The organism is Wolbachia endosymbiont (group A) of Hylaeus communis (genome assembly GCF_947251915.1).
GTDB lineage: Bacteria > Pseudomonadota > Alphaproteobacteria > Rickettsiales > Anaplasmataceae > Wolbachia > Wolbachia pipientis.
Genome location: NZ_OX366396.1, coordinates 288357 through 519042, shown reverse-complemented (window position 1 = coordinate 519042; position 230686 = coordinate 288357). Strand labels below are relative to the sequence as shown.

Sequence of the window (230686 nt, the reverse complement as noted above, 5' to 3'; positions counted from 1 at the left end):
ATATTAGGTAACATCATAAATGAAAGAGTCATTCCACCAACAAGTGGTGAAGAGCGTGGTAGCCCAAATATGCCAAGATAGAGAGTTAAGCCCACTACACCAAATATTATTGAAGGTACTGCAGCAAGATTATTTATGCTAATTTCTACAATATTAGTCATTAGCCTATTTTTAGGCATAAATTCGTAAAGACAGATGCCCGACATAATTCCTATTGGTAATGCTAATGCTAGGCACACTATAATTGTCATCAATGAGCCGATAAACGCTCCTAAAATCCCTGCATTTTCAGGTTCACGAGAGTCAGATTTAAGGAATAAAGACTTATTAAAAAATTTTTTCACTCTCCTCTTTTCTTTTAGCCAATCAAGTAATTTAGCATAACGATCATTCAAATGTTTATCTTTATTTATTGAATTAATTATACTTGACGCGGTAAACCAGATCTCATATTCACCACTATCTTTTACTTTCTTACGAAAAAATTTCTCTAGTTCTTTGTAAGAATTACGACTTAAAATTTCGTCACCGTCTTTAAAATCAGTTCCTCCAAACACCTTACGTAAAGAATCGTTGAGTAAGCCAATGGACTTATACCGCAAATCACTAGGATTACTCGCCAAAGTAAGATCAGCATTTATTTCAACTGGCAATAAAATTTTCGTTACTGTTAAGGCACTGTAAGAGTTAACTAATATACTCAACAATATACACACAGGACAGCCAAGTGAGATAACTAGTGCCGTGAAAGAACAAAAGCGTAGCGCTCTGTTCTTTTTATTTTTCCTTTTTATACGAGCATGTACACGCCTTGACTGAAGTAATTTAAGGAATTTTTTCTTTATACTCATTTACTTTTCTTTACACGAGGATTTGAAAAAACTTTCCCCTTTTTTGTCATGCAAGTAGCTGACACTGGGATCCAGCAGGCTTTGCCTGCAAATAATTTTTACATTTTCCATGAAAGCACAAACCAAAAGGAGAATAATGAATGCTGGATCCCAGTGTCGGAGCACTGGGATGACACCACAGCGGGAGGCAAACACAATGTTCGTACAGTTGTGTGTCACGCACTGGGATGACAAGAGAGAGTTCTGAGATGATACAATTGACATCACTCCCTATTGTATCTACTTAAATTTCTTTTTAACATAAGTAGTACGCTCTTTGATCCTTGCAGCTTTTCCAAATAGTTTGCACAGATAATACAGTTTTGCTCTACGAACCTTTCCTTTTCTTGTCACTTGCACTGAAACCAGTGCAGGAGAATAAACAAAAAACTGAGACACTATACTTTCTCCATGGCTCACTTTTCTGACTGCAAAAGAAGAATGTAACCCGCGGTTCCTTTTTGATATACATACACCTTCAAATATCTGTATACGTTCACTTGTACCGTCAACTACTTTAAAAGTGACCTTCAAATCATCGCCAGGACGAAATTCTGGTATTTCTTTAGCTAACACTTGCATTTGCTGTTCGTTAAATTTTTTAAGTAAATTTGTCATTTATCTCTCCATTCAATAATTCAGGCCTACGCTTTTTTGTTATAACATGAGACTGCTTCTGCCTCCAATCACTTATTTTTTTGTGATTGCCAGATAACAAAACCTCAGGTACTTTATATCCCTTCCACTGCTCAGGTCTAGTATATTGAGGATATTCAAGTACACCACCACCATAATTAAAACTTTCTTCAGTAATACTATCGGTATTATTTACTACACCTGGAAGAAGTCTAATGCATGCATCAAGAACCACCATTGCAGCTGGCTCACCTCCTGAAAGTATATAATCTCCAATACTTAACTCATAAGGAGTATACGCATCAATTATCCTTTGGTCAATACCTTCAAATCGACCACACAATATTGTTATATGAGGAAACTCTAATAATTCTCTGGCAATATTCTGATTAAACTTAGTTCCAGATGGAGTCATGTAAATAAACTTAGTGTTTTTATGAACAGAGAGCATACTATCTACTGCATCACCAACTACATCAGAACGCATAACCATTCCTGCTCCACCTCCATATGGAACATCATCCACAGTTGAATGTTTATCTTTCGCAAAAGAACGAATATTTATTACTTCAAGGTTCCATATTTTTTTTTCTAACGCTTTTCCGGCAAGAGAATAGTTCAAAAACCCCGGGAACATTTCTGGGAATATGGTTAATATTGTAACATTGAATGCCATTAAGGTTTATTTTAAGTTATTTGGGGCTATACTCTAAGAATAGTAAATTGATATAATATATAGTTAAATTAAACATGTCACTGAATAAAACGATATACGAAGGTAAAGCGAAAGCCATTATTGAAACTGAAGACTTATCAATTGTCATACAGCACTTTAAAGATGATGTTACAGCATTCAATAAGGAAAAATATGAAATAATCGATGGTAAAGGAATAATTAATAATCATATTAGTGCTTTTATCATGGAAAAGCTTGAGAAAGCAGAAATTAGCACACACTTTATAAAAACTCTAAACGAAAGAGAACAGCTAGTCAAAAAACTCAAGATAATACCTCTTGAGGTAGTAGTTAGAAATGTCGCAGCTGGCAGCTTTTGCAAACGTTTTAATATCAAAGAAGGTGAGAGGCTTGCATCTCCTATAATCGATTTTTTTTACAAAAATGATGACCTAGCCGACCCAATGGTAAGTGAAAATCACATACTGTATTTTGATTGGCTATCTAGCAAAGAAATGGATGAAGTTAAAACTACAACTTTAAAAATCAACGAAATATTAGTTCACCTATTTTCAAATGCAAGTATATATTTAGTTGATCTCAAGTTAGAATTTGGCAGATTAATAAATGACAGTACTAAAATCGTTTTAGCTGATGAAATTAGCCCTGATAACTGCAGATTATGGGATAAAAATACTTATAAAAAGCTAGATAAAGATGTCTTTCGTTTGAATTTAGGAGATTTAAAGGAAGCATACCTAGAAGTTGCAAAAAGACTGTCAGTAAAGTTAGGTTAACTAAATACTACTCTATCAAGTGGAGGGTTACATGCCTCATCAAGTTTTCCAATAATTTCAATTTTTTCTCCACGTTTTTGGAAATGATTTTTCACGTTTTGCATATTCTCAGAACTTACGATCAATACCATACCAATACCACAATTAAATGTTTTTAGCATTTCTTTCTTCTCTATTTTACCCTCCTTTGTTAGCCATAAAAATATATCTGGCCATTTCCAGGAATTAATGTCTATGTTTGCAAATAAGTTTTTTGGAAGAATTCGCGGAATATTGTCTACCAAACCACCACCCGTGATGTGCGCAATACCTTTTACTTGTGACATGATAGGCAGCAAAGAATCAACATATATTTTTGTTGGTTCAAGTAGTATTTCACTCCAAGATTTATTATTCCATAGAGATGTATCGTTATAATTTATACCTAAGCTTTTGAAAACATGGCGCACTAAAGAAAACCCATTTGAGTGAATTCCACTTGACTCTAAGCCAACTATATAATCACCTGCTTTCATCATACTACAGTTTGGAAGAATTTGCTTTCGATCAACTACACCAACCACAAACCCTGCAAGGTCATAGTGATTATTACCATACATTCCAGGCATTTCTGCAGTTTCCCCACCAACCAATGCTATTTTAGCTTGCTTGCACCCCTTTGCAATGCCTTGGACCACAGATAATAAAACGTCCTTGCTCAAAACACCTGTTGCAAAGTAATCAAGGAAAAATAAAGGCGTTGCTCCTTGTGCAAGTAAGTCATTTACACACATTGCAACTAAATCTATACCTATAGTATCATGTTTATTCACTTCTTGAGCTATCAACAGTTTCGTACCTACTCCATCAGTTGAGGAAACGAGTACTGGATGGTCATACTTCTTACTTAGTGCAGCAAAATCAAATAACGCAGAAAATGAACCTATTTCGCTGATTACTTCTTCTCTAGTAGTTTCTTGAGCAATAGGCTTGACTTCTTTTATTAACTTATTATATAGTTCAATATCTATTCCTGATTTGGTATAAGTATTCATAATCCTTTTATAAATTTTAAAATTGTTAATACTATATTAATGCCTTGATATAAAAAGTGCAACGAAACTTTTTCTTAATTGACTATTATATACTTACCAATATAGGGTAACTTAAATCATTTATAATTATCCAATGAACGAAAATACCAAAAACATACTGTTAATAACGGAACTGCTATCAGGACGGCTGCTTCATGACTTTGCTAACTCTATGAATGGAATAACGTTTGGCGTAGAAGAGCTTGAAGTAATAGATAAGAATGATGCTGATGCGCAGAAGGAAGCGTTGTTGTTTCTTAAAGAAAGCTCCGATGATTTAATATATAAACATAAAGTTATGAAGCAGGCATATTCTTCTTCAATGGATAATTATAGCTTTGATAAGACCAAATCTAATATCGAAAATTATTTATTAAAAAAAAAGTAAAGCTTATGTGGAAAATAGACGCATACTCTGCAAAAAATAAGGAAGATTTAATTGAAAAGATAAATAAGATAATTTCTAATATGGTGCTAACTATAGCCAGTGCAGTGGCGGAAGTTGAACTAGTATCTGTTTTACTGAGTCAAACAGAAGATAAAATGCTATTAACTATAAAAATTCTAAATGAACACAAACCAATAAGCAAATCATTAGTAGACAAATTAATCAAAAAAAATGACACTAATTTAAATACAAAAGATATTAATATCTATATGACCTCTTTATTATTAGAGTACTATACCACTGAAATGCATTATACTTGCGAAAATAATTTGCTGGAAATAGGTTTAACTATAACTTGAGTTGCATATTTGGTTATTACAACTTTTTCTTCGTGTGTTCGGTAGAAGCTGTAGCTTTACTCCTCTCGTTTGAGTTTTATTACTACAACTCCCCCTAAAGAACCGTGCTTGCAGATTTCCCGCACACGGCTCATCAATATTAGTTTTCACAGTCGTCCCTCTTATGCATATAAAGAAAAATGTATTTTTGGCTTTGGTAATGGATTTACTTCTACGTAGTGTACAAACTGTTCCCAGGTCATACTCTTTTTCTGACTACGCCGATTTATCCATTTAAATGCTAGCTTTCTTACTGATGTGTAAAATTGTTTCAAACACCAATAATTTCCGCTAATACCAAAGTAGTTATAGTGTCCTGTTAATTTAGCCTTCAGTACTTGCCACCAATCTTTAAGTCGAATACTTCCGCGGACTATTTTCAACCACTCCTTGATTTCTTTTAGTTTTCTGGCTAGATTTAACTTAGAGGTTTTATGTCCCATCATTAATCTACCACGACGACTTTTTGCACCATAGTGCGTAAACCCCAGAAAATTGAAACTTTCCGTCCTTCGTTTCTCTCTTATCGCTCGTTGCCACTCCCTCTTGCCAAACTTTACTACTCTGGTCTTGTTTTCAGATACTTCCAACCCAAATTTATTTAGCCTTTGTTTCAGTAATTCCAGAAATTCTTCCGCGTCTACCTTACTTTCGCAACAAACCACAAAATCATCGCAAAACCTTATTTGTTGTATATATCCTCTGGATCTTGATTTAAATTTCTTTTCTATCCATAAATCCAACACATAATGTAAGTATATATTTGCTAATACAGGACTTACTATACCGCCTTGTGGTGTACCTTGTTTTGTTGCTTCATAATTTCCAGCTTCGACTATCCCTGCCTTGAGAAACCGCTTTACTAACCACAGCAAATTTGGGTCAGTTATTCGTTCCCTTAGACACCTCATTAGCCATTTATGCTGTATATTATCGTAGAACTTCTTGATATCCACTTCTACAATGTAGTTTATTGGCTTGTACTTAACTGCTTTATCTAGTGCATTTACCGCTTGATGACAGTTTCTTCCAGGTCGAAATCCATATGAGCTGTCCAGAAAGTTTGCCTCGTAAATATTTTCTAATATCTTCTTCAGCATAATCTGTACTAATTTATCCTCGGTCGATGGTATTCCGAGTCCGCGTTTCTCTTTACTTCCAGCTTTCGGTATATATACCCTCTTTACTGGTTGTGGTTGATATTGCTTCCTCTTCATACTTTCTACTAGCACTTCGAGTTTCTCATTCAGATTTTCTCCGTATGATTCCACTGTTATCTGGTCTACTCCACAAGCCTTGTTACGCTTCAGTTCTTTATAACATCTCGCAAGATTCTCTGTATTTATCAGATGGACTAACGATGTGAATTTTAGTCGCTTATCTTGCTTTGCTCTTACTGCTATCTGGTTTAGTTTATATCGCATGTTATTCCTACCTCCGTTGTATTGGCATAGCAATCCCTATTCCAGTTACTATATTGCTGATCGCTTCCCCTTGTACGTGGCTTTCCCACATTCTGAGTACTATCAATCAGTCCGACTTCCCCTGCATCTTCCGCTAGTTCTTGCCTTTGTTGACTTGTTCCAACGTACCTTAATAGGAATGCATGGGATCTCCCAAGTTCACTTGAAGTCCATTTCAATACATGGCACGGTCTCAGATCCCGATAGAGTGAGTGATAACTTGCCTTTACGTTATCCTTCATGCTGTCTTCCATGGCCATGAACATGTCGACCTCTATGTCTTCAGGTATTTCGGGACTCCACTCCTTCACTTCCGTTGTGCCCTGCATTGTCCATCCCACTAGCTCTATTACACTCGTTACCTCATGCAACATAGTGGTCTGTTCCAAACTTTTGGCTAGACTTTGTTTGTGTTGGATTTTCACCAACTGTTCTCCAAGCACTTCTTGGCGCACCATTACATACCTCACAAAAACTATATTTTTAACATACCAGTGTTGTCATGTATTGTCAAGTTTTTAAAGAAGATTAAAAAATGCAACGCACATGTGCAAAAGACGCTAACTATGGATTAGCCAAGGAAGAAAGAGTAGGAAGAGGAAGGCTTTTTCTGTTTTAGGGAATATAAAATAAGCGTAGAAAAATATGAACTAGGTGTATAATTCACAGTGTAGTGGTATCTCACTAATCCAATTATTTTTCTCCCGATCTAGCCTATCATCTAATATAGCCTGCCTTATTGATGCCATTAACTTATTCATAAAGAAAATATTATGAATGGTAACGAGCGTGTAAGCCAGGAGCTCTTTAGCTTTCAGTAAATGGTGTATATAAGCTCTTGAATGTTTTCTGCAGGTAAAACATAAACAGTCACTTTCAATTGGGTTGTTGTCCAGCTCAAATCGTTGATTCCGCAAATTAGAGGTTGTCCGGAAACAAGTAAATTCAAGCATATTCCCTCTTTAACATAACCCTACTCATAGCTAGGTATATGAAATTCTCAGTGGATGTTGTGAGTAAATCATACTCCTTCGATAGCCTTCTATTCCTATTAACCCAAGCAAAAGTCCTTTCTACAACCCATCTTCTTGGCTGTACTTTAAACCCTTGTTCTCTTGTTGGTAGTAGCTCAGGTGGCGTATCTTTGTGCACCCAAAATCTACATGGAGGCCTTTTAACAATTTCAATATCTATGTCATATTCTTCCTTTATGTGATTCTTTAAATTTCTTCCTTGGTATCCCATGTCAGCCCACATTTTTTTAACTTTAGTATATTTTGTTCTCATATTGTTTAATGCTATTTTAATACCATCTCTATCATTTTCGTTAGCAGCGCCTACGTAACAACCTAGTATAAAACCCTGAGTGTCTGTAATTATATGCCTTTTTCTACCCTTTACTTTTTTACTTCCATCATAGCCTTTGATCCCCCCTTTTCTGTAGTCTTTACAGATTGACTATCTACTATACAGGCACTCGGCTGCTCATTCCTTCCTATTTTTCTTCTACTATATTTTGTAATTTCATAATTCATTTTCTCAAAAATTCCCTGCTTCTTCCATTGCCTGAACTGCTCATACACAGTCTTCCATAGCGGAAAATCATTTGGTAAATACCGCCATTGACACCCTGTACGCAATACATAGAAAATTGCTTCTAATATTTCTCTTTTGCTATACTTTGGCGGCCTTCCTCCTTTCTTGTATGATACTCTGAAGTGTTTTTCTATTCTTGCCCATTCCCTTTCGCTTAGATCTGTTGGATACTTTTTTCTCATCTTTACCCCGTACTAAAATTTCAGATATTATAGCCTTTTACTTGTTTCCGGACAACCTCTAACTGCTATAAAGTACAGGAATTATGTAGGATTTTCTGCTAGTGGCTACTATAAGTGGACCACAAGAAAAATAAGCAGTAGAGAATCAGCAAATAAAGAGCTACTCGAAGCTATTCAAAAAATATATCAAGTTTCTAAATGTAGATATGGAGCTCCTAAAATTCATGCTGAATTGAAGGCTTTGGGTAAAAGTTGCAATTTGAAAACGGTGCAAAGTATTATGCAGAAAAATGACATCAGGGCTATACTGAGAAGAAAGTTTAAAATTAAAAAACAACAAACAGATAATAGAGCTGTAGCTCCCAATATATTAGACCAAAACTTTATTGTTGATCAACCAAATAAAGTATGGGATTACTTACATCAAAACCAAGGAGGGATGGCTATATTTGGCAGCAATAATTCTCACGTATGGTAGTTAATGAGTAGTGCAATAAATAAACAATTGGTTATGAACTCTTTATTAATGGCCATTAATAGGCGTAAACCTGTTAAAAATCTACTGCTGCACAGTGACCAAGGTTCACAATATACTGCGCAAGGGTATCAATATCTCTTAGCTGTAAAGAATATAGATGAGTAATAAAGGCTGTTGTTACGACAATTCTGTTGCAGAAAGCTTCTTTAGCTCATTGAAAAGAGAAATACTTATTGATACTTCACAACACTCTGCTCAACACACTAGAACTGCAATATTTGAATACATAGAAATTTTTTATAACAAACAACGTCACTATTAACTATTGCATTCCAGAACAATTTGATGCATCATTCTTTTTGTAAAAAACATTCCAAACTTTCTCTCCACTTTTTCTGGGTAAGGTCAAATTTCTTCTACTAGGTTTTGATATTACATATGTGTACATCCCCATCATGAATGCTATTTTCGGTAAAATCTCTTACAACGCTCAAAAGCAGAAAAACAAAAACTTGATTTTCTCAGCTAAATAGTGGACCATCAAAAGCACGCATAAATATCTACAATGAAAGAAAAAACTTTCACAATCATCGATGGCTATGGTTTTCTTTTCAGAGCTTACTATGTACTACCTCACTTAATTACCACAACAGGAATGCCAATAGGTGGTGTATATGGCTTTCTGAATATGGTTCTTAAGTACATTGCCCATTCGGACTACTTAACTATAGCACTTGATGCAGGGAAAAAGAATTTTAGGCACAATTTATATTCTGAATACAAAGCAAACAGAGTAACGCCTCCTGAGGATCTAACTCCACAGTTCACCATACTGAGGGAAGCGGTAGAAGCTTTTAACCTCAGCTATGAAGAGATTGAAGGTTATGAAGCAGATGATATAATTGCAACACTAGCTGCAAAATACGCCAACCACCAAGACTTTAAAGTGGTAGTCGTTTCATCAGATAAAGATTTATTTCAACTCTTGAACCACAATATTTTAATATTCGACCCCATTAAAAATATATATATAGATGAAAAACAAGTAATAGAAAAATTTGGTGTAAACTCACACAAGCTTCTTGATTTATTTTCTCTAACTGGTGATGCATCTGACAACATTCCAGGCGTTCCGGGAATAGGTCCGAAGACTGCAGCTAAATTACTGGATGAATTTGATTCATTGAATAATATTATAGAGAACATTGATAATATCGAGCAAACGAGGATTCGTAATATTCTCACCGAACATAAGGAAAAAGCTCTAATTTCAAGAGAACTTTTATCACTATGCGAAAAAGTAGACCTTCAACATGATATTGCAAAATATGAAGTCCATTCTCCAAATATGGAAAAACTATTATCCTTTTTAAAGAAGTATGAATTCAATTCCTTAATAGGGAAAGTGGAAAAGCTTTTTTCCTATAATGGGTCTAGCACAAAAGAGAAAATAGAATATAGTAGTGAAGAGTTAGAGAAATTTTTGGAGCATTGTAGATATGAAGGCAGAATTGCAATTCATTGCCACTTTGAAGACAACTTATTAAATAAAATTTCCTTATCTTATAGCGAAAGTAATATTTTTTATATAGAGCAAGACAGCATACAAGATGCACTCATTATAATTAACTTAACTTTGCTCTCAAATGGAGTGCTTAAAATAATACATAACATTAAAGAGATCAGGAAAATCTTCCCTACAGTAGAGAAGATGCTAGATTCAGTTGATGATTTGATGATAATGTCGTATAGCTTGGATACAGGAAAGCATGATCACAGTATTCCAAACATAGTTGCGCATAATTTGAGTGAAAATGCAGAAATTTTCTCGGCAAAAACTTTAATAGCAATTCATGAAAAGCTAAAGCAAAGGTTATTTCAGGAAAAATTGCTCACAATTTACGAGCGCTTCGATAAGCCACTTATGAAAGTAATATTTGATATGGAGAAAAATGGGATATTACTGAACATACAAAAATTACAGGAGCTGTCCGATAAATTTCAGCAGGTAATTGCCGTGCTTGAAGATGAGATATATAATTTGGCAGGAGAAAGATTTAATATTGCTTCGCCAAAACAATTAAGTGATGTTTTATTCAACAAAATGGGGCTTAATAAAAAGAAAAAGTCAAAAAAATCTGGATCGTATAGCACCAATTATGAAGTTCTAGAGGCACTCGAAGAAGAAGGGGTAGAAATCGCAAGTAAAATTCTAAATTGGCGACATTTAAGTAAATTAAAAGGCACCTACACTGATGCGCTAATAAAGCAAGTTGATTCCATTGATGGTAGAATACACACAAGCTTTTCAACGACTGCAACTGCAACTGGAAGGCTGAGCTCCAGCAATCCTAATTTACAGAATATTCCTATCAGAAGCGAAGAGGGAAATCTCATCAGACAAGCATTTATTGCGCCAAAAGGGCATAAGATAATTTCTGCTGACTATTCACAAATAGAGTTAAGACTCCTGGCACACGTTGCAAACGTTGCAGCATTTAAAGAAGCTTTTGCAAACGGACAAGATATTCATGAGATCACCGCTAGGCAAGTTTTTGGAGTGCAAGAAATAGATGAGCAATTAAGACGCAAAGCAAAATCCATCAATTTTGGAATTATATATGGCATTAGCCCATTTGGTCTTGCAAAGCGGCTTGGAATTACCATTGCGGAAGCTGCTGAATACATTAATTACTATTTTTCCTGTTACCCAGAAATAAAGGCCTATATGGAAAAAGCAGTGTCTATCGCAAGATTGCATGGTTATGTAGAAACTTTGTTTGGCAGGAGATGCTTTGTAAGAGACATAAACAATACAATTCCTTATATAAGACAATTTGCAGAAAGGGCAGCAATAAACGCACCACTGCAAGGCACCGCCGCTGATATAATAAAACGTGCGACGATTCAGCTTTTTGACCAATTAAAAGTAGGTAAAATAATCCTCCAGGTTCACGATGAACTACTGGTTGAAGTAGAAGACGAAAAGGTACAAGAAACAGCAAAACTTATGAAAGATATAATGGAAAATGCAATAGAAATTTCTGTACCACTTGAAGTAGAAATAAAAGTTGGCGACAACTGGGGTCTAAATTCCCTTAATTATGACTTAAACATCGTGAATTCTAGGAGTATAAATCATTTGAACTAATACGAAAAATATGTTAGAATAGAACATAGCAAATGCAAATAGGTCAGCCATGACAGGCCCACAAGTAAAAAGTTCAAAACCTCCAAAGTTACCTACTCAGGTAACTAACGAAGATGAGAAAATTTTTGAAAAAGAGGAACATCAGGTAATCCATGATGCCTTTATACAATTGCTAAAAAACAAAGTACAACCTAAAGAATTAAAGGAAGATGACGAGGCAGTACTCGCTTTCATGCTAAGTCAGAATCAAATTATATTCAATAATGTCAAGCTAGAAGATGTAGAACCACTCAGTGAAGAGAATTTTTCTCAGTTTTTACTTTCCGTATTTGAGAAAATTAGAGAGAAAAAATTAGCTAATGAGGAGAATCTCAAGAATGGTAAAATAAAAGAAGTAGTAGATGACTGTGTAGCTGATATACGCGGTACAGAAGCTAAAGATTCATCCATAAAGTTTGTATTGGAAATGCTGCTGCTGCTAATTGGAGGGATCAAAATAGACCCGAAAAATATTTCTGGCTCCTTTATGGATGGGATGAAAGAAAAAATACCATTCTTAGGTAAAGACAAGGAAGAAGAGGATGAACCACCACTCAGTGATGAAGAGATGGTAACAACGTTCTTAAGCAAGATCTTTTTTCCTGTCCTTCTTTCCACTATTCCAATGTTAATTTTTGGTCCTACTACACTCGGAGTAGTTCTTACTGCTATCGGCACAATATTTGCCATAAAAGGAGGAGTGGAGGTTCTTTTTTCAAATAACAAAAAAGGTACTTTGTATGACCCTAGCTCACAAGATAAAGATGATACAGAAAAGAGAGCAAAACTGAATGGAAAAATTCTCGAGGGCATTGATGATATTTTAAAAACCCCAGTTACAGAAGTTGAGAAAGGCACCTCTGTTTCTGAACAAATTTCCCAAGGAAAAGAAAAGAGTGAACAACAGCCTGTTTCTGAGCAAATTTCCCAGGTAGGAAACGAAAAAAGTGAGCAGCGCGATCAATCTTGGACAGGAAAGGAAAACAAACGAAGGGAAAAACCACAGAGCAGCAAAGGTAAGACTACTCAGGTTTGCTAAAAGTGAATTGTGTAAGAGATCTGCTATTATTCTATAGCACATACAACAGGAGTATGGTCAGACGGATTTTCTAGCTTACGCAATCTATCATCTATGTAGCATGTTTCCAATTTATCTACAGCTTGTGGTGATAACAGCATATAATCTATTCGCATTCCTTGATTATTTCTGAGTGAATTGCCTTGATAATGCCACCAAGTGAATTGTTGCAAATTTGGGTGAGATATTCTAAACGCATCTTTAAACCCAAGATTCAAGATCGCTCTTAACTTCTCACGTTCTCTTATATGAAAGCACACTTGGCCATTCAATAAGTTTGAATCAAAGACATCAATTTCATCCGGTGCAACATTATAATCGCCAGCTATAATAGTTAACTCTTCATTCTTTAACAAAGTGCTCATCCTTTCATATAGATTATCAAAAAACTTGAGTTTATATTCAAATGCTTGAGAGTCCGGGCTTTGACCGTTTGGAACGTATACACTTCCCACCCTTACCTTCTGATTATTGTGCTTTATTATGCACTCTATATAACGCGCTTCTTGATAACCTTCTACGATATCAATCTTAAACTTCTCCAGTATCGGATATTTAGATAAAACACAAACGCCATTTCTTGCAACTTGTCCATAGACAGCACATTCATATCCCAGCTTCTCTATCTCTGCATAAGGAAATTGCTCTTCCATACATTTTATCTCTTGCAGCAAAATTATATCTATCTGACTATCAACTATAAAACTACAAAGTTGGTTAACTCTTTTACGTATGGAGTTTACATTCCAAGTTGCAATCTTTAGCATCAACAATCCTTATTAATTATATCAATTAAACTCTCCCCAGTAGGCAACCTCGATGTTATAATTTTTTTCCATTTGATTAACTTTAAACTATCAGCAATGTTTTTACTCATGGTATATGCAACTGCATTATTCATCACATGAGATAACCCACTTTTTAGAACTAATGAACAAAATATCCTTGCTGTCTGTGAGGAAAAAAAAGCAACACTATCAATTTTACCATCCAATAGTAAATTTTTACACCTATTAGTTAGATTCCTTTTTATAATTGTTTTATAGAGTACAACTTCTCTTACGTTAAAATCTTCTTCAGATAATCTCTTTTTTAGGTCACATGATACTTCTTGTCCTCTTATATACAAGAACTTTATTGCGTTTGAATAATGAGCTTTTATGAATGATATCAGACCATCAACGTTGCTGTCTGCTGAGATTATATCAGAAAATCCCAAATTTTTTGCAGCCTGCATGGTTGAATTACCAACTGTAATAATCGGAAAGTCATCCACTTTGCATATTTGACTAAAAGCCTTTACACTGTTTTTACTTGTGGATATTACAACGTCAAATTCGTGTGCAGATATATCAGGATTTAAGTACTTTATTGTGAATACTGGTTCTATATAAACTTTGTATCCATACTTTCTCAATATATTTCTTGTATTGAACGAATCCAATAAAGGCCTCGTTAATAAAATAGACTTCATTCTGATTTATTTTACTACCAGTAAAATAGTACCCTTTATACACAAATTACTGAATAAAAACTTTTATTTTGATAGCTTGAGCAATTATTCAAGTAATTGATGTGGAAGTAGGAGTACTAAGCGCTCCTACCCCAATAAGCCCACAATTTCTGCTTACACTTTTTTGACGCTAATTACATCGAACTCTTTTGAATGGCTTCCTTCAGTGGAATTATATAGCTAATATTCCTGTATAAGTTAAATAAGTTAATACTTAAGCTTGTACTCTTGCAGTATTTGAAGAGAGATTCTCAAGGACGTTTTTTGTCTGTGGTTCACTAATCATAGTTTGAACGATATTAGCTGCCATAATAACACAGCCTAGAATAAAAAAAGGCGTAGAAACAAAATAAATAACAGAAGACTCAAAAAGCGACATAGATGCAATACCTCCTATTAGAAATGAAGCACTGGATGCTATATCAAGATAGATCTTTGTTAACTTTTTTTGTCCTGGAGTGTTTTTTATGCCAGATTTCTTATTAAGATTCTGTTGTCGGGAATGATCATTTAGTGACCATATATTTAAAGCAAACGAAAGTGCACTGAATATAGTGCAGGCAATACTAAAATACAGACTTAAGACAGGAATATTCAAGACCAATGCCGCTATGTATCCAATGAAAGAGATAGTAGATAGTGTAGTAACTAAGCGTTTCGAGTAAGTTCGTACCTTCTTTCTGTAGGCTAACTTATCTTTTTCACCATACATAGCATAAATATTACCTAATATGTTATATTATAACATTAATTAATTCAATAAGCAATATGGAAGCTAAGAGTGCCCGAGAGAAGACTTGAACTTCCACAACTTAAAAAGTTACTAGCACCTGAAGCTAGCGCGTCTACCAATTCCGCCACCCGGGCTTTTTATACTTTACTATGTTAAAGTTAAATAATATACTTAAACAATTTTTAGTTCAAAGGTAATGCCAAATCTAGATCAAATATTTTTTGCTCAAAACAATGTTAATATTAATAACGTATATAAAATAGTCAATAACGCTTTGAGCAATAGCGATAGTGGTGAGCTGTTTCTAGAATTTTGCCAGTCGGAGTCCCTGGTTTTTGAGGATAACATATTAAACCACATGGACTTGAATACTAGAAGGGGATTTGGTTTAAGGTCTTTTTGTGAAGATAGTACATCTTTCGTTTGTTCTTCTGAGATCAGCGAAAAAGAAATTAGTAATGCTGCTTCTATGGTAAAAAGCTCAGTGTCTTTAAACAAGACAAATTCAATAAATTTAAACGAAGAGACAAAAAGCCTATATTCGAGGATTAACCCTATAAATGAAATGGATCTGAATTCAAAGATTAAGCTACTCAATGAGGTTAATGAGTATGTAAAGTCCAAAAATAACTGCGTGAAGCAAGTAAAAATAACTCTAAGTGGAGAATGGCAAGTTGTACAAATAATAAAGGGTGATCACAGATTAAGCGATATCAGGCCTCTGGTACGTTTTAATGTGCTAGTCATTGTAGAAAAAGATGGCCGTACCGAAAGAGGTTCTGCAGGGCATGGTGGAAGGGACTCTTATAGTAAGTTTATTTCTGAGAAAAAGTGGAAAGAAGTTGCAAACCAAGCGTTAGAACAAGCACTGGTAAATCTTGAAGCAATTCCAACTCCAGCCGGAGAAATGACAGTCGTTTTAGGTCCAGGCTGGCCAGGAATATTGTTACACGAAGCCGTGGGTCATGGACTTGAGGGCGACTTCAATCGCAAAAAAGTCTCAGCATTTTCAAATTCTGTGGGTAAACGAGTAGCAGCTAGTGACATCACAGTAGTTGATGACGGAACTCTGCCCAATTTGCGCGGCTCTATCAGCGTAGACGATGAAGGCACTCCACCCAGTTATAATATATTGATAGAGGATGGGATCATAAAAGGATACATGCAGGATCATATGAACGCTAAACTCATGGGTGTAAGCCCAACTGGTAATGGTAGAAGAGAAAGTTATAAAGAAGTTATTATGCCGCGCATGACAAACACCTATATGTTGCCCGGAAAGTATACACCGAAGGAAATAATATCTAGCGTAAAGAAAGGTCTATATGCAGTAAATTTCGGTGGTGGGCAGGTTGATATAACGTCAGGAAAATTTGTTTTTTCATCTTCGGAAGCTTACCTAATAGAAAATGGCAAAATTACACAGCCAGTAAAAGGAGCAACACTAATTGGTGACGGTCCAACAGTGTTGAAAAAAGTATCTATGGTTGGTAATGACTTAAAGTTAGATCCTGGTGTTGGCACATGCTCGAAAGATGGACAAAATGTGCCCGTTGGAGTTGGTCAGCCGACACTCAAAGTCGACGCAATAACTGTTGGTGGAACTGAGATATAGATAAGGGCTAAAACGGATTCCAGCGCACGGCGCACAGCTGTACAAACATTATGATTTGGAAGCAATTGCCACCAATAGGGTGTCATCCCAGTGTCTGGGCACTGCCTTTGTGTTTGAGGCAAAACTGGCTATAACATTTAACACACTGCTTTCGCAAATAAATGTTCGTACAGTTATGTGTCAGCTACTTGGATGACACTTTTGTACTTGATGCAAGATTATATCTTGAAAAAATTAAGTTTTAGTGCTATTAAATGGTTGTAAATTTTGTCTCTGTGGTAGCTTTATGAATGTTGAAAGTAAAAAAATACATGATGCTAAAATAAAATTACCAATATTTCTTGATTATCAATCTACTACTAAAGTGGATCCCCGTGTTTTAGAGGTGATGATACCTTACTTTGGTGAGTTCAGCAATGCACACTCTCGCAGCCATTCATTTGGTTGGACTGCTGAAGAAGCAGTGGAAAAAGCAAGGAAACACATCGCTGATCTGGTGAACGCAGATAGCAAAGAAATTATCTTTACCTCAGGTGCAACTGAGTCAAATAATACAGCAATCAAGGGCGTTGCTCACTTTTATAAAAATAAAGGAAATCATATAATCACTGTCTGCACGGAGCATAAGTGTGTTTTGGATTCTTGTCGGCATCTGGAAAATGAAGGCTTTAAAGTTACATATTTGCCTGTTAAGCAAAACGGAATTATAGATTTATCAAAGCTTGAGGAAGCAATTACTGATCAAACAATCCTGGTTTCAGTGATGATGGTAAATAATGAAATCGGAATAATTCAGCCTGTCAAAGAAATTGGTGCAATATGTAGAAAGTATAATATATTTTTCCACACAGATGCAGCTCAAAGCTTTGGAAAAGTTCCAATTGATGTTAATGAGATGCGCATTGATCTTATGAGTCTCTCTAGCCACAAAATTTATGGACCTATGGGAATAGGCGCATTATACGTTCGTAAAAAGGGCTCTCGTGTTAGATTGACACCATTGATCAGTGGTGGTGGACAAGAAAGAGGTATGCGTTCTGGAACAGTTCCAACTCCCCTTGCAGTCGGTTTTGGTGAAGCAGCACGTATTGCTAAAGAAGAAATGGAACCAGAAGCAAGCAAATTGGAAGGACTGAGAGATATTTTGTACAATAAGATAAAAGAAGCATTTCCTGATGTTGTTTTAAATGGTGACTATGAAAATAGGATTCCTGGCAACCTAAACTTGAGCTTTCCCTATGTTGAGGGTGAGTCTCTCATCATGGCAATCAAGGATTTAGCAGTAAGTTCTGGTTCTGCGTGCACATCTGCGTCTCTTGAGCCTTCCTATGTCATACGGTCGTTAAATAATGGCCATGACCTTGAGCATTCATCAATTAGATTTGGCCTAGGCCGATTTACAACCAAAGAAGAAGTTTTGTACGCAGCAGACCTTGTTGCTAAAAATGTTGGCCGACTGAGAGAAATGAGCCCACTTTGGGAGATGGTACAAGAAGGAGTAGATTTGAACACCGTGAAATGGGACTCCCATTAAATGTATCCATTCAGCCAGTCCAATTGCAAATGCACTTTGAAATTACTCTGTACCGTTCACACTTAATTCTTCAATCTCACTAATAGAAAGGCCAGTAAACTTGACAATAGTGTTGACATCAACATTATTAGCCAGCATTGCTTTTGCGACTTCAATTTTCCCTTCAATTTTCCCTTCCTCTTTACCAATTTGGATGCCTCTTTCTTCGCCAATTTGGATGCCTTTTTCAGTAGCAAGGTCAAGTCTGTATTCAAGAATGGCTTCTTCCTTACGTAGATCCATTATTCTTTCTTCGTAAGCTACTAAATCTTTTTCATTCCAGCTAAACCTGTCTAATTCATCGTAGGCTAACTTTATTATTGGTGCTTTTTCTGCTATTTTCCTTAAGTCTTCTTCCGTAGTTTCATCTGCATATTTGAAGAAAAATAACCAACGATCCACTATGCTTTCTAGCTGTTCTTCCTTATTCTTAGGAAATTTAGGTAGTTCAATAAATACAAATTGAAAATCTTTTAAGTCATGTTCATTGGTTTTCTCATCTCTTATAGTGTGGCTGGATATATAATCAAGCTTATCAGGAAATAAATTACAATTAGAGATAGCAATAAAGAAAACCTTCTTTAAATCAATGTACTTACCAGATTTATCAGCTTGCCTTGAGTAAGCCTTAGCAGCATATAGTTGAGCTCGTTTTTCGAAGCCTTTATCGCGAGTGAGCTGCATTTCAATCACATACCTGGCCCCACTAGAGTCCCTGCAAAGAACATCAACTATACTTTGCTTATCAGATGCAATTTCAGGATCCATTATAGTACTGAGGAATTCCACTTCTTGTATAGTATTTATCTCGGTAAATCCTAAAATATCATTCAAAAAATGTATGAGAATATTCTTATTTTTTTCAGTGCCAAAGATTCTTTTAAAGGTTAAATCCAGCTTAGGGTCGAGAAACTTAGATAAAGCCATAGCCAAAGTGCTTAAAAATATTAATAATTATACACTATTATTAACAATTATTCAACCATATTTTTGAAGATAGCTATAGATAACACGTCATAACCGCCGCGAACCGTCATACCGCGATTCATTCGCGGTATCTCGGCATAGATTACGCTAACTAGTAGCGGAATGACGATTGTGCATCGTGCTTTGCTAAAAAAAAATCACAGAATACAGTCTGGTTACATTACTCTAGCTATACGCAACAACTTTACTTTCAACAACTTTATTAGCAATAATACGACTTTCATAATCAATATTTATTATATCAGATAGTGAATTAATATCAGTATAACTACCAAAACTTTCCATTGTTGATTCCACTACCTCTACTATTTTTAAAAAGCCGATTCGTGACTTCAAAAATTCATTAACAGCTATTTCATTTGCAGCATTGAGCACAATACTGTTTGTTTGTGGAGCAGAAGAGTTTAACACTGCCATGCTAAGCTTTAGCGCAGGAAAACGCTTATGGTCTGGTTCTTGAAAGGTCAATTTTCCTTGCTTTGTTAAATCTAATTTACGATTTAAAGCTGATCTTTCCGGCCAAGACAAAGCATATGAAATGGGAATTGCCATGTCAGTCTCTGCAAGCACAGCAAAGTTGAACCCATCCTTATAAGTTACAATTCCATGTACTATTGACTCAGGATGCACTATTGCTTCAATTTTATCCGGGCTGATGTTAAACAAGTTATGTGCTTCTATTATCTCTAGTGCCTTATTCATCATTGTTGCGCTATCAACCGAGATTTTCTTTCCCATATTCCAAGTGGGGTGACTAAGCGCCTGATCTACCATGACATTTCTTAATTGCTCAGAACTATAATTTAAGAATGGTCCACCAGAAGCAGTAAGTATGATCTTTTCTATGCATTTGTCGTCATTTTGCAAAATTTGAAAAATTGCGTTGTGCTCAGAGTCAATAGAGATTATTTGTACGTTTTTTTCTTTAGCTTTTTTAAGTAATAACTTTCCACCGCAAACAATGCTTTCTTTATTTGCTAATGCAATGACTTTGGTACCGCTTTCTATAACCTCCATAACTGGCTCAAGGCCTGCAATGCCAACTATTGCAACAACTGAGAGATCAACAGGTATGGTAGCAATATTTGTAGCACCAATTGCTATTTTTACATCTGTACCAAGTAAACTTTCTTTCAAATCTTTGTAAAGCCTTTCATCGGAGATAGCAACATATTTTGCATTTAGCAGTTTTGCTTGGTGTGCCAGTAGAGCAAAGTTCGAATGGGCACTTAGTGCTTCCACTTGGTATTCTTCTTTTCTCTTTGAGAGCAAATCTACAGTCTTTTTTCCAACACTTCCTGTTGACCCTAAAACTGAAACCTTTTTCACTAAGACAAACTCATGTTAATTATAACAACAGCAACTTTTCTTATTAGGCCTTCTCGCATACTATTCAGCAGTTTTTAAGCGTTTAACCAAGTTCATGCCCGTGGTCATCACCAACAGATGGTGAAGGACCAGGTGAAAAAGATTGACCATGGTGATCACCTGCATCATGCATGTCTTGCAAACCATCAGCATTATGAGCCATTTCATTATTGGCATGAGGGTAATCATCTGAGTGAGGTCCCTCATCACCATGAGCCATATCCATTCCTTCTGATGGCATATCTTCCCCACCTCCACCTGAAAAATATTCTGCAAGGCCTTCAAGAAATTTTATGCCAAACATATTACCTGACTTTCCAAACAATGTTACTAGACTACTGCCACTCACCAAACCTTCAAACACGTTACTATAAGCAGCAATTGCTCCTTCATGAAAGTTGAACAACCATTTCATTCCATCGACAACTGTTGAAACAGAGTCACTATGACCAAGACCAAAACCACTTTTCTCACCAGCAGCCTCTTGGTGTTGCTGCTGCGCTTGCCATTCTGCAATGTTTGGACCTTGAGCTTCACTCATAAATTTTTACTCTCAACCTTAAGCTATTATTTTATCACAAATATTGCAAAATATCAATAGAGCTTTTGAATATAGCTAATACAAACAATTCTGTTATCTTATATAGGATCCAGTTTAAAAAAAATCTGAATTCCAATGTTCACTACCTTTTACAAAGTTAAAACTTAAAAATATGACTGTTAGCAATAGTGTATATATCTTTAGCTATATATAATGAATGAATTTTTTTATATATTCGTTATTAGTATTTTGTATTTCCTGAACAGTTCCATGGGAAATGATCTCCCCTTCATATAATACTGCTATTTTATCAGCTATTTTAAATGCGCTATGAATATCATGTGTAATCGTGATAATTGTAGGGTTAAGATCTCTAGATAATTTTATTATTATCTCGTTTACTATATCTGACATAATTGGGTCCAATCCTGAAGTTGGTTCATCCAAAATAATGATTTCTGGATTGTGTGCAATCGCCCTTGCAAGTGCCACTCTTTTTTTCATTCCACCTGATAGCTCTATTGGAAACATATCTGCTATGCTTTCCTCCAGTCCAACATCATTTAACTTCTCGATTGCTAGCTGTTTTGCCTCTTTTTTGCTGATATTAAAGCGCTTTTTATAATTAAAAGATATATTTTCCCACACTGTAACGTAGTCAAATAAAGCGGAATTTTGAAATAAAACCCCAAATTTATTTTTGCTTTTACTATTTATTTTAACAGACCCTGAGTCTGGAGCAAGCAAGCCGATAATTGTTTTTGTTAATACAGATTTGCCGCTTCCTGAGCCACCAAGTATGACTAATGATTCCCCTTTTAATATATCAAAATTTAGATCTTTTAGTACTGTCCTATCATCAAAAGATAAGCTTAAGTTCAATATTGATATTATGGGGTTACGCATGTATCAAAGTAATCATGTAGTTTGCTAAAATGATCAGTATGGACGATAAAACAACAGTTGATGTTGTAGCAACACCTACTCCTTGTGCACCTTCTTTGCAATGGTAACCGTAATAGCAGCTTGAGACAGAAATTATGGCGCCAAATGCAGTTGCTTTTATTAGCCCAGTTATAAAATCATACGTATTAAAGAACTGAGCTGTGTGTTTAATGTATATATTTAAATTGTGGTTAAATTCGAAGACTGCAGTGATACATCCTCCAAATATTCCTATTAAATCTGCACATACTGTAAGTATGGGAAATACTATGATTGACGCTAAAATCCTTGGTGCAATTAAATATTTGAAAGGGTTGATGTTCAAAGTTGTAAGGGCATCTATTTGCTCGGTGATGCGCATCGTACCAATTTCTGCTGCAACTGATGATCCAACCTTTCCTACCATTATTAAGCTGATCAAAACTGGTCCTAACTCTTTAATGATAGTGATCGTAACAAGTTTGGGTATTATCTGTTCTTGGTTAATTAATGGGTCACTCAAGCTACTTTGTAAAACTATTGCCGCTCCTATAAAAACTCCAGTGAGCCCAACAATTGGCAGAGAGAAAAAGCCTATCTCTATAATTTGTCTTGCTATGTTGCTAAAATAATATGGTGGCACAAGGCAGTGGTATAGAGATTGAATAAAAAATATGAATGCACTACCAAGCCTTAACAAAAAATTGATAAAGTACCTACCAATTATTCTAACACTATTTATATCAAAAAAGCTCACTTTGTATTCATTTTAGCTAGAGGTTAGTCTTACTGATTTTATTAAAATTTTTATTAACTTTATCGCAAAGTATAGCTGAGATATGTTTTAAGTTCAACATACTTGATGTTTTAATTTAAAGCTCATATAGCTAACCCAAGAAAGGTTTCCCTACGTCATACCGCCACGGTATCCACAACTGTACGAACGTTGTAGTTTGGGAGCAATTCCCACCAGTGGGCCAGTGCCCAGACACTGGGATCCAGCTTCTATGCAACTTAATTAAAAACGTTTGTTTTAGCATAAGACAACTACCTTTAGCTCATCAGCTCAGTTATAAGCAAAATTTCTGGATTCCAGACTGGAATGACATCATCTGTTGTGCAATTTACCTTCAAAAATGAATGTTCGTACAGCTATGGATTCATTCGCGGTATAGATTCCGCTAACGAGTAGCAGAATGACGGTTTTTCAAATTGTAGAGCCACTTTAGCTATAGAACTCAATTACATAAGCAAACCTTACTTATTTTACTATCCCTGTTTACTTCCTGTAAAAAACATGTTACTAATGAATTGAATTTTGTAGTAGAATGGAGGAAGTTTTGGCAGTTCCAAAAAGAAAAAAGTCAAAGTCAAGGCGTAATATGCATCGTTCTCATCATGCTATTGAGCCTAAGAATGTTGTGGTATGTTCAACAACTGGGGAATTCATGTTGCCTCATAACGTAGCAGTTGATGGCAGTTACAAAGGAAAACGGGTTTTCATCAAGCAACAGGCGGAGTGACTATTATGATATGTTACCTACGGTCAATAATAATATAGTTATTGCACTTGACGCTATGGGGGGCGATTTTGCGCCTCTTTCCGTAATTCATGGTGCTGGTTTTTTTTTAGACAACCTTGTTGACCCAGGCATTAAAGTTTTTTTTCATATTTATGGAGATAAGGAAGAAGTATCTCCTTTGCTTTCAAAATACAAAAAAGTAAGTAACAATTCTGAGTTTACTCATTGTTCTGACAATGTTCTTGCAAATGATAAGCCATCTTTTGCACTGAGGCATCGTAAAGACTCAAGTATGAAAGCTGCCATTGAGGCAGTAAAAAAAGGTAAAGCTTTCGGAGTGGTGTCTTCAGGCAACACCGGAGCATTGATGGCAATTTCCAGATTTATTTTAGGAACATTACCAAACATTTATCGTCCTGCTATTGCCTCTATCTGTCCAACTAAGACAAAAAGCTTCGCTTTGCTTGACCTTGGTGCAAATGTTGATTGTAATGCCGACTCATTATTTCAATTTGCGTTAATGGGTAGTATATTTGCAAAAATAGCATTAAAAATTGACAATCCTGAAGTTGCTTTGCTAAATATCGGCACAGAAGAAGTTAAAGGTAATGACTCAGTGCGCGGCGCTTTTGAGTTGCTTAAAAACGCTCCAGGCATTAATTTCAAAGGGTATATAGAGGCAAGTGAATTTTTAGAGGGTAATATAGATGTGATTGTTGCTGATGGTTTTGTTGGCAATGTAATGCTCAAAACGGCTGAGGCAACCGCTAGTACCTTTATCAATCTAATAAAGCAGGAAGTATTCAATTCGTGGATAGCGAAAATGCTTGTTGGTATATTGTTAAAATCCAAACTAAATAAAGCTTTAACGCGTTTTAATCCCAAAATTAGAAGTGGAGCTATGTTTTTAGGGCTGAATGGTATCATCATTAAAAGTCATGGAAATTCTGATGCTATTTCTTTTGCCCATGCCATAAAATTTGCAGTAAATGCAATTAGTGAAAATTTAAATCAAAAGATAATTAACGGGGTAAGTCATATTGAATAAAAGTTTCATATTAAGCACTGGATCTTACCTACCAAGAAAAATGTTGAGTAACAACGAAATTGCATCGATAGTTGAGACGAGCGATGAATGGATAAGGCAGAGAACAGGAATAGTTCAAAGGCATATAGCAGATGAAGGAGAACTAACGTCAGATCTAGCTGTAAATGCAGCAAAAAGTGCTATAGAAAAAGCTAAAATTTCAGTAGATGAAATTGATTTAATCATAGTTGCCACAACAACGCCTGATAAAACTTTTCCTAGCTGTGCAACAATTGTACAAAGTAAGTTAAAATGTAAAAACGCATTTGCTTTTGATGTACAAGCAGCATGCTCTGGTTTTATATATGCAGTTACAGTTGCTGATTCGCTCATAAAATCTAACAATAGAATTAAATATGCATTGGTTATAGGTGCTGAAATAATGTCTAGGATTGTTGATTGGGAAAATAGGTCAACTTGTGTACTCTTTGGTGATGGTGCTGGTGCAGTAATAATGAAATCAGCATGTCATTTTAACGTCATTCCAACAAATGATGCTGATACTTGGGTGGCAGAGAAGGGGGTTACAAAAGGTATAATTTCAACTAGCCTATATTCTGATGGCAATGTGGACATACTATGTACGAACGGAGGGATATCCTCAACTGGTGATTCTGGAAAAATATGCATGAATGGAAGAGAAGTGTTTAAACATGCAGTGGATAAGTTAACAGCCTCAGTAGAGGAAACTCTGAAATGCAATAATTTGAAAATCACTGATATTGACTGGTTAATTCCCCATCAAGCAAACATTCGTATTATTGAAGCAGTAGTAAAGAAATTAGATTTCCCTATAGAGAAAGTGATTAATACCGTTGATAAGCATGCAAACACCTCAGCGGCATCAATTCCACTGGCCTTAGACTATGCAATACAAGAATCAAAAATAAAATCAGGAAATCTGGTACTGCTGATTTCAATAGGTGCAGGCCTGACCTGGGGTTCCGTGTTGCTGCACTATTAGACTTCCTGCATTACCTCCTGTCATCCAAGTACCCTCTTTGTCATTCCAGTGCCTCTTTCTCCTGTCATCCCAGTGCCCTGACTACTTGGATCCAGGAAAAAAATGGTGTCATCCAACTCCCCTGTCATCCCAGTGCTTGACACTGGGATGGCTTTGTTGCATCGCTACTTATGAAAAGCTAACTATAATTAGGATTATAAGCAACTTATTGAAAATCTTGTTTTTTTTGCAATCAATCTGATCAAATTTAAGAATAGTAACTTGTTATTTATATTAATAAATTTAATTCTATTGAAAATAGCTAAAGCATTGAAATTCTTGAATTTTAGCCGGATTAGTGAGTGGTAGTGAAATTTCTTTTACTCAAATTTAGGTATTCACTGACCGTTCTTGTTATAAATACCAGAATAATAAGCTACTGATATTCTCCACCTTTTTTATCTTTAATCCATCATAGCTAGCGATGCAACAAAGCCCACTGGGATCCAGATATACAAATACTTACAAATCATGTAATGGACAAAAGATTCTAGGAGCATATGTCAAAAACAATGTTCGTGATGAAATAGGCTGGATCCCAGTGGGCTTTGTTGCATAGCAACTGAAAAAATCTGGTGGCTACTGACAAAATTCATTATAAAATAGCCATTTAACCTTGAAAGAAAAAATATGCCACAAAAAATGAGGGTCAGTAACCATAGCGAATATAACAAATTTCTAGAAAAAAGAGGAAATATTTTTCATTATATCAACGAAGCCATAGAAAAGTGGTACGAGAATGGTCCAAAAATACCAGGTGGCAACAATATTTATAGCGATAAAGTTGTAATTTTGGTGCACATAGTAACTTGTTTATTTAGAATAGGCCTGAGGCAAACAGTTGGGTTTATAGCAGGATACCTTGAGCAAATTGGGAAAAATTTGCAAGTTATCAGCTATTCACAATCATCAAGAAGGTTTAAGAAACTCAATATTAAGATCAATGATTGCAGAATTGATAAAAATAATATGGAAGATATCGAAATTGCTATAGACAGTACAGGAATTAGTATATACAACAACACTCCTGGTCATAGCAAAGAAAATAGCGAAGATAGAAAGTATCGCAGCTATGAACAGACAAGAAAATTGCATGTAATGTTGAATACAAACAGCAAAAAAGCCATAGCTGTAAAATACAGTAACGGCTGATCACTATGGAGCTTGTGATTTGCTAAAAGAAGTCGATTTTCAGTATGTCATAAAAGTACTATATGCAGATAGGGCATATGACAGAGAAAAGCTCTATAAGCTGTGTAATCAATATGGTATAAAAACGAAAATTCCTCCGAAAAACAACGCAGCAGAGCATCCAAAGTTAGACTATATGGCTGAAAGAAATTCTGCAGTCAAGCTCATAAAGTCATATGATGAAGATGGTATAAAGAAGTGGAAAAAAGAGATGAGTTATGGAAAAAGATCTTATACAGAAAGTTTTTTCTCGCGACTGAAACAAACATTCGGGTTTAGTTTTAGGAATAAATCTGAGACAAATAGAGAGAAGGAACTACTTGTTAAATGCTATTTGCTCAATAAGTTCACTGATATTGGTATGGCTAAATTTGAGATAGCTTCATAAATTTATTGTGCGTTACCTACTATCCGAAGAGCGATGCAACAAAGCCATCCCAGTGTCAGCTACTTGGATGACAGAGGGGGGTGGGATGACAGAAGATGATGGAGTGACAGGGAGTAATACAAAAAGTTTCGTCATCCCCATTGAATCGGCTTTAAAATCGATGTTCAAAGTTGAAATTTCCCTAGAAGATTCGGGGAAAATCAGAAAAGGTCAGGAAGTTGTATTAAATAACTTGCGTAATTTAAAGAATCATGATATTTGTTGTACGGTGGTGGGTAGTGTACCTATTGCAATCTGCAGTTTTATTTATGGTTGTGTGAAACCTATTCGTGTTTTTAATATTTAAAATGAGGTTTAGATGTCGATAACATCCGAAAAGAAAAAGAGTTTGATAAATATATATGCAATTAAAGAAGATGATACAGGCTCATCTTTTGTACAATGTGCAATTTTGACCGAGAGGATCAGTAACTTAACTGAGCATTTTAAAGTGCACAAGCATGACCATCACTCTAAGCGTGGTTTACTTATATTGATAGGTAGAAGACGCAAGCACTTAAATTATATAAAGCGTAAATTTGGTAATGAAGCCTATCAGGAATTAATAGAGAAGTTAGGCATTAGAAAATAATCGAGGAATTTAATATGTTTAAAATTATAAAAAAATCTATAGAGTGGGGTGGTCGTGCCTTATCTTTAGAAACAGGAAAAATAGCACGCCAAGCTCATGGTTCAGTAGTTGTAAATTACGGTGATACTTCTGTTTTAGTAACTGTTGTACGTAAAAAGAAGGAAGAAAGCGTTGATTTCCTACCTTTAAATGTGCAGTTTATCGCAAAAAGCTATGCCATGGGTAAGATCCCTGGCGGGTTTTTTAAAAGAGAAGGCAAGCCATCTGATAGAGAAACTTTAATCTCAAGAGTAATAGATAGAAGTATAAGACCACTATTCCCAGAAGGATTTCATGATGAAATTAGTGTGGTGTGCAATCTATTAACTTATGATACAGTCAATCCTCCTGAAGTGCCAGCATTGATTGGTGCTGTTGCAGCTCTTGCAATTTCTGGTGTTCCCTTTCACTTTACTATAGCTGGAGTGATGGTTGGTTGTGATGAAAATAATAACTATATACTCAACCCTTCTGTTCAAGAGATGAAAGCAAGCAGCTTGGATCTGTTTTTGTCTGGTGATGAAAATTCAATTTTAATGGTTGAATCAGAAGTGAAAGAGCTCTCTGAAGAAAATGTTTTTAATGCAATAAAATTTGGCCATGAACACCTTAAGCCTGTCATTAAGCTCATAAAAGAGTTTGCTGATACAATTGGCAATAAACCTGAGAGCTTTGCCCCTATTGATGCATCAGATATAACACAAGAGCTCGAAAAATACGGTAAAGATTTTGAAAAAGCATATTCGCAAACAGTAAAACAAGAGCGAGTTCAAGCTCTAGAAGCGATCAGAGAGAATATATTGAATACTCTTAAAGAAACTGGAAAAGACGAAAAGTTAATTACGTATGCAGTAAAAAACTTTGAAAGATCTTTAGTACGTGAAATAATTAGGAAGAAAAGTGTAAGGATAGACGGTCGTAAGCATGATGAGATACGTCAGATAGAAGTTGAAGTTGATATTCTGTCCAAAACTCACGGTTCTGCACTATTTACAAGAGGCAATACTCAGGCACTGGTTGTTACTGCTCTTGGCACCACTCAAGATGAGCAAATTGTGGATGATATTGAAGGGGATAGACGTGAGCATTTCATGTTGCATTATAACTTTCCCTCATTTGCTGTTGGAGAAACTTCTGCTGCGCGTGCACCAGGAAGAAGAGAAATCGGTCATGGCAAACTTGCTTGGAAAGCAATTCATCCTGTTTTACCCGATAAGTCTGAATTTCCTTATACAATAAGAGTAGTGTCCGAAATTTTGGAGTCTGATGGTTCTTCTTCTATGGCAACAGTTTGTGGGACTTCTCTTGCTTTAATGGATACGGGTGTGCCAATAAAGGCCCCTGTTGCTGGAATTGCTATGGGTCTCATCAAAGATAAAGACGAGTATGTAATACTTTCCGATATACTTGGTGATGAAGATTATCTTGGTGATATGGACTTTAAAGTAGCAGGAACTAGTGAAGGGGTTACGGCGCTACAAATGGACATGAAAATTTCTGGTATAAGCTTTGAAATTGTTGAAAAATCTTTAGAACAGGCAAAAGCTGGAAGATTACATATTTTAGAAAAAATGAATGCAGTGATTTCAGAACACAGTGATGATGTCAAAGACCATGCACCAAGGATGTTATCATTTTACATAGATAAAGACAAAATTTCTGCTGCTATAGGTTCTAAGGGGAAAAATATACGCAGTGTGTGTGAAAGAAGTAATGCAAAAATTGAAATAGGAGATGATGGTAAAGTTTCTGTTTTTGCTACGAGTGGCACTGAAGCTGAAATTGCAAAGAGTATGATGATTGATTCAATAACAGAACTAGAACAAGGTTCTATAGTTGATGTCAAGGTTGTAAGAATAGAGAAGTCTATTGTAGAGCTTGAATTTCTTAATGGCAGAAAAGGAAAAATGCACATAAGTGAAGTAGCTAATGAACATATAGATTCTATAGAGAGCGTACTTAAACAAGATGATACTTTCAAAGCACTAGTAATTGACTTCGAAAAAGGTGGGTGTCCAAAGTTGTCAAGACGTCGGGTTGATCAAGAGACGGGAGAGTTTTTTGAAGGTGAGCTTTACAACGAGGAAAGGAAAGATGGTCCAAATGACAGGGATAATTATTACAATAATTCATTTAGTAGAAAACCTGGAGGAAGTCACCATAAGAGGCCTCCTCGTCCTCGTTCTGGTTTCAGCAACAGAAATAGGCCGAAATTTGGTAATAATGATTCATCATCAGGTTTTTATTAAGAGTAAACTTCTTGCGTTACCTCTCGTCATTCCAGTGCTTAACACTGGAATGACACCCTTTCTGGTGAAGAGGTTGTTCTCAAATCACAATGTTAGTACAATTGTGGTGTTAGCTATAGCTAACCCAAGGTATCCGTTCAGCGGAGTGGTAGAATAAGGTAGACAAAGTGATCTAAAAAGATAATCATAGAGCAAAAGTGAGGTAATGTGGTAAACCTTTTAGAACTTTGCAAAAATTTACAGCAAAAAATAGAAAAACTGAAAGCAGAGATAGAAAACTTAAAAGCAGAAAATAAAGCTTTAAAGATAGAGAACGCTGAATTAAAGGAAAGGCTTGGTTTAAACTCGAAAAATTCATCTCTACCGAGCTCTAAAGAATTGTACAAAACAAAAAAGGACAAGCCAAAAAGCGAAAGGAATGTTGGCGATCAGGTTGGGCATAAAGGAAATTTTCATGCTACAATGGAAGCGGATAAAGTAGTAAAAATAGAGTTGCCTAATATTTGCGAATGCGGAGGAGAGCTTGTAATATGCGAAAAACCTTATGTTCACAAAAAAGTTGATCTTCCGGAAATTAGGCCTTATGTAGTATAGCATTTCTCATAATAGTCCGAACAGGTCATAGGAAGGCAGAATCAACAGCACGACGAAAGGATTCGAATAGAGGAATGTTTTTCCTGGCTCTGTTTTTTATAGCAAACCAATGATGCTCAATTTTGTTGAAATCTGGAGAATAAGGCGGCAGATACAAAATTTCTGCACCAACCCCTTTAGCAAGCTCGATAATCTTATCAGACTTATGAAAAGTAGCATTGTCAAGAATGACAGTCTGTCCAGGTTCCAAGATCCATACGCGTCAAGTTAAGAGATTGTGAGCAAATTTAGAGAGGTTAAAGTGGATACTCTAGCCCTTCTACGTTTGTCTTTTAATGAAAATCGCGACCAAGTTATAGTGAGTTTTTTAAGAAATGCTTTTAAACTATTAATTTTGGTTAATACTAAAAATAACTCTCTAACCCGCCTTTTTAGCTCAATAAATGCCTTTGTTAAGCTAAGTTCTGTATTCTTTTTCACTTCTGTGCAAACAACTATGCCGTGAAATATAAGAATTGCGCACAATTTAGCATATAGTTCACATAATACTCTGCATGGCTTTCCTTTTAGCTTATCAAGTCTGATATGGCTTTTATACAATTTAAATAATAACTCAATTTGCCACCTTACTCTGTAAATCGTTAATACTTGCTCAGCACTAATTTTATTTTCTGGAACATTAGTTATAAATATTGACCAGTTCAACAATTTTTGATTTCTTTTAGAGGATGTATATCCCTGCGATCTTGCTAATCTATTAGCTTTCCTTCTTCTGGCTATAGACTGTTCTTCAGTTAGTTTCTGACATATAATTCTTACTCTAATTTTTGCTTCTTTTCCTAACAATACCTCGTTTTCTAAAAATAACTTATCCTCTAAACATTCTAATAACTCCATTTTTTGATTTGTTTCTACATCATATACGTTGGTATCGGATTTATAACGACTTATGAAATAAGCTCCTATTTCATTGATTTGTTTAAAAGAACTTGGCACAAAATAACCGAGATCAGATATTAGCAAATCATTGCTTGATATATTACTTAAATGTTTCCTATATCCCTGGTCTGATCTTATTCCCTCCGTTAAATTAAGTTGGTCTATTATCTGATTCATGTAATCGAAAACTAATTGTAACTTTATTCCAGACTTAGTATTGCTTTCATAGCCACTGTAGCTAGTACCATAACCTTTATACATCTCTTCCATACTGTTAGGTAGAGTAATATAGCTACTGTCCAATAATTTAACACTATTAAATTGCTGTAAGATTTTGCAATCAACTTGCAAGATATTTTTAAAGAGAACCACAGATTCATTATACATCCTTTTCATAAATTCCACTGCTTCTTCAGTAAATCTAAAATCCAAACCTTGTTTTGTTATATCTATCGAGTCCTCGTTTAGTAATTGACACATTGTTTCTACGCTACAATTATCAACTCCTATATTACCCAAGACCATGGCTTTTACGAATGATGAACCTTTTAGCTTTCTCTTTCTTTTTATAAACCTTGTTGTAATTGAGATTTTCTCTGCTTTTTCATTAAAAAATTCTTTGAGCTTTTTTGATAAGCAAGTTATTTTATTCATTGGTTCTCTCACTAAAAGTATATCTGGGAGAACTTATACCTTATTATTCTATCTCTTTCATACCTTTATTTCCTTAACTTGACGCGTATGGTGATAGAAATATTGAAGCCTATTATAAAACGTTTGAAACAAAGTCTTGTGAAAGCAAACAGCTAAGTAAGCAAAAGAATAAAAATAGCAAAAGTAAGCCAAGCTTTGCTTTGTATGAGGAACTGCACCGAATAACTGGTATGGATTTCACTAAAATTCCTGGATTTGATGTATTAAGTATACAAACCATAATTTCAGAAGTTGGTATAAACCATAGTAAATGGCCAACAGAAAAGCACTTTTCATCGTGGTTGGGACTCAGTCCTGCTAATAAAGTTACAGGGGAAAAAGTGTTTAACACAAGAACACGTAAAGTCATTAACCGTGCTGCAAATGCTTTGCGAATAGCTGCTCATTCTGTAGGAAATAGTAAAAGTGCGTTGGGTGCATACTACAGAAGATTGAAAAAACGACTAGGAGCACCAAAAGCAATAACAGCTACTGCAAGAAAAATGGCATGCATATTTTATAGTATGCTCAAATACGGACAGGAATATGTAGAAAAAGGAATGGAATACTATGAAACACGCTATAAAGATAGAACTGTAAAAAATTTGATCAAAAAAGCGAGCGAATTTGGCTACATATTAGTTCAACAAGAAGAGTTAGTTGAGTGAGTTTCTTAGGAGATAATACTAAATCCGAATTCTTTGTTGCTAAAATTCCATTCAAAAAGATATCTAATTTTGTTTTATCTTCAGTTAAGTCTTCAGCTAACCTATTTCTGATGTTATCATTATCAAGCACAGTGTACTCGAGGTACGAGCAAGGCTCAATAAGTATAAAGTCCTCTAAAGGCACTAGTTCTGGATAGGTGCCAGCGTAATCAAGTATGCCACACTCAGTAATACACCCTCCTTTTCTTATAACACAGCAATTGAGACGACCATGATACATTGATAACAAAGAAAAAAGACGTATTATACTTGTACCTCTATCTTTCATTTCCTCGAAAAGCTTCCTATCATTTATTAATTTGTGCAAAATGTAATCCATAGCAGGACCTGGTTTGCGGAAATGAAACATATTATTCTCTTCAAAAATGGCCTCAGCTAATTCGATAGATTCTTTATCCTCATCTACGAAAGCTTTTTCATTTCTATTTAACTGTATGATCTCAGCTTTGCTATCTCTGCGTAGACCAGTTCTCCTTATTAACATCTCAAATATTTTTGTATTCATATATATCCTATATTAGTTAAAGTAAATATTAATAATGTTTACTTTTTAAATAAAAATAAATGAAAATTTTAATAAAAATTATATTTTTTTTAATAGAATAAAAATCTTTTATATTTGCTTGAGTACCAAAAGGGCTTTATTGGTGTAATGCGTTTTCTATTGCGCCTGGCCGCAGCGCGTGATGCAACCGGATTCAAGTGTCAGCTACTTTTATAGCACCACTTCTGCTTCAATAACTGTAAATACTAAGCGATCTGTCTTAAAATCTCCTCTTGTTGCTGAGCATGTACACTAGCATAACCACATGCAGGAGATGCAGCAGCAAGTCTTGCAATGCACTTAGGTCTTTTTGCTTGAATATTGAGATTGGATAACACTTCTTCTATCAATGGGTTGACAAAAAACCATCCTCCCATATTTTTTGGTTCTTCTTGACACCATATAATTTCAGCGTTCTCGTATTTCTCAAGTTCACTGCTTAGTTTATCGGCCGGAAACGGATAGAATTGCTCCAAACGTATTACTGCTATATCGTTTATTTTTTGTGCTTCACATACTTCAATTATGTCGTAGTAAACTTTACCACTGCATATTACAACTTTACGTATTTTATCATTTAGAACCAAATCTGTTCTATATTCTGGGATTACCGTGAGGAATTTTCCTTCAAAGTCAGATAGGTTAGAAACTGCTCTTTTATGACGCAATAGTGATTTAGGTGTAAACACTACTAAAGGCTTGCGAAAGTCTCTGTGGATTTGCCTGCGTAAAGCATGAAAATAATTTGCTGGAGTAGAGCAATTAACAACTTGCATGTTATCTTCTGCGCAGAGTTGCAAAAATCTCTCTATACGCGCGGAGCTATGCTCAGGTCCCTGTCCTTCATAACCATGAGGCAGCAACAAAACTAGACCGCTTGATCGCAACCACTTTGTTTCTGCAGATGCAATAAACTGGTCGATCATAATTTGTGCACCATTTGCAAAATCACCAAATTGTCCTTCCCAGAGCACCAGTGAATATGGGGAATCAAGGCTATATCCATATTCAAAGCCCATTACAGCATACTCTGATAAAGCGCTATCTATGACCTCAAAGTAAGCTTGCTTTTCATTTATATTGTTTAGCGGAATAAACGCTTCTTCTGTTACCTGATCAACAAGCCTTGAATGACGGTGCGAGAAAGTTCCACGACCAGAGTCTTGTCCTGATAAACGCACTCCTATTCCTTCTGTGAGCAGTGATGCAAACGCAAGACTTTCGGCAGTTGCCCAGTCTATATTACTACCAAAATTTATGCTGTCTATTCTGCCATCGAGTATTTTTCTAACCTTATTGTTAATGTTAAAGTTACTTGGGATATTGCTATTTATACGCACACCTAATTTTTTCAGCTCATCTGGCGGAACACCAGAATCCGTGTAGTATTCGCTCAAATCGCTCAGCTTTGCTCTTCTTAATTTTGACCACACTCCACCGAACCAGTCAGCTTTTTTTGGAGTGTAAGCCGCTGATTCAGCAAGACTTTTATCTAATTTTGCCCTGAATTCACTGCGCAATTTATTTACTTCATCGCCATCTAATACTTTCTCTGCAGTCAATTTTTCTTCATACAATGTTCCAGGAGTTTTATGCTTTGATATCGCCTTATACATAAGTGGCTGAGTGAAATTCGGTTCATCACCTTCATTATGGCCATATTTGCGGTAGCACATTATGTCAATTACTACGTCCTTTTTAAATTTCTGCCTATATTCCATCGCCAGACTTGTAGCAAAACTCACAGCTTCCGGGTTATCTCCATTGACGTGAAACACTGGAGCTTCTATTGATTTTGCTATATCAGTGCAATAAAAAGAGGATCGTGCGCAACATGGGTTAGCAGTAAAACCAACTTGGTTATTAATGACAATGTGCACAATGCCATCCACTTTATAGCCTTCAATATTGCTTAAGGTTAAAGTTTCAGCAACCACTCCTTGACCGATGAAAGCCGCATCACCATGAATTGATATGCCAAGCACAGATCTTATATTCTGTTTTGCTCTTATTCTTCCAGCCAAAACCGGATTTACCGCTTCAAGGTGAGATGGATTAGGGCATAAACTTAAATGTATTTTCTTACCACCGGCAAGTGTTTGATCAGAAGAGTAACCAAGGTGATATTTAACATCACCGGACACCTCAAGACCACCTGGATATGCAAGATTGCCTTGAAATTCAGATAGCATTGCCGCATATTCTTTGCCCATAACTTTGGTTAGAATATTGAGTCGTCCGCGGTGAGCCATGCCAAGAACTATTTCTTCAATACTAAAAGCTGCAGAATCACTAATGATTCTCTCAATTGCAACGATAGCTGATTCCCCACCTTCGATAGAAAAACGTTTATATCCAGGAAATTTCATATGGAGAAATTGCTCGAACATCTCAGATTCAATTAAGTGCCTCAGTATTTCCTTTTTATCTTGTGAACTCAGCGTATAGGTTTGATTTTCGATCTTTTCCTGCAGCCACATCCTCTCCTCATAAGAGGAGATATGCATAAATTCAAAACCGATGTTCTTGCAGTAAATATCTCTATAGATTCCAGCGTCACTTGCCGGATATAGATTCGAATATTTCTGATAATCTACTTCCTTATTCACATTGGGTGATAACGGATTAAGATCCGCAAAAAAATGACCGTAAGATCTGAAAAAATTTGCTAAACTAGAAACTGAATCATCCACCTTAGTTACATGTTGTGCACCGCAGGTCTCCGCTTTATTAACTTCTAAATTGCTTGAAAAAATTCTATACCAATCCTCCCCGATTGATTTATCACCCTGCAAATAACGGCTATACATTTCTTCCACAAATTCTGCATTATCACCATAAAGGCAGCTTAAACTCGACATAATCACTATAAAAAGTATCAAATACTTATAAGTATAACTTAAGTTTTTTAAAAAAGAACTTTTTTAGTTTCTATACGTCATACCGCGATTCATTCGCGGTATCTCTTAACATAGATCCCGCTAACACGTAGCGGGATGACGATTGTCAGGGTGTCATTCCAGCGCGTGACGCTGGAATCCAGTTTTTATTTGCAGCCTACTTGACTCGAAGCTAAGTTTTCTGGATCCAAATAGTCAAGGCACTGGGATGACAAAAAAAGGAGCACTGGAATGACAAAGCTATAGGTTGCAAGCGAGACGTCATACCGCCGCGGCGCTAACAAGAGATCCCGCTAACACGTAGCGGGATGACGGTTGTCGTTTAGCTATAAACATTAAGAAATTTACTAAGCGAAAAAAAAGGCAAAAGAAGCCCTGGGGTTATTATCCGCTTTAAAATATTGGCGTTTTTTATGTTTTAAACGCTTGACAAGCAAGATTAAGCTGCTTTTAATTGCAACTATAGCATTTCTCATAATAGTCCGAACAGGTCATAGGAAGGCAGAATCAACAGCACGACGAAAGGATTCGAATAGAGGAATGTTTTTCCTGGCTCTGTTTTTTATAGCAAACCAATGATGCTCAATTTTGTTGAAATCTGGAGAATAAGGCGGCAGATACAAAATTTCTGCACCAACCCCTTTAGCAAGCTCGATAATCTTATCAGACTTATGAAAAGTAGCATTGTCAAGAATGACAGTCTGTCCAGGTTCCAAGATCGGTGTCAAAAATTGCTCAAACCATCCATTAAAAACATCCATATTACAGTGGCCTTCAAAGGTTAACGGAACAACTATCTTTCTTCCACTTAAGGCTGCAACCATACTGATTCGTTGAGTTTTCTTTCCAGATTTTAAGGCATAAAACCGCTGTCCTTTCTGGCAATATCCGTAGGGGTAGTCTTCGGTGTTATCAATGCCAGACTCATCTATATACACTAAGTTTTTAGGTTCTTTTGTCGCTATAATTTTCAAAAATTCAGCACGTTTTTCTTCGTTTCTTTCCTTGTATCCATATGTCTTTTTTTGCGCGTAAATTCAATTTTTTTAAGGGCTCGATAGATCGTTTGGATACTAACGTTGTTCCAAAGTTTAGCCATTTCCGATAGAGTCTTTCCTCCGTGTTCTCTGGCAAATTTGGCAAAGGTATCCCAGTCGGTAATTTTGTGATTGTAACCCCCATTTCCAAGTTTTTTTGATTGAAAGTCTCCTGTTTCTTTTCTTCTTTGCTGCCACTCCCATAAAGTAGTTCGTCCAATCTTAAATCTTGCTGCCACTGTTTCTCTGCTTTCTCCTTCGTCTAGCGCTTCCATTGCTTTTTTTCTTAAATCATAACTATATGCTGCTGGCATTCAACCTCCTTATCATCATCTACCCTTATCCTATCACATCCGGACTTTTATAGAAAGAGCTCTAAGAGGTTGTCCGGAAACAAGTAAAAGGCTATAATATCTGAAATTTTAGTACGGGGTAAAGATGAGAAAAAAGTATCCAACAGATCTAAGCGAAAGGGAATGGGCAAGAATAGAAAAACACTTCAGAGTATCATACAAGAAAGGAGGAAGGCCGCCAAAGTATAGCAAAAGAGAAATATTAGAAGCAATTTTCTATGTATTGCGTACAGGGTGTCAATGGCGGTATTTACCAAATGATTTTCCGCTATGGAAGACTGTGTATGAGCAGTTCAGGCAATGGAAGAAGCAGGGAATTTTTGAGAAAATGAATTATGAAATTACAAAATATAGTAGAAGAAAAATAGGAAGGAATGAGCAGCCGAGTGCCTGTATAGTAGATAGTCAATCTGTAAAGACTACAGAAAAGGGGGGATCAAAGGCTATGATGGAAGTAAAAAAGTAAAGGGTAGAAAAAGGCATATAATTACAGACACTCAGGGTTTTATACTAGGTTGTTACGTAGGCGCTGCTAACGAAAATGATAGAGATGGTATTAAAATAGCATTAAACAATATGAGAACAAAATATACTAAAGTTAAAAAAATGTGGGCTGACATGGGATACCAAGGAAGAAATTTAAAGAATCACATAAAGGAAGAATATGACATAGATATTGAAATTGTTAAAAGGCCTACATGTAGATTTTGGGTGCACAAAGATACGCCACCTGAGCTACTACCAACAAGAGAACAAGGGTTTAAAGTACAGCCAAGAAGATGGGTTGTAGAAAGGACTTTTGCTTGGGTTAATAGGAATAGAAGGCTATCGAAGGAGTATGATTTACTCACAACATCCACTGAGAATTTCATATACCTAGCTATGAGTAGGGTTATGTTAAAGAGGGAATATGCTTGAATTTACTTGTTTCCGGACAACCTCTAACTTACGCTGCAAATGTTTAAGAAATTTACTAAGCAGAAAAAAAGACAAAGAATCCCCGAGTTAGCTAGTCTTTTACTATCTCTGTCGAGTATTGGCATTTTTTGATGTCTTGTAACGCTTTATAAGCGCGTTCAGCTTATTTAGATAAAAATCTAGATGTAGATGAAGTTTTGTAAAGACATACAGTATCTATATACTGCAAAAAATTGAACATAAGACGCCGATACATTAAGTAATCCTTACCTTTTAATCTGCAGATTGGCGAAAGCAAATACAATAGCTTCAGTTTCATGATAAGAGGGCTGGCGGAGTTTGTCAAGCAAGTTTTTTTGTTTAATCCGTTTCTATGAGCTACTTGGATGACGAGGAAAGAGCACTTACATATTTATGGCAACCTCATTACCTACGCTCAAAAAGTTTTTCAATATCACTGAGTTTCATTTCTATATAAGTTGGTCTTCCGTGGTTGCATTGCCCGGAATATGGGGTTTTTTCCATTTGTCTCAGCAGCTCATTCATTTCATCTAACCTCATTTTTCTACCCGCTCTAATTGATCCATGACAAGCGATAGTGGCCAATATTTTGTTCACTTTATCTTCTACTGGCAATGTATCTTCTATTTCCGTTAATCTATCGACTATATTAATTAGCATCTCTTTCACATCTATTGCTCCCAAAATTGCAGGGATTTCTTTTACTATCACTTTATTTTCTGATTTGATCTCAATATCAAAACCCATTTCAAATAACTTATCTTTATAAACTTCAATCATCTCCATTCCGGCTTGATTTTTGATTTCAACCGTTTCAGGAAGAAGTAGTTTTTGTCTTTTTACATTTGATTTTTGTTTTAAGCATTCATATACTAATCTTTCGTGGGCTGCATGCTGATCGACTATAATCAATTTGTCCCTTACCTCGGCAATAATGTAAGTATTATAGACCTGACAGCGTGCAAACCCGAGCGGGTGGCTCTCTATCAAATCAACTTGCTCTAACACCTTTTTTTCTAGAACCATAGTCTCCGCTTGTGATGGTAATTTCTGTATGCCGGTATAATCAAACGATTTTGACTGTTCTGATAAGCTTTTTACTCTTTCATTTGGAGAAGCAAATTCTTTTATTAGTTGATTTTCAAAAGGACTTGGCCTTCTTTCATTTTGAACATCAGGTTTATCAAAAGGATCTGGCAATGTTGAATCCATTTTCTGGTCATGCGCTGGAAAGGTGCCTATCCTTCTTGACAATGCTTTAATTAATCCTCTTGTCATTATCTCATATATGAGCTTCTTATTCTGAAACCTTACTTCTGACTTATTTGGATGCACGTTTACATCTACTTGATCATAAGGTATCTCTAAATGTAACGCTGCGAAAGGATACCTATCGCTTGGAATAAAATCATGATATGCATACCTAACTGCGCCAATAAGTAGATTATCTTTGATTGGCCTTCCATTAACAAACGTATAGATCTGAGTTGACTTACCACGATTGACGGTCGGTTTACAGATGTGTCCCGTAAGTTTAATGCCGTCTTCTTCTTCATTAATCTCCAGAGAACTGCCCTGAAATTCTTCTTCTACTTCACACAATCTATGAAATAACGAAGTCTGCTTAGCGTATTTTAAGAGCTTTTTATTACCTGAAGTGAGAGTAAACCCTATATGATAGTTAATCATTGCTAGGTTATTTACAATATCAACAATGCTTTGAGTTTCTGCTCTTTCAGTTTTTAGAAATTTTAGTCTATTTGGAGTGGCAAAAAATAAATCTCGTACTTCAATATGTGTGCCTTGTGATAAAGAGTAAGGAGTTTGCTCCCCTATTTTCTCTCCACCCTCATAACTTATAGACCATGCTTCATTTGCTTCTCTTGCCTTAGACGATAATTTTATCCTACTTACTGCTGCTATTGAAGGCAGAGCTTCTCCTCTAAAGCCAAGATGCTTGATTTCTATCAACTCATTGTCGCTCAATTTTGAAGTAGCATGGCGCATAAACGCAAGTTCTAAATCGTTTTTTTCTACTCCGTTACCATCATCTGTCACAATAATAAGGTTACGCCCACCACTTTCTATTTTGATCTCTATTTCTAAACTTCCAGCATCTATTGCATTTTCCGCTAATTCCTTTACTACACTTGCTGGCCTTTCTATTACCTCCCCCGCTGCTATACGGTTTATGGTTTTTGTGTCTAAAAGAATTATTGCCATAGATTTATTATGAAACTGGTTTTTCTTTTACTTCTTTGGTCTGCTTCTCTCTCCACTTTTTTAACCTACCTGCAATTTCACTGTTAGAAATTGACAATATAGATACGGCGGTAATGGCAGCATTATATGCTCCATTTTCTCCTATAGACATGGTTGCAACTGGAACACCCTTTGGCATTTGAACTATAGAGAGTAGACTGTCCAGCCCATTTAATTGTTTACTATGCACAGGAACGCCGATAACTGGTAAACAAGTTAGTGACGCAACCATACCAGGTAAATGAGCTGCACCTCCTGCACCAGCTATAATAACCTTAAAACCTTCTTCTTGTGCAGATTTAGCAAAATTGAAGAGCCTTTCTGGTGTTCTATGTGCAGATATTATGAATATATCATGTGAAATTTCTAATGCTTTTAACATATCAACAGTATGGACCATAGTGGTGTAATCTGACTCACTTCCCATAATAACAGCAACATCTTTTTTTATTTTTGTCATATTCAACACAATTTTACTTACTAACTAAATAATGTTCCAGCTAAAAAGCAACAAATATTTAAATTATATTATAAATATAATATATAGAATTCTCGTTAAAATAGAAATTTTAAAAATTTAAATAAATATTTATATTAAGATATAGAGATATAAACTTCTTATGTAAGATAAATTTATAAAATAATTATTTTTGTATTTCAAGCTTTGTAATCTTAGCTTGTTCTTTCTATAAATGGTTTTTTCAGATAGACTGATGGTAAAATGGTAATTTAAAATTACTAGAAATTTGATAAAAATATTAATATATAATCAACTTAAAGTTTTAAATATTGATATCATATAATTATTGACAAGTTACATGATATTAATATCTTGGTATATTAAATATTATGTTATAATATTTAATAAAGTTAATTGATATGTGAGTGTAAGAATTATGGAAATAATATCGTTAAATAACTTAGACAGTGCAGGAATAAAAACAAAGTTGCTTTATATAATAAATAAAATTGTAGAAAAAAATGCTTGGACTCAGGCTTTTGCAGCTGAGAAACTTGGTATTGATCAGCCAAAGGTATCGCAAATTAAAAATGGTAAAATAGATGGTTTTTCTTTAGAGCGATTGTTAGGATTTCTAAAAAAACTTGATCATGAGATAACAATCACGATGACAGAAAGCCAAGAAATAAAATCTGAGGCAGAAAAAGTAAAACATGAAGTTGAATCGCAATAGATACAAAGTTGACAACTTGTTTTTTGTGATATAGTATAAAACTTATTAAGGTAGTATCTTATGGCTGAGTCTATTGTAGAAAAGTGTATAGAACGGGTAAGTAACCGTTTCAAATTGGTTCTGTTGGCAAGTCAAAGAACACATGATTTAAATACAGGGGCAAGTAATCCAATTCAAGCAGCTAAGTTTAAAGGTCATAAAAATACCATAGTTTCCTTACATGAAATAGCAGGAAAACAGGTGGATACTCATGAGCTGTTTAGCCTTTTGGTAGGTAGATGCAAGGAATACATGAAAGGAAATATGAATAATGTTTACAGCAGTAATACAAGTAAGCTAGCGAATTTATTAAATTTTTCTGATAACACAGATCTTGATGCAAGTCAAGAAAGCCAAGATTATGAAGTGGATGGTGAAATAGATGATGAAATAAATGATCAAGATGGCGATGAAGAAGTATCCGTTTAGAAATCTACTGAAGTCACATAGTCTTTAAATGATTTGCATTGCTATCTATACACTGTTGTTCTGTATGAGTGTAATGTTGTGTTGCATAGTGTCTAAGTCAAATGATGTGTACAATAAGGTTTTAGCGTTCAATAATTTCTCAACGCAAGTAGTTGTACTTATAACAGCAATATCAATCATTCTGAATAATTTTTTTTTAATTGATATAGCATTGTTGTATGCTAGCGTTAGCTTTATATCAACTATAGCACTAATGAGATTAATGTTGTTTTGATAATTTATGATAGGATCCATTTTCATATTTTTAGGTATTTGTTTGATAATTATTTCAAATATAGGGGTGATCAGATTTCCTGATTTCTATACTAGGTTACATGCAGCAGGTATTACAGATTCTAGCGGTGCAACGTTATTGTTAATTGGTTTTGCTTTGCAGAATGGATTTTCAATCAATACTGTTAAAATAGTATTATTAATTTTTATAATATGGGTAGCTAACTCAACTAATAGCTATATTTTAGCGCGCACTCATTATAAAGTTAAGAAAAAAACTGTTAAAGAAGGCTAAGGTGTTAGAAATATTAAATGTAGTGTTACTTTTGTTGTTACTAACAGTTACGGTTTTTATAGTTTTCTCGCGACATTTAGTCGTAAGTGCTGTTCTAATGTGTGTATTTAGTTCACTGATTGCGCTTATATACTTAATTATGAATGCACCTGATGTTGCAATTACTGAAGCTTCTGTTGGTGCGGGGCTCAGTACAGTTTTTACGTTTGCAGCACTCTCCTTGATAAAGAATCATAAAGTAAATCTATCTCATAACCCTATAACGCTTTTTTTTATGTTATTTCTGGCTGTATGTTTGTCATATTTTATGATTCAATTGCCAGATTTTGGCAGCCACAATGCTCCGATCCACTTGCATGTTGCTCCTTATTATGTGGAAAATACCGAAAAAGCTACCGGTATTCCTAATATAGTGACAGCTATTTTGGCAAGCTTTCGTGGTTATGACACGTTTGGAGAAACTATAGTAGTTTTTACTGCTGCGCTTTGTATAACGTTGATATTAAAAGAAGAAAAAGAAAATGATTAAAGATCCGATATTAAATGCAGTAACATTTTTGATGATACCTTTTATCATTTTATTTGGTTTATACATACAATTTCACGGTGATTACACTCCGGGTGGAGGTTTTCAAGCAGGAATAATTATTGCCTCCGGGATAATATTATATTCAATGCTATTTGGTGTATCTACAACTCTAAAAGCAATACCTTATTCTGTGATTAGATTGACTAACGTGTTAGGTATTTTAATTTATGGAGGAACGGGCGTTGCAACAACTTTACTTGGCCAAAATTTTTTATCTTATGATATCTTGTTAACCAATAATAGAACCGGTCAAAAATTAGGTATTTTTTTGGTGGAATTAGGTGTAGCATTTACTGTCTGCTCCTCTATGTTAATTATATATATAAATTTTGCTCGTAGGAAAAAACAATGACTTTATATAATTATACGATTATTATTGTATTAATGGTGCTAGGTTTATATATTATTATAAACGATAAAAATTTAATCAAGAAAATGATAGGGGTAAGCGTCTTCCAAGCATCTGTTTTGTTATTTTACATATCTCTAGGATATATAAAAAGTTCCTTGCCTCCTATATTGGTTTCAAATTTTTATTCATATAGCAATCCTATACCCCATGTTTTAATGCTTACTGCTATAGTGGTTGGAATTGCAACATTTTCAGTTGGATTATCCATAGCAGTAAAAATGGAAGAAAAGTATGGAACAATCGATTAAGACAAGTGTACATAAATTAACAGTATCTTAAACTATATGAAGTAACAAATAGCCACAAGTTAAAAGTAAAATTATAGACTTGCTCGTTGTAAGTTTGTTTGTTAATAAGAAATAAAATTATAAACTATAAAGGTAATGATGTCAACTATTAATGATGCAGAAGATAAGAAAAAAATTATCAAAGATCTGGTAACTAAGAGTATAAAAAAGGGTGGTTTTATCACCTTTGATGATATAAATGATAAATTATCAGATGAAAATTTTTCGTCTGACTTTATAGATGATGCTATATCTTTATTGCAGGATTCCGGAATTAATGTGCTTGAAAGTAGCGAAGATGAAGAAGATATTCCTTCCAACAGTGATGATAGTAAACTTGATGATGATGACACATCGCCAAATGTTACTGCAACTTTAGTACAAAATGATGATCCAGTGAGGATTTATTTACAAGACATGAGCTCCGTAAAGCTTTTATCAAGGGCAGATGAAATCGAGATAGCAAAAAAAATTGAATCTGAAAAGCATAACATGTTACGTGCAATAATTGAAACATCAGTAACATTAAAGGTGATAAAAGTATGGCGTGATGATTTAAGTAATGGAGCTCTCTTACTGAGAGAAATTATAGATCTGGATGCAATTTATAACTCTGATTTTAATGTGGTACCCAAAGAAGAAAGTGAAGAGAGTGAAGAAAGTGCTGAAGATGTTGAGGATTCTGAGGATGTTTCTGAAGATGCTGAGTACTGTAGTGATGATGAGAAAGATAGTAAAAAAAGTGATGATGAGAAAGACGGTAATAATGAAGATATAAGTTCAGTCAATTTAAATGTTTCTATTCTTGAAATGGAAAGTGACTTATTGCCAAAGGTCATAGTTGCATTGGATGAGATAATTACTTTAACAAATGAAGCGTTGATATTAAGAAAAAATTCTAAAAATTTCTCTAATGAGCTAGAAAATTTGTATAATCAAATATGGTCTATAGCATTACAAATTAAGTTAAGTGATGCTGCTGTTGCCAGAATTACACAAGAACTTTATAAGATAAATAGATCCATTACGCTTGAAGAGGCTAATCTTATTGCTGAGGCTAGAAAATACGATATCGATAGAGAAAGTTTCTATAAAGTTTATGATGACGTGCTTTTAAAGCACGAATTGAAAAAGATAAGTCTTTTAAAGATCAATGAAAATCAGTCCTCTTTTACAGGTGAATTAAAAAACAAATTTTTAAGGTTTATAGACGATAACTCTGAACATATAGCTAGTACCTTGAACGGTATTAAGCAGCATATACAGGAAGATAACGTACAAGAATTTAAGGAGCTAATCAAGAGAATACAAAAACACGAACGAGAAGTCTCTGAAGCAAAGCAAGAAATGATTAAGGCTAACTTAAGGCTAGTAGTTTCCATTGCTAAGAAGTATTCAAAAAGAGGCCTTGATCTGCTTGATTTGATACAAGAAGGCAATATTGGTCTTATGAAGGCCGTGGATAAGTTTGATTACAAACGTGGATATAAATTTTCAACTTATGGCACTTGGTGGGTAAGACAATCAATCACTAGAGCAATACCTGAGCAGTCTAAAGTAGTTAGAATACCAGTTCATATGGTGGAAATTATCAGTAAAATCAACAGAGCATTAAGAAAGATGACTCATGAGATGGGAAGAGAGCCGACGTTAGAGGAATTGAGTGTAGAACTGACAATGCCACTGGAAAGAATACGCAAAGTTATGAAAATAGCAAGGGATCCAGTAAGTCTTGAAGCTCCAACAGGAAAAGATGATAGTAGTACCTTTGGTGATTGTATAGAAGACAAGCGAGTCTCCAGGCCAGAGGATGCTGCAATACTTGCTGACTTGCGTGGCATTACAACCAATGTTCTTGCAACTTTAACACCAAAGGAAGAAAGAATTTTAAGAATGCGTTTTGGCCTTGGTAAAGATGGGAAGGAACATACCTTAGAAGAAGTAGGAAAAATTTTTAATGTAACACGTGAGAGAATTAGGCAAATAGAGGCAAAAGCACTGCGCAAGTTGAAACATCCAAGCCGTGCTAGAAAACTTAGAGGGTTCTTTTAAGTATACGTGTCAAGTTAAGAAGAAGCTGATTTTGCCCGGAAAAAGTGGAGAGCAAGTTAGGCCAAAGTTGTATAATTTCACCGCTATTTTTCTTTTTCTATGAATCTAATGAAACAACATGCTAATCTACGGTAAATATTATGACAAACAAAAATGACAATTCTAATTCAAAGTATAGAAATTTTTATGTTCTGGGTGATAGCTTATCCGATAATGGCGCAATCATTGGAATTTTAAATAATTTATCCTTTGCAAAAAGCATAAAATTTGATGATCCTTTTTATCAAGGAAGATCTTTTAGCAATGGCCCTACTGCTGTTGAATATATAGCAAAATATTTAGATTTAGATGAATTTAAACCTGGGTGGAGTTATTCATTTTTTGGGAGATGCCACGAACAGCAAGGTCAGAATTACGCAGTTTCATATGCAACAGCATCTGAAATTTTTGACCCTATTTTTTCTTATTTCTTCAATAAATTTCGTTTAGCTAAGCAGCTAGATGCGGTAATTAAACATCATCCAGATATAGGTAAAGAAGATTTATTTTGCATCATAATCGGCGGAAATGATGTTATGGTTGCCACTGCTTATGACGATACTAAAGCGGAAGAAGTGTTGGAACAAGTAGTGAGTGAAATATGTAATGCACTTAAGGTTCTAAATGAACATGGTGTTAAGCATGTAGTTGTTGCAAATGCACCTGAAGTTGGCTCAATACCAGCTTTTAATAGAGATGAAGAAGCAAGGGAACTAGCTACAAAGCTCACAGAGAGTTTCAATGCAAAATTGGCTAATGGCTTAGATTGTATGAAGAAAAGTACAGATCTTGAAATCAAAGCATTTGATCTTAACTCTAAAATGAAAAGTATGCTTAGCGAATACAAGAGCAAAGGTTTAAATTGTCAAGATGCATGCACATCGAACATTGCAGACCAAGTTGGGAGATTTAAAGAAAATATAAAAATACTCTTAAAGTTGATATTTAAAGGGGAACTTGACGTTCACTATAACCCTGGGTGTAGCAAAGAAACACTAAAGGATTATTTCTTTTTTGATTATTTCCATCCAACTGCGGAACTTCATCATGAAGTTGGTAATGAAGTGTATGAGTTGATTTGACACAGTTTTTTTGAACATATCCTTTTAAATAGTAACCAGACTGCATTCTGTGATTTTTAGCAAAACACGATCTTTCATTTGAGCTTTCTTCAATTTAAAATAAATACAGAAAATTGCTGCCTATAGCTAAACTGACTTAGATTTACCGACAATTTGAAAAACCGTCATCCCGCTACTATATAGTTATTGATATATATTTTCTTTTAAGCCCTTGGTTTTGATCGATAAATGTAATCATTTCATCTTCTAAAGTTTTAATTTGATTACGTAAAATTGCAAGAAGTTCCTCTATTTGTTTGATTATAGATGTATCAGTTACCTGTTGGATTTGGGTTTTTTGTATTTTTGCTATTTCTACAAGTTGGTTTCTACGAGATAATTTTTGTTTCAAGCAATCAATATTACCATTACTAACTGTTAAAGGAGTAACACGCATATCTGTATTATTAATATAACGTGAGATGATACTGCAGTCTATTTTATCAGTTTTTGTAGTAATACCAAGGCTTTTAGCATAGTCTCTCCCACCTTGGTTGAATGACGTACACCTCAAAACCATTGCTTAGTAAAGTATAGGCACATAATTTTTCGTATCCACCAGTTGCCTCAAGACCAATTTTGGTTACATTATGCAAACGTAAAAAGTCCAGCATTTCATCAATGGATTGTACATTGTTTTCAAATATTTTATAATGCTCAAGTGGGTGAATGTGGAGATCTAATTTACTTTTGCTAACATCAATGCCAGCAATAATGTTTGATGAATTCATAATTCCTCCGTAATAATAACATATACTGCATTTTCCAGCCTTATATACGAGCCTAAAAGCTCAATCAGTTGTTCGGAACTTTCAGTATAATAAACCAGAGAAGAGAACCTTGCTGAACAACGATTCTTATAATCAAGGGGCGTGACGGTTCCTCTTCTCTGTGTGTCTTTAATATCACTACTTTGATATTTATAAAGACTTGTTCTTAACATATAAGGGAAGTGTCCTCTAGGTAAGATTGTGGAGTATTCGTTGTAGCATTTGGCTGTTCAATTACGCTAGTTGATTCTTTAGGTATACTATTTCCTTCAAAATTTCCATCTTTTTATTATGTTCTCTTTAGCATTTTGAGAGTGAATTATTCTAGTTTTGATATTTAAACGTTTTGTATCTGCTGTAATGATTTCACTTCCAATTTGCTATTCTTTACATATTGAATTGCAAGCACTAACGCTTTACTCCCAGAAGCTGTGGTACTGTAAGCTATATTTTGCAAAATAGCAGTTCTCCTGATATCTTTGCTATCTGAGACTGATTTCACACCTTTTGAAGTATTGATCACTAGATTTATTTTTCCATCTTTGAGCATATCAACTATGTGGGGTCTGCCTTCTCTCACTTTATTTACAGTTTGTGCAGCAATGCCATTATTATTCAGATAAGAAGCTGTACCTTTGGTTGCATATATTTCAAAACTCAGTTCTTTCAACATTCGTACAACAGGCAATATATACTCTTTATCATCATCTTTTACTGAAACCAGAGCTGCTCCTTCTGTTGGTAACTTGTATCCCGCAGCCATATGCACTTTTGCAAGTGCAGCTTCGAAAGATGAGTCAATTCCCATCACTTCTCCTGTTGATTTCATTTCAGGACCAAGTAGAATATCAATTCCCGAAAAGCGCGTGAATGGAAAAACAGCAGCTTTAACTGCAAAATGATTGAAAGGCTCGTTTTCCTGATTCAATTTTTTACCCAAAATAACTTGAGTGGCAAGTTTTGCAATAGGGATGTTAATTACTTTGGAAATAAAAGGAACTGTGCGACTAGCCCTTAGATTCACTTCAAGTATGTATACATCACTAGACCTCTTGCATAACTCGATTTCTGAAGGCAATTTTGTCGTCAAAGCTTGTCTGCGCTCCTCAAATACATTCGAGTATTCTGTGGTGCTCATCTGCACTTTTTCTAAAAATTTCTCATCACAAACAGGTTCTGCAAGAGGTCTATTCTCTTGAACAGCAAACTGAATGTTTATCAGACCTTTCACTTCTAGTGCAAGAGCTATTCTTTCAGTTTGTAGCTTAATCTCTTTTATTACTTCGTCACTCAATGTATTTGTCGGTATTGAGCATGTTGAATCACCAGAGTGGATACCAGCTTCTTCAATATGCTCCATGACCGCTGCAATGAAAACTTTTTCCCCATCACATACAGCATCAACGTCAACCTCAACTGCATTGACTAAAAATTTATCAAGAAGCAGCGAACCATGCTCAAAGATTTTAGTTTGATCTAAGACGTACTCTTTAAAGCTCTGAGTATCGTGTCTAATCGACATAGACTGACCGCCGAGGACATATGATGGCCTGACTACTAGTGGAAACCCCACCTTTTCTGCGTTGGTTAACGCTTCTTCTACTGAATGGCAGATAGAATTTTCAGGTTGTTTTAAATTAAGTTGCAAAGCAAGGTTTTTAAACCTCATGCGATCTTCTGCAAGGTCAATAGAATCAAACGAAGTTCCCAGAATTTTGAAACCTCTCTCGTTAAGCACTTTGGCTAACTTTAAAGGTGTTTGACCGCCTATTTGAACTATTACACCAACCAGTGTGCCATTTTCTTGCTCTTTACTTAGTATTTCAAGCACATCCTCTGCAATGAGTGGTGCAAAATATAAACGATCAGCGGTATCGTAGTCAGTTGAGACAGTTTCGGGATTACAGTTGATCATTATTGTTTCATACCCCATTTCTTTGGCGGCAGAAGCTGCATGTACGCATGCATAATCAAACTCAATACCTTGACCAATGCGATTTGGACCACTTCCTAAAATGACAACCTTTTCTCGGTCAGAAATATTCGCCTCACATTCCGTTTTATTTTCAACATCACCCTCATAGCAGCCATACATATAAGCAGTGCTTGATTCAAACTCAGCTGCACAGGTGTCTACGCGTTTATAAACTTGTTTAATGCCAAATTTTTTTCTTATTTCTTCGATTTGTTTTACTCGATCTCCAGCGTGTAACGCTGGCTGGATCCCAGTGTCACGCACTGGGATGACATTAGAGGGTACTGGAATGACAGAGGTAGGTCTATTACTTAACTTTGCTAATCTTGCATCTGAAAATCCCATTTTTTTCAGCTCTAACATTTCGTACGCAGTTCCAGGAAATCCATTTTCCTTGATTTTTTGTTCAGTTAATATAATTTGCTGTATATTTTGCAGAAACCATAAGTCATATCCTGTAATCGAATTTATTTCTTCTATGCTAATTCCGTGGCGCATTGCGTCAGCAGCAATCAGTAATCTGTTTGGTAGCAATTTTGCTAATTGAGATTTTACGTGATCAATATCAATGTTCTCAGGAAACACTTCATCAAGTCCTGTAAGATCAGTTTCAAGTGAACGAAAAGCTTTCTGCAGTGACTCATTAAAAGTGCGGCCTATAGACATTACTTCTCCCACTGATTTCATGGAGGTTGATAGTTCACAATTCGTTCCCTTAAATTTCTCAAACTCAAATCGAGGGATTTTAGTGACGATATAATCAATCACTGGTTCGAATGCTGCTGGTATTATTGGAGCGCAGTCGTTACGTATTTCATCGAGTGAATAGCCAATAGCAAGTTTAGTTACAACTTTTGCAATAGGATAACCTGTTGCTTTTGAGGCAAGTGCAGAAGAGCGAGAAACCCTTGGATTCATTTCAATTACAACGAGGCTTCCATCTTCTTTAGGATTCACTGCAAACTGAACATTTGCACCTCCGGCACTAACATCAATTTCTCTCAGCACTGCTATAGATGCATTTCTCATCTGTTGGTATTCTACGTCACGCAGAGTCAAAGCAGGAGCAACAGTTATGCTATCCCCAGTGTGCACTCCCATCGGATCAACATTTTCTATCGAACAGACTATTATGCAGTTATCTTTACAATCGCGGATAACTTCCATTTCATATTCTTTCCAGCCGATAATTGATTCATCTATCTGAACTTCATTTATTGGCGAAATTTTGAGAGCACTTTCTGCGATATTAAAAAACTCCTCTTTATTATATGCTATGCCACTACCTGCGCCACCAAGAGTGAATGATGAACGGATGATTGCTGGTAATCCAACGTAGTCCAAAGCCTTTTTTATTTGTTCTTGATTTTTTATAATGATACTTTTGGGGTATTTCAGTCCTATTCTATCCATGGACTGACGGAATAACTCTCTATCCTCTGCTTTTTTTATTGCTTCTCTATTTACTCCTATTAATTCTACATTGTATTTGTCTAACACTCCATCATCTGCAAGTTTTATTGCGCAATTGAGTGCTGTTTGCCCGCCCATTGTTGGCAATATTGCATCTGGCATCTCCTTAATTATAATTTTCTCTATGATTTCAGGCAGTACCGGCTCAATATAAGTTGCATCAGAGAATTCAGGATCTGTCATTATAGTTGCGGGGTTGGAGTTAACCAAAATGACTTTATAACCTTCGCTTTTTAATACTTTACAGCTTTGCGTTCCGGAATAATCAAACTCGCATGCCTGACCTATAACTATTGGGCCTGCTCCTATTACTAATATAGATTCTATATCTGTGCGTTTCGGCATAATTACAATAACGGTCTCTATTCAAGTAATGTTACCAATCTTTCCTGTATATGTGAATTTTTATTAAACCTATTAGCTAATTACTTTTAGGCTTGACGCATAACTGTACGAACATTGCAATTTGCGTGGCAGATTCCAGTGCTTGACACACAGCTGTACAAACATTCATTTTTGAAGGTAAATTGCACAGCAAATGATGTCATTCAAGTAGCTGACACTGGTTCCTTTATGACGGCAGTGCCCAGAGGTGTCATCCCAGTCTGGGATGGCTTTGTTGCATCGCTACTTATGAAAGGCTAACTATAGTTAGGATTATAAGCAACCTATTGAAAATCTTGTTTTTTTGCAATCAATCTGATCAAATTTAAGAATAGTAATTTGTTATTTATATTAATAAATTTAATTCTATTGAAAATAGCTAAAGCATTGAAATTCTTGAATTTTAGCCGGATTGGTAAATGGTAGTGAAATTTCTTTTACTCAAATTTAGGTATTCATTGACCGTTCTTGTTATAAATACCAGAATAATAAGCTACTGATATTCCCTATCTTTTTTATCTTTAATCCATCATAGCTAGCGATGCAACAAAGCCGTCTGGGATCCAGAAAACTTAACTTTAGAGGTTGTCCGGAAACAAGTAAATTCAAGCATATTCCCTCTTTAACATAACCCTACTCATAGCTAGGTATATGAAATTCTCAGTGGATGTTGTGAGTAAATCATACTCCTTCGATAGCCTTCTATTCCTATTAACCCAAGCAAAAGTCCTTTCTACAACCCATCTTCTTGGCTGTACTTTAAACCCTTGTTCTCTTGTTGGTAGTAGCTCAGGTGGCGTATCTTTGTGCACCCAAAATCTACATGTAGGCCTTTTAACAATTTCAATATCTATGTCATATTCTTCCTTTATGTGATTCTTTAAATTTCTTCCTTGGTATCCCATGTCAGCCCACATTTTTTTAACTTTAGTATATTTTGTTCTCATATTGTTTAATGCTATTTTAATACCATCTCTATCATTTTCGTTAGCAGCGCCTACGTAACAACCTAGTATAAAACCCTGAGTGTCTGTAATTATATGCCTTTTTCTACCCTTTACTTTTTTACTTCCATCATAGCCTTTGATCCCCCCTTTTCTGTAGTCTTTACAGATTGACTATCTACTATACAGGCACTCGGCTGCTCATTCCTTCCTATTTTTCTTCTACTATATTTTGTAATTTCATAATTCATTTTCTCAAAAATTCCCTGCTTCTTCCATTGCCTGAACTGCTCATACACAGTCTTCCATAGCGGAAAATCATTTGGTAAATACCGCCATTGACACCCTGTACGCAATACATAGAAAATTGCTTCTAATATTTCTCTTTTGCTATACTTTGGCGGCCTTCCTCCTTTCTTGTATGATACTCTGAAGTGTTTTTCTATTCTTGCCCATTCCCTTTCGCTTAGATCTGTTGGATACTTTTTTCTCATCTTTACCCCGTACTAAAATTTCAGATATTATAGCCTTTTACTTGTTTCCGGACAACCTCATATAGCATTTCTCATAATAGTCCGAACAGGTCATAGGAAGGCAGAATCAACAGCACGACGAAAGGATTCGAATAGAGGAATGTTTTTCCTGGCTCTGTTTTTTATAGCAAACCAATGATGCTCAATTTTGTTGAAATCTGGAGAATAAGGCGGCAGATACAAAATTTCTGCACCAACCCCTTTAGCAAGCTCGATAATCTTATCAGACTTATGAAAAGTAGCATTGTCAAGAATGACAGTCTGTCCAGGTTCCAAGATCGGTGTCAAAAATTGCTCAAACCATCCATTAAAAACATCCATATTACAGTGGCCTTCAAAGGTTAACGGAACAACTATCTTTCTTCCACTTAAGGCTGCAACCATACTGATTCGTTGAGTTTTCTTTCCAGATTTTAAGGCATAAAACCGCTGTCCTTTCTGGCAATATCCGTAGGGGTAGTCTTCGGTGTTATCAATGCCAGACTCATCTATATACACTAAGTTTTTAGGTTCTTTTGTCGCTATAATTTTCAAAAATTCAGCACGTTTTTCTTCGTTTCTTTCCTTGTATCCATATGTCTTTTTTTGCGCGTAAATTCAATTTTTTTAAGGGCTCGATAGATCGTTTGGATACTAACGTTGTTCCAAAGTTTAGCCATTTCCGATAGAGTCTTTCCTCCGTGTTCTCTGGCAAATTTGGCAAAGGTATCCCAGTCGGTAATTTTGTGATTGTAACCCCCATTTCCAAGTTTTTTTGATTGAAAGTCTCCTGTTTCTTTTCTTCTTTGCTGCCACTCCCATAAAGTAGTTCGTCCAATCTTAAATCTTGCTGCCACTGTTTCTCTGCTTTCTCCTTCGTCTAGCGCTTCCATTGCTTTTTTTCTTAAATCATAACTATATGCTGCTGGCATTCAACCTCCTTATCATCATCTACCCTTATCCTATCACATCCGGACTTTTATGGAAAGAGCTATATTATCCGCTTTAAAATATTGGCGTTTTTTATGTTTTAAACGCTTGACAAGCAAGATTAAGCTGCTTTTAATTGCAACTAACTTACGCTGCAAATGTTTAAGAAGTTTACTAAGCAGAAAAAAAGACAAAGAATCCCCGAGTTAGCTAGTCTTTTACTATCTCTGTCGAGTATTGGCATTTTTTGATGTCTTGTAACGCTTTATAAGCGCGTTCAGCTTATTTAGATAAAAATCTAGATGTAGATGAAGTTTTGTAAAGACATACAGTATCTATGTACTGCAAAAAATTAAACATAAGACGCCGATACATTAAGTAATCCTTACCTTTTAATCTGCAGATTGGCGAAAGCAAATACAATAGCTTCAATTTTATGATAAGGGGGCTGGCGAAGGGTGTCAAGTAAGTTTTTTCGTTTCATCCGATGCGCTGCCAAAAGCTATGCAAAAAGTCCAATGAGTTAACTCCCATATATCCTGAGTAATTCTTGTGCATTAGCTTTGATTAGGATAGGGCATTTTCTATCATTTAATAGGGAACGCAATATTTCAGTTGCACCCTTAACGTCGTTATTGTGTATCTTTACTATAGCGATGGCTTCTTGGCTTGAATAAGGGTATACTGTGCTTGATTCTAAATTATCAATTTTGTCTTTATTTATTTTTTCACCGTTGGAGTGAAGTAAGCTCATTACTTCTAAATATTGTGCTAACTCACGCAAAACATTAGGAGCATCTTTATCATCTGCCAAATCATTATAAATAGATGCTGTGTCTGTTGGCATTGAATCTGAGATATGATTGAATGCGCGTTCAAAATTTGTTAAATACTCCCAATTTGAATCTATTTCTTCTAGCAGCGGCTTATTATCTTTTTTTAAGAATAATACTTCGTAAAACTTGTCACCTGCAGTTATAGATTGTTTTGTGTTATCAATGTTGCGCAATAAGTATAGTGTAATGCCAACTAACATTGGCGCGAGTGCAAGCAGAAAGATGTATTTTTTCATGGTAATATTCTGAATAGTCATATATTTATACATTAATGCTTTTGATTTGCAAAAACATATTGACATAGTGATTATATCACATAATAATATTCTTAAAGTTGTTTGAATAGTTGGAGATTAAAATATTTCTAAAGTAGAAATAAAGACAGCAGTATTAAGCTAAATTATTTTTTGTCGGATTTATCCGATGTACCCTCAACCTTTTATAGGTTGAAGTCTAAATTTGAGAGTTTGATCCTGGCTCAGAATGAACGCTGGCGGCAGGCCTAACACATGCAAGTCGAACGGAGTTATATTGTAGCTTGCTATGGTATAACTTAGTGGCAGACGGGTGAGTAATGTATAGGAATCTACCTAGTAGTACGGAATAATTGTTGGAAACGGCAACTAATACCGTATACGCCCTACGGGGGAAAAATTTATTGCTATTAGATGAGCCTATATTAGATTAGCTAGTTGGTGGAGTAATAGCCTACCAAGGCAATGATCTATAGCTGATCTGAGAGGATGATCAGCCACACTGGAACTGAGATACGGTCCAGACTCCTACGGGAGGCAGCAGTGGGGAATATTGGACAATGGGCGAAAGCCTGATCCAGCCATGCCGCATGAGTGAAGAAGGCCTTTGGGTTGTAAAGCTCTTTTAGTGAGGAAGATAATGACGGTACTCACAGAAGAAGTCCTGGCTAACTCCGTGCCAGCAGCCGCGGTAATACGGAGAGGGCTAGCGTTATTCGGAATTATTGGGCGTAAAGGGCGCGTAGGCGGATTAGTAAGTTAAAAGTGAAATCCCAAGGCTCAACCTTGGAATTGCTTTTAAAACTGCTAATCTAGAGATTGAAAGAGGATAGAGGAATTCCTAGTGTAGAGGTGAAATTCGTAAATATTAGGAGGAACACCAGTGGCGAAGGCGTCTATCTGGTTCAAATCTGACGCTGAGGCGCGAAGGCGTGGGGAGCAAACAGGATTAGATACCCTGGTAGTCCACGCTGTAAACGATGAATGTTAAATATGGGAAGTTTTACTTTCTGTATTACAGCTAACGCGTTAAACATTCCGCCTGGGGACTACGGTCGCAAGATTAAAACTCAAAGGAATTGACGGGGACCCGCACAAGCGGTGGAGCATGTGGTTTAATTCGATGCAACGCGAAAAACCTTACCACTCCTTGACATGGAAATTATACCTATTCGAAGGGATAGGGTCGGTTCGGCCGGGTTTCACACAGGTGTTGCATGGCTGTCGTCAGCTCGTGTCGTGAGATGTTGGGTTAAGTCCCGCAACGAGCGCAACCCTCATCCTTAGTTACCATCAGGTAATGCTGGGGACTTTAAGGAAACTGCCAGTGATAAACTGGAGGAAGGTGGGGATGATGTCAAGTCATCATGGCCCTTATGGAGTGGGCTACACACGTGCTACAATGGTGGCTACAATGGGCTGCAAAGTCGCGAGGCTAAGCTAATCCCTTAAAAGCCATCTCAGTTCGGATTGTACTCTGCAACTCGAGTGCATGAAGTTGGAATCGCTAGTAATCGTGGATCAGCACGCCACGGTGAATACGTTCTCGGGTCTTGTACACACTGCCCGTCACGCCATGGGAATTGGTTTCACTCGAAGCTAACGACCTAACCGCAAGGAGGGAGTTATTTAAAGTGGGATCGGTGACTGGGGTGAAGTCGTAACAAGGTAGCAGTAGGGGAATCTGCAGCTGGATTACCTCCTTAGGCTTTGCACATAATTTACCATTTTTAATGATGGTGTTGTTATGTGCTATACTGCTGTCTTTACTTCTACTTTATTTTAATTTCCCGATAACGGAATTTTATGAGTGATAGACCTCTTTCTCCACATTTACAAATATATAAAGTACAAGTTACTAATTTTTTCTCTATTATGCATAGATTGACTGGTATCTTGCTATTCCTTTTATTAATGATACTTTCTTGGTATTTCATATTACATGTTTACTTTCCTGAGTTACTTATAGTAAGGTACTTAAATGCATTATTATTCACTCCTGTTGCTAAATTAGCTTATGTCTTATGTTTTATAAGTTTTGTATATCATTTTCTTAATGGTATTCGTCATTTATTGTGGGATGCTGGGCTTAATTTAGAAATTACTGGCGTTTCAAGGAGTGCTATACTGCTGACAGTAACGCTACTTCTTTCTACTATGGCTTTTTTATTTATGTTTATATGAGTCAGTCTGGAAATTCAGTACATCATTGGTGGGTTCAGCGTGTTTCTGCGGTAATTTTACTGTTCCTGTTTCCTTGGTTTATCTATTCATTTTCTTGCACATTTTATACTGATAGCTCTTTGTCTTTTAGTGAAAAATTTATTAATCACCCTCTAGAGCTTTTATTTTTTGTTGTATTGTTGTTTTGCATTTTTTGGCACGCAGTTCTTGGAATGCAGGTAGTATGCGAAGATTATATACACAGCGTACCTTTGAGGATTTTTACAATTACATGCATAAAGTACTTATCAAGCATTACTTATATAACCCTCGCTTTTACAATCTTTATCTTCTACAGGCATATTTTCTTGTAAAATCACCGGTGCTGTGTTAATATATTATTAGTGTACTAGTTTTATTATTGAACTATAGCATTATAGCGATTTTGGTTTGACAATATGTTTGAAGCATTAAAAAAGGGAGCAATAGATCTTACACTTAAAGCAAAAGGTCTGCTTACTTCACCTGAATCTCAAGTTTACGTCGAAGACCTTAGAAAGGTAATGATGTATGATGGAAGGAAATGCCAGTATCCAAAAAATTATGATCAAATTGTACAGTCTGCTAAAATCATAGAAAACAGGGATATGCATGGAAATGCTATACTAGATAAAGATAAAAATCCAACCTATAAACTTTTGTATGGTCAAAAAGATGAGAATGGAGAACAACCAAGTTTCAGATTATCTTTAGTTACCAAAGATAAAGATAATGATAGATCTTATTTTACTATCAATTATATAGACAATCAGGGTAAGCAAATTCCGATAAATGAGTTGCATAAGTCATATTTTGAGCCATTAGGCTTTTCGAGAATGGATTTGAAAAAACACGTGCCAATTTTCGAAGCTCAAAAAACTAAGAATCCTCAATATCCGTTTGAATTAACTAACTCTTCTGTGCTAACTAAAGAGGTAAAAAATAAAGAAGGTAAAGTTCAGGAAGTTGTTGATGAAAAAGGAAGAAATGGAGAATTATTATACACTAGTAATTACAAGAAGCTAAGCACCCATTTTTCAGAAATTAGAGATCAGGATGGTAATCTAGAGCTAGATAAAAGTCTTATATCTGTTCCTATCGTTTTTGCTACAAGCTTGGCTAAAGTTTGTACTAAATTGTTGACCTCTCTTCCTATAAAGTTAGGGGAGCATTTAATAAGCAAACAAAACCCAATTGCAAAGTCTTTTGGTTATCTTTTATTTACTCCTGCAATGGCAGTAAAAAATTTAGTGGATATGGGAGCTACCATACTTAAGGCTCCAATTTTATTATTTGTAGCAGATAAGAAGAAGTATGGTGATGCTTATTTCACTATGTGGAAACACCAATTGAAAGGATGTTGGGAAGAAGCAAAAAGTGACTTTAATGTTATTAAAGGTGGAGAAAGGCTAAAACCGGAGCAAAAGGATCATAAGCTACTTAGTATAGTGGGCACATGGGATGAGCTTAACGCCAGGAGGCCAGGTATTGAAAAAGACTTAGAGAAGCCGTCAAATAAAAGTAGTGAAAGTATAGATAAATCTAGAGAACCAGGTGTTGGAAAAAGCTTAAATAATGAAAGCATAGCTGAGTCTGGAAAAAAGGCTATTGCTCAGGAGAAATTGAGCAACCATGCTGATAAAATAACACAAGAAAGACAGGCAGGCGCAAGCGCTCCATCACGTATACCACAATAATCAACCATTACTTTAAATCAACGTTTACTTTCTTTATTAACTATTCCACAACAAAAACTTGCATGCATTTTGCCCTCAGTATAAGATGTTAATTAAATAATTAGTATCTTAACTAAATGCGCCCTGTAATATTGTGTGGTGGTAGTGGTAGCAGACTTTGGCCTTTATCTAAGCCAAAGCAATTTCAGAAAATATTTAGTCAGAACACTATGTTTCACAACACTTTGTTGAGGCTAAAAAGCGATTATATGCCGCCCATAATTTCTACAAATATACAGTACGAGTCATTAGTGATGGAGGACTTAGAGGTTGTCCGGAAACAAGTAAAAGGCTATAATATCTGAAATTTTAGTACGGGGTAAAGATGAGAAAAAAGTATCCAACAGATCTAAGCGAAAGGGAATGGGCAAGAATAGAAAAACACTTCAGAGTATCATACAAGAAAGGAGGAAGGCCGCCAAAGTATAGCAAAAGAGAAATATTAGAAGCAATTTTCTATGTATTGCGTACAGGGTGTCAATGGCGGTATTTACCAAATGATTTTCCGCTATGGAAGACTGTGTATGAGCAGTTCAGGCAATGGAAGAAGCAGGGAATTTTTGAGAAAATGAATTATGAAATTACAAAATATAGTAGAAGAAAAATAGGAAGGAATGAGCAGCCGAGTGCCTGTATAGTAGATAGTCAATCTGTAAAGACTACAGAAAAGGGGGGATCAAAGGCTATGATGGAAGTAAAAAAGTAAAGGGTAGAAAAAGGCATATAATTACAGACACTCAGGGTTTTATACTAGGTTGTTACGTAGGCGCTGCTAACGAAAATGATAGAGATGGTATTAAAATAGCATTAAACAATATGAGAACAAAATATACTAAAGTTAAAAAAATGTGGGCTGACATGGGATACCAAGGAAGAAATTTAAAGAATCACATAAAGGAAGAATATGACATAGATATTGAAATTGTTAAAAGGCCTACATGTAGATTTTGGGTGCACAAAGATACGCCACCTGAGCTACTACCAACAAGAGAACAAGGGTTTAAAGTACAGCCAAGAAGATGGGTTGTAGAAAGGACTTTTGCTTGGGTTAATAGGAATAGAAGGCTATCGAAGGAGTATGATTTACTCACAACATCCACTGAGAATTTCATATACCTAGCTATGAGTAGGGTTATGTTAAAGAGGGAATATGCTTGAATTTACTTGTTTCCGGACAACCTCTAACATGAGCAACTTTAGTGTCTGCACCACCTGGGCAAAAATAGATAATAAATTCTATTTACTTGATGTATATCGCGCAAAGCTTGAGTATCCAAAGCTTAAAGAACAAGTTTTATCACTAGCTGCAAGATGGTCACCACACGCGATTTTGATCGAAGCCAAAACAAGTGGTCAGCAATTAGCACAAGAGCTGAAGGCAAACAGTCATTTGCCCATTATCGAAATAGTGCCACATGATGGTAAGCTCACTCGATTCCACCGGATTGCTCCGATGATAGAGTCTGGCAAGGTTTTTCTGCCGCACCAAGCAGTATGGCTGAACGATTTTGAGTATGAGATTTTAATGTTCCCAGAAACGCGCCACGACGACCAAGTGGACAGTACCGTGCAATATTTGCAGTGGGTGAGAAACAGTACCTCTAGGGTTACGGCTGTACGGGCATTGTGATTTGAGAGCAATTTCCACAAGGGAGGATGTCATCCCAGCGCTCCTTTTTTTGTCATGCAAGTAGCTGACACTGGAATCTAGCTTCTCGTTGCTGCTGCGATCATATACTATTGTAATGAGCCTTCAAAGTCGCTTGAAAATATCAACGTCCAAGGGTTTTCTAAAGAGGGTCAAGAACCTACTTTGTAAAATTCACAAGAGCCATTAAAATATTTTTTTACTTTTCATTGTATATTTCTCAACATATTATCTTTAAGTACTAAAATAATTAACAATATGGCATTATTAATAGTTGAATCACCTGCGAAAGCAAAGACGATAGGTAAATATTTGGGTAAAGAGTTCAAAGTAGCTGCATCCTTTGGACATGTGAGGGATCTTCCAGCAAAAAACGGCTCCGTCGATCCGGATAATGATTTTGCTATAAAGTATGAGACCATTGAAAAAGCAGAAAAGTATATAAAAGAGTTAGTAAAAGCCGCAAGCAAAACATCAGATATATATCTTGCAACAGACCCAGACAGAGAAGGGGAAGCAATGGCTTGGCATGTGATAGAGACATTAAAAGAAAAGAAAGCAATCAGTAATGAAAACAACATTTATAGAGTAGTCTTTAATGAGATAACAAAAAGAGCAGTACAAGAAGCAATAAAAAATCCACGTGAAATTAATATGGATTTAGTGCGTGCACAACAAGCACGTAGAGCTTTGGATTATCTAGTTGGATTTAGTTTGTCACCACTGCTGTGGACAAAATTGTCGGGAAGCAAGTCTGCAGGGCGAGTGCAGTCTGTTGCATTAAAGATTATATGCGAACGAGAAGATGAAATTAGTAAATTTATAACACAGGAGTATTGGAGCATAAAAGCAGAAATGCAAAATAGCAAAGATGAGGCTTTTTTTGCTATGCTAAGCCACTATGACAATAAAAAGCTAGAAAAATTTGATATTAAGAATGAAGAAGAAGCAAAGAACTTAGTCAGGGAGATTGAATCAAGGCAATATGCTGTAAGCACAGTAGAACGCAAGCAAGTTAAGAGAAACCCGCTTCCTCCGTTTATTACTTCAAGTCTTCAGCAAGATGCAGTGAATAAACTGTATTTTAATGTGAAAAGTGTTATGCGCATAGCGCAAAATTTATATGAAGGTATCGATATTGGTGGTGAAACTGTAGGGTTGATAACTTACATGCGTACAGATGGGTTTCATATTGCAGATGAGGCTATAAACTCAATTAGAGGGTCAATTAAGTCATTATATGGTGATAAATATTTACCGCAGTCTCCTCGTAAATATGTAAAAAAGGTCAAAAATGCTCAAGAAGCACATGAAGCAATTCGTCCAACTGATATCAATAGAACACCGGGTAGTATTAAGGATTACTTAACGCCAGAGCAATTTAAATTGTATGATTTAATCTGGAAAAGGACCATTGCAAGTCAAATGGAGTCGGCGATTCTTGATCAAGTGGTAGTCGAAATTAGTTCTACTGACCAGAAAGTAGTTCTGCGAGCAAGTGGGTCGAGTATATTCTTTGATGGTTTTTATAGAGTCTACCAAGATAACATGGAAGCCGAAAATGAAGGCCTGCTACCTGCCATGAAGGAAGGGGAAGCATGTAAGCTGATTTCAGTTGAGCCAAAACAGCATTTCACTCAGCCGCCACCTCGTTATAGTGAAGCAAGTATCGTTAAAAAAATGGAAGAAATCGGTATAGGTCGCCCATCAACTTATGCAACAATTATTTCGGTATTACAAGATCGTGAGTACGTTTCATTGGATAGCAAAAGGTTTATTCCAAGCAGTCGTGGTAAAATCGTTACTATATTTTTAGAAACTTTTTTTCAGCGTTGTGTAGAGTATGATTTCACAGCACAAATGGAAGAAAAGCTTGACTTAATTTCAAATGGACATGCAGATTGGAAAAAAGAATTAAGCCACTTTTGGGTGCCATTTTTTGGTCATGTAAACTCTGTCAAGCAAATGACGCATGATGAAGTTTTCAGCGGCATTCACGATTTGGTAATCGATTGGTTTTGTTCAGAAGAAGGAAAAAAAGAGGTGAATACGAAATGTCCTGATTGCTTAGGTGGCATATTGAAATTGAACTTTGGAAAAGCCGGGGTGTTCCTTGGATGTTCTAACTATCCTGAATGCAACCATACAAAAGAAATTACGGGCAGTAACGACAATTCAGAATATCCAAAAAGTTTAGGTATAGATGATATAACAGGACAAGAGGTAGTAATTAAAAAAGGTCCTTTTGGGCTTTACCTGCAGTTTAATAATGAGTCAGAAAAGAAAAAGGCGGTTTCTATACCAAAAGATATAAATGTTAATGATATTGATCTGAGCACCGCTACTCAGTTACTTTCCTTGCCGAAAGTAATCGGAGAACACCCTGAAACCGGAAAGGAAGTAAAAATAGGCCTTGGACGATTTGGATACTATATTTTCTATGATGGTAAATACTTTTCTCTTAAGAAAAGCTCCAAAGAGGTGCTGAATACAGAATTGAGCGAAGTTGTACAAATTATTGCAAACAGTCCACGCAAAGAGTTAAAATCTCTCGGGGTTAATGAAAAGGGAAAAGAAGTTTTTATCTGCAACGGTAGGTACGGATTCTATATAAAATGCGGTAAAACAAACGTTGCTTTGGGCAAGAGTGCAGATATTGAGAGTATAGATCTGGAGAAGGCTTTAGAGTTGATTAAGGGTAAGAAGTAGACTTTTATTGAAATATTAGGTAAAGTTAAAATATACTCTAATAATGCGGTGGGATAAATGATATTTTACACACAGGGCGACACTCCAGCTTTATGTAGGTTAGATTACACGGATGTAAGTAAGTTAGTAGGCATACCAAATATCACAAGACTTGATTTAACTGAGTGCAAGATTAGTGTTGAAATTGTAAAAGAATTAGCTGAGCTCAAAAATCTTACTTCACTTCATTTAGGTAAGTGCAAGATTAGTGTTGAAGTTGCAAGAGAATTAGCTAAGCTTATAAATCTTACTTCACTTGATTTAAGTGAGTGCAAGATTAGTGTTGAAGCTGCAGGAGAATCAGCTAAGTTCACAAATCTTACTTCACTTAATTTAGCTGGGCACAAGATTAGTGTTAAAGATGCAAAAGAATTAGCCAAACTTACAAATCTTACTTCACTTGATTTAGGTAAGTGCAAGATTAGTGTTGGAGTTGCAAAAGAATTAACCAAACTTACAAATCTTACTTCACTTAATTTAGCTGGGCACAAGATTAGTGTTAAAGATGCAAAAGAATTAACCAAACTTACAAATCTTACTTTACTCAATTTAATTGGTTGCAAGATTAGCAATGAAGTTGCAAAAGAATTAGATAAACTCAAAAAAAATCTTCCTTCACTTAATATAATTGGTTACAAGATTAGCGGTAAAGGTGCAAACGTAAAATTGCAGGATGAGGTATCAAACTCGCAAGAAAAACTTAAAAGCAGTAGCAAATACTATATTTGTGGAGCAACAGTTGGTTTAGTTATTGGTCTAGTTGCAGCATATTGTTTAGGGGCTGCTGCTTTAACTCCTGTTGGTGTTTCTGTTGCAGCGTTTATTGCATCTGCTGTGGTTGGCGCGTTACTCGGAGCTGGGGTGGGTTATGCTGTGGTGCGCCAAGGTGCGCCAAGAAGTGCTTGGAGAACAGTTGGTGAAAATCCAACACAAACAAAGTCTAGCCAAAAGTTTGGAACAGACCACTATGTTGCATGAGGTAACGAGTGTAATAGAGCTAGTGGGATGGACAATGCAGGGCACAACGGAAGTGAAGGAGTGGAGTCCCGAAATACCTGAAGACATAGAGGTCGACATGTTCATGGCCATGGAAGACAGCATGAAGGATAACGTAAAGGCAAGTTATCACTCACTCTATCGGGATCTGAGACCGTGCCATGTATTGAAATGGACTTCAAGTGAACTTGGGAGATCCCATGCATTCCTATTAAGGTACGTTGGAACAAGTCAACAAAGGCAAGAACTAGCGGAAGATGCAGGGGAAGTCGGACTGATTGATAGTACTCAGAATGTGGGAAAGCCACGTACAAGGGGAAGCGATCAGCAATATAGTAACTGGAATAGGGATTGCTATGCCAATACAACGGAGGTAGGAATAACATGCGATATAAACTAAACCAGATAGCAGTAAGAGCAAAGCAAGATAAGCGACTAAAATTCACATCGTTAGTCCATCTGATAAATACAGAGAATCTTGCGAGATGTTATAAAGAACTGAAGCGTAACAAGGCTTGTGGAGTAGACCAGATAACAGTGGAATCATACGGAGAAAATCTGAATGAGAAACTCGAAGTGCTAGTAGAAAGTATGAAGAGGAAGCAATATCAACCACAACCAGTAAAGAGAGTATATATACCGAAAGCTGGAAGTAAAGAGAAACGCGGACTCGGAATACCATCGACCGAGGATAAATTAGTACAGATTATGCTGAAGAAGATATTAGAAAATATTTACGAGGCAAACTTTCTGGACAGCTCATATGGATTTCGACCTGGAAGAAACTGTCATCAAGCGGTAAATGCACTAGATAAAGCAGTTAAGTACAAGCCAATAAACTACATTGTAGAAGTGGATATCAAGAAGTTCTACGATAATATACAGCATAAATGGCTAATGAGGTGTCTAAGGGAACGAATAACTGACCCAAATTTGCTGTGGTTAGTAAAGCGGTTTCTCAAGGCAGGGATAGTCGAAGCTGGAAATTATGAAGCAACAAAACAAGGTACACCACAAGGCGGTATAGTATAGCTCTTTCCATAAAAGTCCGGATGTGATAGGATAAGGGTAGATGATGATAAGGAGGTTGAATGCCAGCAGCATATAGTTATGATTTAAGAAAAAAAGCAATGGAAGCGCTAGACGAAGGAGAAAGCAGAGAAACAGTGGCAGCAAGATTTAAGATTGGACGAACTACTTTATGGGAGTGGCAGCAAAGAAGAAAAGAAACAGGAGACTTTCAATCAAAAAAACTTGGAAATGGGGGTTACAATCACAAAATTACCGACTGGGATACCTTTGCCAAATTTGCCAGAGAACACGGAGGAAAGACTCTATCGGAAATGGCTAAACTTTGGAACAACGTTAGTATCCAAACGATCTATCGAGCCCTTAAAAAAATTGAATTTACGCGCAAAAAAAGACATATGGATACAAGGAAAGAAACGAAGAAAAACGTGCTGAATTTTTGAAAATTATAGCGACAAAAGAACCTAAAAACTTAGTGTATATAGATGAGTCTGGCATTGATAACACCGAAGACTACCCCTACGGATATTGCCAGAAAGGACAGCGGTTTTATGCCTTAAAATCTGGAAAGAAAACTCAACGAATCAGTATGGTTGCAGCCTTAAGTGGAAGAAAGATAGTTGTTCCGTTAACCTTTGAAGGCCACTGTAATATGGATGTTTTTAATGGATGGTTTGAGCAATTTTTGACACCGATCTTGGAACCTGGACAGACTGTCATTCTTGACAATGCTACTTTTCATAAGTCTGATAAGATTATCGAGCTTGCTAAAGGGGTTGGTGCAGAAATTTTGTATCTGCCGCCTTATTCTCCAGATTTCAACAAAATTGAGCATCATTGGTTTGCTATAAAAAACAGAGCCAGGAAAAACATTCCTCTATTCGAATCCTTTCGTCGTGCTGTTGATTCTGCCTTCCTATGACCTGTTCGGACTATTATGAGAAATGCTATATGAGGTTGTCCGGAAACAAGTAAAAGGCTATAATATCTGAAATTTTAGTACGGGGTAAAGATGAGAAAAAAGTATCCAACAGATCTAAGCGAAAGGGAATGGGCAAGAATAGAAAAACACTTCAGAGTATCATACAAGAAAGGAGGAAGGCCGCCAAAGTATAGCAAAAGAGAAATATTAGAAGCAATTTTCTATGTATTGCGTACAGGGTGTCAATGGCGGTATTTACCAAATGATTTTCCGCTATGGAAGACTGTGTATGAGCAGTTCAGGCAATGGAAGAAGCAGGGAATTTTTGAGAAAATGAATTATGAAATTACAAAATATAGTAGAAGAAAAATAGGAAGGAATGAGCAGCCGAGTGCCTGTATAGTAGATAGTCAATCTGTAAAGACTACAGAAAAGGGGGGATCAAAGGCTATGATGGAAGTAAAAAAGTAAAGGGTAGAAAAAGGCATATAATTACAGACACTCAGGGTTTTATACTAGGTTGTTACGTAGGCGCTGCTAACGAAAATGATAGAGATGGTATTAAAATAGCATTAAACAATATGAGAACAAAATATACTAAAGTTAAAAAAATGTGGGCTGACATGGGATACCAAGGAAGAAATTTAAAGAATCACATAAAGGAAGAATATGACATAGATATTGAAATTGTTAAAAGGCCTCCATGTAGATTTTGGGTGCACAAAGATACGCCACCTGAGCTACTACCAACAAGAGAACAAGGGTTTAAAGTACAGCCAAGAAGATGGGTTGTAGAAAGGACTTTTGCTTGGGTTAATAGGAATAGAAGGCTATCGAAGGAGTATGATTTACTCACAACATCCACTGAGAATTTCATATACCTAGCTATGAGTAGGGTTATGTTAAAGAGGGAATATGCTTGAATTTACTTGTTTCCGGACAACCTCTAAGTCCTGTATTAGCAAATATATACTTACATTATGTGTTGGATTTATGGATAGAAAAGAAATTTAAATCAAGATCCAGAGGATATATACAACAAATAAGGTTTTGCGATGATTTTGTGGTTTGTTGCGAAAGTAAGGTAGACGCGGAAGAATTTCTGGAATTACTGAAACAAAGGCTAAATAAATTTGGGTTGGAAGTATCTGAAAACAAGACCAGAGTAGTAAAGTTTGGCAAGAGGGAGTGGCAACGAGCGATAAGAGAGAAACGAAGGACGGAAAGTTTCAATTTTCTGGGGTTTACGCACTATGGTGCAAAAAGTCGTCGTGGTAGATTAATGATGGGACATAAAACCTCTAAGTTAAATCTAGCCAGAAAACTAAAAGAAATCAAGGAGTGGTTGAAAATAGTCCGCGGAAGTATTCGACTTAAAGATTGGTGGCAAGTACTGAAGGCTAAATTAACAGGACACTATAACTACTTTGGTATTAGCGGAAATTATTGGTGTTTGAAACAATTTTACACATCAGTAAGAAAGCTAGCATTTAAATGGATAAATCGGCGTAGTCAGAAAAAGAGTATGACCTGGGAACAGTTTGTACACTACGTAGAAGTAAATCCATTACCAAAGCCAAAAATACATTTTTCTTTATATGCATAAGAGGGACGACTGTGAAAACTAATATTGATGAGCCGTGTGCGGGAAATCTGCAAGCACGGTTCTTTAGGGGGAGTTGTAGTAATAAAACTCAAACGAGAGGAGTAAAGCTACAGCTTCTACCGAACGTTAACAATAAAGAAAAACATCAAATAGCGTTTTGCGTTTCAGCCGTTACATTCTTAGCTGGGTTATCATTAATCGCAACTGCAATTGCAGTGGGTACCGTACCTGCTATAGCTGCTTGTCTAGTGATAGGAGGAATTTTGACTGTCTTGTCTGGTGTGCAAGCAGTAGAAAGCTATTTATTTTTACGAAACAGCGAGAAAACTTTGAATAAACTGATAAGTAATATACGCGATGAACCAGAAAGCAAACTTTTTATAGAAAGGATTTTGCAAACGTTCATTGAACTTTTTAGTGAGCTTAAGCAACATAATTAAAGTACACTAAGCTTTAAGCATAGAAACCACTTTATCGTAACTTGGCAATGATTCAATTTCTCCAATTGCAGCTAGAGTGGTTTTTTCATGCTGAGATAACAATTCTTCTGCTGCTTTTTTTACGTTAGCAGTGGTAACTGCACCAATTTTTTCTATTAATTCATTTTTACTGATGTACCTATTATAGTTACCGTAGTAGTGTCCCAATGTTTCAGCACGTGAGCTAACACTTTCGCGTGACATTAAAATTTGGGATTTTACTCGCTCTTTCACTCTATTTACTTCTTCTTCCTTCAGATCATCTGTAGACAACTTCTTCAACTCTGTCGTTATAGATTTTAAAAGCTTATCTAAGTTACTACTGTCTGTACCAGCAAAAATGGAAAACATTCCTGTATTAGTATAGCTGGAATTAAATGAATAAACAGAGTAAGCTAATCCCTGCTTTTCCCTTACTTCCTGGAATAAACGTGATGACATTCCGCTCCCTAATATAGAATCAAGCACTTGAAACGTGTGATATTTATCGTCATGGCGAGAAACACTAGGTAGACCAATTAGCAAGTGTACCTGATCTAATTTACGATGTTCTAAATACTCACCACCAGTACAGCTCGCATTTTGGCTTTTTTTCAGCTTTTTAGAATGAATCTTTGAGAGAAAATCTTTGGTTAATGCAACAACTTCTTCATGTTCAACATTTCCTGCAACGGCAAATAGCATATTCTCACCAAAGTAATGCTCATTTATGTAATTATCTAGATCTCCTCGAGTAAAAGATTTTACAGTATTTTGCGTGCCTAAGATTGACCTACCAAATGGTTGGTCTTTATAAGCTGCCTCAAAATATTTGTCGAAAATAATGTCACTTGGTGAATCATTAGTTTGAAAAATCTCTTGTATTACAACACCCTTCTCACGTTCCAATTCATCTTCTGGAAACGTGGAATTCATCAATATATCTATTAATATATCAATACCAGTTTTTATGTCTTTCTTGAGGACTTTTGCATAATAGGTGGTGCTTTCCCTACCGGTGCTAGCGTTGAAAACTCCACCTATGTCATCAAAAGCTTTTGCAATTTCAAAGGCAGTTCTTGTCTTCGTCCCTTTGAAAGCCATGTGTTCTAAAAAATGGGATATTCCATTTTGCTTTGCACTTTCTGCTCTACTGCCAACACCAACTCGTATGCTTAAAGCTACGGAATCAATATCACGCACCTGCTCAGTTATTATGCGCAGACCATTATCTAATTTTGTTACCCGGGGTATATTCATCTCATATATTCTTCTAAGTTCTCTTCTGCAAAATCCCAATTAATCAAATGATCAAGGAAAACTTTTATGTAGTCAATTCTACGGTTTTGACAATCTAAATAATAGGCGTGCTCCCACACATCCATAGTGAGTAGTGGCACTTGGCCATAAATTATTGGCAAATCTGCATTTGGAGTCTTGGTGATTTTGAGCTTTCCTAACCTACCTTTTTCGAGCACTAACCATACCCATCCACTGCCAAACTGGCTTACTCCATGATTCGAAAATTCTTCATAAAATTTATCAAAGCCACCGATATCGTCTTGAATTTTTTTTGCTAGAAGACTACCATCTTTAGGCTTACCACCACCATTTTTTTTCATTGAATTCCAATAAAAAGTATGGTTCCAAACTTGTGCTGCATTATTAAATATAGGCAAGTTGCCGCTATTACCATGCACTTTTGTTATTAATTCCTCAATTTTTACATGTTGATAATCCGTATTTTCAACTAGCTCGTTGAGTTTATTTAAATATCCTTTATGGTGCTTATCATAATGAAAATCTAAGGTTTTTGCAGATATATAAGGCTCCAAAGCTGTGTTATCGTATGGTAATTCAGGTAAAGTAAAACTCATAAAAACCTCTTTATTTCTAACCTACTTGGATGGTAGGGCAATATATGCTTTTGTGCAACATATAATTAATAGCTAAAACATTTAGGTATCTATTGCATTATTCTAAATTATACTACAATAACGATTATTATATAAGCCATAGAAATGGATTAAATGCAAAAGTTACTTGACACCCTTCGCCAACCCCCTTATCATGAAACTGAAGCTATTTATTTATCTTCTCTGTACAGATTAAATGACAAAAACTCACGTATCTGGCGTCTCATGCTTAATTTTTTGCACTATGTGCATCTTATGTCTTATAAAATTTCTACCTACATAAGCTGAAACGCGCTTATAAAGCGTTTAAAACATAAAAAAACGCCAACTTAAAAAATGGATAGTGAATAACTAGCTACCCTAGGGGTTCTTTTGCCTTTTTTCTGTTTAGTAAATTTCTTAACGTTTATAATTTAGATTAGTTGCGGTTTAAAAGTAGCTGAATCGCGGTTATTAAACGTTTAGAATAAAAAACGCCATACTTGAAAGTATAATGTAAGTAATTAGCCAACCACGGGGCTTCTTTTGCCTTTTTTTTCATTTGGTAAATTTCTTAATGTTTATACGGAAGGTGTCATTCCAGCGTGTGACGCTGGAATCCCAAAAAAAGGATGATGTCATCCGAGTAGCTGACACTGGGATGACATCATAGGGGCGCTGGCCTGACAATCGTCATTCCGCTACGTGTTAGCGGGATCTAGAGATACCGTGACGGTATGACAAGGGAGAACAGTTGTATTCCTGCACAATTTATTCTCATGACAAAAACGTCTTAACTTTCTCTCTACTTTTTCTGGGTAAGGTCAATTTTGTGAAAAAATGGATTGAATTATAGGCAGATTTGGCTATTATTTGTAATACATGGGTATTAGGTAAAATGTTTAAATTTGATCCTTTATTATTAGCTCGAATTCAGTTTGCCTTCACAATAGGCTTTCACATTATATTTCCTGCTTTCACGATCGGGCTTGCAAGTTTTCTAGCCTTTTTGGAATGGTGTTGGCTTAAGACTGGTGATACACGTTTCCGTGATGTTTATAAATTCTGGATCAAGATTTTTGCCGTTGCTTTTGGCATGGGAGTGGTATCTGGAGTTGTAATGTCATATCAACTTGGTACCAATTGGTCGATTTTTTCTGACCGCATAGCCAATGTTCTCGGCCCTCTATTTTCCTTTGAGGTTTTAACAGCCTTTTTTCTGGAGGCATCTTTTTTGAGTATTATGCTATTTGGATGGAATAGAGTAAGTTCTCGTATGCACTTTGCTTCTACTTGTATTGTTGCAGTGGGAACGCTTATTTCAGCTTTTTGGATTATTGCGGCCAACAGTTGGATGCAAACACCCGCTGGATTCACGATTGGTGAGAATGGTCTCCTATATCCAACCAATTGGTTAGAGATTATTTTTAATCCTTCTTTCCCTTATCGCTTTATTCATATGGTAACAGCAGCCTATCTTACAACAGCTTTTGTGGTTGGTGGTGTAGGAGCATTTTATCTTTGGAGAAAACGACATGCTCCTCAAGCAAGAATTATGCTTGGTATGGCAACCATTATGGTAGCTTTAGCTGCACCATTTCAGCTGTTCATGGGAGATAGGCATGGATTAAATACACTAAAGCATCAACCTGCTAAGATTGCTGCAATGGAAGGTATATGGGAAACCGAAAAAGGGGCTGGCTTACTTTTATTTGCTTATCCGGATCAGCAAAATGAAATTAATCACTACGAGATAAAAATTCCTAATCTTGCCAGCTTGATCTTAACACATGATTTTTTAGGAGAAGTAAAAGGATTAAAGGAATGGAAAAAAGAAGATAGACCACCTGTAGTATGGGTATTCTGGTCCTTCCGTATAATGGTTGGAGTTGGAATTTTAATGATCATAATTGGGTCAGTAAGTGTTATACAGTATCTTCGTGGCAAATTATTCCAAAGTTGTTTCTTACATGGATGGTGGATATCAATGATGCCGTCTGGGTTCATAGCGTTACTTGCAGGTTGGTTTACTACTGAAATTGGCCGTCAACCTTACACTGTATATGGAATTATGCGCACAATTGAATCATTTTCATCTGCGATTACCGGTCCTCAGGTTGCATGGTCTTTGATTGCATTTATCGTTATGTATACCCTTATATTTGGAGCAGGTAGTTACTATATTCTGAAACTTATATACAAAGGAATTCCTGTCATTAAAGAAGAAGAGCAATTTTATAAACACGGTATTGGAGCTTCAGTGATTGATGCTGGTACATCTGGAAAGGACAACAATCATGTTTGATTTTTCTTCCTTAATTAATTTACCCCTAATCTGGGGATTACTAATTGCCATAGCTGTTTTACTGTATATTTTAATGGATGGGTTTGATTTAGGTATTGGTATTTTACTTCCTTTTGCACCGTCAGATAAATGCCGTGATCACATGATAAGCTCAATTGCACCATTTTGGGATGGAAACGAAACATGGTTGGTATTGGGTGGTGGAGGGTTGTTTGCTGCTTTTCCTCTTGCATATTCAATATTAATGCCTGCTTTTTATATTCCAATCATTATTATGCTGCTTGGCCTTATAGTGCGCGGAGTATCCTTTGAGTTTCGTTTTAAGGCAGAAGGAAAATACAGGCAATTATGGGATTATGCCTTTCATTTTGGGTCACTTGGTGCTGCATTTTGCCAGGGCATGATTTTAGGCGCATTTATACATGGTGTAGAAGTAAACGGACGCAACTTTTCTGGTGGCCAATTTGATTGGGCAAGTGCTTTTAGTGTAATGACAGGCGTTGCTGTGATATTTGGATATGCACTTTTAGGTTCTACATGGCTCATAATGAAGACAGAAAATATAACACAAGAATGGGCACGCAAGGTTGCTTCTTATACGCTTGGTTTTGTAGGTATTTTCATGGGACTAGTGAGTGTAGTGACACCATTTTTAAATGAACGTATTAAAAACTTTTGGTTTAGTATGCCAAATTTTTATTATTTATTTTCTATTCCATTACTCACATCTTGGCTATTTTTCATGCTGTGGTTTGATCTTCAGAATACTAAACGGGAGTACCGTCCATTCTTTCTCAGTATTGCTATTTTTTTTATGGGATATTTAGGTTTAGGAATTAGTATCTACCCATGGATTATACCTTTTCAATATACCATTCTGGATGCAGCTGCTTCTGGGCCAAGTTTATCTTTAATGCTCATTGTTATAATACCGCTTTTACCAATCATTTTAACTTACACTGGTTATTGCTATTATGTCTTTCGTGGAAAATCAAATTATGAACACACATATTAAGGAGTTAGTGACCTTATGGTTAAAACGTTACCCTTAAATCAAGCAGTCGTTCTGGCAATGGCGTCAACTTAAGAGCCTTCATTAGCAAATCCTCCTATGGATTTTCTGACTTCTTGTCATATAAGTAGCTTGACGCTGACATTCAGTTTTCTTTATAATTTTCTTTGTGAAAGAACAAAAATGCTTATTTGTAACGATAGCTGGCTTACCAAATGCTGGGAAGTCTACATTAATTAACAGCATCATAGGCAAGAAAATTGCAATTGTCACCCCTAAAGTGCAAACAACAAGGACGCAAATAAGGGGTGTTGCAACATGCAACAACACACAAGTTGTCTTTACTGACTCCCCAGGAATTTTCTCAGCAGAAACAAAACTTGAAAAAGCTTTAGTCAAATCTGCATGGTCGGCAGTTAAGGATAGTGACATCACTTTGTTGCTTGTTGATGTAAGCAATTATTTGAAAAATATAGAAAGAATTAAGACTATATTTATGCGGCTGCAGCGCACAAAAGGCAGATGCATTTTGGTTATCAATAAAACTGATTTGGTAAAAAGGCCTGAATTAAAGATGGCGCATGAGCATCTGAATTTGCTTTATAAATTTGAAAAGGTTTTTATGATATCAGCATTAAAGAATGATGGACTTTCTGATTTGATGAATTACTTGTCTGAAGTTGCATCGGTGAGCCCCTGGTTTTATGAAGAAGATCAAATAACCGATTCCTCGACAAATTTTTTATCAGCAGAAATTACGAGAGAAAAATTATTCTTGAACTTGCGTGAAGAATTGCCATACTCTACAGCTGTTATAACTGAACAATTTGAGGAAAAAAAAGATAAGAGTTTAGTCATCAAACAGATCATATTTGTGTTGAAAGATAGTCATAAAAAAATAGTACTAGGAAAAGATGGCAGTAATATTAAAAAAATTAATATCGAAGCGCGTGCTGAACTAGAAAAATTATTTGAGTGCAAGGTACACCTCTTTTTATTTGTGAAAGTGCGACCTTGGATCGACCGTCCGGAGGAGTATATAGGCAATGCTTAATTCTTTATTGGTATTTGATATTGAAACTATACCAGATGTAAATTCCTGCAAAAATTTACTCAATATTAGTGATGATAGTAGTGTAGAAGAGAAGAGAGATGCATTAACAAAATATCATCTTGAAATAACAAACGGGCAAAACTCTTTTCTGCGTCAGCCTTTTTACCTTGTTGTAGTTATTAGTTTTTTACTTTGCAATATAAGCTACCAGAGTGGTTATGAGGTGTTCACACTGCAAGAAATAAGATCTGGAGGCACACTAAATTCCAGTGAAAAGGAGCTAGTGAAAGGATTTTTTAACTACATATCAGAGAAAAAGCCAAGATTAGTTTCGTTCAACGGACGCACTTTTGATATACCAGTGCTGAAGTATCGTGCTATGGTCCATGGCATTCAAGCGGAATATTTTCATAAAGCTGGCGATAAGTGGAATAGTTACAATCAGAGATATAGCAGTGATTGGCATTGTGATTTGCTTGAATCCCTCTCTGATTTTGGAGCTTCTGCGAGAGTAAAAATGAACGAAGTTTGTGCAGCATTTAATCTTCCTGGTAAGATTGGAGTTGATGGGTCACAAGTTATGGACTTATACGATAGCGGCAAGATACAAGAGATTCGAGATTATTGTGAAACAGATGTAATTAACACTTATTTGATTTACTTAAGGTTCATGCATCATCAGGGAAGGATTACTACTGAAAGCTACAACAAAAGTGCGGAAGAGCTGCTTTTAGAGTGCGAAAAAAAAGAATACCTAAAGAAATTTAAAGAAGAATGGGAAAGAACTTGTGGTGGAAAAATTTTACTTCCATAGAATAAATAGTCGAGTTATAATGCACTCACAAGCGAACCTCTGTACTAAATTTTGGTTAATATACACGTTGAGCATATTAAGAAAGTTGCTTTTAAGGTATTGCATTTTACTTTTATTTTCGTTATAAGGTTGCTTTAAGTTGAATTTTCAACATTTTTATACTATTTACATTTAAGATATGATTTCGAAATTTTTTGGGGGCACTTCATGAAAAAGTCTATGTATACTAGAACTGCTCTAGTTTCTTTATTAACTTTATGTTCTTTCAGCAGTTTTGCAGCTGACTTTCCTGATGAGAGTATGAAGGAAATAAAAAAGCAAGAGAGCACAAAAACTTCTGGAAAAACAGAAGTTATGAAAACATCAAATAAAAAACTGAAAGAAAAGATGGACAGAATATGTAATGCTGATCCAAGAAAAAAAGCTGAAGAGCTTAAGAAAAAGGAAGAGATGAGATTAGCAGCCGAGCAGAAGAAAAAAGAGGAGATCAGGCTAGCAAATGAGAAAAAAGCAAAGCTTATAGAGGATTCAAAAGCGAAAGCTCTAAACGCTAAGAATTCTAATATAGAAAAAGGTAAAGTTTCAAAAACTAAGCGTTCTAAAACTAAGAATGCTAAAGTTGAAGCTAAAGATGTAAAGAAGGATATAAAAGTTGTTAACAAAAATACAGAGGAAAAAGGTAAGGCAAGTCCTGTTGTTTCAGTTGGTGGAGTTGATATTATCGATACCAATCAAGGGCAAAGTAATTTAAGAATAACTTTTGGTGGTGTTGTTGATGCTCAAGGTTATGGCAAAGCTGGACCAAGTGGCGCAGATTATAAACGTTATAACGTTATGCCAAACAGATCTACAGAGTATTATAATGCCACTCCAGATATAACAAGAGGAGCAAATCCAATATTCTATGAAGGAATAGGAAATATTGGTGATTACAGCAACGATATGGGTATGATTGCTGATGCAATATTGCACCTCAGAGCAGAAAATAAGAATGAAGATTTAGGTCTTCTTTATGGTGCTGACGTGCAGTTTCATGTCCCAGTGACCGAAGGTAAGGGAGCTTCACAGGGTGTTTATGCTGCAAAAGGCAGAAGTGCGCATGTGTTTGTTAACTCAAAATATGGTGACGTGAAGCTTGGTTACCAATTTGGTCCTGAGGCTCTGATGAGGCTTGATGCAACAAGAATTGCGACTGTTGACGGAGCTGCAGATAGTGACTGGTTCAGAAAAGTGAACTTAGAAGGAAGCGCTGCTAGCTTTCCATTTTATGTAACACCACGTCTTTACACTGAAAGTTTTTCGAGTGAAAGTGAAAAATTCTCTTTCCGCATGGCAGGGAAATATAACAAAGGCGTTATGACTACACTGCCATTTAGAGTTGCCTACTACTCACCAAATTATATGGGCGCAAGGTTTGGCATCAGTTATGCACCTCGTTATGATAGTAGCTTGTTTATTGTGAAAGAAAAAGAAGAGAAAAACGGTAAGGTAAAAGATAAGATAAGGCATGTCGGTCCAGACTATGGGCACATAGTAAGTGCTGGTGCATCATATGAATATGACTTTGATAAATATAATGTAAAAGTTAAAACTTCTGCAGTTGGTGAGTATGGTCAAGCAAAAAAACTAAATAAAGATAAGCATGTTTATAATGAATATGTAGAGTACAATGACCTTATGGGTGTTAATTTGGGTGTAAGCGCTGATTATAAGATTAATGAAGATCAAGGCGTAAAGTTTGCTGCCTCTTTTGCATACTTGGGCAAATCTGGTCAACCGAAGGGTATTAAAAAATTAATTGGTGATACCTATACGGAAATTGATAGTAAAGATGCTACTGATGGCAAAAGAGTGGAAGGGCTGAAAGCTCAATTTGGTAAAGATAGTATAGATACCATGTATTGGACTGTAGGAGCTGGGTATCAACATGAGAATATCTACACAAGTTTGACGTATTTTGGCAGCAGAATGAATGACAAAGATATGCTTCATGATGGTGCACTTGGCGTTCAATATGATCTGTCTCCTGCATGCAGTAAGAACAAATTTGTTCCTTACGCAGCTCTCCATTATTTTATGACTAACGAAACAGGTAAGCTGAAAGATGAGTCTGATGCTGATGTACCTTCTAACCAAGGAATTCTCCTTCTTACTGGTGTGAAGTTTTCTTTCTAACCAGCCAGTACACACCACAGTTAACTGTGGTGTATTCTTGTCTGTTAGTGTTTATTTGTCGATCAAATAAACATATGGTGTCCTCTCTCCTGTCATCCCAGTGCGTGACACACAACTGTACGAACATTGTGATTTGAGGACACTCCACCAAGAAGGATGTCATTCCAGTGCCCAGACACTGGGATCCAGCTTTCCATGCAACTTCATCAAAAGCGTTTATTCAGCATAAGATCAGCCACTTTTTATGCTCACCAAATCAGTTTGCTTACTTACAAGCAAAATTTCCTGGATTCCAGTGTCAAGCACTGGAATGACACCCTATGGTCACCGGAATGACGCTTTATGGCTACTTAGATGATGAGAAAAGAACACACTGCCCTTATTCTACTGGCCGTATAGCTATAGCCTTTCTTATAATAGTCCGAATGCGATAAGATATGTGTTTATGGCTATAGCAGGCCAGTAGCATATTACGGTCTGTTCGGATTATTGTAAAAAGAGCTATACTTTCAAATTTAATCAATTAAGCAGGAGGCCCCTATGCAAACCACACTAAAAAATCATTTAGCTGGAGAATTACTTACCACTGCTACGTGCTGGAAATTAACGCTTGCAGGTGGAGAAGTAATGGGATTCACTGACTATGATGAAGACTTAAATATTGATAATATACTCTATAAATCTTCAAGTGGATTTACAGCCAGTAGTATAATATTAAACAGCGATTTAAAGACTGATAATTTGGAAATTGAGGGAATATTAAATAGTGTTGATATCAAAGAAAAAGATGTTTTATCAGGAAAGTACGACTTTGCAAATATTGAGATATTTCTTGTGAATTATAAAGACTTGACCCAGGGAACAATGAATCTACATTCAGGAATTTTTGGTAAAGTGACATTAAGTAGTGGAAGATTTATTGCTGAAATTAGAGGGCTCTCAGCAAAGCTTGAGAGAAGCATAGCAGAATTATACTCTCCTGCATGCAGAGCACAATTTTGCGATGATAGAGGTTGTCCGGAAACAAGTAAAAGGCTATAATATCTGAAATTTTAGTACGGGGTAAAGATGAGAAAAAAGTATCCAACAGATCTAAGCGAAAGGGAATGGGCAAGAATAGAAAAACACTTCAGAGTATCATACAAGAAAGGAGGAAGGCCGCCAAAGTATAGCAAAAGAGAAATATTAGAAGCAATTTTCTATGTATTGCGTACAGGGTGTCAATGGCGGTATTTACCAAATGATTTTCCGCTATGGAAGACTGTGTATGAGCAGTTCAGGCAATGGAAGAAGCAGGGAATTTTTGAGAAAATGAATTATGAAATTACAAAATATAGTAGAAGAAAAATAGGAAGGAATGAGCAGCCGAGTGCCTGTATAGTAGATAGTCAATCTGTAAAGACTACAGAAAAGGGGGGATCAAAGGCTATGATGGAAGTAAAAAAGTAAAGGGTAGAAAAAGGCATATAATTACAGACACTCAGGGTTTTATACTAGGTTGTTACGTAGGCGCTGCTAACGAAAATGATAGAGATGGTATTAAAATAGCATTAAACAATATGAGAACAAAATATACTAAAGTTAAAAAAATGTGGGCTGACATGGGATACCAAGGAAGAAATTTAAAGAATCACATAAAGGAAGAATATGACATAGATATTGAAATTGTTAAAAGGCCTACATGTAGATTTTGGGTGCACAAAGATACGCCACCTGAGCTACTACCAACAAGAGAACAAGGGTTTAAAGTACAGCCAAGAAGATGGGTTGTAGAAAGGACTTTTGCTTGGGTTAATAGGAATAGAAGGCTATCGAAGGAGTATGATTTACTCACAACATCCACTGAGAATTTCATATACCTAGCTATGAGTAGGGTTATGTTAAAGAGGGAATATGCTTGAATTTACTTGTTTCCGGACAACCTCATATAGCATTTCTCATAATAGTCCGAACAGGTCATAGGAAGGCAGAATCAACAGCACGACGAAAGGATTCGAATAGAGGAATGTTTTTCCTGGCTCTGTTTTTTATAGCAAACCAATGATGCTCAATTTTGTTGAAATCTGGAGAATAAGGCGGCAGATACAAAATTTCTGCACCAACCCCTTTAGCAAGCTCGATAATCTTATCAGACTTATGAAAAGTAGCATTGTCAAGAATGACAGTCTGTCCAGGTTCCAAGATCGGTGTCAAAAATTGCTCAAACCATCCATTAAAAACATCCATATTACAGTGGCCTTCAAAGGTTAACGGAACAACTATCTTTCTTCCACTTAAGGCTGCAACCATACTGATTCGTTGAGTTTTCTTTCCAGATTTTAAGGCATAAAACCGCTGTCCTTTCTGGCAATATCCGTAGGGGTAGTCTTCGGTGTTATCAATGCCAGACTCATCTATATACACTAAGTTTTTAGGTTCTTTTGTCGCTATAATTTTCAAAAATTCAGCACGTTTTTCTTCGTTTCTTTCCTTGTATCCATATGTCTTTTTTTGCGCGTAAATTCAATTTTTTTAAGGGCTCGATAGATCGTTTGGATACTAACGTTGTTCCAAAGTTTAGCCATTTCCGATAGAGTCTTTCCTCCGTGTTCTCTGGCAAATTTGGCAAAGGTATCCCAGTCGGTAATTTTGTGATTGTAACCCCCATTTCCAAGTTTTTTTGATTGAAAGTCTCCTGTTTCTTTTCTTCTTTGCTGCCACTCCCATAAAGTAGTTCGTCCAATCTTAAATCTTGCTGCCACTGTTTCTCTGCTTTCTCCTTCGTCTAGCGCTTCCATTGCTTTTTTTCTTAAATCATAACTATATGCTGCTGGCATTCAACCTCCTTATCATCATCTACCCTTATCCTATCACATCCGGACTTTTATGGAAAGAGCTCTAAGAGGTTGTCCGGAAACTAGTAAATTCAAGCATATTCCCTCTTTAACATAACCCTACTCATAGCTAGGTATATGAAATTCTCAGTGGATGTTGTGAGTAAATCATACTCCTTCGATAGCCTTCTATTCCTATTAACCCAAGCAAAAGTCCTTTCTACAACCCATCTTCTTGGCTGTACTTTAAACCCTTGTTCTCTTGTTGGTAGTAGCTCAGGTGGCGTATCTTTGTGCACCCAAAATCTACATGTAGGCCTTTTAACAATTTCAATATCTATGTCATATTCTTCCTTTATGTGATTCTTTAAATTTCTTCCTTGGTATCCCATGTCAGCCCACATTTTTTTAACTTTAGTATATTTTGTTCTCATATTGTTTAATGCTATTTTAATACCATCTCTATCATTTTCGTTAGCAGCGCCTACGTAACAACCTAGTATAAAACCCTGAGTGTCTGTAATTATATGCCTTTTTCTACCCTTTACTTTTTTACTTCCATCATAGCCTTTGATCCCCCCTTTTCTGTAGTCTTTACAGATTGACTATCTACTATACAGGCACTCGGCTGCTCATTCCTTCCTATTTTTCTTCTACTATATTTTGTAATTTCATAATTCATTTTCTCAAAAATTCCCTGCTTCTTCCATTGCCTGAACTGCTCATACACAGTCTTCCATAGCGGAAAATCATTTGGTAAATACCGCCATTGACACCCTGTACGCAATACATAGAAAATTGCTTCTAATATTTCTCTTTTGCTATACTTTGGCGGCCTTCCTCCTTTCTTGTATGATACTCTGAAGTGTTTTTCTATTCTTGCCCATTCCCTTTCGCTTAGATCTGTTGGATACTTTTTTCTCATCTTTACCCCGTACTAAAATTTCAGATATTATAGCCTTTTACTTGTTTCCGGACAACCTCTAACTTGCGCACTCACTTTCGTATTATTTTGCAAATAAAATTCCCGCTTTGCTAGTGTTTTTTATTAAATATATAATATTTAAGTAGAAATAGAAAGATATTTAAGCAAATCTATTAATATAGAAATCTATTCTTTGGAAACTTGCTTGGATTCTTCTTTTATTGATTCGACTGATATATCTTGAATTTCTTCTTCCGGCTTGTTTGGTTCAGCTACTTCTTTAGATTCTGCTGCTAATTTGCGTTGTTTGATAAACTTCTTTAATGTTTTGACTGCAATAAAATTAATACTGAAAACACATGCCGAAGTTATTGCTAGTGCTGGCAAGGGAGCTAAACTGAATGTTGGTAAAATTGCCACAATCGTACTAGCTGTCAGTAAAAATGCTAATCTTTTGCTCCCGATTATCTTATTTTTCTTAACCTTTATGGGGTTTAATTTTTTTACTTTTCCTTTTAGCTTTTTGAAGCCTTTTTTGAACACGTTGCCCTTTTTCAGCTCTTTCTCTACGGGTTTTGCTTTCTTTGTTTTTAAGCTTTTTATTTTTTCTTTTATTCCTTTTTTATCTTTTTTGACATTTTCTGCTTTAGAGGAGCATAGGTTAGGTTTCACCACAATTTCAGAGAGCGGTTTTGGCTTATCGTTTGAAATTTTAGCTTCTTGCCCCTTAGTACGTTTTTTGGGCGAAACTATGTTTTTTAAACCTTTCTTTGCTTTATTTCTTTAGTTTGCTTGGCATTTTTATGTAAATTAAGATACGATATCGCAAAATTTATCGATTACTTTTTGATTACCTTCTATCATTGCATTTGCCTCCTGCTGCAGACATTTAATATTTTTAGGTGTTACATTATCCATCTCAGCCGACGCTATTGTCAGTTGTGATTGTATTCTTACGTATCTGTCGTCCATTACGTTACCTAGCTGGTAATTTACTACATCAAGGCTCGATGCAAACATCACATTTAATAGAGCAGGCTATCTTTCCTAATTTTCTGTATTTTATTCGATTAGATAGCCGACCTGTGCCAATTGATACCAGCACTATTTCTTCATTAGGGAAAAGTTTTTTGCTATTTGCATATGCACAAGCCGCTGGGTTATTGGCAAATACCCCTCCATCGACTAATACTCTTTTTTCTTGGCTAACTTCTAAGTACTTAGGTGCAAAGTATGTTGGTGCTGCTGTTGTGGCTCTGAGTGCATCTTTTAACTTGATGAAATTCCTGTTTTCTCTCCAACTTTTAAGGAAAAATGGACAGTTGTTGTGTATATCATAACTGGTAAGCAGTAGATTACTTGAAACATCAGCAATAGTACTTTCGCCGAAGTATTTATCGAGTACGCATTTTAAATCAGGCTTTGGTTCTTATTTTATGATAATTAACATAATGATAATAAATTATTAAATGGTAAACTATAATATTTATTCCTTAATTTACCGTTGTGTAATAAGCCCTTACACAGTAAGCTCTTCGCGATCTGTAAATTTATTAACACTACTTTCTTCAAGTGAATTTAAAGGTTTATTACAATAGTATATGACCGCAGCAGCAACTAGACAACAAGCTCCAACTGCTATTCCCACTGCTAGCATTTCCAAGTAAACTGCAATAGCTATCCCTATAGCAACTCCGGTTATTGCTAACATAGAAGCAGCTATCACAGGCAACTTACTTTTTGCATTTTGTAGAGCAGGGTTGTTTTTGCCTGGATAACTAGGTTGTTTGCTGTTACCTTGAACATTATAGCTCTTTTTACAATAATCCGAACAGACCGTAATATGCTACTGGCCTGCTATAGCCATAAACACATATCTTATCGCATTCGGACTATTATAAGAAAGGCTATATTTACTCGGTTAGAGTCTTTACTAGCTACTAAAGGTACCCCTGTTGGTATTAGTTTTGGTTGTGTATCTTTTTTACCACTATTCTTATCTACACTTTTAGGTGGAGCTAGTTGAACAGATGGTGCAGTAACACCTCCATTGTTTGGATTAGTAGACTGCTTGCTGTTGGTTTGGGTATCACTTTTTTGTTCTAGAATTGGCATTTTAACATTTTCATTTGTAACAGCTATATTATTAGGATTGCCATTGAGCACTATAGGTAAAACTTCTGGTTGTGGATCTTGTTGATCACTTTCAAGCTTAGAATTACCCTCACTGAGAGGAGCTTGCTCATTATCCATTTTTGTTATATGTCCGGTAGATTGATTGGATACTTGATCGCTACCAGTTCGTGATTCATCTAACTGAATTTTACTTGAATCACTATGATTATCATCGCTACTAATAGAAGCTACTACATTATCATTCTGAATTGGTTGATCACTTTCGTTTACAAGTTGAACATTATTATCCCTAATATTTACTAAACTTTTCGGCTGTACTACTTGTATGGAATCCTCTCGTATTACATGTCCAGCTAATTGAATAGGAGCTTGTTCATTCTTACCACTTTTTTGTTCTAAAATTGGCATTTTAACAGTAGAAAAATCATTAATAGCATTAGCTAGAACTGAATTTTCTTTATTAAATAGCACTTTTAGACTTTCTTCATTAATCAAATGCAAATTAAGTTCATAGGTATTACCATTAGAGAAAGAAAATTCGACCTCTCGATCAGACTTTTTAAAAATTTGAGCAACACTCTGATCATTAAGGAGAAAAATTTTGATTGTTCTGTTATTAGGCAAATTCTTTAATGCTTCAATAGTACTAACAGTCCCTCCACGAGGAACAACCTGTTGAGCACCCAAAGTCGCAACACGCAAATCTCCTGCATTTCCTGTTTTGGTAATGACATCTCCCATACCGTAACCTGTACTTGCTACAAGCTCTTTTTCATTACTTGGTACAAGTATTTGTTCAGGAATTCCAAGGTGCGCCAAGAAGTGCTTGGAGAACAGTTGGTGAAAATCCAACACAAACAAAGTCTAGCCAAAAGTTTGGAACAGACCACTATGTTGCATGAGGTAACGAGTGTAATAGAGCTAGTGGGATGGACAATGCAGGGCACAACGGAAGTGAAGGAGTGGAGTCCCGAAATACCTGAAGACATAGAGGTCGACATGTTCATGGCCATGGAAGACAGCATGAAGGATAACGTAAAGGCAAGTTATCACTCACTCTATCGGGATCTGAGACCGTGCCATGTATTGAAATGGACTTCAAGTGAACTTGGGAGATCCCATGCATTCCTATTAAGGTACGTTGGAACAAGTCAACAAAGGCAAGAACTAGCGGAAGATGCAGGGGAAGTCGGACTGATTGATAGTACTCAGAATGTGGGAAAGCCACGTACAAGGGGAAGCGATCAGCAATATAGTAACTGGAATAGGGATTGCTATGCCAATACAACGGAGGTAGGAATAACATGCGATATAAACTAAACCAGATAGCAGTAAGAGCAAAGCAAGATAAGCGACTAAAATTCACATCGTTAGTCCATCTGATAAATACAGAGAATCTTGCGAGATGTTATAAAGAACTGAAGCGTAACAAGGCTTGTGGAGTAGACCAGATAACAGTGGAATCATACGGAGAAAATCTGAATGAGAAACTCGAAGTGCTAGTAGAAAGTATGAAGAGGAAGCAATATCAACCACAACCAGTAAAGAGGGTATATATACCGAAAGCTGGAAGTAAAGAGAAACGCGGACTCGGAATACCATCGACCGAGGATAAATTAGTACAGATTATGCTGAAGAAGATATTAGAAAATATTTACGAGGCAAACTTTCTGGACAGCTCATATGGATTTCGACCTGGAAGAAACTGTCATCAAGCGGTAAATGCACTAGATAAAGCAGTTAAGTACAAGCCAATAAACTACATTGTAGAAGTGGATATCAAGAAGTTCTACGATAATATACAGCATAAATGGCTAATGAGGTGTCTAAGGGAACGAATAACTGACCCAAATTTGCTGTGGTTAGTAAAGCGGTTTCTCAAGGCAGGGATAGTCGAAGCTGGAAATTATGAAGCAACAAAACAAGGTACACCACAAGGCGGTATAGTAAGTCCTGTATTAGCAAATATATACTTACATTATGTGTTGGATTTATGGATAGAAAAGAAATTTAAATCAAGATCCAGAGGATATATACAACAAATAAGGTTTTGCGATGATTTTGTGGTTTGTTGCGAAAGTAAGGTAGACGCGGAAGAATTTCTGGAATTACTGAAACAAAGGCTAAATAAATTTGGGTTGGAAGTATCTGAAAACAAGACCAGAGTAGTAAAGTTTGGCAAGAGGGAGTGGCAACGAGCGATAAGAGAGAAACGAAGGACGGAAAGTTTCAATTTTCTGGGGTTTACGCACTATGGTGCAAAAAGTCGTCGTGGTAGATTAATGATGGGACATAAAACCTCTAAGTTAAATCTAGCCAGAAAACTAAAAGAAATCAAGGAGTGGTTGAAAATAGTCCGCGGAAGTATTCGACTTAAAGATTGGTGGCAAGTACTGAAGGCTAAATTAACAGGACACTATAACTACTTTGGTATTAGCGGAAATTATTGGTGTTTGAGAGGTTGTCCGGAAACAAGTAAATTCAAGCATATTCCCTCTTTAACATAACCCTACTCATAGCTAGGTATATGAAATTCTCAGTGGATGTTGTGAGTAAATCATACTCCTTCGATAGCCTTCTATTCCTATTAACCCAAGCAAAAGTCCTTTCTACAACCCATCTTCTTGGCTGTACTTTAAACCCTTGTTCTCTTGTTGGTAGTAGCTCAGGTGGCGTATCTTTGTGCACCCAAAATCTACATGGAGGCCTTTTAACAATTTCAATATCTATGTCATATTCTTCCTTTATGTGATTCTTTAAATTTCTTCCTTGGTATCCCATGTCAGCCCACATTTTTTTAACTTTAGTATATTTTGTTCTCATATTGTTTAATGCTATTTTAATACCATCTCTATCATTTTCGTTAGCAGCGCCTACGTAACAACCTAGTATAAAACCCTGAGTGTCTGTAATTATATGCCTTTTTCTACCCTTTACTTTTTTACTTCCATCATAGCCTTTGATCCCCCCTTTTCTGTAGTCTTTACAGATTGACTATCTACTATACAGGCACTCGGCTGCTCATTCCTTCCTATTTTTCTTCTACTATATTTTGTAATTTCATAATTCATTTTCTCAAAAATTCCCTGCTTCTTCCATTGCCTGAACTGCTCATACACAGTCTTCCATAGCGGAAAATCATTTGGTAAATACCGCCATTGACACCCTGTACGCAATACATAGAAAATTGCTTCTAATATTTCTCTTTTGCTATACTTTGGCGGCCTTCCTCCTTTCTTGTATGATACTCTGAAGTGTTTTTCTATTCTTGCCCATTCCCTTTCGCTTAGATCTGTTGGATACTTTTTTCTCATCTTTACCCCGTACTAAAATTTCAGATATTATAGCCTTTTACTTGTTTCCGGACAACCTCTAAATGGATAAATCGGCGTAGTCAGAAAAAGAGTATGACCTGGGAACAGTTTGTACACTACGTAGAAGTAAATCCATTACCAAAGCCAAAAATACATTTTTCTTTATATGCATAAGAGGGACGACTGTGAAAACTAATATTGATGAGCCGTGTGCGGGAAATCTGCAAGCACGGTTCTTTAGGGGGAGTTGTAGTAATAAAACTCAAACGAGAGGAGTAAAGCTACAGCTTCTACCGAACACCCTTGATCGCTATGTAACAGCAGATTTTTATCGGGTTTGCGTTTATCAACGGCCATCAATAAAGAATCTATAACTAATTATCATGTTACTCATTAACCACCATGCGTGAATATAGGTCAATTATTGCCGCCAACAACCTTCTTTAGTTTTTATGTAGGTAATCCCAAACTTTATTTGGCTGATCAGTAGTAAAATTTTGATCCAATGTGTTCGTAGCCACAACTCGGTTGCTTATTTGCTGTTTTTTATTTTTGAACCTTCGTCTAAGCTTGGTTTTAATGCCATTTACTCCTAAGAAACTCACTCAACTAACTCTTCTTGTTGAACTAATATGTAGCCAAATTCGCTCGCTTTTTTGATCAAATTTTTTACAGTTCTATCTTTATAGCGTGTTTCATAGTATTCCATTCCTTTTTCTACATATTCCTGTCCGTATTTGAGCATACTATAAAATATGCATGCCATTTTTCTTGCAGTAGCTGTTATTGCTTTTGGTGCTCCTAGTCGTTTTTTCAATCTTCTGTAGTATGCACCCAACGCACTTTTACTATTTCCTACAGAATGAGCAGCTATTCGCAAAGCATTTGCAGCACGGTTAATGACTTTACGTGTTCTTGTGTTAAACACTTTTTCCCCTGTAACTTTATTAGCAGGACTGAGTCCCAACCACGATGAAAAGTGCTTTTCTGTTGGCCATTTACTATGGTTTATACCAACTTCTGAAATTATGGTTTGTATACTTAATACATCAAATCCAGGAATTTTAGTGAAATCCATACCAGTTATTCGGTGCAGTTCCTCATACAAAGCAAAGCTTGGCTTACTTTTGCTATTTTTATTCTTTTGCTTACTTAGCTGTTTGCTTTCACAAGACTTTGTTTCAAACGTTTTATAATAGGCTTCAATATTTCTATCACATTCTGCTATTTTTTCTTGATAAATATTATATAGTTCAAATTCTTGCTTTAGCGTGAATAAGTGTTCCTCTCTATAGTCACCAGCTAACGCTTTTGCAATAGTAGACTGATCATTTTTCATTCGCACGTCCCTGAATTCTGCCAATTTTTCAGAATCTCTTTCGCCTTCAATTATAGCTTCAATGATTTTCATACCAGTTATCCCAGTAATATGACTAATAACCTTGTGTAATTGTATATTCATTTGAATTAATGCCTTCTGCATACGCAGAATATGTGTAGATGCACTTTCAGTGAGATTTTTGCGTTGCCGCACGTAACTGCGCAATACACACATCTGATTATCTGGCCTAAACGATCCATGAAGCAGTCCGTAGCTATGCAGTTGTTGGAGCCATTGGCAATCTTGAACGTCAGACTTCCTACCAGGTACATTCTTTACATGCCGTGCATTTACCAATCTTACCTCGAATTTGTATGACTTAAGTATTTGAAATAAAGGAATCCAATATACTCCTGTTGATTCCATAGCTACTGTTGTAACTTTACACTTTTTCAACCACTGTGCTAAGTTATGAAGGTCTTCAGTAAAGCAGCCAAATTTCTGAACGCGTTGTTCATCTCTTCCTTCAGGTACACACACATAGTGTACAGCTGAACCAATGTCTATTCCTGCTGCATTAGGATTCACTATTTCTAATTTACTTTTTGCTTTTTTCATGGTAACTCCTACATATAATTTGTAATAGGGAAACGCTTCAGCTTGGAACGGTTGATAGTACAATCTCCTAACCGAGGTAGTCTAAATGACTCCATCAATGATTTGACCGTTCCTTCCAAAACCATGCTTGCATACGGGCACTTAGGCACCATTGAAAATGTCGGTCATAACTGCAAAGGCGCTCCCTGTACAACTATACTTGAAAACTACTAAAAACTTAAATTTGTGTGTTTCTTTCTGATTTGACAGATTTCGTCTGTTCGATGCTTGCATAAAATTGCCTCCAAGACTATAAATAAACTGAGAGTTTAGACTAACCTTGTAATACGGGATATAATTCCAAAAGATACTGTTCAGTCTTTAACTCTATGGGAGGGAAGCAAAATCTGGCTTAATGGCATTAGTGTCGCATCAGCTTCACCCTCCCTGTGAGGTATTTTAGCTCTAATGCCTCACATCATAAAGATACAAGTGTCACGCACTGGGATGACGAGAAAGGAGCACTGGAATTTTTGTTTCAATATTTGTACATGAGCCATGCATCTGAACAGATACAATGTTATAACTAGAGATAATTTTTAAATGATTGATATTTATGAACTACGACTTTTCTTGTTGTCCACTTGTTCAACATTACCCTTCTCAAGTTTACTATCTACTTCTTTTGTGTGTTCATCATCTATACTAGTTTCATCTTTTATCTTACTAGGGTAATCTTCCTGCGATTTTTTATATGCTTCCATGTTGTCATATATAGGGTTACTGATGATTTCTATTTTTTCAGGTGTGAAAATCCTTGCTAAAAATCTCCTTATTATTGGTATTGACCTTAAGAGATCTCTTAGCTTTGAAGATTCTTGTCTTTTGTTTAGAGACTGTTGGTCTATTTTAGAGGTTTTTACACCATACTTTTTATCATCAAAATTTATTGTAGGCTTTCTTTTATTCGAAAGAACACTTTGGGCCTTTGATCCATTGGTTCCTTCAGGCCCTTGAGGTGTAGACATTGCAGGTTTAACCTTAGTTTCATCGTATTCCTTACTCATCTTTCATTTCATTATGTAATATTACTAATATTGCATAATAATAGCTAAATTACAATTAATTGCAAGGTAAAAATATTAAAACAATTGTAAATTTTGTCAGTAAAAATATAATAGAACTTTAAAATTAGAGGTTCATCTATATGAGATACAAAATTGCTGTTATTGGAGCAACCGGAAGAGTAGGGCGTGAGGTATTAAGCACGCTTGCTGAATTTCAAGATGAGGCGATAGATTGCGTTATTGCACTTGCATCGAAAAAATCAGAAGGGAAGAAGGTGAGCTTTGGTGACAAAGAGTTAACAGTTTTATGCCTTGAGGATTATGACTTCGTTGGAACTAATGTAGCCATTTTCTGTGCTGGATCTCATGTTTCTGAAGAGTATGTACCAATTGCAACACAGGCTGGATGCATCGTGATAGATAACAGTTCCCATTTTAGAATGAAAGAGGGTGTGCCACTCATTATTCCAGAGATTAATAAAGAAAAAATTATGGAATATAAAAACCACAACATAATATCCAATCCAAACTGTACTACAATACAGATGCTGCTAGTACTACATCTATTACACCAAAAAGCAAAAATAAAGAGAATCGTTGCTTCAACTTATCAATCAACTTCTGGTGCAGGCAAAGCAGCAATGGATGAGCTCTATGACCAGACAAAAAAAATCTTTATGAACGAAGCTAAAAAACCCAAGATATTCTCTAAGCAAATAGCATTCAATTGCATTCCCCATGTAGGAGAATTCATGGAAAATGGCTCTACAGAAGAGGAATGGAAAATGCAAGAGGAGACAAAAAAAATTTTAGAGGAAGATATAAAAGTTACTGCAACTTGTGTAAGGGTACCCGTCTTTATCGGTCACGCTATGGCAGTAAATGTGGAATTTGATCAACATATCACTGAAGAACAAGCTCGTGAAGTGCTAAGTGAAGCCGAAGATAGTGGAGTTTTAGTGTACAACAGGCGTGAAGATAGTGAATACATAACTCAAATTGATGTTGTACAGGAGAATGCTGTATATGTATCGCGTATTAGAAGAGACAATACTGTTGAGCACGGATTAAATATGTGGATAGTGGCTGACAACCTGCGCAAAGGCGCAGCATTAAATATAGTGCAGATTCTTGAGATTTTGATAAGAGAGCATTTGTCAATCAAGTGCATATAGAGCGCACGTACGTTGTAATTCGAAGGAAATTGTATATCACATGGCAGCGCGTGACGCTGGAATGGCTTTGTTGCATCGCTACTTATGAAAAGCTAACTATAATTAGGATTATAAGCAACTTATTGAAAATCTTGTTTTTTTTGCAATCAATCTGATCAAATTTAAGAATAGTAACTTGTTATTTATATTAATAAATTTAATTCTATTGAAAATAGCTAAAGCATTGAAATTCTTGAATTTTAGCCGGATTAGTGAGTGGTAGTGAAATTTCTTTTACTCAAATTTAGGTATTCACTGACCGTTCTTGTTATAAATACCAGAATAATAAGCTACTGATATTCTCCACCTTTTTTATCTTTAATCCATCATAGCTAGCGATGCAACAAAGCCATCCCAGTGTCAAGCACTGGGATGACAAGAAGAGGGTACTTGGATAAGAGGCATTGCCCTCCTGGTAGGCCCAAATTGCAATGTCCGTACAGTTATGGATTCATTCGCGGTATAGATTCCGCTAATGAGTAGCGGAATGACGAATTTGTTGTTTTTCAAATTGTAGGTAAACCTAAGCCACTTTAGCTATATATAATAGAATTTCGCTTTCTACTATCTTTCCAGTTGTTTTATACATAATTCTCGAATTTTGAAAATTTGCTCCATATCTAATTTCTCACTTGTATAAAATTTGTTTTCTTACTTCGAGACCTAATCTACCACAACTTTTATATGGCGTTTCTTTCCTGCAGATAATTTTATAAATGGCTGATCTTTAAAGCTTTCGAAATTTATTACATGATCAATATTGTTTACAACATTATCATTAATCTTGCATCCGTTGCCCTGTATTAAACGCTTTGCAGCGCCTTTTGAAGGTTCAAAACCGGTGTCATGTAGTAGGTCTACTAAGGATATGCCGCTTGCAACTTGTTCTTTTTTTATGATGTAATCAGGAAGTAGTGAGCTATCTTCATTCTCAAAAGCAGAAATTGCAGCAAATTGTGCAAGTTCCGCTTCTTTGTCACCATGACATATTTTTGTCACTTCTGTTGCCAAGACCTTTTTTGCTTCATTTATTTCTTGATCCTTTAAAGACTCTAATTTTCTAATCTCATCAATTGGCACATCAGTGAGCAATCTTAAAAAACGTCCAACATCTTGATCATCAACGTTGCGAAAATATTGCCAGTAGTCGTAAGGCTTTAGCATATTATCATCAAGCCACACTGCTCCACTTTCAGTTTTGCCCATTTTTTTTCCTTGTGCATTTAATAAAAGAGGCATGGTAAGGCCAAATAGCTCAGGTAAATTCAACTTTTTTCCAAGTTCAATTCCGTTTACTATATTTCCCCACTGGTCTGACCCTCCAATCTGCAGACGACAATCATATTTTTTGTTTAATTCAATAAAGTCGTAAGCTTGCAATAGCATGTAATTAAATTCCAGAAAGCTTAAGGTTTGCTCTCTATCCAGCCTGGTTTTCACACTATCAAAACTTAGCATACGATTTACAGAAAAATAAGCTCCTATATCACGCAAAAAATCTATGTATTTTATGTTATCCAACCAATCTGCGTTATTTACTATCATTGCACCAGTCTTGCTGTCATTAAAAGACACCATTTTCTCTAATATTCTCCTTATACTGGATGTATTTTGATTGATGTTCTCTACAGGCAAGATGCTTCTTGCTTTATCTTTGAAGGATGGGTCACCAATTTTTGTTGTGCCACCTCCAAGTAAGACTATCGGCTTATAACCAAATTTTTGTAGGTGACAGAGCATCATAATCTGAATTAGGTGACCAGCATGAAGACTTGGTGCTGTGCAATCAAACCCAATGTATGCAACTATATAATTGCTCTGCAATAATAATTGATCTAGTCCTTCAATGTTTGTGCATTGGTATAGGTACCCTCTTTCTTGGATGAAATTTAAAAATTCAGATGCGTGTTTCATTTTATAAACCCCAGTCTATCCTGTCATTAATGCCGAAGGTAACCCTAATAGAGAAGCCAGTGCCCAGACACTGGAACTTAATTATAAACAAGCACACTATACAACGTTTCCGATGAAATTGCATGAAAAACTGGATTCCAGTGTCAGCTACTTTCATGACACCACTACCTGTGCAGGAGTTGCCTTCAAAATTACAACGTTTGTGCAATTGTGTACCAGCTATCTGGATAATCAATTCCATAACTCTTCTATTTTATAATACTCCCTTACTTCCGGCCTGAATATGTGAACCATTATGCCTTGAAAATTCAAAACCACCCAATTGCCTTCATCCATACCTTCTACATCTATTTTATCATGTGGCTTGAGGCTTTTTATTACGTGCTCAGCTAAAGCTTTAACGTGACGGCTTGAATCACCAGATGCAATAATCATATATTTTGCAATAACGGTTTTATTCTGCACATCAAAAGTTACTATATCATGACCTTTATTTTGATCTATTATCTCTTCAATTGTACTTCTTATCGATTCCATATCGCTAAGCATTGTTTACAGGTTATATGATTCATTTATAATTATATACTCAAAATTTCTAAATATGAACTATTTTCAACGCAACTACTTGTTAAAGGTATTACCTGCATCTATTTTATCATCATGTTTTTAGCATGTACAATGTATATACTTTTTATATAATTGAAAATAGCTTTTTACTAGTATTCATTATGGGCAAGACTCTCATCTACTTAATCGGCTTTCCAGGCAGTGGTAAGTTTACTACTGCAAAGGAACTGTGTAAAATCATTGGTGCAGTAATAGTAAGCAATAATCTATTCAATAATATTATATTTGATATTGTTAAATTACAAAACGCTGAAGTTCCAGATGACCTATGGGAAAAAATTTTTGCAGTTAGGGAAAATGTATTAGCAATACTGGAAAAACACTACGTAAAATCAAAACATTATATATTTACAAATGAATTGATAGAGGGTGATCCCTATGACCAAAGATTATATAACTCAGTGGTAAATTTAAGTAAAAAAATGGACATGGAAATTTTTTCTGTAGTATTACATTGTAATAATGAAAAACTAGTAAGACGTGTCCAATCAGAAGAGAGATATCAGGAAAATAAAATTACTGATCCGGATTTTGCTATAAAGAAAATTGAAGGGAAAAGGCTATTTATACCTGAGGGTTCGCTTGAAATTGATAACTCGAACTTGAGTGCAAAGGAAGTTGCAAAGAAAATTGTTGAAGAGATGAAGAAAGAAAAAAATGGAAAATTAATTAAAACTTCTGTAACAAATCATTTAAAAACAGAGCGTACTCGTGGTTGAGCAGAAAGATAAGTACCGTCCTTGTGTTGGCATAATGCTATTTAACAGACAAGGACATGCCTTTATTGGAAAACGCTTTGATAGCGATTCTTACTGGCAGATGCCACAAGGAGGTGTTGATGATGGTGAGGAACTGGAACAAGCAGCGTTACGTGAGTTGCTAGAGGAGGTTGGTACTAATAAAGTAAAGGTTATAACTAAAAGCAAGGATTGGATATACTACAACTTGCCTGAAGAAGTTATACCAATATGCTGGAATGGAAAATATTCTGGTCAAAAGCAAAGGTGGTTCTTAATGAAGTTTTGCGGAGAGGATGAGGACATTGATATTAATTATACTGGTCATCCAGAGTTCAAAGAGTGGCGTTGGCAAGGTATAGATAGTTTAGTAGCCAGTGCTATATCATTTAAAAAAGAAGTTTATAAAACAGTGATAGAAGAGTTTTCTTCTATAATAAAAGCCTCAACAATAAGCTCATGATAGTAGATTCTCATTGCCACTTGATTTATTTTTCTGACGATGAAATACCAAAAGTAATTTCAAGGGCAGAGCAAAATGGTGTAAAGGTTTTGCATAACATATGCGTAAGCATTGACGATGTTCCTAAGTTATTAAAAATTTCTTCATCCTATGATCAGGTCTACTCCTCTGTTGGTATACATCCGCTTGATGCTGCTATAGAAAACGGTGAGTGTATACATGTTGATGAATTAGTTGAATTTACCAAGAACCAAAAGGTAATTAGTATCGGTGAAACCGGGTTAGATTTTTATAAATCTGACAACAAAGACAATCAGAAAAAAAGTTTTGCATTACATATAGAAGCGTCAAGAATAACTGGACTACCTTTAGTTATTCACACAAGAAGCGCTGATAATGAGATGATCGATATGTTAAGGTCAGAAATGAAAGCCGGTGCTTTTAGTGGAGTAATGCACTGCTTTGCTTCCTCTAAAGAACTTGCTTATCAATCTATAGATTTGGGGTTATATATTTCATTTTCTGGAATTATTACTTTTAAAAATGCGAGCTTACTCAGAGAAATTGCACAAAATGTACCACGCGAGCGTGTTTTAGTCGAAACTGATGCACCATATCTATCACCTGAGCCTTATAGGGGAAAAAAGAATGAACCAGCAATGGTGAAATACGTTGTTGATTGTTTGGCAGAGTTGTGGAATGAGTCACCAGAACAAGTAGCGAAGGTAACCACAAGCAACTTTTTTAGGCTGTTTGAGCTATAAAGAAGCTCTATAAAACCATTAATTTGCTTATGAACCTAAAGATTTCACCAGCTCTCTCACCGAGTTTACAGACTTATTAAACATTTCTTGTTCACTATCATTCATTTTAACTTCTAGGATCTTTTCAATTCCGTTTTTTCCAATAATTACAGGAACACCAATAAACAACTCTTCTACACCATATTCACCATTAAGGTAAGCAGCACATGGTAATATGCGCCTCTTATCTTTTAAATATGATTCTAACATGCATATAGCTGAAGATGCAGGAGCGTAGTATGCAGATCCAGACTTAAGCAGATCAACTATTTCTTTACCGCCATTGCGAGTGCGTTCAACTATTTCATCGACTTTTTTCTGTGTGATAAGACCCATATCGATAATTTGAGTAAGTGGAACTCCAGCAACTGAAGCACAATTGATTAGTGGTACCATAGTGTCGCCATGTCCTCCAAGCACAAAAGCAGATATATCTTCAACTGAGATATTTAACTCACTTGCAAGAAAGTAACGAAAACGGGAAGAATCAAGCACTCCTGCCATGCCAACAATCATATTAGTTGGAAGGTTTGAAAATTTATGCACCACTGAAACCATGGCATCCAAAGGGTTGGTAACCACTATTACAAACGCGTTTGGAGAATATTTTTTAATATTTTCGCCAACCTCCTTCATTACTTTAGCATTGGTTTGCAGGAGGTCATCCCTGCTCATTCCAGGTTTTCTAGCGATGCCAGCGGTTATTATAATTGCATCGGAGTTTTTTATATCTTCATACCTATTTGTGCCAGTAATATTGACATTAAATCCATCAATAGGGGATGATTCTGCTATGTCGAGTGCTTTACCTTGTGGTATTCCATCACTAATATCAAGTAAAACAACATCACCGAGTTCCCTTAGTGCAATCATATGGGTGAGAGTTCCACCGATATTTCCTGCACCGATTAAAGATATTTTTTTTCTTTGTACTGTCATTTTCTACTCCTTTGTATTTACTTTTATGGTTTTACCTTCCCAAGGCGATAAGCTATCAAACATACGAAAATCTTGCGGTAAATCTATAGGATTATACACAACCTTTTTTGTCTCTATATCATATCTTACTTCCTCATAACCAGTGAGAGGGAAATCTTTTGACATTGGATGACCTTTGAATCGATAGTCTGTTAGAATCCTACGCAAATCAGGGTGATCAGAAAACTCTATTCCATACATATCAAACACTTCACGCTCAAACCACAAAGCCGTACTAAATATCTTCGCTACACTTGGAGGCATGTCGCTTTCACATAACTGAAGCTTTATGTGTACTCTAATATTATGCACAATGCTGAGCAGATTGTATATTAGCTCGAAACGCTTCTCTCTATTTGGATAGTCAACCCCAAAAATATCAACTAATAGTTCAAACCTACACTTTTCATCATCACGTAGAAAGAATAGGTACTTTTCAATTTCATCTAAAGTTGAATATATTACAATAATGCCATCATCTTTTTGAATGCACTCGCATTTGGTCTTTTTTTGTATATACTTTGCAGTTTTATCCATTCCGAGTCCGTTTTATTTTGTTTTGTAGGCATAGCATTCCATATAGCAACGCCTCAGCGGTTGGTGGGCATCCAGGGACATACACGTCAACTGGCACAATTCTATCACAGCCTCGGACTACTGAATAAGAGTAATGGTAATAACCACCACCATTTGCACAACTTCCCATGGAAATAACATACTTCGGGTCTGCCATTTGATCATAAACCTTGCGCAATGCTGCTGCCATTTTATTAGTTAGTGTGCCAGCAACAATCATCACATCTGATTGACGTGGGCTTGCACGAAACATTATACCATATCTATCAAGATCATAACGGCTGGATGCAGTATGCATCATCTCAACTGCGCAACATGCAAGACCAAATGTCATTGGCCACAATGAACCAGACCTTGCCCAATTCATTACATAATCTGTTAAATCACCAAATTTAGTGACAAGAAACCCTTCTTTTTTATAACGACCCCAGTCATCATTAGATAGAATTTGATTTGTCATAAACTACTCCCACTCTAATGCACCTTTACACCATTCATAGATAAAACCTATAGTGAGTATTGCAAGAAATACCATCATAGACCAAAATCCACCATAGCTTATCTTAGATAAAGAAACAGCCCAAGGAAAAAGAAAAGCAATTTCTAAGTCAAATATTATAAATAATATTGAAACTAGGTAAAATTTAATGTCAAAATTTTTCCTTGCACTGGATAGTGGATTGAAGCCACACTCATATGTGGAAAGCTTTTCACCATCTGGCTTACTCACTGCAAGAAACATAGGCAATATACCTAAAGCAAAAGATACTACAATTGATACGCAGATAAAGATTACTATGGTTAAATATTCGCTCATTTAACAAAACATATAACACTATGAGTTTACATGCTTTCCTAACTTTTTACCACCTAAAATATGCACGTGAAAGTGTGGTACAACCTGCTCTCCATTTTCACCGTAGTTAGTGACTAATCTATATCCTGTTTTTTCTAGATTATATTTGTGTGCTATCTCTCTTACAGTTTTGAAGAAATCCGCTATTTCCTCTTCAGGAGCTTTTAGAATGAAATCATCATATGAAATATATTGATTTTTTGATATAACTAAAATATGAACTGGTGCGTCAGGGTACTTATCATGAAAAGCTAGTACATTTTCATTTTCATGTACCTTCTCACAAGGTAACTCACCTCTTAATATATGAGCAAAGATGTTATCGCTATCATAAACTTCATTGCTCATATTTTAAGAGCGACCTTTCCCTCTTTCTTCGTTTTTCTCTACATTAGGTGTAGATAGTGGTTTTATCGCTTCACCAGAAGCATCTTCAAGATTTAAAGAGCTTACAAGTTCCCTTACTTTTACCATGTCCTGCTGTTCTTTCAAAAAGGGTTCTATTCCACTTACCCTTTTTCCAGTAATAACTCCTGGTTGTAAGTGATACATATCCCCAGGAACAGTTAGACTATGATGTCTTTCCTCTATTTTTTTAGCTTCACTCATAATACTCCCCTATAACTTATTTTTGCATTCCACAACTTTGCGACTTACCTGCTTTTATAGCTTCTTGCGCCCATTTTTTCTCACCTGAAGCTATAGTTTCTGAAGGCTGACCAACATCAGACTTCACAACTTTGTCTGATGACTGCTTTTGATTATCATAATACAATTTTTCTGCAATACCATTTAGCAATTTTAAGTCTGTATGAATTTTAAATTCTCCACCGGTAATTTTTGCCAGCTTCTTAAGGTCTTCGTCAACTTTATTAGCAATTCCTTTAAGAACAAGCTCTTTTATTTCTTTCTCGCTCTTTCCTTTGTGTTTAGGATCGTTTTTAATGTCATTGGTAATTTTTTTAACATTAACTTCAACTACAATTTTGTTTTCTCCTCTAAAAATAGTTACATTCGATAAATCTTTTTTTATTGTATTTAATTGCTCTGGGCTCAAGTAAGGTATATCTCCTGTCAAAGTCCTTGATGCTAAAAAACTTACCTTTCCTGTCCCTTTCTTTTGCTCTGTTATTTCTACACCAAGATCTTTACTAGCTTGTGTGGTTTTTATGGGTGGATCATATTCTTCAAGTGGGTTGCCAATAATAGAACGCCCGCCATTTTTTATGTCGTGCCGCATTTCATCCCAGGACTTAAACCAATTCTTTGGCCATATAGGGTATACTGCACCCTTGACTAGAACTTTTACACCTCTACCCAGAAAACTTCCTACTCCCGAAGCTGCATTACCAACTTTAGCTAGTATAGAAGTAGATTCTTCATTTTGGTCGTCTTTTGGCATACACACCTCCAAGTTACTTTCTACAACTAAATACATTTTAATTATAGACGAAAAAATTTAAACTTCTATATCCATTATAAGATAGAATTATAGGGATTGCAACCATTATTTGTACATTATCTAAAACATGTAGTATTTTCGCTACTTTTATTGTTCAATTTATTATAAAGAATACTCTAAATTATGTTTAAATGGAACACAAATAATATCATTGATGCAACTGGCGGAAGAGACGTAAATGGTTGTAATTGGATACATAGCTCAAATATTTCAACGGACACAAGAAGCATAAAAAAAGGTGATTTATTTATTGCCCTCAAGGGAAAGAATTTTGATGGCCATAATTTTTTGCATGAAGCGTTTTTAAAAGGGGCTGTCGCTGCAATAGTGAATGAGGGTAAATATAAAAGTTTCCCTCTCATTATTGTACAAGATACCCTGAAAGCTTTGCACGATATGGCATCATATTACATTAGAAATGTTCTTATTGATGCTAAAGTTATTGCAGTTACAGGCAGTGTCGGAAAAACCACTACAAAGGATATGCTACACACTGTTTTATCGCAATATGGAGTGTCCCATGCAAACGAAGGTAACTTAAATAATAATATAGGGTTGCCTTTGACAATTCTAAAAGCTCCAAAAAACTGCCAGTACTTAATTCTTGAAATGGGAATGAATAAAGCTGGTGAAATAAAAGAATTATCAAAAATTAGTAATCCGAATATTGCAGTTATTACCAACATCGAACCTGCACATACTGAAAATTTTTCATCACTATTTGACGTTGCACAAGCGAAGTTAGAAATTCTGTATGGTATGAAAAATAACGGTACTTTGGTTTTAAGCAGAGATAATAAATATTATGATTATCTCTCATCACACGCCAATAGAAATGTAATAAGCTTCGGTAAAGATAAAAATGCTGAAGTTTGTTTACTAAACTTAATAAGAAACGATGAATCTTCTGTCATTTCAGCACTATCTTCTTTCATCCCAGTGCTTGACTACTTGGATCCAGGAAGTTCAATTGCAAATGAGCATATCAGACGGTTGTATAATAAAGACTGGATTCCAGCGTCACGCGCTGGAATGACATCAAACCGAGTTGCTAATAGATTAAGTTTAAAAATCAGGCTGAGTGATAATCAAATTATAAACTGTAATTTACGTGTACAAGGTGAGCATTTTGCTTATTCGCTACTTGCTGTTGCAGCAGTTGTGCAAAGCCTCGGACTTGATTTATCAAAATTACCACTTGCACTTAAGAATTTTAGTGTAGCGAAAGGTAGAGGCAATATTCATAAGGTCAAATGCAATAAAAAATATATACATTTAATTGATGACTCCTATAACGCCAGCCCTGCTTCGATGAAAACTGCAATAAAAACTTTGAGTACATATTCTAATCAGAGAAAAATAGCTTTGCTTGGTGATATGTTGGAACTTGGTGATGAAAGCATAGAGTTTCATACAGATTTGGTTAAGATTATCACAGAAAATAATATAGATAAAGTTTATACAGTTGGTAAATTTATGTTAGAATTGCATGAGCTTTTGCCAGATAATATAAGAGGCACGCATTTTAATGATTCTAATCAATTGAAAAGTGATTTAGCTAACATTATTCAGAATAATGACGCAATTCTAGTTAAAGGCTCACGAGGAATGAAAATGGATCTTATTGTACGGGAATTCGTAATAAAATATTAAGCGAAATCATTGTATTAATTTACAGTAACAAATTATTAGGAACTTTAATTGTGACAAAACGTGTAATTATTTTTGGTGGAACGGGGTTTATAGGGAAACACATCGTAAGACGCTTGGCAGCAGAAGGATATTTAATAAAGATATTCACTCGTAATCAGGAAAAAGCTGCTTGTTTAAAATTGTGTGGCAATTTAGGACAAATATCAATATTTAAAGGCGATTTTTTTGATGAAAAATCAGTTCTGGAGGGTATGGAAGAATGTGATGTAGCTATAAACTTAGTGGGAATATTATATGAAGCAAAAAAGCACGATTTTTACGCTGTTCACGTTAAAATAGCTGAAAGGATAGCAAAAGCTGCAAAAATGAAAAATGTACCTATGATGATACATTTTTCTGCTATGGGAATAGAAAATAGCAAGTTGTCAAAATATGCCAAAAGTAAATTGGAAGGTGAAAAAGCTGTAACTTCAGCATTTCAAAAAGCAATAATAATTAGGCCAAGCCTTGTATTTGGTAAAGAAGACAACTTCTTTAATAAATTTGCAAGATTAGCAACTATTCTTCCTTTCTTACCACTAATTGGCAATGGAACAACTAAATTTCAGCCAATATGTGTAACAGACTTAGTTGAAGTGGTATATCGTATTATCAGTTTTAATAAGCAAGACAAGAAAATTTATAACATGGGTGGACCAAAGGTTTACTCTTTCAAAAGCTTATTGAAGTTTATTCTGAATGTTACTAACAGAAAGTGTTTGTTGATCAATGTATCTTTTCCAATGGCAAAGTTAATAGCTTTCTTTTTAGAAAATAAAATTATTTCTATGCTGCTAAAACCAATAACCGGAGATACGAACCCTATGCTTACTCAAGATCAGGTGAAAGTTATGATGAATAGTTCAATCGAAAAGTCAGTTGACCTTGAAACAATGAAGGTTCGACCATTAGCAATTGAAAATGTGGTGCCAGAGTACTTGAAGATTTATAGAAAGTATTGATAAAAGAGTGTGCCCGGTGGGATTCGAACCTACGACCCACAGCTTAGAAGGCTGTTGCTCTATCCAGCTGAGCTACGGGCACACAACATATATAAAATGCTTCTTAGTACAAGTGAAGTCAAGTACTTCGTGTGAATATGATGTTTATCTTGCGACACCTTGTCATTGCAGTTGTGTGTCGCGCGCTGCCAAAATTGGATGCGAGAAGTCTATTTATTTTAGAAAATATTATATAGAAACTTGCTTGACAAGCCTTGCCAGTCCCCTTATCATGAAACTGAAGCTATTGTATTTGCTTTCGCCAATCTGCAGATTAAAAGGTAAGGATTACTTAATGTATCGGCGTCTTATGTTTAATTTTTTGCAGTACATAGATACTGTATGTCTTTACAAAACTTCATCTACATCTAGATTTTTATCTAAATAAGCTGAACGCGCTTATAAAGCGTTACAAGACATCAAAAAATGCCAATACTCGACAGAGATAGTAAAAGACTAGCTAACTCGGGGATTCTTTGTCTTTTTTTCTGCTTAGTAAACTTCTTAAACATTTGCAGCGTAAGTTAGTTGCAATTAAAAGCAGCTTAATCTTGCTTGTCAAGCGTTTAAAACATAAAAAACGCCAATATTTTAAAGCGGATAATAACCACGGGGCTTCTTTTGCCTTTTTTCATTTGGTAAATTTCTTAATATTTATAGCTAAACAACAACCGTCATCCCTAAGTATCCCGCTGCTTGTTAGCGGGATCTAGAGATACCGCGACGTCTCACCTATAGCCTTCAGTGCTCCTTTTTTTGTCATCCCAGCGTCACGCGCTGGTTTCAACATTATATCATGAACTTTCTAAAATTCATTGAGTTATGCTTTCAAACGGTAGTGCCGGGGTGTGAGTATAACGATTATCAGTATATAAAAGTCATAGCAGACAGGCTGGAAGCAGCGAGCGCTGGTGAAGTGAAACGAATAATATTCAATATGCCTCCGCGTTCGATGAAGTCCATATGTGTAAGTGTTGCGTGGCCCGCATGGATACTGGGAAACCAACCAACTGCGAGAATAATAGTTGCAAGTTATTCTCAGCGGCTCAGCGAAAAACACTCGCTCGACACCAGGTGCGTGATGCAGTCTAGTTGGTATAGAGCGCTATTTCCAGAAGTAGAACTATCCAAAGATCAGAATACTAAATATAAATTTCAAACAGTGCAGAGAGGATACAGAATTGCAACATCAGTTGGAGGGACGTTAACCGGTGAAGGTGGAGATTTCATCATCGTGGACGATCCGCTCAGTTCTGCTCAAGCTTTGAGTGAAACGTTTAGAAAGCGTGCTACAAACTGGTTTGACCAGACTTTAGTAACCAGGCTCAACGATAGAAAAAAAGGAGTCATCGTTCTTGTGATGCACAGGCTACACCAGGAGGACTTAACCGGGCACCTTCTCTCCAAACCGAAAAACATATGGAACCATACTTGTTTACCGATGATTTCTGAAAATAAGGAGATCATTTATTCAATCAAAAAGCCAGCGCCTCCTGTTCCTGTCATCCAAGTAACTATAAATGAGCGCATCGGGTGGCTGTATAATAAACCAGTATCACGCATTGCACCTGCAAGGATTTTATACTCAAGAGAAGAAGGTCAGTTGCTATATCCCCTCGATAGAGGAAAAGAAGAAGTTGAGATGATAAAGGTTGAACTTGGGAGTTACGCTTTTGCTGCACAATATCAACAGAACCCTCTGCCACTTTCAAGTGGTATAATTAAACGAGAGTGGTTGAAGCGCTATAGAAATTTTCCTGACGATCTTTCGCATGTAACTCAAAGTTGGGATACTGCGGTTTCAACAATTAGAGGTTGTCCGGAAACAAGTAAATTCAAGCATATTCCCTCTTTAACATAACCCTACTCATAGCTAGGTATATGAAATTCTCAGTGGATGTTGTGAGTAAATCATACTCCTTCGATAGCCTTCTATTCCTATTAACCCAAGCAAAAGTCCTTTCTACAACCCATCTTCTTGGCTGTACTTTAAACCCTTGTTCTCTTGTTGGTAGTAGCTCAGGTGGCGTATCTTTGTGCACCCAAAATCTACATGTAGGCCTTTTAACAATTTCAATATCTATGTCATATTCTTCCTTTATGTGATTCTTTAAATTTCTTCCTTGGTATCCCATGTCAGCCCACATTTTTTTAACTTTAGTATATTTTGTTCTCATATTGTTTAATGCTATTTTAATACCATCTCTATCATTTTCGTTAGCAGCGCCTACGTAACAACCTAGTATAAAACCCTGAGTGTCTGTAATTATATGCCTTTTTCTACCCTTTACTTTTTTACTTCCATCATAGCCTTTGATCCCCCCTTTTCTGTAGTCTTTACAGATTGACTATCTACTATACAGGCACTCGGCTGCTCATTCCTTCCTATTTTTCTTCTACTATATTTTGTAATTTCATAATTCATTTTCTCAAAAATTCCCTGCTTCTTCCATTGCCTGAACTGCTCATACACAGTCTTCCATAGCGGAAAATCATTTGGTAAATACCGCCATTGACACCCTGTACGCAATACATAGAAAATTGCTTCTAATATTTCTCTTTTGCTATACTTTGGCGGCCTTCCTCCTTTCTTGTATGATACTCTGAAGTGTTTTTCTATTCTTGCCCATTCCCTTTCGCTTAGATCTGTTGGATACTTTTTTCTCATCTTTACCCCGTACTAAAATTTCAGATATTATAGCCTTTTACTTGTTTCCGGACAACCTCTAACTGTACGAACATTACCTCCTGGGACAATGTTCGTGCAGCTGTGGGTGCTAAGTTTTACAAACACCGTTGTGCTGAACCTTGAATATCCACTTCTTTCAATTCAGTGTCAGGAGCGATGGGTTTTGATATTGTGTATGTAATGCCACCGGCTATCAGTGCAGATACCACAGAAGCTGCAACTATTAATAGAGCAGACAATCCGGAAGCAATACTAAGAGCAGCACCTACTGCTAACATAGCTGCAAGGCTCGCGTAGGCAACTTTTGGGGAAAATTGTCTTTTTCCTACTTTTTCTAGTGACACTTCATTTGTTTTAGTTTTGCCCAGTTCACCCTCAAGTGGTGTGTTTTCATTCTCCAGAATTTTTATTTTTTGTGTCAGTGATTCATTCTCTTTATTGAATTGTTTCAACTTAGTCTCATGTCTAGCTATACAACTTTTTGATTCTTCTAGTTCCTTTTGCGCTTTTTCTAACAACACTTCTGCTTTAGAATACTGACTTTCTGTTTTGTCTAATTTATCCTTAAGCGTTGCTTTTTCACTTTCTAGATCTTGTATTTTTTGTTCTAGTGATTCATTCTCTTCATTGAGTTTCTCCAGTACTTCCAATTTAGTCTCATGTTCAGTGACACAATTTCTCAATTCTGTTAGTTCCTTTTGCGCTTTTCCTAGTCCACCCTCAAGTGTTGTGTTTTTACTTTCTAGATCTTGTATTTGTTGTTTTAGTGATTGATTCTCTTCCTTTTGAGATCGCAGTGCGTTTTCTAGAGTCTGATTATCAACATTTTCCTCAACATGATTTGCCCCATCATGATTTATTTCGGAACGGGAAGAGGTATTAGATGCAGTCTCAAGTCCTAATTCTAGACCGCTGTCCTCACTATCACTTTCATCAGTAAGAATCCGTTTATCACTATATGTAGCATTTGTTTTTTTCGATGACTCAATTTTTTCTACCATATTCTTAACACTAACACGTAGGCATTGCTCATCTGCTGTACTGTCACTACTTTCACCCGTAACAGAAGTCTGTTTATCATTACGTGTAGCATCGTGTTGTTTCAAATAAGGACTTATAACATTTGCTGGTGCAGCAGCTGCATTACTTCTTTTTTTCACAGTTTTTGCCGGAGTTCCATGACTGTCCTGCAATAAATGGTAGTGACCTTCTCCTTCAATCTTTATATTAAGATCTTTTGCGTTTTCCTTAGGCTTTGTACGATAACTTTTTTCTGCTGCCTCTAACATTTTTATTATATAGCTCTTTTTACAATAATCCGAACAGACCGTAATATGCTACTGGCCTGCTATAGCCATAAACACATATCTTATCGCATTCGGACTATTATAAGAAAGGCTATAGTATCCCTATTTGGCACATCACCAACCATCTCTCTTGGAGTCATATTTTTGCTTTTCAATGAAGGATTAACTCGATTATCACTTAGTAACAGCTCTATTATGTTTTCATGGCCATAAGAAGAAGCAATGTGCAAAGCAGTTAGTCCACCATCTTTAGATCCATCTTTCACTCGAGCGTTAACACTTACTTTCTTTTCTAGTAGAAGTTCTACTGTCAATAAATTGTTACATGCCGCAGCAAGATGTAATAATGTCCAATCTTCTATTTTGTCTGAAATTTTTATACTGAATTGATGCTCCTTACTAAAATTACGTTTAAACTTGTCGTATTCTGCATAATCTTTTTTACATAACTCATCTTTTATTTTTTGGAGCAAATTATCCTCATTCAAATCTTTACTCTCACTCACATTGCATATTATTTCAAAAAACTTTTCCTTTTCTATTGCCATAACTTTTACACCTAATTTATTTATTATTGCTGAACCATCTCACAAAAAAGTTAAGTTTGTCGAAATTCCATGTTTGATCTAAAAATTAGTCATAAACATTTTCTATGCAAGTAGCTGACACTGGTTCACTCTATAATGGTGTCACAGCAGTCCTACGTCATACCGCCTCGGTATCTCTTAGCCGCTAACACGTAGCGGGATGACGGTTGTCGTTTAGCTATAAACATTAAGAAATTTACCAAATGAAAAAAAAGGCAAAAGAAGCCCCGTGGTTATTATCCGCTTTAAAATATTGGCGTTTTTTATGTTTTAAACGCTTGACAAGCAAGATTAAGCTGCTTTTAATTGCAACTAACTTACGCTGCAAATGTTTAAGAAGTTTACTAAGCAGAAAAAAAGACAAAGAATCCCCGAGTTAGCTAGTCTTTTACTATCTCTGTCGAGTATTGGCATTTTTTGATGTCTTGTAACGCTTTATAAGCGCGTTCAGCTTATTTAGATAAAAATCTAGATGTAGATGAAGTTTTGTAAAGACATACAGTATCTATATACTGCAAAAAATTAAACATAAGACGCCGATACATTAAGTAATCCTTACCTTTTAATCTGCAGATTGGCGAAAGCAAATACAATAGCTTCAGTTTCATGATAAGGGGGCTGGCGGAGTTTGTCAAGTAAGTTTTTTGTTTCTGCGGACTACCTAGATTAATATTATATAGAAAGTCTGCTGCCAATAAAGCCTAAACTTACCAAATACATTTCTGTAGATTCAGATCTACTTGACTTTGGTTTAAAGTATTTTACTGTTTTAAACATTTTTTTTAGCTCGTTACAAAAATCTTTATCAGATTCTCCTTGGAAAATTTTTACTACAAACGTGCCACCATGACTCAAGAAATGCTTTGCAAAATTGAGCGCTGCTTCGCATAAAAGCATAATTCTGATATGATCCAACGATTTTAAACCACAAGATTCGGGGGCCATGTCAGATAAAATTACATCAAATTTTTGATCCTTGAATTTTTCTCTTAAAATTTCAAACTCATTGATAATATCACATTGTATAAACTCTACTCCATTAATTGCGTTCATTGGTTTTATGTCAAGAGCAACCACATTTGCACCTTTCTGAGATGCAACTTGTGACCATCCACCAGGAGAAGCACCAAGATCAATAATTTTTTGCCCTTCTTGGAATAATTTAAATTTGTTATCCATTTCTACCAGCTTATATGCTGAGCGTGACCTATAACCATCCTTGCTAGTTTTTTGCACATACTGATCATTCAAATGACGATGTAGCCACCTTGTTGAAGATAGTTTTCTGCCTCTAGCCGTCTTTACTCTAGTTTTTATTGCTAATACCCTACTTATTATTGATTATATCTTTAAGCTCTTTTTCAACTACTTCTTTTACCAGTGCATGTAGATATTTATTCAGCCATTCTGAGAGCTGAGGTTTTAAAAGAGATGTAACTAATTCTTCAACAGTAAGGTTCGCTTTTTTTTGTTGTTTATGCTGTAATTCGTTTTGCATTTTTCCAAGCAACGCTTTGATCTCTTCCATATTCTCTTTTAAAATTAGATGATCGTTATTTTGCGCTTGTAAGCCGCTATTACTCGCTTTGTTATTACTCATTTGGATATTATCGTACAAATAAATATCTTTTTTTTCTTCTGAATTGTAGCTATGGCCATTAAATTGGTTATTGTTGCAAGCCATTTCCTCACTTTGGTCATCATTATCAATGTCCTCTTTTTCATTATTTTCTTTTTTGCCATCTTCTTCTATTTCTTCTGGATACTCTTCCTCAAGGTATAGCACATCATCATTTTCATCCTTTATTTCTGCTTTATCGTTACTCGCGTTTTTACCCGATATAGCTTTTTTTATATCTTCTAGGATATCTTTTACAGATTGATTGCCTTGTTCATCATGCATAGTGCTAATACCATTAAATTTAGAGGTCTATACTATTTATCATAAAAAGCAAGTTGTAAACACTAATCACATAATTGCTTTTTGCTTCAACTAAGTCTGAACGTGCTTTAAATAATGCATCTTCAGTGTCCAAAAGGTCAGATGTATTCTTTAAATTTAAGTTTACTTCTTGCTCAACTCCTTCCAATGCTAGAGCTGCTGCTTTTTCCGCTTCTTGACTTGCTTTGATAATGGCCTTTGCTGTCAACACATTATTCCAAGCATTTACAACTGCTTGTTCTATATTTTTTACCGTTTCATAATAATCGTAGGTAGATTTTTTTGCATCCATTTTAGCTTTACTGACACCAAAAGCATTAACTCCTCTCTTAAAGATTGGAACATCAAGAGTAAAAACTACATGAACATTTTCTAATAGTTTGTCTACCTTCATACCATCCTCCCCAAAATTTTTGCTTGCACTTAGATTTAAAGAAGGAAGCCACTTGGAGCTTTCAGCAATCACTTCCATTCCGGCTGCTCTTTTTTGATAAACTGCTGCTTTTAGAGATAAATTATTGGTTTTTGCTAACTGTAAACATTCATTTAGCTCTGGAACAGAAGGTAGTTTATCATTAGCTTCAGAAAGGTCATCAGCATCTTCGCCAATCAAATGATAATAAGCAATATTTACCAACTTTAATTTACCTTCAGCATCAACTCTTTCGGATATAGAAGACGAAAATTTTGCTTTTGCTAACAAAACTTCAGCATTGGTTACCTCTCCAAGGGAAAAGCGTTTTTTCATAGCTGACAAATGTTCCAAAGAAACGCGTTCTTTATGTTCTCTGAGCTTTAATATTTCTGTCTTTTGTAAAACATTAACATATGCTTTCACAGCATTAAGTGCAAGCTCTTGTTTTAATTGCTGAAATCGCATCTTTTCTGCTTTGAGAAGATGGCTTGATCGACTGAATGTGGCAAAGGTACCACCGCCATCGATTAATTTCTGGCGCAATGTAAGTTTTCTTTCAGATGTATCAAGATTAAAGTTACTATCGAAATTGTATTGCAAATTAATGTCAGGTAAAAATCCAGCTAACCCAGAAGATTTATAGTGTTTTTCTGCGCTTTTATATTGGTAAAATTGAGACTTTATTTTTGAGCTATTTTTGATGGCTTTGCTTATCACTTCTCCCACATCGGTTGCATAGCAACTTATAGTATTAAAAATGATCGCAAGTGTGATAATCAATCGAAACATTCTAATTCCTATGCATATTGGTTGCGCAGCTCAATTACTAACATAAATTACTTTAATAATCAATAACTAATATTGTTGACACTATTGAGAAATTAAGTATATCATAGCTTACTATTGTTGGATCAAATAATGAAGACTTTTTTCTTAAAGGAGAAACAAATCAATAAAAAGTGGTTTGTCATAGATGCAGAAGGATTAGTGGTAGGGAGGCTTGCAGCATTTGTAGCGACACTATTACGTGGAAAGCATAAACCTGAGTATACACCTCATATGGATTGTGGCGATAATGTAATTATTATCAACGCAGAAAAGGTGCATTTCACCGGAAAGAAGCTTAAAGATAAAATTTACTATAAGCATACAGGTTATTCTGGTGGTTTGAAGAAAACTACTCCAGATAATATTTTAAATGGCAAATTTCCTGAGCGTGTAATAGAAATGGCAGTGAAAAGGATGCTTGATGATGGGCCTATGGCACGTAGACGCTTTGAAAATTTGTATGTTTATTCTGGTTCAGAGCATAAGCATCAAGGACAGCAACCTGAAAAGATAGATTTTGCCTCTTTGAATCGTAAAAATAAAAAGTAATGGAGTAAAAATGAAGAGTTCTACAATAAATAACAATGATTGGTCAGAAAAGACAATTAAATCAGCAGTTGATTCGCTTGGTCGTTTATATGCTACAGGCCGAAGAAAAGAATCTGTAGCAAGAGTATGGATAAAGCCGGGGAGTGGAAAATTTAGTGTTAACAAAAAAGGCGATCTAATTTCTTATTTTAAAAGAGAGTCAGTGTGCCAAATAGTAAAAATGCCATTTGTTGCAACTTCCACATTGGATAAATACGATGTATTTGCAACTGTAAAAGGTGGAGGGCTATCTGGTCAAGCAGGTGCTCTAGCTCATGGAATAAGCAGAGCTTTAAGTAGTGTAAGCCAAGATTTGCATTCTATACTACGTAATGGTGAGTTCTTAACTAGAGATTCACGTGTTGTTGAACGTAAGAAATATGGTCAACATAAAGCTCGGAAAAAGTGTCAATTTTCTAAGAGATAGTTATTTTATAGGGGTGTTTTTTTGTAAGTATTATACAAATATTTGCAAAAATGTATGATATCCTCTATTTTTGTGATGAATTTAGTTGACTATCGGTGTCAACATAATATGCTATTTATGTGATTTTTTCAATATTAAGGTAATTTATGAGTAAAGAAGATATAATAAAACAATTAAAGGAAGATTGTTCTAGTCAGAATATAGATATAACAAAATCTGATTTGAGCAAGATTCATGATGCGTTTATCAAAATAATAAAGAATGAGCTGCATGGGAAAGGTGAAATACGTTTGCATGGAATAGGAACATTTTCTACTGCTATCAGTCAGGAAAAACAATGTCGTAACCCCCAAAGTGGTGAGATCATGACTGTTCCTAAAAAGACAAGGGTAAAATTTAAAGCAAGCCAAACTCTTTTAAGTATTTTAAATGAGAAGGAAAAAGCAGCAGTTAGTTAGACATTGTCATTTTCATTGTTTTTACTACGCTGTGTAAGCCGTAAAATACAGCTTCGCTAATTAAATAGTGGCCTATGTTAAGAGCTGAGATGTGAGGTATTCTTGTCATCTTCTTAGCGTGTTTATAAGTTATGCCATGTCCTGCGTGGCATTCTATTCCTAATTTATTGACGTACTCTGCAGCATTAGTAATTAACTGTAACTTTTTTTCTGATGGATTATCACAGTAATCCCCTGTGTGAATTTCTATTATGTCAGGTTTTGTCCCTAGCTTTTCAAGATATTTTAGTTGATCAATATTTGGATCGATAAACAGTGAGACTTTTATGCTAGAGCTATGCATTTCCTCTATTATACTAGAAAGTTTACTGTGCATATTCACGATATCCAGGCCACCTTCGGTTGTTAATTCTTCTCTTTTTTCTGGTACTATACTAATCGAATAGGGTTTTACCTTTTTTGCTATTTCAAGCATTTCTTCCGTGGCTGCAATTTCAAGATTTAACTCAGTGCTAATGCTTTTTTTTAGGTTAAATACGTCTTCATCTCTAATATGCCTTCTATCTTCTCGTAAGTGTACAGTAATAAAGTCTGCTCCAGCGTCAATGGCTATTTCTGCTGCTTTCAATGGATCTGGATAAGAAGTTCCGCGTGCGTTGCGGAGGGTTGCAACGTGATCGATATTAACACCTAGTTTCACAATCTACCTCAGAAATTATTTATAGATTATACATGTTATTAGGTTTTTTGCATAGTCATTGTTTGACCTTACCCAGAAAAAGTGGAGAGAAAGAAAGGAGTTTTTTCGGGTAAAATAAAATTTTGGAGGATTAGAAATGGCAAGAGAATATACGGCAGAATTCAAATTGGAAGCTGTTAAGCTGGCAAATGAACAAAGAAAGGCAGGTCAAACAATTACAAAAATAGCAAAGGATTTAGGAATAAAGGGTGGTTTATTAGGAAAATGGATAAAGAAACACAACGAAAAAAAGTCGGCAGCAGATGCATTTCCAGGTAGAGGTAACATGGCTCCTTACGACAAAGAGAGGTTTGATTTACAAAACAAGAGTAACAAGGGAAAGAGACATTTTAAAAAAAGCCCTGGCCAGTCAAAAAGAGTAAAATATTTTTTTATATAGTAACTGCTATAAAGTACAGGAATTATGTAGGATTTTCTGCTAGTGGCTACTATAAGTGGACCACAAGAAAAATAAGCAGTAGAGAATCAGCAAATAAAGAGCTACTCGAAGCTATTCAAAAAATATATCAAGTTTCTAAATGTAGATATGGAGCTCCTAAAATTCATGCTGAATTGAAGGCTTTGGGTAAAAGTTGCAACTTAAAAACAGTGCAAAGTATTATGCAGAAAAATGGTATTCAGGCTATATTGAGAAGAAAATTTAAAATTAAAAAACAACAAACAGATAATAGAGCTGTAGCTCCCAATATACTAGATCAAAACTTTATTGTTGATCAACCAAATAAAGTATGGGATTACTTACATCAAAACCAAGGAGGGATGGCTATATTTGGCAGCAATAATTCTCACGTATGGTAGTTAATGAGTAGTGCAATAAATAAACAATTGGTTATGAACTCTTTATTAATGGCCATTAATAGGCGTAAACCTGTTAAAAATCTACTATTACATAGTGATCAAGGTTCACAATATACTTTGCAAGGTTATCAATATCTCTTATCCATAAAAAACATAGATGAATCATAAAGGTTGTTGTTACGACAATTCTGTTGTGGAAAGCTTCTTCAGTTCTCTAAAAAGGGAGTTACCAATAGACACCTCTCGGCACTCTAAACAGCATATCAAAACTGCTATATTTGAATATATAGAAATTTTTTATAACAAACAACGTCACTATTAGAGGTTGTCCGGAAACAAGTAAAAGGCTATAATATCTGAAATTTTAGTACGGGGTAAAGATGAGAAAAAAGTATCCAACAGATCTAAGCGAAAGGGAATGGGCAAGAATAGAAAAACACTTCAGAGTATCATACAAGAAAGGAGGAAGGCCGCCAAAGTATAGCAAAAGAGAAATATTAGAAGCAATTTTCTATGTATTGCGTACAGGGTGTCAATGGCGGTATTTACCAAATGATTTTCCGCTATGGAAGACTGTGTATGAGCAGTTCAGGCAATGGAAGAAGCAGGGAATTTTTGAGAAAATGAATTATGAAATTACAAAATATAGTAGAAGAAAAATAGGAAGGAATGAGCAGCCGAGTGCCTGTATAGTAGATAGTCAATCTGTAAAGACTACAGAAAAGGGGGGATCAAAGGCTATGATGGAAGTAAAAAAGTAAAGGGTAGAAAAAGGCATATAATTACAGACACTCAGGGTTTTATACTAGGTTGTTACGTAGGCGCTGCTAACGAAAATGATAGAGATGGTATTAAAATAGCATTAAACAATATGAGAACAAAATATACTAAAGTTAAAAAAATGTGGGCTGACATGGGATACCAAGGAAGAAATTTAAAGAATCACATAAAGGAAGAATATGACATAGATATTGAAATTGTTAAAAGGCCTACATGTAGATTTTGGGTGCACAAAGATACGCCACCTGAGCTACTACCAACAAGAGAACAAGGGTTTAAAGTACAGCCAAGAAGATGGGTTGTAGAAAGGACTTTTGCTTGGGTTAATAGGAATAGAAGGCTATCGAAGGAGTATGATTTACTCACAACATCCACTGAGAATTTCATATACCTAGCTATGAGTAGGGTTATGTTAAAGAGGGAATATGCTTGAATTTACTTGTTTCCGGACAACCTCTAAAAGCAGCTAAATCTTGCTTGTCAAGCGTTTAAACCATAAAAAACGCCAATATTTTAAAGCAGATAATAACCCCAGGGCTTCTTTTGCCTTTTTTTTCATTTGGTAAATTTCTTAAATATTTATGGCTAAACGACAATCGTCATCCCGCTACTTGTTAGCGGTATGACGTAGGGAAACCTTTCTTGGGTTAGCTATAAAACTAATCAGCATCTTGTTTAGCACATATAAATTAAGTTTCACAAATATAGTGCTAAACCTTGAAAATATGTTATAGCTACTTCTTCCAATTTAGTGGTGGGTTTTGACAGTACACATGTTATTTTACTAGCTACCAACTCAAGTGTCACAGAAGTTGCAATCACTGCATTTATATTCTGTACTTTAACATTTACTCTACTTTCTATTAGAGGCTTTACCCCCCCTACATCATTACGTACAGCAGTATGATTTATTTCATTTTTAGTTCCACTACTATGCTGCAACAAGATATCCCCATTAACTTTTATTTCAACATTTTTGTCACTACTACCATTGTTAAAATTTAATCCCTCATCTCTTCTACTTTGTCTTTTTTCTTTTAATTTTAATTCAGTTTCTCTTTCATCAAGTACGGAAACGGTAGGAAATGGGATGTGAGTTTTTTCCTGACCATCTTGATTTATAGCTCTTGTTGTATTAAAAGCTTCGTTGCTTTTACATGATATTGTATAAGTAAGTGGTGTGTAGATTTTTTCTTCACTATCTGGATATTTTATAGTTATTGTTGCATTAAGAATGTCTTTCAGAATATCGTTTTCTCTAGCTATGTCTAAAATTTCTTGAATAACTTTGCGATCATGTAATGCGGCAAGTAACTTATCAGTTACTTTTTGATTATTTTTATGTTTTATGGTTATTGTTGTGTTAAGAATGTCTTTCAGAATACCGTTTTCTTTAGCTACTCTTAACATTTTCTCAACAGCTATACTATCTTTACGTAGTATAGCATAAGCAAGTGGTGTGCAAGTTTCTTCCTGACCATCTGGATATTTTATAGTTGTTGTTGCGTCAAGAATGTCTTTCAGAATATCGTTTTCTTTAGAGATTTTTAAAATTTCTTCAATAGTTTTGCTATTTTTACATGATATGGCGTAAGTAAGCGGTGTGTAAATTTCTTCTTGACCATCTAGATATTTTATAGTTGTTGTTGCGTCAAGAATATCTTTCAGAATACTGTTCTCTTCAGCTGCTACTAGAATTTCTTTAATAATTTTGCTATCCTTCCGGAACATAGCAAAAGCAAGTGGTGTGTAAGTCACTTCCCGGCTATCTAAATGTTTTATAGTTGTTGTTGCGTCAAGAATATCTCTCAGAATACCTTTTTCTTTAGCTACTCTTAACACTTTTTCAACAGCTATACTATCTTTACGTAGTATAGCATAAGCAAGTGGTGTATAAGCCACTTCCCAGTCTAGATATTTCATAATTGTTGTTGTGTTAAGAATATCTTTCAGAAGAGTACTGTTCCCTTTAGCTGCTACTAGAATTTCTTTAATAGCTTTGCTATCCTTCCAGAACATAGCATAAGTAAGTGGTGTGTAAGTCACTTTCTGGCTATCTGGATATTTTATAGTTGCTGTTGTGTTAAGAATATCTTTCTCCTTAGAGACTTTTAAAATTTCTTCAATAGCTATACTATCTCCACATAGTATAGCACAAGCAAGTGGTGTAACAGTTGCTCTCCGACCATCTAGATATTTTATAGTTGTTGTTGCGTTAAGAATATCTTTCAGAATATCGTTTCCTTTAGAGACTTTTAAAATTTCTTCAATAGCTTTGCTATTTTTACATAATATGGCATAAGTAAGTGGTGTGTAAATTAATGAATCATCACTAATTATTTTTGCACTAAGAACACTCTTTAAAAGGTTGCTTAATTCGGCTTGTTGCAAAATATCCTTTACAGTTTGACTATTCTCGCAAAATATAGCATGAGTAAGTAGTGTAAAAGTTGATTCTTTACCCCGATGTTTGCTTACTTCCGTAGTAAGAATCCTTTGTTTTTCCTTTTTAGATATTTTTTCTAGTTCTTCAGCAATGCTACTTTTTTTGCCTTTTATTTTTGATGCTAATTTTAAAATACTTTTTTCATCTTTCTCTTTTAATTTCGAATCGTTTACCTGATGAGTCATTTTTTTTCTCAAGGTCTTTCTTATTAAACTAAGCATAACATTTCCTCTCTTCGTGGTTATAATATTTGCTTTTATGAATCAGTTGTGTTGATAATGTATTAATTGCATAGTTCAGACATTGTTTTATAAAGCAAAATTTTAGTAGACCACCTTACAAGAACGTTTCTTGCTAATTCTGAATCCGAAAAAAGGACGCAGTAAAGTTATTTGTAAGGGAAGAATGAAACTTGTAGCTATAGCTAAACTGACTTACGATAATTTGAAAAACCGTCATCCCGCTACATTAATATTGTATTAATAAAAACTTAATAATAATCCTTAATAATATATGAACTAACATGTTCGCAATTTCGTATGACAGAGGAAACAAAAGATGGATATGCTTCCTTATACGTTGCAATTCAGGAAGGTAATATTGAAGCTGCAGAACTACTAATAAAATGTGGCACAAACGTCAATGATCATTATGAACGCAATCGTACGCCACTGCATATTGCCATCGGACGCAAACAATTAGAAATAGCAAAATTGCTGATAAAAAATGGAGCAAACGTTAATGCAAAAACTCAAAATCATGGTAAAGATGATCTAACACCAATGCACTTTGCAGTTTTTGCAAATACGCCAGAATTTATAGAATTACTAGCTAGCCATGGTGCATTGATTAATGAAAGAGAAAGTACCGAAGGGTATACTCCTCTTCACTTTGCTGCTTTGTATGGGAACAAAAATATAATACAAGCCTTAATTGATAAGGGACAAGATATTGAAGATGTGGACAATAATGGGCGAACAGCTCTGTTTTTAGCTGCTAGGCAGTGCACTGAAGCAGAAGATGATAGCAGAATAGAAATTATCAAGTATTTGATAGACAAGCTCAAAGCAGATGTAACAAAGAAAGACAATAATAACAATGCAGTACTCTTTCCTGCCGCTAATAATTGCCCTGGAAAAGTGGTAGAATTCATCATTGAGCAATATATAAAAATCTTTGAGTTAGAGAATTTTATCAACCACAAAAATAATGATGGAATGGATGCTTTGGATATTGCGCTGAATAGTGGAAACGAGAAAGCTATTGAAGTATTAAGATCATATGGAGCAGATATCAAGAATAAGGTAGATGGTAGCATTCAAAAAATTACTGCAGAAAAACCAAGTAGTACCCTAGACAGAGCAGAAAGTGCAGAGGTAGCACCTCCAATTAAGCAAAGAGTATAAAGCTTTTTATAAAGCGATTATAAATTTCAGTAAGTTGCAGAGGCTCTACAATGGGAAGTGTAGTATGTTAGCAGATACAAATGACTAGATAAATTATATTTCATTAAAGTCATTTATCTTGAAACATAAGCAGGATTTTGTATAGTTGTTTCAATTTGGGTCTGTATATTGAAACAACGCGTGAAAATGACAGGTCATTGTACAAGAGATACCTAATTCGCCGACAAGAATACTAGATAAAGAAACTTACATTTCAATTATTTCACAATTTCTGTATAATCTTAAAAACTCAATTAGTGCGTTATGAAGATAATAATAGGTAATGCTAGTAAGGAATTAGGGGAATCAGTAGTTAACCGGCTAGATGTTCAACCATCCTCTGCTTGGATATCAAAGTTTACCGATGGTGAGGTAAATGTAGAAGTAGCAAATGATCTGTATAATCAAGAAGTATACATAGTACAATCTCTTTCTCCACCTGTGAATGATAACCTTATGGAGCTTCTGCTTATAATTGATGCAGTAAATAGATTAGGAGCCAAAAGGATAGTAGTAATTATCCCTTATTATGGATATAGCAGGCAAGATAGAATTATCAAGAACAATAATATGCAATCTGCTTTAAGTGCTAAATTAGTTGCAAATCTTATTCAAACTGCAGGTGCAAGTAGTGTTGCAGTTATTGATTTGCACTCAAGTCAAATTGAAGGATTCTTTGATGTACCGATAACTAATTTGAACTGCTTTGAAGCATTTGTTGACTCTATAAACACGGAAAATTTGACAATTGTTGCACCTGATGTTGGAGCAATTGGCAGAGCACGTGCTTTTGCGAGAGCTTTAGAGGAAAAGTACAAGATAGGGTTAAGTGATAAGATTATTGTAGTAGATAAATATAGGGAGAGAGCAGGCACATCTCAAGTAATGAACATAATAGGAGAAGTTGCAAACAAAAATTGTGTCATTGTTGATGATATAGTCGACTCTGGTGGAACGTTGTGTAATGCAGCTCTTGCTTTAAAAAATTGTGGAGCAAAATCCGTAACTTCATGCATCACACACGGTGTGCTTTCAGGAAGTGCAGTTGAGAAAATCTCTTCCTCTTCTTTAGATAAATTAGTGATTACGGATACCATACTTCACAAACTTGAAAAAACTGGTAAAATAGAAGTTGTTTCGGTTGTAAATATTTTAACTCACTTCATCCAAGGAGGTAGAAATGCCAGCTAAGTCAACAGAAGATGTTATTACTTCACTAATAGAATTTGCAAATAAGAGAAAAATAACAATTACCAAAGAAGAAATGCTTAAAATTGCACAGCTTGTAAGGATTAAGTTATCAAATGACGAGATGGATCACTACTCCAAAGAACTGACAATGCTGGATTGGATACACGATACTTTATTGCAAGTTAATACTGAAGGTGTTTCTCCTATGCGTTATGGCAGTATAGACAAGGATATTCATGTACGCGATGATGTTATAAATTCTCAAAATATTAAAGAAGAGATATTGTCCAATACAAAACCTGAGCATGGGTATTTCGTAGTGCCAAAGGTTATAAGCAATTAAAGTAAAATAAGGCTCATATCAAATCTATAATAGATCTACTTTCAAAAATAAGACCAATCCGGTAAAGAAGCATTTGTGGGAGTGGAAACCATTTTTTGATTTTTCTTTACTAAGTCTACTAAATATAGTTTAGAGTTGCTTGGTGATTCTGTTCTTGTAAAAATGATTTCTCTACCATTTGGTAGCCATGCCGGGGATTCAATTTTATGCCCCTCTGAAAGCAGACGTTCTTCTTTGCCATCTGGCTTCATAACTCCTATGTAAAATTTTCCTGACTGAATCTTTGTAAAAGCTATCAGATCTCCTTTTGGCGACCAAACAGGCGTAGCATATCTTCCACTCCCAAAACTAATTCTTTTAGGTTTTTTACTTTTGTTAGTAAAATCGATAACGTACAGTTGCTGACTCCCACTTATATCAGAACTAAAAGCCATATACTTTTGATCTGGAGAAAAAGAGGGAGAAGTGCTTATAGCTGAACCTTTAGTAATTTTTTTTGTTCGTTTACTACTTAAATCCAAAGATAATATATTCGTTTCACCACCCAATGAGTGGGAAATTAAAAGAGATTTACCATCGGGAGAAAATCTTGGTGCAGAAACAACTCCTTCAAATGCGCTGATTATTGATTCAGTGTTATCTTTTAAATTTTTTAATATTATATAACTTTTACCATTTGCGTACGAGATATAAACAATGCCCTTTCCATTTGGTGAGAATCTCGGTGTTGACACAAATCTATCGCCATTTGTTAAGTATTTTATATTACTTCCATCTTGATTCATCACAGCAATTTTACGCACAGATTTGTAGTTGCTATCTTTTTCTTCAGCGATATACGTGATTTTTGTGTTGAAGTGCCCTTTCTCACCAATTAATCTATCATGTATCACATCCGAAACGAGGTGACCAATTTTTCTCCAGTCTTTTGCTGGAAAAACAACTGACTGAGTAAGTAATTCTCTTTTTGTAAAAGCGTCAAATAAACGAAATGATAGCTCTAATGCACTACCAGATATTTCGCTTAAACTTACTGTGACTACAGTATCGCTTTTCCAAGATTTAGATTCAGCTTCCGCGCCACGTTTTACATTAAATAAGCCACAATTAGATAAATTTGTTCCTATTACCTTTGCAATATTTTCGCTTAATTCGCTTTCCAACGCTGTTTTACATGTACATTTAGATACAACAAGACCAATGTTACCAACACTGCTTTTTTTTATATCAACATATAAAGCAGCTTTTGTAAAATAAGGAATAAATAACGAAATAAATAACACCAGATGAACGAATAGCTTCATTCATTTCATACCTGTTCTATCTGAACCTCAATTATAGGTCTTTTTAGTAAATATTCCTTTAAGATACTCAATATTGAACTTTCAATCTTATTTTTAATTTTTTTTGTTGGCTGCAAACTAAACAACGACTCAACTTTCTTGACAATTTTCTGTATGGTAGCTGCATCTTCTAGCACTTCAAAAACACCAGGTACAAATACTTTTGGTTTAGCAAGCAATTTATTTTTCTTGTTTACAACTGCTGTTACCACAATAACTCCGGCATCTCTCATTCTTTTACGCATTTTTATAACACTGCTCTCCGGATGACGTAGCAACATACCATCAATACCAAAGTAGTCAACATCAATTGAATCAACCTTTTCTCCGTTCTCCAAATTAACAATATCACCTGGTGCAATCATTATTGCTTTTGCCACACCGCACTCTTTAGCAAATTTTACATGTGCATGCGTGTGAATATATTCGCCGTGAACTGGAATAGACATCTTCGGTTTTATTAAAGAATACATTTCCTTTAGCTCTTCTCTTGTTGGATGCCCAGAAGCATGAACATGCTCTGTTTTTTCAGTAATAACTTCTACCCCCATCTCAATAAAGGCATTGAGCATGTTGTGCGCACGAGTTTCATTTCCAGGAATGATTTTTGACGAAAAGATCATGGTATCACCTTGCTGCATTTTAAATGCTTGATGACTCTTAGCAGCAAGTCTTGCGGTAGCTGCCAGTGGCTCACCTTGACAACCTGTGCAAAGTAGCACCAGTTCTTCCCTTGGAAAATTTACTGCTTCCTTTGCTTCAAGAAACTGAGGAGAATCAGTTAAATAACCACTATCTTGCGCAACTTTCACTATTCTCCATAAAGATCTACCAAGTAAAACTACTTTTCTATTTAGTGCTTTTGCAGCTTGGCTTATCGTTTCAATTCGTGCCACATTTGAAGCGAATAGCGAAACAGCAACTAATTTTTTAGACCGCTTTATTATGTTATAAATATTATTATAAATTTCACCTTCTGACTCAGGGTGATGCTTGCTTAATATATTGGTTGAATCGCAAATTGCTGCAAGCAGGTCACCTTTATCGCCAATTTCTTTTAGACGCTCCATATTAGAAGTTAATCCAACAACAGGTTTTGGATCAAATTTCCAGTCTCCGGTATGGAGTGCACTACCCATTTCAGTGCTAATTAATATTGAATTTGCCTCAGGAATTGAATGAGTTACATTTATAAACTCGACGGTAAAAGGACCCAAATTTATGCTGCCATTTATGTCTACCTCTTTCACAGGCACTATACCTTCCAATCGAAATTCTTTTAGTTTCTCTTTAAGAAAATTAACCGTAAACTTTGTTGTATATATGGAGCACTGCAACTCTTCCCATAAGTGGGGCACTGCACCGCAGTGGTCCTCATGTGCATGTGTAATTATTATTCCAAGTAAATCTTTTTTTCTTTGAGCAATAAAATCTATATCAGCAATGAGCAGCTCAACACCTGGCATAGTTTCATCTGCAAAACCAACACCAAGGTCGATCATAATCCACTTACCTTGGTAATGATATAGGCTAACATTCATCCCGATTCTTCCTACTCCCCCAAGCGGAAGAAATAAAAACTCATTTTTGTTTATATTCATTAAATTTAAATTATTAAAACCTGAGAATAGCAAAACTTCGACCTTAAATAAAGAAATTTATTGCTTTTACATAGTTTTAAGGAACTAAGAAGTTTCTGTTGGCTAATAATAACACTATTGTTAAGTTTTCCATTAATAAGGTCAAAGAATTGCAGGATTAAATGAAAACCCGTAAACAGTTACCCCTTTATGTCATTTAGCAGATTTCTTATTTTTTTTTTACTTTACTAAAAAACCCTTCAGATTGCTGTTGTACACTTGCATTTTCCTCTTCTTCAAGCGCTTTTAATAGTTCAATTTGCTTTTTAGTTAAATTTTTTGGATTTAAAGTCTCAACTATTACCTGTACGTATAAATCACCACGAGCATGTGAGTTCATATATGGCATACCCTTTTCCCTACAACGTAGTTTGGTACCAGTTTGAGTGCCTTCAGGGACCTTTACTTTTATTTTAGCTCCATCAATTGATTGAATATCGATTTCACCACCAAGCACTGCTAGTGTCATTCTTATAGGCACTTTACAGTGTAAATCTGCTTTATTTCTAGCAAAGATTTTATGGGAAATTATTTTCACGTATACGTATAAATCTCCACTTTTTCCACCTTTTGTTCCAGCTTCTCCTTTACCACTTATCCTTACCTTAGCTCCTTCTTCTATGCCTTTTGGAATTGAAACGGATATATTTACTTCATCTCTTCTACGTCCACTTCCACCACATTTCTTACATTTGTTTTGTATTATTTCTCCTTCCCCATAGCATGTAGTACATGTTCTTTCGATGGTAAAAAAGCCTTGTTGAGTTCTAATCCTACCGCTTCCCTGGCATGTGTGGCACTGAACTGGTTTAATTGCTCCTTCGCCACCTGTGCCTTGGCATGTATCACATTTTACATTTGTCACATAATGTATAGGCGCTTGTATTCCTTTAAATGCATCTTCTAAGGTAATTTCAAGATCATAACGTAGGTCTGCTCCAGATACTCCTGTTGTACTTCTTTTTGCTCTCGATCTACTTGCACCACCACCGAATCCTCCACCAAAGAAGTCATTGAATATGTCGCTAAAATCTCCTGCAGAGCTAAAGCCTTGAAATCCACCAGAAGCACCTTCGTGGCCATAACGGTCATAGCCTGCCCTTTTCTCAGAGTCAGACAGAACTTCATATGCAGCTGTTACTTCTTTAAATTTTTCCTCTGCTTCTTGATTGCCAGGATTTCTATCAGGATGATATTTTAATGCTAATTTTTTATACGCTTTTTTTATCTCATCAATACTGGCATTTCTGCCTACTTCCAGCAGATCATAGTAGTCTTTTTTGCTCATATATAATAGTTTAGTGCTTAACCTTTAAAGATAGGTATTACATATATTAATTTCAAGTGTGACTTCTGTTTCCTATAAAATGTGGTGCACCCTGAGCGACTTGAACGCCCGACCTTTTGATCCGTAGTCAAATGCTCTAATCCAACTGAGCTAAGGGTGCTTTCACAAAGTTAACTTTAGCAGGTTTTGTAGCTTGATTCAATTAATTTGGCTAAAAATAAAACTGTTAATTTTTACCACGCATGAACCACTCACAATTCCCAGACTGCTGTTCCACATTAGGATTATTAAATTCACTATAAGAAGGAGAAGCGCTTTGAGGAAAGTAAGGAGGAGCGCTTGGAGTAGTATTAGGATATTGAGGAGAGTAAGGAGGTGGTGCATCACGAGAAGAATCTCCATAACCATGCACTTGTTTAAGATAGCTATCTACCGCTCTTTCAGCTTTCTCGATATTTTCTGATTCTTCCTCATGCTTCATATGAAAAGCTAAACCACCAGCAAAACATACGAGAGAATTAACGCCAAGGATAGCTAAACCCCACACTGGTAAGACTGGGTAAACAGCACAAGCTACCAAAGCTGCCAAAGAAACAACGCCAACCGCAAATTCTATATTTCTGAACGTTTTAAATTTACTATCCAGGTAATCTATTTTTTCTTCTTTTCTAGCCACTTTTCTGCTGCTGTTATACCAAAAACACATACCAGCATGGAAAGCAACACACACAACTGCAGCTACTATACCCAAAGCTAATAGCTTTCTACTGTCTTCTGATTCTTTTTTATTCTCTTTTCTCCCTTGATGAGTGGTATTACCATTGTTAATATTCGTTATATTATTAACCGTAGTGTGACCACGTCCACCGAATAAAGAATCCATCCAGCATTGTAATAGCAAATAATCCCAAAAGTCTAAACCTCTATTGTGTACATGTATATGTGTAATCTGAGAGCCTGTAGGTTGTGCGTTATTCCCTGCGTTATATTGATCATTTCTGCTTCCTGTATCGTGCCTATTGCTTGAATTTGGATGTGTAAATTCTTCATACACATTTTTAAAATTCTCCTTGCTCCAAGTTAAATTCGGTGTATTATTACAATACTGTAGAAACCCTTCAATATTATTATTATTACCTAATTTCTTTATATAGGCTAACGCATACCTTTTTAAAACACTATCACTTGCTACCATAAATACCCTCTTAAGTTAAGATTAAATTAATAAATATTTATTATAACAAGATAACATCTACTTGTCAACTTGAGCCTGATTCAAGTATCTGTTCAGAGTGTGGCAGAAGAATTTATTCAAATAAAGTAGGTGGTAAAATATAAACATTTTATAAAGTGAAAAATGGACTTTTCAGACCACTGCCGAGCTAAAAAAGCCCTGAAAACCGTGATACTTAGGCCACTTCTTGCTTAAGCTGTACAATTTCAGCTTGAGAAAGGCCAGTGGATTCAGCTATTAAATTAACAGATACACCAGCTTTAAGTAAATTTTTTGCAACTTCGATTTTTCCTTTCTCTATACCTTCCTCAAGTTTGTATTCAAGAATGGCTTCTTCCTTACGTAGATCCATTATTCTTTCTTCGTAAGCTACTAAATCTTTTTCATTCCAGCTAAACCTGTCTAATTCATCGTAGACTAACTTTATTATTGGTGCTTTTTCTGCTATTTTCCTTAGGTCTTCATCTGTAGTTTCATCTGCATACTGTTGTCTAAGTGAAGAAGGTCGCCCCTCCTCACTCGACTTCAAAACCGTACGTGAGACTTTGCGCCTCATACGGCTTCTCTCCAATTTGGTGCTTTTCATGCACACCTCCTGTGTAATTCATCGTGACAATGTCCATGTAACAAAGATAAGTTTTTGATCATATTGTTTCGTCTATTCCGGTCTTTATGATGTATTTCTATTATATCATCACTTTCAAACCATAGTCTACATTATCACATTTACTTTGTTGTAACTTCAATAGTTTTATTACTCTTAATGGCTTATCTGGTATTTTTCTCAGACGTTTACCCCAATATACCCAATCACCATCATATGGAGATCTGGTTTTTTGCACTTTGATATGTCGTTTAATAACATGATCGCTGTGTATAATAAGATGTATCTTGTTACTTGTCATAAAACGCCAGTTATCGTTATTATACTTTTTAAAGTATTTTCTTTTTATCCAGCATTTCCCTTTGTTTGGGTGCCTAAAGACTGCCCACTTCCAGAGCTTTCTATGTATAGTATTATCCAATGAGCTAAAGATTTTACATGAAACTACCGAAGAGTAATATTGACTCCATCCTCTGTTTATTGGATTGAGATTCCTTATTATTACTTCCTGTGGCGCCCCACGCATTTCTCTAAGTTTATGTTTAATAGCAAATGTATGCTGCTTTATAGAATTACGACTTGGTTTTATTAATAATGTGTAACCTTTTTTACTTTCTTTTGTTGGATATTGTCTTATTGAAAATCCAAGAAAATCAAATCCTGGTTTTATTCCATTAATGATTTTTAATGTATGAGAAACTTTTGTCTTAGAAGACTTTAATTCTAATCCAATGGTTTTTAACCATTCTTCAACTAGAACTTTTGCCCTAAGAATAATTTCTTCACTTTCATGTATGACGACAAAATCATCACAGTAGAAAATTACACTAATAGACTTTTGCGCGTTTTTATGCGATATCCTACCATATTTTCTTTTCATGCATTGAAAGAGTTCGTTTGTTAATGCTTTTTTGACATGTTGCTCTAATCCGTGTAATGCAACACAAGCTAGCAGCGGTGCCTCCTTGAATTGTACCACGTTTTGTGGATTGAAACTTTCCATCTTCCATAACGCCTGCCCTTAACCATCTTCTTATGATTTTCTTTAACGTTGGTGTGGTTTTCAAGCAGTTTATTATGGTTAATATTGTCAAAACATCCAGAAATATCAGCATCTAATACATATGCTGTTTTCTGTTTTAGCACATCAAATATGGCTTCAATTGCATCATGACATGATCTACCAGGTCTAAAACCATAAGTGTTTGGCTCAAGTTTTGCCTCCCATTCTGGTTCTAAAGCCATTTTTACAAGTGTTTGTGATATAGTAGGTATACCAAGCGGGCGATGCTCCGATGGCTTACCAGGTTTTGGGATTCAGACGCGTCTTGATGGCTTTGCTTTTTCTTTTATATCTAAAGAATATGATAGTTGTAATCTTTCTTTTTGATTAAGATTAGCCTTTCCATCAATACCTGCAGTCTTCTTCCCCCTATTGTCCTGTGTTACTTTCCTAACAGCGAGTGTTTTTGCACTTGTTGATTTGAGCAATAATTTTTGAAGATTATGCATCTTTTTGATATCATTACATTTAGAGGCTTGGTAAATTCGTTTTTGTAGCTTAAATGAAGATTTCTTCAGCTTTCGCCAAGGAATTCCATTCCATTCATACCTAGCTTTTTGCTGGTCCATAACATATTCACTACTATTCACCACTTTACCTTCCAAATTAAAGTGTTTACGTCTGCATATCCCAGATATTACTTTGGGCATTAGCTTCTTAAACAATCCTTCCACATAGCAGCTTGTGGTTGGCTACCTACTTATATTTAATGAATATAAGAGCTTTTATGTGGTTACTCCGTTCCATAGCTTCGTTTCACGTTAAACTTAGATTCCTACTATTTGCCGGAAGCTGGGAACATCAATAACTAAAGTCTTCAATCTTTAGTTCCCCTTTTGCTTCGTACCATTTTGGTCTATGCGTAGTTCAACCTCTTTTCGCATACTATGCTTTGACGACAATTCAAACATAGGTTCCTCTCGTAATCATATCTAACTCTGTTTGCAGGATGAGGTTTAGTGTTACCTGCTTTTATCTCATGCTTGCATCCCAAAGGTTGCCATCCTTTGAAATGTGAGACATACATTATCCCCGATGTCTAGGGAAGATGGAATTTAACCATCATGATTTCATGACATCGGATCGCACACTCACTTTTGCTCTATGATTATCTTTATTATCTTGCTTTGTCTACCTTATTCTACCACTCCGCTGAACGGATACAATTTACTAAACAGAAAAAAAGGCAAAAGAAACCCTAGGGTAGCTAGTTATTCACTATCCATTTTTTAAGTTGGCGTTTTTTAATGTTTTAAATAGCGCATTTCAGCTTATATTAGGTAAAAACCTAGAAATATTGTGAAGACATAAGGTGCACATAGTGCAAAAAATTAAGCATGATTTACGCCAAATACATTAAGTTTTTTGTCATTAATCCACTGCAGAGATTGCGAAGATAAATAAATAGCTTCAGTGTTATAATAAGGGGGCTGGCGAAGGGTGTCAAGCAAGTTTTTTCGTTTCTATTTCCAATAAAAGTTTGTTATATGGTTATGCAAGAAGTCTATTATAAATGAAATGAATGTGAAAAATATCTTGTTAGCACTTTTAGTACAAATGATATTCAGTTTGCCGCTATTTGCAGCTGATCCTGTTTTGCTCAACTGCATTAAAACTCCGGAAATATATGACCTTGATGCAAGGCCAAAAAATTTTAGCTCTTCAAACAATTTAAGAAGGAAACCTGGTTCTCCAAATAGTGCAATAGGGGAATTAATACACATAGTGGGTAGAATTACTGATATAAACTGCTTACCAATACAAAATGCTGTAGTTTCTATATGGCACGCGAATTCACGAGGCGTGAACCATTACGATAAGAATATAGAGGATGATCTGAATTTTGCTGGATCAGGAAGGTTTGTAGTGAATAATCTTGGCTATTATAATTTTATTACGATAGCACCTGGTAAAATTGGTGATAGAGCTCCACATATCAACTTTCTAGTTCAACATCCGGATTTTCCAGAATTCACAACGCAAATGTTTTTTGCTGACCATAATTGCGATAATTGCGCTGATCCTGTTCTTGAAGATTTTGTTAGTAATGGGCTTGCAAGCCTTCTCATAACACCATTTACTTACAGTGATCAGGTCATAAAAACCTATACGTTTAACATTACCTTGGGCGGATATAATAAGTTCTCTAATAAAAGATAAAAAACCTTGCATGTAAGGGAGTCCATAGTAAACTTAAGTGTTATTGTACTTAGGATGTATATGAAAAATATCTTACTGATGTTTTTGCTATGTTTTATGTACAGTTTACAATTATTTGCAACGGAGATACCAGCAATGAAAATAACAATTTCTAAAATTTCGCCCGATTTTAAAACAATAGTAATGGGTTTATTTGAAGACAACGAAACCGTAAATGATGGCGGAGTTTTGCAAGGAAAACAGGTCATAGATAATATAAAGCAATTTAGCGATTTCAATGGAAGTTTTGGTGAATTTTTCTCTACTGCTTTGCCAGAAGAAAAAAATGTTATAGTTGTTGGACTGGGTAAGAAGGATGAATGGAATGAAAATAAAGAATTAAATATTGGTGGTAAAATATATTGTGAGCTAAGCAGATTAAAAATTAAAAAAGCAGCGGTTTTAATCGAAGGTAGTGCAGCAAATGTTGCATATGGTGCGTTTCTGCGTAGTTTTAAGTTTGATAAGTATAAAACTAAAAAGGATGAGAAAATTACAGAGGTAGAGGAGATTACCGTATTAGTAAAAGATGAACAATTAAGTAATGCTGAAAGATCATTTGAGCACTTAAGGCAAGAAGGTGAGAGTATATTTCTTGCGCGCTCTTTTATAACAGAGCCTCCTAACATTCTATATCCAGAATCCTATGCTGATCATATAAAAAAAGAACTTACTAAGCTTGGCCTTGAAATCGAGGTGCTTGATAAAAAGCAGATGGAAGAGAAAAAAATGGGAGCCTTGCTTGGAGTTGCACAAGGAAGTAGTAAAGAACCAAAATTAGTAGTGATAAAATGGAATGGAGCTTCTAAAGAACAAAAGCCTATAGCTTTTGTTGGTAAAGGTATAACGTTTGACACTGGTGGAGTATCACTCAAACCTTCACGTGGTATGGAGTCGATGAAATATGACATGGCAGGCTCTGCTACTGTGGTTGGGGTGATGCATGCTTTAGCAGGACGAAAAGCAAAAGTAAATGCAATTGGCGTGGTCGCACTTGCAGAAAATGCAGTGGGTGGTAATGCTCAAAGACCAAGTGATGTAGTAACTTCAATGTCTGGACAAACAATAGAAGTGTTGAACACCGATGCAGAAGGAAGGCTCATACTTGCAGATGCTTTATGGTATACGCAAGATAGATTCTCACCAAAATTTATGATTGATCTTGCAACTTTAACTGGTGCTATAGTGGTTGCACTTGGAAATAACGAATATGCTGGTCTTTTTTCAAATAATGATGAATTAGCAAACCGTCTGATTGATGCAGGAAATGAAGTAAATGAGAAGTTATGGCGTTTTCCTATGAATGAAACTTATGACAAAATTATTGATTCACCGATTGCTGATGTTCAAAACATCGCTCCTGCAGGCTCTGGTGGAGATAGCATAATGGCTGCACAGTTTTTACAGCGTTTTGTGAATGAAACTTGCTGGGCACATTTAGATATCGCAGGCACTGCTTGGCACGAGAAAGGTACTGACATTTGTCCAAGAGGAGCAGTAGGTTTTGGTGTAAGGTTACTTAATAAGTTGGTTGAGAAGTACTACGAAGCCAATGATTAAAGGTCTTTATACTGGATTTATGGCTTAGCTACATGAACGTTTATTTTCGAGGCGCAGCAAATGAAAGTAGCTGATACATATTTCTTTTTTTCTGGATTCCAGTGTCAGCTACTTTCATGACACCCTGACAACCGTCATCCCGCTACGTGTTAGCGGCTAAGAGATATCGCGACGGTATGACGGTTCGTGACGGTATGACATAGGGAAACCTTTTTTGGGTTAGCTACAACAGTAGTCAGGAAATAATAGCCTAAAAAGAGACTTAGTGTTAAGTTATCAATAAGCTACTTTAAAAATAAATCCTATGGAAAGCAGAGCTAAGGCTTGGTTCATTTGGCTGATTAGTAACTTGGTTGTTATATTCAGCAATATGCAGATAATTTATGCCTTTATAAGTGTGAATCTTGAAAGGGAACTTGGACTTACAATCGCACAAGTTGCACTGGCTAATTCAGCATATACTTGGACTTTCGCCATCTTACAATTTTTTAGTGGGGCAACGTTTAATGTTTTTTCCAATAAAAAAATTTATTTTTTCTCATTATTAACTATGATTTTTGGGTTCTTTGTCCTTATTAATAGCGACAATTTTGCTCATTTGATTTTATCACAATTATTGATTGCAACTGGAGCATCATTTGGTTTTATTGGTGCTGCTCATATAAGTAGCATCTGTTTTTCCGCTGCCCAATTTGGACTAATGTTTTCACTAGTGCAGACAATTTCAAGCCTTTCTGCTTTGGTGATTCAAATACTGTTCTCTAACTTGCTTGCCGAAGATGCATATTGGAAAAATCTGATTGTATGCATAATACTATTTGGTGTGTTGATATTTGTACTTACGCTTTTTTGTCCAAACACACTTCCAGAAAGCAGCTCAGAAAAGCGCACAATAAAAAGCTCTATGAAGACAGTAATGTGCTCTATATTAACAGTGCTAAAATTAAGAGATATCTGGATAACTTCAGTGGTGGGTGCTATTACTTTTGGAACATTTTTAGCACTTAATACCTTGTGGACTCTAAGGTTACTGGGCAACTCAGAACTCAATGCAATGGAGTCAGGTATAGCAACTGCAATACTATGGCTTGGTCTTGCAGTTGGTGCTCCAATTGCAGATCGAATCTCAAACTTATTTAAAAATAGGAAACATGTAATTTCTGCTTTTGCTTTATTGCAAGGCGTCTCAATTATTATTTTACTATACAGCCATTTAACAGTCCACGTTGTGTACTTTTGTATGTTAATGTTCGGGTTTTTTGCGGGAGGACATATGCTTAATTTTACTGTCGGCAGCGAGATTGTGAAACGAAAATACATCAGCACATCATCATCCATTATCAATGGATTTATGTTTATTGGCAGTGGAGTTATAGTGTCAATGTTAGCACTTTTTACAGATCATAAAATGGCACTTTTTGCAATATTTGCGATATTGATAGTTGCCGGTATTTTAAATTATGCAACAAAAGAGACATACTCTAAAAAATAAAGTAGCTGAATCTCGAGTCGATTGCTATATTATATTTACGTATTGTAATATTTATCAATAATGGATCACGTTACAACAAAAGACACAACAGTAACTAAGGCAACGATAGCTGGAGATATAAACCAAGAAATAGGATTATCAAAGGAAGACTCTGTTTCGATAATAGATGATATATTGGACGAAATAAAGACAAGCTTGGTAAAGGATGGAATAGTAAAAATATCGTCATTTGGAACATTCTTGGTTAAGAAAAAGAAGGAAAGACCAGGAAATATACCAAATACATCGGAGAAATTGATGATTCAGGCAAGAAATTCAGTTTCTTTTAGGCCTTCAAAAATTATAAAAAAATCAATCAATAATTAATGAACAAGGAAAAATTATTTTATACGATTGGGGAAGTAGCTGAAGAGCTACATTTGGAACAGCATGTTTTGAGATTTTGGGAAGGTCAATTTCATCAAATTAAGCCTACAAAGCGTAAAGGAAGAAGGCTATATGATCGTAAGTGTATAGAGGCCATAAAGAAAGTAAAATACATGCTATATGATAAAGGATATACAATAAAAGGAGTGCAAAAAGAATTTGGTAATGATATAAAAGTCACAAAGAATTTGTTGCAAGAACTCACTGATTTGAGGGACTATTTAACTAGTAAAATAAATAACGAGGAAAGTAACAAGCAGGCGTGAAACACTACGTCTCGCTAAAATTTTGGAGTTTTGTGAGAGTTTAAAATGTGGCATATAGCCTCATTTCTTATGTTATTAGCAATATTAATAGGCTGTGGCCTGCAAAAACCTGCACCTGTGCTGCTTAAAGGCGAAGAATTTTACGGGAAAAGAGATCTGGAATATACAAGAGAGTACCATTTAATTAGGGAGCCTTCAGTGCAAAAAGAAAGTAGAAAAGCCATCATAAATAGGGTATACAAAGATAACAATAATACACAAAATGTGGGGGTAAATTGTAAATTTGTAATGCCAGTTAAAGGTTCAGCTACCTCTTCTGATGAAATGTGTAAGGATGGCATAAAAATTGCTGCTCAAAATGGAACGAACGTAGTTTCCTCTGCACCAGGCAAAGTGATATATGTAGGCAAAGGGCTGAGATGGTATGGGAATTTAATTATAGTGGAACACAAAGATAATTACATGACTGTGTACTCCTATTTAAAAAACATACATGTTGAAATTGGCGATAAAGTAAAGCAAGGTCAAGTAATTGGATCTGCAGGTAAATCAAGCACACAAGATAAAGATCCACAGATGTGTTTCACAATACGACATAATGGCCAAGCGGTTGATCCTTTGATGCATATGAACTGTAATTGAATTTGGATTTATATGAAATATGATTTTAAAAGTGTTGAAAAATTTTATCAAGATAAATGGGATTTTTCTGTAAGCAAGAGTGGTAAACAAGAAAAGTGTTACGTGTTGGAAATGTTTCCATATCCATCTGGTAAAATTCATATGGGACACTTACGTAACTATGCAATAGGGGATGTGATAGCGCGTTACAAGAGAGCTAATGGATTTGAGGTTTTGCATCCAATTGGCTGGGATGCGTTTGGATTACCAGCTGAGAATGCAGCAAGGGATAACAATATTAGCCCCGAAACATGGACAAAAGAGAATATAGATAATATGCGTACACAGTTGAAATCTATAGGTCTTTCTTATAATTGGGAGCGTGAACTCTCCACATGTGAGCCTGATTATTACAAACACGAACAAAAATTTTTCCTGGATTTTTTAAAGCATGGGCTTGCCTATCGAAAAGAATCATGGGTTAACTGGGATCCAGTGGACCAAACAGTGCTTGCAAATGAACAGGTGGTTGATGGAAAAGGATGGCGATCAGGTGCAGTTGTTGAAAAACGTAAGTTGTCCCAATGGTTTTTAAAGATTACTGATTTCGCTGAAGATTTACTCAAGTGCCTGCAAAGTTTGAAAAATTGGCCAGAAAAAGTCAAAACAATGCAGGAGCGTTGGATAGGAAAATCTGAAGGAGCAACTATAGAGTTTGAAGTAGTTGGCCTGAATAAGAAATTAAAAGTTTTTACAACTTATCCTCATACTTTGTTTGGGGCTTCTTTTTGTGCAGTGGCAGCAGAGCATCCTATTGTGCAGGATTTAAAGAATGGTTCTTCTGTTGTCATCCCAGTGCTTGACACTGGGATCCAGGAAATAAAATCGAAAAGAGAGAACGATGAAAAAATAGGAGTTTACACCGGATTAAACGTCAAACATCCATTTCTTGATAAGGAATTGCCGCTTTACATAGCGAATTTTGTGTTGATGGAATATGGGGAAGGCGCGATTTTTGGTTGCCCTGCACATGATCAGCGTGACTTTGAATTTGCACAGAAATATAATTTGCCGATAATTCCCGTTATTTCTTCAGCCCACTTAGGTGTCATTCCAGCGCGTGACCAGAATTCTTACAATGGATCCCAGTGTCAAGCTACTCAGATGACAAAGGAGGCGTATACTGGAGACGGGACAATGTTTAACTCCGAATTCTTAAACGGATTAATGGTTAGTGAAGCAAAGGAAGCCATAGTTAAAAAATTTGAAGAAAAAAAAATAGGCAAAAAAACAATAAACTATCGTTTGCACGATTGGGGAGTTTCAAGGCAGCGTTATTGGGGATGCCCTATACCTATCATATATTGCAAAGATTGCGGAACTGTTCCAGTGCCAGAAAAAGACCTTCCTGTAGTTCTACCAATAGATGTAGAATTTACAAGTGGTGGCAATCCGCTGGATAAGCACCCAACTTGGAAATTTGTTGATTGTCCAAAGTGCGGAAAGCAAGCAGAGCGTGAAACTGATACATTCGACACCTTTTTTGAATCTTCCTGGTATTTTGCTGCATTCTGTAGTGAAGATAAATCAATAGACAAAGATGCATGTAATCGTTTTATGCCTGTTGATTATTATATAGGTGGGATAGAACATGCAATTCTGCATTTGCTTTATTCAAGATTTTTCTGCCGTGCTTTAACCAAATGTGGCTATTTTGATATTAAAGAGCCTTTCTCTACTTTAATCACTCAAGGAATGGTCTGCCATGCAACTTATAAAGACGAAAATGGTAAGTGGCTATTTCCCGCAGAAGCAAAAGAATTAATAGCGCGAGGTGCAAAAGTTCAAGTGGGCAAAGTTGAAAAAATGAGCAAATCGAAAAAGAATACAGTTGACCCAAACTTTATCATAGAAAAGTATGGTGCTGATACTGCTCGCTTGTTTGTGTTGTCCGACACTCCTCCGGAGAAAGATATGGAATGGTCCGATGATGGCGTGGAAGGTTGTTCTCGTTATGTAAATAAATTGTGGCGTATGGTCATGCAGCTAAGACCTGTAAATATACACTATGATAATGAAAATGTTACGGGTGGACTTCTAGAGTACAGAAAAAAAATTCATAAACTCTTACACGGACTTACAGATGACTTGGAAAACTGCAGATTAAACTGTGTAGTGGCAAAATTTCGTGAGATGACGAATTTAATAGCTGAAATAGACGTAAAAACTGGAAAATCTCTTATTGATGAAGGTATATGTATATTAATCAGAGTAATCGAACCATTCATACCACATCTAGCTGAAAGCCTATGGCAAGAAATAGGAGGTCAACCTTGGCCAAGAGCTGATGAATCATTATTAGTTGACGATACGGTAACTATAGCAGTGCAAATCAATGGAAAATTACGTACAACAATCAAGGTGGCAATTAACTTACCTCAAGAAGAATTGAAGAAAATAGCGATAGACTCTGTGTCCAGTAAGATCGATCAAAGCAAAGTTCGCACTGTATATGCTGTACCAAATAAGATAGTAAATATAGTTATATAAAAGACCTGAGTAGTACGTTTTATATAATCTGATTTTATGGCTATACTTTTTTTGACATGTAGTTATATCTTTTTTAATATAAAGGATATATACTTATGCATTATATATTTTTTTGTATGAGGAGTTATATGAAAATAAAGAGATTGTGCGTTTTGGCTGTGTTGCTTACTTCATCTCTAGCAGGTGCAGCTAGTAATAGTGCAAGTAAGTCAGAAGATAAGTACTATGCAGGTTTAAACTTTGGTGCTGGTTGGGGTGGTGGCTTTAAAATGAAACCTGGTGTTGTTCTTGGTTACCATTATGACCAAAACTCTAAATTTGAACTTGAGGTTCTCAGTAATATTAAGTCATTAAAGAGCATAGGAGCTAGCTTATTGGCAAACTACCGCTTCTATCCTGACCTTGATATTGATCCCGTTAAACTATATGTCAGCGGAGGTTTAGGAGGATATCTCCAAATAACACCTTTTGGCTTTGGTGTTAGTGATACAGTTGATGGTGATGGCGATAGTTCACAAGAAGAAAAAGAAAAGGAAGAAGAAACACAAGGTGCTCCAGAATCAGGTGGTGAAGCTGCTGTTTCATCTGTAGTAGATAAAATACTGAGTTCTATTTCCTATAAACTAAAGTTAGGTGTTGATTATGAAATTACTCCGCAGATAATTGGTGCAGTTGGTATGACCATGGGTGGGCAACTAAGTGGTATAAAAGCAAAACAAATACCAGATGCAACTCTAGAGATAGGGGTACGTTATAATTTTTAATGCTGCTACTTAGTTCATAAAGGTAGAGACGATGTTGAGGATGAAATAAACAGCATTAAAAAAAATCCGAAAACGTATTTTCGAATATGGTTTTGAACGCTAGCTATAGATTAGAAAAATAACAAGAAAAAGGGTAAACATACTGTAATTGCTGTTGAATGATGGAGTCCATTATTTTAGCACGAAGTAACGAATTCAGTAGAATAAGTTCTTCAAAAATAATTTAAACTTTTATTAGTAGGAGCAGTCTCATGGAATATTATAGCGATCTCACTAAAAGAAACTTTTATAAGTATCGTTGATGAGAAAGGAAAAATTGTTAAGGAAGAAGTTGTTGCAAGAGAAAGTAAGGCAATAGCTGAATTTTTTCTTGGTCAAGGCAAAAATGACCTTACCCAGAAAAAGTGGAGAGAAAGTTTGGAATGTTTTTTACAAAAAGAATGATGCATCAAATTGTTCTGGAATGCAATAGTTAGAGGTTGTCCGGAAACAAGTAAATTCAAGCATATTCCCTCTTTAACATAACCCTACTCATAGCTAGGTATATGAAATTCTCAGTGGATGTTGTGAGTAAAGCATACTCCTTCGATAGCCTTCTATTCCTATTAACCCAAGCAAAAGTCCTTTCTACAACCCATCTTCTTGGCTGTACTTTATAGCTCTTTCCATAAAAGTCCGGATGTGATAGGATAAGGGTAGATGATGATAAGGAGGTTGAATGCCAGCAGCATATAGTTATGATTTAAGAAAAAAAGCAATGGAAGCGCTAGACGAAGGAGAAAGCAGAGAAACAGTGGCAGCAAGATTTAAGATTGGACGAACTACTTTATGGGAGTGGCAGCAAAGAAGAAAAGAAACAGGAGACTTTCAATCAAAAAAACTTGGAAATGGGGGTTACAATCACAAAATTACCGACTGGGATACCTTTGCCAAATTTGCCAGAGAACACGGAGGAAAGACTCTATCGGAAATGGCTAAACTTTGGAACAACGTTAGTATCCAAACGATCTATCGAGCCCTTAAAAAAATTGAATTTACGCGCAAAAAAAGACATATGGATACAAGGAAAGAAACGAAGAAAAACGTGCTGAATTTTTGAAAATTATAGCGACAAAAGAACCTAAAAACTTAGTGTATATAGATGAGTCTGGCATTGATAACACCGAAGACTACCCCTACGGATATTGCCAGAAAGGACAGCGGTTTTATGCCTTAAAATCTGGAAAGAAAACTCAACGAATCAGTATGGTTGCAGCCTTAAGTGGAAGAAAGATAGTTGTTCCGTTAACCTTTGAAGGCCACTGTAATATGGATGTTTTTAATGGATGGTTTGAGCAATTTTTGACACCGATCTTGGAACCTGGACAGACTGTCATTCTTGACAATGCTACTTTTCATAAGTCTGATAAGATTATCGAGCTTGCTAAAGGGGTTGGTGCAGAAATTTTGTATCTGCCGCCTTATTCTCCAGATTTCAACAAAATTGAGCATCATTGGTTTGCTATAAAAAACAGAGCCAGGAAAAACATTCCTCTATTCGAATCCTTTCGTCGTGCTGTTGATTCTGCCTTCCTATGACCTGTTCGGACTATTATGAGAAATGCTATAAACCCTTGTTCTCTTGTTGGTAGTAGCTCAGGTGGCGTATCTTTGTGCACCCAAAATCTACATGTAGGCCTTTTAACAATTTCAATATCTATGTCATATTCTTCCTTTATGTGATTCTTTAAATTTCTTCCTTGGTATCCCATGTCAGCCCACATTTTTTTAACTTTAGTATATTTTGTTCTCATATTGTTTAATGCTATTTTAATACCATCTCTATCATTTTCGTTAGCAGCGCCTACGTAACAACCTAGTATAAAACCCTGAGTGTCTGTAATTATATGCCTTTTTCTACCCTTTACTTTTTTACTTCCATCATAGCCTTTGATCCCCCCTTTTCTGTAGTCTTTACAGATTGACTATCTACTATACAGGCACTCGGCTGCTCATTCCTTCCTATTTTTCTTCTACTATATTTTGTAATTTCATAATTCATTTTCTCAAAAATTCCCTGCTTCTTCCATTGCCTGAACTGCTCATACACAGTCTTCCATAGCGGAAAATCATTTGGTAAATACCGCCATTGACACCCTGTACGCAATACATAGAAAATTGCTTCTAATATTTCTCTTTTGCTATACTTTGGCGGCCTTCCTCCTTTCTTGTATGATACTCTGAAGTGTTTTTCTATTCTTGCCCATTCCCTTTCGCTTAGATCTGTTGGATACTTTTTTCTCATCTTTACCCCGTACTAAAATTTCAGATATTATAGCCTTTTACTTGTTTCCGGACAACCTCTAATTGCAACTAACCTATGCTGCAAATGTTTAAAAAATTTACCAAGCAGAAAAAAAGACAAAGAATCCCCGAGTTAGCTAGTCTTTTACTATCTCTGTCGAGTATTGGCATTTTTTGATGTCTTGTAACGCTTTATAAGCGCGTTCAGCTTATTTAGATAAAAATCTAGATGTAGATGAAGTTTTGTAAAGACATACAGTATCTATATACTGCAAAAAATTGAACATAAGACGCCGATACATTAAGTAATCCTTACCTTTTAATCTGCAGATTGGTGAAAGCAAATACAATAGCTTCACTATCATGATAAGGGCGCTGGCGAAGGGTGTCAAGTAGGTTTTTTCGTTTCTGTGAACCACCTGCTAACCGACAGCTAACATTAACTACCGATATCGTATCTGAAGAAGCCCCCTGGCCATTCTAAAAAATTTAATGCTGAGTATACCTTACTTTTGGCTTCCTCTATAGTGCTCCCTTCTGCTACTATATTTAGCACTCTTCCGCCATCGGAAACTAAGTTACCACTTTCATCGAATTTAGTACCAGCATGAAACACCAACACACCAGGAATGCTTTCAATCTTATCTAATCCTTTAATTACTTCTCCCTTTTGATAATCACCCGGATAGCCTTTACTTGCAACAACTACACAAACTGTAGATTTGTTGTTAAGTTCCACCATTTTGACATTTAACTTTCCTTCTGCAACTGACAACATCAATTTTAACAAATCGCAATTTGAATCAAATCTAGGTAATATAGATTGCGTTTCTGGATCACCGAATCTAACGTTATACTCGAGAAGTTTTGGGCTATCTTTGCAAATCATTAAACCAGCAAAGAGTACTCCTTTATAAGACGTACCCATGTTAACCAATGCTTGAGCTGTAGGGTATATTATTTTTTGGATAATTTTTTGCTCCATGTCCTTACTTATAATTGAAGGTGATGAGTACGACCCCATACCTCCAGTATTTTGGCTTTTATTACTTTCATCAACTCTCTTATAATCTTTTGCACACCCAAGAGTTACTACTTTCAACCCATCAATAAGAGCAAAAAAACTTACTTCTTCTCCAACTAAAAACTCTTCTATGATTATTTCTTCACCTGATTCACCAAATTTTTTCTCCACTAGCATTGAATTTATTGCTGAAAAAGCTTCGCTTTCTGTATTACATATAACCACCCCTTTTCCTGCTGCAATTCCATTTGCTTTCACTACAAGTGGAAACTTTATTTTATTGCTACGTACAAAATCTTTAGCTAACCCTTCATCAACAAAACACTCGTACTTGGCAGTTGGTATACCATATCGTTTACATAGTCCCTTGGTGAAAGACTTCGATCCCTCAAGTTTTGCAGTTGCTTGACTTGGAGCAAAAACATTTATTCCCTCTGCAACTAAATCATCAGCAAGCCCATCAATTATCGGTTGTTCTGGACCAATAACAACCAACTCTATATTTTCTCTCTTGCAAAATTGTGTAACATCCACTGAATTTTGAATATTTACATCCACAAGAGCCCCAAGATCTTTCATAGCTTGGCGACCAGGAGTTACATATAACTCAGTCAAGATAGGAGATTTTTTTAGAGCCCAAAGTAGAGCGTGCTCACGCCCACCAGAACCTATAACCAGAACCTTCATCTTTATTTCCTCGCTTTTCTATATGTCAAAATTATTATTTGCTTATAACAGTATCATTACTCATGTATTTTTGCAACACGTTTGGTATTGCAATCGACCCGTCAGAATTTTGATAATTCTCCATTATGGCAATAATCGTTCTTCCTATAGCTAAAGCTGAGCCGTTTAAAGTGTGAATATATTTTTTCATCTTTTTATCAGTTTCTGAAGAGTATTTAGCGTTCATCCTTCTTGCTTGAAATGCACCACAATTTGAGCAGCTTGATATTTCTCTATATTTATTTTGCCCAGGTAACCATACCTCTATGTCATAAGTCCTTTGTGCAGCAAAACCCATATCGCCACTGCAAAGCAGCATTACTCTGTATGGCAATTCTAATTTTTTTAATATCTCTTCAGCAACACTCGTCATACGCTCAAGCTCATCATTTGATTGGTCTTCAGTTGTGATGCTTACCAACTCCACTTTACCAAATTGGTGTTGCCTTATCATACCTCTCGTGTCTCGCCCTGCGCTGCCTGCTTCTTTACGAAAGCACTCCGAATATGCAGTAAAGCGAATAGGCAGTTCTTTTTCTTCCATTATTTTGTCAGCAACTAAATTTGTTAAAAACACTTCACTTGTGGGAATCAACCTCAATTCGTCGGTAGTTAAATACGAATCGTCAGAAAATTTCGGTAGCTGACCAACATTATACATAGCCTCGTTTTTCACCAAAGTCGGGTGGTACAGCTCAGTATAGCCAAATTCATTAACATGCATTTCAAGCATAAAATTTATTAGCGCTCGTCCAAGCTTAGCTAACTGTCCTTTTAATATCGTAAATCTTGATCCGGAAATTCTCGCCGCTTGTTCGAAGTCCATTAAACCTAATTTTTCTCCGAGTTCATAATGAGATTCTGGTACAAAATCAAACTGTCTTTTTCCTCCATATCTTCTCACCTCTAAATTAGAGTTCTCATCTGCGCCTATTGGCACATCTTGCGCAGGAATATTCGGCAAGTTAGATAAAACATTCACTAACTTATCCTTTTCTGCTTGTTCTTTTAAGCTGATTGCCTCTATCTCATTTGTGATGCTTTTTGACAACTCTATTTGCTCTTCACAGGGGCTCTTGCTCATTTTAAGCTTTTTTATTTCCTCTGTGATTTCATTGCGCTGCCTATTCAAATCCTGCAGTTTAGTGGTTAATGATCTTTTCTCGTGATCGATTTCTAATATCTCTTCCGCAGTAGATTCTCTAATTCCCCTGCTTTTCATTGCCTTTTCAAATCCTTCAGGGTTTTTGCGTATATATTCTATATCGTGCATATATTGTGCTATTACTAACATTGTTACTGTACTCCAAAAGCTCTTAATATTCAATATATTCTCATACTACTAAAATTATTATGGTTGATTTTTTTGTTAGAATTTGTTAAAATTTAATTAACTTAGCGTTCATAGGGTGTAGTATGTTGGGCATTACAAAAAATAATCAGAAAGAGAGCACTTACTTTGCTGGTGAGGAATTCGTTATCTACGCTACTTGTGTATGCCTAGCAGCCACATTCGCTGCTGGCTGTTTAGGGGCGGTAATAGGATCCCCTCTATTGACCTTTCCACTTGCTATGCTCATCTCTAACCCCGTAGTTTGGGTTTTAACGGGAATAATTCTTACAGTAGCATACAAAATGGTTGTTGAACCTTTATTTTACTTAGCGAAGAACTATATTAATGGAAAAAGAGCTTCAAAGGGGGAAAAGAGTGAAGAAAAAGATACAGAACTACAAGATTTGCAAGGCAAGACTCCAGAAAAGCAAGCAAGACCGAAAACTCCTGATAGGGATAGTGGTGTTATTACATCGGAAATAGCTATAGATAATAATTCTTTTTTACATCAAACAGAGAAAGAAAAGAATTATAATTACAAATTAACTACTACTGATATTAGAGATATTGTAAAAAGCAAATATGGGTGGATAGCACACAAAAATAAAAAAGGCTTAAAAGATACTTCTGAAGGTGTGATTTTTGCTTGTCCTGACTCTACATCATCTTTAGAGCAAGAACTAAAAGAATATAAAAATAAAGTAGAACGAGAGGGTAGTGATTTAGTGTTCACTTCAATCCTTAATTTAAATGGAAACCATTGGGTAACACTGGGTGTTTCTTACGACGAAAAGAGTGAAAAGTTTAGAGCTTGCTATTGCGATTCATTTGGTGAACCATTACCAGAAGAGGTATCAAGTGCGCTACAGAAAACTCTAGGAATAGACAATAGTAGTATTAGAAACTCAAAAGCTAAACAACAAGATGATAAGTATAATTGTGGAATATTTGCCTTAGAGAATGCTAAGAAAATTACAGATATGCTGAAAGCAGGCAAATCGTTTGATGAAATTGATGATCAGCTAAAATATGAACTTAGTTCAGAGCAATTAATAGAGAAGAGAAAAGAATTTGCAAAAGCGTTGAAAAAGGATGAACAAAGCAGGGCTGGCACGCCAAGCCCTGTATTAGGTAGTCCAGGAAATATAAGTCGTAAAGATAGCGGAGTAAGTTTAGATTCAGTAGAAAGTAAGCAAACAAAAATTGTTCAATATAATACTACAGGTGATGGCAACTGCTTTTTCCATGCGGTATTTGGTGATAATAGCTCTGGTCAATATAAAACTGAAAAAGCACAAGATATGAGAATGGAATGGCACAAATTTTTAAGTCAATTTAACTCTTTGAATGATCCAAGGATGCCTGAGTTATTGAAGGGACAGATGCAGAAAGTTTTTGGTGCATTCTTAGAAAATCCAAATCATTTGATTGGTATGTCGGACTCAATAAAAGATTTGGTTCAGCATACAAACAGACGGGTAGAGAAGATCAAAAAAAAGACTAATAAATTAATAAAAAAGTTATGTTGTTTTACAACATTAAAAGAAAATGAAGTTATAGGTGATTTAAGAAGCATTAGTGCTAGTAATCTCAATATTAGTGAAAGAAAATATGATAGAAATTATAATAGTGATACTGCAGCAAATTCTTTTCTCAATGGCAAATCCATTTATAGATCTTATCTAGAGGCAATCAGCAGCCAAAGTTACCATGTTTTCATAGAAGAAATTTCTATCTTAGCTTCGCTGGCTAATATTGAAATTGACGTCTACTATAAAAATAATGGTAATGATGTAAATACATTGTTTCTGCCAAATGCGGGAATGATAAATGAAGGTTATCAGCAGAACAACGAGCTATGGGGAAATAAAGAACAAGAAACGGTATACTTGGCACCTGGTCATTATGAGAGAGCTGAGATAGTAGAGGTAGAGCCTTCTCTTATGGAAAAAGTAAGTTCGGCTATACAAAGTGTTGTAACAGTATGTGTAAATGCGCTAGGTTTGAACACATAGAATATATGTCCCTACAAGTAGGAAATTTGACAATTGATTCTCCAGTTATTTTAGCTCCAATGTCTGGAGTGACTGATTATCCGTTTAGAAGTATTGTGAAGAAACTTGGTGCAAGTTTGTTAGTTTCAGAGATGATCGCAAGCAGAGCTATGATTATGCAAACTCGCCAGAGTTTGCAAAAAGCAAAAGTCGATGCATTAACTGCTGTGCAGCTTGCTGGGTGTGAGCCAGATGTTATGGCGGAGGCTGCAAAATTAAACGAGGACATGGGAGCAAAAATTATAGACATAAACTTTGGTTGCCCTGTTAAAAAAGTTGTAAACGGTTATGCAGGATCAGCGCTAATGCGTGATGAGAAAAAAGCCGCTGAGATAATTGAAGCTGTGGTCAAAGCAGTGAATATGCCAGTTACGGTGAAAATGCGCACTGGATGGAACGATGAAAATCGCAATGCCCCGAGACTTGCGAAAATTGCCGAAGACTTAGGAGCAAAAATGATCACTGTGCATGGAAGAACAAGAGCGCAGCTTTATAATGGTCAAGCAGATTGGAAATTCGTTAGAAATGTTAAAGAGCAAGTGAAAATTCCAGTTATAGTAAATGGCGATATTAAAAATTTAAATGATATTCAGAATGCTCTCAAAGAATCTGGAGCAGACGGAGTGATGATAGGTCGTGGTGCCTACGGTAAACCTTGGCTGATTAATCAAGCAATGAACTTTCTCAGTGGAAGTGAAACTTCTGAGCCAACAGCTTCAGAGAGATTAAGCATCATACTCGAGCATTACGACAATATTCTTGAGTACTATGGAAATGACACAGGAATAAAGATGGCCCGCAAACACATAGGTTGGTACAGTAGCGGGCTTCAAGGCTCATCTGAATTTCGTGTGAGAGTAAATAACATGACAGATAGCACAGAAGTGAAAGAAAATATTATTGGCTTTTTTGGTCAAGAGACACACTAGCTGTACTCAATTCGACTGATCGTATGCCACTACGCTCTCTTCCTCACCAGAGTGTAAATGACAACCATTATCCATCAACCATCAACCATCCCTCGTCATAAGTTTCAATATCAAAATATTTTTCATATTTATCCACATTATCACAAAGTGAAAGTGCTCTGATCTTATTCATAATCAAACCTGTACCAGCAGGAATTAATCTTCCTACTATAACATTTTCTTTTAATCCACTTAAAGGATCACTCTTCCCGCAGAATGCTGCTTCTGTAAGTACTTTTGTTGTCTCTTGGAAAGAGGCAGCAGAAATAAAGGAGCTAGTTTCAAGACTTGCCCTAGTAATCCCCTGCAGAATAGGAAGATAATGAGTAGACCGTTTGCCAGAGTTACTCATAGCATCATTTTCCCTATCAACTTCCAGCTTGTCAATGCTTTCGCCAACCAAGTACATAGTATCACCAGGATCAGTAATTTCCACTTTTTGTAGCATTTGTTTTAAGATCACCTCTAAATGCTTATTGTCTATACGAACACCCTGCAATCTATAAACTTGCTGTATTTCAGAAATCATATAGTGCGCTAAAGCTTCTAACCCAAGCACACGTAAAATATCATGGAGATCAGGGTCACCATCCATCAATAGATCACCTTTACGTACAAAATCACCTTCATTGACTATTACATGCTTACTTCTTGATACCAAATATTCAACTGGAGAAATTTGTTCATCTACAGGTTTAATTAATATACTGCGTTTTCCTCTACGGTCTTTTTCAGAAAACGCTACATAGCCATCTATCTCACTAACAATAGCATGCTCTTTAGGACGACGTGCTTCAAATAACTCTATAACCCTCGGTAAACCACCAGTAATATCACGAGTTTTAACTGACTCTCTTGGTGTTCTTGTAATAACATCACCTGCATGAACCTTCTGGCCATCTTGTACATTGAGCACTGCACCGATTGGTATAAAATAACATGCTTCAACGCCACTTGCGAGTGTCATTACTTTACCATTATCGTCAAGCAGCACAATACGAGGACGTAAATTAGCTCCACCAGAATGCAATTTCCAGTCTTTTACTACTTTGCTTGATATTCCTGTAGATTCATCCATCACTTCAGTGATCGAAATTCCATCTTTTAAGTCCTGATAAGACACTGTACCAGTCTTCTCCGTGATAATAGGCAATGTATAAGGATCCCATTCCGCAACTTTATCGCCAATTTTTACTGACCCACTCTCATCTACATAAAGTTTAGCGCCGTAAGGTACACTGTGCTTCAACTTCTCACTACCAAGGCTATCAATCAACACGACTTCACAGGAACGGCTTATCACAATTTTATTTCCGTTTCTATCTATAATTATATTACTATTGTTTAACTTTATTTTAGCATTAATAGAAGCTATAATATTCGAGGATTCAACGCCTCTAGTCATTACTCCACCTATATGAAAAGTACGCATCGTTAACTGAGTACCTGGCTCTCCAACAGATTGAGCAGCTATAACACCAACTGCTTCACCTATTGAAACAATTTTACCAGTTGCAAGGTCTCTTCCATAACATAAAGAACATACACCAGGACTTATTTCACAAGTTAAAGGCGATCTAATTTTTACAACATCAAGACCTGCAATGCTGATTTGCTTTACTTTATCCTCATCAATTAATTCCCCTGCTTTTACTAATAATTCTTTTGTCACTGGGTTATATATATCATTTGCAGCTGTTCTACCCAGCACAACACTCTCTAGAGATGCAACTATAGTACTTCCTTCAACTGTAGCTCTCACAACAAGACCATTTTTTGTTTTACAGTCATGCTTTGTAACTATGCAATTTTGAGATACATCAACTAAACGACGAGTTAAGTATCCAGAGTTTGCAGTTTTAAGTGCAGTGTCAGCTAAACCTTTACGCGCACCGTGAGTAGAATTAAAGTATTCAAATACGTTCAATCCTTCACGGAAATTAGAAATTATAGGTGTTTCTATAATCTCACCAGAAGGTTTGGTCATGAGCCCTCGCATTCCTGCTAGCTGTTTCATCTGTGAAGTAGAACCCCTTGCACCAGAGTTAACCATCATATACACTGAGTTGTACTTACTATTTCCATCATATATAGATATTGCTTTTAACATATCATTAGCTATCATATCCGTACACTTAGACCATTCATCTATAACCTTGTTATACCTCTCACTTCTAGTTATTAGCCCATCTTGATATTGCATAGAGAATTTCTTAATTTCACCCCTCGCGTGATCAACATGTGTAGCTTTAGTTTCAGGTATAACCATATCACAACGACCAAAAGAGACACCAGAAAATGTGGCATACTCAAAGCCAAGTACCATTAATTTATCAGAAAATGCCACTGTAGCACTTTGACCACAGTTACGATATACCAAATCAACTATACCAGTTATTTCCTTGACTGTTAATATCTGATTTATTAGATCGAAGCCTAGATTCTCATGCTTAGGAAAAATTTGCCATAATATTAAACGGCCAGGAGTTGTACAAACAGTTTTATAGTGAGTTTCACCGCTGCTATTAATATACTCCATCCTATACTTTATACTAGAATGAATATGTAAAGTACCATCACTCAAGGAATGCTCAACTTCACAAAAAGCACCAAAAGATGGTAAATTATCTTCCTTAGGTTCTTGTAAAGTCAGATAATATATACCAAGTACTATATCTTTACTAGGAACTATAATCGGTCTGCCATTAGAAGGACTTAAAACGTTATTAGTGGACATCATCAACACCCTAGCTTCAAGCTGAGCTTCCAATGAAATTGGCACATGCACTGCCATTTGATCACCATCAAAATCAGCATTAAACGCCGTACAGACAAGCGGATGAAGCTGTATTGCTTTGCCTTCAATAAGGATTGGCTCAAAAGCCTGAATACCAAGTCTATGTAGCGTAGGCGCTCTATTCAACAAAACAGGATGCTCTTTTATTACCTCTTCAAGCATATCCCAAACTTCTGGTTTTTCTGCTCTTATCAACTTACTAGCAAACTTAATAGTTGGAGCCATACCATACATCTTAAGCTTTGAGTAAACAAAAGGTTTGAATAGTTCAAGAGCCATTCTTTTTGGTAATCCACACTGATTTAGTTTCAAAGTTGGACCAACAACTATTACAGAACGTCCAGAGTAGTCTACCCTTTTTCCTAAGAGGTTCTGGCGAAAACGACCCTGTTTTCCTTTTAACATATCACTAATGGACTTTTTATATCCAACAGCACCAGCTTTATTTACCAAAGTATTACGACGACTATTATCAAAAAGAGAATCAACTGCTTCTTGTAACATCCTTTTTTCATTACGAATCATAATCTCAGGAGGATTTAAGCTCAACAATTTCCTCAACCTGTTATTTCTATTAATAATAGTCCTATAATGATGATTCAGATCAGAAACTGCAGGACGACCACTCTCAAGCGATACCAAAGGACGCAAATCAGGTGGTAAAATAGGTATAGTTGTAAGTATCATCCACTCAGGCCTATTTCCAGATTTAATGAAGTTTTCAACAATACGCAATCTCTTTATAATTTTCTTTCTTCTTATCTCAGAAGCAACAGATTCTAATTCTAGTCTTAAATCCTTCCTAATTTCATGTAAATCAAGGCGCGTTAGCAACTCTCTTATAGCTTCAACACCTTGCATAGCTACAAAACTATCGATCCCATAGCTATCTTTAGCTTCATTATAAGCTTTTTCACTAATAATCTCACCTTTTTCAAAAGGCGAAACAAGAGGATCTATTACGATATAATTATCGCTATATAAAATATTCTCAATATCTCTGAGAGACATATCCAATAATGCTCCAATTCTTGAAGGAAGCGATTTCAAAAACCATATATGAGCAACAGGAGATGCAAGCTCTATATGACCCATCCTTTCTCTTCTTACTTTAGAAGATGTAACTTCTACTCCGCATTTTTCGCATATGCGACCTCTGTGTCTTCTTTTTTTGTATTTTCCACATAAACATTCATCGTCATTGACAGGGCCAAAAACCTTAGGGCAAAATAATCCACCTTTCTCAACTTTGAACGTACGATAATTTGCAGTTGAAACATCTTCTATCTCACCACAAGATATACGCTTAATACTTTCAGGGCTAGCAATCGATATGCTAACCTCATTAAAAGGTTGTGCAATGTTAGTGTGAGATATATCTTCAATCACTACATCATTTTGCTTTAAATCTACATTTAAACATAAAGAACGTAGTTCTTTTATCATCACATTAAAGGATTCAGGAATTCCACATTCAAAATTACTGTCACCTTTTATTATCGATTCATAAATCTTAACTCTACCATTAATATCATCAGACTTCACAGTTAACATTTCCTGCAAAGTATAAGCAGCACCATAGGCTTGTAATGCCCAACATTCCATTTCACCAAAACGCTGACCACCAAAATGAGATTTTCCTCCAAGAGGTTGTTGAGTAACCAAACTATAAGGCCCTACTGAACGCGCATGAATTTTACCATCAACCAAGTGGTGCAACTTAAGCATGTACATGTAACCAACTGTAACCTTGCGGTCGAATTTTTCACCACTGCAACCGTCATATAATACAGCTTGTCCAGAGTTATCTAAACCAGCAAGTTCAAATAATTTTGCTATTTGTTCATCTTTTGGACCCTCAAATACAGGTGCAGCAACAGGAACGCCATCACGTAATTTGCGTGCAAATTCAATGAGATTATTATCACTAATATTACGAATATCATTACAGATAGATACGTTACTGCCATAGCTATAAACCTCAATCAGGAAGTTACGTAAATTGCTGTATGAACTTTTACAAGAGTTCAAATAGTTCTCTACTAACTCATTCAACTCGTCATTTAGTGCATTCTTATTAGGTGTATTTAAAACAGAAGCCGTTATTTCATCATCATCAATATTTTCAATTTTTTTATTATCAAGGTATGCTACTGCAAATTGTGTAAAATTATCATCGTTAAGGGACCTAATTCCCTTGCAAAAAGCACTTTTGATCTTATTGATCTCATCGAGAATATTACTTACCTTTTCCCCTAATTTTCTACAAGCCCAACCTACATGCGTTTCCAGTATTTGTCCTACATTCATTCGTGAAGGAACACCAAGAGGGTTAAGAATAATATCAACAGGAGTACCATCTTCCAAATAAGGCATATCTTCCACTGGCACAACTCGAGAAATCACACCTTTATTTCCATGTCTACCAGCCATTTTATCCCCTGGTTGCAGACTATGTTTCACAGCAATGAAAACTTTTACTGACATCGACACACCTTGAGGCAGGTCATAACCTTCATGTAATTTTTCTACTTTTCGCTTAAACTGTGCTATTGCATGTGATACTTTTTCATCAAAATCTTTTTTTAAGCTCTTAACTTGCTCAGAAATGGATTGGTTTTTTAATCCTATACCCCACCATTGCTCACGTTCAATAGAGTCAAATTTTTCTCGATCTTGAGAACCAGAATTAATAAGAAGTTTCTTCAGTTCATCATAGAAATATTCACTAGTAACATTGATTATATAATCTCGCTCTTCCTCAAAGTCATTTATCTCTTTTTGTTTGATGAGTAATGCCCTTTCATTTTCTTCAACCCCCCTGCGTGTAAAGACTTGTACATCAATTACTGTCCCTTCAACATCTGGAGATGTATATAAAGAGGAATCCGCACAATCGAATGACTTTTCACCAAAAATTGTCATTAATAACTTCGTTTCAGGAGGCAATGAAAGAGAAGGTTTAGGTGTAACTTTACCTACCAGAATATAGCCTGGACCAACTCTTGTACCAATTTTCACTATACCACTATCATCCAAGTGATATAGATTTTCTTCATTAACACCAGGTATAGCACGAGTTATTTTTTCTGATCCTAAAGGGGTATCATGTACAACACAGTCAAATTCTTCTATATGAATAGAAGTAAAGAGATCTTTTTTAACAACTTCACTAGAAATAATAATAGAGTCTTCAAAATTATAACCTTGCCAAGACATAAAAGCGACTAGCAAATTTTTACCAAGCGCCAACTCACCACTGTTAATTGCAGGACCATCAGCTATTACATCACCCTTTTTAACATAATCACCTACGCACACTAGCGGTCTTTGATTAATACAAGTATTATGGTTAGAACGCTGAAATTTCCTTAGATGATAAATATCTACGTCCAAGTAGTTAACCCTTTCTTTATCAAAAGCACGTATAACTATAGAGTTACTATCAGAGCTATCAACTATGCCATCGCGTTTTGCTAAAACTACAGCACCAGAGCCAGAAGCTACAAAAGACTCCATACCAGTAGCAACCAGAGGAGCGGTAGGCTTCAATAAAGGTACGGCCTGACGTTGCATATTTGAGCCCATTAATGCTCTATTAGCATCATCATTTTCTAAAAATGGAATCAAGGAAGCTGCAACTGATATTACCTGCTTAGGAGATACGTCAATGTAACTAACTTGGTCGCTACTTACCATGACGAAGCTACCAGCATATCTACAGTATAGCATGTCATCAACAAAGCAATTATTTTCATCAAGCTTTACGCTAGTGTCAGCTATATGATGTGAGCCTTCGTCTATAGCAGAAAGATACTCAATTTGATCAGTAACAACCCTATTGACTACTTTTCTATAAGGGCTTTCAATGAAACCATATTTATTAATACGCGCGTATATAGCTAAGCTGTTGATTAACCCTATATTTTGCCCTTCAGGAGTCTCAATAGGGCAAATTCTTCCATAATGAGTTGGATGAACATCACGCACCTCAAATCCTGCCCGTTCTCTTGTTAAACCGCCAGGACCTAACGCGGATAACCTTCTTTTATGTGTTATTTCAGATAACGGATTAGTCTGATCCATAAATTGAGATAATTGAGAAGAATTGAAGAAATCTCTTAAGACATTAGTTAACACTTTTGGATTAATAAAATCAGATGGAGAAACTTTATCTAAACTAGAAGTGGACATAGAATCAACTATTGCGCGTTCCAATTTCAACAACCCAGTTCTAAATTGATTTTCTATAAACTCTCCAACTGATCTTACTCTTCTGTTTCCTAAATGATCAATATCATCTACAGATCCTTGACCGTCACGTAACAATACTATTTTTTTCACAATTTCAATAATATCTTCATGCGTTAAAACAGTTAAATCCTCATCATAATTTAATCCAAGGTAAGAGTTAAGCTTCAACCTACCAATGTTAGACAAATCATAATATTCCGGACTGAAGAAAAGATTACGGAAAAACTCTTCTACTATCTCTAAAACAGGAACTTCACCAGGACGCAAAACTCTATATATTTCATATAGTGCATCCTGATAAGACATGTTTTCATCTAAGAAAAGCGTATTTAATATATAAGGTCCAACAAACAAATTATCTATGTTCAACACTGATATTTCATCTACAGATAATAACTCAAGCTTCTTTATGTCTTCCAGCTTTATAGATTCACCAGCAGATAAAATTTTCGTAGAGCTAGCACTATCCATTAAATCTTCTGCGAGGAATAAACCACATATAGAATTAAAAGGAACCAGATACTCTTTCAATTCATTATCATATAGCTTTTTAGCTAGTCTTGAGGTAATACGAACGTTAGCTTTAAGCAGCACATTACCTTCAATATCCATTAAGTCGAAAGGCAGCCTCACTCCTTTAAATTTATCAGGAACAAAAGGCACTTTCCAACCATCTTTATGTTTTACATACTTTATTTTCTCATAAAATCTATCGAGTATATCATTATTTGATAGACCCAACGCCTTTAATAAAACTGAAATTGGCAATTTTCTTTTTCTATCAACACGAAAATACAAATGGTCTTTAACATCAAATTCAATATCAAGCCAAGAACCCCTATAAGGAATAATTCTAGCAGAATAGATCAATTTACCAGAATTGTAAGTTTTTCCCTTATCGCTATCAAAAAATACACCAGGAGACCTATGCATTTGTGAGACGATAACTTTTTCCACACCATTAATGATGAAAGTGCCCTTATCAGTCATCATAGGCAACCCACAAAAGTGGACTTTCTGCTCTTCTATAGATTTTACAACGGTTGCAAGTTTATAATGATCTCCACTCTCTTTAATCGATTTATATTCATCAAGAGAAATACCATCCTGCATAACAACAAGACGTATAGAAGCAATAACCTGAGCAGAAAAAGTTACACCACGCTTTATACACTCAGATTCATCATACTTAGGATCATCTACCCTACAACTTATAAACTCAATAGTAGCCCTACGCAAAGGATCATTTATTGGAAAGATTGTATGAAAGATAACTTCAAGTCTTTCATTACCCTTATTCTTAGGAGTAAAAGAATCATATGATTCTTTTTGAACCTTAACCAAATCCAATAAAGAATCTTTTAAATCAATCGACCTAGAATAAGAAACTCTAGGAACAAAAGCACCAGAAGCGTACATATAAGAAGAATCAACCATTAAAATACCCCAAACTAATTAAAAGAGCTATATCAATATAAAATTAATACATTAAATATTATTCAAGCTCCACTTTAGTTGCTCCTGCTTCAATAAGTTTTTGCTTGATTTTTTCTGCTTCGTCTTTAGGAACATTAGCAGTCAAATCTTTAGGTAAAGATTCAACCAACTCTTTTGCTTCTTTTAAACCCAATGTAGAATTAACCTCTCTCACAGCTTTAATAACTCCTATTTTTTTACTCGCATCAATTTCTTTAATCACAACTTTATACTCAGCTTTTTCTTGAGCAGCAGGAGCAGCAGCATTATCACCAATAGGCGCCCCAGCACCAACAGCTCCACCAAGAAAAGAACCAGCAGGCAACCCTATTTTCTCTTCTAAAACTTTTACAAGTTCAGAAGCCTCTAATAGGTTTAAAGATAATATTTTATCAACCAAATCACTTGTTACATTACTCATAATTACCACCTTACTTAACAACAAATTTATTTTTTAGAACTATAATAATCCAAAACTCTCATAAGCCTCATAGAAGATGAATTAATAGACAACGCTAACCGAGCAGGAATATCATAAGATATTAAACGCATAATTTTAACACGCAATTCATCCAGAGAAGGCAACTTAGCCAGTTTATTAACATCTTCCACTGTTAACAATTCATTTAAATGAGCTGCGCAAATCACAGACATTTTTTCTTTGTTAGCATTAGTAAAATCAACTATTAATTTTGCAGCTTCTACTATGCCACTAGAGTATATAATAGCAACAGGACCGGAAAATTTGCCTGATAAATAAGAGAATTTACCAGTACTTTCCAAAGCCAAGCGCGCTAGAGTGTTTTTAACTACTAATACCCCACCTGCTATAGACTTCAGACTATTCCTCAGAGTTAATGAATCATTAGCATTTATAGATTTAAAATTTACTAATATCAAGAAATCATTATTTACAAATACGTTTATTGTGCTCTGTATAAATTCATCCTTATCTTTACGCTTCACGGTATCACTCCCTTAAATTATATCTTCCACTTTGCCTATCTTATAAGCTTTACCCATAGTTGAATTTAAAAAAACACCCTTAAAGTAAATTCCTTTCGCAGAAATAGGTTTATTATCTTTAATTACTTTAAGAAAGGCTTTTAAATTTTCTAGCAAGTCATCAATATCAAATTTAATATTTCCTAATTTACCATGAATAACACCATTTTTATCTGTTCTAAATTTTACCTGACCAGACTTAATGGTTTTAATAGCTTCTGCAATGTTAGAAGTCACAGTACCAAATTTAGGGTTAGGCATCAGCCCTTTAGCACCCAATGCTTTTGCAATAGGAGTGATTTTTGCCATAAAATCAGGAGTAGTAATGCACCAATCAACATCTAACTTTCTACCTTTTTTTATTTCTTCAACTAAATCCTCTCCTCCTGCAATATCAGCACCAGCTTTTTCAGCTTCTAATAAATGTTTATCTTGAGCGAAAACAGCTACTTTAATATTCTTCCCGATACCTTTAGGCAAAACTACTGTACCACGCACCTGCTCTTCAGATTTACGTGAATCTACGCCTAAATTGACCGCAATATCAACTGATTCATTAAATTTTGCTGAAGCAGACTCAACAATCTTCTTCAAACACTGCTTAGGATTATCATTATATGTATTCATTTACCTAACCTTCCACAACTTCTATACCCATAGATTTTGCAGTGCCTACAACCATTTTCACTGCTGAATCTTCATTATCCACTTTCATATCAACCATCTTGCACTTTGCTACTTTAATTATAGCAGACATAGGTAATTTAGCCACTAATCCTTTACCAGGATTACCAGAACTTTTACTTAATTTAGCCTCCTGCTTAAGTAAATAAGCCACAGGCGGACCGCTGACAGTAAAATCATGAGAGCGATCATCCTTTATGGAAATTCGCACTGTTACTAAATCGCCTACTTTATAATTAGCGTTAGCAGCACTAGTAACTTTATTAAAAGCTTCACAAAACTTAGGAACAGGTATACCACGTGGACCAAGTACTGAAGCAATTTTCGGTCCTGGAACTGCTTTCCCAGCTTCCATAAGTAAGTTAATCTTAGCAACTATAACACTCATAATTAATCCTCTATTTTCTCTACTTGAGCCAGATCAAGCTCTATTATTGTCGGCTTACCTAAAATCGATACTTCCACATTAATAATTTTTTTCTCATCGTTTACCATATTTACCTTACCAGTAAAATTTTGAAAAAGACCATCATTAATTTTCACTTTTTCACCTTTTTCATAACCATAACCTAACTTCTTTGTCTCTTGAGCATTATAAAGTGCATTACACATTGAGTGAATCTCATCATCCAAAATCACCTTTGGAATATTACCGTTTTTCAAAAATCCATAAACCTTAAGAGATTTTGGTATATTATTGATAAAATTCAATACTTCATCGCATAAATTCACGTATAAAAAGACATAACCAGGAAAGCATTTCCTTCGTGTAGCAATTTTCTTAGATTTCAACTCTACTTCACTTAGCTCTTCATATGGAATAAAAACTTCCTTAAAGTAATCATTAACACCCAATCTCATAGAATTTTCCAATATATGTTGGCGCACTTTCTCTTCACAATTAGAAGCAACTCTCAAGATATACCATTTATACCTATTAAATTCTTTACACTTTAAACTTATCTCATCATCTAAAATCATCTCAAAATTACCAGATTCGCCACTGCAGAATCCAGGCGTTTGATTCAAAATATTTTTGCTTTCATCACATAGATGCATATATACATACACTTCACATAACTCTTTTATATCAGACTTTGCATTACATACCGTTTGATAAGGAATAAACACTTCCTTAAAATAAATAGCATTACTTACCAATCCGCGTATATCTTGCTCATATCCATAATCAACTTTAATGATATACCATTTATATTCACATTCCATAAATAATTCCAAATAAAGCCTTAATTACGTAAAGAGACATAAAATCCACAAAACAGAAGAAAATCGAAAAGCATAATATAACAATCATTACAACAAATAGAGATGACAACACCTCCTGTTTCTTTACCCAAGCAATTCTTCGTATTTCTTGCTTTATATCACAGAAAAAAACACACAAACTTTTTAACATTTTCACCACAACATTAATGCAGGAGCGATAGGAATTGAACCTACAACCTCTGGTTTTGGAGACCAGCGCTCTACCAATTGAGCTACACTCCTATAACTCAAACTCTCACTCCAAAATTTCAGAAACAACACCAGAACCAACAGTTCTACCACCTTCTCTTATCGCAAAACGCAATCCCTTATCCATCGCTATCGGTACTTGCAATTCTACTTCTATACTCACATTATCTCCTGGCATTACCATCTCCTTCCCATCTAGCAATTTTACGCTCCCAGTTACATCTGTTGTCCTTAAATAAAACTGTGGCTGGTAATTCGCAAAAAATGGTGTATGCCTTCCTCCTTCCTCTTTCTTTAATATATAAACCTCCGCCTTAAACTTTCTATGCGGTGTTATCGTCCCCGGTTTCGCTAATACTTGCCCTCTCTCCACTTCTTCTCTTTTTGTTCCTCTTAACAATATTCCTACATTGAGTCCTGCACTTCCCTTATCCAGCAACTTCTTAAACATCTCAACACCTGTGCATATCGTCTTTTGCGTCGCTTTCAGACCTATTATCTCTATCTCTTCTCCCGTCTTTATCTCTCCCTTCTCTATTCTTCCTGTTACCACTGTTCCTCGCCCCGATATCGAAAATACATCTTCGATTGGCAATAAAAATGGTAAATCCACAGGCCTTGGTGGAACCGCTACATATTCATCTAACTTTTCCATCAATTTGTCTATTGATTTCTTTCCATATTCGCTGCTGTCATCCTCCAGCGCCTTGAGCGCTGAACCAACCACCACAGGCACCTCATCCCCTGGAAATCCGTATTTACTCAGTAATTCCCTCACTTCCATTTCTACTAAATCTATCATATCAGCATCAGCAACATCAGCTTTATTTATATACACCACGATATATCCAACACCTACCTGCTTCGCCAGCAATATATGCTCTCTCGTTTGTGGCATTGGCCCATCAACCCCCGACACTACCAATACTGCCGCATCCATCTGTGCTGCACCTACTATCATGTTCTTTACATAGTCAGCGTGTCCAGGACAATCAACGTGTGCATAATGCCTTTTTTCCGTCTGATACTCAACATGCGCTGTTGCTATCGTTATCCCCCTCTTCCTTTCTTCTGGCGCTTTATCTATCTGATCGTACGCTACAAAATTTCCATAATGCTTCGTTATCGCCGCTGTTAACGTCGTCTTCCCATGATCCACATGTCCTATTGTTCCCACATTTACATGCGGCTTTCCAAATGCTTCCACTACTGCTGTCATAATTATTACCCTTAATTATACTCTAACTTTAACTCATCAACCACATATTGTGGCACTTGCTCATAACAAGAAAAATGCATACTATACTGCGCCCTTCCCTGAGACATAGAACGCAAAACGTTGATATAACCAAACATATTTGCAAGAGGTACCGAAGCAGTAATTATTTTACTATTATTACCTAAATCGAGCATATCAGCAACATTTCCTCTTCTACTATTTATATCACCCATAACATCACCCATATATTCTTCAGGAGTAATGATTTCAACTTTCATTATAGGCTCCAGCATTTTTGGACCAGCTTTATTTGCCATCTCTTTAAAAGCACCTTTAGCAGCAAGTTCAAAAGCTAAAGGACTAGAATCAACCTCATGAAAAGCACCATCAAGAAGGGTAGCCTTAAAATCAATCAACGGAAATCCCGAAATTATACCACCTTCTTTTATCAACTCCAAGCCATTTTCTACCCCAGGAATATACTCTTTTGGAATAGCACCACCTACAATTTTACTTTCAAATTGAAACCCAGAACCAGGCTCAAGAGGTTCAAATTTTATTTTAACCTTAGCAAACTGACCAGCTCCACCAGATTGTTTTTTATGAGTGTAATCAATTTCAACAGATTTAGTGATAGTTTCACGATATGCAACCTGAGGAGCACCGACGTTAGCCTCAACGTTAAATTCGCGCTTCATTCTATCAACAATAATCTCAAGATGGAGCTCACCCATGCCTTTCAATATAGTCTGGCCACTTTCCGCATTTACTGACATTCTTAAAGAAGGATCTTCTGCAACCAACCTATTTAGAGCAATACCTAATTTTTCCTGATCTGAAGTGGTTTTAGGTTCCACAGCAATTTCAATAACAGGCTCAGGAAATTCCATACGCTCCAATAATATAGGAAAATCAACAGAACATAAAGTATCTCCGGTGGTTGTTTTCTTTAGCCCAACTAAAGCAACTATATCTCCAGCCCTAGCCTCAGTTATATCTTCTCGGTTATTTGCATGCATAAGTAACATTCTGCCAATCCCTTCAGTTTCGTTTTTTAACGCATTTGAAACGGTAGATTTAGACTTTAATTTACCAGAATAAATACGGATAAACGTCAAGCTGCCTACAAATTTATCCGTCATCACTTTAAATGCAAGAGCAACAAATTTCTCTTTTTCTGAAGGTTTGACCTCAATTTTCTTTTCTGAATCTTTAGGATCAATTCCAACAATTACATCAACATCAATAGGAGAAGGTAAAAAGTCAACCACACCATCTAAAAGTGGTTGTACGCCTTTATTTTTAAAAGCTGATCCACATAACACAGGAACAAATTTTCCTTTAATGGTCCCATTTCTCACGCATTTTTTCAGTAAATCTACTGGCAGATCATTAGACTCAAAGTAAGTATTCATCGCTTCATCATCCATCTCAGCTGCAGCATCTAATAAAAGATTTCGATATTCTTGAGCCTTATCAAGCAAATCAGAAGGAATATCTTCATAAGAAAATTTAGCGCCCAACGTTTCTTCTTGCCATATAATGGCTTTCATAGAAATAAGGTCAATTATACCTTTGAAATCTTTCTCACTCCCTATTGGTAAATGAATAACTAAAGGTGCTGCACCAAGCTTCGTCTTTATCATATCAACACATCGATAAAAATTTGCCCCTATTCTATCCATCTTATTAACAAAGCAGATACGAGGAACGCTATATTTATCAGCTTGACGCCACACTGTCTCAGATTGAGGTTCAACTCCAGCAACTCCATCAAATACAGCAACTGCACCATCCAAAACCCTTAAAGATCTCTCAACTTCAATAGTGAAATCAACGTGACCAGGAGTGTCTATTATATTGACCCTATGATCATTCCAAAAACATGTTGTTGCAGCAGATGTGATTGTAATACCACGCTCTTTTTCCTGGTCCATCCAATCCATAGAAGCTGCACCATCGTGCACTTCACCAATTCTATTTTGCTTACCAGTATAAAATAAAATACGCTCTGTTGTGGTAGTCTTACCAGCATCTATGTGAGCCATTATCCCTATATTTCTGTATTTAGATATTCCAATTTCCATATCACAATTAATTAGCTAACATTAAAAACGAAGATGAGAAAATGCCTTATTAGCTTCAGCCATTTTATATTTTTCTTCGCACATCTTAAACGCACCACCGCGTTTATTATAAGCATCCAGTATTTCAGATTGCAAACAATCAACAGTGGTTTTTCCACTCTTTTTTCGAGCAGCAGAAGTTGCTTTAGCAATCCACCTTAACGCTAAAGAAACCGCTCTATCTTGTCGAACTTCAACAGGTACTTGATAAGTTGCACCACCAATGCGTCGAGAACGCACTTCTATAGAAGGAGTAACATTTCCTACTGCTGTCTCAAAAATTGATAACCCACCTTCGCCTATTTTCTTTTCAGCTAAAGACAAAGCGTCATAGATAATCTTTTCTGCAGTAGATTTTTTACCACATTTCATGATTGTATTAATGAAACGCATCAGCAAAACACTGCCGTAACGCGAATCAGGACTTATTTCTCTTTTTTTTGCTTTATTCCGACGAGCCATAAACTTTAACCAGATTTCTTTACACCATATTTTGAACGAGCTTTCTTTCGATTTTGCACACCACGCAGATCAAGGGCACCTCTTATTATGTGATAACGCACACCTGGCAAATCTTTAACCCGCCCACCACGTATCAAAACAACAGAGTGTTCTTGTAAATTATGACCTTCACCAGGTATATAAGCCGTCACTTCACCATACCCACTAATTTTTACTCTGGCTACTTTACGGAGTGCTGAGTTAGGCTTTCTAGGAGTTGTAGTATACACCTTAGTGCAAACACCTCTCCTTTGAGGGTTGCTTTCTCCCAAAGCTGGTACCTTTTTCTTATGGGTCAATCCTAATCTACCCTTACGTATTAATTGATTTATCGTAGGCATATGTTATAAACTCAAGCTCATTAAAATAACTAAGTTTTTAGTTATAAAATAATAAACCTCAATAGTCAATATAAAAATAAACATTACTACTCTAATAATTAAGCTCAACTGCCTTGAAAGCCATCAGTAGACTTCTTGCACTACCTCCCAAGCCACAACTGTCATTCAGTAGAAACGAAAAAATTACTTTACAAGCTTCGCCAGCCCCCTTATCATGAAACTGAAGCTATTTATTTATCTTCTCTGTACAGATTAAATGACAAAAAAACTCACGTATCTGGCGTATCATGTTTAATTTTTTGCACTATGTGCACCTTATGTCTTATAAAATTTCTACCTACATAAGCTGAAACGCGCTTATAAAGCGTTTAAAACATAAAAAAACGCCAACTTAAAAAATGGATAGTGAATAACTAGCTACCCTAGGGTTTCTTTTGCCTTTTTTTCTGTTTAGTAAATTTCTTAAACATTTATGACTAAAGGTTAGTTGCATTAAAAAGCAGCTAAATCGCGGTTATTAAGCGTTTAGAATAAAAAAACGCCATACTTGAAAGTATAATGTAAGTAATTAGCCAACCACGGGGCTTCTTTTGCCTTTTTTTTCGTTTGGTAAATTTCTTAATGTTTATAGCTAAACGACAACCGTCATCCCGCTACGTGTTAGCGGGATCTAGAGATACCGCGGCGGTATGACGTGGACTGCTGTCATTCCGCTACGTGTTAGCGGCTAAGATACCGCGAATGAATCGCGGTATGACGGTTCGTGGCGGTATGAAGTAAAGCTCGCGTTAGCTATACTTTTATGCTCACCAACTTAGCTGGATCCAAGTAGTCAAGCTACTTGGATCTACAAATTGCAATGTTCGTACAGTTGCGTGCTTGACACTGGGATTTAGTGCAGTTATCCTAAACTCAAAGATTTACGCTCATCTTGCTATTCTTGGCTGAAAGGAACATATTTTTAGAATAATGAAAACAATCAGCACTTTAATTCAAGAAGGATCGGAGTTATTATCGTCACATAAAGTTGAATCACCACATTTGGATTGTGAAATCATCATGCAGCACGTACTTGGAGTGGAAAGATCATTCATAATTATGAATCACACTAATCAGGTACCAAGAGACAAAGAACTTCTATTTTGGAAATTAACAAAAAAAAGAGCGGAAAGATATCCAATATCGCAAATAATAGGTAATCGTGAATTCTGGAGTAAAAATTTTATAGTTAATCAGCATGTTTTAGATCCAAGGCCAGATAGTGAAACAATAATCCTAGCAGTGTTAAAATATTACCCAAACAAAAAACAGAAACTAAAAATTGCAGATTTTGGTACAGGTACAGGCTGTTTATTGATATCCGTACTCAGTGAGTATGAATATGCTGTTGGCGTCGGTTTTGAAAAAAGCTTGGAAGCATACAAAGTTGCCTATCAGAACACAAAGAAACATGATCTCCTCAGCAGAGCCAAAATATTTCCTAGTTCGTGGACAGAGTGCAGCGATTTATTTGATCTGATAATTAGCAATCCTCCATATATTAAAAGAAGTAAATTGAAAGACTTGCAAGCCGAAGTACAAAAGGAACCAAGAATTGCTCTTGATGGTGGTATTGATGGTCTGAGTTGTTATTTGAGTATTTTTCCAATATTGAGAAAGTGCCTTAAAAAAAATGGGTTTGCGATATTGGAGGTAGGTGAAGATCAAAATGATATTGACAAAATAATACCCTTGTATGAACTAGCTTTTCAGGAGTACGTACATGATTTAGCAGGAGTGAAGAGATGCATTGTTGTGAAAAGAACATAGCTAATGTTTTCTTGTATTATCTCCTTCATCCCATATTATCCTATGTCATCCCAGTACCCTCTACCTCGTCATCCCAGTGCGTGACACTGGGATCTATATTTAGAGGTTGTCCGGAAACAAGTAAATTCAAGCATATTCCCTCTTTAACATAACCCTACTCATAGCTAGGTATATGAAATTCTCAGTGGATGTTGTGAGTAAATCATACTCCTTCGATAGCCTTCTATTCCTATTAACCCAAGCAAAAGTCCTTTCTACAACCCATCTTCTTGGCTGTACTTTAAACCCTTGTTCTCTTGTTGGTAGTAGCTCAGGTGGCGTATCTTTGTGCACCCAAAATCTACATGTAGGCCTTTTAACAATTTCAATATCTATGTCATATTCTTCCTTTATGTGATTCTTTAAATTTCTTCCTTGGTATCCCATGTCAGCCCACATTTTTTTAACTTTAGTATATTTTGTTCTCATATTGTTTAATGCTATTTTAATACCATCTCTATCATTTTCGTTAGCAGCGCCTACGTAACAACCTAGTATAAAACCCTGAGTGTCTGTAATTATATGCCTTTTTCTACCCTTTACTTTTTTACTTCCATCATAGCCTTTGATCCCCCCTTTTCTGTAGTCTTTACAGATTGACTATCTACTATACAGGCACTCGGCTGCTCATTCCTTCCTATTTTTCTTCTACTATATTTTGTAATTTCATAATTCATTTTCTCAAAAATTCCCTGCTTCTTCCATTGCCTGAACTGCTCATACACAGTCTTCCATAGCGGAAAATCATTTGGTAAATACCGCCATTGACACCCTGTACGCAATACATAGAAAATTGCTTCTAATATTTCTCTTTTGCTATACTTTGGCGGCCTTCCTCCTTTCTTGTATGATACTCTGAAGTGTTTTTCTATTCTTGCCCATTCCCTTTCGCTTAGATCTGTTGGATACTTTTTTCTCATCTTTACCCCGTACTAAAATTTCAGATATTATAGCCTTTTACTTGTTTCCGGACAACCTCTTAGAGCTCTTTCCATAAAAGTCCGGATGTGATAGGATAAGGGTAGATGATGATAAGGAGGTTGAATGCCAGCAGCATATAGTTATGATTTAAGAAAAAAAGCAATGGAAGCGCTAGACGAAGGAGAAAGCAGAGAAACAGTGGCAGCAAGATTTAAGATTGGACGAACTATAGCATTTCTCATAATAGTCCGAACAGGTCATAGGAAGGCAGAATCAACAGCACGACGAAAGGATTCGAATAGAGGAATGTTTTTCCTGGCTCTGTTTTTTATAGCAAACCAATGATGCTCAATTTTGTTGAAATCTGGAGAATAAGGCGGCAGATACAAAATTTCTGCACCAACCCCTTTAGCAAGCTCGATAATCTTATCAGACTTATGAAAAGTAGCATTGTCAAGAATGACAGTCTGTCCAGGTTCCAAGATCGGTGTCAAAAATTGCTCAAACCATCCATTAAAAACATCCATATTACAGTGGCCTTCAAAGGTTAACGGAACAACTATCTTTCTTCCACTTAAGGCTGCAACCATACTGATTCGTTGAGTTTTCTTTCCAGATTTTAAGGCATAAAACCGCTGTCCTTTCTGGCAATATCCGTAGGGGTAGTCTTCGGTGTTATCAATGCCAGACTCATCTATATACACTAAGTTTTTAGGTTCTTTTGTCGCTATAATTTTCAAAAATTCAGCACGTTTTTCTTCGTTTCTTTCCTTGTATCCATATGTCTTTTTTTGCGCGTAAATTCAATTTTTTTAAGGGCTCGATAGATCGTTTGGATACTAACGTTGTTCCAAAGTTTAGCCATTTCCGATAGAGTCTTTCCTCCGTGTTCTCTGGCAAATTTGGCAAAGGTATCCCAGTCGGTAATTTTGTGATTGTAACCCCCATTTCCAAGTTTTTTTGATTGAAAGTCTCCTGTTTCTTTTCTTCTTTGCTGCCACTCCCATAAAGTAGTTCGTCCAATCTTAAATCTTGCTGCCACTGTTTCTCTGCTTTCTCCTTCGTCTAGCGCTTCCATTGCTTTTTTTCTTAAATCATAACTATATGCTGCTGGCATTCAACCTCCTTATCATCATCTACCCTTATCCTATCACATCCGGACTTTTATGGAAAGAGCTATACTTTATGGGAGTGGCAGCAAAGAAGAAAAGAAACAGGAGACTTTCAATCAAAAAAACTTGGAAATGGGGGTTACAATCACAAAATTACCGACTGGGATACCTTTGCCAAATTTGCCAGAGAACACGGAGGAAAGACTCTATCGGAAATGGCTAAACTTTGGAACAACGTTAGTATCCAAACGATCTATCGAGCCCTTAAAAAAATTGAATTTACGCGCAAAAAAAGACATATGGATACAAGGAAAGAAACGAAGAAAAACGTGCTGAATTTTTGAAAATTATAGCGACAAAAGAACCTAAAAACTTAGTGTATATAGATGAGTCTGGCATTGATAACACCGAAGACTACCCCTACGGATATTGCCAGAAAGGACAGCGGTTTTATGCCTTAAAATCTGGAAAGAAAACTCAACGAATCAGTATGGTTGCAGCCTTAAGTGGAAGAAAGATAGTTGTTCCGTTAACCTTTGAAGGCCACTGTAATATGGATGTTTTTAATGGATGGTTTGAGCAATTTTTGACACCGATCTTGGAACCTGGACAGACTGTCATTCTTGACAATGCTACTTTTCATAAGTCTGATAAGATTATCGAGCTTGCTAAAGGGGTTGGTGCAGAAATTTTGTATCTGCCGCCTTATTCTCCAGATTTCAACAAAATTGAGCATCATTGGTTTGCTATAAAAAACAGAGCCAGGAAAAACATTCCTCTATTCGAATCCTTTCGTCGTGCTGTTGATTCTGCCTTCCTATGACCTGTTCGGACTATTATGAGAAATGCTATACTATGGTCAAGCCATAGGATGACAGGAACGGTTTTATGCATTTTTTAAAAGGGCAACATGTTTAAGCTTTGCTGGCAAAGTGGAAAGTAAGGCCAGCCTCTATGCCGTGTGTATGAAAAAAGCCGTTCTGTATGGTAGTGGATACTTGATTATTACCTGTTTGTTTAGCCATTTGACTTGTTGCGGTATCCCACTTTAAGGTTTCTAGTTTGTACTCACTGCTACCAATAGCACCAAAACCTCTATATCCGATATGCATATTTACATCTTCGTTTATGCGATAATCAAGGCCAGCTTTTAATTGACCTGCGGGTCTTATTGACGATTTTTCAAACATTGTCATTCTTGTTGCACCGACTCCAACCCCAACATAAGGAGAAAAAGAGAAACGGTCACTTTTCCAATGATGATAAACATTTGCCATTACAGATATGTTCTCAATTTGGTCATGATTGACTATTGCTCCATAACTCTCTTTTGGGTCATTTTTATCCTTTGTGTAGGATATTGTCATCTGGCCACTTGTTAAACCAATATTATCCACTTTTACAGAAGAATACATTCCTTCCAATTCAGCTCTGTAGCTATTGCCATTCAATTCCCCTGTATAACCAAGTGCCACATTTGCAGCAAAAGGTGGATTATAATCTCCTTTATACTTACTTAGTGACTGACCGTCTGTGTTCTGAGCACTCCTGTCATTTATAGATACATTATTGGCATCTGTAGCAGCAGTATCTCCAATTTTTGCTTTCAACTCACCCATGCCATTAAAAAATTGACCATAATACCCACTACCAAAGTAAAACCCTTCTGTTTCACTTGCAAAAGATTGTTGTGACAACAATAAAGCAAGTGCTGTAACCGCTAATGTTTTTTTACTAATCATTACTACTCCTCTAGTTAAAATAGCTAATCTAATACTAATTAATTAAAAATGGCTTAATATGAAAAACCTAATTATTTGCATAACTTGCACTTTTCTGAGCTAAAAATAGGCAAAGTTAACCTTACTTCTCGTCATTTTTTAATTTATCGTCAATATCCTCATCTTCAAATTCATCCTCCTCTTCTTCGTCATCAAACCCATCATCGCTCCTATCCTCATCTTCCTCGTCATCATCTTCAAACTTATCGTCAATATCTTCATCATCAATATCTTCGTCTGCAAATTCATCTGATTCATCATATACTGCATCTTCGGTTTTAGTTTCAGCAGGATAATCAACTGAATTAGGCCCCTCAAGAGCATTATTCCCCTCGTTATTAACCTTATCTTTGCTCGCAGCGGCAGAAAGAACTTTATTTGGGTCATATGGTTCTTGTGTAGGCACACGAGTTTGCTTGAGCAGCCTTCTTGTGAAGGTGGTATCACTGTAGTACAAAATTTTCTTTGATTTAATTGGGTAAGTCGACTCTATTAAAATTATCTGATCGTCACGTGGCAACATAATAACTTCTTGAGGCAATAGCAATGCTCTCTGTATTTCAGAGATATGTAATGACCTTGAAGCAGGATTTAAATCTAAAAATTTAGGCTTATTCAACGATTCTTGTTGTACAGTTTTGTTTCCTATAAGTTGCGATATTAAATTAGCTGTTTCAATATTATTGGCTGCAAAAGTTATTCTGTAAGTCGAGTTTGACAAAAAGGAGTTCATCCCTGCTTCTTCGTATATTCCTTTGAGCTGCTCAGTATCTTGAACAATTAAGAATAACCTAACTCGATAACCACGAAAATATGCAATACCTGTTTGAAATTGCTCCATTTTTCCAAGTGTAGGAAACTCATCCATTAAAAACAATACACCATAAGGCTCATCATCCGATGGCAATTTTCTACATAAAAACTCAGTTGCCTGTTGGTAAAAAACCTGCATTAAAGGCCTGAGCCTAGTCAAGTTGTCAGGAGTTAAACCAACATAAACTGTAATTTTCTTCTTTTTAAAATCTAGAATATTAAAATCACTTGACGCAGTTGCAGTATCAATCAATGGGTTTGCCCACAATTCAAGCGATGAGTTCATGGTTGATACAACACCCGACCTTTCTTTATCAGCTTTTTGTAAAAAAGCTGCAATATTCATATATGCTACAGGGTGTAGTATTTTACCCATCGTATCAAGAGCAACAGCAAGATTATAAACTACATCATCACTACGCATCGTACGCACAACTTCACCAAAAGATTTAACTTTCTCTGGTGCAGCAAGTAAGTATAATACCACTCCAACAAATAAGCTTCTTGCTTCATTCTGCCAAAAGTCTTGTTCAGGCATGATTAGGTTAGCTATTTTCTGCACATCGTCAACCATCTGCCCAGGTTTTTCACTAATCCATTGTAATGGATTGTAACAGTGACTTATTCCATCTGGCTGCGCTGGATTCCATACGTATACTTTTTGTCCTTGTCGTTCTCGCCAACCACTTGTTATTTCATAGTTTTCTAATTTTATGTCGTGTACAATTACCGAGTCAGTCCAAAATAATAAATTAGGAATTACAAAGCCAACACCCTTACCAGAACCTGTAGGTGCAAATAACAATGCATGCTGAAACCCATCAGAAATGAAGTATCCTCTTTTATCTTTACCAAGCAATAATCCCTTTTTGCTTCTTAATCCTGCTTTTCGTATGTCTTTCTCTGATGCCCACTGCGAGTCTCCATGAAGTGATTCTTTCTTTTTAAATGGTCGCCACTCAATTATCCTTTCTCTTAAATTCCACAAAATAATCATTAAAACAATGATAGGCAGTGCAGAAGATATAATTAATGTGATTTTGAGCTCAAGGCTATATAACTCTGGATGATGCCAACAATATTGTATATGATCAAAGATTGTTGGCCAAAGAGCTTGAGGGAAAGGCGTCAAACTAGGATTAATTGCCTTAAAATCCACAGCATCCGGACCGTCAACTAATAGAAAGAACAATATACCAGATAGATAGAAGCAAAACTCAAGTATGCTAAAAGCTACTACACCTCCTATGAGAATATTACGTAGGTGATTTCCATTACTCATAAACTACTCTTCCTTAACTTATGTATAAATTTAAGCATTTTCGCTCGCAGATCTAGTAAATAATATCTCAGAAATGCTTCTTTTGCCCCCACCGGTTCTTTTTAGCTGAATAACAATATCAATCACATTTCTAATGTATGGTATAATTTGATCTGGAGGAATGCCAAGGTTTGCTTGCATAACCATCAGTTTTATTTGCTCAAGGGCCATCGTTGGACTATCCGCATGAAGGGTTGATATTGATCCAGGGTGACCAGTATTTATCGCCCTGAGAAAACTAAAAGCTTCCGCTCCACGGAGCTCACCAACTATTATTCTGTCTGGCCTTAAACGTAAGCACGCTTCTATCAAATCTTGAGTGGTTACTTTTGCTCTGCCCTGCCCTCCTTTAGAGGCAATTAGATGGACTTTATTGGGGTGTTCGTTCAAAACGATTTCCCTTGCATCCTCAACAGTAATAATTCTTTCCTCAACTGGAATAGCACGCAAAGTAGCATTAGTAAAAGTAGTCTTACCAGTGGAAGTTCCACCACTAATTATAATATTTTTCTTACTTATTACAGCGTATTCTAAAAACTCTTTTATTTTTTTTTGCCTTAACAATAAATCCAAATGACGGTCAACTGGATTATCAGTTGCTTCTGTAACAGTTTCAGAAAAAGCCCCCATTTTTTCGTAATCATCGAGTGCTAACTGCATGCTAGAAGGCTTACGAATCGACATGACTACTTTATCAGGTTCACATGCTGGCGGAAATACTATCTGTATACGGTAACCATTTGGTAATGTTGCCGAAAGTAACGGCGCTTCTTCGCTAAGTTTTTGTTCTGTAGCTTGAGCAATCAGTCTGCCAAGAGATTTCAAATGGTTAAGATCGAATACTTCTAATTTTTCACACCTTATTTCACCGCGATTTTCAATCCATACTTCCTTTGGCTTATTTATTGATATTTCATTTACGCCTTCTTCTTGAAATATGCCTTGTAATGGCTCCAAATATGTATCAAGTGCAGCATAGTTCATTTCATTGATTTAATATTGCCTGTGGAGGAAATACTATATCTTGGTTAACAAATACTTTCAATGCAGTGCCTTGATCAACATAAATAGTTGGTTTTTTATCTGTATATCTGCCCACTACATCCCGCATATCTTTAGAAAAATCCTCGATTGATTTCCCGATTGCTTCATCATAAACAGACTTGCTTTTTCTTTGAATTTGTTCTAACAGTTGATTTACAATTTCCAGGCTTATATTTACCTCGTCTTCTTCAATTCCTAGTGCTTTTGCTATTTCCTCTTTCATTATTTTTAGTAAATCTTGTCTGCTTTTGGCACTCCGAATTCTTCCGATAGCCCCAAGGCCTAATTTCCATTTGTCACTAGATATCTTCTTTTCTGGGTCAATAATGAGTTGGAGAGAAGAAAAATCTATTTCGGTTGCAGTGATAGACTTTACTGCATCTCTGATAGTTAGCGTATCAACAAGATTAGAAGCCTTTTGCCCTATAACAGCAGAACCAATCGAAACACCAGCAAGTGTCACTGAAGAGAATAACGCACTTACTATTTTGTTATCAACTATTCCTGCTATTCCTGCTCTACCAAGCTCGTCAGTACTAAGTGATGAGATTGCAATATCTATTCCATGTGGCAGAATCACTCTATTCCAGTTTATATTTACACGAGATTTAGCAACATTCGAGTCAAATGAATAACTGCCTATCAATCTTGAGCCTTTAGGTATTAAAACTGTATCACCAGTTTCTGCATAAACATCTCTACTCACCATAGCACGCAGCATTCCTTGCAGATCAGAGTTTATTGCAGTTTCAAGAACAGCATCAATAATTTTACCTTGAGTAATCATTAAACCAAGCTTTCCTACTCTGGTAGCTTTGCTCGATTGTGCTGAAGTGTCGGATAAAATAGCATCAGCAGACTTGTTCTCTCCACTACCACCTGAAATTGTCAACATCTGTGCACTACGTCTGTCTCTAGGATAACCGCCACCCCCTATTGTAGGAAACGAGGTAGGTAAATTGCCCATAACATTACTAGAAGGAAAATTTTGCTTTGGCAAAATAGGTATATTTGACACAGGAGTTTCTTTTGGTTTCTCTTCTTCTTTTTTCATCACTTCTTCTTTTCTAATTTGTTTTATTTCTGGTATGATTAGTGGTGTAGGAAGAGGAGGTAAGGGTGGTAAGGGATCAGTTATTATTCTTTCAGGAACCATTACATTATCTGGAACTTGTTCCAACTTTCCTTTCAATTCTTGAACGTTTTGCTTTGTTTCCTCTTTTTTAATAACTTCTGAACCCTCTTTAGGAGAAGGACTAAAATAGAGATAATACACTCCACCAGCCAGAAGCACTAAAATAATGACCATCAATGCCCTATGACCTTGATTAGAGCCAACTGTTACTACCTTATTCTCTATTTCTGATTCATCTTCTGAATTGTTACGCCTTTCTTTATTCATATTGCATGTACCACAGCTAAAGTGACCTATTTATAATTTCAACTTCACCATCTTCATAACGCATAAATAGCTTTTTATGTACTCCTTTTATTATAACATAATCATCAAATAACAGCCTTTTACAAGGTTTATCCTCCCCTTCTACAAAAACCTGAGGTATTTTATTATTATTTCTAAATTTTAAATAGGTTAAATAACCATCATCAAATAACTCGATCGGAACTATATCCGCATTACCACCTTCATCAATATATGTATAATTGTACTTCGTATCATTTTCTTGTATTATTTTTTCTAGCTTGTCTGTAGTATATTGCATTTGAGTAGGTAAAGAAACCTCATCTAAATCAACATCAAATTCACCTTCTTCTTGAGGATAATAAAAACGTACTACGTAAGATATATCCTTTTCAGCAGAATAATCGTGATCCACTTTCTTAGCATCAGTATCCGGGTATTTATCGTAGTTTGGCCTTGAGATTAAATCAAAAATGTAATTTCTTTTTTTAGTTGTCGTAATAATCATGTTAGTGCGACTACTAACTTCAAATGGCATGATAAGCAATTTATTGTCATAAGGATTAATTTTCCAACTTGATGCATCACCAACAGCGATATTTTTAACTTTTTCTCCTTCCGCAAATTCAATATAAGAATAGTAACCCTGACTAAAAACCACCGTAAATACTTCATTAGGGCTATACACAAAAGTCTTTATTCTACTATCTATAGAAATAGGCTCATTATAATTAATGGATGCGTTTAAATTGCCACTTACAAGTAAAGCTAAAACTAATAATATCCTATACATATTCATCATCTACTCTATATGAAATAACTTGAAATCCTAATGGGTTAATATATCTTTGCTGATCATCCATTTCAAGCGATGCATATCTATATGACATAATAACTATCTTATTTTTTCTCGTAGAACTTCCATCTTTCCGTGTAAATTCCACAAAAAATCTCACCTGAAGAGCATCGTTACCCAACTTTTGAATTGAGCGAATTTTAAATTCACTTTTGGTATCTGAATATAAATTAAAAAGATCATCCATATTCTGCGATCCTACATAATTTCTAAATTCATTATACACATTAGGTGAGGAAAACAACCTCACCTTTGTATAATAGTTATCATTATAATGATATGGATCAAAAACCTCCCTTGCTTTTATATACTCTGAAATAAAATAATCGTTTAGCGCTTCATCTGCAGAATACTGTTTTACTGTGACAGGATCAACCAATTGCACTATTCCTGATTTCTTGTCAATTTCTATAACAAATGGCTCAATAGTGCTACTTGTGCTAATTTTAAATACGACTAATATGCTGATAGAGATCGTTGCTAATAATATTAATGCAAATAAAAGTAGAATATTCCTTTGAGCAATAACTGTGCTGTAGCGGTTTGAATTCCAATTTATATCCTTATCTAAGGATTCAGTATTTTTTTCTCGCTTAAAAAATCTTAGCATTTTAGTATTCCTAAAAATCTTAACTTATGTTAATAAACATAGCAAATTAACAAAGTAGTTACAGCAAAAAAGCTAAAAAACTCTTAATCTATGGCCTAATTTACCAAACTTTGTCTCCATATATGAATCGTTATATTTATTACGTTCCACAATAAGTGGTAGACACTTTGTAACTCCTATACCACTACTTTCCAATTCTGACAATTTCCTATCATTGTTTGTAAGTAATTGGATTTTGTTAATGTTCAATTTCTTAAGCATTTTAGCTGCAACAGCAAAACTCCTTTCATCATCTTCAAAACCCAATATTCTATTTGCATCAACAGTATCAAGATTATGTCCTCTTTGCATACTGTACGCTCTTAACTTATTAGTTAAACCAATGCCTCTTCCATCTTGCATCAAATACAATATAATACCACTTCCAGAGTCAGCTATCATTTGAATTGCTTGATGTAACTGACTTCTGCAATCGCATGACAAGCTATCTAACAAGTCACCCGTATAGCACGAAGAATGAATTCTCACTAATGGTTCGTCATCTTTATCTGGATTGCCAATGATAATTGCATGATGTTCTCTTCCACCACTTTCGGTTCTATAAGATATGATATTTACTTCTTGAGTCTGTTTTAAAAATAATGATGTTTTGCACACTTCATATACATCCTGATTTTCTTGAAAATTATTTATGAATGACGTGTCCAGTGCAATAACGTCATTTTTCTCGCACCAATTTCGCATTTCATGGTTATTCTCAAAAGTCATATCAGCCACTAACGCGTATGGCAATAATTCTGAGAACTTAAGCAAGGCAATAGCACATTCATCTATTGTCTTTGAGCATTGCAACTCTTTTATGCAATCTTCCTTTGAACAGTTTATTAAATAGAGCAGTTCATCAAAATTATTCACCAACAGACGTTTGCTGTTATGTTCTTTATTCTGAGATATGTATTTTACCTTACTTGAAGTTAAAGTAACATATACATTACTTGATGTAAGCTTGTATTGATTAAATAAATCTCTTTCTAAAGCCTCAGCAGCAGCAAACAATAGGTAATTACTTTCATCATATATTACAATTGGCCGACCGCGCCTGATTTCGCTGATAGCTCTTTCTACCTTATTGCTACTCTGATTTCCTATAAACATTTTTACCCATATTAAACAGCGATAAAAACTGGTGCGGCCGAGAAGACTTGAACTTCCAAGGCCTTATGAGCCACAGCGACCTCAACGCTGCGTGTCTACCAATTCCACCACGGCCGCACTATATTCTAGTTTTTATATAATTATTTTAAATTACTTAATCATTTTAGAATTTTTCATCTAGAGTGTCAATCTGATACTAGAATAATTTAGAAATTGTTTGTATAATTTGATTATGAATTTTGTGATTATAAATTTTAATCATTTAAGATAACCTTACTACTAATTTTTAACTTAGGTTTTTATACAAATGAATATAGCTAATATCTTTATTTTTTTAGCTCTCTCTCTTATAACTAGCTTTCATTTCGTCCATGCACAAATATTATACACATGGTCTCAAGTTATCCCAGAAAATAAACTAAGCATACGCGCAATTACGGACAATGACATGTGTCCCATTGTTTATGTTGATGGCGAGGAAACAGAAATGCTGAATCGCAGCTCAATTAACAATGGTGATCATAACGAAACAGTTTGTGAACTGACAGTACAAACAAGTGCCAAAAACATTAGTATTGAGGATCTACGGGTTCCTATATTACCAAAAAAGGTTAATAAAATTGCTTTCATTGGTGACACGGGCTGTAGAATAAATATGTTATTTCAGCAGGAATGTAATTCGGTAGATAGCTGGCCTTTAAAAAAAAATTTAGATTCAATCGCCCTTCATAAACCAGATTTAATTATCCATGTTGGTGATTATCATTATAGACAAACAAAATGTAGAAATACAAAAAAGTGTGGCGATATTTATGGATATAATAAAGAAGTTTGGTACGCTGATTGGTTTGAGCCTGCAAAGGATATTTTATCACAATCCCCTTTCCTTTTTGTTCGTGGAAACCATGAGAGTTGTGATAGAGCTTATGAAGGATGGTTCAGGTATCTAGATTCATACCCCTTTTCGTCTGAAAAATGTGGTAACTTCGTTTCTAGTTGGTCCTTAGATGCTGGACCGATGAAATTTTTTATCTTCGACTCTTCATCCGGTGAGGATATTTTTACAACCCAAAGCACAATTGATGCTTTTGAGAGGCAATTTGATAAATTGATACAAAATAGTTCTGACAAGCCCATGTGGTTTTTAACTCATAAACCGCTTTGGAGATCTCCAAAAAAAGAATTTTTGACATTAAAAAGCCATGGTAATCTTACACAAATCGAAGCTTTTGGAGATAAATTTCCAAGCAATGTTACTACCATAGTTTCTGGTCACATTCATATAGCCCAGATTTTATTAATGGATAATGTTCCAGACCAAATTATAGTTGGAAACGGTGGTGCATCATTACACGCTCAAGATCAAGAATCTGTTTATCAAAATGTAGAATTTGACTATTTAAATGGTAAAAACTACTTAGCACACGAGGTTAGAAACTTTTTTGGCTTTGGCTTTGCAATACTAAATTTAGATGATCACGAATTTACCTTCTATAATCAACACAATAAGGAAATGTATTCTGCGAAGCTAACAGAAGATTTTAAACTTAAACGGATTAAAACTATAGTCGATTCATTTTAGGATTTGTTATTAGCTATTTTAAAAACGCTACTTAAACATTTTTTTTAATCGATTGATTTCATCAGCAAATTTTGAGTCGGTCTTTATAAAATTTTCTACTTGTTTTACTGCATGTATAACAGTAGCATGGTCTCTGCCACCAAAGTTTCTCCCAATATCTGGTAGGCTTTTTTGCGTAAATTTTTTGGCAAAATACATAGCTATTTGTCTTGGCCTTGCAAGACTGCGAAGCCTTCTATTGGATTGCATATCTGCAACCTTTATATTGAAAAATTCAGCTACTTTCTTTTGTATTTCTTCTATTGTGACTGACCTATGATTTGACCTAAGAAGATCGATTAGGGTTTCACTAGCTGATTCTACCGTCATACTTCTTCCAATTAATGAGGTATGGGTAACCTTATTTAATGCTCCTTCTAATTCTCTTATATTAGATTTTATGTTCCTTGCTAAAAACTCTAGGACATCTTTCGGAACATACATATTCATCTGCTCCACTTTTGCCTGCAATATACCAAGCCTTAATTCAAAAGTTGTTTCATTAATATCTGCCACCAACCCCCAACCGAGTCGTGATTTTATTCTTTCTTCCACTCCATCAAGATCACTAGGAGACCTATCAGCTGATATAACCAATTGTTTATTTTGGTCTATCAATGCATTGAAAGTGTGAAAAAATTCTTCTTGTGTACTATCTTTACCACTGATAAATTGCACATCATCTACCATCAATACATCTACTGATCTAAATTGCTCTTTAAATAACATAATATCTTTGCTTCGCAGCGCTGTAATATATTGGTACATGAATTTCTCTGCTGATAAATACACCACTTTTCTTTTTGCTGATGGGGAATTGACTATGTGCCAAGCTATAGCATGCATTAGATGTGTTTTACCAAGTCCCACTCCACCATATAGAAACAAAGGATTGCTGCCTAATATTGGATCTATAGATTCTGCCACACGCTTTGCCGCCGTAAATGCTAATTCATTTGGCTTTCCCACTACAAAATTATCAAAGGTGAACCTTGGATCCAGCGGCGAACCAAGATTATGATTACTTTCCTCTCTGTTTTTTAGTATAACATTAAAATTTGAATTCCTCTCCTCAATTACTTGAATATCAATAGAACGTATACTTTTATCTTCGCTTTGCCATAATGATAATATTTTTTTCATGTAATGAACTGTAATCCACTCTTTTATAAACCTTGTTGACACGGATAAAAGAACTTCCCCATTTCTGCTACTGACAAATTTTAGTGAACTCAGCCAGCTATTATATGTTGCTTCTCCATAAAGATTATAAAGACAATTTTGGATTTTTTCCCAAGTAACATTGTGATCCGTTACTGTAATAATCTGATCAAAAAACATAGTAGAAACCTTAGGGCTAGTTAAGTTCATATACTACACCAAGAAAAAAGCAATAATTAGAAAAATATAAGATAATCAATAGCTTACTGCAAAATGAAAAGCTAATACTACTTAATACATACTAAAAATTATGGTGATTTTTTGATGGGTTGTAAAGGGTATAAAAACATTAAAATTGATCATTTTTATTTCAAAAAAATGAAAAATTTGTAAATGTCGCTTGTATCGAGGATTAGAAGCATGCTATTAAAAACAGTAATACATTATGTATAAATAAGATGTTAAATTTACTGGCAAATAAGTAAAGTATTCATATAAATATAGCTAACCTAATATAGATTTACTGAAGCAAATTTATGATTATATTAAGTAATTTGAGTTGTTATGCTGTATTCGGTATTGAACTAGAGTTTTACATTGAAGGAATAGAAAAAGAATACTTATTTCTGAATAGCATCAAAAATAAAATAGCATCTCTTGAATTTTCTTGCGAGAAGGAGAATTCTACACATCAGTATGAGATAAAAAGTGGTTGTTATACGAACTCCTACAATTTAATTAAGCATTTTGAGTTAGCAAAACAATCACTTACTGAAACAGCACAAAAACTAGGTGGGAATGTTTCTTTTAAAGCAAAGCCTTATTTGGATAGAGCAGGCAGTGCATTAAATGTGCATGTTAATCTCGTGAATTCAAATAACGGTAACTTATTTTATATCAATGAGCAAAAGTACAGTGACTATCTGATTCATAGTATTGGTGGATTATGTGCAATGATGAAAAAACATATGTTGTTTTTTGCTCCAAATGATGATTCATATTTAAGATTTCAGTATCCGGATATTCACACTCCAACTACGATTAGTTGGGGAGTAAATAACAGAACTGCTGCGATAAGAATTCCCTATTTTGGCAACGATTTCAAAAGATGCCGCCTAGAGCACCGCGTTCCCGGAGCAGATTGTGACCTTGAAAAAGTACTCACAGCAATAATTGAAGGTATGGTTTTTGGTATAGAGAACAAAATTGCTCCGCCAAATAGGGTCTACGGCATTGCATCTGATCCTCAATATGAGATGGAGAGGTTAATATAACAACTATCTATCAAATCCTAATCCGTTAAACCCCTTTTGGGTAATTGGCTGTTTTAGCATTTTTTTTACATCATTATCTACATTTTTGCACTGTAATAGCAAGTCTAAAGCAGATAGTTTCTGCGTGCCTTTAGATTCAAGCTCTAGATTGCTTAACACTTGCCCAGGAAGTGGATTACCAAGCACATCCATGTGCTCAGGAAGAGGTTTCATCTGATTCTTTATAGAGCTAGAGTTATTTTGTGTAAGAGTTTTATCATTTAGCATGCTCAGAATAATTTCCTCAGGCACTACCATAGTTTTTGTATAATCAACAGGATTACTATTTTCAGCATCTATAGTCACATGAATTGGTTCGCCAAACGCATTTATAGGACCACCAAGTGATCCTTTCTCCATGCGTTCTTGTGCTCTTTTCCTTATTATTTCTTCTTCTAACTCAGTTTCAGTTCTTTCTGGTTCTTTTGCGGTATCTTTTTCTTCACCTTCATCAACACTGCTATACCCTTCATCTTCTGAAACTTTCTCTCCTGAAACACCAGTAATTTCAGGCTGTTCTTTTTTAGTTCTTATTTTATGAATCAGCGAAAGTAATAAGTAAGTAACTGCAGCAGCAGAAACGATAATGGCTATCTTTGCGGCAATGTGGATTGCTGTTAAAAATATTAAAGCTGATAAAGCTCCAGCTAATCCAGACACAATAACTTTATTTTTGCCCTTTGTTACATTTAGAATTGCCCCCATAATAACCTCTCAAATACTGTTCTAGAATTATTATACAGGAATTTTCTTATACTTGCAATTTTGCGAAAATTTTAATTATTTGCGTAAAGTTTTAAAGCTACACAAGGATTAATTAATATGCAATGTATCTCGACTATAATATTGTACAAACACACATATTCAGCTAACATTCAACATGCAGAGCTTACTCATAGAGCGAAACAGGGCGGTGGTATTATTACTTATAGTAATTTTTATCTTCGGTTCATACGTTTATGTAAAAATGCCGAGGGAAAGCAATCCTGATATACAGATTCCTATAATCAGCGTGTTTGTTGGACTTCCTGGGATTTCTGCTCAAGATAGTGAAAAGCTATTAGTGCTTCCTATAGAAAATGAACTAAGATCCATCGAAGGTGTAAGAGAATTGAGAGCTTTTGCAACTAATGATGGTGCTCACATGATACTCGAATTTGGAACAGAGTATGATAATAAAGAAGTGCTCGATAATGTTCGTTCAAAGCTTTCAAACATAAAATCGAAGTTACCTGTTGAAGCGGAATCTCCGATACTCAATGTCGGCTTAATTGGTAATTTGCCAGAAAGAGCCTTAACTGAAATAGCACGCAAGCTAAAGAAAGAAATAGAATCTCTGCCAAATGTTCTCAAAGTTGAAGTGGCAGGTATGCGTAAAGAAACAGTGGAAGTGATAGTTGAGCCCACAGTTCTAACAAAATATAACATTCAATCAAACGAAATATTCCAAGCTATATCAAGCAATAACAGACTAGTGGAAGCTGGGTCACTGGAAAATGATACCGGTAAATATTCGATTAAAATATCAGGGTTATTAAAAGATATAGAAGATATTATGAATATTCCTATTAGATCTCAAGGCGATGCAGTTTTGAGAATCAAAGATATAGCAAAAGTATACCCTAGGTTTGAGGATCACCAAGGATTTGCTCGCATTAATGGATTACCTAGTGTCGTGCTAGAAATTTCAAAACGTAACGGAAAAAACATAATAGACACAGTAAATCAAGTAAAATACTTAATGGATAAGGCAAAAGATCAATTACCTGAAAATTTAAAAGTGGTGTACTTAAACGACCAGTCAAAAAACGTCCGCGATGTGCTTGATGACTTGGAAAACGGCATAATATTTGCTGTGTTGTTAATATTGATCATAATGATGCTTTCTATGGGAACAAGGATTGCTATTCTTGTGGCACTCTCGATACCCGGTTCCTTTCTCATTGGGATAATAGCTCTTTACTTTATGGGTATAACCTTAAATATCGTTGTGCTCTTCAGTTTAATTATGGCTGTTGGCATGCTGGTTGATGATGCAATTGTGATCAGCGAATATGCCGATAGAAAGATGATCTGCGGAATGGACAAAGTAGAAGCTTTTTACACTTCAGTTCGTGATATGTTTTATCCGGTTCTATCATCAACGTTAACTAAATTAGCAGTGTTTTTTCCTCTATTATTCTGGCCTGATACTGTTGGTAAATTCATGCAGTACATACCAATTACAATAATTCTAACTTTGACTGGATCGCTCATTATGGCTTTGGTTTTTATACCAACACTTGGTGCAATATTTGGTAAGCCTTCGATAACTTCAAAAAAAGAAATAAAAAAAATGAGTGCTATAGAAAGTGGTGAAATAAAAAATGCTGGGCCTATAATAAGAGCTTACGTACGCATGCTAGAGAAGGTTTTGGATCATCCTAAAAAATTCGTATGTGCTACTGTATTCGTTTTGTTTTCATTTAGTGTGCTGTACTTTACTTTTGCTCCTGGAGTAAAGTTTTTTCCGAAAGTGGATTCAGATAATATTTTAATCAGTGTTAAAGCAAAAGAAAGCTTATCAGCCAAAGAACGAGATCTGATACTCAAAGAAGTGGAAGAACGCATTTTGAGCATTGAAAAAGAAATTCATGTTTCTTATGCTAGATCAGGAGCATTTTCAGACAACGTTATCGCCAGAATACAACTAGAACTTATGGATTGGCGCTTCAGGCGCAAAGCTAAGCACATACTAAATGATATAAGGAGCAGTGTGCAAGACATGAAAGGAATAATAATTAATGTTCAAGAGGAAAAGCCAGGACCGTCGGCTGACAAGCCAATACAAATTAACCTCAGCGGGAGTGTATCCAGTTTGAATTTAGCAGCAGAGAAAATTCTAGAAATTATGAACCAACCTTCATCCGGGTTTATAAATATTCAAGATAGCAGATCAGCACCTGAAATAGAGTGGAATATGAGTGTTGATAAGAATAAGGCTACAAGCTCTGAAGTAAGTGTTGCAACCATTGGCGATTTTATAAAGATGGTTACAAATGGAGTGTTGATTGGAAAATATAGACCAAATAACACGGATGAAGAAATCGATATTGTACTCCGTTTCCCTGGAAAGGATCGCAACATGAAGACTATAGACAATCTTTTTATCAATACAGTTAATGGCCCGTATCCTATGAGCAATATAGTAAAATATGCTCCCGAAAAAAAGGTAAACAAACTAAACAGGATTGATGGATTACGCATAGTGACAATCTCTGCTGACGTTGATACTGGCTATCTTGTTGATGAAAGAGTAAAGTTCATTCAGAATTCTATTGCCCAGGATTGGGACAAGGGAGTAAAAATTGATTTTAAAGGCGACAAAGAAGATCAACAAAAATCAGGAGCATTTTTGTTAAAGGCTTTTATATTAGCGATTACACTAATGATATTGGTATTAGTGACACAGTTTAATAATGTATACCATACATTTATCGTAATGACAGCAGTGTTTTTATCCACAACATGTGTGTTTTTTGTTTTCTTTCTTATCCAACAAGTTTTTGTAGTTGTTATGTGTGGAGTGGGGATAATTGCTTTGGCGGGAATTATAGTGAATAATAACATACTATTACTTGATGCCTTTCATCACCAAATTAAGGTACACAAAAATGACATCAAGCGATGTGTAATAAACGCTGCAATTTCTCGCGTTAGGCCAATATTGCTTACCGTTGCAACCACAGTTCTTGGTTTAATACCGATGATTACCAGGTTAAATATCAATTTTTTTACGCTACAAATCACATATGATGCTCCATCAAGCCAGTGGTGGGTTGACATTTCAACAACCATAGCAAGTGGAATATTGGCTGCAACGGTTTTAACTTTATTCTTTACTCCTGCGTTGCTTGTTATACAAAGACATGAAAAAACTTGACTTAAATTAGCAATCATTTAACATTTAAGATAGTGTTCTTTGCCCGTTGGAGCTATAATTATAACTAATTACATTGGATTTATTTATTATGATTGCTAATCGTAAAAGCAGTGTTAAGCAGAAAAGTAACAAGAATAACATAGTTGGAAGCCTTGATGTAATAAAAACAGCAGGAGAGCTTTCACTTCAAAAAGGTTTAGATTTTGATGTTGTAATAAAGGCACTAGAAAGTGCTATAGAAGCAGTGGCTTATCAAAAATATGGTAGCAAAAGTAAAATTGTAGTTAATATAGATAGAAACACAGGCAAAGTTACTTCATACAGAAAACTAAAAGTTATTGATGATGAATCAAATGAAAAAGAGAATACTGAGTGTGAATCAATTACGCTTACACAAGCTAAATTAATAAAAGGAGATGCAAAAGTTGGAGATACTGTTAGTGAATTACTCTCTCTTAACACTGATCTTGCTTCAGCAAGAATTGCCCAGCAAAAGATTGCTCAAATAATTAAAGATGAAGAGTCAAAAAAGCAATATGAGGAATTTAAAGATAAGGTGGGAGAAATAAGGTATGGTATTGTTAAACAAGTAGAATATTCAGATCTTATTATAGACATAAATGGCACTAGGGCATATCTTCCATTGCGAAATTTAACTGGTGGTGAATCATTTCGTGAAGGTGATAAGGTTAAAGCTTACATACAGACTGTTAAGCGCTCTGATGATGGACGTCAAATTATTCTTTCTAGGACTCATGAAGGCTTTTTGGAGGCATTATTAAATCAAGAAATACCAGAAATTGCTAACGGATTAGTGACAATTAAAGGTATAGCTAGAGATGCTGGTTCAAGGTCTAAGGTTGCCGTTTTCTCTCCCGACAAGAACATTGATCCAGTAGGTGCTTGTGTTGGAGTTAAGGGAGATAGAATAAAAACTATTATACACGAATTAAATGGTGAAAAAATTGACGTTATAAATTACTCCTCAGATTTGGGTCAATTTGTTATTAAAGCCATTACTCCTGCAGAAGTATCGAAGGTTATTATTGATGAAAATGAAAATTGCATAGAGTTAATAGTTGCTGAAGATCAATTGAGTTTAGCGATAGGAAAAAAGGGCCAGAATGTAAGATTAGCTTCAGAGCTTGTTGGATGGAAAATTGAGATATTAAGCACTCAGCAAGAATCAGAAAGGCGAAGTAAAGAACTTAGTCAATGTTCAGCTTTATTTGCTGAAGCTTTAAACTTAGAAGAGATTATGGGTCAGCTATTGGTAACAGAAGGTTTTTCAAGTGTAGAAGACATATCTAGCGCTTCAATTAAAGAGCTTGCTTCAATAGAGGGCTTTAATGAAGATATTGCAAACGAACTTCATAATAGAGCAAATAAGTACCTGAAAGCAGAAAATGATAGAAAAATAGAAGAGCTAAAAAGTTTAGGTATGGAGGATGATGTAATCAATTTAACTTTATCAATAGACAATAAAATTGCTCTTAGTAAGCATGATATTAAGACTTTAGAGGACATAGCAGATTTATCAAGTTATGAGTTTTGCAGCATACTCTCTTCCTCATCCGATAGCAAAGAAGATCTAAAAGATACAGTAGATTCAATAATCATAGAAGCACGTAAAAAGCTTGGATTAATATAATAAAATAATATGAATAATGAAGATATCAGTGATAAAAAATTAACGCTCCAAGGTTTAAGCAAGCTTAAATTAGACCTCAATTTAAACTCTTCAGCTAGCCCAAGTACTGGAGCTACAGTAGTAAAAAAAAGAAGAAAAAAATCTCATGATGCAGAAGAACATAATTTATTTGACGAGAGTAAATTAGGTTCTTTAACAGAGAAAGAACAAATTTTTCGCATTAATGCTGTGCAGAATGCTGCTTTGCTGAAAGAAAGAAATCAGAGAGAAGAAAAAGAGAAAACAGCAAAAGAAGACAGCAATAAAGAGATTGACAAGAAAAATGAAGCGGACGCTTTATCTAAGGAAATAAATAAGCAAGTTTTAAGTAATACCCACTTAGTTGAACCAAAAGAAGATAGTATTGACCATGAGGACAACGATAAAAAGTCTTTTAAAGTCAACAAAGATATATATTCTAAGCATTCTAAACTGGTAATTGCACAGGCAATAGATGAAAAAACTGAACAACCCCCTGTATTTAAGCAAAGGTTTGGTATAAGAGGTAGAAAGTCAAAGTTTACTAAGGGTAAAAATATATCAAGAGAAGTTATTATACCAGACAAAATAACTATCAGGGAGTTATCTATTCGCATGGCAGAAGATAGCAAGAGTGTGCTAAAAATGTTCAAAGAAGAAGTCGGTGAGAGTTATAGAGTAGATGATCTGGTGGATCCAGATATAGCATGTGAAATAGTGGAAAAATTTAATCATACGGCTAAACGAGTGAGCGATACCAACAGAGAAAAAGATTTATTTTTTATAGAAGGCAGAGAAAGCCTGCCTAAAAAACCTAAACCACCAATCGTCACTTTTATGGGACACGTCGATCATGGTAAAACCTCATTGCTCGATGCATTTCGTGAATCTAATGTTGCAGAAAGAGAGTCAGGTGACATAACTCAACACATAGGTGCTTATCAAATAACGACAAAAGATAAGCAAAAAATTACCTTTATTGATACACCAGGACATGAAGCGTTCACTGCGATGCGTACACGTGGTGCCAATATTACTAATATAGTTGTAATAGTAGTTGCAGCTGACGATGGAATCATGAAACAAACAGTTGAAGCAATAAATCATGCAAAAGCAGCAAATGTTTCCATTATAGTTGCTATTAATAAAATTGATAAATCTGAGCCTGGTGATGTAGAAAAAATAATTAATAGTTTGCCTCAATATGATCTCATCCCTGAAGGGCTTGGTGGTGATGTTATGATTGTGCCAGTATCAGCAAAAAAGAAAACTAATTTAGATAAACTAGAAGAGACGATTTTGTTAATCGCTGAATTAATGAAGCTAGAAGCAATAGAAGATTGTCGAGCACTTGGATGGGTAATAGAATCCAAAATAGATAAAGCGAAAGGAATATCAGCCACATTGATAGTTGAGGAAGGAACGTTAAAGGTTGGTGATATATTGGTAGTTGGTACAACATACAGCAAAGTACGTAGTATGGTTAATCACCTCGGTCAAAGAGAAAAAGCAGCACTACCCTCCGCTCCAATTGAAATTACTGGTCTAAATGGTGTACCAAATGCTGGAGATAAATTTGTTGTTGTAAATTCTGAAAAGCAGGCGCGTGAAATTGTTGAATACAGGCTAGAGTTAATCAAGAAAAAGAAAGAAGATTTGGGCGACAATAATTTAGATATATTCAGTCGTAATAACAGCGAAACAGAAGAACTATCTGTAGTTTTAAAGTGCGATGTAACTGGTTCTATTGAAGCAATATCAAGTTCAATTGATAAACTCGGTAAAGACCAAGTGAAATTAAATATCCTACACAAAGCAGTAGGAGGGATAACAGATTCAGATGTGCTGCTTGCAGAAGCATCAAGTGCAGTAATTTTAGCTTTTAATGTAAAAGTGGACTCAAAAATAAGGGACTTGGCAAAACAAAAAGGTATAGAAATACATACTTATAACATAATATACGAGCTCATTGACGACATGAGAATGTATTTAACTAAAATGTTAAAGCCTGTTACACGAGAGGTTCGTGTTGGTTCTGCATCTGTAAGGCAAATATTTAATGTATCTAAAGCTGGTAATATCATTGGATGTTATGTAAGTGATGGAGTCATAAAAAAAGATTCTTTAATTAAGGTAGTGCGCAATAGTAAATTGGTGCATGAAGGAAAGTTAAAAGCACTACGTAGATTTAAAGATGATGTTAAAGAAGTAGGTGTAAACTTTGAATGCGGAGTATCACTAGAGGGTAATGTCGATATTAAAGTTGGAGATATTTTGGAAGCTTATCAATTAGTGCAAGAAGAAAGGGTGTTATAGTAGCTGGATATGAAAAAGGAAATTAGAAACCTAAAGATAGCATCGGTATTGCATAGAGCAATATCAAGAATTCTAATGGAAGGTAAGGTGTTCAATAAAAATGTAGCGGTATCTGACGTAAAATTAAGTAAAGATTTGAAAAAAGCAGATGTATATATTGTGTTATCTGCATTGAATATTCAAGTAGCTGACTACTTAGATCCAGAAAAAAGACGCACTGGAGATCCTTCTGAGAATAATTGTGATATTAATACTGTTGTTAATGAAATGAACCAATCTGCATGGTCAATACGTAAATCTATATTGTGTTATGTTGATTTGCGATTTATACCTGAACTAGTTTTCAAGCCTGACTTAGCGTTCGATAATTTTGTTAATGTAAGCAAAATATTACATAATCACACTTAATTAATGCATTTCAATCGTTACTTTTCATTAATGAGGTTGCACAGTTTAACGGGTTTGTGGCTTGTGCTATTTCCCAGTTTGAGCGGTATTCTTTTAGCCTCAACTTCTCTATCGTATCAGGTTCTTTTTCTCCTTGTTTTGTTTACTATAGGTGCATTTTTAATGAGACCCGCAGGGTGCATAATCAATGACATTTTCGATAGGGAAATAGATGCGCACGTTGAACGAACAAAATATAGGCCACTTGCAAGTGGTGCATTAAACATAAAGCAGGCTTTAGCTTTACTTTCACTGTTACTGTCTATTGCCCTGGTAATCTTATTATTAACTAATAAAACTACACTCATACTTGGAATAATCTCAATGTGTATGATAGCTACTTACCCTTTATTAAAGCGGTATGTTTGGTGGCCACAATTGTTCTTAGGGTTTACCTTCAATATGGGATCGCTCATGGGCTCAGCAGCAATAACAAACCAGATCAGTATAGAATCCTTGCTGTTTTATATAGGATGCGTCTTTTGGACACTTAGCTATGACACCATATACGCCCATCAAGATAAAAAAGATGATGAAAAACTCGGGATGAAATCTACCGCATTATATTTTGGTGATACAACAAAATCTTGGTTGAAAAGATTTTATTTAATATCTCTTATGACGTGGCTATATGCTGGTATCTTATCATCATTAAATAACATTTTTTATATTGCTCTACTTGCTGTAGGGTTCATATTTCACCGCCAATACAAAAATTTCAATCCTGACGATCCCAGTCAATGCATGTCCATATTTAAAAATAATTCCTACGTAGGGTTGCTGCTCTTTTTCGGCATTCTTTTAGATAGAATTATCACCTAGGTCTCAAGAGTTTCGGCTCTAATGAAATCAATAGACTCAGGTAGCCCGCAGAAACAAAAAAACTTGCTTGACAAACTCCGCCAGCCCTCTTATCATGAAACTGAAGCTATTGTATTTGCTTTCGCCAATCTGCAGATTAAAAGGTAAGGATTACTTAATGTATCGGCGTCTTATGTTCAATTTTTTGCAGTATATAGATACTGTATGTCTTTACAAAACTTCATCTACATCTAGATTTTTATCTAAATAAGCTGAACGCGCTTATAAAGCGTTACAAGACATCAAAAAATGCCAATACTCGACAGAGATAGTAAAAGACTAGCTAACTCGGGGATTCTTTGTCTTTTTTTCTGCTTAGTAAATTTCTTAAACATTTGCAGCGTAAGTTAGTTGCAATTAAAAGCAGCTTAATCTTGCTTGTCAAGCGTTTAAAACATAAAAAACGCCAATATTTTAAAGCGGATAATAACCCCAGGGCTTCTTTTGCCTTTTTTTTATTCGGTAAATTTCTTAATATTTACAGCTAAACAACAACCGTCATCCCTAAGTATCCCGCTGCTTGTTAGCGGCTGAGATACCGCGAATGAATCGCGGTATGACGGTTCGCGGCAGGATGACGATAAGCTCGTCATCCCACTACTTGTTAGCGGCTAAGAGATACCGCGGCGGTATAGCTATAGGATGACAAAAAAAGGGCACTGTGACGAACTTAGAGGTTGTCCGGAAACAAGTAAAAGGCTATAATATCTGAAATTTTAGTACGGGGTAAAGATGAGAAAAAAGTATCCAACAGATCTAAGCGAAAGGGAATGGGCAAGAATAGAAAAACACTTCAGAGTATCATACAAGAAAGGAGGAAGGCCGCCAAAGTATAGCAAAAGAGAAATATTAGAAGCAATTTTCTATGTATTGCGTACAGGGTGTCAATGGCGGTATTTACCAAATGATTTTCCGCTATGGAAGACTGTGTATGAGCAGTTCAGGCAATGGAAGAAGCAGGGAATTTTTGAGAAAATGAATTATGAAATTACAAAATATAGTAGAAGAAAAATAGGAAGGAATGAGCAGCCGAGTGCCTGTATAGTAGATAGTCAATCTGTAAAGACTACAGAAAAGGGGGGATCAAAGGCTATGATGGAAGTAAAAAAGTAAAGGGTAGAAAAAGGCATATAATTACAGACACTCAGGGTTTTATACTAGGTTGTTACGTAGGCGCTGCTAACGAAAATGATAGAGATGGTATTAAAATAGCATTAAACAATATGAGAACAAAATATACTAAAGTTAAAAAAATGTGGGCTGACATGGGATACCAAGGAAGAAATTTAAAGAATCACATAAAGGAAGAATATGACATAGATATTGAAATTGTTAAAAGGCCTACATGTAGATTTTGGGTGCACAAAGATACGCCACCTGAGCTACTACCAACAAGAGAACAAGGGTTTAAAGTACAGCCAAGAAGATGGGTTGTAGAAAGGACTTTTGCTTGGGTTAATAGGAATAGAAGGCTATCGAAGGAGTATGATTTACTCACAACATCCACTGAGAATTTCATATACCTAGCTATGAGTAGGGTTATGTTAAAGAGGGAATATGCTTGAATTTACTTGTTTCCGGACAACCTCTAAATCACAATTATCAGTTAATGCTAATTACGGCATTATAAAAAACGCCAAACTTTTTTCTGCTTTTATGCAAGAAGTCTAGTCCATATATTCCTCCCACTTTTCCGTGACTTTTCTTACTATTTCCTCACTCATTTTAATTTTCTTTCCCCATTCTCGTTTGGTTTCAGGCGGGATTTTATTTGTCGCATCAAATCCCATTTTACCTCCAAGTCCACTTTCAGGGGAAGCAAAGTCTAAATAATCAATAGGTGCATTTTCTATCATGATTGTATCACGCACAGGGTCCATCCTTGTTGACATTGCCCACATCACTTCCTTCCAATCACGTATATTTATATCATCATCAACAACGATAATAAACTTCGTGTATAAAAATTGCTTTAGAAAGGAAAGTATGCCCATAACAATTCTTTTTGCCTGCCCTGGATAGGATTTTTTTATCGACACTACCGCTATTCTATATGAGCAACCTTCCGGTGGCAGATAAAAGTCCACTATCTCTGGAAATTGATTGATAAGAATGGGCACAAAAATTTCGTTGAGTGCTTCACCAAGAATCGATGGTTCATCAGGTGGCTTGCCGGTGAAAGTGCTGAGATAAATTGGATTTTTACGCATAGTAATTGCAGTAATATTAAATTCAGGAAATTGCTCAACAGAATTATAGTAGCCGGTGTGATCTCCGTATGGACCTTCGTCTTGATATCTATCCAAACTCACATAGCCTTCCAGAACGATTTCCGCGTGAGCTGGCACTTGAAGTGGAATAGTCTTACAATTTACAAGCTCAAGCGGCCTCTTTCGCAGCAGTCCAGCAAATTGGTATTCTGACAATGTTTCTGGCACTGGAGTTACTGCAGCAATAATCGTTGCAGGATCACTACCGATCACAGCAGCAGCAGGAAATTTCATATTTTGTTCCTTCTCTTTCCATCGTTTATGGTGACCTGCTCCTCCACGATGCGCAAGCCAACGCATTAGAGTTGTTTTTTTATCTATGACCTGCATACGATATATTCCAAGATTGAAATTATCTTGTTTGTCTTTCGTAGGTCCTTTTGTCACCACAATCGGCCAGGTGATAAGTGGTGCAGGTTCATTTGGCCAGCATGTTTGAATGGGCAGTAGACTTAGGTCCACTTCATCTCCGGTTAGCACTACCTCTTGACATGGAGCCTTGCTCACGACTTTACTTCGCATCGATAACACGACTTTCAACAAAGGAAACATTTTTATAGCATCCTTAAAGTTTTTTGGTGGCTCAGGTGATTGCAAAAATGCTAAAAGTTTACCAAGATCTCTTAGTTCATCAGGGTTTATGTTCAACCCCAATGCAATCCTCTTAATAGTACCAAATAAATTCACCAAAACAGGAATCGAATTTTTACCATTTTCTGTGACAACATTTTCAAAAATGATCGCTGGCCCTTTGTTTGACAAAACCCTACGGTGAATTTCTGTCATTTCAAGAACTGTTGAAACTTCCTCCTTAATCCTAATCAGATCTTTTTTTTCTTCTAAGGCTTTGATGAAGTCGCGTAAGTTGTTGTACATATTCCAGTTTTTAAAATTTTAAGTTTATATCTAGTTTTCAAGCACTTTATTGAAATTTGATCTATGCACTGTCTAGCGAGCTTTCAGTTAATTTGAGATCAAACCTTCATATCGCTTACTAAGTTTGTATTTCCTTCCTCTATTGGAAAAATCTACAATCTTGATAAACCCCATTTCCACCCACTTTTTACAAAGTTGCGCACTGGTACGAGGCTTAAAATTAAATAGTTCGCCAACCTGACTAGCTGTAATAGCGGAAAACTCCTGGAAGAGCTCAAGAGCCCTACGCTGTTTAGGATCAAGCTTACGTATAAGATCAGTCTGATCAGCGTGGTATTCTTCTTTATTTATACGTTGTAAAACGTTCTCAAATGAATTTGCCATACCTTCTACGAAATACTCCACCCACTTAGTAATATCTGCTTCAGCTCGTCCCATGTAATAGTTGTGCGATGGACCTATACTGATTGCTTCATAATACGCTCCTAGATTCTTAGCATAATATTCTTCCAATGAATAAAGTCCTTTTAGGTCATACCCACCAAGGTGTAAAATTAATGTAGTCAACAATCTTGCAGTACGACCATTACCGTCATAGTAAGGGTGAATTGTTACAAATTGATAATGCGCAATACCTGCAATAATTGGGCAAGGCACTTGCTCACTGTTACGAATCCAATCAATCATACTGCTCATGAGCTTTGGTACATCCTTTGCTTCAGGTGGCATATAAATTATTGCACGTGTAAGACTATCGCGGATAACATTTTGACCATCACGATAAGGTGTTGATTTTATTTTAGATTTTCCACTTGCTATTACTAGAGCATGTAGTGTTTGAACAGCTTTCTCAGTAATGGGTATTCTCCTTGCTGCCCATTGTTCAACTTGAGTTAAAGCTGCATAATATCCTTTAACCTCATTTTCATCTCTCCTATATTTTGGAAAGTGGCTTTTACCACTTAAAACCTCTTCAATCTGTTTAGGTTCAAGTCGATTTCCTTCAATCATAGTAGAATAGTGTGTGGTATAAAGCCGTGCAGTTTCACGAAGAGACAAAAGCATTGATACAGTGAGCGGCAAATGTAACACTTTTTCTTTTGCTGCTTCAATCCTTATAAGACAACTAGCAATTTTAGAAGTAATCGTATAATTCGGCATCGGCATAATATCTGCATTACATTACTTCTATATTATGCTGATAAAATGCAGATAATACAACATTTACACGACGCCGACCATAAACAGCAATAAATTCGGCTGATTGAGAAAGAAGTTTGTCTTGTAGAATAGCTATTTCTTTTTCTCTGCCAATTATTGGTTCACTCATATGTTTATTCCGCGGAGTTTGTTGAAATTATACACAGCGGAATAAAATTATCAACTTTGTTTTACCGCCATGCTTACAGCGCGGCGGTAAAAGATAGAGCATCTCATAATTGGCTATTCTGGGGGTAGTTTGGTCACCTACATTATCAAGTCTTCTGATGAACTTTGTGACAATATACCTAATCATTGTACGTAAAGTTTGTATTCGAGGCAAAACTGACTATAAAATACACTTGATATAAATGTTTTTATATATTAACATTAGATGCTTCTTTTAATATATAGATAAATGTGTACTAAAAGTTTTATATTGTAGGTTCTTTAATAAGTATATGTCTAGAATATCGTTTTTATTGATTCTTATACTGGCAGTAGCAAGTTTACCAGTAATAAACAATTGGCTTTCACACCGCGGTCAAACCCTAACCGATGACCAAATAAGTACGAGATTAGATGATTATATCAGTAGAAATTTTGATAAGATCGTAAAAACTCTCAAAGAGGAGTCGATTAAAAGTAGTTACGCTGCTCGAGATAATGTAACCAAAAGTAAAATTTCACAATACAAGGATGAAATATTTGACCTTACTTATCCTTACTCCGGAAATGAAAATAGTAGTGTTATAGTTGCAGGCTTCCTTGACTATTCTTGTGGATATTGCAAAGCTATGAAGAATGATATAAAGCAGTTAATTAACGACGGTAAAATTAAGTATATCTTTAGAGACGCTCCAATACTTGGTAATGACTCTTTAAGGGCAGCAAAAAGCGCTTTAGCTGTTTACTTTATTGATAAAGAAAAATATTTCGATTTTCACTATTCTGCTTTAAGTCACAAAGGAGGATTTTCAGACGAAAGCATATTGGATATAGTGAAAAGCATAGGGATTGATGAGGACGATTTTAATGATTCCATAAAAGATAACGCGGACAAAATTGAGCAAATGATAAACAACAGTAGGCTTCTAGTAAAAGATTTGGGAGTAGGTGGTACACCTTTTTTAATAATTGGAGATAGCCTGTTTGTAGGAGCAACTGATTTGAATGTATTACGCAAAAAAGTAGATGAATTAAGTCACAAGCAAGGCTAGTTTCAATTTGCCATAAAATTTTATTTTTTTGCTTGACAACTCAAATGAACCTGAGTATAGTAATTGTGGGTATGACAGCAGTTTAACTCAGTGGTCTCATCCACTTTCCATGGCGTCATTTACTATGTGAAACGCTTTCAAATTACAACATTTTCTTCAACCAAACTATTTTACTTTCACAGGAGGACATATGTCATTCACAGAAATTAGATTTCCAGAAAATATATCTTATGGTTCCACTGGAGGACCGGAATTTTCCACTGACGTTGTAACAACTCACAATGGTTGTGAACAGCGCAACATCAATTGGTCTCATGCACGCACTAGATACAACATAGCTTACGGGGTCAGATCAAACGAGCAGCTACTAGAACTAATAACATTTTTTCATGCACGAAAAGGTAAAGCAATAGGGTTTCGTTTTAAGGATTGGTCGGATTTTATAGCCATCAACCAAGAGATTGGTATAGGAGATAACAAAAAAACGACTTTTCAGCTAATCAAAACTTATGTAAGTGGGGAAGATAAGCATATACGCACGATCAAAAAGCCAGTACATGGGACAGTAAAGATTTATTTAAATGGTAAAGAAGAGAGTGAATATTCAGTAAATTATTCAACGGGAGAAATAACATTCATGAAACCGCCAGTAAAAGATGCAATAATCACTGCGAGCTTCGAATTTGATGTGCCCGTGCGCTTTGATACAGATTACTTAAACGCTTCTATTGATGACTATGGAAGCAATAGCTGGAATAACATTCCACTAATAGAGGTAAAATTTTAGTTATAAGCGAGCATAGATCTACATCATAGTAGGGCTACTAGTCTACCATAAATTAAAAAATTAAGCACCACTGAGGCTCTATACCTAAATGAGCCTTAGTATATGCAATTATTTTAAACTTTATCACCAGCTATATACTACAATGTTGCTGAGCTTTGCTAACATTTACACTTGAAGCTTGGGGAGATTCTAACTCAGTGCTTTCTCCTTCCTGCAAAATAGAAAGCTTCAACAATTCCTTTAGAGTTGATTTTGCAAGTGTTGTATCATCTTTGTTTAAGATGTAGTCTAGCATGCCGTTTTTCTGTAAGAGATTAACAAAATATCTATCTCCCTCATTAAGAACCTCTATCTTGTTAATACAAGCATCGAACAGACGAAATCTGTCAAATCAGAAAGAAACACACAAATTTAAGTTTTTAGTAGTTTTCAAGTATAGTTGTACAGGGAGCGCCTTTGCAGTTATGACCGACATTTTCAATGGTGCCTAAGTGCCCGTATGCAAGCATGGTTTTGGAAGGAACGGTCAAATCATTGATGGAGTCATTTAGACTACCTCGGTTAGGAGATTGTACTATCAACCGTTCCAAGCTGAAGCGTTTCCCTATTACAAATTATATGTAGGAGTTACCATGAAAAAAGCAAAAAGTAAATTAGAAATAGTGAATCCTAATGCAGCAGGAATAGACATTGGTTCAGCTGTACACTATGTGTGTGTACCTGAAGGAAGAGATGAACAACGCGTTCAGAAATTTGGCTGCTTTACTGAAGACCTTCATAACTTAGCACAGTGGTTGAAAAAGTGTAAAGTTACAACAGTAGCTATGGAATCAACAGGAGTATATTGGATTCCTTTATTTCAAATACTTAAGTCATACAAATTCGAGGTAAGATTGGTAAATGCACGGCATGTAAAGAATGTACCTGGTAGGAAGTCTGACGTTCAAGATTGCCAATGGCTCCAACAACTGCATAGCTACGGACTGCTTCATGGATCGTTTAGGCCAGATAATCAGATGTGTGTATTGCGCAGTTACGTGCGGCAACGCAAAAATCTCACTGAAAGTGCATCTACACATATTCTGCGTATGCAGAAGGCATTAATTCAAATGAATATACAATTACACAAGGTTATTAGTCATATTACTGGGATAACTGGTATGAAAATCATTGAAGCTATAATTGAAGGCGAAAGAGATTCTGAAAAATTGGCAGAATTCAGGGACGTGCGAATGAAAAATGATCAGTCTACTATTGCAAAAGCGTTAGCTGGTGACTATAGAGAGGAACACTTATTCACGCTAAAGCAAGAATTTGAACTATATAATATTTATCAAGAAAAAATAGCAGAATGTGATAGAAATATTGAAGCCTATTATAAAACGTTTGAAACAAAGTCTTGTGAAAGCAAACAGCTAAGTAAGCAAAAGAATAAAAATAGCAAAAGTAAGCCAAGCTTTGCTTTGTATGAGGAACTGCACCGAATAACTGGTATGGATTTCACTAAAATTCCTGGATTTGATGTATTAAGTATACAAACCATAATTTCAGAAGTTGGTATAAACCATAGTAAATGGCCAACAGAAAAGCACTTTTCATCGTGGTTGGGACTCAGTCCTGCTAATAAAGTTACAGGGGAAAAAGTGTTTAACACAAGAACACGTAAAGTCATTAACCGTGCTGCAAATGCTTTGCGAATAGCTGCTCATTCTGTAGGAAATAGTAAAAGTGCGTTGGGTGCATACTACAGAAGATTGAAAAAACGACTAGGAGCACCAAAAGCAATAACAGCTACTGCAAGAAAAATGGCATGCATATTTTATAGTATGCTCAAATACGGACAGGAATATGTAGAAAAAGGAATGGAATACTATGAAACACGCTATAAAGATAGAACTGTAAAAAATTTGATCAAAAAAGCGAGCGAATTTGGCTACATATTAGTTCAACAAGAAGAGTTAGTTGAGTGAGTTTCTTAGGAGTAAATTCACCAAAATAGAGAAACAGCTTAGGCAAGCTAATACAGGGCAAAAAGATTTGTACTTTAAATTACTAAAAGCTTTTGAAGGTGAAGATTTGGTATCAGCAAAAGAGCTAGTAAGGGAGATGAAGAACCTTAATATATCTTATCGGGTACAGGGTGTCAAACTACTACTCTTATTAAGATTGTTTGTTACAAACGCATGTAAAGATGCTGGCTGGTTCGAATTTTACAAAGATGTCTTGTCAGAAGGTGGTAAAATTGATCTTAATGCCGATGTTTGTTCTAGTGGTACAGCTTTAAGTTATGCATGCAGAGAAAAGAACAAAGATGTTGCAGAATTACTATTAAAGCATGGAACTGATATTAATAAAGTGAGTGCCCTGTCGGGTAAAACACCAATTCTTATTGCTCTAAAAAACAATGACCACAATCTAGCAAGTTTGCTTTTTCGATATGGAGCAAAAATTGATGTTACCCCTGAATTAGAACAAGCAATTATTGCTGATAGCTACAGCGAATATGAAAAGGAGACGATGGGGATTCTGTTGCAGCATACTTCTCCTGAACAAAATACCGAGATGCTAAAACATTTTTCAAGCAATGTAACCCTGGAAAGTACTGAAATTGTAAAGTTGCTTTTAGATAAAGGGGCTGATCCTAATATAGGAGAACCTGATGCAATGCAAATTGCTACCGATAAAGGTAATATTGAGCTTATGAATTTATTTAATCAAAAATTGGGAAGAGAGTCTAAAAGTTTAGAGGATTCATTTGTCATTATTCCTGACAATTTAACTTTGAATAAAATACAGGACATTCTAGATAAAGCAGCAAATGAAAATGATGATGCAAAATTGACTGAGGTTGTAAATAATATTCAGGATTACGAAAGTCAGGTGATTTGCAATTTTGATGATCCAGAAGAAGCAGGGCTTTTCGTGGGATTCTCTAAGAAGGTTTTGAATTTACAATCGCAAGTTAGAGACCAATATGTACTAAGCCGTATATTAATGGTGCTTCAATCTCAAGAAAATGGTAGCAGGTACTCAGTAAAAGAATTGTTACTGCTGGCAATCGCAGCTAATGATGAGCTAACAAAGAAATACCATGATATGCTTTTTGCTAAAGGAAACTTGAATCTTTTACATCTGCTTGTTGGTGGTGAAAAGTATATTGAAACCTTTATAGGGAAATTTCCCGATCTTTATCAAAGTTTAAAAAATCAAGCAATCCGACTTGAAAATGGTGAAGTTGGGTTTTTCTCAGTTATAGTGCTAAGGGAAGAACAAGAATTACTGGATAAAGTTTTTGCTAATGAAGATACTCTTCAAAATCTAAAAGAAATTTTGAAAAATAATACTTCTGATCCTACGTATGGTGTACTTGAAGCAGCGTCATTAGTACAAAATGAGGAATTTATCAAGAAAGTATTAGATGTGTTTGAAAGAGATGCTAAACAGAATATCAATGATCCAGCTACCAAAACTCTGTTGAAGGAGAGTTGTATTACTTTATTAGAAGCTGCAATAAGTCAAGAGTGTTTCCCGATTGTTGAATACTTATGCAAAAAATGTATTGAGGACAAAAATGAAGCAATTCAAACAATCTACAAAGAAGCATTTACAGATGATAAGATTATTGAGACGTTAAAGAAACAAATCCTGAAAAGCATAGGAACTCGCGGTAGAAGGGAAATTTACGATTTAATGTTGAAAACTGCATCGAGTGCTGATAACATTATATTTTTAGGAAAAGTATTGAATTTAGTTAAAGGTAATACAAAGCCTTTTCGTGAAAGTTTTGCTACTATTTCAGAAAATGCTTCTCCTACAACTGTTGAGCAATTACAAAAGTATAAAGATATGACTAAGTTTACAGAAGTGCCACGTGACGTTGAACCTAGAGAGGAAATACAAAAGGCCTTAGAAAAATGTTTAGAAAGTAGAATCCCTCACAAATACTCAGAGTTCGAAGCAATCGAAAGCAGAGATATTAAGGCTTCTTCTCGTGGGTGGTTTGCTATGCGCAAAGGAGTAGATTTTTTTATTAAGCCATTGAATGTTGACAATGACGACTCTGTACGATCATTTATAACAGAAGTTATTGCTGGTCCGCTATATAGACTAGCACTGTTTGGCAAATCACCAAAAATTTGGCTAATTGAAGACGATCAGGATCAAATCTTTTTGGGTTCGGAATTTCTGCCTAACTTTAATGCATTTAACCATCTATATATAGAAGCACGTGACAAAAGCAATATCAAACAAGAAAAATATTCAGATGAAGCTCAACATAAATTCTAAGAGGAGTTGCAAAAAAGCGTAGAAAATTCCAAATACTTCGCTAAGTTTTTAGCTGCATGTTTAATATTTAGGGAATTTGATTTTCATTTAGGAAATTTTGGAATGACGGAAACAAATGACACAGGCATAGCAGAAAGAAAATGGGCAAAAATTGATCATGGCTTGTCATTTGAATATCAGCGCTTTGATCAGGAGTGTTCATCAAGTGATTGTCTAGGGATTTTGAAGTTTTATTTGCAAGAAAGAAAACAGCACGGGCATCCAGCAGTAGATGGCTTGTTGAAAGAAGTTTTAGCAGAGTTAGTAGATGATGGTAAATTGTCAGAAGAATTGGGTAATATGTGCAAATTCTTAGAAGAAAGTAAAGCACTGATTGAGCAATTAATAGACAAACAAGTAGGAGATTTAAACAAGGCTCTAAGTGCACATCACGGTATAAAATTTTCCATTCTCAATGAGACTTTTTCGTATAATGCTAAACATCGTGTATTCGTTACTGATCAAGGTGATGAGCTTAGTAAGTATTTCAAAGAAATATTGTATGATCAAGTTAAAAAAGCAAAAGAGTTTTCAGAAGAGTTGAGCAAGAAGAATAAAGATCTTAAAATGGAAGATTTGAGTTTAGGTTGTAACTCTTTAGACAATACAACTGGGTCGAATGCGCAAGGTGATAGTAGTAAAGCACATTCTGAAGTTATAGTAACTGAAAGCAACAGTAGTGACGGTGAAAATAAAAAAACAGTAGCCTCATCTATTAGGTTTCAAGGTCATACTTCACAAGATAGAAAAGAGAACTTAGACATTACAGGGCAAAATGCTTTACAATTGGAACAAGAAGAACCAAGTCAACAAGCAAAGACTGATGACCTTATTCAAGAAAAAAATCAACTAGGAAAAGAACCAAATAGTGCACAGAAAAGCTTGGATGGGAAAATTGCAGAACTTAAAGACAGAAAGACTTTTGCAAAAGAAGAAAAAAATGATACCTTAAATAGAATGGGGAGTTCAATACAGAACCTTATAAGCCATAATTCCAGGGAGGGTAAAATGCCTACAAATACAGAACAGCAAGTCAAAAGCTCATTAGGACAAGAGAAATCTGAGAATACAAGAAATCAGCTTGAAAAGCTACAAAAAGAATTGAATGAAAAAACTCAGGCACTTGAAAGCATGAAAACTCAGCTTGCAGAGAAAGAGGAAGAGCTGAAGGGTGTACAAGTTCAATTAGAGCAAGAGAAAACAAAACTGCAAGATGAGCTCAAGAAGAAAGAGAAAGAGCTGAATAGCAAAACTAGGGAAGTAACTGAGCTTACTGAAGAAAAAAGTCAACTAGAGAAAAAGCGAAATAGTATACAGCAAGACTTGGTTGAAAAAACTAAGGCACTTAATAGCACACAAGCTCAGCTTGAAAAGCTACAGAAAGACTCAGATGCAAAAACTAAAGAATTCGAGGGTACAAAAGCTCAGTTAGAACGGGAGCGGGATAGTGTAAAGCAAGAATTGGATAAAACAACTGAGGAGCTTAAGAGGAAAGAGGCTGATCTTAAAAACGGCAAGAAAGAGCTGGATAATGTGAATGAAAAGGTTTCAAAGTTAGAGCACGAGACATTAAATCAACAAGCAAGTATTGATGATACAAATCAAGCTCTGGATACAAAAACTAGTGAAGTAACTCACCTTACTGAAGAAAATACTCAATTAAAGGATAACCTAAAGACTACAACTGAAGAAAACACCGAACTAAAGAATGAGCTAAAGCTGAAAAAGCCTAAAAATGAAAATAACGACCTGAAGACAAAGCTGCAGGAATCTGAAAACAAAAGTAAAGGACTAGAGAGTCGAATCGAAGAGCTACAAGAACAGCTTGCAAGTAAAGATAAAGAGATGGATGCTGCAAATCAAGCTTTGAATGCAAGAACTCAAGCTCTTGAGAGGACACAAGCTCAGCTTGAAAAGCTACAGCAAGAATCAGTTGGAAAAGCTAATGAAGTAACTAACCTTACTGAACAACTTAAGAATACAAAAGCTCAAGCTGAAGAAGAGATTAACAAGCTAAATGGTCAAATAGATCAACTTACTCAAGAAAAAAATCAACTAGATGAGCAGTTGGATAGTGTACAGAAAGAATTGGGTATAAGAATTAGCGAAGTAACTCAACTTACTGCAGAAAATACTCAATTAAAGGACAATTTAAAAACTACAACTGAAAAAAATACTAAACTACAGAGCAATTTTGATGCTATAAAAAATACCCTAAAGACTACAACTGAAGAAGATACTAAACTGCAGAATGATCTAGAGGTTACACGAAAAATCGTGAATGAAAAAGACAGTCAAATTGGGAACCTAAACAGTAACATCATAGAACTAAATGAGCAACTAAGAAATAAAGACAGTCACATTGAAGGCCTAAATGATCAACTAAAAAGTAATGATGTTCGAGTCAAAGAGTTAAACAATAAACTTAAAAGTAAAGAGTTAAATAATACACATGGACAACTTGAAAACAAAAGCAAGCTGGAAAATCAGATTAAGGAGCTAAGTTGTAAAAATCAAAAGCTGTCGAAGGCAAGCACTCATAGTAAAAGGCAAAGTAATTATGCCTCTGTTTCTTTTGTGTTGTCAGGAGTATTTGCTGTTGGTGCAAGTTTAACAATGTTTCATTTAGTAATATGTATTTCACTTGCTGTAGCTGCATTAACTTTTCTTGCAGTAGGATTTTACTGTTCATATAAGGCAAATACAGCGCTTAGTAATGTTGAAGTTAAAAATGGTGTTGATCCTATAGCTGTGGAAGTTTAAAATAGCCCAAGTTGAGAAAGGATAGCAGAAGTAGAATAACTGTTTAGATATTGAGTTAATAATTTAGATATTCTTCTAAAAAAATTACTTGATATTTATGATCTTTCAAGCATACCACTAGCTTTAAGATTTTTTAGGTCAGTCGCCTATATTAATAGGAACACCTACCTCAAGTAGATTCTTCACCAACTCTTGAAATTCAGCTAACTTTAATAGACTTTAGCATAAAGAAGTTGAACATTTCTTCAGAATTGTGTATAATTGTTAACGTCCTATAGGTTTACTTATTATGGCTCTTTCTAAATTTCTTGACCCCAAAAATGATATATCGTTCAAGCGTATCTTTGGTACTGAAAAAAATAAGGATATTCTTATTCACTTCCTCAATGATATCCTTGGCTTCACTGGTAAAAATGAAATAAAGGATATAGAGTTTTTAAGTACTATTCAAGACCCTGATATCGCCGCTAAAAAGCAAAGTATTGTTGATGTTCTCTGCAGAGATGAAAATGGACTGCAAGTGATCGTCGAAATGCAGGTCGCTAAAACTAAAGGCTTCGAGAAACGTGCTCAGTACTATGCTGCTAAAGCTTATTCAAGACAAGCTGACAAGGGTGATCAATACCATGACCTTAAGGAAATTATCTTTATTGCTATAGCAGATTGTATCTTGTTTCCCGATAAATCTGAGTATAAATCAAAGCATACTATTCGGGATGAAGACACATACTGTAATTGCTATTGAATGATGGAGAGACATACTCCATTATTTTAGCACGAAGTAACAAGTTCAATAGAATTAGTTCTTCAAAAATAATTTAAACTTTTACAGTAGGAGCAGCCTCATGAAATATTATAGTGGATTAGATGTCTCACTCAAGGAAACTTTTATCAGTATCATTGATGAGAAAGGAAAAATTGTTAAAGAAGAAGTTATTGTAAGTGAAAGCAGTACAATAGCGGAGTATTTGCTTAGTCAAAGCAAAAAATATGAAGCAATAGGGATAGAAAGTGGACAACTATCAATATCAATGTGCAAAGAATTGAGGAGATTTGGATTGCCAGTAACTTGTGTAGATGCAAGGCATATGGCAGCAGCATTGTCTGCAAGAATCAATAAGAATGATAAAAATGATGCAAGAGGTATAGCACAAATGATGAGAGTTGGGCTATTTAAAGAGGTATTAGTAAAGTCAGATGAAGCTTGTCAGATTAAAATAATGCTTGGAAGCAGAAGACAATTAACACGTAGCAGAGGGAAAATTGAGGGAACAATAAGAGGATTATTAAAAATATACGGGATAAAAATTGATCAGCGTGCCAGATCTACAAGTTTCGTTTTAAAAGTGCAAGAAATAATTAATGAGCTAGATGAAATTAGCAAGAACTCAATTGAAGTATTAGTACATAGCTTAGAAACAATAGAAGAATCGATAAGAAAACTTGACAAAATGCTCTCAGAGCAAGGTAAAAAAGATGAGGATTGTAAATTATTAACTACTGTTCCAGGAGTTGGTATTATAGTAGCAATGACATACAAAGCTGCGATAGATGATGCATATAGGTTTGAAACATCTTATGCAGTTGGAGCCTATATGGGATTGAGCCCAAGACAGTACGCTTCTGGAGAGATTGATCGGCATGGAAGTATATCAAAAATGGGACCAGTAGAATGTAGGAATGTGTTGTACGAAGCAGCACAAGTCTTACTGGTAAAATGTAAAAGGAAATTTAAATTGAGAAGCTGGGGATTGAGGCTTGCAAAAAAGAAGGGTATGAAGAAAGCAATTGTTGCCGTAGCGCGGAAGTTGTCTGTAATTATGCATAGGATATTGGTTAGTAAAACAGAATTTTGTTATCAATAAATGCAAAAAGTAGATAATTTGATGTAAAGTAAAGATAGCAATGCCGATGGAAGGGATAAGCAAGATCCTAGGTTGAAGCATAGACTTCGTAAGACACATGTTGCCGTCCACTTCCGCCTAACAAGTATAGTGCGGCTTGGCTAAAATACAAATTAGCCATATCAGACCGCGGAGAGAACCATGGAAGCATGCTATTTTAACTTATATTAAGACTATGGAGGGAAAGAATGATACCTTAGTTTTTATAAGCTTAATGAATATGTGGATAAATACTTTAAATGTGTGTGGCGTATTTATCCACATATTCATTGGCTGCATAATTTAAAAGGGATTAATTAGAAATTTAGTGCTGGTGTTTTTATTGCCAATAAAACCCCTTTTGATTGAATAAGATAATACGATAGTAAATAAAAGGTTGTATTAGAGCTGAATTTTACATCAAAAAATATTTTTCATGATACAAAAAATTATTATTGACTTTCATGCAATTAGAGAACTTGGGTGGCTGAGAGCAGTGAAATTAATAAGCCTAACACTTACCTATTTGATGAGAGGAACTACTCAAACTTAACGACTCCAGCCTTGAAAGTGGTAAAGAATCTCTTTTCGGAGATTTTCTTGTACTACTTCCAGCTAAAGGTTCTGGAGACTTACGTTTTGGCAATCTTTCTCCAGTATTCTCACAATCCATAGACTCATAACCACTTGTTGTTGCCTCAGCTTTAGAGCTTACGTTTTCAGCATCAGTTACGAACCCGGAAGAGTAACCGCTGCTGCTGTCATCCTTTTTACTCTCCTCTATCTTTTTAAAGGTAGTAGTAGTATTTCTAGTACCTTTAGCAGGCCATTGCTCTTTCCTAAACGACTCTACTTCCGAACCATCATAATCACGGTTAATCCAGTATCCACCTTTGTCTTTTGTAATTGAAATATATTCTAATACGCTTTCATCGGGATAACAGGTGTTAATTGCTTTTTTAGGGGATAACCCATGTTCTTGCACCTGAAAATTTACCCATTTGTCCTTTTCAGATTTCACTGCCTTTTCGACGATGTTAATGTCGATATCTTTTATTTCTACTTTTCCCTCATGCTCCCGACTAAAAAGTTCTTTTAAGTTAAGTAAGGCACCACGACTTATATTAGCAACAACTGTTGTTTCTTGGTTTTCCTCACAACTAGAAAGAAATTTAAATGGAAACTCATTGAGATCACAGGCTTCTTTCTTATTGACACGATACTCTTCTTTCGTTTTATCTATTATCTCCTCTAAATACTCTTTTACATCAACACTATCATCAATTAAACTAGCAATCTTCCCATTTTTTACAATAAAGTTAGTATGAGGAGGATCCAAAGCATAATTATTTAAGTTAAACCAATAAAGCAATGCTTTAAACAACTTTTCTTCTTCCTTTTCCTTAGTAACTTGCTGTTTTTCAGGTTCCTTATTACAAATGTTCGCCGTATCTTTTGGAGAATCTTCAGAAATCCCAGAATTTAAGGACATTGAATCATTCCATGCTATAGGAGAAGGAATCGATGATGATCTACAGGTCATTTTCTGATCCCGAATCTCTATTAGCATACTTTCATAATCACCTTCCGATAATGAAAGTTCTCTAAGCATCGACGGTTGTGACATTAACGGTTTCCGTCTACATCTGCTCGTGTATGACCTGCGTGGCATATCGTCCGTTTGCTGAGAAGAAGTACTAGCCTGACCTATCCCCTCCCGAAGCACCCGAAACAGCCTCCCTGTTTCTTCCTCTTTTTTTGATCTTCGCCTGGGATGCTTCTCTAACTCTTCACCACGACTTCGCTCGGGAAACTCCCGTGTCGGTGATGCTTCAGCTAATAGCGTTCGAGGAAGCTCATGGTCAATGGACAGTTCATGTTTTGCATTGATTACAGAGCTTTCTATAATTTTAGTTATCATACAGTGAGAAATTTCTTTATTAGAAAAGTCTATGCCATATACCCCACTGCTTCCATTTACTTTGAATGTTGCTTGAGTTTTATTACTCATATCATCAAGTACAGGATTATTAAATTTATGATTTATATCACGTGCTTCTTCCTTTGTTAAAAACCTAGTTCCTCTATTACTTAGTATAACAGGTATAAGAATTGAGGTTTCCTCTCTATTCAAAGGAGAGGCACACAAAAAGGCACTTGTCACCACACGTGTTGATGGATCAAGAACTTCCATTATCAAATCTTTAAATGCCCTTACATCACTACGACTTTTGCTATCAGCTTGAAGATCACGGCCTATAAGCCATGCGGCACGCCGTGTTACACTATCAATAAAACGAGCGTCATCAAAAACGTCCCTGATATATACACTATTGTCTCCACCCTCCAGAGGGTTCTTAGGAGCATTCTCATATCTTTCCCTCATCCTTGATAAAAACTCACGCTCAAATTCCTTGCGTAATTTTTTATTAGGAAATTTAGAATGACACAAATATTTTTCCTTGTTGAATGAGTTAGTAACTATGCTACAAGTTGGCATATCTTCTAAAACATCCTTTACAAGTGAAGAAGCCAAATGAGACTTCAAATTAAAAATTACACCTTGATCTATAGGTGCTACAAACTCAATCCTACCTTGTTTACCTACAGACCAGTCTCCTTTATAGTCGTTAAATGGAAAAGATTTAACATCAAAAATTAACTTGGCTGTATTTAACACTACCTCATCCGTATCTCCTTCTTCAATACCGTAGAACTCACCTACTATCTTCTTTTTTATATTGTAAAGATATTTGCTACACTGATAATCCTCCATACCTTTATCAAATGAGACTACGATACAGTCCTTCCCGTACCTGCTTTGCAGCGTAAAATTAGTTTTAACTGTATTACGAGCATAATTATGTACATTAAAAGCACTAACCAATGCTCTTACTGTTTTTGTATTAGGCATACCAACCTCCCCATTTTTAAATTACAACAGCTACTCTTTACTTAACGTCTAGGACCACCGGGATTATTTTTTTGCTCAGACTGACGCCTCCTTTCTTCTATCTCCTTGGCTTTTTCACGATGATCATCAAGCCTTGCTCCTTTAACTCCCAGCAATTGTCCACCACCTGGTCCCTCATTCCGCTCATCCCATTCTTTTTCTCCCTTGAACCTTTCCTTACCATTATCATTTGGCATATTGCCCTCCAGTAAAAATATTATGTAATTAATATACTCAAAATAAAATTAAGTGCAAGCACTTTTTTATATTTTTTTTCAAAAAATTTTATTCACTCTTTTTCATAAAATTCAGTTTTCTAGATTCCAGCGTCACGCGCTGGAATGACAAGAAAGAGGTACCAAAAAGAGTAAAATTCCTTTTTCTTGTCGCCTTAGTAGCCATTCTAACATAGAATGGCATCCCAACTAAGAAGGGTGTCATCCCAGTGCCCAAGCAACAAGGACAACATTGCAAATTTAGAGTTCAAAAGGGTTATTCCTCGAGAACTACTGCGTCAGAAAGCTGGCGCTGAATTTGTATATAATGTTGATCTTGGAGGTTTTTATGAATAATAGTGAGAGAAAAGAGAAATTAGAAACTCGTATTCTATCAAGTAGAGGTAGGTCTTTACTTGACCATGAGCTACTGGAACGTAATCTATCTGCGTGTGCAGAAGGAAGAGAAGTCGCTAAAAGGCTAATGGAGCTCTTTAGTAGTTTAGGAAGGGTAATTAATGCTGATTTTTATGAGCTAAAAAATGTTACAGGAATGAACGATGGAGCAATAGCAAGTATCTTTTGTCTGAAAGAGATTTTTGATAGGATACTGAAAGGTAAGTTAAAAAAATTGTCAATTCTTGATAATAGAGAAGAGCTACTAAAATACTTTAAAGCAGCAATAGGGCAGTCACGAAAGGAAAGCTTACAAGTAATATACTTAGATCGAAGTGATCATTTAATATATGAGTATATTCAAGACTGTGGAACTATAGACAGAGTACCTCTGTATGTCAGGGAAATAATAAAACAAGGATTACTGATTGATGCAGCATCTGTTGCAATTTCACACAATCATCCAAGTGGAGATATAGAACCTTCAAAGGAGGATGAGGATAACACACTTACATTAGCTGCAACCTGTGAAAATGTAGGAATGAAATTAATAGATCATATAATCGTAACACAGAAAAGCCACTTTAGTTTTTATGACAGTGGTTTATTGTAATCTGTAGACCGGAAGGAAAGTTCTCCAACTTTCCTTCTTTTTTTCACTTTATAAATTAAAAAATTCAATATAAGCTTGAACAGCTAAAATTAGTAATGAAAGGTGGAATTAGGCAAAAAAATAAAAGAGCTTAGGTTATACTGTGGTTTGACACAAACTGAATTAGGAAAAAGAATAGGTGTTTCATATAGACAGATACAAAGGTACGAAAATGGTTCAAATTGCATTTTAGCTAGTAGACTATATGACTTAGCAAAAGCCCTATCGATTGATGTTGCTGATTTTTTTACTGATGTGCATGATGACTCACATGAAGCTTATGATGAGGAGATATTAAAATTAGTTAAAGGATACAATGAAATTAAGAGCAAAAGGTTACGTAGTGTAGTTTATATATTGGTAAAATCTTTTTCTCAAAGTATATTATCTGATACGTAAAATGACCATACAACATCCTATCGATAAGCAAATAGGTGAAAGAATAAGGAAAAGAAGGCTAATGTGTGGTTTTAGCCAAAGAGACTTAGGAAAAAAGCTTGAAATTTCATTTCAGCATATACAAGGATATGAAACTGGAGAGGTAAGGCTTGTAGTTGATAGATTATATAATTTGGCAGAAGCTTTGTCAGTTGATATGTCATATTTTTTTACTAAAACCTCTGAAGACTTACGTGATAAGGCCTTCCATAGTGATGTAGGTAGCGAAGAAATATCAAGATTAGTAAGAGAATATAGAAAAATTAAAGATGAAACATTGCGTGATATTGTGCATTCAGTGATAAAGGCTCTTGCTAACAAATAGTACAAATTTTAAAGTTCAGGTATTTTTTATAATATAAAACACTTCTACAAGCAATACTAATTAAAGTAAATTATTTATGGTAAATTTGATTAAGTTTTAAAAACTACTTTACTTTGTAATAGTTAAATTGTTTACTATTTATTTCTGATAGACAAGTGGCTATGTTTCACATAGCCACTTGTCTCCAATCAAGAACGTCCTACGGATGTCGTTTTGTTGTCTTTTAATTTATTCACCCAAGAAAAGGTCTCACTACTTTTAGAATTTTGGTCGCCCCACCTTCCACATCTAGTAAAACAGCCTTTTTCTACTGCTTCTTTAACAGACATTCCACCAAATAAACAACCCTTTCCTACGATTTCTCCTATTTCTTGCAACTCGTTCCACATTTCTTCATCTTCTACCTCAATTTGTACTTGATTATAGTCTGCTGTGTCATGGTATACCATTAAATTTAGCTCTCCTAGGCTAGTATAAAATGTGACTGCAAAAGCACTGTTATCCGATATATCCACGTAGTCTCTTTCACCGCCTTTCCCAGTTTTGACTTCAACTTCACCATCACCTATTTTTATAATATTGCCACCAAGGTTTAAGTCTCCTTTACTTAAGCCCAAATTTTTTGCACCTTCTACAACTTTAGCAACATCAACTATGCAGCTATGTGAAAATTCCATATAGAAGGTCTTATTATCGATTTCTACATTTTCAACAGTTCCTTCTATAGTAGCGTTCTCTCCAACTTCCCTGAGTTTTGTGAGCCTACTATATATTTGTGGCTCAATTTCTTTTTGCACCTTTTGATGAATTTCAGTTATTTTCTTATCAACTTGTACATTAAAATCTGCTCCATTTAATGCTAACTTCCTGATTATATCCTCTTGTTTATTCCCTTTGAATTCATCACGATACATCTTAAACATTGTAACGTTAGCGAAGCCAAAGCCATCTTCATTGGCAGCATTTATTCTTATTCCTAAGTCCAAAGCTTCATCGATAACTTTACTTAACTCGTTTATATTTTTAGCTGCAATAGCTTTTTCCAGGAATTCATTTAGTTTCATATTTTCATATTCACTTAGTCTTATCCTGCATAAAGCTGATCGAAATGGATTGAGCTCCTCAGGATATGTTAAGACAGGTAATTTACTAATCTTTTTATTCGCTGTTGGAGCAGCTTTTATAAAATTAGGTAATAACCCTTCTTTTGCTATTCGCTCTACCGCTTTTAACATTTTACTAGACAATTTTTTACCATTTATTTTTTTCATTGTAACCCTCACTTAATTTCATTACTATTCGATCATATCGTGATAAATATTATTTAATTGTTAATATTATACGACTTATTGATTTACTGTATGTTATAATAACAAGTTTTGCGGGCATTTACACTAGAAAAACACATCTTGTAAAAATTATTTCAATTTCAATCAAAGTTGGGTATTGTGATTGTAAAACTGAAAGAAATGGATCTCTTGTCTTACTCCACTGAAAAGTTGAAGAAGCATTGTCAGCTACTTGATAATGAAGAAAAAATAATTCTATATGAGCAGCTGCTAGACAAGGCTAAAGACATACTTGAAAATTCAAGAGATAATGTTTCTGAACTGAAAAAGATCAGTAAAGCTGCTGTAGCAATAGAGGAAACCACCGATAAGCCGTTACTAGAAAAGTTTAATGATGACCACCCGCTAAGAGAAGTGGACATTTTAATCTACTCTCCTCAGGGAAATACTGAATATCTATTCAGCATAGATAACTCGTCAGAGCTTTATGATTTAAAAGAAGATAAGGATAAAGCTCTTTATAATGCAGTAAAATCAAATGATGTTGAGCTTGTAAAAAAGCTGCTAATGATCCTTTTACCTACAGAAGTAGGTAATTTTGATGTAGAATACTTGGAAGAATTGAAAATATTGCTGTCAGGAATTCACAAAGAATTGCAATTATCACAAGATATGAAAAATTATCTTGTGAAGACGATAAAGTTCTATAGTTTTTTATGTAGTAATTTTAGCTTATTAGTTGCAAATCCTACTGATGTAAAAGCTATGATCAATCTATTTGCTACTCAACCAAATATTGATTACCAAATAGATAAGCTTCTGCTTTCTTTTATTGTGAGAGATGTTGAGGAAAAAAAGCTAAATTCTGAAATCAAACACATGATAGAGCTTCTTGAGCAGCATGAAAGATTTGCTGAGCTCGAATATAAGGTTAGAAGATTAAGATCAGAGTTTGCATGTGGCAAAAGCAGATATTCGGCTGAAGTAATACGAAATAGCATTGCAGAACGAGAAAAAGAGATGAGGGAAATTGAGAAAAAATACGTAAGGCCAAACGATTTAATTAGCGAGAGGCAGAAATTATTAAAGCAATTACTTTGCTAGCTTTTTTTCCACTTCATAAAATTTGTTGTAAATTTGAATAAGAGGTGAAAAGTGCAATTAGGTAAAAAAATAAAACAACTTAGGTTAGATCGTGCTTTGACACAGACCGAATTGGGAAAGAGAATAGGTGTTTCGTATAGACAGATACAAAAGTACGAAAATGGTTCAAATTGTGTTTTGGCCAGTAGATTATATGATTTAGCAAAAGCACTATCGATAGATGTTGCTAACTTTTTTACTGATATGCATACTGACTCACATGAAGCTTATGATGAAGAAATACTAAAGTTAGTCAAAGGATATAACGAAATTAAGAGCAAAAGGTTACGTAGTGCAGTTTATATATTGGTAAAATCTTTTTCTCAAAGTGATAATACATAGTTAATATTATCTGATACGTAAAATGACTATACAACATCCTATCGATAAACAAATAGGGGAAAGAATAAGGAAAAGAAGGCTAATGTGTGGTTTTAGTCAAAGAGACTTAGGAAAAAAGCTTGAAATTTCATTTCAGCATGTACAAGGATATGAAAGCGGAGAGATTAGGCTTGTAGTTGATAGGTTATATAAATTAGCAGAAGTACTATCGGTTGATATGTCGTATTTTTTTACCAAAGCCTCTGAAGACTTACATGATAAGGCCTTCCATAGCGATGTAGGCAGCGAAGAAATATCAAGGCTAGTGAGGGAATATAGAAAAATTGAGGATGAAACTCTGCGTGACATTGTTCATTTAGTGATTAAGGCTCTTGCTAATACAGGCTTTAAAGCATAAATTCTCTCCTTGAATCGTTGAAGAAAACTTAAACTTTCATTTTCTTCATCATTTTGCTTTTGATTTTCTTTCACTTTGATGCGTGTAGTTATACCCTACACAAAGTATAGCTCTTTTTACAATAATCCGAACAGACCGTAATATGCTACTGGCCTGCTATAGCCATAAACACATATCTTATCGCATTCGGACTATTATAAGAAAGGCTATATAATGTTTTAAAAATAAAAACCTGCACCATAAAATATTGAGATTTAGAATATTAACTTATAAAGTCTTTTCGGCAGTTTTAGTGAGGGTTTATTAGCAAGGATGTTGGAGGTTAGAAATGACTATATCTGAAGGTGTAATACAGGGTATAAGGCATAATGATAAGAACGAGATAGGGGAATGATTTTTTGGTCAAGATGGCTTTGCATCATCCAGCTAAGTTTGATAGCTTAGAAGTAACAAAATTTTTAGTAAATAATAAAGGTGTAAGTTTTAACACTAAAACTAATGACGAAAACAAGCCTATTCATATTGCAGCTGATTTTTGAAATATTGATATTGTAAAGTTTTCTCTTAATCAGGGAGTAGAAGTTGGTACAAAAGGTAAAAACAATTGGACTCCTTTGCATTATGCTACCAATAAAGGATATCTAGGAATTGTAAAGCTTCTAATAGAAAAGCAACAACAAGAATCATTTATTAATAATTCTAAAACTACAGATCAGTCTACTATGCTGCCAAGGAAGGACATTTACCATCTGTAGAATTTCTCATAGAAAAAGGAGCAAGAATTGATATTAGAGGTTGTCCGGAAACAAGTAAAAGGCTATAATATCTGAAATTTTAGTACGGGGTAAAGATGAGAAAAAAGTATCCAACAGATCTAAGCGAAAGGGAATGGGCAAGAATAGAAAAACACTTCAGAGTATCATACAAGAAAGGAGGAAGGCCGCCAAAGTATAGCAAAAGAGAAATATTAGAAGCAATTTTCTATGTATTGCGTACAGGGTGTCAATGGCGGTATTTACCAAATGATTTTCCGCTATGGAAGACTGTGTATGAGCAGTTCAGGCAATGGAAGAAGCAGGGAATTTTTGAGAAAATGAATTATGAAATTACAAAATATAGTAGAAGAAAAATAGGAAGGAATGAGCAGCCGAGTGCCTGTATAGTAGATAGTCAATCTGTAAAGACTACAGAAAAGGGGGGATCAAAGGCTATGATGGAAGTAAAAAAGTAAAGGGTAGAAAAAGGCATATAATTACAGACACTCAGGGTTTTATACTAGGTTGTTACGTAGGCGCTGCTAACGAAAATGATAGAGATGGTATTAAAATAGCATTAAACAATATGAGAACAAAATATACTAAAGTTAAAAAAATGTGGGCTGACATGGGATACCAAGGAAGAAATTTAAAGAATCACATAAAGGAAGAATATGACATAGATATTGAAATTGTTAAAAGGCCTCCATGTAGATTTTGGGTGCACAAAGATACGCCACCTGAGCTACTACCAACAAGAGAACAAGGGTTTAAAGTACAGCCAAAAAGATGGGTTGTAGAAAGGACTTTTGCTTGGGTTAATAGGAATAGAAGGCTATCGAAGGAGTATGATTTACTCACAACATCCACTGAGAATTTCATATACCTAGCTATGAGTAGGGTTATGTTAAAGAGGGAATATGCTTGAATTTACTTGTTTCCGGACAACCTCTTATAGCCCTTCCCATAATAGTCCAAAAAGAGTAAGATATGGATTTATAGTAGTGAAGGTAAGGATGCCAGTAGCATATAGTTATGACTTAAGGAAAAAGGTAATGGAAGCGTTGGATGAAGGAGAGAGTGGAGAAACTGTTGCCAAGAGATTTAAGATCGGAAAAACAACTTTATATGAGTGGAAGAAAAGACGTGAGAAAACGGGAGATTTTCAGTCAAAAAAGCCTGGAAGCGTGGGCTATAACCATAAAATTACCGACTGGAATGCATTTGCCGAATTTGCAAATGAACAAGGTAGCAAAACTCAGTCAGAGATGGCTAAGCTTTGGGGCAATATTAGTAGACAAACAATTCATCGAGCACTTAAAAATATAGGATTCACAAGAAAAAAAAGACCTACGGGTACAAAGAAAGAAATGAGGAGCTCAATTTGCAAAGGTTATAGCGACAAAAGAACCTAAAGAATTAGTGTATATAGATGAGTCTGGCATTGATAACACTGAAGACTACCCTTATGGATATTGCCAGAAGGGACAGCGGTTTTATGCCCTAAAATCTGGCAAGAAAACTCAACGAATCAGCATGCTTAAGTGGAAGAAAGATAGTTGCTCCGGTAACCTTTGAAGGCCACTACAATATGAATATCTTTAATAAATGGTTTGAGCAGTTCCTGACACCGATTTTGGAACCTGGACAAACTGTTATCCTTGATAATGCTACTTTTCATAAGTCTAATAAGATTACTGAACTTGCTAAAGGAGTTGGTGCAGAAATTTTATATCTACCGCCTTATTCTCCCGATTTTAACAAAATTGAGCATCATTGGTTTGCTATAAAAAACAGAATTAGGAAAAACATTCCTCTATTCACATCTTTTCATCATGCTGTTGATTCTTCCTTCTTATGACTTTTTGGGACTATTATGGAAAGGGCTATAACTCTCGCTTTTGCGCTTCATGTCCTGGTTGCCTTCCTGGATTCCTGTTACTCTTCTTTTTTGTTTTTTTACATCTTGTGATGGTGGTAGAGATAAATTTTTTGAATTTAAACCCAGCTTGTCTTGTAACTCTATTACTTCCTTTCTAAGATTTTCTATCTCTGCTTTCAGATCGGCATTTTCTGACTCTAACACCACAATCTTCTCTTGCAGCACTTCTATCATTAAACCCTCTCTATCTAGCTTATCTTCTCTATACCACTATACCATTTTTGTAAACTACTTTCTTATATCGTGAACGGTTACTAGAAAAGCTTTCGAACTATGCAAGGTATCTTTTTGCCTTTACTATTTCTTTATTGTTTTAAGGCAACTGTCTGAGCTCCTCTGCCTTAGCATTATATCTCCACTTTCTGCAAGTTATTCCATTAAGTAGTAAAAATATTAGACTTGCTGCAAAACTAAGAAAAAAAGACCAAAGATAGAGCAGATTGAACTTACAGTAAAAATAGAACAAAAAACTCCAACAATAAATTGTACAAACTTCATCAGGTTAACTTTAACTTAAGAAAACATAAATCAAATTTTCTTGCTAAAAGACCTTGCTTTTTCTCCAACCTTACTCAAACGCACTCTAGCTTAATGCATAATTTTACCCATAAACAACCTTATCTTTGGTACTTTTATTAGTTACAAGTCATCTAGAAAACCCAGATGCTCTACGAAGCCCACCAATCAATATCAGATCCTGCTCTTGTTCTATAGCATTCAATATAGCGTATAACAAAACCATCGCATCTCCCCCAGTAATACGCTTGCATCCTCCACAAAATTCATATTCACTTAACTGTCGATTTGCCTCCACCCTTTTTCGTTCAACTTGCTCTGCGGTGTTAGCATACTTCAACTCTATTCCAATTGGATGAGTATCATCATTTTCCGCAGATTTTGATAATATTAGGTCTATTTTCCTTCCTCTCTGTAGCTGGAACTCAATAATTACCTTGGCAGGATTACCGCAACTTTGAAATATCCCACGCAACAAAGCCTGAAATTTAGCTTCATTGTTCACGAGTAGACGGTTTCCATTTAATAACGGAGACAACAGACGAGAAATCTCGTTAAATAAAACTTCATACCTAGCCCTGTACTCACCATTCACATTACCATCATTACCAAAATTAGGCGCAGCACTCATCAATTCATCTGCAAATTGATGTAAGTTCCTAACGTTACCCATTTGTTCTGAGAACCTACCCTCAAAATAACCTTCTCTATGAGAACGTGAGTAAGCACGTAGTGATTTAAACTTCCTTGCAGAAACCACTTGTAGATGATTCTGGGCATCCACCTTACAAAGCACCTCACGTACCTTAGCATCACCTGTGGCTTGAGGTAGTAACGATAGGTCCAATGCCTTATCTGGCAAAGTCTGCCACTTCAAATGACGAAAAATGTGAAGCACAACAAAACCAATACTTGATACAAATAGAGCTAGAGTTAACGTATGCCTTACAATTTCTGCTGCATTTCCCCTACCACCTATACGTCTCATTCTCTCTCTTTGAGAGCAGTTAAATAGATACTTGTCAACCGTTACTACCCTTCGTCTACCAGCTACTCTTAAAAGATCGGCTGTGGACAAAACATTTCCCAAGAAAAACGATGACATACAGGAAAAAGTGTCACAATGAGGTGATTGAGTGAACTCTGATTCTATGGGTTGTGAAAAACGTTTTACACTCCCAATAACTTCATTTCCATGAGGATGTAGTAACCCCGGTATTAAGGAAAGACCACCTTCTGAAAAGGCCTGCACAGAAGTTCGTAGACCATCACCTCCACGCAATTGAAAATTTAACGCTACACAAACAGCACTTGGTGATGAGGTATGAATAGGCAAAGACGAAACAGAACAACTTTTAGCATAATCTTTAGCTTGTTCTAACCCTTCCTCATCACCAACCTTCAACTCAATTATAACTGGAACTGAATCATTTGCCTGATCAACACCACGAACAAGCAAAACAACATCTGCATAACCTTTTCCTATGAGTAGCTCTGGGTAGACACCAGCCACAGACCGGTATCTAAAATTTACTAAAAAACCACACAGAAAACCGTGGTAATCAGACTCTGCACCGAACACTAAGCTACCTTCATGTTCATCATGTATATCAACAATGTATTGCAAAATCCTTTTAACATTAGTACGCACTTCTCCTGCGTTATCATTTGCCAACTCATTCATCAGGTCTAACAATTCACCTGGTGCTCTGATTGGGTTAATTTCGTGAAAAACTGGTGCTTCATATTCATCACGTTGAGGGAAACTGTGTCCTTCATCAAAATGCCTACATTCCTCTCCAAATCGAAATATTTTATACTCTTCCCAGTCCAGATCCTCATCTTCCTGTAATTCTTGTGGAAGATTTTCTTCTACCTGCTGCTTCTCTTCTGCACTAAACCTTGACCCAGGGCTGTTCTCATTATCAGCAATAGTATAACACCTTACTATTCTTCTATCTTCTTCATTAGTAAGAACTGCAACTTTCAGATTTCCACAACCGTCAAAACGAAAATAAATTCTTTCATCATTTGGATCTGCAATACTAGAATCATGTGCAGTAGCAAACATGCCAAAGAAGAATGCAGGAAAAAAGCCGTGCTTATTAGCAGAATGCAAAAAAGATGGACAATTGTTTAAAAAATCCTCAAACTTCCCACTGAACTCAGTACAATTTCCATTTAATAAATCCCTAACTAATTCATCATCTTCATCATTACCATGCATAAACACTCCTACTTGTTAATAACTACAACAGGCGAACCACTAACACTAGTGCCTGCTAACGTGGATTGAGGAACTTCAGTGCTAGCAGAGGATAAATTCAAATTTCTTGCCGACTTACACAACTCTTCTATTAAATTGCAGGAGCTAGTTGCATCTATCATCTTAGAATTCCTTGTTTTATCTAAACTATTTGCTATCCTCTCTTTTAATGATTTAAAGCTTTTGTCTGAACAACAATCTTTAGCAAACTTTAAAATACTCAAGACCAAATCAACTTTTTCACCATCGCCAGCACTTTGAGTATTCTTGCTGTTCTCCTGATCTACAATCAAATTTGAAATTGCATTTTCCATTGCAACAAAAGCAATCCTATCTTTAAAAGAATCAACAACATTTATTTTATTTTGGTTAAATACGCTAGATCTCCAAAGACTGCTAATAGCTGACCTTGCTTCATTCCTGTTATCCAAGTCATAATCTTTAGAAACTACAACAAATGAAAGCGATGAGAGAAGATGTGCATATCCTCTAGGTGAAAGCATTTTCTCTACTTCAGATCTTGAACATCCCTCGCTCAAGTACTGGATAACATACTTAGTTGTGCAAAGAAAACCGTGCTCTACTAAGCAACTAAGAGGACGATAGATAACACCCCTATCTTTCTTATTCGGTAGCCCGAGCAGTGACTTATGATCTACTTTCGCGCTTATGACTTTACCTAGAAGGGAATTTAAGGTAGCAGCAAGTTTATAGCTAGATTGAAATGGAGATAATTTTGCAATAGCAGAAACTAGCAACTTTTCTCGCCCTTCTTTCCCTAATTTTTTTTCAGAACATAGAAGATTATAGAAGTGTTCCACTCCCTTACTCCACTTGAAATCTACAGCCTTATTAAATCCATCTTCTGCTTCTATATTTTCTTTGAGGTCACCTGATTTTTCATCAATCCAGAAACTGAATACATGGTCATCCTTCTCTACAAAGCGCAACAGTTCAACTCTTGCAAGTTTGTCGTTGGCAGCCAACTCCCGATTCTCCTTACTCGCGCCTTTATGACATAAATCAAGCTTAAAAGACTCCAACATCTTGTTGAATAGTTGCCTAATTTCACTCTTCACACATTCAATACATGCTATTTCATAGATAGCAAAAGGATCCAATATATCTAACCTGGCCAACTCTTTCACCAATCTAGCAGGATTTAACTCTATACCTGACCAACAAGATTCATCACGAAACGCATTACATAAGAGGTCCGATTGCTCAACGGTTAGACCCTCTACTGTTACAGGGTGAGCCTTGACCCATTCCTCAATAGCTGAAGTTCTATCACCTTTAACAACATCCTTCAGCTTACTTATTACTTTGCTAGAGATAATCTCTTTATCTTCTTCAGAATCAGAACTGAGACGAGATCTTTTGCTTGGGCCTGCATTACCCTTCAAATCTTCCGTTCCACGTTTAGTTTTACTTTTTGGCATCTAATTACCTCAAAATCAAATATTCAATGAAGGTATTATACAAGCATTAGAATAATATACAAATCGAAAAATTAGTGTGCACCTAAATTTAAGCAGTAAGTATAGACCTGCTGCAAAAGAGGAGATATAAAGAGAGATGTAGCAAGAGGGAAGATGAGCTTAAATTATCAAATCAACGTTATTCTACTCTACCTCACTAGCATTTTCCTTACCTTGAACCTTACTATTACTCACAAATATAAACATTCGTTACGTAGTTCTTAATATGTCTACAGAGACGAAATTTCCCGAATTATTTATAATTAACCCTCACGATCACATTCTGGGACCATACATCAGAAAACTTTTATATTATTAGTTTTGTAGTAAAATTATATGAGTACATCATATCTATTAAATCAGAAGCTTTATGGATTATAGACTGAGAGTTATTTGTTTGGGGTTATCTGGTTTATACTTAGCTTATTTAGTAGTGTAGCTAATGATACTATATCAAAATATCTAAGTTTACATCTTCAGAGTTTTGAAATAATTTTTTTCCGCTTTCTGTTTACCACTATTACCCTTGTACCTTTTATGTTTTACTATGGAATAGAAGCTTTTAAAACAAGTCAAATATCTATTCAAATAACTAGAGGTGCATTATTGTTTTGTGGAACGGTCTTATGGACCTATGGATTGAGTACTTTCCCCATAGTAACTGCAACGATTATAAGTTTTTCTGTACCATTATTTGTTATACTTCTTGCAATCCCTTTACTAAACGAAAATATAATTTGGCAAAGATGGATAGTAACTATTATTGGTTTTGTTGGTATTGCTATTACTATCAAAGCTCATAGTGAAGACTTTAATCCTAAAATTCTTATTTTTATTGTATCTGCATTAATCTTTGCTATATTAGACATACTTAATAAGAAACTTGTGATAAAAGAGTCAGTAATAAGTATGTTATTTTATTCAGCTCTAACGACAACTATTTTTTCTACTCCACCTTTGTTATTTTATTGGCATATGCCTTCCTTGTTGGAATTAGTATTACTGCTGATTCTGGGAATTAATTCAAATCTAATTTTGCTCTTTATCTTAAAAGCTTTTACTCTTACTGATGCTACTGCACTTGCACCTTATAGGTACATAGAGCTAATAATTTCTGCAATAGTAACATACGTTATATTTAATGAATTACCTGATAAAAGTGCTTTATATGGTACTTTGATATTAATATCTTCAACCTTATTTATAATTTATTCGGAAAGTAAGGCAATTAAGCAAAATAATGTAACAACAAAAGTTTATGACTCTCATTGTTAATGGTATTTATTTTAGATGCTAAGCTATATTTTTAAGGTGATAATAAAATGCACATAACTATTATAGGAGTAGGGTATGTAGGCTTAGTATCTGGTACAATGTTATCGGAGCAGGGCCATAAAGTTGATTGCATTGACATAAATACTGAGAAGATTGAACTTTTGAAATCAGGGAAAATTCCTCTATATGAACCTGGATTAGCAGATTATTTAGAGAATAATATAAAGTCACAAAGGATAAGATTTTTCGATTCGTATTTTCAAATAAATCCCAATACAGAAGTAGTATTTATAACTGTAGATACTCCATCAGACTCCCTAGGAAATGCAAATTTAAAGAATGTATATAATGCAGTAAGTGAAGTTTCTGAGAGAGTTAATCAAGATTGCTTAATAGTGATAAAGTCAACTGTTCCTCCTGGTACTGCAGAAAATATACATAATTATTTATCTAATAAGGGCTATAACTTTGATTTGGGGGTGAATCCAGAGTTTCTCAAGCAAGGCTCTGCAGTATCAGATTTTTTATACCCAGATAGGATAATAATAGGAGTAAAAACTAAGCTAGCTAGGGCAAAACTAGAAGTTATATATAGACCATTTATAGATAAGAATATTCCGTTAATAGTCACTGATACAGTTACTGCTGAAATGATTAAATATGCTTCTAATGCTTTTCTAGCAACAAAGGTTGCTTTTATCAATGAGATGGCAGGTTTATGTGAGCTATTAGGAGCAGACATTGACCTTTTAGCTAACAGTATGGGAATGGACCATAGAATAGGTAAGGAATTTCTCAAAGCTGGTCCAGGATTTGGAGGATCATGTTTTCCTAAAGATTTGTCAGCTTTAATAAGGCTTGCTGAAGACCACAATGTTAAGCTACAAATTTTAAATTCAGTTAAGGAATCTAACTATAATCATATAACAAACATTGCTAAAAAGGTAGAATATCTATTAAATGGAGTCCAAAATAAAAAAATAGCAATATGGGGGCTAACTTTTAAGTCTGGTACTGATGATGTAAGAAATAGCCCAGCTATAGATATTGCACAATTGTTAGTGAATAACAAGGCTAAAATTACTGCATATGACCCAATGGGGATGGATAATGCTAGGCAAGTTCTAAAGGATATAGAGTACGCGGATAACGCTATAGAAGCTGCAAGGGGCGCAGAAGCCTTGTTATTGTTAACGGAGTGGAAGGAATTTAAAAATCAAGATTTTTTAATCTTAAAGGATGTGATGGCTACACCTAATATCTTTGACTTTCGTAACTTGTTAGATAATGAATTGTTACTAGGATATGGTTATAACGTTTACTCCCTGGGTAAAAATCTATCTACAAAGCTTAACTGTTGAGAAATGTTTTCTACACCGCTTTACTTAGTTTTTTAAGGCCTTTGCTTGATAGTATGGAAAAGCAAACGAGTGCAACAACAGAGCAAATGGAAAAAAATGAAAACATAATACTGTTACCAAAGTGCTTAACAAGTACTCCTAAAACCACACATGAAAATATTGAACTTGCAATATACCCAAATAATCCTGTCAAGCTTACAATTGCACATACATTATTTTGTGGAGCAATTTCTACAGCTATAACACCTGTCAGTACTTGCACTCCAAATATAAAAAATCCTGATAAGATTGCGCCAAGGTTCATAAGAATTATGTTTTGACAAAAGTTCATTGCAATAAAAGTGAGTGCTATACCCAACATGTAAAGTAATGCCAGCAAGCTTCTATTTTGAAAGAAATACATATCACTAATTCTTCCTGTGATTAAAGTTCCAAGGATTCCACCTAAATCATATACACCTGTTATTAGTGAGGATTGTACAAGAGAAATTTGTAATTTATCCTTTAAAATTATAGGAAACCAAAAGAAGATTCCCATTTTTATAATATAAGCACAAAAAGTAGCACAACATAGAAACCATATGGAACTTTTCACTTTGATACCTATCTGAGATTTCTGCACCTTATAATAGGTAGTAAAGTTGGCACTTTCTTCGTAATATGCTTTTAATATTATATAAATTCCAAAAAGTAAGCATAAGAGACCAGAGTACAAAAATGCACTTTTTGCATCATATATTTTGATTATACTTGGTAATACAATTAAAGTAATACAAGAACCAAGTTGCTGAGATGCGCTCATAACTCCCCATGATGATGCAATTGAAGAGATACTAGAGTTTGTAACCATAAACTTGGTAATAGCTGGCCAACCTAACCCTTGTGTCCAAGCTAATAATATTAATGTTAACAGTAATAAAGTTAGATTATTATATGATAAAGCTATACCAATGGTTAATAATCCAGTTGCAATATTGCATAGCCCAAACATAAATAATGGATTATTTTTGGAGTCCATGACTATTCCATTAACGAATTTTGATACTCCATAAAAAAAAGAAAAGCAGGCAAAAAAATAGCTTAATTTTATATGGTCAGTATCTATTAACAGTGGTAGAGCAATTGGTATACTCTGCCTTGAGAAGTAAAGTAGCACATATCCAAAAAAGAATAGTAAATATTGAAAGAAAACAAAGTTCACACCTATTCCCCAAACAGTCCCATGCAAATACTAGCATAATACTATGTTGGTATAATATTGTTTTACAAGAAGTTTGCAAACCATTAATGTAGAAAATTGATAACAATCGAAATTACCTATTCAGTATCTTTCTTATAGTAGATATAGTAGTATTAATATCTTCACAGCTTATATCTCTATGTGTTATAACTCTGATTTTACCTCTTATGTTAGCCATCCTAATTCCATAATTTGTCATTAGTATATTTATTAATTCTTGAGCAGATATACAATCAGTACGTAATGAGAAATACGCTATATTAGTTTTGTATAGGTCAATATTGATTATAACTTGATCTATAGAGCTAAGACCTTTTATAAGGTGCTGCATTTTTTTATGATCTTCTATTAAAGAATTCATGTTGTTGTTGAGAGCATATAAACATGCAGCTGAAATAATGCCAGCTTGGTGCATACCTCCGCCAATTTGAAACTTATAGTACCAAGCTTTTTCAATAAACTCTTCACTTCCAGCCAATACTGCACCCATTGGAGCGCCTAATCCCTTACTAAAATCAATAAACACCGAATCAAAATAATTTGCATATTCTTTTGGAGATATTTTAGCATAAGCACAAGCATTGAACAGCCTTGCTCCATCTAAATGAGAGGATACGTCGTTCTTTTTGCAGAGACTTGAGATCTCTTGAATATACTCTAAAGGCCACACAGCTCCACCACCAAAATTCGTTGTTTGTTCGACAGAAACAAGCCCAACTTTTGGAACATTCCTTAAGCTAGGACGAGTAATAAACTCAACGATTTGCTCTCCAGTAAATATTCCTCTTGTTCCTTTAATAGGTAAAGGAGTGGCATGTGCCTGGGCTGCAATTAATCCAGATTGCACTATTAATGGATGCGAAGTTTCATCGAGTAACAAATAATCACCAGGTCTTTGAATGTGCACTTTATAAGCAATTACATTACACATCGTTCCCGAAATCAAAAATATTCCTGCTGGCTTACCTAATATTTTACATGTGGTTTCTATTAATTCGTTTACAGTTGGATCTTCACATGCAGCTTCATTTCCAACTTTTGCTTTAGCCATTACTTCCCTCATTTCAGATGAAGGATTAGTGTTTGAATCGCTAAAGAAATCTATTTTTACCCTCATACTAAATTTAATACAACCTCCTTTATAATTTCAGCAGCATTTATTATGTCTGCTTCCTCTATGCCAAGATGAACAACTGCTCTTATATGAGATTCGAGCCAAGGAAAGAGCAATAAACCATAAGCTTGGCATTTACTCAAAAAAAACTCATTAGTCACATTTAGTTCTTTTATACTAAAGCTTACTATGTTAGTTTCTGGATAAGGTAGTATCAGCTTTACATGTGGAATTTCTTTAATCTTGTCTGCAAACAATTTAGCAAGCTTATTATCTTCTTTAAGCCTAGAGATATTATTCTGTAGTACATATTTTGCTGCATTAGCGCAGTACCCAATTTGATGATAACCACTCCCCAACCAAACCTGTAACTTCTTAGCCTTTTCAATTATCTCTCTTTTACCCATAAGCATTGAACCAAAAGGAGCTCCAAGTCCTTTAGTAAAAGAAAAGCTCATTGTATCTACATATTTAGCATAGTCAGCTAAAGCAACATTTGTTTCAGCATGAGCATTAAATATTCTCGCACCATCTAAATGAAGACTTATATTGTGAGCTTTTAAGAAATTATATAACTCTACTTGTTTCTTAAAAGGATAAATTTTACCGTTAAACCCGTTTATACTATTTTCTATAGAAACTAGACTCACCTGAGCAAAAATTTTATATCTCGGTTTAGAGTTAATAGCATATTCTACTTCATCAATATCTAAGATTCCGGTATTATTCCTAATACAGTTAAACACTATACTATTTACTTTTGCATTGCCTGCACTATCGAAAAAATTAACATGATAATTATAATGAGTAATTAGTTCATCACCAGGACTTGTTTGACTGGCAATAGCTAACCTATTTGCAAGCATACCGCTGGTTACGAACAATGCTTCTTCTACTTTGAATAATTGTTTACAATATTCCGATAAGTTGTTACAGCTTTTGTCTTCACCGTAAGCAAAATCTCCAACGATTGCACTACTTATTGCGTGTATAACGTTGGAGCTTTGTAAAGTTGTAGTGTCACTTCTCAGGTCGATAGTTTTTTCCATTTTCTTTTTTGATATTTAGACAGCCAATTTGAGCATCCCAAAGTTCTTTATAAAGACCTTTCTTGCAAACTAGTTCAGAATGTTTACCATCTTGGACAATTTTTCCTTTGTCAAATACTAGAATTCGGTCCATATGTAAAAGTGTAGAAATACGGTGTGCTATAGTAATGGTGGTTTTATTTTCCATCAACTTAAATAAACTCATTTGAATTGTTTTCTCTGTTATAGAATCTAACTGACTAGTTGGCTCATCGAAAAATAATATCGGAGCGTTTTTTAGAAATGCTCTCGCTATGATTATTCTTTGTCTTTCCCCTCCAGATAGCTTTATGCCTTTTTCTCCGACTACAGTTTCATATTGATCGGGTAGAGTCATAATGAAATCGTGAATACCAGCCAGCTTTGCAGCTCTTATTATTTCTTCGATAGTAGATTGAAGTTTACCATATATAATATTTGCTAAAATAGTATCATGAAACAACAATGGTTCTTGAGGTATTACAGATATTTGTTGCCTCAAAGAACTCTGTGTAACTTCCGATACTACTTGATTATCAATCTGTATATTACCTTTTTTAACATCAAATAGCCTTATGATTAAGTTTATAAAAGTAGATTTACCACCTCCAGAATAACCAACTAGACCTACCTTTTCGCAAGGATTAATGGTAACTGAAAAATCTTGAAATAATGACTTCTGACCCTCATAAGAAAAAGAAACATTATTAAACGTTATTCTTCCACTTAATAAATTTAATTTTTTAGCATTTTCCTTATCTTGAATTTCTGGTACGGTAGTCAAGATTGGCAATGCATCTGAAACTTTGCCGAAATGAGTAGAAAATTGGGTAAGATTCCTAGTTAGATGGTTAAGAAACTCTATAATCGATATATTAATTCCAAGTACAAGAGCAATATCTCCTATTGCAATCTTGTTCAATTGATAATCATGAATTAAAAAATACAAGTTTACTGCTTGGAGTATATCAAATGAATAGCCATATATAAACCAAAGCCAAAAGTATGCCCATTGTAATTTTCTTTCTGCAATAGTTTTTTTCTTGCATACTTGAAAAAATTTATGCCTCTCATGCGCTTGCCGAGAAAATAACCTTACTGATATAACATTTAAAATACTGTCGGCTATACCCGCTATTACTTGTGAACTTTGTTTAGAATGATCATCGGCTAATCCGGTAAGCACCCGAAAACTGAAAACCGAAATCAAAATAAAAATGTTCACCCAAATGAATGTAGCTATTGCAAACTTTATATTTACTAGTGATAAAGTATAAATAGCCAAGATTAATGCTATACTATAACTAAAGAAACAGTCTATAAGCAGTCTTATTAGCTCTATCACACTATCCATTAAGTTACTGACCTTATATACTAAACTTCCGGATAGGTTGTTTTGATAATAGGAATGGTCTTGCTGAAGCAGCCTGTAAAAAGACATATCAGCTATTTTTTGACGCATTGAGGTAAACATTCGAATGTCAACAAAATAGCCATAGAATCTAAAAGCAGTAGTAATAAGTAATGCCATACAAACATAAGCGCTTACAGGTAATAAAAGATTTTCAATTACATTACCTTCTTGATATTTTACAGCTGTATCTAAGATATTTTTTACTAAATACTTTCTAAAAGATAAATCAACAGCCACTACTAGGGCAACCAGGAACATTACAAGCACATTAAGCTTAAACTTGGATAAGATATTCAAAATGAACACCAATATATACTTGAAACTACCAACTCTACTTTTGTTCATTTATAATGCTAGCTCCACCACATTGACTTTTTTATTGAGAAATACAAGCAGTGAAAACCATAAATTTTTGTATATTTTTCCTGAAATGTCTCCAGCATCATGTAGTGCTGACGCTTGATTCAGAATAAGTAGCTTATATAAATCTCGCTTAGCTTCAGCAGTGTTGACCTCAGAAATATTTGTAGTTGTGTCTGTAATAAAGGCTAACCAGCTCTTAATAAGTTCTTCCATATTTTTTGTTTTTATACTTTCCTGGCGACGAAATAATGATAAGTATTCTCTCAGTATAAATTCTGTTAATGCACCACAGTTTAATATACCAAAAACTGAAGGCTGAGGTTTTGGCACACAAGGAAGACTTTTATCTTTTACAACCCATCTCGTAACATAAGCAAACCTATCTTTAGCATCTATATTCTTATCACTACCATGCCATAACCGTGAATCAAAAACTATCGCATCTCCTGCTGAAATAGGTAGTGACTTAATTTTATAATTTTCTCGGTTATCTGAGTACTGATCAAAAAAATATGGATACCAAAAATCAACTAAAGGTTGTATTTCCCATTTATGACTGTTTTCTATAATTTGTAGTGCACCTGAAGTTTCACTGACATTATTCAAAGCTAACCAAACGGAAAAGTGGTAAGGATCATTAAAACTATAGGAGATGTCTTGATGGAAGGGAACTGCATCTATTAAATCAGCAGTTTTACATATAACATTTGATTTTTTCTGCAGTATCTGACACTGAAGTGACTTTTCAAGGTAATTTTTAATAATTTTATCTAATGCTTGAGATATAATTCTAGTTACTTGAGATAACATGCCCCATCTGCCGGTACAGTTTAAGTAGTCAGAAGTTGAAACACTTAGTTCTTGGGATAGCTTTGATATTTTATTTGTTATATCACTTAAAGACTGAGTTATTAGTTCTAAAGGAACCAGATTTTTGATAATAAAAAAACCATTTTTTTGTAGTATTTTCATATGATTAACACCTGACATCAATGACTGATAAGTAATCTGTTAAAGGTACAACAGAAGAAATTTTGAATCCTTTTACTTGTTTGAGTATTTTTTCCCAATCGCTTAATGTTCTTAGTTTACCTCCTGTTTCAACCATTACATTAATATCTACAGAGCCTCCAGCTGGAGAGCGGTAATCTAAAATAGTTTCTATCAATAAAATACGAGATATTCCTTTGACCAATTTTAAATAAGATAATACTTTATCATCATCATAATGCTGTAGAAAGCAGCAAAAGACACCTAATTCATAATTTGTAGCTGATAGTTCTTCCTGAGTTATAAGTTTGACTTTTAAATTTTCTACTAACTGTCTTGGTACTTTATGTTCGTTATATAGGCCTATAGAACCTTTATTGTGTATATCAGAATAAGCAAGAAATAAAGAATGTACACCAAATAGCAATATATTCTTAGCATCATCTATATTAATTCTAGAATTAAACTCTTTAGTATCAAACCTAGAATATCCTAGCAATGCTTGGTAAAACGCTATTTTCTTATCTTCTGATGCTTCTCTTTCCTTAAAAGATTCAAATGAAGAGATTGACTTCTGTTTTAGTATATCGGCAATCTTTAACCAATTCTTTTCAGCTGCAACTCTCACCCACATTGTTGCAGCTTTAGACAAAAACGGTATTTCCTTAAAGCACTTACCTTTTGATGATAGTTGCCATAAGTCCTTGTCCTTATCGTAATCAATAAACCCTATTTCCCACAACGCCCTTAACAGCCTTTCTAGATTTGGTACGATAATGTTTAACTTTTTAGATAAAACCGGCATAGTTGCAGGTAAAATATTTAACAAATCAAGTTCAATAGCAACGTTTGTTAGGTACGTTTTCCAAAAGGCTGAAAGTTCTGCAGAAATCCTATGCACTTGAGATTCTTTACCTAAATCAAAAATATTAAACTTTACATTTCCGGTAATATCGATTTGTCCTAACACACCTTCAAGAGTTTCAACTTTTGCCATCCCATTATAGAATGCTTCTACCATTTTAAATCTCTGCTGGTAAACAGGATCACCATTAATATCTATATGAAACCAACCATGTTGATCTTCTGCAATAGAATACCCTTTATGAAAAACATTAAGTTTTTTATACCATTTATTATGTACTAACTTTCCATGATGATTAATATGTGTAGCTTTGCCATCCTTATAGACTACAGCGATACCATCCTTAAAATCTCCAACATAATCATATTCCTCCTGATAAATCCTGTTGCCATTTAAATTAATATGAAAACATTTATCATGTCTTCTAACTACACAAGCATCTTCCTGATAATTTCCAATCCATTGATACGACTGTTTGTATACTCTACATCCAGATGAATCAATATGGTAACACCCTGTATCATCTTCTACGGCCGCTCTATTAAAGTAGAATCCAAAAGTTTTTAGAAATCTATGATGATAAACTGCTTCTCCTCTCACATTGATATGATAAGCGCCTATCTGATCATAAACCGGTGCAAGACCGGGCTCATGAAATTTACCAACCTTTATAAACCTATTTTCATACAAAGGATTTCCTAGCAACTCGTGAAACCTCTCACACGGTGAAATTTTAATAGATCTAAGATTATCTTTGATTAATTGATCAAAGGTTTTCTCATGTTGCATGTTTTGCATAATTTGTAATTTAAATAATTTTTTTGTAAGCTTAGGTACTCACTACTCTGCCATATTTCCTCGAGTTTAACCTCATTAACATTACCAAAATTTCCTAATGTCTTACGGAGTTCATCTGGGGCACAGCAAGGACTAAACTTTCCTTCATTGTTTATCCATGCTTCTTTACCTAAAAATGGGCATTGACCACCTGGAGCCAAATCCTTAATACCTTCTTGAGAAAGGATTGTGAAATTTTCTAATTTTATCTTTTTACCATTTGGCAATAGCATATTATCTCTAAGTTCGTATAACCTTCTCACCTCCGTGTTCCATCTACTAATTGCTAACTCATCTCTTCTCATAGATAGATCCTTAATTTCCTCAAAATGTGCCCAAAGATGATGTCCTTTAACTCTATCTATGCCATTTTTTATGGCCATCTTAACTATGTCATAGAGTTCATGTAAATTACTTTCCAAAAATGTTAATTGTAAAGTAACGGTACACCTTTCACCTGTATTGCTAAAGTATTTATCTCTAACTTCAAGAAAAGTTTTTAAATTTTCTGTCACTACTTCCCATTTTGAACCTTTCATGATTCTTTCATGAGTTTCTTTGGTTGCCCCATTCCAGGAAATCTTAACATCAGATAAAATTGGTACCAATAGTTCAGCCCATTTTCTAGCTCCTTTAATAGGAAAAGAACCATTGGTCGTGAGGTTAAGCTTAAGGCCGAACTCATGGCACAAATTGATTATTTCATCAAAGCTTTTGTACATTAAAGGTTCACCCATAGTAGAAGGAATGATTTCCCTTAAAGGTGTGCCAGCTGCTTCCTTAATTACTTTTCTGATAGTTTCTATCGACAGTATCTTAGGTTTTATTCCTTTAGCTTTCTTTTCTTCTTTAACTTTGCTGTATGGTGAAAAACATTCGCACATTATACAAGCAAAATTGCAGTAATCTGGATTAGTATCAAAAGTAATTCTCCAAGGACCGGGTTTAACAGCTACTGATTTGCCTTTCTTTTCAATAGCATTACGGTAAATCTTGTTAAGTTTCTCAATATGCTCACTCATAGAAGGTATATTTCCATTTTCAGTATAAGGATAGCCTTTTTGGGTAAGTTTACTATATAACCCCTGATCTGTAGATAGGATTTGCATTTTTTCTGATAAACTACTTGCATCTCTGTGCTTAAATAATAGTCCATCTCTTACATATTCTGCCATACCACCATAATCGGCTGTTATAACTGGTATTCTAAGTTGCTGTGCTTCATGTATTACTAATGGTGAATTTTCACCCCAAATTGAAGGAACGACTATTGCATCAACTTTATTAAATACGTCAGTAACTATATTCTTATTATCATAACTTCCCATCCACTCTATTCTTTCTTTAACAACAGGTGAAAACTGATCGGCAATCGCTTTTAAAGCTTTAGTTTCTTCTCTTGCTGCTCCCCAAATTCTAAGTTTTGCTTTAGATGGTAAGTGAGAAAAAGCCTTTAGTAATAGGTCAACACCTTTTTCGGGAGTATGAGTACCAATATAACCGAAAATAAACTCTTTTTCTTGTACTCTATTTCTATTCTTAAGACGATTGAGATCAAAACCATAATCAAGATAAGAAATTTTGTTTATCGGAACATTAAAATCCTGAGTAAATTTATCCATCAAGAATTTCGATGGGGAAATAAAGTAATCTATATAGTCTATTATTTTCCTTGTGTGCTTCATTCTAGTTGCAACCCATTGTTCCCAATAATTTATGTCTAAATTCAGGAATTCTTTATCTCCTGTAAAATATCCTTTGTAACATTGGGTTGCACATTTTTGATCCTTTTGTCCATCACAAAGCCGTAACAAATCTTCAGAATTGCGTTGAATAAACCTTCCTCTTGGACACATTAACCAAAAGTCATGTAGCGTAAAAATTGTAGGTATATTTTCTTTAAAAGCAATTTCTGGTAAAGTAATTGATAGATGATTAAGATGACCAAAATGTATAAGATCTGGCTGAAAGTTATCTATTACTCTTTTAAATTGTATATCTACTTCTTCATTGATAAATTTGTAACGATATTTAGCTATGGGTATATTAATTAAATGCAGTAAGATTCTGGAATCACTACTATCTAGGACTGTAGTGTAATAAAAATCAGG

The 230686-nt window shown here is 35.5% G+C and carries 201 protein-coding genes, 5 tRNA genes, 1 rRNA gene and 24 pseudogenes (2 of these 231 only partly in view); 113 read left to right on the top strand and 118 right to left on the bottom strand.

What is annotated here, in order from left to right:
• Nucleotides 1-851: the 5' portion of a phosphate ABC transporter permease PstA gene (gene pstA, locus OPR52_RS02620; protein WP_265038381.1), read on the bottom strand. 400 nt of this gene lie to the left of the window's left edge; only the first 851 of its 1251 coding nucleotides appear in the window; it begins with the start codon at nt 849-851; the stop codon falls past the left edge of the window.
• A gap of 109 nt (nt 852-960) precedes the next feature.
• On the opposite strand from pstA, the gene OPR52_RS02615 reads away from it, so the two are divergent.
• Nucleotides 961-1098: a hypothetical protein gene (locus tag OPR52_RS02615; protein ID WP_264723931.1), complete on the top strand. Its 138-nt coding sequence runs from the start codon at nt 961-963 to the stop codon at nt 1096-1098.
• Nucleotides 1099-1130: 32 nt separating this feature from the next.
• Here OPR52_RS02615 and rplS read toward each other — a convergent pair whose 3' ends face one another.
• Together rplS and trmD are read right to left on the bottom strand one after the other, a co-directional pair.
• Nucleotides 1131-1508, bottom strand: a complete 378-nt coding sequence (gene rplS, locus OPR52_RS02610) for a 50S ribosomal protein L19 (RefSeq protein ID WP_264723190.1) — start codon at nt 1506-1508, stop codon at nt 1131-1133.
• Nucleotides 1492-2202 (bottom strand): tRNA (guanosine(37)-N1)-methyltransferase TrmD, encoded by a 711-nt coding sequence (gene trmD, locus OPR52_RS02605; protein ID WP_151807826.1) that lies wholly within the window; start codon nt 2200-2202, stop codon nt 1492-1494. The genes rplS and trmD overlap by 17 nt, the downstream gene beginning before the upstream one ends.
• 74 nt (nt 2203-2276) lie before the next feature.
• On the opposite strand from trmD, the gene purC reads away from it, so the two are divergent.
• On the top strand, nt 2277-2999 hold the full coding sequence (gene purC, locus OPR52_RS02600; protein WP_010081959.1) for a phosphoribosylaminoimidazolesuccinocarboxamide synthase: 723 nt from the start codon (nt 2277-2279) through the stop codon (nt 2997-2999).
• On the opposite strand, the gene purM is transcribed toward purC, so the two are convergent.
• Nucleotides 2996-4033, bottom strand: a complete 1038-nt coding sequence (purM, locus tag OPR52_RS02595; RefSeq protein ID WP_264723192.1) for a phosphoribosylformylglycinamidine cyclo-ligase — start codon at nt 4031-4033, stop codon at nt 2996-2998. The two genes, purC and purM, sit on opposite strands and share 4 nt — an antisense overlap.
• Before the next feature lie 133 nt (nt 4034-4166).
• Between purM and OPR52_RS02590 the strand changes: the two genes are divergently transcribed.
• Nucleotides 4167-4460 carry a hypothetical protein gene (locus OPR52_RS02590; protein WP_006280049.1) on the top strand — a complete coding sequence of 98 codons (294 nt, stop codon included), beginning with the start codon at nt 4167-4169 and terminating at the stop codon, nt 4458-4460.
• Between the two features lie 5 nt (nt 4461-4465).
• Nucleotides 4466-4819, top strand: a complete 354-nt coding sequence (locus tag OPR52_RS02585; protein ID WP_265038380.1) for a hypothetical protein — start codon at nt 4466-4468, stop codon at nt 4817-4819.
• Here OPR52_RS02585 and OPR52_RS02580 read toward each other — a convergent pair.
• From OPR52_RS02580 to OPR52_RS02560, 5 genes and pseudogenes are all read right to left on the bottom strand, one after another.
• Nucleotides 4805-4969: a hypothetical protein gene (locus OPR52_RS02580; RefSeq protein ID WP_264723194.1), complete on the bottom strand. Its 165-nt coding sequence runs from the start codon at nt 4967-4969 to the stop codon at nt 4805-4807. The genes OPR52_RS02585 and OPR52_RS02580 overlap by 15 nt on opposite strands.
• Nucleotides 4970-4980: 11 nt before the next feature.
• The gene (ltrA, locus tag OPR52_RS02575; RefSeq protein WP_265037833.1) at nt 4981-6282 is read right to left on the bottom strand and encodes a group II intron reverse transcriptase/maturase; all 1302 of its coding nucleotides are present in this window, start codon (nt 6280-6282) and stop codon (nt 4981-4983) included.
• Nucleotides 6267-6695, bottom strand: coding sequence for a hypothetical protein (locus OPR52_RS02570; protein ID WP_264722787.1), 429 nt, complete (start codon nt 6693-6695; stop codon nt 6267-6269). Before OPR52_RS02570 ends, ltrA (OPR52_RS02575) begins: the two co-directional genes overlap by 16 nt.
• 276 nt (nt 6696-6971) lie before the next feature.
• Nucleotides 6972-7241 (bottom strand): annotated as a pseudogene (locus OPR52_RS02565) (tRNA-guanine transglycosylase); the annotation flags it as partial.
• Nucleotides 7242-7266: 25 nt separating this feature from the next.
• A pseudogene (locus OPR52_RS02560) lies at nt 7267-8099 on the bottom strand (IS5 family transposase).
• 60 nt (nt 8100-8159) lie between these two features.
• Here OPR52_RS02560 and OPR52_RS07845 point away from each other — a divergent pair.
• The 3 genes and pseudogenes from OPR52_RS07845 to OPR52_RS02540 all read left to right on the top strand — a co-directional run.
• A pseudogene (locus tag OPR52_RS07845) lies at nt 8160-8942 on the top strand (IS3 family transposase); the annotation flags it as partial.
• Nucleotides 8943-9142: 200 nt separating this feature from the next.
• Complete coding sequence (polA, locus tag OPR52_RS02545) at nt 9143-11728, top strand: DNA polymerase I (RefSeq protein ID WP_265038379.1); 2586 nt, start codon at nt 9143-9145, stop codon at nt 11726-11728.
• Nucleotides 11729-11777: 49 nt separating this feature from the next.
• A complete protein-coding gene (locus OPR52_RS02540) occupies nt 11778-12806 on the top strand; it encodes a hypothetical protein (RefSeq protein WP_265038378.1) in 1029 nt (342 codons plus the stop codon).
• Between the two features lie 26 nt (nt 12807-12832).
• On the opposite strand, the gene OPR52_RS02535 is transcribed toward OPR52_RS02540, so the two are convergent.
• From OPR52_RS02535 to OPR52_RS02520, 4 genes are all read right to left on the bottom strand, one after another.
• Nucleotides 12833-13612 carry an exodeoxyribonuclease III gene (locus OPR52_RS02535; protein WP_006279450.1) on the bottom strand — a complete coding sequence of 260 codons (780 nt, stop codon included), beginning with the start codon at nt 13610-13612 and terminating at the stop codon, nt 12833-12835.
• A complete protein-coding gene (locus tag OPR52_RS02530) occupies nt 13612-14319 on the bottom strand; it encodes a uroporphyrinogen-III synthase (RefSeq protein WP_264723172.1) in 708 nt (235 codons plus the stop codon). Before OPR52_RS02530 ends, OPR52_RS02535 begins: the two co-directional genes overlap by 1 nt.
• 253 nt (nt 14320-14572) lie before the next feature.
• Complete coding sequence (locus OPR52_RS02525; protein WP_265038377.1) at nt 14573-15070, bottom strand: hypothetical protein; 498 nt, start codon at nt 15068-15070, stop codon at nt 14573-14575.
• Between the two features lie 70 nt (nt 15071-15140).
• Nucleotides 15141-15225: transfer RNA gene (locus OPR52_RS02520), tRNA-Leu, on the bottom strand.
• A 62-nt stretch (nt 15226-15287) separates the two neighbouring features.
• Between OPR52_RS02520 and tldD the strand changes: the two genes are divergently transcribed.
• Both tldD and OPR52_RS02510 read left to right on the top strand, forming a co-directional pair.
• Entirely contained in the window at nt 15288-16706 is a 1419-nt protein-coding gene (tldD, locus tag OPR52_RS02515; RefSeq protein ID WP_265038376.1) for a metalloprotease TldD, read from the top strand.
• A 286-nt stretch (nt 16707-16992) separates the two neighbouring features.
• On the top strand, nt 16993-18240 hold the full coding sequence (locus OPR52_RS02510; RefSeq protein ID WP_265038375.1) for an IscS subfamily cysteine desulfurase: 1248 nt from the start codon (nt 16993-16995) through the stop codon (nt 18238-18240).
• 42 nt (nt 18241-18282) lie between these two features.
• Here the strand turns inward: OPR52_RS02510 and OPR52_RS02505 are convergent, their stop codons facing one another.
• From OPR52_RS02505 to OPR52_RS02485, 5 genes are all read right to left on the bottom strand, one after another.
• A complete protein-coding gene (locus OPR52_RS02505) occupies nt 18283-19206 on the bottom strand; it encodes an Rpn family recombination-promoting nuclease/putative transposase (RefSeq protein ID WP_265038374.1) in 924 nt (307 codons plus the stop codon).
• Nucleotides 19207-19431: 225 nt separating this feature from the next.
• Nucleotides 19432-20595 (bottom strand): 1-deoxy-D-xylulose-5-phosphate reductoisomerase, encoded by a 1164-nt coding sequence (gene dxr, locus OPR52_RS02500; protein WP_264723175.1) that lies wholly within the window; start codon nt 20593-20595, stop codon nt 19432-19434.
• Between the two features lie 82 nt (nt 20596-20677).
• Nucleotides 20678-21175, bottom strand: coding sequence for a hypothetical protein (locus tag OPR52_RS02495; protein ID WP_182367341.1), 498 nt, complete (start codon nt 21173-21175; stop codon nt 20678-20680).
• A 204-nt stretch (nt 21176-21379) separates the two neighbouring features.
• Nucleotides 21380-22081, bottom strand: coding sequence for an ABC transporter ATP-binding protein (locus OPR52_RS02490; protein WP_006279859.1), 702 nt, complete (start codon nt 22079-22081; stop codon nt 21380-21382).
• A complete protein-coding gene (locus tag OPR52_RS02485) occupies nt 22074-22856 on the bottom strand; it encodes an MlaE family ABC transporter permease (RefSeq protein WP_264723176.1) in 783 nt (260 codons plus the stop codon). The genes OPR52_RS02490 and OPR52_RS02485 overlap by 8 nt, the downstream gene beginning before the upstream one ends.
• Nucleotides 22857-23439: 583 nt before the next feature.
• Here OPR52_RS02485 and rpmF point away from each other — a divergent pair.
• From rpmF to OPR52_RS02470, 3 genes are read left to right on the top strand one after another with little or no spacing between them, the layout of a single operon-like run.
• Nucleotides 23440-23622 carry a 50S ribosomal protein L32 gene (gene rpmF / locus OPR52_RS02480; protein WP_010962967.1) on the top strand — a complete coding sequence of 61 codons (183 nt, stop codon included), beginning with the start codon at nt 23440-23442 and terminating at the stop codon, nt 23620-23622.
• Nucleotides 23623-23632: 10 nt separating this feature from the next.
• Nucleotides 23633-24670, top strand: a complete 1038-nt coding sequence (gene plsX, locus OPR52_RS02475; RefSeq protein ID WP_151807807.1) for a phosphate acyltransferase PlsX — start codon at nt 23633-23635, stop codon at nt 24668-24670.
• Entirely contained in the window at nt 24663-25673 is a 1011-nt protein-coding gene (locus tag OPR52_RS02470) for a beta-ketoacyl-ACP synthase III (RefSeq protein WP_182321005.1), read from the top strand. Before plsX ends, OPR52_RS02470 begins: the two co-directional genes overlap by 8 nt.
• 20 nt (nt 25674-25693) lie before the next feature.
• Here the strand turns inward: OPR52_RS02470 and OPR52_RS02465 are convergent, their stop codons facing one another.
• The gene (locus OPR52_RS02465) at nt 25694-25816 is read right to left on the bottom strand and encodes a hypothetical protein (protein WP_265038373.1); all 123 of its coding nucleotides are present in this window, start codon (nt 25814-25816) and stop codon (nt 25694-25696) included.
• Between the two features lie 526 nt (nt 25817-26342).
• Between OPR52_RS02465 and OPR52_RS07840 the strand changes: the two are divergent.
• The 5 genes and pseudogenes from OPR52_RS07840 to OPR52_RS02435 form a co-directional block, all read left to right on the top strand.
• A pseudogene (locus OPR52_RS07840) lies at nt 26343-27291 on the top strand (IS5 family transposase).
• A gap of 85 nt (nt 27292-27376) precedes the next feature.
• On the top strand, nt 27377-27637 hold the full coding sequence (locus tag OPR52_RS02450) for a hypothetical protein (protein ID WP_265038372.1): 261 nt from the start codon (nt 27377-27379) through the stop codon (nt 27635-27637).
• Between the two features lie 12 nt (nt 27638-27649).
• Entirely contained in the window at nt 27650-27922 is a 273-nt protein-coding gene (gene rpsO, locus OPR52_RS02445; protein WP_006279944.1) for a 30S ribosomal protein S15, read from the top strand.
• A 14-nt stretch (nt 27923-27936) separates the two neighbouring features.
• Nucleotides 27937-30210, top strand: coding sequence for a polyribonucleotide nucleotidyltransferase (gene pnp, locus OPR52_RS02440; protein WP_095742791.1), 2274 nt, complete (start codon nt 27937-27939; stop codon nt 30208-30210).
• Nucleotides 30211-30417: 207 nt separating this feature from the next.
• Nucleotides 30418-30801 (top strand): annotated as a pseudogene (locus OPR52_RS02435) (DUF6444 domain-containing protein); the annotation flags it as partial.
• 28 nt (nt 30802-30829) lie between these two features.
• Here the strand turns inward: OPR52_RS02435 and OPR52_RS02430 are convergent.
• Both OPR52_RS02430 and OPR52_RS02425 read right to left on the bottom strand, forming a co-directional pair.
• Nucleotides 30830-31057, bottom strand: a pseudogene (locus tag OPR52_RS02430) (transposase); the annotation flags it as partial.
• A gap of 14 nt (nt 31058-31071) precedes the next feature.
• Entirely contained in the window at nt 31072-32397 is a 1326-nt protein-coding gene (locus OPR52_RS02425; RefSeq protein WP_265037763.1) for an IS4 family transposase, read from the bottom strand.
• Between the two features lie 92 nt (nt 32398-32489).
• On the opposite strand from OPR52_RS02425, the pseudogene OPR52_RS02420 reads away from it, so the two are divergent.
• Nucleotides 32490-33104, top strand: a pseudogene (locus OPR52_RS02420) (transposase); the annotation flags it as partial.
• On the opposite strand, the gene OPR52_RS02415 reads toward OPR52_RS02420, so the two are convergent.
• The 4 genes from OPR52_RS02415 to OPR52_RS02400 all read right to left on the bottom strand — a co-directional run bounded on the left by OPR52_RS02415 (nt 33046) and on the right by OPR52_RS02400 (nt 37959).
• The gene (locus OPR52_RS02415; protein WP_265038371.1) at nt 33046-33669 is read right to left on the bottom strand and encodes a hypothetical protein; all 624 of its coding nucleotides are present in this window, start codon (nt 33667-33669) and stop codon (nt 33046-33048) included. The pseudogene OPR52_RS02420 and the gene OPR52_RS02415 overlap by 59 nt on opposite strands.
• Before the next feature lie 245 nt (nt 33670-33914).
• Nucleotides 33915-36569, bottom strand: a complete 2655-nt coding sequence (locus OPR52_RS02410; protein WP_264723078.1) for a 2-oxoglutarate dehydrogenase E1 component — start codon at nt 36567-36569, stop codon at nt 33915-33917.
• A gap of 386 nt (nt 36570-36955) precedes the next feature.
• Nucleotides 36956-37084 (bottom strand): hypothetical protein, encoded by a 129-nt coding sequence (locus tag OPR52_RS02405; RefSeq protein ID WP_265038370.1) that lies wholly within the window; start codon nt 37082-37084, stop codon nt 36956-36958.
• 15 nt (nt 37085-37099) lie between these two features.
• Nucleotides 37100-37959, bottom strand: a protein-coding gene (locus tag OPR52_RS02400; protein ID WP_265037751.1) for an IS630 family transposase whose coding sequence is annotated in 2 segments (ribosomal slippage) — nt 37100-37635 and nt 37635-37959 — 861 coding nt in all. Because the reading frame shifts where the segments join, the coding sequence is not laid out codon by codon here.
• A gap of 124 nt (nt 37960-38083) precedes the next feature.
• Between OPR52_RS02400 and OPR52_RS02395 the strand changes: the two genes are divergently transcribed.
• Nucleotides 38084-38916 (top strand): IS5-like element ISWpi1 family transposase gene (locus OPR52_RS02395; RefSeq protein WP_265037890.1). Its coding sequence is split into 2 segments (ribosomal slippage): nt 38084-38453 and nt 38453-38916, totalling 834 coding nucleotides; the frame shifts between segments, so codons are not numbered across the junction.
• Nucleotides 38917-39342: 426 nt separating this feature from the next.
• Here the strand turns inward: OPR52_RS02395 and mutL are convergent.
• Entirely contained in the window at nt 39343-41160 is a 1818-nt protein-coding gene (mutL, locus tag OPR52_RS02390) for a DNA mismatch repair endonuclease MutL (protein WP_265038369.1), read from the bottom strand.
• A gap of 7 nt (nt 41161-41167) precedes the next feature.
• Nucleotides 41168-41659 carry a 5-(carboxyamino)imidazole ribonucleotide mutase gene (gene purE, locus OPR52_RS02385; protein ID WP_264723080.1) on the bottom strand — a complete coding sequence of 164 codons (492 nt, stop codon included), beginning with the start codon at nt 41657-41659 and terminating at the stop codon, nt 41168-41170.
• A 436-nt stretch (nt 41660-42095) separates the two neighbouring features.
• Here purE and OPR52_RS02380 point away from each other — a divergent pair, with 436 nt between their 5' ends.
• From OPR52_RS02380 to OPR52_RS02340, 9 genes are all read left to right on the top strand, one after another.
• On the top strand, nt 42096-42392 hold the full coding sequence (locus OPR52_RS02380) for a helix-turn-helix domain-containing protein (protein ID WP_012673420.1): 297 nt from the start codon (nt 42096-42098) through the stop codon (nt 42390-42392).
• A 60-nt stretch (nt 42393-42452) separates the two neighbouring features.
• Nucleotides 42453-42860: a DNA-directed RNA polymerase subunit omega gene (rpoZ, locus tag OPR52_RS02375; RefSeq protein WP_007548528.1), complete on the top strand. Its 408-nt coding sequence runs from the start codon at nt 42453-42455 to the stop codon at nt 42858-42860.
• A gap of 28 nt (nt 42861-42888) precedes the next feature.
• Nucleotides 42889-43134 carry a monovalent cation/H+ antiporter complex subunit F gene (locus OPR52_RS02370; protein WP_007548527.1) on the top strand — a complete coding sequence of 82 codons (246 nt, stop codon included), beginning with the start codon at nt 42889-42891 and terminating at the stop codon, nt 43132-43134.
• Nucleotides 43135-43140: 6 nt separating this feature from the next.
• Nucleotides 43141-43428 (top strand): monovalent cation/H(+) antiporter subunit G, encoded by a 288-nt coding sequence (gene mnhG / locus OPR52_RS02365; protein WP_006279703.1) that lies wholly within the window; start codon nt 43141-43143, stop codon nt 43426-43428.
• Nucleotide 43429: 1 nt separating this feature from the next.
• Nucleotides 43430-43957 carry a DUF4040 domain-containing protein gene (locus OPR52_RS02360; protein ID WP_015589497.1) on the top strand — a complete coding sequence of 176 codons (528 nt, stop codon included), beginning with the start codon at nt 43430-43432 and terminating at the stop codon, nt 43955-43957.
• Nucleotides 43950-44369 carry a Na(+)/H(+) antiporter subunit B gene (locus tag OPR52_RS02355; RefSeq protein WP_006279705.1) on the top strand — a complete coding sequence of 140 codons (420 nt, stop codon included), beginning with the start codon at nt 43950-43952 and terminating at the stop codon, nt 44367-44369. Before OPR52_RS02360 ends, OPR52_RS02355 begins: the two co-directional genes overlap by 8 nt.
• On the top strand, nt 44366-44677 hold the full coding sequence (locus OPR52_RS02350; protein WP_006279706.1) for a cation:proton antiporter subunit C: 312 nt from the start codon (nt 44366-44368) through the stop codon (nt 44675-44677). Before OPR52_RS02355 ends, OPR52_RS02350 begins: the two co-directional genes overlap by 4 nt.
• 138 nt (nt 44678-44815) lie before the next feature.
• A complete protein-coding gene (rpoD, locus tag OPR52_RS02345; protein ID WP_012673419.1) occupies nt 44816-46768 on the top strand; it encodes an RNA polymerase sigma factor RpoD in 1953 nt (650 codons plus the stop codon).
• 140 nt (nt 46769-46908) lie between these two features.
• Nucleotides 46909-47889, top strand: a complete 981-nt coding sequence (locus OPR52_RS02340) for an SGNH/GDSL hydrolase family protein (RefSeq protein ID WP_265038368.1) — start codon at nt 46909-46911, stop codon at nt 47887-47889.
• Between the two features lie 175 nt (nt 47890-48064).
• Here OPR52_RS02340 and OPR52_RS02335 read toward each other — a convergent pair whose 3' ends face one another.
• The 7 genes and pseudogenes from OPR52_RS02335 to OPR52_RS02305 form a co-directional block, all read right to left on the bottom strand.
• A complete protein-coding gene (locus tag OPR52_RS02335) occupies nt 48065-48280 on the bottom strand; it encodes a hypothetical protein (RefSeq protein ID WP_265038367.1) in 216 nt (71 codons plus the stop codon).
• 118 nt (nt 48281-48398) lie between these two features.
• Nucleotides 48399-48659: an IS110 family transposase gene (locus OPR52_RS02330; RefSeq protein WP_010082049.1), complete on the bottom strand. Its 261-nt coding sequence runs from the start codon at nt 48657-48659 to the stop codon at nt 48399-48401.
• A gap of 376 nt (nt 48660-49035) precedes the next feature.
• Entirely contained in the window at nt 49036-52491 is a 3456-nt protein-coding gene (gene carB / locus OPR52_RS02325; RefSeq protein ID WP_265038366.1) for a carbamoyl-phosphate synthase large subunit, read from the bottom strand.
• Nucleotides 52492-53135: 644 nt separating this feature from the next.
• Nucleotides 53136-53968 (bottom strand): annotated as a pseudogene (locus tag OPR52_RS02320) (IS5 family transposase).
• A 90-nt stretch (nt 53969-54058) separates the two neighbouring features.
• Nucleotides 54059-54918 (bottom strand): IS630 family transposase gene (locus OPR52_RS02315; protein WP_265037751.1). Its coding sequence is split into 2 segments (ribosomal slippage): nt 54059-54594 and nt 54594-54918, totalling 861 coding nucleotides; the frame shifts between segments, so codons are not numbered across the junction.
• 33 nt (nt 54919-54951) lie between these two features.
• Nucleotides 54952-55110, bottom strand: coding sequence for a hypothetical protein (locus OPR52_RS02310; RefSeq protein ID WP_265038365.1), 159 nt, complete (start codon nt 55108-55110; stop codon nt 54952-54954).
• Nucleotides 55111-55439: 329 nt separating this feature from the next.
• The gene (locus OPR52_RS02305; protein WP_264723042.1) at nt 55440-56054 is read right to left on the bottom strand and encodes a hypothetical protein; all 615 of its coding nucleotides are present in this window, start codon (nt 56052-56054) and stop codon (nt 55440-55442) included.
• A gap of 153 nt (nt 56055-56207) precedes the next feature.
• Between OPR52_RS02305 and OPR52_RS02300 the strand changes: the two genes are divergently transcribed.
• The 16 genes and pseudogenes from OPR52_RS02300 (at nt 56208) to OPR52_RS02230 (ending at nt 69333) form a co-directional block, all read left to right on the top strand.
• A 16S ribosomal RNA gene (locus tag OPR52_RS02300) occupies nt 56208-57712 on the top strand.
• 100 nt (nt 57713-57812) lie between these two features.
• A complete protein-coding gene (gene sdhC / locus OPR52_RS02295) occupies nt 57813-58190 on the top strand; it encodes a succinate dehydrogenase, cytochrome b556 subunit (protein ID WP_265038364.1) in 378 nt (125 codons plus the stop codon).
• Entirely contained in the window at nt 58187-58543 is a 357-nt protein-coding gene (gene sdhD, locus OPR52_RS02290) for a succinate dehydrogenase, hydrophobic membrane anchor protein (RefSeq protein ID WP_010963113.1), read from the top strand. The genes sdhC and sdhD overlap by 4 nt, the downstream gene beginning before the upstream one ends.
• Before the next feature lie 84 nt (nt 58544-58627).
• Nucleotides 58628-59905 (top strand): hypothetical protein, encoded by a 1278-nt coding sequence (locus OPR52_RS02285; RefSeq protein ID WP_264723044.1) that lies wholly within the window; start codon nt 58628-58630, stop codon nt 59903-59905.
• A gap of 116 nt (nt 59906-60021) precedes the next feature.
• Nucleotides 60022-60225, top strand: a pseudogene (locus OPR52_RS02280) (sugar phosphate nucleotidyltransferase); the annotation flags it as partial.
• Nucleotides 60226-60269: 44 nt separating this feature from the next.
• A protein-coding gene (locus OPR52_RS02275) for an IS5-like element ISWpi1 family transposase (RefSeq protein ID WP_265037890.1) occupies nt 60270-61102 on the top strand; the annotation gives its coding sequence in 2 pieces (ribosomal slippage) (nt 60270-60639 and nt 60639-61102; 834 coding nt in all).
• Nucleotides 61103-61118: 16 nt separating this feature from the next.
• Nucleotides 61119-61574 (top strand): annotated as a pseudogene (terL, locus tag OPR52_RS02270) (phage terminase large subunit); the annotation flags it as partial.
• 99 nt (nt 61575-61673) lie between these two features.
• On the top strand, nt 61674-61763 hold the full coding sequence (locus OPR52_RS07835; protein ID WP_458694412.1) for a hypothetical protein: 90 nt from the start codon (nt 61674-61676) through the stop codon (nt 61761-61763).
• A gap of 87 nt (nt 61764-61850) precedes the next feature.
• Nucleotides 61851-64301, top strand: coding sequence for a type I DNA topoisomerase (topA, locus tag OPR52_RS02265; protein WP_265038361.1), 2451 nt, complete (start codon nt 61851-61853; stop codon nt 64299-64301).
• Nucleotides 64302-64358: 57 nt separating this feature from the next.
• Complete coding sequence (locus OPR52_RS02260; RefSeq protein WP_265038360.1) at nt 64359-65318, top strand: leucine-rich repeat domain-containing protein; 960 nt, start codon at nt 64359-64361, stop codon at nt 65316-65318.
• A complete protein-coding gene (locus tag OPR52_RS02255) occupies nt 65308-65736 on the top strand; it encodes a hypothetical protein (protein WP_264722787.1) in 429 nt (142 codons plus the stop codon). Before OPR52_RS02260 ends, OPR52_RS02255 begins: the two co-directional genes overlap by 11 nt.
• Nucleotides 65721-66368: a reverse transcriptase domain-containing protein gene (locus OPR52_RS02250; RefSeq protein ID WP_265038359.1), complete on the top strand. Its 648-nt coding sequence runs from the start codon at nt 65721-65723 to the stop codon at nt 66366-66368. Before OPR52_RS02255 ends, OPR52_RS02250 begins: the two co-directional genes overlap by 16 nt.
• 59 nt (nt 66369-66427) lie before the next feature.
• Nucleotides 66428-67287, top strand: a protein-coding gene (locus tag OPR52_RS02245) for an IS630 family transposase (RefSeq protein WP_265037751.1) whose coding sequence is annotated in 2 segments (ribosomal slippage) — nt 66428-66752 and nt 66752-67287 — 861 coding nt in all. Because the reading frame shifts where the segments join, the coding sequence is not laid out codon by codon here.
• Between the two features lie 90 nt (nt 67288-67377).
• Nucleotides 67378-68210, top strand: a protein-coding gene (locus tag OPR52_RS02240) for an IS5-like element ISWpi1 family transposase (protein ID WP_094189578.1) whose coding sequence is annotated in 2 segments (ribosomal slippage) — nt 67378-67747 and nt 67747-68210 — 834 coding nt in all. Because the reading frame shifts where the segments join, the coding sequence is not laid out codon by codon here.
• Nucleotides 68207-68893: a reverse transcriptase/maturase family protein gene (locus tag OPR52_RS02235; RefSeq protein WP_265038358.1), complete on the top strand. Its 687-nt coding sequence runs from the start codon at nt 68207-68209 to the stop codon at nt 68891-68893. Before OPR52_RS02240 ends, OPR52_RS02235 begins: the two co-directional genes overlap by 4 nt.
• Nucleotides 68894-68904: 11 nt before the next feature.
• A complete protein-coding gene (locus tag OPR52_RS02230; RefSeq protein WP_265038357.1) occupies nt 68905-69333 on the top strand; it encodes a WD_0736 family protein in 429 nt (142 codons plus the stop codon).
• A 6-nt stretch (nt 69334-69339) separates the two neighbouring features.
• On the opposite strand, the gene OPR52_RS02225 is transcribed toward OPR52_RS02230, so the two are convergent.
• Both OPR52_RS02225 and OPR52_RS02220 read right to left on the bottom strand, forming a co-directional pair.
• Nucleotides 69340-70611 carry a M16 family metallopeptidase gene (locus OPR52_RS02225; RefSeq protein ID WP_265038356.1) on the bottom strand — a complete coding sequence of 424 codons (1272 nt, stop codon included), beginning with the start codon at nt 70609-70611 and terminating at the stop codon, nt 69340-69342.
• On the bottom strand, nt 70608-71228 hold the full coding sequence (locus tag OPR52_RS02220) for a superoxide dismutase (RefSeq protein ID WP_265038355.1): 621 nt from the start codon (nt 71226-71228) through the stop codon (nt 70608-70610). The genes OPR52_RS02225 and OPR52_RS02220 overlap by 4 nt, the downstream gene beginning before the upstream one ends.
• A 916-nt stretch (nt 71229-72144) precedes the next feature.
• Here OPR52_RS02220 and OPR52_RS02215 point away from each other — a divergent pair.
• The 7 genes from OPR52_RS02215 (at nt 72145) to OPR52_RS02185 (ending at nt 80507) form a co-directional block, all read left to right on the top strand.
• Nucleotides 72145-73551: a cytochrome ubiquinol oxidase subunit I gene (locus tag OPR52_RS02215; protein ID WP_006280502.1), complete on the top strand. Its 1407-nt coding sequence runs from the start codon at nt 72145-72147 to the stop codon at nt 73549-73551.
• Complete coding sequence (cydB, locus tag OPR52_RS02210; protein WP_213863016.1) at nt 73544-74566, top strand: cytochrome d ubiquinol oxidase subunit II; 1023 nt, start codon at nt 73544-73546, stop codon at nt 74564-74566. Before OPR52_RS02215 ends, cydB begins: the two co-directional genes overlap by 8 nt.
• A gap of 166 nt (nt 74567-74732) precedes the next feature.
• Complete coding sequence (gene era, locus OPR52_RS02205) at nt 74733-75617, top strand: GTPase Era (RefSeq protein WP_012673254.1); 885 nt, start codon at nt 74733-74735, stop codon at nt 75615-75617.
• Complete coding sequence (locus OPR52_RS02200) at nt 75610-76431, top strand: 3'-5' exonuclease (protein ID WP_265038354.1); 822 nt, start codon at nt 75610-75612, stop codon at nt 76429-76431. The genes era and OPR52_RS02200 overlap by 8 nt, the downstream gene beginning before the upstream one ends.
• A gap of 207 nt (nt 76432-76638) precedes the next feature.
• The gene (locus OPR52_RS02195) at nt 76639-78606 is read left to right on the top strand and encodes a WD0745 family porin (RefSeq protein WP_265038353.1); all 1968 of its coding nucleotides are present in this window, start codon (nt 76639-76641) and stop codon (nt 78604-78606) included.
• Nucleotides 78607-79146: 540 nt separating this feature from the next.
• Nucleotides 79147-79647 carry a baseplate hub domain-containing protein gene (locus OPR52_RS02190; protein WP_265038352.1) on the top strand — a complete coding sequence of 167 codons (501 nt, stop codon included), beginning with the start codon at nt 79147-79149 and terminating at the stop codon, nt 79645-79647.
• Between the two features lie 27 nt (nt 79648-79674).
• Nucleotides 79675-80507, top strand: a protein-coding gene (locus OPR52_RS02185) for an IS5-like element ISWpi1 family transposase (RefSeq protein WP_265037890.1) whose coding sequence is annotated in 2 segments (ribosomal slippage) — nt 79675-80044 and nt 80044-80507 — 834 coding nt in all. Because the reading frame shifts where the segments join, the coding sequence is not laid out codon by codon here.
• 55 nt (nt 80508-80562) lie between these two features.
• Here OPR52_RS02185 and OPR52_RS02180 read toward each other — a convergent pair.
• The 6 genes and pseudogenes from OPR52_RS02180 to OPR52_RS02155 form a co-directional block, all read right to left on the bottom strand.
• A protein-coding gene (locus OPR52_RS02180; protein ID WP_265037751.1) for an IS630 family transposase occupies nt 80563-81422 on the bottom strand; the annotation gives its coding sequence in 2 pieces (ribosomal slippage) (nt 80563-81098 and nt 81098-81422; 861 coding nt in all).
• A gap of 89 nt (nt 81423-81511) precedes the next feature.
• A pseudogene (locus tag OPR52_RS02175) lies at nt 81512-82344 on the bottom strand (IS5 family transposase).
• 186 nt (nt 82345-82530) lie between these two features.
• The gene (locus OPR52_RS02170; RefSeq protein ID WP_265038351.1) at nt 82531-83016 is read right to left on the bottom strand and encodes a hypothetical protein; all 486 of its coding nucleotides are present in this window, start codon (nt 83014-83016) and stop codon (nt 82531-82533) included.
• Between the two features lie 138 nt (nt 83017-83154).
• A pseudogene (locus OPR52_RS02165) lies at nt 83155-83752 on the bottom strand (patatin-like phospholipase family protein); the annotation flags it as partial.
• A gap of 111 nt (nt 83753-83863) precedes the next feature.
• The gene (locus OPR52_RS02160; protein ID WP_265038350.1) at nt 83864-84055 is read right to left on the bottom strand and encodes a TomO hydrophobic C-terminal domain-containing protein; all 192 of its coding nucleotides are present in this window, start codon (nt 84053-84055) and stop codon (nt 83864-83866) included.
• A gap of 167 nt (nt 84056-84222) precedes the next feature.
• Nucleotides 84223-85335 (bottom strand): hypothetical protein, encoded by a 1113-nt coding sequence (locus OPR52_RS02155; protein ID WP_265038349.1) that lies wholly within the window; start codon nt 85333-85335, stop codon nt 84223-84225.
• 36 nt (nt 85336-85371) lie between these two features.
• Here OPR52_RS02155 and OPR52_RS02150 point away from each other — a divergent pair, with 36 nt between their 5' ends.
• Together OPR52_RS02150 and ltrA (OPR52_RS02145) are read left to right on the top strand one after the other, a co-directional pair.
• Nucleotides 85372-85800: a hypothetical protein gene (locus OPR52_RS02150; RefSeq protein WP_264722787.1), complete on the top strand. Its 429-nt coding sequence runs from the start codon at nt 85372-85374 to the stop codon at nt 85798-85800.
• On the top strand, nt 85785-86987 hold the full coding sequence (gene ltrA, locus OPR52_RS02145) for a group II intron reverse transcriptase/maturase (RefSeq protein WP_265038281.1): 1203 nt from the start codon (nt 85785-85787) through the stop codon (nt 86985-86987). The genes OPR52_RS02150 and ltrA (OPR52_RS02145) overlap by 16 nt, the downstream gene beginning before the upstream one ends.
• On the opposite strand, the pseudogene OPR52_RS02140 reads toward ltrA (OPR52_RS02145), so the two are convergent.
• A pseudogene (locus OPR52_RS02140) lies at nt 86962-87794 on the bottom strand (IS5 family transposase). The gene ltrA (OPR52_RS02145) and the pseudogene OPR52_RS02140 sit on opposite strands and share 26 nt — an antisense overlap.
• 185 nt (nt 87795-87979) lie before the next feature.
• Here OPR52_RS02140 and OPR52_RS02135 point away from each other — a divergent pair.
• Nucleotides 87980-88168 (top strand): hypothetical protein, encoded by a 189-nt coding sequence (locus OPR52_RS02135; RefSeq protein WP_264723358.1) that lies wholly within the window; start codon nt 87980-87982, stop codon nt 88166-88168.
• Here the strand turns inward: OPR52_RS02135 and OPR52_RS07830 are convergent.
• The 3 genes and pseudogenes from OPR52_RS07830 to OPR52_RS02125 form a co-directional block, all read right to left on the bottom strand.
• Nucleotides 88095-88381: pseudogene (locus OPR52_RS07830) on the bottom strand (IS3 family transposase); the annotation flags it as partial. The gene OPR52_RS02135 and the pseudogene OPR52_RS07830 overlap by 74 nt on opposite strands.
• Before the next feature lie 14 nt (nt 88382-88395).
• Nucleotides 88396-89733, bottom strand: a complete 1338-nt coding sequence (locus OPR52_RS02130; RefSeq protein WP_265037784.1) for an IS110 family RNA-guided transposase — start codon at nt 89731-89733, stop codon at nt 88396-88398.
• A 593-nt stretch (nt 89734-90326) separates the two neighbouring features.
• A complete protein-coding gene (locus OPR52_RS02125; RefSeq protein ID WP_015589289.1) occupies nt 90327-90779 on the bottom strand; it encodes a hypothetical protein in 453 nt (150 codons plus the stop codon).
• 140 nt (nt 90780-90919) lie between these two features.
• On the opposite strand from OPR52_RS02125, the gene OPR52_RS02120 reads away from it, so the two are divergent.
• Nucleotides 90920-91954 (top strand): aspartate-semialdehyde dehydrogenase, encoded by a 1035-nt coding sequence (locus tag OPR52_RS02120; protein ID WP_010962945.1) that lies wholly within the window; start codon nt 90920-90922, stop codon nt 91952-91954.
• A 702-nt stretch (nt 91955-92656) separates the two neighbouring features.
• Here the strand turns inward: OPR52_RS02120 and tyrS are convergent.
• Entirely contained in the window at nt 92657-93907 is a 1251-nt protein-coding gene (gene tyrS, locus OPR52_RS02115; protein WP_007548582.1) for a tyrosine--tRNA ligase, read from the bottom strand.
• A gap of 231 nt (nt 93908-94138) precedes the next feature.
• Nucleotides 94139-94456: a ribosome silencing factor gene (gene rsfS / locus OPR52_RS02110; protein ID WP_006279567.1), complete on the bottom strand. Its 318-nt coding sequence runs from the start codon at nt 94454-94456 to the stop codon at nt 94139-94141.
• A 179-nt stretch (nt 94457-94635) separates the two neighbouring features.
• On the opposite strand from rsfS, the gene OPR52_RS02105 reads away from it, so the two are divergent.
• From OPR52_RS02105 to OPR52_RS02095, 3 genes are read left to right on the top strand one after another with little or no spacing between them, the layout of a single operon-like run.
• The gene (locus tag OPR52_RS02105) at nt 94636-95253 is read left to right on the top strand and encodes an AAA family ATPase (protein ID WP_022626414.1); all 618 of its coding nucleotides are present in this window, start codon (nt 94636-94638) and stop codon (nt 95251-95253) included.
• Nucleotides 95254-95287: 34 nt separating this feature from the next.
• Nucleotides 95288-95734, top strand: coding sequence for an RNA pyrophosphohydrolase (locus OPR52_RS02100; protein WP_007548581.1), 447 nt, complete (start codon nt 95288-95290; stop codon nt 95732-95734).
• Entirely contained in the window at nt 95731-96498 is a 768-nt protein-coding gene (locus tag OPR52_RS02095) for a TatD family hydrolase (protein ID WP_010082353.1), read from the top strand. The genes OPR52_RS02100 and OPR52_RS02095 overlap by 4 nt, the downstream gene beginning before the upstream one ends.
• A 27-nt stretch (nt 96499-96525) precedes the next feature.
• Here the strand turns inward: OPR52_RS02095 and mdh are convergent, their stop codons facing one another.
• From mdh to OPR52_RS02060, 7 genes are read right to left on the bottom strand one after another with little or no spacing between them, the layout of a single operon-like run.
• Nucleotides 96526-97476 carry a malate dehydrogenase gene (gene mdh / locus OPR52_RS02090; protein ID WP_007548577.1) on the bottom strand — a complete coding sequence of 317 codons (951 nt, stop codon included), beginning with the start codon at nt 97474-97476 and terminating at the stop codon, nt 96526-96528.
• 3 nt (nt 97477-97479) lie between these two features.
• A complete protein-coding gene (locus tag OPR52_RS02085) occupies nt 97480-98052 on the bottom strand; it encodes an NADH-quinone oxidoreductase subunit C (protein WP_265038348.1) in 573 nt (190 codons plus the stop codon).
• Entirely contained in the window at nt 98045-98551 is a 507-nt protein-coding gene (locus tag OPR52_RS02080; protein WP_006279574.1) for a NuoB/complex I 20 kDa subunit family protein, read from the bottom strand. The genes OPR52_RS02085 and OPR52_RS02080 overlap by 8 nt, the downstream gene beginning before the upstream one ends.
• A 3-nt stretch (nt 98552-98554) precedes the next feature.
• On the bottom strand, nt 98555-98908 hold the full coding sequence (locus tag OPR52_RS02075; RefSeq protein WP_006279576.1) for an NADH-quinone oxidoreductase subunit A: 354 nt from the start codon (nt 98906-98908) through the stop codon (nt 98555-98557).
• Between the two features lie 18 nt (nt 98909-98926).
• Nucleotides 98927-99295, bottom strand: a complete 369-nt coding sequence (locus OPR52_RS02070; protein ID WP_265038347.1) for an HIT domain-containing protein — start codon at nt 99293-99295, stop codon at nt 98927-98929.
• Between the two features lie 3 nt (nt 99296-99298).
• The gene (locus tag OPR52_RS02065; protein WP_006279579.1) at nt 99299-99556 is read right to left on the bottom strand and encodes a hypothetical protein; all 258 of its coding nucleotides are present in this window, start codon (nt 99554-99556) and stop codon (nt 99299-99301) included.
• Nucleotides 99557-99572: 16 nt separating this feature from the next.
• Entirely contained in the window at nt 99573-100349 is a 777-nt protein-coding gene (locus OPR52_RS02060; RefSeq protein WP_264722935.1) for a hypothetical protein, read from the bottom strand.
• Between the two features lie 183 nt (nt 100350-100532).
• Here OPR52_RS02060 and OPR52_RS02055 point away from each other — a divergent pair, with 183 nt between their 5' ends.
• Both OPR52_RS02055 and OPR52_RS02050 read left to right on the top strand, forming a co-directional pair.
• On the top strand, nt 100533-102062 hold the full coding sequence (locus OPR52_RS02055; RefSeq protein ID WP_265038346.1) for a UDP-N-acetylmuramoyl-tripeptide--D-alanyl-D-alanine ligase: 1530 nt from the start codon (nt 100533-100535) through the stop codon (nt 102060-102062).
• A 50-nt stretch (nt 102063-102112) separates the two neighbouring features.
• On the top strand, nt 102113-103063 hold the full coding sequence (locus OPR52_RS02050; protein ID WP_265038345.1) for a complex I NDUFA9 subunit family protein: 951 nt from the start codon (nt 102113-102115) through the stop codon (nt 103061-103063).
• Nucleotides 103064-103071: 8 nt separating this feature from the next.
• On the opposite strand, the gene OPR52_RS02045 is transcribed toward OPR52_RS02050, so the two are convergent.
• Nucleotides 103072-103145 (bottom strand) — tRNA-Arg (locus OPR52_RS02045).
• Nucleotides 103146-103578: 433 nt separating this feature from the next.
• On the opposite strand from OPR52_RS02045, the gene OPR52_RS02040 reads away from it, so the two are divergent.
• Nucleotides 103579-103815 (top strand): hypothetical protein, encoded by a 237-nt coding sequence (locus OPR52_RS02040; protein ID WP_265037886.1) that lies wholly within the window; start codon nt 103579-103581, stop codon nt 103813-103815.
• An 83-nt stretch (nt 103816-103898) separates the two neighbouring features.
• A pseudogene (locus tag OPR52_RS02035) lies at nt 103899-104909 on the top strand (phage terminase large subunit); the annotation flags it as partial.
• Nucleotides 104910-104937: 28 nt separating this feature from the next.
• On the opposite strand, the pseudogene OPR52_RS02030 reads toward OPR52_RS02035, so the two are convergent.
• The 7 genes and pseudogenes from OPR52_RS02030 to OPR52_RS02000 all read right to left on the bottom strand — a co-directional run bounded on the left by OPR52_RS02030 (nt 104938) and on the right by OPR52_RS02000 (nt 110831).
• A pseudogene (locus OPR52_RS02030) lies at nt 104938-105770 on the bottom strand (IS5 family transposase).
• 116 nt (nt 105771-105886) lie between these two features.
• Nucleotides 105887-107080, bottom strand: coding sequence for a hypothetical protein (locus tag OPR52_RS02025; protein ID WP_265038343.1), 1194 nt, complete (start codon nt 107078-107080; stop codon nt 105887-105889).
• Nucleotides 107081-107160: 80 nt separating this feature from the next.
• Nucleotides 107161-107604 (bottom strand): ankyrin repeat domain-containing protein, encoded by a 444-nt coding sequence (locus OPR52_RS02020; RefSeq protein ID WP_265038342.1) that lies wholly within the window; start codon nt 107602-107604, stop codon nt 107161-107163.
• 277 nt (nt 107605-107881) lie between these two features.
• Entirely contained in the window at nt 107882-108049 is a 168-nt protein-coding gene (locus OPR52_RS02015) for a hypothetical protein (protein ID WP_265038341.1), read from the bottom strand.
• A gap of 308 nt (nt 108050-108357) precedes the next feature.
• Nucleotides 108358-108936, bottom strand: coding sequence for an RlmE family RNA methyltransferase (locus OPR52_RS02010; protein WP_015588787.1), 579 nt, complete (start codon nt 108934-108936; stop codon nt 108358-108360).
• Between the two features lie 76 nt (nt 108937-109012).
• Nucleotides 109013-109588 carry a PopZ family protein gene (locus OPR52_RS02005; RefSeq protein WP_010082598.1) on the bottom strand — a complete coding sequence of 192 codons (576 nt, stop codon included), beginning with the start codon at nt 109586-109588 and terminating at the stop codon, nt 109013-109015.
• 19 nt (nt 109589-109607) lie between these two features.
• Entirely contained in the window at nt 109608-110831 is a 1224-nt protein-coding gene (locus OPR52_RS02000) for a TolC family protein (RefSeq protein WP_265038340.1), read from the bottom strand.
• 129 nt (nt 110832-110960) lie between these two features.
• Between OPR52_RS02000 and rplM the strand changes: the two genes are divergently transcribed.
• The 3 genes from rplM to OPR52_RS01985 all read left to right on the top strand — a co-directional run bounded on the left by rplM (nt 110961) and on the right by OPR52_RS01985 (nt 112343).
• Nucleotides 110961-111419, top strand: coding sequence for a 50S ribosomal protein L13 (gene rplM / locus OPR52_RS01995; protein WP_010082596.1), 459 nt, complete (start codon nt 110961-110963; stop codon nt 111417-111419).
• 10 nt (nt 111420-111429) lie between these two features.
• On the top strand, nt 111430-111885 hold the full coding sequence (gene rpsI / locus OPR52_RS01990; RefSeq protein WP_006279875.1) for a 30S ribosomal protein S9: 456 nt from the start codon (nt 111430-111432) through the stop codon (nt 111883-111885).
• Nucleotides 111886-112031: 146 nt separating this feature from the next.
• Nucleotides 112032-112343, top strand: coding sequence for an HU family DNA-binding protein (locus tag OPR52_RS01985; RefSeq protein ID WP_006279876.1), 312 nt, complete (start codon nt 112032-112034; stop codon nt 112341-112343).
• On the opposite strand, the gene OPR52_RS01980 is transcribed toward OPR52_RS01985, so the two are convergent.
• A complete protein-coding gene (locus OPR52_RS01980; protein ID WP_006279877.1) occupies nt 112336-113043 on the bottom strand; it encodes a pyridoxine 5'-phosphate synthase in 708 nt (235 codons plus the stop codon). The genes OPR52_RS01985 and OPR52_RS01980 overlap by 8 nt on opposite strands.
• 136 nt (nt 113044-113179) lie before the next feature.
• Between OPR52_RS01980 and OPR52_RS07825 the strand changes: the two are divergent.
• Both OPR52_RS07825 and OPR52_RS01960 read left to right on the top strand, forming a co-directional pair.
• Nucleotides 113180-114223 (top strand): annotated as a pseudogene (locus OPR52_RS07825) (IS3 family transposase).
• A 58-nt stretch (nt 114224-114281) separates the two neighbouring features.
• Nucleotides 114282-115114 (top strand): IS5-like element ISWpi1 family transposase gene (locus OPR52_RS01960; protein ID WP_265037890.1). Its coding sequence is split into 2 segments (ribosomal slippage): nt 114282-114651 and nt 114651-115114, totalling 834 coding nucleotides; the frame shifts between segments, so codons are not numbered across the junction.
• Nucleotides 115115-115377: 263 nt separating this feature from the next.
• Here the strand turns inward: OPR52_RS01960 and OPR52_RS01955 are convergent.
• Nucleotides 115378-117348, bottom strand: a complete 1971-nt coding sequence (locus OPR52_RS01955; protein ID WP_265038339.1) for a WD_0033/WD_0034 family tandem repeat-containing protein — start codon at nt 117346-117348, stop codon at nt 115378-115380.
• A gap of 318 nt (nt 117349-117666) precedes the next feature.
• Here OPR52_RS01955 and OPR52_RS01950 point away from each other — a divergent pair, with 318 nt between their 5' ends.
• The 3 genes from OPR52_RS01950 to gatC all read left to right on the top strand — a co-directional run bounded on the left by OPR52_RS01950 (nt 117667) and on the right by gatC (nt 120106).
• Nucleotides 117667-118533: an ankyrin repeat domain-containing protein gene (locus OPR52_RS01950; RefSeq protein WP_006280296.1), complete on the top strand. Its 867-nt coding sequence runs from the start codon at nt 117667-117669 to the stop codon at nt 118531-118533.
• Nucleotides 118534-118836: 303 nt separating this feature from the next.
• Nucleotides 118837-119763 carry a ribose-phosphate diphosphokinase gene (locus tag OPR52_RS01945; protein WP_264723118.1) on the top strand — a complete coding sequence of 309 codons (927 nt, stop codon included), beginning with the start codon at nt 118837-118839 and terminating at the stop codon, nt 119761-119763.
• Nucleotides 119753-120106 (top strand): Asp-tRNA(Asn)/Glu-tRNA(Gln) amidotransferase subunit GatC, encoded by a 354-nt coding sequence (gene gatC, locus OPR52_RS01940; RefSeq protein WP_265038338.1) that lies wholly within the window; start codon nt 119753-119755, stop codon nt 120104-120106. The genes OPR52_RS01945 and gatC overlap by 11 nt, the downstream gene beginning before the upstream one ends.
• Nucleotides 120107-120147: 41 nt before the next feature.
• Here gatC and OPR52_RS01935 read toward each other — a convergent pair whose 3' ends face one another.
• The 9 genes and pseudogenes from OPR52_RS01935 to OPR52_RS01895 all read right to left on the bottom strand — a co-directional run bounded on the left by OPR52_RS01935 (nt 120148) and on the right by OPR52_RS01895 (nt 127868).
• The gene (locus OPR52_RS01935) at nt 120148-121410 is read right to left on the bottom strand and encodes a Tol-Pal system protein TolB (RefSeq protein WP_006279726.1); all 1263 of its coding nucleotides are present in this window, start codon (nt 121408-121410) and stop codon (nt 120148-120150) included.
• Nucleotides 121411-121415: 5 nt separating this feature from the next.
• Entirely contained in the window at nt 121416-123050 is a 1635-nt protein-coding gene (locus OPR52_RS01930; RefSeq protein ID WP_012673044.1) for a ribonuclease J, read from the bottom strand.
• Nucleotides 123051-123258: 208 nt separating this feature from the next.
• Nucleotides 123259-124377 (bottom strand): molecular chaperone DnaJ, encoded by a 1119-nt coding sequence (gene dnaJ, locus OPR52_RS01925; RefSeq protein ID WP_265038337.1) that lies wholly within the window; start codon nt 124375-124377, stop codon nt 123259-123261.
• A gap of 82 nt (nt 124378-124459) precedes the next feature.
• A tRNA-Arg gene (locus OPR52_RS01920) sits at nt 124460-124537 on the bottom strand.
• A 66-nt stretch (nt 124538-124603) separates the two neighbouring features.
• Nucleotides 124604-125572, bottom strand: a complete 969-nt coding sequence (locus OPR52_RS01915; protein WP_265038336.1) for a hypothetical protein — start codon at nt 125570-125572, stop codon at nt 124604-124606.
• A gap of 214 nt (nt 125573-125786) precedes the next feature.
• Nucleotides 125787-126098, bottom strand: a pseudogene (locus tag OPR52_RS01910) (nuclease/transposase family protein); the annotation flags it as partial.
• A 199-nt stretch (nt 126099-126297) separates the two neighbouring features.
• Nucleotides 126298-127218 (bottom strand): group II intron maturase-specific domain-containing protein, encoded by a 921-nt coding sequence (locus OPR52_RS01905; protein WP_264723114.1) that lies wholly within the window; start codon nt 127216-127218, stop codon nt 126298-126300.
• A complete protein-coding gene (locus tag OPR52_RS01900) occupies nt 127164-127481 on the bottom strand; it encodes a reverse transcriptase/maturase family protein (RefSeq protein ID WP_256437793.1) in 318 nt (105 codons plus the stop codon). The genes OPR52_RS01905 and OPR52_RS01900 overlap by 55 nt, the downstream gene beginning before the upstream one ends.
• A 51-nt stretch (nt 127482-127532) precedes the next feature.
• Nucleotides 127533-127868 (bottom strand): reverse transcriptase N-terminal domain-containing protein, encoded by a 336-nt coding sequence (locus OPR52_RS01895; protein WP_209473178.1) that lies wholly within the window; start codon nt 127866-127868, stop codon nt 127533-127535.
• 928 nt (nt 127869-128796) lie between these two features.
• On the opposite strand from OPR52_RS01895, the gene OPR52_RS01890 reads away from it, so the two are divergent.
• From OPR52_RS01890 to OPR52_RS01855, 8 genes are all read left to right on the top strand, one after another.
• The gene (locus OPR52_RS01890; protein WP_010962336.1) at nt 128797-129438 is read left to right on the top strand and encodes a protocatechuate 3,4-dioxygenase; all 642 of its coding nucleotides are present in this window, start codon (nt 128797-128799) and stop codon (nt 129436-129438) included.
• Nucleotides 129439-129534: 96 nt separating this feature from the next.
• On the top strand, nt 129535-131037 hold the full coding sequence (locus OPR52_RS01885) for a leucyl aminopeptidase (protein WP_010962337.1): 1503 nt from the start codon (nt 129535-129537) through the stop codon (nt 131035-131037).
• 304 nt (nt 131038-131341) lie between these two features.
• Nucleotides 131342-132529: an MFS transporter gene (locus OPR52_RS01880; RefSeq protein ID WP_265038334.1), complete on the top strand. Its 1188-nt coding sequence runs from the start codon at nt 131342-131344 to the stop codon at nt 132527-132529.
• 60 nt (nt 132530-132589) lie between these two features.
• Complete coding sequence (locus tag OPR52_RS01875) at nt 132590-132895, top strand: integration host factor subunit alpha (protein ID WP_265038333.1); 306 nt, start codon at nt 132590-132592, stop codon at nt 132893-132895.
• The gene (locus OPR52_RS01870; protein ID WP_006279880.1) at nt 132895-133221 is read left to right on the top strand and encodes a MerR family transcriptional regulator; all 327 of its coding nucleotides are present in this window, start codon (nt 132895-132897) and stop codon (nt 133219-133221) included. Before OPR52_RS01875 ends, OPR52_RS01870 begins: the two co-directional genes overlap by 1 nt.
• Before the next feature lie 45 nt (nt 133222-133266).
• Complete coding sequence (locus OPR52_RS01865) at nt 133267-133863, top strand: murein hydrolase activator EnvC family protein (RefSeq protein ID WP_265038332.1); 597 nt, start codon at nt 133267-133269, stop codon at nt 133861-133863.
• A 12-nt stretch (nt 133864-133875) separates the two neighbouring features.
• On the top strand, nt 133876-136392 hold the full coding sequence (gene leuS / locus OPR52_RS01860) for a leucine--tRNA ligase (RefSeq protein WP_265038331.1): 2517 nt from the start codon (nt 133876-133878) through the stop codon (nt 136390-136392).
• Between the two features lie 128 nt (nt 136393-136520).
• The gene (locus OPR52_RS01855; protein ID WP_265038330.1) at nt 136521-137156 is read left to right on the top strand and encodes a hypothetical protein; all 636 of its coding nucleotides are present in this window, start codon (nt 136521-136523) and stop codon (nt 137154-137156) included.
• Between the two features lie 499 nt (nt 137157-137655).
• Here OPR52_RS01855 and OPR52_RS01850 read toward each other — a convergent pair.
• Nucleotides 137656-137820, bottom strand: a pseudogene (locus tag OPR52_RS01850) (transposase); the annotation flags it as partial.
• 54 nt (nt 137821-137874) lie between these two features.
• On the opposite strand from OPR52_RS01850, the gene OPR52_RS01845 reads away from it, so the two are divergent.
• Nucleotides 137875-138734, top strand: a protein-coding gene (locus OPR52_RS01845) for an IS630 family transposase (RefSeq protein WP_265037751.1) whose coding sequence is annotated in 2 segments (ribosomal slippage) — nt 137875-138199 and nt 138199-138734 — 861 coding nt in all. Because the reading frame shifts where the segments join, the coding sequence is not laid out codon by codon here.
• Nucleotides 138735-138763: 29 nt separating this feature from the next.
• On the opposite strand, the pseudogene OPR52_RS01840 reads toward OPR52_RS01845, so the two are convergent.
• The 3 genes and pseudogenes from OPR52_RS01840 to serS form a co-directional block, all read right to left on the bottom strand.
• Nucleotides 138764-139440, bottom strand: a pseudogene (locus tag OPR52_RS01840) (IS5-like element ISWpi1 family transposase); the annotation flags it as partial.
• Between the two features lie 438 nt (nt 139441-139878).
• Nucleotides 139879-141150, bottom strand: coding sequence for a phosphoribosylamine--glycine ligase (gene purD / locus OPR52_RS01835; RefSeq protein ID WP_265038329.1), 1272 nt, complete (start codon nt 141148-141150; stop codon nt 139879-139881).
• Between the two features lie 34 nt (nt 141151-141184).
• Nucleotides 141185-142462 (bottom strand): serine--tRNA ligase, encoded by a 1278-nt coding sequence (serS, locus tag OPR52_RS01830; RefSeq protein ID WP_253303755.1) that lies wholly within the window; start codon nt 142460-142462, stop codon nt 141185-141187.
• Nucleotides 142463-142605: 143 nt separating this feature from the next.
• Between serS and OPR52_RS01825 the strand changes: the two genes are divergently transcribed.
• Together OPR52_RS01825 and dusB are read left to right on the top strand one after the other, a co-directional pair.
• On the top strand, nt 142606-144537 hold the full coding sequence (locus OPR52_RS01825) for a C48 family peptidase (protein ID WP_265038328.1): 1932 nt from the start codon (nt 142606-142608) through the stop codon (nt 144535-144537).
• Nucleotides 144538-144542: 5 nt separating this feature from the next.
• The gene (gene dusB, locus OPR52_RS01820) at nt 144543-145505 is read left to right on the top strand and encodes a tRNA dihydrouridine synthase DusB (RefSeq protein WP_012673040.1); all 963 of its coding nucleotides are present in this window, start codon (nt 144543-144545) and stop codon (nt 145503-145505) included.
• Between the two features lie 67 nt (nt 145506-145572).
• Here the strand turns inward: dusB and OPR52_RS01815 are convergent, their stop codons facing one another.
• From OPR52_RS01815 to rpsL, 12 genes are all read right to left on the bottom strand, one after another.
• Entirely contained in the window at nt 145573-154032 is an 8460-nt protein-coding gene (locus tag OPR52_RS01815; protein WP_265038327.1) for a DNA-directed RNA polymerase subunit beta/beta', read from the bottom strand.
• 58 nt (nt 154033-154090) lie between these two features.
• Entirely contained in the window at nt 154091-154492 is a 402-nt protein-coding gene (rplL, locus tag OPR52_RS01810) for a 50S ribosomal protein L7/L12 (RefSeq protein WP_007551887.1), read from the bottom strand.
• A gap of 26 nt (nt 154493-154518) precedes the next feature.
• Nucleotides 154519-155037 carry a 50S ribosomal protein L10 gene (rplJ, locus tag OPR52_RS01805; protein WP_265038326.1) on the bottom strand — a complete coding sequence of 173 codons (519 nt, stop codon included), beginning with the start codon at nt 155035-155037 and terminating at the stop codon, nt 154519-154521.
• Nucleotides 155038-155049: 12 nt separating this feature from the next.
• Nucleotides 155050-155703, bottom strand: a complete 654-nt coding sequence (gene rplA / locus OPR52_RS01800; protein ID WP_264722991.1) for a 50S ribosomal protein L1 — start codon at nt 155701-155703, stop codon at nt 155050-155052.
• Between the two features lie 4 nt (nt 155704-155707).
• Nucleotides 155708-156148, bottom strand: coding sequence for a 50S ribosomal protein L11 (locus OPR52_RS01795; protein WP_265038325.1), 441 nt, complete (start codon nt 156146-156148; stop codon nt 155708-155710).
• Between the two features lie 2 nt (nt 156149-156150).
• Nucleotides 156151-156987 carry a transcription termination/antitermination protein NusG gene (nusG, locus tag OPR52_RS01790; protein WP_264722990.1) on the bottom strand — a complete coding sequence of 279 codons (837 nt, stop codon included), beginning with the start codon at nt 156985-156987 and terminating at the stop codon, nt 156151-156153.
• Nucleotides 156977-157177 carry a preprotein translocase subunit SecE gene (gene secE / locus OPR52_RS01785; protein ID WP_250295527.1) on the bottom strand — a complete coding sequence of 67 codons (201 nt, stop codon included), beginning with the start codon at nt 157175-157177 and terminating at the stop codon, nt 156977-156979. The genes nusG and secE overlap by 11 nt, the downstream gene beginning before the upstream one ends.
• A gap of 19 nt (nt 157178-157196) precedes the next feature.
• Nucleotides 157197-157269, bottom strand: a tRNA-Trp gene (locus OPR52_RS01780).
• A 13-nt stretch (nt 157270-157282) separates the two neighbouring features.
• The gene (gene tuf / locus OPR52_RS01775) at nt 157283-158455 is read right to left on the bottom strand and encodes an elongation factor Tu (protein ID WP_264722989.1); all 1173 of its coding nucleotides are present in this window, start codon (nt 158453-158455) and stop codon (nt 157283-157285) included.
• 11 nt (nt 158456-158466) lie between these two features.
• Entirely contained in the window at nt 158467-160542 is a 2076-nt protein-coding gene (gene fusA / locus OPR52_RS01770; RefSeq protein WP_265038324.1) for an elongation factor G, read from the bottom strand.
• A 21-nt stretch (nt 160543-160563) separates the two neighbouring features.
• The gene (gene rpsG, locus OPR52_RS01765) at nt 160564-161043 is read right to left on the bottom strand and encodes a 30S ribosomal protein S7 (protein ID WP_007549313.1); all 480 of its coding nucleotides are present in this window, start codon (nt 161041-161043) and stop codon (nt 160564-160566) included.
• 5 nt (nt 161044-161048) lie between these two features.
• Nucleotides 161049-161423, bottom strand: a complete 375-nt coding sequence (rpsL, locus tag OPR52_RS01760) for a 30S ribosomal protein S12 (protein ID WP_006279787.1) — start codon at nt 161421-161423, stop codon at nt 161049-161051.
• Between the two features lie 969 nt (nt 161424-162392).
• Here rpsL and prmC point away from each other — a divergent pair.
• Complete coding sequence (gene prmC / locus OPR52_RS01755) at nt 162393-163232, top strand: peptide chain release factor N(5)-glutamine methyltransferase (protein ID WP_264722986.1); 840 nt, start codon at nt 162393-162395, stop codon at nt 163230-163232.
• 126 nt (nt 163233-163358) lie between these two features.
• Here the strand turns inward: prmC and OPR52_RS01750 are convergent.
• Nucleotides 163359-164191 (bottom strand): annotated as a pseudogene (locus OPR52_RS01750) (IS5 family transposase).
• 124 nt (nt 164192-164315) lie between these two features.
• Between OPR52_RS01750 and OPR52_RS01745 the strand changes: the two are divergent.
• A complete protein-coding gene (locus OPR52_RS01745; protein WP_264723033.1) occupies nt 164316-164537 on the top strand; it encodes an IS630 transposase-related protein in 222 nt (73 codons plus the stop codon).
• On the opposite strand, the gene OPR52_RS01740 is transcribed toward OPR52_RS01745, so the two are convergent.
• Nucleotides 164450-165309, bottom strand: a protein-coding gene (locus tag OPR52_RS01740; RefSeq protein WP_265037751.1) for an IS630 family transposase whose coding sequence is annotated in 2 segments (ribosomal slippage) — nt 164450-164985 and nt 164985-165309 — 861 coding nt in all. Because the reading frame shifts where the segments join, the coding sequence is not laid out codon by codon here. The genes OPR52_RS01745 and OPR52_RS01740 overlap by 88 nt on opposite strands.
• Before the next feature lie 63 nt (nt 165310-165372).
• Between OPR52_RS01740 and OPR52_RS01735 the strand changes: the two are divergent.
• Nucleotides 165373-166127: pseudogene (locus tag OPR52_RS01735) on the top strand (IS630 family transposase); the annotation flags it as partial.
• Between the two features lie 91 nt (nt 166128-166218).
• Here the strand turns inward: OPR52_RS01735 and OPR52_RS01730 are convergent.
• From OPR52_RS01730 to OPR52_RS01695, 8 genes are all read right to left on the bottom strand, one after another.
• Nucleotides 166219-167046, bottom strand: a complete 828-nt coding sequence (locus OPR52_RS01730) for a P44/Msp2 family outer membrane protein (RefSeq protein WP_265038323.1) — start codon at nt 167044-167046, stop codon at nt 166219-166221.
• A 121-nt stretch (nt 167047-167167) separates the two neighbouring features.
• On the bottom strand, nt 167168-169180 hold the full coding sequence (locus OPR52_RS01725; protein WP_265038322.1) for a type IV secretory system conjugative DNA transfer family protein: 2013 nt from the start codon (nt 169178-169180) through the stop codon (nt 167168-167170).
• Between the two features lie 30 nt (nt 169181-169210).
• Nucleotides 169211-170203, bottom strand: a complete 993-nt coding sequence (gene virB11, locus OPR52_RS01720; RefSeq protein ID WP_264722983.1) for a P-type DNA transfer ATPase VirB11 — start codon at nt 170201-170203, stop codon at nt 169211-169213.
• Between the two features lies 1 nt (nt 170204).
• Nucleotides 170205-171665 (bottom strand): TrbI/VirB10 family protein, encoded by a 1461-nt coding sequence (locus tag OPR52_RS01715; protein ID WP_264722982.1) that lies wholly within the window; start codon nt 171663-171665, stop codon nt 170205-170207.
• A 16-nt stretch (nt 171666-171681) separates the two neighbouring features.
• On the bottom strand, nt 171682-172482 hold the full coding sequence (gene virB9, locus OPR52_RS01710) for a P-type conjugative transfer protein VirB9 (protein WP_174515708.1): 801 nt from the start codon (nt 172480-172482) through the stop codon (nt 171682-171684).
• Complete coding sequence (locus OPR52_RS01705) at nt 172469-173149, bottom strand: VirB8 family type IV secretion system protein (protein ID WP_265038321.1); 681 nt, start codon at nt 173147-173149, stop codon at nt 172469-172471. Before OPR52_RS01705 ends, virB9 begins: the two co-directional genes overlap by 14 nt.
• A gap of 72 nt (nt 173150-173221) precedes the next feature.
• The gene (locus OPR52_RS01700) at nt 173222-174304 is read right to left on the bottom strand and encodes a GTP cyclohydrolase II (protein WP_010082649.1); all 1083 of its coding nucleotides are present in this window, start codon (nt 174302-174304) and stop codon (nt 173222-173224) included.
• Between the two features lie 29 nt (nt 174305-174333).
• Nucleotides 174334-174421, bottom strand: a tRNA-Leu gene (locus tag OPR52_RS01695).
• Between the two features lie 190 nt (nt 174422-174611).
• Here OPR52_RS01695 and OPR52_RS01690 point away from each other — a divergent pair.
• Nucleotides 174612-175886 carry a metallophosphoesterase gene (locus OPR52_RS01690; protein ID WP_006279778.1) on the top strand — a complete coding sequence of 425 codons (1275 nt, stop codon included), beginning with the start codon at nt 174612-174614 and terminating at the stop codon, nt 175884-175886.
• A 27-nt stretch (nt 175887-175913) separates the two neighbouring features.
• Here OPR52_RS01690 and dnaA read toward each other — a convergent pair whose 3' ends face one another.
• Entirely contained in the window at nt 175914-177296 is a 1383-nt protein-coding gene (dnaA, locus tag OPR52_RS01685) for a chromosomal replication initiator protein DnaA (RefSeq protein ID WP_010962298.1), read from the bottom strand.
• Nucleotides 177297-177622: 326 nt separating this feature from the next.
• On the opposite strand from dnaA, the gene OPR52_RS01680 reads away from it, so the two are divergent.
• Nucleotides 177623-178360 (top strand): type I glutamate--ammonia ligase, encoded by a 738-nt coding sequence (locus OPR52_RS01680; protein WP_006280263.1) that lies wholly within the window; start codon nt 177623-177625, stop codon nt 178358-178360.
• A 3-nt stretch (nt 178361-178363) separates the two neighbouring features.
• Here OPR52_RS01680 and OPR52_RS01675 read toward each other — a convergent pair whose 3' ends face one another.
• Nucleotides 178364-179104 carry a hypothetical protein gene (locus OPR52_RS01675; RefSeq protein ID WP_265038320.1) on the bottom strand — a complete coding sequence of 247 codons (741 nt, stop codon included), beginning with the start codon at nt 179102-179104 and terminating at the stop codon, nt 178364-178366.
• A 175-nt stretch (nt 179105-179279) separates the two neighbouring features.
• Here OPR52_RS01675 and OPR52_RS01670 point away from each other — a divergent pair, with 175 nt between their 5' ends.
• The 7 genes from OPR52_RS01670 to OPR52_RS01640 all read left to right on the top strand — a co-directional run bounded on the left by OPR52_RS01670 (nt 179280) and on the right by OPR52_RS01640 (nt 189179).
• Nucleotides 179280-182321 (top strand): efflux RND transporter permease subunit, encoded by a 3042-nt coding sequence (locus OPR52_RS01670; RefSeq protein ID WP_265038319.1) that lies wholly within the window; start codon nt 179280-179282, stop codon nt 182319-182321.
• A gap of 88 nt (nt 182322-182409) precedes the next feature.
• On the top strand, nt 182410-183972 hold the full coding sequence (gene nusA / locus OPR52_RS01665; RefSeq protein WP_265038318.1) for a transcription termination factor NusA: 1563 nt from the start codon (nt 182410-182412) through the stop codon (nt 183970-183972).
• Nucleotides 183973-183981: 9 nt separating this feature from the next.
• Nucleotides 183982-186306, top strand: coding sequence for a translation initiation factor IF-2 (gene infB, locus OPR52_RS01660; RefSeq protein ID WP_265038317.1), 2325 nt, complete (start codon nt 183982-183984; stop codon nt 186304-186306).
• A gap of 9 nt (nt 186307-186315) precedes the next feature.
• The gene (locus tag OPR52_RS01655; RefSeq protein WP_265038316.1) at nt 186316-186714 is read left to right on the top strand and encodes a ribosome-binding factor A; all 399 of its coding nucleotides are present in this window, start codon (nt 186316-186318) and stop codon (nt 186712-186714) included.
• Nucleotides 186715-186717: 3 nt separating this feature from the next.
• Nucleotides 186718-187575, top strand: a complete 858-nt coding sequence (gene ubiA / locus OPR52_RS01650; RefSeq protein ID WP_077188461.1) for a 4-hydroxybenzoate octaprenyltransferase — start codon at nt 186718-186720, stop codon at nt 187573-187575.
• 338 nt (nt 187576-187913) lie between these two features.
• The gene (locus tag OPR52_RS01645; RefSeq protein ID WP_265038315.1) at nt 187914-188102 is read left to right on the top strand and encodes a hypothetical protein; all 189 of its coding nucleotides are present in this window, start codon (nt 187914-187916) and stop codon (nt 188100-188102) included.
• 244 nt (nt 188103-188346) lie between these two features.
• Nucleotides 188347-189179 (top strand): IS5-like element ISWpi1 family transposase gene (locus tag OPR52_RS01640; protein ID WP_265037890.1). Its coding sequence is split into 2 segments (ribosomal slippage): nt 188347-188716 and nt 188716-189179, totalling 834 coding nucleotides; the frame shifts between segments, so codons are not numbered across the junction.
• Nucleotides 189180-189281: 102 nt separating this feature from the next.
• Here the strand turns inward: OPR52_RS01640 and OPR52_RS01635 are convergent.
• From OPR52_RS01635 to OPR52_RS01625, 3 genes are all read right to left on the bottom strand, one after another.
• Entirely contained in the window at nt 189282-190760 is a 1479-nt protein-coding gene (locus OPR52_RS01635) for a UbiD family decarboxylase (RefSeq protein ID WP_264723097.1), read from the bottom strand.
• A gap of 87 nt (nt 190761-190847) precedes the next feature.
• Nucleotides 190848-191921, bottom strand: a complete 1074-nt coding sequence (locus OPR52_RS01630) for a Fic family protein (RefSeq protein WP_265038314.1) — start codon at nt 191919-191921, stop codon at nt 190848-190850.
• Between the two features lie 16 nt (nt 191922-191937).
• Nucleotides 191938-192090 carry a hypothetical protein gene (locus OPR52_RS01625; protein WP_007548541.1) on the bottom strand — a complete coding sequence of 51 codons (153 nt, stop codon included), beginning with the start codon at nt 192088-192090 and terminating at the stop codon, nt 191938-191940.
• Nucleotides 192091-192421: 331 nt separating this feature from the next.
• Between OPR52_RS01625 and OPR52_RS01620 the strand changes: the two genes are divergently transcribed.
• The 7 genes and pseudogenes from OPR52_RS01620 to OPR52_RS01590 all read left to right on the top strand — a co-directional run bounded on the left by OPR52_RS01620 (nt 192422) and on the right by OPR52_RS01590 (nt 202921).
• Nucleotides 192422-193180 (top strand): DsbA family protein, encoded by a 759-nt coding sequence (locus tag OPR52_RS01620; RefSeq protein WP_264723094.1) that lies wholly within the window; start codon nt 192422-192424, stop codon nt 193178-193180.
• A gap of 190 nt (nt 193181-193370) precedes the next feature.
• Entirely contained in the window at nt 193371-193967 is a 597-nt protein-coding gene (locus OPR52_RS01615; RefSeq protein ID WP_264723093.1) for a TIGR02217 family protein, read from the top strand.
• A 632-nt stretch (nt 193968-194599) separates the two neighbouring features.
• Nucleotides 194600-195937: an IS110 family RNA-guided transposase gene (locus tag OPR52_RS01610; RefSeq protein ID WP_265037784.1), complete on the top strand. Its 1338-nt coding sequence runs from the start codon at nt 194600-194602 to the stop codon at nt 195935-195937.
• Nucleotides 195930-198254: a host RNA manipulator TomO gene (locus OPR52_RS01605; protein ID WP_265038313.1), complete on the top strand. Its 2325-nt coding sequence runs from the start codon at nt 195930-195932 to the stop codon at nt 198252-198254. Before OPR52_RS01610 ends, OPR52_RS01605 begins: the two co-directional genes overlap by 8 nt.
• A 6-nt stretch (nt 198255-198260) precedes the next feature.
• The gene (locus tag OPR52_RS01600) at nt 198261-201056 is read left to right on the top strand and encodes a TomO hydrophobic C-terminal domain-containing protein (protein ID WP_265038298.1); all 2796 of its coding nucleotides are present in this window, start codon (nt 198261-198263) and stop codon (nt 201054-201056) included.
• 289 nt (nt 201057-201345) lie between these two features.
• Nucleotides 201346-201783, top strand: a pseudogene (locus OPR52_RS01595) (Rpn family recombination-promoting nuclease/putative transposase); the annotation flags it as partial.
• A gap of 118 nt (nt 201784-201901) precedes the next feature.
• Entirely contained in the window at nt 201902-202921 is a 1020-nt protein-coding gene (locus OPR52_RS01590) for an IS110 family RNA-guided transposase (RefSeq protein WP_265037747.1), read from the top strand.
• Between the two features lie 529 nt (nt 202922-203450).
• Here OPR52_RS01590 and OPR52_RS01585 read toward each other — a convergent pair.
• Both OPR52_RS01585 and OPR52_RS01580 read right to left on the bottom strand, forming a co-directional pair.
• Complete coding sequence (locus OPR52_RS01585; protein ID WP_265038312.1) at nt 203451-205853, bottom strand: hypothetical protein; 2403 nt, start codon at nt 205851-205853, stop codon at nt 203451-203453.
• Nucleotides 205854-205894: 41 nt separating this feature from the next.
• Nucleotides 205895-206089 (bottom strand): hypothetical protein, encoded by a 195-nt coding sequence (locus OPR52_RS01580; protein WP_264722905.1) that lies wholly within the window; start codon nt 206087-206089, stop codon nt 205895-205897.
• A gap of 367 nt (nt 206090-206456) precedes the next feature.
• Here OPR52_RS01580 and OPR52_RS01575 point away from each other — a divergent pair, with 367 nt between their 5' ends.
• The 3 genes from OPR52_RS01575 (at nt 206457) to OPR52_RS01565 (ending at nt 207918) form a co-directional block, all read left to right on the top strand.
• Complete coding sequence (locus tag OPR52_RS01575) at nt 206457-207116, top strand: JAB domain-containing protein (RefSeq protein ID WP_265038311.1); 660 nt, start codon at nt 206457-206459, stop codon at nt 207114-207116.
• 102 nt (nt 207117-207218) lie between these two features.
• A complete protein-coding gene (locus tag OPR52_RS01570; RefSeq protein WP_065094946.1) occupies nt 207219-207554 on the top strand; it encodes a helix-turn-helix domain-containing protein in 336 nt (111 codons plus the stop codon).
• Between the two features lies 1 nt (nt 207555).
• Nucleotides 207556-207918, top strand: coding sequence for a helix-turn-helix domain-containing protein (locus OPR52_RS01565; protein WP_065094947.1), 363 nt, complete (start codon nt 207556-207558; stop codon nt 207916-207918).
• 188 nt (nt 207919-208106) lie between these two features.
• Here OPR52_RS01565 and OPR52_RS01560 read toward each other — a convergent pair whose 3' ends face one another.
• The gene (locus tag OPR52_RS01560; RefSeq protein ID WP_065094948.1) at nt 208107-209189 is read right to left on the bottom strand and encodes a hypothetical protein; all 1083 of its coding nucleotides are present in this window, start codon (nt 209187-209189) and stop codon (nt 208107-208109) included.
• Between the two features lie 177 nt (nt 209190-209366).
• Between OPR52_RS01560 and OPR52_RS01555 the strand changes: the two genes are divergently transcribed.
• The 8 genes and pseudogenes from OPR52_RS01555 to OPR52_RS01530 all read left to right on the top strand — a co-directional run bounded on the left by OPR52_RS01555 (nt 209367) and on the right by OPR52_RS01530 (nt 213705).
• On the top strand, nt 209367-210311 hold the full coding sequence (locus OPR52_RS01555; protein ID WP_265038310.1) for a hypothetical protein: 945 nt from the start codon (nt 209367-209369) through the stop codon (nt 210309-210311).
• 51 nt (nt 210312-210362) lie between these two features.
• Nucleotides 210363-210692, top strand: coding sequence for a helix-turn-helix domain-containing protein (locus tag OPR52_RS01550; protein ID WP_007549995.1), 330 nt, complete (start codon nt 210363-210365; stop codon nt 210690-210692).
• 22 nt (nt 210693-210714) lie between these two features.
• Nucleotides 210715-211089: a helix-turn-helix domain-containing protein gene (locus OPR52_RS01545; RefSeq protein WP_007549999.1), complete on the top strand. Its 375-nt coding sequence runs from the start codon at nt 210715-210717 to the stop codon at nt 211087-211089.
• 407 nt (nt 211090-211496) lie between these two features.
• The gene (locus OPR52_RS01540) at nt 211497-211628 is read left to right on the top strand and encodes an ankyrin repeat domain-containing protein (RefSeq protein WP_265017781.1); all 132 of its coding nucleotides are present in this window, start codon (nt 211497-211499) and stop codon (nt 211626-211628) included.
• Nucleotides 211629-211631: 3 nt separating this feature from the next.
• Nucleotides 211632-211844, top strand: coding sequence for an ankyrin repeat domain-containing protein (locus tag OPR52_RS07595; RefSeq protein WP_082941406.1), 213 nt, complete (start codon nt 211632-211634; stop codon nt 211842-211844).
• Nucleotides 211845-211852: 8 nt separating this feature from the next.
• On the top strand, nt 211853-211912 hold the full coding sequence (locus tag OPR52_RS07590) for a hypothetical protein (RefSeq protein WP_406833392.1): 60 nt from the start codon (nt 211853-211855) through the stop codon (nt 211910-211912).
• A gap of 27 nt (nt 211913-211939) precedes the next feature.
• A protein-coding gene (locus OPR52_RS01535; protein WP_265038309.1) for an IS5-like element ISWpi1 family transposase occupies nt 211940-212772 on the top strand; the annotation gives its coding sequence in 2 pieces (ribosomal slippage) (nt 211940-212309 and nt 212309-212772; 834 coding nt in all).
• Nucleotides 212773-212860: 88 nt separating this feature from the next.
• Nucleotides 212861-213705 (top strand): annotated as a pseudogene (locus tag OPR52_RS01530) (IS630 family transposase).
• Here OPR52_RS01530 and OPR52_RS01525 read toward each other — a convergent pair.
• The 3 genes from OPR52_RS01525 to OPR52_RS01515 form a co-directional block, all read right to left on the bottom strand.
• Nucleotides 213700-213960: a DUF6444 domain-containing protein gene (locus OPR52_RS01525; protein ID WP_264373739.1), complete on the bottom strand. Its 261-nt coding sequence runs from the start codon at nt 213958-213960 to the stop codon at nt 213700-213702. The pseudogene OPR52_RS01530 and the gene OPR52_RS01525 overlap by 6 nt on opposite strands.
• 472 nt (nt 213961-214432) lie before the next feature.
• Nucleotides 214433-216529 (bottom strand): PD-(D/E)XK nuclease domain-containing protein, encoded by a 2097-nt coding sequence (locus tag OPR52_RS01520; protein WP_264373740.1) that lies wholly within the window; start codon nt 216527-216529, stop codon nt 214433-214435.
• 8 nt (nt 216530-216537) lie between these two features.
• Nucleotides 216538-218010 carry a hypothetical protein gene (locus tag OPR52_RS01515; RefSeq protein ID WP_264373741.1) on the bottom strand — a complete coding sequence of 491 codons (1473 nt, stop codon included), beginning with the start codon at nt 218008-218010 and terminating at the stop codon, nt 216538-216540.
• A gap of 432 nt (nt 218011-218442) precedes the next feature.
• Here OPR52_RS01515 and OPR52_RS01510 point away from each other — a divergent pair, with 432 nt between their 5' ends.
• Together OPR52_RS01510 and OPR52_RS01505 are read left to right on the top strand one after the other, a co-directional pair.
• On the top strand, nt 218443-219324 hold the full coding sequence (locus OPR52_RS01510) for a DMT family transporter (protein ID WP_264373742.1): 882 nt from the start codon (nt 218443-218445) through the stop codon (nt 219322-219324).
• Nucleotides 219325-219371: 47 nt separating this feature from the next.
• Nucleotides 219372-220685 (top strand): UDP-glucose dehydrogenase family protein, encoded by a 1314-nt coding sequence (locus OPR52_RS01505; RefSeq protein WP_265038308.1) that lies wholly within the window; start codon nt 219372-219374, stop codon nt 220683-220685.
• A gap of 10 nt (nt 220686-220695) precedes the next feature.
• Here the strand turns inward: OPR52_RS01505 and OPR52_RS01500 are convergent, their stop codons facing one another.
• From OPR52_RS01500 to OPR52_RS01470, 7 genes are all read right to left on the bottom strand, one after another.
• On the bottom strand, nt 220696-221841 hold the full coding sequence (locus OPR52_RS01500; protein ID WP_264706336.1) for an MFS transporter: 1146 nt from the start codon (nt 221839-221841) through the stop codon (nt 220696-220698).
• A 157-nt stretch (nt 221842-221998) separates the two neighbouring features.
• Entirely contained in the window at nt 221999-223042 is a 1044-nt protein-coding gene (locus OPR52_RS01495; protein WP_174516730.1) for a threonine aldolase family protein, read from the bottom strand.
• The gene (locus tag OPR52_RS01490) at nt 223039-224088 is read right to left on the bottom strand and encodes a threonine aldolase family protein (RefSeq protein ID WP_174516731.1); all 1050 of its coding nucleotides are present in this window, start codon (nt 224086-224088) and stop codon (nt 223039-223041) included. The genes OPR52_RS01495 and OPR52_RS01490 overlap by 4 nt, the downstream gene beginning before the upstream one ends.
• Entirely contained in the window at nt 224060-225865 is a 1806-nt protein-coding gene (locus OPR52_RS01485; RefSeq protein WP_264373975.1) for an ABC transporter ATP-binding protein, read from the bottom strand. The genes OPR52_RS01490 and OPR52_RS01485 overlap by 29 nt, the downstream gene beginning before the upstream one ends.
• Nucleotides 225866-226855, bottom strand: a complete 990-nt coding sequence (locus tag OPR52_RS01480; protein ID WP_265038307.1) for a phytanoyl-CoA dioxygenase family protein — start codon at nt 226853-226855, stop codon at nt 225866-225868.
• Nucleotides 226856-226859: 4 nt separating this feature from the next.
• The gene (locus tag OPR52_RS01475; RefSeq protein ID WP_264373748.1) at nt 226860-228536 is read right to left on the bottom strand and encodes a WG repeat-containing protein; all 1677 of its coding nucleotides are present in this window, start codon (nt 228534-228536) and stop codon (nt 226860-226862) included.
• A protein-coding gene (locus OPR52_RS01470) for a glycosyltransferase (protein WP_264951393.1) crosses the window boundary here: on the bottom strand, nt 228497-230686 show its 3' portion. 138 nt of this gene lie beyond the right edge of the window; the window shows 2190 of its 2328 coding nt (coding positions 139-2328); its start codon lies beyond the right edge, outside the window — the gene reads right to left on this strand; it ends in the stop codon at nt 228497-228499. Before OPR52_RS01470 ends, OPR52_RS01475 begins: the two co-directional genes overlap by 40 nt.

Bases quoted from the DNA above. Each gene is read 5' to 3' on its own strand.
- OPR52_RS01890 (WP_010962336.1), top strand. From the start codon at position 128,797: ATGAATGTGAAAAATATCTTGTTAGCACTTTTAGTACAAATGATATTC.
- OPR52_RS01865 (WP_265038332.1), top strand. From the start codon at position 133,267: ATGTGGCATATAGCCTCATTTCTTATGTTATTAGCAATATTAATAGGC.
- dnaJ (WP_265038337.1), bottom strand. From the start codon at position 124,377: ATGAGCAAAAAAGACTACTATGATCTGCTGGAAGTAGGCAGAAATGCC.
- dusB (WP_012673040.1), top strand. From the start codon at position 144,543: ATGTCCCTACAAGTAGGAAATTTGACAATTGATTCTCCAGTTATTTTA.
- OPR52_RS01905 (WP_264723114.1), bottom strand. From the start codon at position 127,218: ATGGAAAGTTTCAATCCACAAAACGTGGTACAATTCAAGGAGGCACCG.
- OPR52_RS02260 (WP_265038360.1), top strand. From the start codon at position 64,359: ATGATATTTTACACACAGGGCGACACTCCAGCTTTATGTAGGTTAGAT.
- OPR52_RS01950 (WP_006280296.1), top strand. From the start codon at position 117,667: ATGACAGAGGAAACAAAAGATGGATATGCTTCCTTATACGTTGCAATT.
- rpsI (WP_006279875.1), top strand. From the start codon at position 111,430: ATGAAGAGTTCTACAATAAATAACAATGATTGGTCAGAAAAGACAATT.
- OPR52_RS02065 (WP_006279579.1), bottom strand. From the start codon at position 99,556: ATGAGTGAAGCTAAAAAAATAGAGGAAAGACATCATAGTCTAACTGTT.
- OPR52_RS02530 (WP_264723172.1), bottom strand. From the start codon at position 14,319: ATGAAGTCTATTTTATTAACGAGGCCTTTATTGGATTCGTTCAATACA.
- OPR52_RS01635 (WP_264723097.1), bottom strand. From the start codon at position 190,760: ATGTACAACAACTTACGCGACTTCATCAAAGCCTTAGAAGAAAAAAAA.
- mnhG (WP_006279703.1), top strand. From the start codon at position 43,141: ATGATAGGATCCATTTTCATATTTTTAGGTATTTGTTTGATAATTATT.
- OPR52_RS01630 (WP_265038314.1), bottom strand. From the start codon at position 191,921: ATGCCGAATTATACGATTACTTCTAAAATTGCTAGTTGTCTTATAAGG.
- tyrS (WP_007548582.1), bottom strand. From the start codon at position 93,907: ATGAAACACGCATCTGAATTTTTAAATTTCATCCAAGAAAGAGGGTAC.
- OPR52_RS02150 (WP_264722787.1), top strand. From the start codon at position 85,372: ATGTTGCATGAGGTAACGAGTGTAATAGAGCTAGTGGGATGGACAATG.
- OPR52_RS01670 (WP_265038319.1), top strand. From the start codon at position 179,280: ATGCAGAGCTTACTCATAGAGCGAAACAGGGCGGTGGTATTATTACTT.
- polA (WP_265038379.1), top strand. From the start codon at position 9,143: ATGAAAGAAAAAACTTTCACAATCATCGATGGCTATGGTTTTCTTTTC.
- OPR52_RS02585 (WP_265038380.1), top strand. From the start codon at position 4,466: ATGTGGAAAATAGACGCATACTCTGCAAAAAATAAGGAAGATTTAATT.
- rplM (WP_010082596.1), top strand. From the start codon at position 110,961: ATGAAGACTTTTTTCTTAAAGGAGAAACAAATCAATAAAAAGTGGTTT.
- OPR52_RS02450 (WP_265038372.1), top strand. From the start codon at position 27,377: ATGACAGAAGATGATGGAGTGACAGGGAGTAATACAAAAAGTTTCGTC.
- rplS (WP_264723190.1), bottom strand. From the start codon at position 1,508: ATGACAAATTTACTTAAAAAATTTAACGAACAGCAAATGCAAGTGTTA.
- OPR52_RS02405 (WP_265038370.1), bottom strand. From the start codon at position 37,084: ATGAGAAATGCTATAGTTGCAATTAAAAGCAGCTTAATCTTGCTTGTC.
- carB (WP_265038366.1), bottom strand. From the start codon at position 52,491: ATGCCGAAACGCACAGATATAGAATCTATATTAGTAATAGGAGCAGGC.
- OPR52_RS02200 (WP_265038354.1), top strand. From the start codon at position 75,610: ATGCTTAATTCTTTATTGGTATTTGATATTGAAACTATACCAGATGTA.
- topA (WP_265038361.1), top strand. From the start codon at position 61,851: ATGGCATTATTAATAGTTGAATCACCTGCGAAAGCAAAGACGATAGGT.
- OPR52_RS02510 (WP_265038375.1), top strand. From the start codon at position 16,993: ATGAATGTTGAAAGTAAAAAAATACATGATGCTAAAATAAAATTACCA.
- OPR52_RS02540 (WP_265038378.1), top strand. From the start codon at position 11,778: ATGACAGGCCCACAAGTAAAAAGTTCAAAACCTCCAAAGTTACCTACT.
- OPR52_RS01870 (WP_006279880.1), top strand. From the start codon at position 132,895: ATGAACAAGGAAAAATTATTTTATACGATTGGGGAAGTAGCTGAAGAG.
- OPR52_RS02505 (WP_265038374.1), bottom strand. From the start codon at position 19,206: ATGGCTTTATCTAAGTTTCTCGACCCTAAGCTGGATTTAACCTTTAAA.
- OPR52_RS02355 (WP_006279705.1), top strand. From the start codon at position 43,950: ATGATTAAAGATCCGATATTAAATGCAGTAACATTTTTGATGATACCT.
- OPR52_RS01475 (WP_264373748.1), bottom strand. From the start codon at position 228,536: ATGCAAAACATGCAACATGAGAAAACCTTTGATCAATTAATCAAAGAT.
- OPR52_RS01620 (WP_264723094.1), top strand. From the start codon at position 192,422: ATGTCTAGAATATCGTTTTTATTGATTCTTATACTGGCAGTAGCAAGT.
- OPR52_RS02085 (WP_265038348.1), bottom strand. From the start codon at position 98,052: ATGGATAAAACTGCAAAGTATATACAAAAAAAGACCAAATGCGAGTGC.
- OPR52_RS01690 (WP_006279778.1), top strand. From the start codon at position 174,612: ATGAATATAGCTAATATCTTTATTTTTTTAGCTCTCTCTCTTATAACT.
- OPR52_RS02075 (WP_006279576.1), bottom strand. From the start codon at position 98,908: ATGAGCGAATATTTAACCATAGTAATCTTTATCTGCGTATCAATTGTA.
- OPR52_RS02490 (WP_006279859.1), bottom strand. From the start codon at position 22,081: ATGCGTAACCCCATAATATCAATATTGAACTTAAGCTTATCTTTTGAT.
- OPR52_RS01590 (WP_265037747.1), top strand. From the start codon at position 201,902: ATGAAATATTATAGTGGATTAGATGTCTCACTCAAGGAAACTTTTATC.
- OPR52_RS01575 (WP_265038311.1), top strand. From the start codon at position 206,457: ATGAATAATAGTGAGAGAAAAGAGAAATTAGAAACTCGTATTCTATCA.
- OPR52_RS01540 (WP_265017781.1), top strand. From the start codon at position 211,497: ATGGCTTTGCATCATCCAGCTAAGTTTGATAGCTTAGAAGTAACAAAA.
- tuf (WP_264722989.1), bottom strand. From the start codon at position 158,455: ATGACAGCAGTAGTGGAAGCATTTGGAAAGCCGCATGTAAATGTGGGA.
- virB9 (WP_174515708.1), bottom strand. From the start codon at position 172,482: ATGAATATGTATAGGATATTATTAGTTTTAGCTTTACTTGTAAGTGGC.
- OPR52_RS02195 (WP_265038353.1), top strand. From the start codon at position 76,639: ATGAAAAAGTCTATGTATACTAGAACTGCTCTAGTTTCTTTATTAACT.
- purM (WP_264723192.1), bottom strand. From the start codon at position 4,033: ATGAATACTTATACCAAATCAGGAATAGATATTGAACTATATAATAAG.
- OPR52_RS01935 (WP_006279726.1), bottom strand. From the start codon at position 121,410: ATGAAGCTATTCGTTCATCTGGTGTTATTTATTTCGTTATTTATTCCT.
- OPR52_RS02100 (WP_007548581.1), top strand. From the start codon at position 95,288: ATGCTATTTAACAGACAAGGACATGCCTTTATTGGAAAACGCTTTGAT.
- OPR52_RS02125 (WP_015589289.1), bottom strand. From the start codon at position 90,779: ATGAGTAAGGAATACGATGAAACTAAGGTTAAACCTGCAATGTCTACA.
- OPR52_RS01930 (WP_012673044.1), bottom strand. From the start codon at position 123,050: ATGAATATAAACAAAAATGAGTTTTTATTTCTTCCGCTTGGGGGAGTA.
- rplL (WP_007551887.1), bottom strand. From the start codon at position 154,492: ATGAGTAATGTAACAAGTGATTTGGTTGATAAAATATTATCTTTAAAC.
- dnaA (WP_010962298.1), bottom strand. From the start codon at position 177,296: ATGAACTTAACTAGCCCTAAGGTTTCTACTATGTTTTTTGATCAGATT.
- OPR52_RS02340 (WP_265038368.1), top strand. From the start codon at position 46,909: ATGACAAACAAAAATGACAATTCTAATTCAAAGTATAGAAATTTTTAT.
- OPR52_RS01490 (WP_174516731.1), bottom strand. From the start codon at position 224,088: ATGGAAAAAACTATCGACCTGAGAAGTGACACTACAACTTTACAAAGC.
- OPR52_RS01485 (WP_264373975.1), bottom strand. From the start codon at position 225,865: ATGAACAAAAGTAGAGTTGGTAGTTTCAAGTATATATTGGTGTTCATT.
- pnp (WP_095742791.1), top strand. From the start codon at position 27,937: ATGTTTAAAATTATAAAAAAATCTATAGAGTGGGGTGGTCGTGCCTTA.
- leuS (WP_265038331.1), top strand. From the start codon at position 133,876: ATGAAATATGATTTTAAAAGTGTTGAAAAATTTTATCAAGATAAATGG.
- OPR52_RS02055 (WP_265038346.1), top strand. From the start codon at position 100,533: ATGTTTAAATGGAACACAAATAATATCATTGATGCAACTGGCGGAAGA.
- OPR52_RS01705 (WP_265038321.1), bottom strand. From the start codon at position 173,149: ATGCTAAGATTTTTTAAGCGAGAAAAAAATACTGAATCCTTAGATAAG.
- OPR52_RS01580 (WP_264722905.1), bottom strand. From the start codon at position 206,089: ATGCCAAATGATAATGGTAAGGAAAGGTTCAAGGGAGAAAAAGAATGG.
- OPR52_RS01715 (WP_264722982.1), bottom strand. From the start codon at position 171,665: ATGAATAAAGAAAGGCGTAACAATTCAGAAGATGAATCAGAAATAGAG.
- mdh (WP_007548577.1), bottom strand. From the start codon at position 97,476: ATGACAGTACAAAGAAAAAAAATATCTTTAATCGGTGCAGGAAATATC.
- plsX (WP_151807807.1), top strand. From the start codon at position 23,633: ATGTTACCTACGGTCAATAATAATATAGTTATTGCACTTGACGCTATG.
- nusA (WP_265038318.1), top strand. From the start codon at position 182,410: ATGATTGCTAATCGTAAAAGCAGTGTTAAGCAGAAAAGTAACAAGAAT.
- OPR52_RS01795 (WP_265038325.1), bottom strand. From the start codon at position 156,148: ATGAGTGTTATAGTTGCTAAGATTAACTTACTTATGGAAGCTGGGAAA.
- sdhC (WP_265038364.1), top strand. From the start codon at position 57,813: ATGAGTGATAGACCTCTTTCTCCACATTTACAAATATATAAAGTACAA.
- OPR52_RS01745 (WP_264723033.1), top strand. From the start codon at position 164,316: ATGCCAGCAGCATATAGTTATGATTTAAGAAAAAAAGCAATGGAAGCG.
- OPR52_RS02570 (WP_264722787.1), bottom strand. From the start codon at position 6,695: ATGTTGCATGAGGTAACGAGTGTAATAGAGCTAGTGGGATGGACAATG.
- OPR52_RS02380 (WP_012673420.1), top strand. From the start codon at position 42,096: ATGGAAATAATATCGTTAAATAACTTAGACAGTGCAGGAATAAAAACA.
- ltrA (WP_265037833.1), bottom strand. From the start codon at position 6,282: ATGCGATATAAACTAAACCAGATAGCAGTAAGAGCAAAGCAAGATAAG.
- sdhD (WP_010963113.1), top strand. From the start codon at position 58,187: ATGAGTCAGTCTGGAAATTCAGTACATCATTGGTGGGTTCAGCGTGTT.
- nusG (WP_264722990.1), bottom strand. From the start codon at position 156,987: ATGGAATGTGAATATAAATGGTATATCATTAAAGTTGATTATGGATAT.
- tldD (WP_265038376.1), top strand. From the start codon at position 15,288: ATGCCAAATCTAGATCAAATATTTTTTGCTCAAAACAATGTTAATATT.
- prmC (WP_264722986.1), top strand. From the start codon at position 162,393: ATGAAAACAATCAGCACTTTAATTCAAGAAGGATCGGAGTTATTATCG.
- ltrA (WP_265038281.1), top strand. From the start codon at position 85,785: ATGCGATATAAACTAAACCAGATAGCAGTAAGAGCAAAGCAAGATAAG.
- purD (WP_265038329.1), bottom strand. From the start codon at position 141,150: ATGAAGGTTCTGGTTATAGGTTCTGGTGGGCGTGAGCACGCTCTACTT.
- cydB (WP_213863016.1), top strand. From the start codon at position 73,544: ATGTTTGATTTTTCTTCCTTAATTAATTTACCCCTAATCTGGGGATTA.
- OPR52_RS02370 (WP_007548527.1), top strand. From the start codon at position 42,889: ATGATTTGCATTGCTATCTATACACTGTTGTTCTGTATGAGTGTAATG.
- OPR52_RS01680 (WP_006280263.1), top strand. From the start codon at position 177,623: ATGATTATATTAAGTAATTTGAGTTGTTATGCTGTATTCGGTATTGAA.
- rpoD (WP_012673419.1), top strand. From the start codon at position 44,816: ATGTCAACTATTAATGATGCAGAAGATAAGAAAAAAATTATCAAAGAT.
- rpsG (WP_007549313.1), bottom strand. From the start codon at position 161,043: ATGGCTCGTCGGAATAAAGCAAAAAAAAGAGAAATAAGTCCTGATTCG.
- OPR52_RS01625 (WP_007548541.1), bottom strand. From the start codon at position 192,090: ATGAGTGAACCAATAATTGGCAGAGAAAAAGAAATAGCTATTCTACAA.
- rsfS (WP_006279567.1), bottom strand. From the start codon at position 94,456: ATGCTTAGCGATATGGAATCGATAAGAAGTACAATTGAAGAGATAATA.
- rpsO (WP_006279944.1), top strand. From the start codon at position 27,650: ATGTCGATAACATCCGAAAAGAAAAAGAGTTTGATAAATATATATGCA.
- OPR52_RS02215 (WP_006280502.1), top strand. From the start codon at position 72,145: ATGTTTAAATTTGATCCTTTATTATTAGCTCGAATTCAGTTTGCCTTC.
- OPR52_RS02120 (WP_010962945.1), top strand. From the start codon at position 90,920: ATGAGATACAAAATTGCTGTTATTGGAGCAACCGGAAGAGTAGGGCGT.
- OPR52_RS01615 (WP_264723093.1), top strand. From the start codon at position 193,371: ATGTCATTCACAGAAATTAGATTTCCAGAAAATATATCTTATGGTTCC.
- OPR52_RS02425 (WP_265037763.1), bottom strand. From the start codon at position 32,397: ATGAATAAAATAACTTGCTTATCAAAAAAGCTCAAAGAATTTTTTAAT.
- serS (WP_253303755.1), bottom strand. From the start codon at position 142,462: ATGCACGATATAGAATATATACGCAAAAACCCTGAAGGATTTGAAAAG.
- OPR52_RS02130 (WP_265037784.1), bottom strand. From the start codon at position 89,733: ATGAAAAAAGCAAAAAGTAAATTAGAAATAGTGAATCCTAATGCAGCA.
- OPR52_RS01855 (WP_265038330.1), top strand. From the start codon at position 136,521: ATGAAAATAAAGAGATTGTGCGTTTTGGCTGTGTTGCTTACTTCATCT.
- OPR52_RS02070 (WP_265038347.1), bottom strand. From the start codon at position 99,295: ATGAGCAATGAAGTTTATGATAGCGATAACATCTTTGCTCATATATTA.
- OPR52_RS02525 (WP_265038377.1), bottom strand. From the start codon at position 15,070: ATGTATGGTGAAAAAGATAAGTTAGCCTACAGAAAGAAGGTACGAACT.
- OPR52_RS02000 (WP_265038340.1), bottom strand. From the start codon at position 110,831: ATGTTTCGATTGATTATCACACTTGCGATCATTTTTAATACTATAAGT.
- OPR52_RS01560 (WP_065094948.1), bottom strand. From the start codon at position 209,189: ATGAAAAAAATAAATGGTAAAAAATTGTCTAGTAAAATGTTAAAAGCG.
- OPR52_RS02190 (WP_265038352.1), top strand. From the start codon at position 79,147: ATGCAAACCACACTAAAAAATCATTTAGCTGGAGAATTACTTACCACT.
- OPR52_RS01915 (WP_265038336.1), bottom strand. From the start codon at position 125,572: ATGGTAGCAAGTGATAGTGTTTTAAAAAGGTATGCGTTAGCCTATATA.
- OPR52_RS01675 (WP_265038320.1), bottom strand. From the start codon at position 179,104: ATGGGGGCAATTCTAAATGTAACAAAGGGCAAAAATAAAGTTATTGTG.
- infB (WP_265038317.1), top strand. From the start codon at position 183,982: ATGAATAATGAAGATATCAGTGATAAAAAATTAACGCTCCAAGGTTTA.
- OPR52_RS02285 (WP_264723044.1), top strand. From the start codon at position 58,628: ATGTTTGAAGCATTAAAAAAGGGAGCAATAGATCTTACACTTAAAGCA.
- OPR52_RS01545 (WP_007549999.1), top strand. From the start codon at position 210,715: ATGACTATACAACATCCTATCGATAAACAAATAGGGGAAAGAATAAGG.
- OPR52_RS01505 (WP_265038308.1), top strand. From the start codon at position 219,372: ATGCACATAACTATTATAGGAGTAGGGTATGTAGGCTTAGTATCTGGT.
- OPR52_RS02255 (WP_264722787.1), top strand. From the start codon at position 65,308: ATGTTGCATGAGGTAACGAGTGTAATAGAGCTAGTGGGATGGACAATG.
- OPR52_RS02350 (WP_006279706.1), top strand. From the start codon at position 44,366: ATGACTTTATATAATTATACGATTATTATTGTATTAATGGTGCTAGGT.
- OPR52_RS01880 (WP_265038334.1), top strand. From the start codon at position 131,342: ATGGAAAGCAGAGCTAAGGCTTGGTTCATTTGGCTGATTAGTAACTTG.
- OPR52_RS02060 (WP_264722935.1), bottom strand. From the start codon at position 100,349: ATGCCAAAAGACGACCAAAATGAAGAATCTACTTCTATACTAGCTAAA.
- gatC (WP_265038338.1), top strand. From the start codon at position 119,753: ATGCCAGCTAAGTCAACAGAAGATGTTATTACTTCACTAATAGAATTT.
- OPR52_RS02535 (WP_006279450.1), bottom strand. From the start codon at position 13,612: ATGCTAAAGATTGCAACTTGGAATGTAAACTCCATACGTAAAAGAGTT.
- OPR52_RS02415 (WP_265038371.1), bottom strand. From the start codon at position 33,669: ATGAATACAAAAATATTTGAGATGTTAATAAGGAGAACTGGTCTACGC.
- OPR52_RS02160 (WP_265038350.1), bottom strand. From the start codon at position 84,055: ATGTTAGCAATAACCGGAGTTGCTATAGGGATAGCTATTGCAGTTTAC.
- OPR52_RS02590 (WP_006280049.1), top strand. From the start codon at position 4,167: ATGAACGAAAATACCAAAAACATACTGTTAATAACGGAACTGCTATCA.
- OPR52_RS02095 (WP_010082353.1), top strand. From the start codon at position 95,731: ATGATAGTAGATTCTCATTGCCACTTGATTTATTTTTCTGACGATGAA.
- OPR52_RS01730 (WP_265038323.1), bottom strand. From the start codon at position 167,046: ATGATTAGTAAAAAAACATTAGCGGTTACAGCACTTGCTTTATTGTTG.
- OPR52_RS01515 (WP_264373741.1), bottom strand. From the start codon at position 218,010: ATGCCAAAAAGTAAAACTAAACGTGGAACGGAAGATTTGAAGGGTAAT.
- OPR52_RS01480 (WP_265038307.1), bottom strand. From the start codon at position 226,855: ATGAAAATACTACAAAAAAATGGTTTTTTTATTATCAAAAATCTGGTT.
- OPR52_RS02025 (WP_265038343.1), bottom strand. From the start codon at position 107,080: ATGTTAGAGGCAGCAGAAAAAAGTTATCGTACAAAGCCTAAGGAAAAC.
- OPR52_RS02105 (WP_022626414.1), top strand. From the start codon at position 94,636: ATGGGCAAGACTCTCATCTACTTAATCGGCTTTCCAGGCAGTGGTAAG.
- trmD (WP_151807826.1), bottom strand. From the start codon at position 2,202: ATGGCATTCAATGTTACAATATTAACCATATTCCCAGAAATGTTCCCG.
- OPR52_RS02495 (WP_182367341.1), bottom strand. From the start codon at position 21,175: ATGAGTGAAGCTCAAGGTCCAAACATTGCAGAATGGCAAGCGCAGCAG.
- OPR52_RS01525 (WP_264373739.1), bottom strand. From the start codon at position 213,960: ATGATAGAAGTGCTGCAAGAGAAGATTGTGGTGTTAGAGTCAGAAAAT.
- OPR52_RS01520 (WP_264373740.1), bottom strand. From the start codon at position 216,529: ATGCATGGTAATGATGAAGATGATGAATTAGTTAGGGATTTATTAAAT.
- OPR52_RS02615 (WP_264723931.1), top strand. From the start codon at position 961: ATGAAAGCACAAACCAAAAGGAGAATAATGAATGCTGGATCCCAGTGT.
- OPR52_RS01985 (WP_006279876.1), top strand. From the start codon at position 112,032: ATGAGTAAAGAAGATATAATAAAACAATTAAAGGAAGATTGTTCTAGT.
- OPR52_RS01655 (WP_265038316.1), top strand. From the start codon at position 186,316: ATGAAAAAGGAAATTAGAAACCTAAAGATAGCATCGGTATTGCATAGA.
- purC (WP_010081959.1), top strand. From the start codon at position 2,277: ATGTCACTGAATAAAACGATATACGAAGGTAAAGCGAAAGCCATTATT.
- OPR52_RS01955 (WP_265038339.1), bottom strand. From the start codon at position 117,348: ATGCTTAGTTTAATAAGAAAGACCTTGAGAAAAAAAATGACTCATCAG.
- OPR52_RS02080 (WP_006279574.1), bottom strand. From the start codon at position 98,551: ATGACAAATCAAATTCTATCTAATGATGACTGGGGTCGTTATAAAAAA.
- OPR52_RS01945 (WP_264723118.1), top strand. From the start codon at position 118,837: ATGAAGATAATAATAGGTAATGCTAGTAAGGAATTAGGGGAATCAGTA.
- rpoZ (WP_007548528.1), top strand. From the start codon at position 42,453: ATGGCTGAGTCTATTGTAGAAAAGTGTATAGAACGGGTAAGTAACCGT.
- OPR52_RS01565 (WP_065094947.1), top strand. From the start codon at position 207,556: ATGACCATACAACATCCTATCGATAAGCAAATAGGTGAAAGAATAAGG.
- OPR52_RS01585 (WP_265038312.1), bottom strand. From the start codon at position 205,853: ATGCCTAATACAAAAACAGTAAGAGCATTGGTTAGTGCTTTTAATGTA.
- virB11 (WP_264722983.1), bottom strand. From the start codon at position 170,203: ATGAACTATGCTGCACTTGATACATATTTGGAGCCATTACAAGGCATA.
- rplA (WP_264722991.1), bottom strand. From the start codon at position 155,703: ATGAATACATATAATGATAATCCTAAGCAGTGTTTGAAGAAGATTGTT.
- OPR52_RS02005 (WP_010082598.1), bottom strand. From the start codon at position 109,588: ATGCATGATGAACAAGGCAATCAATCTGTAAAAGATATCCTAGAAGAT.
- OPR52_RS02250 (WP_265038359.1), top strand. From the start codon at position 65,721: ATGCGATATAAACTAAACCAGATAGCAGTAAGAGCAAAGCAAGATAAG.
- OPR52_RS02330 (WP_010082049.1), bottom strand. From the start codon at position 48,659: ATGAATTCATCAAACATTATTGCTGGCATTGATGTTAGCAAAAGTAAA.
- OPR52_RS01700 (WP_010082649.1), bottom strand. From the start codon at position 174,304: ATGTTTATAGGAAATCAGAGTAGCAATAAGGTAGAAAGAGCTATCAGC.
- purE (WP_264723080.1), bottom strand. From the start codon at position 41,659: ATGACAAAAATAAAAAAAGATGTTGCTGTTATTATGGGAAGTGAGTCA.
- ubiA (WP_077188461.1), top strand. From the start codon at position 186,718: ATGCATTTCAATCGTTACTTTTCATTAATGAGGTTGCACAGTTTAACG.
- OPR52_RS01825 (WP_265038328.1), top strand. From the start codon at position 142,606: ATGTTGGGCATTACAAAAAATAATCAGAAAGAGAGCACTTACTTTGCT.
- OPR52_RS01875 (WP_265038333.1), top strand. From the start codon at position 132,590: ATGGATCACGTTACAACAAAAGACACAACAGTAACTAAGGCAACGATA.
- OPR52_RS02410 (WP_264723078.1), bottom strand. From the start codon at position 36,569: ATGTCGAGTTTAAGCTGCCTTTATGGTGATAATGCAGAATTTGTGGAA.
- OPR52_RS02305 (WP_264723042.1), bottom strand. From the start codon at position 56,054: ATGTCAATATGTTTTTGCAAATCAAAAGCATTAATGTATAAATATATG.
- OPR52_RS01815 (WP_265038327.1), bottom strand. From the start codon at position 154,032: ATGGTTGATTCTTCTTATATGTACGCTTCTGGTGCTTTTGTTCCTAGA.
- mutL (WP_265038369.1), bottom strand. From the start codon at position 41,160: ATGGCAATAATTCTTTTAGACACAAAAACCATAAACCGTATAGCAGCG.
- fusA (WP_265038324.1), bottom strand. From the start codon at position 160,542: ATGGAAATTGGAATATCTAAATACAGAAATATAGGGATAATGGCTCAC.
- OPR52_RS02220 (WP_265038355.1), bottom strand. From the start codon at position 71,228: ATGAGTTTTACTTTACCTGAATTACCATACGATAACACAGCTTTGGAG.
- OPR52_RS01885 (WP_010962337.1), top strand. From the start codon at position 129,535: ATGTACAGTTTACAATTATTTGCAACGGAGATACCAGCAATGAAAATA.
- OPR52_RS01495 (WP_174516730.1), bottom strand. From the start codon at position 223,042: ATGAGGGTAAAAATAGATTTCTTTAGCGATTCAAACACTAATCCTTCA.
- OPR52_RS01725 (WP_265038322.1), bottom strand. From the start codon at position 169,180: ATGAGTAATGGAAATCACCTACGTAATATTCTCATAGGAGGTGTAGTA.
- OPR52_RS01610 (WP_265037784.1), top strand. From the start codon at position 194,600: ATGAAAAAAGCAAAAAGTAAATTAGAAATAGTGAATCCTAATGCAGCA.
- secE (WP_250295527.1), bottom strand. From the start codon at position 157,177: ATGTTAAAAAGTTTGTGTGTTTTTTTCTGTGATATAAAGCAAGAAATA.
- rpsL (WP_006279787.1), bottom strand. From the start codon at position 161,423: ATGCCTACGATAAATCAATTAATACGTAAGGGTAGATTAGGATTGACC.
- OPR52_RS02225 (WP_265038356.1), bottom strand. From the start codon at position 70,611: ATGAATATACCCCGGGTAACAAAATTAGATAATGGTCTGCGCATAATA.